The sequence below is a fragment of the Alteribacillus sp. HJP-4 genome, assembly GCF_042139015.1.
Taxonomy (GTDB): Bacteria; Bacillota; Bacilli; order Bacillales; family Marinococcaceae; genus JBHIKY01.
Genome location: NZ_JBHIKY010000006.1, coordinates 1 through 230686 on the forward strand (window position 1 = coordinate 1; position 230686 = coordinate 230686).

The 230686-nt window shown below is 41.3% G+C and carries 230 protein-coding genes, 1 tRNA gene, 3 pseudogenes, 4 riboswitches and 1 other annotated feature (1 of these 239 cut by a window edge); of the genes and pseudogenes, 202 read left to right on the forward strand and 32 right to left on the reverse strand.

All coding sequences use genetic code 11. The features are described from left to right. Positions 1 to 277: 277 nt before the first annotated feature. The 6 genes from ACE4RR_RS06825 to ACE4RR_RS06850 all read left to right on the forward strand — a co-directional run bounded on the left by ACE4RR_RS06825 (position 278) and on the right by ACE4RR_RS06850 (position 4580). Positions 278 to 1339 (forward strand): metal ABC transporter solute-binding protein, Zn/Mn family, encoded by a 1062-nt coding sequence (locus ACE4RR_RS06825; protein ID WP_375534663.1) that lies wholly within the window; start codon positions 278 to 280, stop codon positions 1337 to 1339. Between the two features lie 85 nt (positions 1340 to 1424). Next, on the forward strand, positions 1425 to 1847 hold the full coding sequence (locus ACE4RR_RS06830) for a BrxA/BrxB family bacilliredoxin (protein WP_375534664.1): 423 nt from the start codon (positions 1425 to 1427) through the stop codon (positions 1845 to 1847). A gap of 297 nt (positions 1848 to 2144) precedes the next feature. Then, the gene (locus ACE4RR_RS06835) at positions 2145 to 2507 is read left to right on the forward strand and encodes a hypothetical protein (protein ID WP_375534665.1); all 363 of its coding nucleotides are present in this window, start codon (positions 2145 to 2147) and stop codon (positions 2505 to 2507) included. A 139-nt stretch (positions 2508 to 2646) separates the two neighbouring features. After that, positions 2647 to 2721: transfer RNA gene (locus ACE4RR_RS06840), tRNA-Arg, on the forward strand. 267 nt (positions 2722 to 2988) lie between these two features. Further along, positions 2989 to 4008: an aromatic acid exporter family protein gene (locus ACE4RR_RS06845; RefSeq protein ID WP_375534666.1), complete on the forward strand. Its 1020-nt coding sequence runs from the start codon at positions 2989 to 2991 to the stop codon at positions 4006 to 4008. A 44-nt stretch (positions 4009 to 4052) separates the two neighbouring features. After that, positions 4053 to 4580 carry a L,D-transpeptidase gene (locus ACE4RR_RS06850; RefSeq protein ID WP_375534886.1) on the forward strand — a complete coding sequence of 176 codons (528 nt, stop codon included), beginning with the start codon at positions 4053 to 4055 and terminating at the stop codon, positions 4578 to 4580. A gap of 123 nt (positions 4581 to 4703) precedes the next feature. On the opposite strand, the gene prli42 is transcribed toward ACE4RR_RS06850, so the two are convergent. Next, positions 4704 to 4796, reverse strand: coding sequence for a stressosome-associated protein Prli42 (gene prli42 / locus ACE4RR_RS06855; RefSeq protein WP_375534667.1), 93 nt, complete (start codon positions 4794 to 4796; stop codon positions 4704 to 4706). Positions 4797 to 4916: 120 nt separating this feature from the next. Between prli42 and mce the strand changes: the two genes are divergently transcribed. The 3 genes from mce (at position 4917) to ACE4RR_RS06870 (ending at position 7049) form a co-directional block, all read left to right on the forward strand. Next, positions 4917 to 5351 (forward strand): methylmalonyl-CoA epimerase, encoded by a 435-nt coding sequence (gene mce / locus ACE4RR_RS06860; protein ID WP_375534668.1) that lies wholly within the window; start codon positions 4917 to 4919, stop codon positions 5349 to 5351. Next, positions 5341 to 6462 (forward strand): M20/M25/M40 family metallo-hydrolase, encoded by a 1122-nt coding sequence (locus ACE4RR_RS06865; protein ID WP_375534669.1) that lies wholly within the window; start codon positions 5341 to 5343, stop codon positions 6460 to 6462. The genes mce and ACE4RR_RS06865 overlap by 11 nt, the downstream gene beginning before the upstream one ends. An 86-nt stretch (positions 6463 to 6548) precedes the next feature. Beyond that, complete coding sequence (locus ACE4RR_RS06870; protein ID WP_375534670.1) at positions 6549 to 7049, forward strand: transcriptional regulator, SarA/Rot family; 501 nt, start codon at positions 6549 to 6551, stop codon at positions 7047 to 7049. On the opposite strand, the gene ACE4RR_RS06875 is transcribed toward ACE4RR_RS06870, so the two are convergent. Continuing rightward, the gene (locus ACE4RR_RS06875; protein ID WP_375534671.1) at positions 7046 to 7231 is read right to left on the reverse strand and encodes a hypothetical protein; all 186 of its coding nucleotides are present in this window, start codon (positions 7229 to 7231) and stop codon (positions 7046 to 7048) included. The two genes, ACE4RR_RS06870 and ACE4RR_RS06875, sit on opposite strands and share 4 nt — an antisense overlap. Before the next feature lie 70 nt (positions 7232 to 7301). On the opposite strand from ACE4RR_RS06875, the gene ACE4RR_RS06880 reads away from it, so the two are divergent. From ACE4RR_RS06880 to ACE4RR_RS06910, 7 genes are all read left to right on the forward strand, one after another. After that, complete coding sequence (locus tag ACE4RR_RS06880) at positions 7302 to 8531, forward strand: DNA polymerase IV (protein ID WP_375534672.1); 1230 nt, start codon at positions 7302 to 7304, stop codon at positions 8529 to 8531. Between the two features lie 179 nt (positions 8532 to 8710). Continuing rightward, on the forward strand, positions 8711 to 9151 hold the full coding sequence (locus ACE4RR_RS06885; protein WP_375534673.1) for a YaaR family protein: 441 nt from the start codon (positions 8711 to 8713) through the stop codon (positions 9149 to 9151). A gap of 185 nt (positions 9152 to 9336) precedes the next feature. Beyond that, complete coding sequence (locus tag ACE4RR_RS06890; RefSeq protein ID WP_375534674.1) at positions 9337 to 9810, forward strand: low molecular weight protein-tyrosine-phosphatase; 474 nt, start codon at positions 9337 to 9339, stop codon at positions 9808 to 9810. Continuing rightward, positions 9807 to 10658, forward strand: coding sequence for a fructosamine kinase family protein (locus ACE4RR_RS06895; protein WP_375534675.1), 852 nt, complete (start codon positions 9807 to 9809; stop codon positions 10656 to 10658). Before ACE4RR_RS06890 ends, ACE4RR_RS06895 begins: the two co-directional genes overlap by 4 nt. Before the next feature lie 181 nt (positions 10659 to 10839). Beyond that, positions 10840 to 11832 carry a class I SAM-dependent methyltransferase gene (locus ACE4RR_RS06900; RefSeq protein ID WP_375534676.1) on the forward strand — a complete coding sequence of 331 codons (993 nt, stop codon included), beginning with the start codon at positions 10840 to 10842 and terminating at the stop codon, positions 11830 to 11832. A gap of 147 nt (positions 11833 to 11979) precedes the next feature. After that, positions 11980 to 13812, forward strand: a complete 1833-nt coding sequence (gene asnB / locus ACE4RR_RS06905; RefSeq protein ID WP_375534677.1) for an asparagine synthase (glutamine-hydrolyzing) — start codon at positions 11980 to 11982, stop codon at positions 13810 to 13812. Positions 13813 to 13933: 121 nt separating this feature from the next. Next, positions 13934 to 14275 (forward strand): NAD(P)-binding protein, encoded by a 342-nt coding sequence (locus ACE4RR_RS06910; protein ID WP_375534678.1) that lies wholly within the window; start codon positions 13934 to 13936, stop codon positions 14273 to 14275. On the opposite strand, the gene ACE4RR_RS06915 is transcribed toward ACE4RR_RS06910, so the two are convergent. Both ACE4RR_RS06915 and ACE4RR_RS06920 read right to left on the reverse strand, forming a co-directional pair. Continuing rightward, entirely contained in the window at positions 14211 to 14882 is a 672-nt protein-coding gene (locus ACE4RR_RS06915; RefSeq protein ID WP_375534679.1) for a glycosyltransferase family 2 protein, read from the reverse strand. The genes ACE4RR_RS06910 and ACE4RR_RS06915 overlap by 65 nt on opposite strands. Positions 14883 to 14913: 31 nt before the next feature. Next, complete coding sequence (locus tag ACE4RR_RS06920; protein WP_375534680.1) at positions 14914 to 16116, reverse strand: carotenoid biosynthesis protein; 1203 nt, start codon at positions 16114 to 16116, stop codon at positions 14914 to 14916. 97 nt (positions 16117 to 16213) lie between these two features. On the opposite strand from ACE4RR_RS06920, the gene ACE4RR_RS06925 reads away from it, so the two are divergent. From ACE4RR_RS06925 to cimA, 4 genes are all read left to right on the forward strand, one after another. Then, complete coding sequence (locus tag ACE4RR_RS06925) at positions 16214 to 16873, forward strand: phosphatase PAP2 family protein (protein WP_375534681.1); 660 nt, start codon at positions 16214 to 16216, stop codon at positions 16871 to 16873. Positions 16874 to 16955: 82 nt separating this feature from the next. Then, on the forward strand, positions 16956 to 17456 hold the full coding sequence (locus ACE4RR_RS06930; protein ID WP_375534682.1) for a PTS sugar transporter subunit IIA: 501 nt from the start codon (positions 16956 to 16958) through the stop codon (positions 17454 to 17456). Positions 17457 to 17552: 96 nt separating this feature from the next. Next, complete coding sequence (locus tag ACE4RR_RS06935) at positions 17553 to 18131, forward strand: PRD domain-containing protein (RefSeq protein ID WP_375534683.1); 579 nt, start codon at positions 17553 to 17555, stop codon at positions 18129 to 18131. A 139-nt stretch (positions 18132 to 18270) separates the two neighbouring features. Further along, positions 18271 to 19896 (forward strand): citramalate synthase, encoded by a 1626-nt coding sequence (gene cimA, locus ACE4RR_RS06940; protein ID WP_375534684.1) that lies wholly within the window; start codon positions 18271 to 18273, stop codon positions 19894 to 19896. Positions 19897 to 20055: 159 nt separating this feature from the next. Here cimA and ACE4RR_RS06945 read toward each other — a convergent pair whose 3' ends face one another. Beyond that, entirely contained in the window at positions 20056 to 20883 is an 828-nt protein-coding gene (locus tag ACE4RR_RS06945) for an undecaprenyl-diphosphate phosphatase (RefSeq protein ID WP_375534685.1), read from the reverse strand. A gap of 182 nt (positions 20884 to 21065) precedes the next feature. Between ACE4RR_RS06945 and ACE4RR_RS06950 the strand changes: the two genes are divergently transcribed. The 32 genes and pseudogenes from ACE4RR_RS06950 to ACE4RR_RS07105 all read left to right on the forward strand — a co-directional run bounded on the left by ACE4RR_RS06950 (position 21066) and on the right by ACE4RR_RS07105 (position 49064). Next, positions 21066 to 21590: a TlpA family protein disulfide reductase gene (locus ACE4RR_RS06950; protein WP_375534686.1), complete on the forward strand. Its 525-nt coding sequence runs from the start codon at positions 21066 to 21068 to the stop codon at positions 21588 to 21590. Between the two features lie 14 nt (positions 21591 to 21604). Then, positions 21605 to 22150: an NUDIX hydrolase gene (locus ACE4RR_RS06955; RefSeq protein WP_375534687.1), complete on the forward strand. Its 546-nt coding sequence runs from the start codon at positions 21605 to 21607 to the stop codon at positions 22148 to 22150. A 74-nt stretch (positions 22151 to 22224) separates the two neighbouring features. Further along, positions 22225 to 22857, forward strand: coding sequence for a stage II sporulation protein M (gene spoIIM / locus ACE4RR_RS06960; protein WP_375534688.1), 633 nt, complete (start codon positions 22225 to 22227; stop codon positions 22855 to 22857). Between the two features lie 124 nt (positions 22858 to 22981). Then, entirely contained in the window at positions 22982 to 23470 is a 489-nt protein-coding gene (fur, locus tag ACE4RR_RS06965; protein WP_375534689.1) for a ferric iron uptake transcriptional regulator, read from the forward strand. Positions 23471 to 23574: 104 nt separating this feature from the next. Then, positions 23575 to 23766, forward strand: coding sequence for a DUF4227 family protein (locus tag ACE4RR_RS06970; protein WP_375534690.1), 192 nt, complete (start codon positions 23575 to 23577; stop codon positions 23764 to 23766). Between the two features lie 4 nt (positions 23767 to 23770). Then, positions 23771 to 24658 carry a site-specific tyrosine recombinase XerD gene (gene xerD / locus ACE4RR_RS06975; protein WP_375534691.1) on the forward strand — a complete coding sequence of 296 codons (888 nt, stop codon included), beginning with the start codon at positions 23771 to 23773 and terminating at the stop codon, positions 24656 to 24658. A 61-nt stretch (positions 24659 to 24719) separates the two neighbouring features. Further along, a complete protein-coding gene (gene deoB, locus ACE4RR_RS06980; protein WP_375534692.1) occupies positions 24720 to 25922 on the forward strand; it encodes a phosphopentomutase in 1203 nt (400 codons plus the stop codon). After that, positions 25919 to 26755: a purine-nucleoside phosphorylase gene (locus tag ACE4RR_RS06985; protein ID WP_375534693.1), complete on the forward strand. Its 837-nt coding sequence runs from the start codon at positions 25919 to 25921 to the stop codon at positions 26753 to 26755. The genes deoB and ACE4RR_RS06985 overlap by 4 nt, the downstream gene beginning before the upstream one ends. After that, entirely contained in the window at positions 26752 to 27579 is an 828-nt protein-coding gene (locus tag ACE4RR_RS06990; RefSeq protein WP_375534694.1) for a purine-nucleoside phosphorylase, read from the forward strand. Before ACE4RR_RS06985 ends, ACE4RR_RS06990 begins: the two co-directional genes overlap by 4 nt. Positions 27580 to 27599: 20 nt before the next feature. Continuing rightward, a pseudogene (gene deoA, locus ACE4RR_RS06995) lies at positions 27600 to 27881 on the forward strand (pyrimidine-nucleoside phosphorylase); the annotation flags it as partial. Between the two features lie 350 nt (positions 27882 to 28231). After that, positions 28232 to 29533 (forward strand): pyrimidine-nucleoside phosphorylase, encoded by a 1302-nt coding sequence (locus ACE4RR_RS07000; protein WP_375534695.1) that lies wholly within the window; start codon positions 28232 to 28234, stop codon positions 29531 to 29533. 204 nt (positions 29534 to 29737) lie between these two features. After that, entirely contained in the window at positions 29738 to 30928 is a 1191-nt protein-coding gene (locus ACE4RR_RS07005) for a hypothetical protein (RefSeq protein WP_375534696.1), read from the forward strand. Beyond that, a complete protein-coding gene (locus ACE4RR_RS07010) occupies positions 30891 to 31406 on the forward strand; it encodes a hypothetical protein (RefSeq protein ID WP_375534697.1) in 516 nt (171 codons plus the stop codon). The genes ACE4RR_RS07005 and ACE4RR_RS07010 overlap by 38 nt, the downstream gene beginning before the upstream one ends. Further along, positions 31403 to 31951 carry a hypothetical protein gene (locus ACE4RR_RS07015; protein WP_375534698.1) on the forward strand — a complete coding sequence of 183 codons (549 nt, stop codon included), beginning with the start codon at positions 31403 to 31405 and terminating at the stop codon, positions 31949 to 31951. Before ACE4RR_RS07010 ends, ACE4RR_RS07015 begins: the two co-directional genes overlap by 4 nt. A gap of 169 nt (positions 31952 to 32120) precedes the next feature. Further along, a complete protein-coding gene (locus tag ACE4RR_RS07020; RefSeq protein WP_375534699.1) occupies positions 32121 to 33755 on the forward strand; it encodes an ATP-dependent nuclease in 1635 nt (544 codons plus the stop codon). Then, positions 33742 to 34809 (forward strand): UvrD-helicase domain-containing protein, encoded by a 1068-nt coding sequence (locus ACE4RR_RS07025; RefSeq protein WP_375534700.1) that lies wholly within the window; start codon positions 33742 to 33744, stop codon positions 34807 to 34809. Before ACE4RR_RS07020 ends, ACE4RR_RS07025 begins: the two co-directional genes overlap by 14 nt. Before the next feature lie 130 nt (positions 34810 to 34939). Beyond that, positions 34940 to 35989, forward strand: a pseudogene (locus ACE4RR_RS07030) (thymidine phosphorylase); the annotation flags it as partial. A gap of 788 nt (positions 35990 to 36777) precedes the next feature. Next, the gene (locus ACE4RR_RS07035; RefSeq protein ID WP_375534701.1) at positions 36778 to 37953 is read left to right on the forward strand and encodes a D-alanyl-D-alanine carboxypeptidase family protein; all 1176 of its coding nucleotides are present in this window, start codon (positions 36778 to 36780) and stop codon (positions 37951 to 37953) included. Positions 37954 to 38072: 119 nt separating this feature from the next. Further along, positions 38073 to 38423, forward strand: coding sequence for an anti-sigma F factor antagonist (gene spoIIAA / locus ACE4RR_RS07040; protein ID WP_375534702.1), 351 nt, complete (start codon positions 38073 to 38075; stop codon positions 38421 to 38423). A gap of 2 nt (positions 38424 to 38425) precedes the next feature. Beyond that, positions 38426 to 38869, forward strand: coding sequence for an anti-sigma F factor (gene spoIIAB, locus ACE4RR_RS07045; protein ID WP_375534703.1), 444 nt, complete (start codon positions 38426 to 38428; stop codon positions 38867 to 38869). A 10-nt stretch (positions 38870 to 38879) separates the two neighbouring features. Continuing rightward, positions 38880 to 39629 (forward strand): RNA polymerase sporulation sigma factor SigF, encoded by a 750-nt coding sequence (sigF, locus tag ACE4RR_RS07050; RefSeq protein WP_375534704.1) that lies wholly within the window; start codon positions 38880 to 38882, stop codon positions 39627 to 39629. Between the two features lie 81 nt (positions 39630 to 39710). Then, entirely contained in the window at positions 39711 to 40355 is a 645-nt protein-coding gene (locus tag ACE4RR_RS07055) for a stage V sporulation protein AA (protein WP_375534705.1), read from the forward strand. Further along, a complete protein-coding gene (locus ACE4RR_RS07060) occupies positions 40316 to 40738 on the forward strand; it encodes a stage V sporulation protein AB (RefSeq protein ID WP_375534706.1) in 423 nt (140 codons plus the stop codon). The genes ACE4RR_RS07055 and ACE4RR_RS07060 overlap by 40 nt, the downstream gene beginning before the upstream one ends. Before the next feature lie 78 nt (positions 40739 to 40816). Then, on the forward strand, positions 40817 to 42304 hold the full coding sequence (locus ACE4RR_RS07065; protein WP_375534887.1) for a spore germination protein: 1488 nt from the start codon (positions 40817 to 40819) through the stop codon (positions 42302 to 42304). Positions 42305 to 42395: 91 nt separating this feature from the next. After that, positions 42396 to 43715: a diaminopimelate decarboxylase gene (gene lysA, locus ACE4RR_RS07070; RefSeq protein ID WP_375534707.1), complete on the forward strand. Its 1320-nt coding sequence runs from the start codon at positions 42396 to 42398 to the stop codon at positions 43713 to 43715. A 48-nt stretch (positions 43716 to 43763) separates the two neighbouring features. Continuing rightward, on the forward strand, positions 43764 to 44198 hold the full coding sequence (locus tag ACE4RR_RS07075; RefSeq protein ID WP_375534708.1) for a peptidylprolyl isomerase: 435 nt from the start codon (positions 43764 to 43766) through the stop codon (positions 44196 to 44198). Between the two features lie 131 nt (positions 44199 to 44329). Then, positions 44330 to 44470 carry a hypothetical protein gene (locus ACE4RR_RS07080; protein ID WP_375534709.1) on the forward strand — a complete coding sequence of 47 codons (141 nt, stop codon included), beginning with the start codon at positions 44330 to 44332 and terminating at the stop codon, positions 44468 to 44470. A gap of 57 nt (positions 44471 to 44527) precedes the next feature. Next, positions 44528 to 44681, forward strand: a riboswitch (FMN riboswitch). Positions 44682 to 45035: 354 nt separating this feature from the next. After that, a complete protein-coding gene (ribD, locus tag ACE4RR_RS07085; protein WP_375534710.1) occupies positions 45036 to 46127 on the forward strand; it encodes a bifunctional diaminohydroxyphosphoribosylaminopyrimidine deaminase/5-amino-6-(5-phosphoribosylamino)uracil reductase RibD in 1092 nt (363 codons plus the stop codon). 4 nt (positions 46128 to 46131) lie between these two features. Then, positions 46132 to 46785, forward strand: coding sequence for a riboflavin synthase (gene ribE / locus ACE4RR_RS07090; protein ID WP_375534711.1), 654 nt, complete (start codon positions 46132 to 46134; stop codon positions 46783 to 46785). A gap of 26 nt (positions 46786 to 46811) precedes the next feature. Then, positions 46812 to 48020, forward strand: coding sequence for a bifunctional 3,4-dihydroxy-2-butanone-4-phosphate synthase/GTP cyclohydrolase II (locus tag ACE4RR_RS07095; protein WP_375534712.1), 1209 nt, complete (start codon positions 46812 to 46814; stop codon positions 48018 to 48020). Between the two features lie 39 nt (positions 48021 to 48059). Then, positions 48060 to 48524, forward strand: coding sequence for a 6,7-dimethyl-8-ribityllumazine synthase (gene ribH / locus ACE4RR_RS07100; RefSeq protein ID WP_375534713.1), 465 nt, complete (start codon positions 48060 to 48062; stop codon positions 48522 to 48524). Between the two features lie 171 nt (positions 48525 to 48695). After that, complete coding sequence (locus tag ACE4RR_RS07105) at positions 48696 to 49064, forward strand: GNAT family N-acetyltransferase (RefSeq protein ID WP_375534714.1); 369 nt, start codon at positions 48696 to 48698, stop codon at positions 49062 to 49064. A 25-nt stretch (positions 49065 to 49089) separates the two neighbouring features. On the opposite strand, the gene ACE4RR_RS07110 is transcribed toward ACE4RR_RS07105, so the two are convergent. Beyond that, positions 49090 to 49623, reverse strand: coding sequence for a DUF309 domain-containing protein (locus ACE4RR_RS07110; RefSeq protein ID WP_375534715.1), 534 nt, complete (start codon positions 49621 to 49623; stop codon positions 49090 to 49092). A gap of 161 nt (positions 49624 to 49784) precedes the next feature. Between ACE4RR_RS07110 and ACE4RR_RS07115 the strand changes: the two genes are divergently transcribed. Together ACE4RR_RS07115 and scpB are read left to right on the forward strand one after the other, a co-directional pair. Beyond that, a complete protein-coding gene (locus ACE4RR_RS07115) occupies positions 49785 to 50540 on the forward strand; it encodes a segregation/condensation protein A (RefSeq protein ID WP_375534716.1) in 756 nt (251 codons plus the stop codon). Beyond that, positions 50533 to 51123: an SMC-Scp complex subunit ScpB gene (scpB, locus tag ACE4RR_RS07120; RefSeq protein ID WP_375534717.1), complete on the forward strand. Its 591-nt coding sequence runs from the start codon at positions 50533 to 50535 to the stop codon at positions 51121 to 51123. The genes ACE4RR_RS07115 and scpB overlap by 8 nt, the downstream gene beginning before the upstream one ends. Here the strand turns inward: scpB and ACE4RR_RS07125 are convergent. Together ACE4RR_RS07125 and ACE4RR_RS07130 are read right to left on the reverse strand one after the other, a co-directional pair. Next, positions 51120 to 51803, reverse strand: a complete 684-nt coding sequence (locus ACE4RR_RS07125; RefSeq protein ID WP_375534718.1) for a DUF421 domain-containing protein — start codon at positions 51801 to 51803, stop codon at positions 51120 to 51122. The two genes, scpB and ACE4RR_RS07125, sit on opposite strands and share 4 nt — an antisense overlap. Positions 51804 to 52200: 397 nt before the next feature. Continuing rightward, positions 52201 to 52380 (reverse strand): hypothetical protein, encoded by a 180-nt coding sequence (locus ACE4RR_RS07130; RefSeq protein WP_375534719.1) that lies wholly within the window; start codon positions 52378 to 52380, stop codon positions 52201 to 52203. 86 nt (positions 52381 to 52466) lie between these two features. Here ACE4RR_RS07130 and ACE4RR_RS07135 point away from each other — a divergent pair, with 86 nt between their 5' ends. The 28 genes from ACE4RR_RS07135 (at position 52467) to ACE4RR_RS07270 (ending at position 79183) form a co-directional block, all read left to right on the forward strand. Then, positions 52467 to 52880: a YhcN/YlaJ family sporulation lipoprotein gene (locus tag ACE4RR_RS07135; protein ID WP_375534720.1), complete on the forward strand. Its 414-nt coding sequence runs from the start codon at positions 52467 to 52469 to the stop codon at positions 52878 to 52880. Positions 52881 to 52893: 13 nt separating this feature from the next. Beyond that, positions 52894 to 53367 carry a stage V sporulation protein AC gene (gene spoVAC / locus ACE4RR_RS07140; protein ID WP_375534721.1) on the forward strand — a complete coding sequence of 158 codons (474 nt, stop codon included), beginning with the start codon at positions 52894 to 52896 and terminating at the stop codon, positions 53365 to 53367. A 2-nt stretch (positions 53368 to 53369) separates the two neighbouring features. Further along, positions 53370 to 54386 (forward strand): stage V sporulation protein AD, encoded by a 1017-nt coding sequence (spoVAD, locus tag ACE4RR_RS07145; protein WP_375534722.1) that lies wholly within the window; start codon positions 53370 to 53372, stop codon positions 54384 to 54386. After that, positions 54386 to 54736 (forward strand): stage V sporulation protein AE, encoded by a 351-nt coding sequence (gene spoVAE / locus ACE4RR_RS07150; protein ID WP_375534723.1) that lies wholly within the window; start codon positions 54386 to 54388, stop codon positions 54734 to 54736. Before spoVAD ends, spoVAE begins: the two co-directional genes overlap by 1 nt. 114 nt (positions 54737 to 54850) lie before the next feature. Then, entirely contained in the window at positions 54851 to 55978 is a 1128-nt protein-coding gene (locus ACE4RR_RS07155) for a D-alanyl-D-alanine carboxypeptidase family protein (protein WP_375534724.1), read from the forward strand. After that, complete coding sequence (locus ACE4RR_RS07160) at positions 55975 to 56571, forward strand: nucleoside recognition domain-containing protein (RefSeq protein ID WP_375534725.1); 597 nt, start codon at positions 55975 to 55977, stop codon at positions 56569 to 56571. The genes ACE4RR_RS07155 and ACE4RR_RS07160 overlap by 4 nt, the downstream gene beginning before the upstream one ends. Beyond that, the gene (locus ACE4RR_RS07165) at positions 56568 to 57098 is read left to right on the forward strand and encodes a spore maturation protein (protein WP_375534726.1); all 531 of its coding nucleotides are present in this window, start codon (positions 56568 to 56570) and stop codon (positions 57096 to 57098) included. The genes ACE4RR_RS07160 and ACE4RR_RS07165 overlap by 4 nt, the downstream gene beginning before the upstream one ends. 357 nt (positions 57099 to 57455) lie before the next feature. Beyond that, positions 57456 to 58178 carry a pseudouridine synthase gene (locus tag ACE4RR_RS07170; RefSeq protein WP_375534727.1) on the forward strand — a complete coding sequence of 241 codons (723 nt, stop codon included), beginning with the start codon at positions 57456 to 57458 and terminating at the stop codon, positions 58176 to 58178. A gap of 106 nt (positions 58179 to 58284) precedes the next feature. Next, positions 58285 to 59934, forward strand: a complete 1650-nt coding sequence (gene resB, locus ACE4RR_RS07175; RefSeq protein ID WP_375534728.1) for a cytochrome c biogenesis protein ResB — start codon at positions 58285 to 58287, stop codon at positions 59932 to 59934. 4 nt (positions 59935 to 59938) lie between these two features. Further along, entirely contained in the window at positions 59939 to 61126 is a 1188-nt protein-coding gene (gene ccsA / locus ACE4RR_RS07180) for a cytochrome c biogenesis protein CcsA (protein ID WP_375534729.1), read from the forward strand. A 91-nt stretch (positions 61127 to 61217) separates the two neighbouring features. Continuing rightward, complete coding sequence (locus tag ACE4RR_RS07185; RefSeq protein ID WP_375534730.1) at positions 61218 to 61934, forward strand: response regulator transcription factor; 717 nt, start codon at positions 61218 to 61220, stop codon at positions 61932 to 61934. Next, a complete protein-coding gene (locus ACE4RR_RS07190) occupies positions 61934 to 63721 on the forward strand; it encodes an ATP-binding protein (protein ID WP_375534731.1) in 1788 nt (595 codons plus the stop codon). The genes ACE4RR_RS07185 and ACE4RR_RS07190 overlap by 1 nt, the downstream gene beginning before the upstream one ends. Before the next feature lie 13 nt (positions 63722 to 63734). After that, on the forward strand, positions 63735 to 64481 hold the full coding sequence (locus ACE4RR_RS07195) for a class I SAM-dependent methyltransferase (RefSeq protein ID WP_375534732.1): 747 nt from the start codon (positions 63735 to 63737) through the stop codon (positions 64479 to 64481). 55 nt (positions 64482 to 64536) lie between these two features. Continuing rightward, a riboswitch (cobalamin riboswitch) is annotated at positions 64537 to 64734 on the forward strand. A gap of 164 nt (positions 64735 to 64898) precedes the next feature. Then, positions 64899 to 65864, forward strand: a complete 966-nt coding sequence (locus tag ACE4RR_RS07200) for a helical backbone metal receptor (RefSeq protein WP_375534733.1) — start codon at positions 64899 to 64901, stop codon at positions 65862 to 65864. Beyond that, the gene (locus ACE4RR_RS07205) at positions 65845 to 66882 is read left to right on the forward strand and encodes a FecCD family ABC transporter permease (RefSeq protein ID WP_375534734.1); all 1038 of its coding nucleotides are present in this window, start codon (positions 65845 to 65847) and stop codon (positions 66880 to 66882) included. Before ACE4RR_RS07200 ends, ACE4RR_RS07205 begins: the two co-directional genes overlap by 20 nt. 19 nt (positions 66883 to 66901) lie before the next feature. Next, positions 66902 to 68371: a heme ABC transporter ATP-binding protein gene (locus ACE4RR_RS07210; protein ID WP_375534735.1), complete on the forward strand. Its 1470-nt coding sequence runs from the start codon at positions 66902 to 66904 to the stop codon at positions 68369 to 68371. Between the two features lie 3 nt (positions 68372 to 68374). Beyond that, complete coding sequence (cbiB, locus tag ACE4RR_RS07215; protein WP_375534736.1) at positions 68375 to 69337, forward strand: adenosylcobinamide-phosphate synthase CbiB; 963 nt, start codon at positions 68375 to 68377, stop codon at positions 69335 to 69337. Next, positions 69324 to 70403: a pyridoxal phosphate-dependent aminotransferase gene (locus ACE4RR_RS07220; protein WP_375534737.1), complete on the forward strand. Its 1080-nt coding sequence runs from the start codon at positions 69324 to 69326 to the stop codon at positions 70401 to 70403. The genes cbiB and ACE4RR_RS07220 overlap by 14 nt, the downstream gene beginning before the upstream one ends. Further along, positions 70397 to 70972, forward strand: a complete 576-nt coding sequence (locus ACE4RR_RS07225; RefSeq protein WP_375534738.1) for a bifunctional adenosylcobinamide kinase/adenosylcobinamide-phosphate guanylyltransferase — start codon at positions 70397 to 70399, stop codon at positions 70970 to 70972. Before ACE4RR_RS07220 ends, ACE4RR_RS07225 begins: the two co-directional genes overlap by 7 nt. Next, positions 70938 to 72440 carry a cobyric acid synthase gene (locus tag ACE4RR_RS07230; RefSeq protein WP_375534739.1) on the forward strand — a complete coding sequence of 501 codons (1503 nt, stop codon included), beginning with the start codon at positions 70938 to 70940 and terminating at the stop codon, positions 72438 to 72440. The genes ACE4RR_RS07225 and ACE4RR_RS07230 overlap by 35 nt, the downstream gene beginning before the upstream one ends. Further along, complete coding sequence (cobS, locus tag ACE4RR_RS07235; RefSeq protein ID WP_375534740.1) at positions 72437 to 73231, forward strand: adenosylcobinamide-GDP ribazoletransferase; 795 nt, start codon at positions 72437 to 72439, stop codon at positions 73229 to 73231. The genes ACE4RR_RS07230 and cobS overlap by 4 nt, the downstream gene beginning before the upstream one ends. Beyond that, on the forward strand, positions 73189 to 73788 hold the full coding sequence (locus tag ACE4RR_RS07240) for a histidine phosphatase family protein (RefSeq protein ID WP_375534741.1): 600 nt from the start codon (positions 73189 to 73191) through the stop codon (positions 73786 to 73788). The genes cobS and ACE4RR_RS07240 overlap by 43 nt, the downstream gene beginning before the upstream one ends. Further along, positions 73740 to 74186, forward strand: coding sequence for a bifunctional adenosylcobinamide kinase/adenosylcobinamide-phosphate guanylyltransferase (locus ACE4RR_RS07245; RefSeq protein ID WP_375534742.1), 447 nt, complete (start codon positions 73740 to 73742; stop codon positions 74184 to 74186). The genes ACE4RR_RS07240 and ACE4RR_RS07245 overlap by 49 nt, the downstream gene beginning before the upstream one ends. Continuing rightward, a complete protein-coding gene (locus tag ACE4RR_RS07250) occupies positions 74183 to 74761 on the forward strand; it encodes a cob(I)yrinic acid a,c-diamide adenosyltransferase (protein ID WP_375534743.1) in 579 nt (192 codons plus the stop codon). The genes ACE4RR_RS07245 and ACE4RR_RS07250 overlap by 4 nt, the downstream gene beginning before the upstream one ends. Positions 74762 to 74867: 106 nt before the next feature. Beyond that, on the forward strand, positions 74868 to 76364 hold the full coding sequence (locus tag ACE4RR_RS07255; protein WP_375534744.1) for a spore germination protein: 1497 nt from the start codon (positions 74868 to 74870) through the stop codon (positions 76362 to 76364). An 18-nt stretch (positions 76365 to 76382) separates the two neighbouring features. Continuing rightward, entirely contained in the window at positions 76383 to 77483 is a 1101-nt protein-coding gene (locus ACE4RR_RS07260; protein WP_375534745.1) for a GerAB/ArcD/ProY family transporter, read from the forward strand. After that, a complete protein-coding gene (locus ACE4RR_RS07265; protein ID WP_375534746.1) occupies positions 77480 to 78574 on the forward strand; it encodes a Ger(x)C family spore germination protein in 1095 nt (364 codons plus the stop codon). The genes ACE4RR_RS07260 and ACE4RR_RS07265 overlap by 4 nt, the downstream gene beginning before the upstream one ends. 204 nt (positions 78575 to 78778) lie before the next feature. Next, the gene (locus tag ACE4RR_RS07270) at positions 78779 to 79183 is read left to right on the forward strand and encodes a hypothetical protein (protein ID WP_375534747.1); all 405 of its coding nucleotides are present in this window, start codon (positions 78779 to 78781) and stop codon (positions 79181 to 79183) included. A gap of 44 nt (positions 79184 to 79227) precedes the next feature. Here ACE4RR_RS07270 and serA read toward each other — a convergent pair whose 3' ends face one another. Beyond that, complete coding sequence (gene serA / locus ACE4RR_RS07275) at positions 79228 to 80850, reverse strand: phosphoglycerate dehydrogenase (RefSeq protein WP_375534748.1); 1623 nt, start codon at positions 80848 to 80850, stop codon at positions 79228 to 79230. Between the two features lie 135 nt (positions 80851 to 80985). Beyond that, positions 80986 to 81211 (reverse strand) — a binding site (T-box leader). 141 nt (positions 81212 to 81352) lie between these two features. On the opposite strand from serA, the gene ACE4RR_RS07280 reads away from it, so the two are divergent. After that, on the forward strand, positions 81353 to 82402 hold the full coding sequence (locus ACE4RR_RS07280; protein WP_375534749.1) for a M14 family metallopeptidase: 1050 nt from the start codon (positions 81353 to 81355) through the stop codon (positions 82400 to 82402). Between the two features lie 149 nt (positions 82403 to 82551). Here ACE4RR_RS07280 and ACE4RR_RS07285 read toward each other — a convergent pair whose 3' ends face one another. Both ACE4RR_RS07285 and ACE4RR_RS07290 read right to left on the reverse strand, forming a co-directional pair. Continuing rightward, complete coding sequence (locus ACE4RR_RS07285; protein WP_375534750.1) at positions 82552 to 83043, reverse strand: inorganic diphosphatase; 492 nt, start codon at positions 83041 to 83043, stop codon at positions 82552 to 82554. Positions 83044 to 83173: 130 nt separating this feature from the next. After that, positions 83174 to 83422, reverse strand: coding sequence for a ferredoxin (locus ACE4RR_RS07290; protein ID WP_375534751.1), 249 nt, complete (start codon positions 83420 to 83422; stop codon positions 83174 to 83176). 172 nt (positions 83423 to 83594) lie between these two features. Between ACE4RR_RS07290 and ACE4RR_RS07295 the strand changes: the two genes are divergently transcribed. The 3 genes from ACE4RR_RS07295 to ACE4RR_RS07305 are packed head-to-tail and all read left to right on the forward strand — an operon-like array spanning position 83595 to position 86413. Continuing rightward, the gene (locus ACE4RR_RS07295; protein ID WP_375534752.1) at positions 83595 to 84680 is read left to right on the forward strand and encodes a YpbB family protein; all 1086 of its coding nucleotides are present in this window, start codon (positions 83595 to 83597) and stop codon (positions 84678 to 84680) included. Further along, positions 84652 to 86160, forward strand: a complete 1509-nt coding sequence (locus ACE4RR_RS07300; RefSeq protein ID WP_375534753.1) for a RecQ family ATP-dependent DNA helicase — start codon at positions 84652 to 84654, stop codon at positions 86158 to 86160. Before ACE4RR_RS07295 ends, ACE4RR_RS07300 begins: the two co-directional genes overlap by 29 nt. A 16-nt stretch (positions 86161 to 86176) precedes the next feature. Then, entirely contained in the window at positions 86177 to 86413 is a 237-nt protein-coding gene (locus ACE4RR_RS07305) for a hypothetical protein (protein WP_375534754.1), read from the forward strand. 56 nt (positions 86414 to 86469) lie between these two features. Here ACE4RR_RS07305 and ACE4RR_RS07310 read toward each other — a convergent pair whose 3' ends face one another. Next, positions 86470 to 86709: a hypothetical protein gene (locus ACE4RR_RS07310; RefSeq protein ID WP_375534755.1), complete on the reverse strand. Its 240-nt coding sequence runs from the start codon at positions 86707 to 86709 to the stop codon at positions 86470 to 86472. A gap of 77 nt (positions 86710 to 86786) precedes the next feature. Further along, entirely contained in the window at positions 86787 to 86996 is a 210-nt protein-coding gene (locus ACE4RR_RS07315; RefSeq protein ID WP_375534756.1) for a hypothetical protein, read from the reverse strand. Positions 86997 to 87218: 222 nt separating this feature from the next. Here ACE4RR_RS07315 and yhfH point away from each other — a divergent pair, with 222 nt between their 5' ends. The 6 genes from yhfH (at position 87219) to ACE4RR_RS07345 (ending at position 92443) form a co-directional block, all read left to right on the forward strand. Then, positions 87219 to 87353 carry a protein YhfH gene (gene yhfH, locus ACE4RR_RS07320; RefSeq protein WP_375534757.1) on the forward strand — a complete coding sequence of 45 codons (135 nt, stop codon included), beginning with the start codon at positions 87219 to 87221 and terminating at the stop codon, positions 87351 to 87353. Positions 87354 to 87539: 186 nt separating this feature from the next. Next, complete coding sequence (locus tag ACE4RR_RS07325; protein ID WP_375534758.1) at positions 87540 to 88295, forward strand: metallophosphoesterase; 756 nt, start codon at positions 87540 to 87542, stop codon at positions 88293 to 88295. Positions 88296 to 88337: 42 nt separating this feature from the next. After that, a complete protein-coding gene (locus ACE4RR_RS07330; protein ID WP_375534759.1) occupies positions 88338 to 89252 on the forward strand; it encodes a MerR family transcriptional regulator in 915 nt (304 codons plus the stop codon). Positions 89253 to 89344: 92 nt separating this feature from the next. Beyond that, the gene (locus ACE4RR_RS07335) at positions 89345 to 89908 is read left to right on the forward strand and encodes an adaptor protein MecA (RefSeq protein ID WP_375534760.1); all 564 of its coding nucleotides are present in this window, start codon (positions 89345 to 89347) and stop codon (positions 89906 to 89908) included. 172 nt (positions 89909 to 90080) lie between these two features. Beyond that, positions 90081 to 91331, forward strand: a complete 1251-nt coding sequence (locus tag ACE4RR_RS07340) for a Glu/Leu/Phe/Val family dehydrogenase (protein ID WP_375534888.1) — start codon at positions 90081 to 90083, stop codon at positions 91329 to 91331. Between the two features lie 125 nt (positions 91332 to 91456). Continuing rightward, positions 91457 to 92443, forward strand: a complete 987-nt coding sequence (locus ACE4RR_RS07345; protein ID WP_375534761.1) for a YpdA family putative bacillithiol disulfide reductase — start codon at positions 91457 to 91459, stop codon at positions 92441 to 92443. A 158-nt stretch (positions 92444 to 92601) separates the two neighbouring features. Here ACE4RR_RS07345 and ACE4RR_RS07350 read toward each other — a convergent pair whose 3' ends face one another. After that, positions 92602 to 93579, reverse strand: a complete 978-nt coding sequence (locus ACE4RR_RS07350; protein ID WP_375534762.1) for an asparaginase — start codon at positions 93577 to 93579, stop codon at positions 92602 to 92604. Positions 93580 to 93684: 105 nt separating this feature from the next. On the opposite strand from ACE4RR_RS07350, the gene prsW reads away from it, so the two are divergent. The 50 genes from prsW to ACE4RR_RS07600 all read left to right on the forward strand — a co-directional run bounded on the left by prsW (position 93685) and on the right by ACE4RR_RS07600 (position 143386). Then, positions 93685 to 94353 (forward strand): glutamic-type intramembrane protease PrsW, encoded by a 669-nt coding sequence (gene prsW, locus ACE4RR_RS07355; protein ID WP_375534763.1) that lies wholly within the window; start codon positions 93685 to 93687, stop codon positions 94351 to 94353. Then, positions 94350 to 94514: a hypothetical protein gene (locus ACE4RR_RS07360; protein WP_375534764.1), complete on the forward strand. Its 165-nt coding sequence runs from the start codon at positions 94350 to 94352 to the stop codon at positions 94512 to 94514. The genes prsW and ACE4RR_RS07360 overlap by 4 nt, the downstream gene beginning before the upstream one ends. Before the next feature lie 104 nt (positions 94515 to 94618). Next, positions 94619 to 94724, forward strand: a riboswitch (SAM riboswitch). Positions 94725 to 94889: 165 nt separating this feature from the next. Beyond that, positions 94890 to 95993 (forward strand): methionine biosynthesis PLP-dependent protein, encoded by a 1104-nt coding sequence (locus ACE4RR_RS07365; protein WP_375534765.1) that lies wholly within the window; start codon positions 94890 to 94892, stop codon positions 95991 to 95993. A gap of 30 nt (positions 95994 to 96023) precedes the next feature. Continuing rightward, the gene (locus ACE4RR_RS07370; RefSeq protein ID WP_375534766.1) at positions 96024 to 97853 is read left to right on the forward strand and encodes a bifunctional homocysteine S-methyltransferase/methylenetetrahydrofolate reductase; all 1830 of its coding nucleotides are present in this window, start codon (positions 96024 to 96026) and stop codon (positions 97851 to 97853) included. A 36-nt stretch (positions 97854 to 97889) separates the two neighbouring features. Continuing rightward, entirely contained in the window at positions 97890 to 101345 is a 3456-nt protein-coding gene (gene metH, locus ACE4RR_RS07375) for a methionine synthase (RefSeq protein ID WP_375534767.1), read from the forward strand. 990 nt (positions 101346 to 102335) lie between these two features. Further along, positions 102336 to 103289 carry a spore cortex-lytic enzyme gene (sleB, locus tag ACE4RR_RS07380; protein ID WP_375534889.1) on the forward strand — a complete coding sequence of 318 codons (954 nt, stop codon included), beginning with the start codon at positions 102336 to 102338 and terminating at the stop codon, positions 103287 to 103289. A gap of 12 nt (positions 103290 to 103301) precedes the next feature. Next, positions 103302 to 104654 carry a germination protein YpeB gene (gene ypeB, locus ACE4RR_RS07385; protein ID WP_375534768.1) on the forward strand — a complete coding sequence of 451 codons (1353 nt, stop codon included), beginning with the start codon at positions 103302 to 103304 and terminating at the stop codon, positions 104652 to 104654. 88 nt (positions 104655 to 104742) lie between these two features. Then, entirely contained in the window at positions 104743 to 105426 is a 684-nt protein-coding gene (locus ACE4RR_RS07390) for a flagellar brake protein (protein WP_375534769.1), read from the forward strand. Positions 105427 to 105529: 103 nt separating this feature from the next. Continuing rightward, entirely contained in the window at positions 105530 to 106216 is a 687-nt protein-coding gene (cmk, locus tag ACE4RR_RS07395; RefSeq protein ID WP_375534890.1) for a (d)CMP kinase, read from the forward strand. Then, a complete protein-coding gene (locus ACE4RR_RS07400; protein ID WP_375534770.1) occupies positions 106203 to 106802 on the forward strand; it encodes a lysophospholipid acyltransferase family protein in 600 nt (199 codons plus the stop codon). The genes cmk and ACE4RR_RS07400 overlap by 14 nt, the downstream gene beginning before the upstream one ends. 80 nt (positions 106803 to 106882) lie before the next feature. Continuing rightward, positions 106883 to 108037, forward strand: coding sequence for a 30S ribosomal protein S1 (gene rpsA, locus ACE4RR_RS07405; RefSeq protein WP_375534771.1), 1155 nt, complete (start codon positions 106883 to 106885; stop codon positions 108035 to 108037). Positions 108038 to 108051: 14 nt separating this feature from the next. Continuing rightward, positions 108052 to 109122, forward strand: a complete 1071-nt coding sequence (fni, locus tag ACE4RR_RS07410; protein ID WP_375534772.1) for a type 2 isopentenyl-diphosphate Delta-isomerase — start codon at positions 108052 to 108054, stop codon at positions 109120 to 109122. Between the two features lie 111 nt (positions 109123 to 109233). Continuing rightward, the gene (locus ACE4RR_RS07415; protein WP_375534773.1) at positions 109234 to 109824 is read left to right on the forward strand and encodes a YphA family membrane protein; all 591 of its coding nucleotides are present in this window, start codon (positions 109234 to 109236) and stop codon (positions 109822 to 109824) included. Positions 109825 to 109981: 157 nt separating this feature from the next. Next, complete coding sequence (der, locus tag ACE4RR_RS07420; RefSeq protein WP_375534774.1) at positions 109982 to 111295, forward strand: ribosome biogenesis GTPase Der; 1314 nt, start codon at positions 109982 to 109984, stop codon at positions 111293 to 111295. Between the two features lie 39 nt (positions 111296 to 111334). Continuing rightward, positions 111335 to 111973: a glycerol-3-phosphate 1-O-acyltransferase PlsY gene (gene plsY, locus ACE4RR_RS07425; RefSeq protein WP_375534775.1), complete on the forward strand. Its 639-nt coding sequence runs from the start codon at positions 111335 to 111337 to the stop codon at positions 111971 to 111973. 30 nt (positions 111974 to 112003) lie between these two features. Then, positions 112004 to 113089, forward strand: a complete 1086-nt coding sequence (locus tag ACE4RR_RS07430; RefSeq protein WP_375534776.1) for an NAD(P)H-dependent glycerol-3-phosphate dehydrogenase — start codon at positions 112004 to 112006, stop codon at positions 113087 to 113089. 63 nt (positions 113090 to 113152) lie between these two features. After that, a complete protein-coding gene (locus tag ACE4RR_RS07435) occupies positions 113153 to 113419 on the forward strand; it encodes a stage VI sporulation protein F (RefSeq protein ID WP_375534777.1) in 267 nt (88 codons plus the stop codon). 372 nt (positions 113420 to 113791) lie between these two features. Further along, on the forward strand, positions 113792 to 113992 hold the full coding sequence (locus ACE4RR_RS07440) for a DUF2768 domain-containing protein (protein ID WP_375534778.1): 201 nt from the start codon (positions 113792 to 113794) through the stop codon (positions 113990 to 113992). Between the two features lie 21 nt (positions 113993 to 114013). Then, positions 114014 to 114739, forward strand: a complete 726-nt coding sequence (locus ACE4RR_RS07445) for a hypothetical protein (protein WP_375534779.1) — start codon at positions 114014 to 114016, stop codon at positions 114737 to 114739. Between the two features lie 138 nt (positions 114740 to 114877). Continuing rightward, positions 114878 to 116359 (forward strand): stage IV sporulation protein A, encoded by a 1482-nt coding sequence (gene spoIVA, locus ACE4RR_RS07450; protein WP_375534780.1) that lies wholly within the window; start codon positions 114878 to 114880, stop codon positions 116357 to 116359. Between the two features lie 171 nt (positions 116360 to 116530). Further along, positions 116531 to 117100: a GTP cyclohydrolase I FolE gene (gene folE, locus ACE4RR_RS07455; protein ID WP_375534781.1), complete on the forward strand. Its 570-nt coding sequence runs from the start codon at positions 116531 to 116533 to the stop codon at positions 117098 to 117100. A gap of 27 nt (positions 117101 to 117127) precedes the next feature. Beyond that, positions 117128 to 117346, forward strand: a complete 219-nt coding sequence (gene mtrB / locus ACE4RR_RS07460; RefSeq protein ID WP_375534782.1) for a trp RNA-binding attenuation protein MtrB — start codon at positions 117128 to 117130, stop codon at positions 117344 to 117346. Positions 117347 to 117574: 228 nt separating this feature from the next. After that, positions 117575 to 118375, forward strand: coding sequence for a heptaprenyl diphosphate synthase component 1 (locus tag ACE4RR_RS07465; RefSeq protein ID WP_375534783.1), 801 nt, complete (start codon positions 117575 to 117577; stop codon positions 118373 to 118375). Positions 118376 to 118405: 30 nt separating this feature from the next. Beyond that, on the forward strand, positions 118406 to 119125 hold the full coding sequence (locus tag ACE4RR_RS07470; protein WP_375534784.1) for a demethylmenaquinone methyltransferase: 720 nt from the start codon (positions 118406 to 118408) through the stop codon (positions 119123 to 119125). Positions 119126 to 119138: 13 nt separating this feature from the next. Then, the gene (locus ACE4RR_RS07475) at positions 119139 to 119999 is read left to right on the forward strand and encodes a UbiA-like polyprenyltransferase (RefSeq protein ID WP_375534785.1); all 861 of its coding nucleotides are present in this window, start codon (positions 119139 to 119141) and stop codon (positions 119997 to 119999) included. Beyond that, the gene (locus ACE4RR_RS07480) at positions 119996 to 120607 is read left to right on the forward strand and encodes a UbiX family flavin prenyltransferase (RefSeq protein ID WP_375534786.1); all 612 of its coding nucleotides are present in this window, start codon (positions 119996 to 119998) and stop codon (positions 120605 to 120607) included. Before ACE4RR_RS07475 ends, ACE4RR_RS07480 begins: the two co-directional genes overlap by 4 nt. Next, positions 120604 to 121467 (forward strand): menaquinone biosynthesis protein, encoded by an 864-nt coding sequence (locus tag ACE4RR_RS07485; RefSeq protein WP_375534787.1) that lies wholly within the window; start codon positions 120604 to 120606, stop codon positions 121465 to 121467. Before ACE4RR_RS07480 ends, ACE4RR_RS07485 begins: the two co-directional genes overlap by 4 nt. Before the next feature lie 11 nt (positions 121468 to 121478). Continuing rightward, complete coding sequence (gene hepT / locus ACE4RR_RS07490) at positions 121479 to 122450, forward strand: heptaprenyl diphosphate synthase component II (protein ID WP_375534788.1); 972 nt, start codon at positions 121479 to 121481, stop codon at positions 122448 to 122450. A 133-nt stretch (positions 122451 to 122583) separates the two neighbouring features. After that, positions 122584 to 123027 carry a nucleoside-diphosphate kinase gene (gene ndk, locus ACE4RR_RS07495; protein ID WP_375534789.1) on the forward strand — a complete coding sequence of 148 codons (444 nt, stop codon included), beginning with the start codon at positions 122584 to 122586 and terminating at the stop codon, positions 123025 to 123027. A gap of 294 nt (positions 123028 to 123321) precedes the next feature. Next, complete coding sequence (locus ACE4RR_RS07500) at positions 123322 to 124122, forward strand: CheR family methyltransferase (RefSeq protein ID WP_375534790.1); 801 nt, start codon at positions 123322 to 123324, stop codon at positions 124120 to 124122. Between the two features lie 176 nt (positions 124123 to 124298). Then, complete coding sequence (gene aroC, locus ACE4RR_RS07505) at positions 124299 to 125471, forward strand: chorismate synthase (RefSeq protein ID WP_375534791.1); 1173 nt, start codon at positions 124299 to 124301, stop codon at positions 125469 to 125471. Next, the gene (gene aroB / locus ACE4RR_RS07510) at positions 125453 to 126565 is read left to right on the forward strand and encodes a 3-dehydroquinate synthase (protein ID WP_375534792.1); all 1113 of its coding nucleotides are present in this window, start codon (positions 125453 to 125455) and stop codon (positions 126563 to 126565) included. Before aroC ends, aroB begins: the two co-directional genes overlap by 19 nt. Further along, a complete protein-coding gene (gene aroH, locus ACE4RR_RS07515; RefSeq protein WP_375534793.1) occupies positions 126562 to 126945 on the forward strand; it encodes a chorismate mutase in 384 nt (127 codons plus the stop codon). The genes aroB and aroH overlap by 4 nt, the downstream gene beginning before the upstream one ends. A 263-nt stretch (positions 126946 to 127208) precedes the next feature. Next, positions 127209 to 128747 carry an anthranilate synthase component I gene (gene trpE / locus ACE4RR_RS07520; RefSeq protein ID WP_375534794.1) on the forward strand — a complete coding sequence of 513 codons (1539 nt, stop codon included), beginning with the start codon at positions 127209 to 127211 and terminating at the stop codon, positions 128745 to 128747. Further along, positions 128716 to 129741: an anthranilate phosphoribosyltransferase gene (gene trpD / locus ACE4RR_RS07525; RefSeq protein WP_375534795.1), complete on the forward strand. Its 1026-nt coding sequence runs from the start codon at positions 128716 to 128718 to the stop codon at positions 129739 to 129741. Before trpE ends, trpD begins: the two co-directional genes overlap by 32 nt. Then, positions 129734 to 130510, forward strand: a complete 777-nt coding sequence (gene trpC / locus ACE4RR_RS07530; RefSeq protein WP_375534796.1) for an indole-3-glycerol phosphate synthase TrpC — start codon at positions 129734 to 129736, stop codon at positions 130508 to 130510. The genes trpD and trpC overlap by 8 nt, the downstream gene beginning before the upstream one ends. Further along, positions 130491 to 131144, forward strand: a complete 654-nt coding sequence (locus ACE4RR_RS07535) for a phosphoribosylanthranilate isomerase (RefSeq protein ID WP_375534797.1) — start codon at positions 130491 to 130493, stop codon at positions 131142 to 131144. Before trpC ends, ACE4RR_RS07535 begins: the two co-directional genes overlap by 20 nt. Next, positions 131128 to 132324, forward strand: a complete 1197-nt coding sequence (trpB, locus tag ACE4RR_RS07540; protein ID WP_375534798.1) for a tryptophan synthase subunit beta — start codon at positions 131128 to 131130, stop codon at positions 132322 to 132324. The genes ACE4RR_RS07535 and trpB overlap by 17 nt, the downstream gene beginning before the upstream one ends. After that, entirely contained in the window at positions 132325 to 133128 is an 804-nt protein-coding gene (gene trpA, locus ACE4RR_RS07545) for a tryptophan synthase subunit alpha (RefSeq protein ID WP_375534799.1), read from the forward strand. Between the two features lie 40 nt (positions 133129 to 133168). Then, positions 133169 to 134269, forward strand: a complete 1101-nt coding sequence (hisC, locus tag ACE4RR_RS07550) for a histidinol-phosphate transaminase (protein WP_375534800.1) — start codon at positions 133169 to 133171, stop codon at positions 134267 to 134269. Between the two features lie 21 nt (positions 134270 to 134290). Then, positions 134291 to 135424: a prephenate dehydrogenase gene (locus tag ACE4RR_RS07555; RefSeq protein WP_375534801.1), complete on the forward strand. Its 1134-nt coding sequence runs from the start codon at positions 134291 to 134293 to the stop codon at positions 135422 to 135424. Positions 135425 to 136298: 874 nt separating this feature from the next. Beyond that, positions 136299 to 137564 carry a tetratricopeptide repeat protein gene (locus ACE4RR_RS07560; protein ID WP_375534802.1) on the forward strand — a complete coding sequence of 422 codons (1266 nt, stop codon included), beginning with the start codon at positions 136299 to 136301 and terminating at the stop codon, positions 137562 to 137564. Between the two features lie 117 nt (positions 137565 to 137681). Beyond that, complete coding sequence (locus tag ACE4RR_RS07565; protein ID WP_375534803.1) at positions 137682 to 138227, forward strand: ReoY family proteolytic degradation factor; 546 nt, start codon at positions 137682 to 137684, stop codon at positions 138225 to 138227. Between the two features lie 120 nt (positions 138228 to 138347). Beyond that, positions 138348 to 138809: a YpiF family protein gene (locus ACE4RR_RS07570; RefSeq protein WP_375534804.1), complete on the forward strand. Its 462-nt coding sequence runs from the start codon at positions 138348 to 138350 to the stop codon at positions 138807 to 138809. A 142-nt stretch (positions 138810 to 138951) separates the two neighbouring features. Beyond that, positions 138952 to 139455, forward strand: coding sequence for a Rieske (2Fe-2S) protein (locus ACE4RR_RS07575; RefSeq protein WP_375534805.1), 504 nt, complete (start codon positions 138952 to 138954; stop codon positions 139453 to 139455). Positions 139456 to 139469: 14 nt separating this feature from the next. Beyond that, positions 139470 to 140144: a menaquinol-cytochrome c reductase cytochrome b subunit gene (gene qcrB / locus ACE4RR_RS07580; protein WP_375534806.1), complete on the forward strand. Its 675-nt coding sequence runs from the start codon at positions 139470 to 139472 to the stop codon at positions 140142 to 140144. A gap of 46 nt (positions 140145 to 140190) precedes the next feature. Further along, positions 140191 to 141051: a menaquinol-cytochrome c reductase cytochrome b/c subunit gene (locus tag ACE4RR_RS07585; protein ID WP_375534807.1), complete on the forward strand. Its 861-nt coding sequence runs from the start codon at positions 140191 to 140193 to the stop codon at positions 141049 to 141051. Positions 141052 to 141140: 89 nt separating this feature from the next. Further along, positions 141141 to 141737, forward strand: a complete 597-nt coding sequence (gene lhaT, locus ACE4RR_RS07590) for a lipoprotein heptaprenylglyceryl N-acetyltransferase LhaT (RefSeq protein ID WP_375534808.1) — start codon at positions 141141 to 141143, stop codon at positions 141735 to 141737. 91 nt (positions 141738 to 141828) lie between these two features. After that, the gene (locus ACE4RR_RS07595) at positions 141829 to 142617 is read left to right on the forward strand and encodes a sporulation protein YpjB (RefSeq protein WP_375534809.1); all 789 of its coding nucleotides are present in this window, start codon (positions 141829 to 141831) and stop codon (positions 142615 to 142617) included. 88 nt (positions 142618 to 142705) lie between these two features. Continuing rightward, positions 142706 to 143386 (forward strand): zinc metallopeptidase, encoded by a 681-nt coding sequence (locus tag ACE4RR_RS07600; RefSeq protein WP_375534810.1) that lies wholly within the window; start codon positions 142706 to 142708, stop codon positions 143384 to 143386. A gap of 37 nt (positions 143387 to 143423) precedes the next feature. Here ACE4RR_RS07600 and ACE4RR_RS07605 read toward each other — a convergent pair whose 3' ends face one another. Next, positions 143424 to 143678 (reverse strand): hypothetical protein, encoded by a 255-nt coding sequence (locus tag ACE4RR_RS07605; protein WP_375534894.1) that lies wholly within the window; start codon positions 143676 to 143678, stop codon positions 143424 to 143426. Then, positions 143647 to 144519 carry a YitT family protein gene (locus ACE4RR_RS07610; RefSeq protein WP_375534811.1) on the reverse strand — a complete coding sequence of 291 codons (873 nt, stop codon included), beginning with the start codon at positions 144517 to 144519 and terminating at the stop codon, positions 143647 to 143649. The genes ACE4RR_RS07605 and ACE4RR_RS07610 overlap by 32 nt, the downstream gene beginning before the upstream one ends. A 138-nt stretch (positions 144520 to 144657) precedes the next feature. Here ACE4RR_RS07610 and ACE4RR_RS07615 point away from each other — a divergent pair, with 138 nt between their 5' ends. From ACE4RR_RS07615 to ACE4RR_RS07710, 20 genes are all read left to right on the forward strand, one after another. Further along, positions 144658 to 145002 carry a nucleotide pyrophosphohydrolase gene (locus ACE4RR_RS07615; RefSeq protein ID WP_375534812.1) on the forward strand — a complete coding sequence of 115 codons (345 nt, stop codon included), beginning with the start codon at positions 144658 to 144660 and terminating at the stop codon, positions 145000 to 145002. Next, positions 144999 to 145805, forward strand: a complete 807-nt coding sequence (gene dapB, locus ACE4RR_RS07620; protein WP_375534813.1) for a 4-hydroxy-tetrahydrodipicolinate reductase — start codon at positions 144999 to 145001, stop codon at positions 145803 to 145805. The genes ACE4RR_RS07615 and dapB overlap by 4 nt, the downstream gene beginning before the upstream one ends. Positions 145806 to 145818: 13 nt before the next feature. Further along, positions 145819 to 146232 (forward strand): methylglyoxal synthase, encoded by a 414-nt coding sequence (gene mgsA, locus ACE4RR_RS07625; protein WP_375534814.1) that lies wholly within the window; start codon positions 145819 to 145821, stop codon positions 146230 to 146232. Next, the gene (bshB1, locus tag ACE4RR_RS07630) at positions 146229 to 146933 is read left to right on the forward strand and encodes a bacillithiol biosynthesis deacetylase BshB1 (protein ID WP_375534815.1); all 705 of its coding nucleotides are present in this window, start codon (positions 146229 to 146231) and stop codon (positions 146931 to 146933) included. Before mgsA ends, bshB1 begins: the two co-directional genes overlap by 4 nt. 3 nt (positions 146934 to 146936) lie before the next feature. Next, positions 146937 to 148064: an N-acetyl-alpha-D-glucosaminyl L-malate synthase BshA gene (gene bshA, locus ACE4RR_RS07635; RefSeq protein WP_375534816.1), complete on the forward strand. Its 1128-nt coding sequence runs from the start codon at positions 146937 to 146939 to the stop codon at positions 148062 to 148064. Next, complete coding sequence (locus tag ACE4RR_RS07640; protein ID WP_375534817.1) at positions 148051 to 149232, forward strand: tRNA nucleotidyltransferase/poly(A) polymerase-related protein; 1182 nt, start codon at positions 148051 to 148053, stop codon at positions 149230 to 149232. The genes bshA and ACE4RR_RS07640 overlap by 14 nt, the downstream gene beginning before the upstream one ends. Next, the gene (locus ACE4RR_RS07645) at positions 149229 to 150191 is read left to right on the forward strand and encodes a biotin--[acetyl-CoA-carboxylase] ligase (protein ID WP_375534818.1); all 963 of its coding nucleotides are present in this window, start codon (positions 149229 to 149231) and stop codon (positions 150189 to 150191) included. Before ACE4RR_RS07640 ends, ACE4RR_RS07645 begins: the two co-directional genes overlap by 4 nt. A 190-nt stretch (positions 150192 to 150381) precedes the next feature. Next, a complete protein-coding gene (gene panB / locus ACE4RR_RS07650; RefSeq protein WP_375534819.1) occupies positions 150382 to 151221 on the forward strand; it encodes a 3-methyl-2-oxobutanoate hydroxymethyltransferase in 840 nt (279 codons plus the stop codon). Continuing rightward, complete coding sequence (gene panC, locus ACE4RR_RS07655) at positions 151218 to 152093, forward strand: pantoate--beta-alanine ligase (protein WP_375534820.1); 876 nt, start codon at positions 151218 to 151220, stop codon at positions 152091 to 152093. The genes panB and panC overlap by 4 nt, the downstream gene beginning before the upstream one ends. A gap of 1 nt (position 152094) precedes the next feature. Beyond that, complete coding sequence (gene panD, locus ACE4RR_RS07660) at positions 152095 to 152478, forward strand: aspartate 1-decarboxylase (RefSeq protein WP_375534821.1); 384 nt, start codon at positions 152095 to 152097, stop codon at positions 152476 to 152478. Between the two features lie 20 nt (positions 152479 to 152498). Next, positions 152499 to 155303, forward strand: a complete 2805-nt coding sequence (dinG, locus tag ACE4RR_RS07665) for an ATP-dependent DNA helicase DinG (RefSeq protein WP_375534822.1) — start codon at positions 152499 to 152501, stop codon at positions 155301 to 155303. A 24-nt stretch (positions 155304 to 155327) separates the two neighbouring features. Next, on the forward strand, positions 155328 to 156653 hold the full coding sequence (locus tag ACE4RR_RS07670; RefSeq protein ID WP_375534823.1) for an amidohydrolase: 1326 nt from the start codon (positions 155328 to 155330) through the stop codon (positions 156651 to 156653). A 5-nt stretch (positions 156654 to 156658) separates the two neighbouring features. Further along, the gene (locus ACE4RR_RS07675; protein WP_375534824.1) at positions 156659 to 156829 is read left to right on the forward strand and encodes a YpmA family protein; all 171 of its coding nucleotides are present in this window, start codon (positions 156659 to 156661) and stop codon (positions 156827 to 156829) included. Positions 156830 to 156846: 17 nt separating this feature from the next. After that, on the forward strand, positions 156847 to 157320 hold the full coding sequence (locus ACE4RR_RS07680) for a PepSY domain-containing protein (protein ID WP_375534825.1): 474 nt from the start codon (positions 156847 to 156849) through the stop codon (positions 157318 to 157320). Positions 157321 to 157425: 105 nt separating this feature from the next. Further along, entirely contained in the window at positions 157426 to 158607 is a 1182-nt protein-coding gene (locus tag ACE4RR_RS07685; protein WP_375534826.1) for a pyridoxal phosphate-dependent aminotransferase, read from the forward strand. Positions 158608 to 158643: 36 nt separating this feature from the next. Then, complete coding sequence (asnS, locus tag ACE4RR_RS07690) at positions 158644 to 159933, forward strand: asparagine--tRNA ligase (protein ID WP_375534827.1); 1290 nt, start codon at positions 158644 to 158646, stop codon at positions 159931 to 159933. Positions 159934 to 159990: 57 nt separating this feature from the next. Next, positions 159991 to 160689, forward strand: a complete 699-nt coding sequence (locus ACE4RR_RS07695; protein ID WP_375534828.1) for a DnaD domain-containing protein — start codon at positions 159991 to 159993, stop codon at positions 160687 to 160689. Between the two features lie 18 nt (positions 160690 to 160707). Beyond that, on the forward strand, positions 160708 to 161370 hold the full coding sequence (gene nth / locus ACE4RR_RS07700) for an endonuclease III (protein ID WP_375534829.1): 663 nt from the start codon (positions 160708 to 160710) through the stop codon (positions 161368 to 161370). Continuing rightward, a complete protein-coding gene (locus ACE4RR_RS07705) occupies positions 161363 to 161875 on the forward strand; it encodes a YpoC family protein (RefSeq protein ID WP_375534830.1) in 513 nt (170 codons plus the stop codon). Before nth ends, ACE4RR_RS07705 begins: the two co-directional genes overlap by 8 nt. A gap of 37 nt (positions 161876 to 161912) precedes the next feature. Continuing rightward, positions 161913 to 165470: a dynamin family protein gene (locus tag ACE4RR_RS07710; protein WP_375534831.1), complete on the forward strand. Its 3558-nt coding sequence runs from the start codon at positions 161913 to 161915 to the stop codon at positions 165468 to 165470. A gap of 799 nt (positions 165471 to 166269) precedes the next feature. Here the strand turns inward: ACE4RR_RS07710 and ACE4RR_RS07715 are convergent. Both ACE4RR_RS07715 and recU read right to left on the reverse strand, forming a co-directional pair. Continuing rightward, positions 166270 to 169158 carry a transglycosylase domain-containing protein gene (locus ACE4RR_RS07715; RefSeq protein ID WP_375534832.1) on the reverse strand — a complete coding sequence of 963 codons (2889 nt, stop codon included), beginning with the start codon at positions 169156 to 169158 and terminating at the stop codon, positions 166270 to 166272. A 73-nt stretch (positions 169159 to 169231) separates the two neighbouring features. Further along, positions 169232 to 169837 (reverse strand): Holliday junction resolvase RecU, encoded by a 606-nt coding sequence (recU, locus tag ACE4RR_RS07720; RefSeq protein WP_375534891.1) that lies wholly within the window; start codon positions 169835 to 169837, stop codon positions 169232 to 169234. Positions 169838 to 170041: 204 nt separating this feature from the next. On the opposite strand from recU, the gene ACE4RR_RS07725 reads away from it, so the two are divergent. From ACE4RR_RS07725 to ACE4RR_RS07740, 4 genes are all read left to right on the forward strand, one after another. Beyond that, entirely contained in the window at positions 170042 to 170293 is a 252-nt protein-coding gene (locus tag ACE4RR_RS07725) for a DUF370 domain-containing protein (protein ID WP_375534833.1), read from the forward strand. 297 nt (positions 170294 to 170590) lie between these two features. Continuing rightward, positions 170591 to 171058: a hypothetical protein gene (locus ACE4RR_RS07730; protein WP_375534834.1), complete on the forward strand. Its 468-nt coding sequence runs from the start codon at positions 170591 to 170593 to the stop codon at positions 171056 to 171058. Positions 171059 to 171104: 46 nt separating this feature from the next. Beyond that, positions 171105 to 171470: a YppE family protein gene (locus tag ACE4RR_RS07735; RefSeq protein ID WP_375534835.1), complete on the forward strand. Its 366-nt coding sequence runs from the start codon at positions 171105 to 171107 to the stop codon at positions 171468 to 171470. 27 nt (positions 171471 to 171497) lie between these two features. Continuing rightward, positions 171498 to 172331 (forward strand): sulfurtransferase, encoded by an 834-nt coding sequence (locus ACE4RR_RS07740; RefSeq protein WP_375534836.1) that lies wholly within the window; start codon positions 171498 to 171500, stop codon positions 172329 to 172331. A gap of 248 nt (positions 172332 to 172579) precedes the next feature. Here ACE4RR_RS07740 and ACE4RR_RS07745 read toward each other — a convergent pair whose 3' ends face one another. The 3 genes from ACE4RR_RS07745 to ACE4RR_RS07755 form a co-directional block, all read right to left on the reverse strand. Next, positions 172580 to 174256 carry an ABC1 kinase family protein gene (locus ACE4RR_RS07745; protein WP_375534837.1) on the reverse strand — a complete coding sequence of 559 codons (1677 nt, stop codon included), beginning with the start codon at positions 174254 to 174256 and terminating at the stop codon, positions 172580 to 172582. A gap of 32 nt (positions 174257 to 174288) precedes the next feature. Continuing rightward, on the reverse strand, positions 174289 to 174612 hold the full coding sequence (locus ACE4RR_RS07750) for a phasin family protein (RefSeq protein ID WP_375534838.1): 324 nt from the start codon (positions 174610 to 174612) through the stop codon (positions 174289 to 174291). Positions 174613 to 174777: 165 nt separating this feature from the next. Then, positions 174778 to 174957: a hypothetical protein gene (locus tag ACE4RR_RS07755; protein ID WP_375534839.1), complete on the reverse strand. Its 180-nt coding sequence runs from the start codon at positions 174955 to 174957 to the stop codon at positions 174778 to 174780. Between the two features lie 232 nt (positions 174958 to 175189). Here ACE4RR_RS07755 and ilvA point away from each other — a divergent pair, with 232 nt between their 5' ends. The 6 genes from ilvA to ACE4RR_RS07785 all read left to right on the forward strand — a co-directional run bounded on the left by ilvA (position 175190) and on the right by ACE4RR_RS07785 (position 178856). Beyond that, a complete protein-coding gene (gene ilvA / locus ACE4RR_RS07760; RefSeq protein ID WP_375534840.1) occupies positions 175190 to 176437 on the forward strand; it encodes a threonine ammonia-lyase IlvA in 1248 nt (415 codons plus the stop codon). 60 nt (positions 176438 to 176497) lie between these two features. Continuing rightward, positions 176498 to 177250: a DUF3891 family protein gene (locus tag ACE4RR_RS07765; protein WP_375534841.1), complete on the forward strand. Its 753-nt coding sequence runs from the start codon at positions 176498 to 176500 to the stop codon at positions 177248 to 177250. 47 nt (positions 177251 to 177297) lie between these two features. Beyond that, positions 177298 to 177831 (forward strand): type 1 glutamine amidotransferase domain-containing protein, encoded by a 534-nt coding sequence (locus tag ACE4RR_RS07770; RefSeq protein ID WP_375534842.1) that lies wholly within the window; start codon positions 177298 to 177300, stop codon positions 177829 to 177831. Between the two features lie 12 nt (positions 177832 to 177843). Next, positions 177844 to 178026 carry a hypothetical protein gene (locus tag ACE4RR_RS07775; protein ID WP_375534843.1) on the forward strand — a complete coding sequence of 61 codons (183 nt, stop codon included), beginning with the start codon at positions 177844 to 177846 and terminating at the stop codon, positions 178024 to 178026. A 67-nt stretch (positions 178027 to 178093) separates the two neighbouring features. Further along, on the forward strand, positions 178094 to 178414 hold the full coding sequence (locus ACE4RR_RS07780; protein WP_375534844.1) for a thioredoxin family protein: 321 nt from the start codon (positions 178094 to 178096) through the stop codon (positions 178412 to 178414). Between the two features lie 22 nt (positions 178415 to 178436). Next, complete coding sequence (locus ACE4RR_RS07785) at positions 178437 to 178856, forward strand: TlpA disulfide reductase family protein (protein ID WP_375534845.1); 420 nt, start codon at positions 178437 to 178439, stop codon at positions 178854 to 178856. A gap of 30 nt (positions 178857 to 178886) precedes the next feature. Here ACE4RR_RS07785 and ACE4RR_RS07790 read toward each other — a convergent pair whose 3' ends face one another. Next, a complete protein-coding gene (locus ACE4RR_RS07790; protein ID WP_375534846.1) occupies positions 178887 to 179615 on the reverse strand; it encodes a metallophosphoesterase family protein in 729 nt (242 codons plus the stop codon). Positions 179616 to 179784: 169 nt separating this feature from the next. On the opposite strand from ACE4RR_RS07790, the gene ACE4RR_RS07795 reads away from it, so the two are divergent. The 3 genes and pseudogenes from ACE4RR_RS07795 to ACE4RR_RS07805 form a co-directional block, all read left to right on the forward strand. Next, positions 179785 to 180915: a conserved virulence factor C family protein gene (locus ACE4RR_RS07795; RefSeq protein WP_375534847.1), complete on the forward strand. Its 1131-nt coding sequence runs from the start codon at positions 179785 to 179787 to the stop codon at positions 180913 to 180915. Positions 180916 to 180976: 61 nt separating this feature from the next. Next, the gene (locus ACE4RR_RS07800; RefSeq protein WP_375534848.1) at positions 180977 to 181186 is read left to right on the forward strand and encodes a hypothetical protein; all 210 of its coding nucleotides are present in this window, start codon (positions 180977 to 180979) and stop codon (positions 181184 to 181186) included. 181 nt (positions 181187 to 181367) lie between these two features. Beyond that, a pseudogene (locus tag ACE4RR_RS07805) lies at positions 181368 to 181554 on the forward strand (transposase); the annotation flags it as partial. A gap of 126 nt (positions 181555 to 181680) precedes the next feature. Here ACE4RR_RS07805 and ACE4RR_RS07810 read toward each other — a convergent pair. From ACE4RR_RS07810 to ACE4RR_RS07825, 4 genes are all read right to left on the reverse strand, one after another. Next, a complete protein-coding gene (locus tag ACE4RR_RS07810) occupies positions 181681 to 182679 on the reverse strand; it encodes a DUF2777 family protein (protein ID WP_375534849.1) in 999 nt (332 codons plus the stop codon). Between the two features lie 85 nt (positions 182680 to 182764). Next, positions 182765 to 183718, reverse strand: coding sequence for an MBL fold metallo-hydrolase (locus ACE4RR_RS07815; RefSeq protein ID WP_375534850.1), 954 nt, complete (start codon positions 183716 to 183718; stop codon positions 182765 to 182767). A gap of 57 nt (positions 183719 to 183775) precedes the next feature. Then, positions 183776 to 184714, reverse strand: a complete 939-nt coding sequence (locus ACE4RR_RS07820; protein ID WP_375534851.1) for a hypothetical protein — start codon at positions 184712 to 184714, stop codon at positions 183776 to 183778. Between the two features lie 31 nt (positions 184715 to 184745). Then, a complete protein-coding gene (locus ACE4RR_RS07825) occupies positions 184746 to 185789 on the reverse strand; it encodes a toxic anion resistance protein (protein WP_375534852.1) in 1044 nt (347 codons plus the stop codon). Between the two features lie 201 nt (positions 185790 to 185990). Here ACE4RR_RS07825 and ACE4RR_RS07830 point away from each other — a divergent pair, with 201 nt between their 5' ends. From ACE4RR_RS07830 to kapB, 6 genes are all read left to right on the forward strand, one after another. Further along, positions 185991 to 186419: a DUF2203 domain-containing protein gene (locus tag ACE4RR_RS07830; RefSeq protein ID WP_375534853.1), complete on the forward strand. Its 429-nt coding sequence runs from the start codon at positions 185991 to 185993 to the stop codon at positions 186417 to 186419. Then, complete coding sequence (locus ACE4RR_RS07835) at positions 186419 to 187180, forward strand: NRDE family protein (RefSeq protein WP_375534854.1); 762 nt, start codon at positions 186419 to 186421, stop codon at positions 187178 to 187180. The genes ACE4RR_RS07830 and ACE4RR_RS07835 overlap by 1 nt, the downstream gene beginning before the upstream one ends. Before the next feature lie 213 nt (positions 187181 to 187393). After that, positions 187394 to 191992: a glutamate synthase large subunit gene (gltB, locus tag ACE4RR_RS07840; RefSeq protein ID WP_375534855.1), complete on the forward strand. Its 4599-nt coding sequence runs from the start codon at positions 187394 to 187396 to the stop codon at positions 191990 to 191992. A gap of 89 nt (positions 191993 to 192081) precedes the next feature. Then, positions 192082 to 193566, forward strand: a complete 1485-nt coding sequence (locus ACE4RR_RS07845; protein WP_375534856.1) for a glutamate synthase subunit beta — start codon at positions 192082 to 192084, stop codon at positions 193564 to 193566. Positions 193567 to 193803: 237 nt separating this feature from the next. Further along, the gene (locus ACE4RR_RS07850) at positions 193804 to 194028 is read left to right on the forward strand and encodes a hypothetical protein (protein WP_375534857.1); all 225 of its coding nucleotides are present in this window, start codon (positions 193804 to 193806) and stop codon (positions 194026 to 194028) included. A gap of 22 nt (positions 194029 to 194050) precedes the next feature. Next, positions 194051 to 194422 carry a kinase-associated lipoprotein KapB gene (gene kapB / locus ACE4RR_RS07855; protein WP_375534858.1) on the forward strand — a complete coding sequence of 124 codons (372 nt, stop codon included), beginning with the start codon at positions 194051 to 194053 and terminating at the stop codon, positions 194420 to 194422. A 40-nt stretch (positions 194423 to 194462) separates the two neighbouring features. Here kapB and ACE4RR_RS07860 read toward each other — a convergent pair whose 3' ends face one another. Next, complete coding sequence (locus ACE4RR_RS07860) at positions 194463 to 196169, reverse strand: PucR family transcriptional regulator (protein WP_375534892.1); 1707 nt, start codon at positions 196167 to 196169, stop codon at positions 194463 to 194465. A gap of 203 nt (positions 196170 to 196372) precedes the next feature. Between ACE4RR_RS07860 and ACE4RR_RS07865 the strand changes: the two genes are divergently transcribed. The 7 genes from ACE4RR_RS07865 to ACE4RR_RS07895 all read left to right on the forward strand — a co-directional run bounded on the left by ACE4RR_RS07865 (position 196373) and on the right by ACE4RR_RS07895 (position 204313). Further along, complete coding sequence (locus tag ACE4RR_RS07865) at positions 196373 to 197593, forward strand: cystathionine gamma-synthase family protein (RefSeq protein WP_375534859.1); 1221 nt, start codon at positions 196373 to 196375, stop codon at positions 197591 to 197593. Between the two features lie 15 nt (positions 197594 to 197608). Beyond that, positions 197609 to 198820 carry a M20 metallopeptidase family protein gene (locus ACE4RR_RS07870; protein ID WP_375534860.1) on the forward strand — a complete coding sequence of 404 codons (1212 nt, stop codon included), beginning with the start codon at positions 197609 to 197611 and terminating at the stop codon, positions 198818 to 198820. 22 nt (positions 198821 to 198842) lie between these two features. Beyond that, a complete protein-coding gene (locus ACE4RR_RS07875) occupies positions 198843 to 199883 on the forward strand; it encodes a homoserine dehydrogenase (RefSeq protein WP_375534861.1) in 1041 nt (346 codons plus the stop codon). Between the two features lie 32 nt (positions 199884 to 199915). Continuing rightward, on the forward strand, positions 199916 to 201355 hold the full coding sequence (locus ACE4RR_RS07880; RefSeq protein WP_375534862.1) for an aldehyde dehydrogenase family protein: 1440 nt from the start codon (positions 199916 to 199918) through the stop codon (positions 201353 to 201355). Positions 201356 to 201441: 86 nt separating this feature from the next. Then, positions 201442 to 202656, forward strand: coding sequence for a M24 family metallopeptidase (locus ACE4RR_RS07885; RefSeq protein ID WP_375534863.1), 1215 nt, complete (start codon positions 201442 to 201444; stop codon positions 202654 to 202656). A 291-nt stretch (positions 202657 to 202947) separates the two neighbouring features. Further along, positions 202948 to 203364 (forward strand): hypothetical protein, encoded by a 417-nt coding sequence (locus ACE4RR_RS07890; RefSeq protein ID WP_375534864.1) that lies wholly within the window; start codon positions 202948 to 202950, stop codon positions 203362 to 203364. After that, positions 203300 to 204313 carry a TRAP transporter large permease subunit gene (locus ACE4RR_RS07895; protein ID WP_375534865.1) on the forward strand — a complete coding sequence of 338 codons (1014 nt, stop codon included), beginning with the start codon at positions 203300 to 203302 and terminating at the stop codon, positions 204311 to 204313. The genes ACE4RR_RS07890 and ACE4RR_RS07895 overlap by 65 nt, the downstream gene beginning before the upstream one ends. A 12-nt stretch (positions 204314 to 204325) precedes the next feature. On the opposite strand, the gene yidD is transcribed toward ACE4RR_RS07895, so the two are convergent. From yidD to ACE4RR_RS07910, 3 genes are all read right to left on the reverse strand, one after another. Beyond that, positions 204326 to 204568 (reverse strand): membrane protein insertion efficiency factor YidD, encoded by a 243-nt coding sequence (yidD, locus tag ACE4RR_RS07900; protein ID WP_375534866.1) that lies wholly within the window; start codon positions 204566 to 204568, stop codon positions 204326 to 204328. A 155-nt stretch (positions 204569 to 204723) separates the two neighbouring features. Beyond that, positions 204724 to 205611: a 4-hydroxy-tetrahydrodipicolinate synthase gene (gene dapA / locus ACE4RR_RS07905; protein ID WP_375534867.1), complete on the reverse strand. Its 888-nt coding sequence runs from the start codon at positions 205609 to 205611 to the stop codon at positions 204724 to 204726. A 2-nt stretch (positions 205612 to 205613) separates the two neighbouring features. After that, positions 205614 to 205769: a hypothetical protein gene (locus ACE4RR_RS07910; protein WP_375534868.1), complete on the reverse strand. Its 156-nt coding sequence runs from the start codon at positions 205767 to 205769 to the stop codon at positions 205614 to 205616. Further along, positions 205770 to 205953, reverse strand: a riboswitch (Lysine riboswitch). Between the two features lie 296 nt (positions 205954 to 206249). Here ACE4RR_RS07910 and ACE4RR_RS07915 point away from each other — a divergent pair. From ACE4RR_RS07915 to ACE4RR_RS07945, 7 genes are all read left to right on the forward strand, one after another. Further along, the gene (locus tag ACE4RR_RS07915) at positions 206250 to 206522 is read left to right on the forward strand and encodes a hypothetical protein (protein WP_375534869.1); all 273 of its coding nucleotides are present in this window, start codon (positions 206250 to 206252) and stop codon (positions 206520 to 206522) included. Positions 206523 to 206616: 94 nt separating this feature from the next. Further along, positions 206617 to 206964: a type II toxin-antitoxin system PemK/MazF family toxin gene (locus tag ACE4RR_RS07920; protein WP_375534893.1), complete on the forward strand. Its 348-nt coding sequence runs from the start codon at positions 206617 to 206619 to the stop codon at positions 206962 to 206964. 97 nt (positions 206965 to 207061) lie between these two features. Next, positions 207062 to 207811 (forward strand): oxygen-insensitive NADPH nitroreductase, encoded by a 750-nt coding sequence (nfsA, locus tag ACE4RR_RS07925; protein ID WP_375534870.1) that lies wholly within the window; start codon positions 207062 to 207064, stop codon positions 207809 to 207811. A 485-nt stretch (positions 207812 to 208296) separates the two neighbouring features. Next, positions 208297 to 209460, forward strand: coding sequence for an alpha/beta hydrolase (locus tag ACE4RR_RS07930; RefSeq protein ID WP_375534871.1), 1164 nt, complete (start codon positions 208297 to 208299; stop codon positions 209458 to 209460). A 279-nt stretch (positions 209461 to 209739) separates the two neighbouring features. Then, positions 209740 to 210426, forward strand: a complete 687-nt coding sequence (locus ACE4RR_RS07935) for a hypothetical protein (RefSeq protein WP_375534872.1) — start codon at positions 209740 to 209742, stop codon at positions 210424 to 210426. A 109-nt stretch (positions 210427 to 210535) separates the two neighbouring features. Next, positions 210536 to 210847: a hypothetical protein gene (locus ACE4RR_RS07940; protein ID WP_375534873.1), complete on the forward strand. Its 312-nt coding sequence runs from the start codon at positions 210536 to 210538 to the stop codon at positions 210845 to 210847. Between the two features lie 640 nt (positions 210848 to 211487). Then, positions 211488 to 211760, forward strand: coding sequence for a hypothetical protein (locus ACE4RR_RS07945; RefSeq protein ID WP_375534874.1), 273 nt, complete (start codon positions 211488 to 211490; stop codon positions 211758 to 211760). A 20-nt stretch (positions 211761 to 211780) separates the two neighbouring features. On the opposite strand, the gene ACE4RR_RS07950 is transcribed toward ACE4RR_RS07945, so the two are convergent. After that, complete coding sequence (locus ACE4RR_RS07950; protein WP_375534875.1) at positions 211781 to 212569, reverse strand: HAD family hydrolase; 789 nt, start codon at positions 212567 to 212569, stop codon at positions 211781 to 211783. 410 nt (positions 212570 to 212979) lie between these two features. Between ACE4RR_RS07950 and ACE4RR_RS07955 the strand changes: the two genes are divergently transcribed. The 7 genes from ACE4RR_RS07955 to ACE4RR_RS07985 all read left to right on the forward strand — a co-directional run bounded on the left by ACE4RR_RS07955 (position 212980) and on the right by ACE4RR_RS07985 (position 230063). Further along, positions 212980 to 215817, forward strand: a complete 2838-nt coding sequence (locus ACE4RR_RS07955; protein WP_375534876.1) for a 2-oxoglutarate dehydrogenase E1 component — start codon at positions 212980 to 212982, stop codon at positions 215815 to 215817. 15 nt (positions 215818 to 215832) lie between these two features. Beyond that, complete coding sequence (odhB, locus tag ACE4RR_RS07960) at positions 215833 to 217140, forward strand: 2-oxoglutarate dehydrogenase complex dihydrolipoyllysine-residue succinyltransferase (protein WP_375534877.1); 1308 nt, start codon at positions 215833 to 215835, stop codon at positions 217138 to 217140. 293 nt (positions 217141 to 217433) lie between these two features. Continuing rightward, entirely contained in the window at positions 217434 to 217751 is a 318-nt protein-coding gene (locus ACE4RR_RS07965; RefSeq protein ID WP_375534878.1) for a hypothetical protein, read from the forward strand. 551 nt (positions 217752 to 218302) lie between these two features. Next, complete coding sequence (addB, locus tag ACE4RR_RS07970; protein ID WP_375534879.1) at positions 218303 to 221809, forward strand: helicase-exonuclease AddAB subunit AddB; 3507 nt, start codon at positions 218303 to 218305, stop codon at positions 221807 to 221809. Beyond that, the gene (addA, locus tag ACE4RR_RS07975; RefSeq protein ID WP_375534880.1) at positions 221787 to 225473 is read left to right on the forward strand and encodes a helicase-exonuclease AddAB subunit AddA; all 3687 of its coding nucleotides are present in this window, start codon (positions 221787 to 221789) and stop codon (positions 225471 to 225473) included. The genes addB and addA overlap by 23 nt, the downstream gene beginning before the upstream one ends. A 16-nt stretch (positions 225474 to 225489) precedes the next feature. Further along, positions 225490 to 226656, forward strand: coding sequence for an exonuclease SbcCD subunit D (locus ACE4RR_RS07980; RefSeq protein ID WP_375534881.1), 1167 nt, complete (start codon positions 225490 to 225492; stop codon positions 226654 to 226656). Continuing rightward, positions 226653 to 230063, forward strand: a complete 3411-nt coding sequence (locus ACE4RR_RS07985; RefSeq protein WP_375534882.1) for an AAA family ATPase — start codon at positions 226653 to 226655, stop codon at positions 230061 to 230063. The genes ACE4RR_RS07980 and ACE4RR_RS07985 overlap by 4 nt, the downstream gene beginning before the upstream one ends. Before the next feature lie 300 nt (positions 230064 to 230363). On the opposite strand, the gene ACE4RR_RS07990 is transcribed toward ACE4RR_RS07985, so the two are convergent. Further along, positions 230364 to 230686, reverse strand: partial view of a CapA family protein gene (locus ACE4RR_RS07990; protein WP_375534883.1) — the final stretch only. Its footprint extends 862 nt past the window's final position; the window shows 323 of its 1185 coding nt (coding positions 863–1185); its start codon lies beyond the right edge, outside the window — the gene reads right to left on this strand; its stop codon occupies positions 230364 to 230366.

The following is a 230686-nucleotide window of genomic DNA, read 5'->3' on the forward strand; positions in this document are numbered from 1 at the left end:
AATTTATGAAGTATTATAACAATGAGCGTATCCAAGAAAAATTAGGCTACCATACACCAATAGATTTTGGTGACATGGTAGCCTAAGAAGGTGTTTTATTACTGTCTCATATAACTAGGTCAGTCTAGAGGATTGGTTTTTTTATGAAATAAATGGGCTGATAGTCTATATTCTTGTTAAATAGAATTATTCTTGTTTACAAATCGTAATTCATACGATAAACTACAATAGTCATAAAACGTAATGATTACGAAAGGTATGTCGAAAGGAGTAACCGATGAAGAAAGTCTTGTTTTTGCTATGTATACTGACTTTTATGATGGTGATAACCGCTTGCTCATCGAATGAGCAGGATGAGGGCAGTGAAACAGAAGGGAAAGAAGATATTTTAAAGATATATACGACTCTATATGCCTGGGAAGCTTTTGCAGAAAAAATCGGCGGTGAATACGCAGAGGTTGAAAACCTCGTTCCAGCCGGAGCAGACGTCCACAGCTTTGAACCAACTGCTCAAACATTAGTGGACGTGGCAGAAGCTGATGCGTTCATCTATAATGGAGCAGGGATGGACGGATTTGCAGATGCTATTAACGAAACAGCAGAAGAAGAGGGCACGGCCTCAATTAAAGTTACTGAAGATATGGCTCTGCAAGAATTTACAGGTCATGACCATGAAGCTGGAGAAGAAAAACACGAGGAGAATAGTTCAGAAAATGAGGATGAACATAATCACGCAGAGGAAGAAGAGGCTCATGAACATGGAGAGGGAGAAAGTCACGAAGAAGAGGATCACGCTCACAGCGATCAAGATCCACACGTTTGGCTGGATCCACTATTAGCTGCTGAAGGAGCAGAAAAAATTAAGAATGAGTTTATTGAGTTAATGCCTGAACACAAAGAAGATTTTGAAGAAAATTATGCTGAATTACAAAATGATCTGAATGAACTTGATGAAGAATTTACAGCGATGGCAGAGAGTGCTGAGAAGGATACATTTTTAGTTTCTCATGCCGGTTACGGATATTGGGAGGACAGATATGGTATTAATCAAATAGGTATTTCCGGTTTATCGCCTAATAATGAACCATCACAGAAAGATCTACAAAGCATTATTGCTCTTGCGGAAGAAAATAATTTAAACTATGTGATGTTTGAACAAAATGTATCTTCTAAAGTCGCTGAGGTAGTTCAGGAAGAAGCGGGAGCGGAGGCATTGTCTCTGCATAATTTAGAATCGCTGACGGAAAAAGATATAGAATCAAAAGAAGATTATTTCAGCATCATGAGAAGTAACATCGAAAATCTAAAAACTGCACTGTCGGAAGGCGAGCAGTCTTAATTGATTTTGAAGTGAACTTACTTGTTCTTTTCTCATATTTTTCGGTACAATAAATATGAAAACGAGAAAAGGAAGGGATGGTTTTATGGATTTTAACTTTTATATAAATGACGTGGTACAAACAGCAAGAAATGAAATGGAAGAAGCGGGCTACACCTCGCTGAACACTCCTGAGGAAGTAGAATCAACTCTTACACAGGAAGGTACAACGCTAGTTATGGTGAATTCTGTCTGTGGCTGTGCAGGAGGAATTGCACGTCCAGCTGCTGCCTACATGAAAAATTATGAAAAGAAGCCGGATCGTTTTGTCACCGTATTTGCTGGTCAGGATAAAGAAGCAACAGATAAAGCACGCTCTTATTTCACTGGCTATGCACCTTCATCGCCTTCCTTTGCGCTTGTCAAGGATGGACAGATTCAACGGATGGTAGAACGCCATGAAATTGAAGGCCATGAGCCGATTGAAGTTGTTCAGAAGCTCGAAAAAGCATTTGATGAATACTGTTAAATAATAAAAGAACATTCTCAAATACACTGTAACGGTTTATGAAGAAAACGAAGTCCGGCTCGATTTAAACTGGACTTCGTTTTTTTCTTTAGTACCGCACCCGAATTAGACGTTTTTTGTATGCTTACTTAATAAGTCAACGTTTCTAAAAGCTAGACTTTCTAACCTCATTTCTTCTATAGAAGTGTTCCCTACGGGTTCGGATAAAATACTTCTGCTTTTACGTCCGATTGATTACTTGAGTATGATATAATGGCTTTTGATTATTCAATAGCAACATAAAAAGGCGGAATGAAAATGGATCAATATTATGAGCAGGTACAAATTTACTTGAATATGGATGAGGAAATTGAGTTTACTGAATTCCGAAAATATTATCAGGATGTAATTAAGGCATTGGATGGACAGGCGGAAGATTTTAGGGAAGAAGATCTTTGGAAATCACTATTTGTAGTAGAGAGCATCATGTCAAACGCAGAAAACAGAGCAAAAACTGTTAAAAAATCTTCTGAAGCAAAAAAATATAAAAAAATGGCAGAACGGACAAAATATTACGCTCAGCATTTTACTAAGCGCCTTCATGACCTTGGATATGATCAAGATCAAATCGCAGAAAAATTTGAGAAAATGCTGCGAGATGGAGAAGCGATGGAAAAATAACATCCTCAATATGGCGGCTGCCGGGATCTGCCGAACAGTCGTCTTAATTAATATATTTAAATAATATTGACTTTTTTAGAGAATTTATGTAACATAATTTATGTCGTCATTTACTCCTGACTAAAAACATGATAATAATGCGCCTATGGTGAAATGGATATCACGCGAGATTCCGGTTCTCGTATTCCAGGTTCGAATCCTGGTAGGCGCGCCAAAACCTATACATATATAAGAATATAGAAAAAAAACTGGCGGTCTGCCAGTTTTTTTATTTTCTTAAAAGAATTAAGAAAGAATTTGTTGATTTCATCCCTGCAGGCGGACGCTTTCCACGGGGCTTGGTCCTCGACAAGATGACACTGCCTACGGAGTCTTTCCCTCAAGCTATTGAAGCCAAGTTTTTCAAAATAAGATTTGTTTTTATGTGCTTGTATCGATGAAGAGATTTCTATATATTTGAGGAAGAAAGGAGAGGCAGCTATTGGGAACATTTAAAATTGGGTACAGGACGTTAAAGACTGCTGTAGGAACGGCTCTAGCCATATTTACAGCTCAGCTGCTTCAACTTGATTTTTATGTTTCTGCAGGTATAATTACGATTTTATGCATTACTGTGACAAGAAAAGATTCCCTGCGGGCGTCGGTAGAAAGAGTAATCGCCTCCTTGATTGGTCTTGCGATCGCCGGCCTGTTGTTTGAAATAATTGGATATCATCCAATTACGCTTGTCATCTTATTTCTTTTATTTATACCTACAGCTGTTGCTGCCGGAGTGAAAAGAGGGGTAGTAACAAGTGCGGTTATTATGCTGCATCTCTATACATTGGAAAATGTATCATTTGATATTCTTTTGAATGAGACAGGACTGGTAATTATCGGTACTGGTGTAGCACTGTTGATGAATGCATACATGCCCGATGCTGAAAAAAAGCTTATTTGGTACCAGGTAAAGCTTGAAGACTGCTTTCGTAAAATATGGCAGGAGTATGCTGCTTATCTTCGTGAAGGAGATGTCCTTTGGGATGGAAAGGAGATTTCTGAAGTATCTGCAATAATTGAGGAAGGAAAAGGGGAAGCCCTAAAAAATATCGAAAATCATTTCTTAAGAAATGATGATTATTTTTATCACTATTTCAAAATGAGAGAAAAACAATTTGCGGTCTTAGAAAGAATATTACCATTCATTTCTTCTCTTGACCGCTCAGTAATACAAGGAAGAAAGATGGCAGAGTTCATGGAGGAATTAAGCGAAGCGGTATCTCCCGGGAATACAGCAGGATATTTTCTAATGTCGCTCGAGGAGCTGAGGAGGGAAATTAAAGAGATGGATCTTCCGGTAACCAGGGAAGAGTTTGAAGTTCGGTCCTCCCTGTTCTATATTCTTCATGAGCTTGAAGAATATTTGCTCATTAAAAAAATGTTCAAGCCTGACCCTAAAAGAACTCATACGGTCTCGGGCAAAAGGCTGAATAGAGATAGAGGAAATTCAGATACTAATTAACACCATAAGGTAAATGAGGTGTTGGTATTTTGAAAATCCTATCCATGTTTCTTATTTTCTCACTTCTCTGGCCATTAAATTCAGAGCCGGAGCCGGGAGACCCCTACATTATTATTAATAAACAAACGAATCATCTAGTTTACATTGAAGATGGGGAAATTGGGAATCCATATCCAGTGGGAACAGGAAAAAAGCAGGACATGACGCCGGAAGGTGAATTCACAGTGGTAGTAAAAGCAGTCCGTCCGTACTATCGCAAATTAAATATCGCAGGCGGAGATCCGAAGAATCCTCTGGGAAGCCGGTGGATCGGTTTTGATGCAGATGAAACCAATGGACGGATTTATGGAATTCACGGCACCAACAGACCGGAGTCTATCGGACATTATGTGTCACAGGGGTGTGTGCGCATGAGGAACGAAGAAGTTGATGAATTATTTGAACGAGTAAAAGAAGGTACTAAGGTGTTAATCGTGAATGAAAATAAAAGCTTTGCCGCGCTGGCGGCTGAACGACATCTAATACCATCTGAAAAACCATACTACCTTGAAGAGGATCTTGGTCATTTATAATATATGGTGGAAGCTGCCGGGAAGAGAATGAATGAAAAACTTTTCTGAACTCAGGATCCAAAAGGGGAAAGCTTTCCTTAAAGTATAAATAAAAACGGGGCTCCTAAACGGCCCCGCTTTTTACTACATAAAAGTAGCAGCACCTGTCAACAGGCTGCCGACTACAAGTGTAATAATCATAATGTAAATAACCGTTTTTTGAAATTTCTTTGGCATGCTTGTCCCTCCAAACGAACAATATTAACTTCTATTTTAAATTGAAACTGGTAATTCCTCAAGTATATTTCTGATAAAATAGATGCAGGAACCAATATCCTGCGGAGGAGGACGAGATGAATGAATAACCCCCCGGAAAGAATTGATCATATTGGGATTGCAGTAAGATCAATAAAAGATCAGCTGCCATTTTATTTAGACCATTTACATTTAGAGCTTGCAGGTATGGAAGAAGTAAAGGAACAAGGTGTAAAGGTTGCATTTATTAAAATTGGCAATTCAAAAATTGAACTGCTCGAACCACTTGGCAACGAGGGTCCGCTTCATACTTTCTTAGAAAAAAAAGGAGAAGGAATTCACCACGTGGCGCTTGGAGTAACTAATATTAACGAAAGGCTTAAAGAATTAAGAGACTCAGGAATTCGTACTCTTCAGGATAAATCGTCAAGAGGCGCAGGTGGAGCAGAAGTTGCTTTTTTACATCCGGCATCTGCTGGAAAAGTATTATATGAATTATGCGAACCTAAAAAGCAGGAGGATTTGTATGATAAATGAAAAAAGATTAATTGAAGTATTTAAAGAATTAGTACAAATTGATTCAGAAACAAAAAATGAAAGAAAAATTGCCGATATCTTAAAAGAGAAGTTTACGGCTCTCGGGCTCGAAGTGACAGAAGATAATGCAGAAGAAACTACAGAACATGGTGCAGGTAATTTAATTTGTACATTAAAGGGGAACGAGGAGGGAGTGGAAACTATTTATTTTACATCCCATATGGATACTGTCGTTCCGGGAAATGGCATAAAGCCCATTGAAGAAAATGGCTACATAACATCTGATGGAAGCACGATTCTTGGAGCAGATGATAAAGCCGGCATTGCTGCGATGCTGGAGAGTATAAAAACGATACAGGAAAATGAAATTCCTCATGGAACTATTCAGTTTGTGATCACGGTCGGCGAAGAATCAGGTCTTGTCGGAGCTAAAGCACTTGACTCCTCTTTGCTTCAGGCGGATTATGGCTATGCGCTTGACAGCGACGGTGAGGTAGGAGAGATAGTTGTAGCTGCTCCATATCAGGCAAAGCTGAAAATTATAGTTAACGGAAAAACAGCTCACGCAGGGGTAGCGCCTGAAAAAGGTATTTCGGCTATTACTGTTGCTTCTAAAGCGATAGCGAATATGCCGCTTGGCCGAATTGATGAAGATACAACTGCCAATATTGGACGGTTTGAAGGCGGTTCACAGACTAACATCGTCTGTGACCAGGTCGGAATACTCGCCGAAGCGAGATCCCTTGTAAAAAATAAGCTTGATAAACAGGTTGCTGCCATGGAACAGGCATTTAAGAACGCAGCTGACAAGATGGGATCTAGTGCAGAAATAGAAACGGAGCTGATGTATCCCGGTTATAAACTTTCATCCTCCGACCAGGTAGTGGCTGTGGCAATGAAAGCCGCAGAAAGAATAGGAAGAAAACCTAAATTACTGCGAAGTGGCGGAGGTAGTGACGGTAATATTATAAGTGGATACGGCGTCCCTACGGTCAATCTTGCAGTAGGCTATGAAGATATTCATACAACAAACGAAAAAATTCCCGTAAGTGAATTAGTGAAAATAACTGAAATGATAGGTGCGATTATTGAGGAAACTCTGGCGGATTGAATAAGGCCATGGTCAATCAGGATGCTGTGCTTAGAAATTATTTAATTTAGTACTGCACCGTATTTAATCGCTAAAGGAGAGAAACTATGGAAGCAAATCATCCGAATTATCATACCCTGCTGAATTTATTCCGGGGGATGCATAAAGTAATCGAAGAGGATTGGCAGAACTCAGCGAAACAGTTAGGTATCACGCAGGCAGAACAGCATATCTTGTGGATCATTCATATGGAGAAGAAAGCGACGATGTCGCGAGTCGCTGAAATTGGACTTTGGGATCTCTCAACGGTAATGCAGATTGTAAAACGATTAAAAGAGAAACAACTAGTTACCACAGTAAAAAATGATAACGACCTGAGAGTTTCGTATGTACTACTCACTGGAAAAGGAAAAAAAGTACGTGAGGCTTCCAGTGAGCTGGGACATCGAGTTCTTGAATTTATTGAGAACTTTTTTGAGGAAAGTAATGAAAATAAAATGTTTCTGGACAATCTACATCATTTTTTAAGAGAGGCTAATAAGGAATTTCATGGAAATGATTTTGTGCAGTGGGTTGATAAAACAAGCCAAACGCTGGAGCAAAGCTAGTGTATAGTTGAAGGGGCGTACAGAGTGCGCCTTCCAAACTCCATTGATTCAAGCACTAATTCTTCTGAGCAGCCTAATAAAACTGCAAGCTCACTTACAGTGGGTTTTTTTTCTGTTGTAAGCTGAATGAGTTTATTTAAAGTTTCTACAAATAAAAGTGTCTTTTCATAATAGGTTTGCAATGGCGGGCCTCCTTTTGGTTACATCCTAACACAGCATTAAATTTTTTCCCAGCTTAAGAAGTGGTAAAATATGATTATAAAAGCAGTGAAGGGGGCAGGATTGATGCAGATGCAATCGTGGAAGGGCAAAGTCATTTTTCACATTGATATGAACAGCTTTTATGCTTCGGTTGAACGACTGTACGATCCTGCATTAAAAGGCAAACCACTCGCAATTGCCGGAAACCCAAAGGAACGACGGGGAATCGTAGTCACTGCAAGTTATGAAGCCAGGGCAAAAGGTGTGAAAACGACCATGCCTGTGTGGGAAGCATTAAAAAAATGTCCGGAGTTAATCATTCGACCACCTGATTTTATAAAATACCGGGCAGCTTCACAGAGGATGTTTGAGTATTTAGAAAATTTTACTGATCTGGTGGAGCCGGTGTCGATTGACGAAGGATATATGGATATGACGGCAGCATTTAAAGAAGGGGCAGCTGTCGATTTAGCAGCACATATTCAAAATAGGTTATATCGTGAGCAGGGTCTTCCTTGCAGTATCGGTGTTGCACCCAACAAATTTTTAGCGAAAATGGCCAGTGATATGAAAAAGCCGATGGGTATAACAGTCCTTCGCAAGCGGGAGCTGCCGCTTAAATTATGGCCGCTCCCGATCGAAGAAATGCACGGTGTGGGAGAGAAAACCGCAGCAAAACTAAAAGAATGGAATATTACTACCATCGGCGGTCTCGCACAATATTCGGAATCTTCCTTGTATACGCGGTTTGGCATTATGGGAAGCAAGCTGTATCAACGTGCTAATGGTGAAGATTTCCGTGATGTTAATCCGGAAGCGGCAAATGAAACGAAGAGTGTTGGAAGTTCAACAACGCTTCCTTATGATGAAGATCAATTTGTAGAACTTAAAAAAGTCATTTACAAACTGGCTGAAAAAGTAGAAGAGCGTATGAAAAGAAAACAGGTTTGTGCTCCATCACTGCAAATTCAAATACGCTATAGTGATCGAAAAAATGTTTCCCGTAGAAAAAAATTGCAAAATCCAGTCAAGAAAGCGGCGGATATTAATCGAGAAGCCCTGGTTCTTTTTAATAAATATTGGACCGGTACACCTGTCCGACTACTTGGAATAACAGGAGCGGAAGTTATTCCTCTTTCAGAAGAATATAAACAGTTAGATTTGTTTTCTTACGAAAAAGATATAAAAGAAGCAAAACTTGATAAGACACTTAAAGAATTATCAGACAAATATGGAACTCATACCTTGAGAAGAGGAAACAGAAATGATACAAACTCTTGAACAGTGAAAACTGCTCAAGAGTTTTTTGTTTTAAATATCAGAGTTTCGAACCGATAGTATAGATAGAGTAAATCGTCTGGATTTTGCAATAAATAATTTACTTTTGTCCCAGCCACTTTTCTAATCTGATTTGTGTTAAACTATATGAATATAAATTCTATATTAAAGGCGTGAAATAGATGGAAATCCAACGTCTAGGAAAAATACAGCCAGAAAAACCAGCTGCAAGAAGTCAGCAGGCAGTTGAGCCTAAAGTTTCTTTCACTGAAATTATGAGTGGGCGCCGCCAGGAAAAATCCAACGAACGCTACACGCAGATGATGGAAAGAATTGAAGATCAGGGGAAGACACTTGCAGAATCGAGAACAGTGGAAGAACTGCGCAAGTATAAACAAATGGTCAGGGAATTTATGAAAGATGCGGTAGACCATGGTCTTTCTTTAGAAGAAAAACGAGGGTTTAACCGAAGAGGCCGTACAAAGATTTATAAAGTAATAGAAGAAGTCGACAAAAAACTGCTTGAGTTAACAAATGCAGTCGTTGAAAAAGAAAAAAATAGTCTGGAAATTTTAGATATGGTTGGAGAAATTAAAGGCTTACTAGTGAATGTTTATACTTGAGATGAGTACGGTTGAAAATCCGTTTCTGCCTGAAAAGTGCAGGGCGGTTTTTTTACACTTTAAGTAAAACTCATCTTCAATGATGAAATTTTTCAATATTTGACCAGGTGTATGGCCAGGTTTTTAATAACTTTGAAAGAGACTGCGGGGATAGGTATAATGATGTAAAAAGGGAGAATGATGAAGTGAAAGTAAGAGTTTTATTTGTATGTTTAGGAAACATTTGCAGATCACCAATGGCTGAATCCATTTTTACATATAAAACAAAACAGGCTGGTCTCGAAAATTTTATCGAGTCAGCGTCCGCAGGTATTGGTAACTGGCATGAGGGAGATGCTCCGCATCGTGGTACACTGAAGGTGCTCGATAATCAGGGTATTGATGGTACATCGCTTCGGGCCAGCCAAATTAAAAGCAGTGATGCCGTTGAATTTGACTACATATTAGTGATGGATGATGATAATATGCATGCATTAATGGATTTGAAAATGACAGAACAATCTGCTTTTATAGGAAAGTTACTTGATTTTCATCCGTTTCAGCGCGGCGGCAATGTTCCTGATCCCTATTTCAACGGGAATTTTGACGATACATATTTATTAATAGAGAGTAGCTGTACTCACTTTTTAGAATGGCTGCGAAAGCGGGAGAATCTATGAATGCAAAACTGGAAAAAAGCTTAAATGCGATCGGTGTAAATGAGAAGGTTTTAGATGTAAAGGAAATAACGGGGGGCAGTATCAGCTCCGCGTATTTAGTCAATACGAAAAGCCAGAGATATTTTATTAAGTGGCATGATGAAGCCCCAACTGACTTTTTTAGGCAGGAAGCTTTTGGTTTAGAATTTTTAAAGGAACCGGATGCACTTCCAGTTCCGGAAGTTTATGGATGGGGAAAGAAGTTTATTGTTATGGAACCTGTTTCAGGAAATGCCACCTCACATTCCGATGAGCTTCTTGGCCGCGGTTTAGCAGCACTGCACTCTGTAACTGGAACATTTTTTGGCCTCGAAGAAGATAATTATATTGGGGAGCTTCCTCAAGGAAACAGCTGGGAAGTATCATGGATAGATTTTTTGCGGGAACAGCGGTTGAGACCACAGATAGATTTAGCGCGTATGCTTGGCAGGCTGCCACTGGAACGAGCAAGAAAAGCAAATTATATTTTAAATCACCTCTCGAAATGGGTTCCAAAGGATCGGCAGGCAGTAAAGCTTCACGGGGATCTGTGGGGTGGAAATTGGATTACTGGAAAAAAGGGTATTCCCTATTTGATTGATCCTGCAGTCTGGTATGGGGATTATGAGTTTGAGCTGGCCTTTACATTTTTATTCGGAGGGTTTTCAAAAAGAGTGTATGATGCGTATGGGGAAATCATCCCAATCTCGTCTGAATTTAAAGAACGGATGCCTTTATACCAACTGTATTATTTATTTGTCCACCTTAATATTTTCGGTGAAGCATATGGCGGAAAAGTGGATGCAATTTTATCAGCCTATACAAAATAAAATGTTTATTTATCCGTGCAAAAACCCGGCAGAAGCCGGGTTTTGTCGTATTTTAAGGTTTATTAGAATAATTTAAGGGGAACGGTAGTTCAACATGTGAGAGAGAATCTCTCTGCTCATAACACAATCTGCTTACAGTACTTTTCTGTACGCTGCAAGTATACTATAAATGAGGTGAGAGATGATGCTTCAAGAATGGAAGAAGCTGCTGCAGGCAAGAAAATGGATGAAGAAAAATGAATCATTTCTGCCTACATGGCATGCTCATTTAGGATACAGTCTGGATTTGTTTGATCATTTTAAAAAGCCAGAACATCCTGAAAAGATAGCGGATGTATACCAGCTTGATAAAACTCTGTTAAACCGCTGGGTAGAGGTCGGTCTTGCAGTCGGCCATTTAAACAATAAAGGTAATGGAAAAATAAAAAGTGATAAAACATGTATTCAATATATTTCAAAACACAGTCCTGATTCAGTAGGAGCACTTTTAAAAGAGATGTTGGAGCTCCATATCCCGACAATGCTTGCTTATAAAGACTTGATGGCAGGCAGGGAAAAAATTAACTATATGGAAGCTGATTTTGGCAAGACCGTAGCGGAAACATCTGAATTATTAGAGACACTGGCCTTTCCCAAAGTAATGAATTGCATAAAAAAACATAAAGTAAAATCTGTTATAGATATGGGATGTGGATACGGAGGATATCTCCACCGCATTCATGAGAAAAAACCAGGCTTATCATTGACTGGAATTGAAATACATGAAGAAATAGTCGAAGAGGCAAAAAAAAGAATGGCTGACACAACAATAAATATAAAGCATGAGGATTTAACAAATTTGGAGACCGGGAAGGCAAAAACAGATCTGATTATGTTGAATAATATTCTTTATTACTTTCCCACTGATGACAGACAGCAGCTGTTTGAGAAGGCAACCGATATCGTATCAAATAAAGGAAGAATGCTAGTGATGACCCCCATCCATGATGCAGCACACGGAAAAGCATTTTCGGCTGCTTTCAATAGCTTTATGTCTGCACACGATAACCTGTTTCCTCTCCCTTCAGAAAAAGAGATCAAACAATACGCCAAAAAAACCGGCTGGAAGGTTAAAGATGTTGACCCGATTGTGAAAGAAGGCGGCTGGTATTTGTTCCACTTGAAGAAAGTATAAAGATGAAGAGTAATTAAACCGCGAACTATTGGGTAATTTTTCAAAAAACATGATTTTTGTTGAATGCAGCAAAAATATATATTCGCACACCATTTCTCCCTCCGGAATAGCATAAAAATAGATATGCATCCGGAGGGGGATTTTGGTATGTGCGGCATTACAGGATGGCTTTCCTATGATAAAAACATGGAAAGGGAACGAAAAACAGTCGAAAGCATGACAAACACTCTCTCATACAGAGGTCCGGATCAACAAGGATTTTATGGAGAGAAGCATATTGCTTTCGGCCATACCCGACTCATTGTTATTGACCCGGATGGCGGAAAGCAGCCGATGATAAAACAGCACGGGTCCAATAAGTACGCACTTGTTTATAATGGAGAGCTTTATAACACAGAAGCATTACGGCGGCAGCTCTTGAAGAAAGGCCATACCTTCAGCTCACATTCAGACACTGAAGTGCTGCTGACTGCTTATATTGAATGGGGACCGATGTGTGTAGAAAATTTAAATGGAATTTTTGCTTTTGCTGTTTGGGATGAAGAAAGAGAGACTTTATTTTTAGCAAGAGACCGTCTCGGTGTAAAGCCGTTATTTTACACTTGCCCGGACAGGGAATTTCTTTTCGGCTCTGAAATTAAAGCTTTGCTGGCAAACGACAAAGTAAAGGCGGTAATCGATGAACAAGGAGTGGCGGAGCTCTTCAGCCTTGGTCCATCGAGAGTGCCGGGCAGTGCGGTGTTTGCCGGAATAAACGAATTAAAGCCTGCTCACTGTATGACAATTACGAGGACCGGCCGACGTGAGAACCGTTATTGGGATGTGAAAAACTACAGGCATGAAGAAACATTGGATGAATCCGTAAAACAAATTCATAAACTTTTGAGCGAGGCTGCCTCCAGGCAGTTAATATCAGATGTTCCAATCAGTACTTTTTTATCCGGCGGGGTTGATTCAAGTGCTTTAACAGCATTTGCAGCGAAGGAATCAAATTACTCCCTGCGAACGTTTTCAATTGATTATGAAGAAAATGATAAACATTTCAAAGCCAACAATTTTCAGCCCGATAGTGATAGAAAATATATTGATCAAATGATAAAAAAAGCAGGTACCAGACATGAATATTGTGTTATTTCCATAGAAGATTTAATCGATGGTCTTGAGGAAGCTGTGGTTGCAAGGGATCTCCCTGGGATGGCTGACATCGATTCCTCTCTATTGTGGTTCTGCAGAGAAATAAAAAAACATGCGGTTGTTGCTTTATCCGGGGAGTGCGCTGACGAAGTATTTGGGGGCTATCCATGGTTTTACCGGGAAGAATTGCTCAATCGCAGCGGTTTTCCGTGGATGGACTCCATTTTAGAACGACAGAAGCTTCTGCATAAAAACTGGGGTAAAAATATTCAACTTAAATCTTTTATGATAAATAAATATAACGATACCATCGCCCAGACTCCGCTCAGCAGCAGTGATTCTGAGGCACAGCGCAAACATAAGCAAATGGTGTATTTGAATATGCATTGGTTTATGAGCACACTCCTGGAAAGAAAAGACAGAATGAGTATGCGCGCAAGCCTTGAAGTCCGCGTCCCGTTTGCAGATCATCACCTTGTTGAATATATGTGGAATATCCCTGGGGAATGGAAGCAGCTAGATGGAAAAGAGAAGGGCATTCTTCGGAAAGCGCTCGAAGGAGTTCTCCCAAATGATGTTCTTTACCGAAAGAAAAACCCTTACCCGAAAACGCACCATCCAAAATATACGGAGTTGATTGCTCAAAAACTTGAAACCGAAGTAATGCAAAAAGATGCTCCAGTTTTTGAGCTGCTCGATCGTAAACGTGTTAAGGATCTTATTGATTCTAAAGGCGCTTCTATGCCGCTGCCCTGGTTCGGTCAGTTAATGACCGGCCCGCAGCTGTTAGCGTATATCTATCAAGTAAATGTATGGTTAAAGAAATATAATATTACGGTAAAATAACTACTGCACTAGGATCTGACCTGCTTCATTTCTGTAGTTTTGAAAATTGTACAAAGGGTATATAAACTTATACAAATGTTGAAAAATCCAACGCAGTGTTTAAACAGTTAGGGGCGGTTTAATGCCTGAAAAGAATATCATTATTATAGGGGCGGGTCCAGGGGGGTTAACTGCAGGTATGCTGCTGCAAAACAGTGGGTGCCGGGTCACAATTTTTGAAAAACAGTCCTATGTAGGAGGCAGGACTTCCAGCTTCCAAAAAGACGGATATACGTTTGATTTAGGGCCGACGTTTTTAAGCATGCCGCACCTTCTCGAGGAAATATTCGAGGAATGCGGCAGATCTCTTTATGACTACGTAAATCTGAAAAGAATTGAGCCGATGTATGAACTCATTTTTAATGATACATCCTTTTTTCCGGGCACAAACAGAGAAAATATGAAAAAAAGAATACAGCAATAAAAGATCCATGAGCAGCCGTAAAGGCAGGGTGGAGGGATGTATTCGCCCTGCGTATAGGTAAATGAAAATAAACAAGAAAATGCTGCATTGGTACAAGAATGCTGCTGAGGAGACCCTTTATCGGAAAATGTGGAAAACCTGTAACCATCCCGGCTTGAGACTTCTCTAAAAGTGCAGAGACTGCGGTAATAGTTTCGGGATGAAGAGAAACATCTGCATCTAAAAAAAAGTATATCTCCCCGCCAGCCTTTCCGGACAATTGGTGGCAGGCATGTACCTTACCACTCCAGCCTTTCGGCAGTGGCTTACCATGTATTATTTTTATATTACTCCAATCGCAAGTACCTTTCTCAAGCAAAGAAAGAGTATTGTCATCCGATTGATCATCCAGTAGGAGATATTCCGTATTCGAATATGTAAGATTTTCTAAGCTTTTCAGCAGATTGGGAATATTTTTTTCTTCGTTCCGCAATGGAACGAGTACACTTACTCTTTTATTACCTGAATTCGGAGATCCAGTATTTGAAAGGACCGGAAGACTGACCATGTTTACGGCTGGCCATATTCCAAAAGCGATCAGGAGGCTTGTAATCACAGCAATTAACATGGATGAACTTTCTCCTTTTTTAGACCAGCTGTTATTTCAAGAAAGAATTTCGATACCCTTCACTCAATGGTGTATTCCCTTTAACGAGGAGGCTGAAACGGGACAGCTCTTCATGTATAACAGCTGAACGAAGCTGGTCCAGCTGTTCTGTTAAGATTTTTTCAAATTGAGATGTAATTTTATGACGGTTAAGTGTTTGAAAATCTTTTTTTTGGCAGCTGCGACCAATTTCCAAGAACACCTGAGGTTTCTGTTCATGTATAAATGAATAATAAACGCTGACGGGTATAAAGAGAACCTCAGGATGTTTTTTCGCAAGATAGGCAAGACCACCCATAAATTCCAGCGGACGCCGCTCTGCATGCTTTTCTTCACCCTGCGGAAATAACCAGATACTTTTATCGTTATCAAGAAGCGAAGAAGCATACCGCAAAGAGAGGAGGACTTCCTTTGACTTTTTCTTATACACCGAAAAAGCACCTAACTTCTGGAAAAAAGGGTAGGAGGAAAGACCCGTTTCATCCATCATCGCAAAGCTGTCATGCAGAAGAAGTTCACGGTTTGCATAGTGAATGATGAGTGGATCCCACCAGCTGCTGTGATTTACAAAAAACACCGCTGGAGCCGGGACAGCTGGAGGATGAAACCTAAATGAGATTCTGTGGAAGTGCTTTTTTAAAATAGCACGGTTATATTGATGAAACATCCATTCAAAGGCCGGCTGTTTTGCCGCTTTTTTCATTAAGCATCTTCCTTTCTGAAGAGATTTTAATAAAAACAGCCGCGCAGATTGCCGCTGCAGCAGCTGCCCAGAGAGCCCGCCCGCGCCCAACATGTGCGATCTATTTATAAAAATGAGAATTCGCTTAGCCAGTACGTGAGTGGTTGCAGTGACCATCAGCCATGCGAATCCGATAGTAATGGGTACTCCCTGCACCATCATCCCAAAATCAGAGTTATAGAAATAATCACCAAAGAACACTCCGTATGCCACTCCGAATCCTTCTGCTGTCATCGTGAATAAGAAAATATACAGCGAAAGCAGCATACCTCTTCCAGTTCCATAGCTTCGAATAAAATATAACATCCCTAACAGGCCTGCCAGAATAAGAAATACGGAGTTTGACCATTCAAGCGCAGGGGGAATTAATTGAAAAGATAATAAAATGATACCGCATATGTACCATATCAGAAACAATCGGTAAACCCATGTATCAAAATGCACAGCAATCACATAAGCACCTCTTCATCAAATCTTGTATAATTGTTTTCCTTACCTGTTTACGATAAATTCAAACCTCATAACTGATGAAAATGGTGAAATAATATATATGGACAGAAACAATGTAAATATACAACGGGCCGTACTAAGTACTGCTGCTCTGCTGGTATCCCTGCTGCTTCTAGCGGTGTTTGCAGAGCTTTCTGAAGAAATTAAAGGAACGGAGCTGCGTGCCTTTGACAGAAAAGTGATGGAAACTCTTCCTGACTACATCTCACCACCAGGAGCCGCACTGTTTCAATTCATAACTTCGCTCGCATCGGCGGAATTCACTATTATAATGACAACCTTAATTAGCATGCTTTTAATTGTGAAGAAAAAATGGAAAGAAGGGTTGCTTTTTATCGCAGCAGTCGGCGGTGCTGCCGTGTTTAATGATTTTTTAAAGCTGTCCTTTCAAAGAAATCGGCCGGATTTAAATCAGATTATTGACGCGGCAGGCTTTAGTTTTCCAAGTGGACATGCAATGAATGCTATTTCACTTTACGGAATGATGATGGTGCTCACTGCAATTTATGGACAGAGCAAACTATTAAAAATCTCCCTGAATCTGATATTAATGCTGTTAATTCTTGCGATCGGATTCAGCCGAATATACCTTGGTGTTCATTATCCGAGTGATGTAGCCGCAGGATTTGCTGCTGGGGGGGCGTGGCTGACCGTGACAGCTGTGCTCTTTTACCTCATTAGAGATAAATCCGGAAATTAAGTTATATGCAAATCACCTAAATAGCAATGATCACGTTTCAAGTACCTGTAATAAGGCTATAGAAAACGAGAGGTGAATAAATATGCTGAAAAAATTATTCGGAAAAAAAGAAGAACCAAAAGATGTAATTATTAAATCGCCTGCTACTGGCACCTATGTGGATCTAACCGAAGTGCCGGACCCAACTTTTTCAGAAAAAATGATGGGGGACGGCTTTGCAGTTGATCCATCCGAGGGAAGAGTCGTATCGCCTGTAAACGGGAAAGTTGTTCAAGTTTTTCCCACCAAGCACGCGCTTGGTATTAAATCAGACGGAGGTCTCGATATTTTAATACACATCGGGCTGGAGACCGTCTCCATGAACGGAGAAGGCTTTGAAAGTCACGTAAAAGAAGGCGACAAAGTCAAAGCCGGTGATACATTAATCGAATTTTCTCTTGACGAAGTGAAGGAAAAAGCGAAAAGCACACTCACTCCGGTTGTGTTCACTGAAGCTGAGCAGGTAGAGAGCCTTGCCCGACAGGAAGTGTCAGATTTACGCGCGGGAGAGAGCGAAGTTGTGACTGTAACCATTAAATTATAAGAGGAGGCGGTGTCCATTGCGGGCACCGCCTTTTCAATGGCGGCAGCTTTCAGTACAATAGAGAGAAATCAGGGGATGGGACGGGGAGAGGAAAAAATGAAAATAATTAAAATATTGAATCATAATGCCGCTATTGTAGACGATGGTCAGCAGGAAAAGGTAGCAGTAGGGGCGGGAATAGCTTTTCAAAAGAAAAAAAATGACATTGTGGATGAAACGGCAGTGGAAAAGCTTTTTATATTAAATGAACTGCAAAAGAAACCTTTTAAAGCTTTGTTCGGCTCTGAAAATAAAATGGATGCAGCAGCTATGCAAAGAAACATAACCTGGCTTGAAGAACATCCTGATCAGCTCCAGGCTCATATGGAGTCGCTCCAATTCATGACGAGTGTAATGGAGGAGGAGCTAAAGGCTGACTTTTCTAAAAATAGTATTGCATACGAAGGTCTCCTCACTCATTTATATATCGCTCTAAAATCCGCGGATCAGGGAGAACATCTTTCAAAGCCGCCTGAATCAATGATTGAGATGATGAAGCTTGGCTACCCGCAGGCATTTAAAAGTGCTGAGAAAGCTGTATCCGCTCTGCATTCCCATTTTGGCCTGAAACTGCCGGAGGATGAAACCATTTATATAGCAATGCATGTTCAGCGGTTAATTCAACAGGGCACCTGAAATAGGCATATCAACCCGTTGTGAAACTGTCTTTCCCCAATAGTCAAATGTCTTTGTCTGTGCTATACTGTGTGATATTCAAAAGAGAGAATAATCTAAAATATTCGCAAAAAAGAGCGGCGAAACAGGAGGAATATGAGTGAATGCTGATGTCTGGCTTTACGATACAACGCTGAGAGATGGTACACAAGGAGAGGGAATAAGCTTATCTGTAGATGATAAATTAAAAATTGCGATTAAGCTGGACCAGCTCGGTGTACATTATATAGAAGGCGGGTGGCCCGGCAGCAATCCGAAAGACATGAATTTTTTTGAAGAAGCAAAGAAGCTTCCGCTGAATCAGGCGGTTATTACAGCTTTCGGAAGCACGAGAAGGCCTGGAATTAATGCAAAAGACGATGCGAACCTGGCAAGAATATTAGAAAGTGGTGCAGAAGCAGCGGCTATATTTGGAAAAACCTGGGATTTTCATGTAGAGGAAGCACTTCAAATTACGCTTGATGAAAACATTCAGATGATCTATGATTCGGTACGATTTTTAAAAGAAAATGGAATGGAAGTCATTTTTGATGCCGAACATTTCTTTGACGGGTTTAAAAATAATAAAACATTTGCTCTCAAGGCTGTTTTTGCCGCTGAAGAAGCCGGTGCGGACTGTGTTACGTTGTGTGACACAAACGGTGGAACGCTGCCCGATGAGATAGCTGAAATTATCATTGAGGTAAAAAAGGTATTACGGATACCGATTGGTATACATTGTCATAATGATGGTGAACTTGCTGTTGCCAATACACTTGAAGCTGTAAAAGCTGGAGCGGTTCATATCCAGGGTACCATGAACGGATACGGGGAAAGGTGCGGTAACGCAAATCTCGTATCAATTATTCCGAATCTGCAGCTGAAAATGGGCAGAGTCTGTGTCGCGGAGGATCAGCTTCGCCAGCTTACCGCAATTTCTAAATATGTTCATGAGATTGCCAATCAGACTCCGCCTAATAATCAGCCGTTTACAGGAAAGAGCGCCTTTGCCCATAAAGGTGGGATGCATGTAAGTGCAGTGCTGAAGCATCCGGAAACTTATGAGCACCTCGATCCGAAACTTATAGGCAACGAACGGCGGGTTCTCGTTTCAGAGCTTTCAGGACAGAGTAATTTGCTCTTTAAAGCAGAAGAACTGGGCTTTTCTCTTGATAAAAAAGATCCGGCTGTGAAAGAAACAATTGCTGAGATGAAAGAAATGGAACATAAAGGCTATCAGTATGAAGCGGCAGAAGCATCCTTTGAACTGCTGATCCGCAATGGCATAGGTGAAAACCACGAATATTTCCGACTTGACCATTTTAAGATATTTACTAATAAAGAAGAGGATTTATCATTATCAACCGAGGCACTTGTTAAAGTGAGCATAAATGGAGAGATGGTGATGACCGCCGCAGAAGGAAATGGACCTGTAAATGCTCTCGACCATGCCTTAAGAAAAGCTATTGGCGAATATTATCCCCTAGTCCGGGAAATGCATTTATCCGATTATAAGGTGAGGGTTCTTGATGATGCGGAAGCGACTGCTTCCGCTGTGAGAGTATTAATCGAATCATCTGACGGGAAAAATAAGTGGAGCACCATTGGTGTTTCGGAAAATATTGTAGAAGCAAGCTGGCATGCGCTTGCGGACAGTATCCGCTATTATTTTATGAAGCATCATGAGCGGCTTCAAACAGTTCGAAAAACAATGGCTATTCCGGAGCATGGGGTAAAAAATCATTAATCACAGTAATCATGCTTCTATTGAGAATAAAGCATAGTATGATAAAATTTGAAACTTTTGGTAACAGGTCTAAGCAGGAGACTCTGTTACCACTTTTATATGAAAGCCAAATTACCCCTCAACCTGAGAAGGCCATCATCTCAATTAAATGCATGATACTTAAAGTTCCACCTCTGCTGGATTAAGAAATAAAATAACAACGGCGGCAAGGAGAAAACAATACAATGCAAAGTAGATGAGACGTCCTTTATTCAAGAAATTGATGAGTAAAAGGATTCCGAAGTAGGAGGCAACAAACGAAGCGATCATTGCACCAATGAGCGGTCCTGTACCGACAGAAGCAAGGGAACCGGCTGATACATCTCCTATCGCCATCACTGTAGAGCCAAGAATAACCGGGATAGATAGTAAAAAGGAATATCGTACTGCTGTGTCTCTATTAAGACCTGCGTATAATCCTGCAATTAATGTAGTTCCGGATCTGGAAAGACCGGGGATGACCGCTAGTGCCTGGGCCACCCCGATAATAATGGAGTCAACGATAGTTAAATCCTTTTCTGTTCTGCTTCCAATCGTGTGAAATCGTTCAATAAGAATTAAAAAGAGTCCTGTTAATGCGAGAGAGCCTCCAATCACAGAAGGAGTTTTTAAATTTTCCGCCATCACATCTTCTAAAATTATTCCTAATACTCCGGTAATTATCGTAGCGATTACAATATAGATACTAAAATAAAATTCAGTCCGGTCCTGCGGATTTTTTTTGGATATGTATCGAAAAAAGCTGGTCAACAGCTGAATAATGTCTTCTCTATAAAACAATATCACCGCTGCCACAGAACCTAAATGAAGAAAAATCTCAAATGATAGTCCAGGAATACTATATCCGAGCATCATTTGTGCTATTATGACGTGCGCCGTACTTGAGATGGGCAGAAATTCTGCAATTCCCTGAACCACCCCGAATATTACTGCTTCTAAAAAGCTCATAAATTTCACTCCTCATTTCAAAGTCCTCTGTTAGTTTAGCAAATGAATGGATAACTGCAAAGAGTGAAAATCATTTGTCTTAGACTGTTCACAGCTTCCTTTTTTCAACCGTATGATTATTATTCAAAACCTAGTACAATATGTAGTAATTCACACTGCTACGAATTAGGAGGAAGCAGACGTTGAACAGTAAATGGAGAACAACTGTTATTTTAGGATTGGCAGTGGCAGCAGTCGCGTATGTATTTTTTACAAATGTAACGGTGCCAAAGGTTGGATCAGATGTTGGAGATGCCGCGCCTGATTTTCAAGCTTCATCATATCAGGGGGAGAAACTCTCATTATCATCCTTTGAAGAGGATGTTGTTATCTTAAACATGTGGGCTTCCTGGTGTGAACCATGCACGGAAGAAATTCCTGCTTTAATAGATATTCATGAAAATTATCAGAGTGAAGGGCTGACACTGGTGACTCTCAACATGAATTCTTATGAAAGAACACGTGAAGACGGTGAAAATTTTGTAAAAGAATTAGATATGACTCGAACGCCCGCTTTAATCGATGAAGATGGAAGTATTGCGGAGGTTTATAATATTCAGGCCCTTCCTACCACCTACATTATTGACAGAAACGGCATCATTGTTGAAAAAATATCAGGAGAAGTAAGCTTTGCGCAGCTTGACCAAATAATTCAAGAATATATGTAAAAGGAGTAACCGTCATGAATATGGAAGAGAAAACGATACATAAAAAAAAGATATTCGAAGGTAAGATAATTGAGCTCGATGTTCACGAAGTTGAATTACCTGATGGAAAGAAAAGCAAAAGGGAAATTATCACCCATCCTGGTGCTGTTGCTGTTATTGCAAGAAATGCAGCCGGAAAAATTATTATGGTGAAACAATACCGCAAGGCTCTAGAAAAACATTTGGTTGAGATTCCGGCAGGAAAGCTGGAAAAAGGAGAAGATGCCAGGAGCTCAGCCGCACGGGAGCTAGAAGAAGAAACAGGCTATAAGGCGAAAACATTCGACTATCTTCAATCCTTTTACACTTCGCCCGGTTTTGCAGACGAAATTGTTTATCTTTTTGAAGCCGGCTCTTTATATGAAGGAAGTGCCGGCACTGATGAGGATGAATTTGTAGATGTGATCGAAGTGGATTTAAAGGAAGCGCAGGCGATGATAGAAAATGAAGAGATTCATGACGCAAAAACAGTGTTTGCAATCCAGTATCTGCTTTTAAAAGAGCGTGACAGCTTTAAATAGAATCCTCAGGTAATAGAAAGGCCTTCCCGGTCATAGGATGAAAAAGGACATGCTCACAGGGGAGGCCTTTTACTATGCTGCATACACTTTCTTTACATGTTCGGCGACATGTAAAAGAGCAACAGTCACTCTATTGGTTCACCTTTGTTTTACTGATGATGGGCGTATTTTTTGGGGCAGTTCTTGTGAACAGCCTGCCGCTTGGAATAAAAAATGATCTTCATCGCTATGTACAGCAATTTTTAACGCAATTTGAAAAAGGCTCTTTCGTTACGTCTGCTCAAATATTTAAGCAGAGTCTATCACATCATGCAGGTTATATTGGATTAATGTGGGTGCTCGGACTTTCAGTTGCAGGAGTGCCTTTTATCCTTATTCTGCTGTTTTTAAAAGGAGTTGTATCCGGCTTTACAATCGGATTTCTCGTGCAGCAGATGGGAAGTAAAGGATTTTTCCTGGCGGTTGCGTCAATTTTACCACAGAATATTGTAGTCATCCCATGTTATATGATTATGTCAGCAGTTTCGATTGGTATCTCTCTAAGTATTATTAAACATCTATTTAAACAAAATCGCTCCAGCTATATACCTGCTGTACTGACACGATCTTTGATGGCTGCCTGCTTTGTGCTCGTAATGCTCGCATCTGCTTCATTATTCGAAGGATATATCTCTCCCATTTTCATCAGACTTGTTATAGGAGAGTGATAATCACTTCCTTTTCTCATTTAATAATTATTATAATGTGCTATTGATTATTATTATTATTTGACACCCTCTATGGCAAAATATATAATAATTATAGCCGTTTCAACAAGGGGAGTGTTCATAGATGGAGCAACGAATTGACCGCATAAAAAAACACCTTCATTCTCAAAGCTATAAGCTGACACCCCAGAGGGAAGCTACAGTAAGAGTCCTTCTCGAAAACGAAGAAGACCACTTAAGTGCGGAGGATGTTTATCTGCTCGTAAAAGAAAAAGCACCGGAGATCGGTCTGGCTACCGTATACCGGACACTTGAACTACTTAATGATTTAGAAATCGTAGATAAAATTAATTTCGGTGATGGAGTATCCCGCTATGATCTCCGCAAGGAAGGAGCAGATCATTTTCATCATCATCTTGTCTGCATTGAATGCGGCTCTGTTGATGAAATACAGGAAGATCTGCTCGGAGATGTTGAGAAAATAGTAGAACGGGACTGGGATTTTAAAATAAAAGACCATCGTCTTACCTTTCACGGTGTATGCCACCGCTGCAAGACAAATACAAGAGAAGAAAGCCCGAACAAAAATGAAGAAGTAAGCAATATACGTTAAAACCTTTTCAGCAGAAGAGGTTTTTCTTTTTGATTACGTTTAAAATTCTCTTTCTTTGTCATAGCTAGAGTATATGTTACTGAGCTTAGAAAAGAGGGAACAACATGAAAGTATGGATATCTTATATGGCGGATGTAATGAAGCTTTTCATCGTATTTATCATCTGCATTTTCGTTTTTTATTATGGTATTGTAAGGTTAAGTGAAGAATATGAAGCTGATGAGAGACTGAAGGCTCCAGAAAAAGAAGCTGAACAGGTGTATCAAATGGAGATGGAAGACAAGGGGGCTGAATGAAAAGGTGGAAGAGGACATTCACGATTTTATTCATTACTGTCAGGTGGAAAAAGGGCTCTCCGATAACACCCTGCGCTCTTACAATCGAGATCTGACACAATATATAAAATTTTTAACAGCACAAAATATAAAAGAAGTTTCTGAGATTGATAGAACTCATATTCTTCAATACTTATACGAACTCAAGGATTCGGGAAGATCTGCTTCAACCTTAGCAAGAAATATATCCTCACTGCGCGCTTTCCACCAATTTCTTCTTAGAGAGCAGCGCTCTACTAAGGATCCTTCCGAATTGATAGAAATTCCTCGGGGAGAAAAAAAGCTTCCAGATATACTGACTCCAAAAGAGGTAGAAAAACTTCTTGAAGCAGCAGATGGAGTAAATTCCTTTGACCGGAGAAATAAAGCGATGCTTGAGTTAATGTATGCAACCGGACTGCGGGTCAGTGAACTCTGCAGTCTGGAAAAAGGTGATATTCACCTGCAGATGGGGTTTGTACATTGCACGGGCAAAGGAAGTAAAGAACGGATTGTCCCGCTTGGAAAAATTGCCGGTGAAGCTATTGAACGATATATACATAAAGCGAGACCACAGCTAATGAAAAATAGAAAGCATGATATTTTGTTTGTTAACCATTTAGGGACAGGGCTTTCGAGACAGGGCTTTTGGAAGATTCTTAAAAAATCTGCAGTAAAAGCCGGATTGGGCAAAAAACTGACCCCTCATACGCTGCGCCACTCTTTTGCGACCCATCTGCTTGAAAATGGGGCGGATCTTCGAGCAGTCCAAGAAATGCTCGGCCACTCCGATATTTCTACAACACAAATTTATACGCACGTCTCCACCCATAAATTGAAAGATGTGTATCATCATTACCATCCGAGAGCTTAATTATGCTAAGATAGCTTCGGTTTTATTATTATTTAGATTATACGGGAAAGGCGGCTTAACATTGCAAAATAAAGTTTTTAATAGAGTGTTTGTAATCGTAATGGATTCGGTAGGAATTGGTGAAGCACCGGATGCGGGGAGTTTTGGGGATATTGGAGCAGATACACTCGGACACATTGCTGAAAAATGTAATGGCTTACGTATGCCTGCAATGGAAAAGCTTGGGCTTGGCCGCATAAAGCAGGTGAAAGGAATCGAAACAACAGATTCACCGCTTGCTCACTACGGAGTAATGGAAGAAGCTTCGAACAGTAAAGATACAATGACCGGACATTGGGAAATGATGGGACTTCATTTGAAAGAACCATTCAGAACATTTCCTGACGGCTTTCCAAAGGAATTAATCAGCAGGCTCGAGCAGGAAACCGGTAGAAAAGTGATTGGAAATAAAGTTGCTTCTGGTACCGAAATTATTAAAGAGCTTGGAGAGGAGCATGTAAAAACGGGCAGCATCATCGTTTATACATCTGCTGATTCTGTGCTGCAGATTGCGGCACATGAAGAAGTCGTTTCGATTGATGAGCTCTATGACATTTGTAAAAAAGCGAGAGAAATGACATACGATGCGCCTTATATGCTGGGCAGAATTATTGCAAGACCGTTTATTGGTCCTTCCGGGGCGTTTGTGAGAACTGCCAACCGTCACGACTATGCACTCAAGCCATTTGGGAAAACCGTCATGAATACTCTTGAAGAAGCAGGCTATGATAGTCTCGCTATCGGCAAGATAAGTGATATTTTCGATGGAGAAGGTGTAACGCAGTCTATCCGCACCACCTCTAATAATGATGGGATGGATCGAATGATCGAAACAGCCGGTAAATCGTTTAACGGTCTCAGCTTTTTGAACCTTGTAGATTTTGATGCTAAGTTCGGACACCGCCGGGATCCTGAAGGTTATGGAAAGGCGCTCGAAGAGTTTGACAGACAGCTTCCTGATCTTATTAAAATTCTGAAAGAGGATGATTTACTTATCATAACGGCAGATCACGGCAATGATCCTGTCCATCCGGGAACCGACCATACACGGGAAATTGTTCCGCTTCTTGCTTATACTCCATCGAAGTCCCCAGGGGAATTCCTGGGGGTGAGACAAACATTTGCAGATATCGGAGCAACCATCGCGGATAATTTCCAAGTGAAGATGCCTGATTATGGAAGCAGTTTTTTGCAAAGTTTAAAATGGGAAGGAAGAGATAAATGACCACTAATGATTTAAGCATGAAGGCAGCTGAATATTTAAAAGCTCATATACAAGAAGTACCTGCAACAGGTTTGATCCTTGGCTCAGGTCTCGGTGTTCTTGCAGATGAGATAAAAAATCCAATAAATATCTCCTACCAGGACATTCCCGGATTTCCCGTTTCGACAGTGGAAGGTCATGCCGGCAGACTTGTATTCGGAAGACTTGAAGGAAAGCCTGTCGCCGCGATGCAAGGCCGCTTCCACTATTATGAGGGCTATTCGATGAAAGATGTTACTTTTCCTGTACGCGTGATGAAAGCACTGGGCGTTAATACGTTGCTCGTTACCAATGCTGCTGGAGGAGTGAACGAGTCCTTTAAAGCAGGAAATCTTATGTTGATTACCGACCATATAAATATGATGGGTGCTAATCCTCTGATTGGAAAAAATGATGATTCTCTAGGAACACGTTTTCCAGACATGTCATCTGTTTATTCAAAAACGTTATTTGAATCGGCACGACAGGGTGCAGAAAAGCTTCAAATATCCCTTCAGGAGGGAGTGTACGCTGCCAATACAGGTCCAGCATATGAAACACCTGCAGAAATTCGTATGCTTAGACTGCTGGGGGCGGATGCAGTTGGTATGTCTACCGTTCCTGAAGTGATAGCAGCCGGTCACAGTGGCATGAAGGTCCTTGGCATATCCTGCATATCCAATATGGCTGCCGGCATTCTTGACCAGCCACTATCGCATGATGAAGTAATGGAAACAACTGAGCGGGTCAAAGAGCAATTTTTGGCCCTTATGAAAGAGATCGTAAGTAGTATGAAAGAGGATGAGGAACAATGAAAAATATCGCAGAAAAAGCAAAAGAGGCAGCTGAATTCATCCAAAACCTTACAGAAGAAGCACCACAGATTGGATTAATTCTAGGATCCGGCCTCGGTGATTTAGCTGAAGAAATAGATCAGTCTGTAAAAATTGAATACAAAGACATCCCTCATTTTCCTGTTTCTACCGTTGAAGGCCATGCTGGACGTCTTGTAATCGGGACTTTAAAAGGAAAAAAGGTTATCGCGATGCAGGGCCGTTTCCATTATTACGAAGGGTACTCTATGCAGGAAGTTACTTTTCCAGTCCGGGTGATGAAATCACTCGGAGCAGAATTCCTATTTGTAACAAACGCTTGTGGAGGGATGAATAAAAATTTTCAGCCAGGAGACTTAATGATTATAGAAGATCATTTGAATATGACAGGGCAAAATCCTCTGATCGGACCTAATGATGATCAACTCGGCCCCCGGTTCCCGGACATGAGTTCCGCTTACGATAAAACCTGTATCAGCGCTGCCCTCCATGCTGGGGAGTCCCTCGGCTTACGCCTGCAGAAAGGGGTTTACGCAGGAATTACAGGACCTGCATTTATGACAGCAGCTGAATTAATTATGCTCCGCAGATTCGGAGGAGATGTTGTCGGAATGTCTACTGTTCCAGAGGTTATCGTCGCAAATCATGCAGGCCTGCGGGTTCTTGGTATCTCTTGTGTCACAGACATGGCTATTGGAGAAGAATTAGAAGGAGTCAGTCATGAACAAGTGATGGCAGCCGCAGCGAAGACAAAACCGAAATTTATTTCATTGGTAAAAGAAGTAATTCAATCTTTACCTGCTTGATAGAAAGGGCGGAATTGAATATGAGAATGGTAGATATTATTTCTAAAAAAAGGGATGGAAAAATTCTCACCGACGAAGAGATCCGTTGGTTTGTGAATGGCTACAGCAGTGGAGAAATCCCTGATTACCAGGCATCTGCCCTGGCAATGGCTGTTTACTTCCAAGACATGACACAAAATGAATCAGCTTCACTTACGTATGCGATGGCTGAATCAGGAGATCAGCTTGACTTATCTGAAATTCAAGGAACAAAAGTAGACAAGCATTCCACCGGTGGTGTAGGAGACAACCACTCCATAGTTGAGCGAACACTCACCATAAACCTCACTAAAGACTGGCACCTTAATATTTATGAATATATAGGCAGACTTATCAAAAAAGCATTTTTATTTAGAAATTGGATTTTAAATTATAGAGAAGTCAGAACTAGCTCTATAAGTGATATATCAATAAAAACTAATATTAATGAATCAACATGTAAAGAAATAATTAGAGGAATTAGGCTCCCGAGCTATAAAAATGTTATGAAAATAGTAGATGCATATTCTATAGACATAAATTGTTTTATTAAATATATTAACGAAGATGTGAAACCTGAGTTCTTATTTACCCAGGTGAGAAACTGTCTAAGATTGAATGGGGTGGTATGTTCATGAGAATGGTAGATGTCGTACAGAAAAAAAGAGATAGCCAAAAATTAACAACAGAAGAAATATATTTTTTTGTAAATGGTTATACAGAAGGAAAAATTCCTGATTATCAAGTTTCTGCTTTAATGATGGCAATTTATTTTAATGGGATGGATAAAGAAGAAACTGCTGATTTAACAAGGGCAATGGCATCATCTGGGGACATGATTGATTTATCTCCTATCCAAGGTTTTAAAGTAGATAAGCATTCTACTGGAGGTGTGGGAGATAAAACCAGCTTTATTGTAGCCCCTTTGGTTGCTTCAGTAGGCGTACCTGTTGCTAAAATGTCAGGAAGAGGTCTTGGACATACCGGGGGTACTATAGATAAATTAGAATCCATTTCTGGATTCCAAACTGAATTATCTAGAGAACAATTTATTAATAATGTGAATACTCATAAATTGTCATTAGTTGGTCAAAGTGGAAACTTAGCACCAGCAGATAAAAAAATTTACGCTCTAAGGGATGTAACAGCAACGGTTGACTCTCTCCCTTTGATTGCTAGTTCAATCATGAGTAAAAAGATTGCGTCTGGTGCTGATGGGATAGTACTTGATGTAAAAACAGGATCTGGTGCTTTTATGAAAACATTGGAGGAATCTCAGGCTCTTGCTGAAGCTATGGTTACTATTGGAAACAATGTTGGCAAGAAAACAGTTGCTGTGATAAGCGATATGAATCAACCTCTTGGATTTGAAATTGGAAATGCTAATGAAATTAAAGAAGCAGTGGAAGTACTGCAAGGGAAAAATATTCAGGATTTGCGTGAACTCTCATTGGTACTTGGATCACACATGGCGGTATTAGCAGGGGTTTTTGATGATACTGAATCAGCTTTTAAAGAGCTTGAGAAAAATCTTGAAAACGGAAAGGCATTTGAAGCATTTAAAAATTTCGTTATTGCTCAAGGTGGGGATGTAGATCAAATTGTGAATGTAAGTAAACTTCCAGAAGCTAAATATCACATTGATGTAAAGGCAGATACTGAAGGTTTTGTGAGCGAAATAGATGCTGAATCCATAGGAATTGCTGCGATGTATTTAGGTGCCGGCAGAGCTTCAAAAGATGACTTAGTTAATCATGCTGTTGGTATTACTTTAAATAAGAAAATCGGTGACTCTGTTAGTGCAGGAGAAACAATTGCAATTATACATTCAAATGATAGAGAACCAAATAAATCAATTATGAAAATTAGAGCAGCGTATAATATAGAAAATTCTAAGACTAACCCCAATAATTTAATAAATGAGGTCATAAGTTAAACTACTTACAAGGTTATGTATATCATTTATTTTCGAAAAAGTTGAGAAGCTATTTCTCAACTTTTTTTGATGAGTTTTTCCCAAATCATTCCTATATAATGTTAAAATTGACAAGAATATGTTGGATTCAGTACTTTATACATAGTGTAAAGATCTCGAAATTTTTAATTAATATTCCCACCAGATTTATAAGGAGAGAAGAATATGGGCGCCGACACAGAGAAAAAATATACTTTAAGGAAAGATTTTAAAAAGAATATTACAAATACTCCTTTAAAGAATTTTTTAAGAAAATATAGTATTCAATTTACTGAAATTAGCGAAGATTTAATAAGCAAACTAGAAGAAAATGTCGATAATGGTAAAATTCCATATAACGATCTTTATGAGTTTTTAGAACATGAAACGAGATATGGTCACAACAGAACTATGTTTTGTTATGAAATAGCTACTGAAGATTTAAATAAAATAAGGTCATTAAATATCACAAAATTGGAAAATTTATTGAGAATAAAAGGCTGGGAATTACCAGAACTACAATTAATTGATTTTTATTTACCTGAAAAATTGTTATTAGCTGAGTATACGATATCTACCTGCAAAGAAATTAATTTGACTTTCGTTGAAACTATAAATATTTCAGGCAATGAAGATAAAGTAATTAAAAAAGATAATAATTTCTATTTTGTAACAATTAATCCTAATGAAAAAATATTTAGTGTGAGAATGCGACCAAGAGCTAATGCAGTTAAAGTAGTTGGAGGAAATATATCTAATAAGATAAACGATGTTCAGCTTTTTTATAAAATTAAGAAAATTATTGAAGACATTTTCAGTATAAATTTAATTACATCAATTTTTTTTAAGAATACTCTCTATGAAATTGCTAAAGACATGACAGAAAAAGGGGAGGAAGAATGGAAAAAAGAGGTAAGTAAATATAAAAAGGAAATTAATGATTTTGCAGAAGAAATGCAAAGTAAATTACCCGGCATTGATCCTGAAATTTTTGATTTAAAATTTCGGCTTACTAGATTATTTGAACGAGCATTAATCAAAAGTAATTTTACACAGTTAAAAGTTAATAAACCTGGGAAAAAAGGATACGTTCATATGTTTCATTTTTCTGATAAGGCAGGTGGAAAAATAAAAGCAAGCTCCAAAGAAAAAGAAAAAGCCATAGAGCTATCAGAAATATATTACGATACTAGAGACACTATAGATAAGTCAAGAGCATACGACATACTGTGGGTTTATTGGTTTCAGAAGAATGAGATTTTACGAACAAAATTAGAAGCAACTAGTGAATATTACCAAATACATTTTTATAAATATCTGAGTAAGGATGATATATTTCATGTACTTTCCGAAATTAGAAATTATCAAAACAAATAAGTATATGAATGATTATTTAGTGAATAAATTTGATAGTTGGTTAGCGACACAATCTGAAATGTATTCTGATTACCTTAATCCGTTTTCATTTATACAAGAAAGCAACATCGATAAAAAATTAGGGTTGTTAGTTTTTGCTCTAGCTGCCTCAGAAGAGTATTTCACAGCTACTGATCCTTTACTTAAAATTAAATATTTGGTTGACTGTCCAAATTGTTTAAATAATTATAAAACGTATTTTGATCGTAAGGAAATTCCTAATACCTATGTTGGTTGTGAAACAGAAGAATGTGATGATTTTAACCCATCACAACATCCAGAAAGAATTAATATATTTTTTGAACGTTTGGAAAAACCAATTATAAAAGACGACGATGCATTGCAAATTTATGAAAAGGTTGATGTGTCACCTTTAACTTATGCCGATGAAGATTTTGAAAAATGTATGTGGAAGCTTGAAGAGAAAAAAGGGTTATGACAAAATTAGCTGGTCTATTGTTTGTAATTCTAATAACTTTTCTAATTTTAATATTAGACAAGTCAAACTTGCGTATTGATGTCATAAATACTTATCTCGTTATATTTTCAACAATCGGAGGATCCATTATTGGTGGAATAGTAGCTTTTTATGTAGCAAAAATGCAAGTAGAGGCAAATAAAAATTTAGAAAAATTAAAAGAAAGAAAATTGGAAAGAACTATTTGTTTATTAGTCATAAGTGATTTGGAGGATACCTTAGAACGATTTAATTTATTTTTAGCAAATAATAAAGATAATGAGTTTTCAGTTGAAAGCCTTAAAAAGGCTACAGAATTAGATTCTTTAATTAAATTTAAAAATGAATTTATTTATCTTTTAGAAAAAGATACAGATATAAAAAAATTTTCTTCTGTAGTTAATAGGTTCTCATTTTTGAAAAATCAAGAAAGTAAAACTGTTGAAAGAGAGAGCATTGAAAAACTAATTAAGTCTGGTGATCAGATTAAAAAGTTAATTAAATGTTTACTAAAATCTAAAAATTAAATATCTATCGAAAAAACTTGTAATTATGATGTCACTTTGAAAAATTATTAATATTAATAAGTGACTGGCTTTATAATGTTTTTTGAAGAAACGAGTATTATTGTAGCTCCATGAGGTGTTAAGTATGCTACTCCATTTCTAAAATCTCTGTCAAAGTAGGTGGAACGATATGTCTTTAGAAAGGATTATTGTAGAGAACTACAAACATTTTCAAGATTTAGATTTATATATAAACAATGATATGAATGTGTTAATTGGAAATAATGGAACGGGAAAATCTTCAATTCTAGAGATGGTACATTTGGCATTAACAGGTTATCTTCGAAATCGACCTATTTATCATGAAATTAATCCATACCTTTTTAATATAGAGACTACAAAAAAATTTCTTGAGGAAGCTATACGTTACCGAAATGAAGAGATTGAGACAGTGACTCCACCAACAATAATGATTGAAATATTTTTTTCTGAGGATGAAGATCAAGACTTAAATAAGTTTCGTGGAAGTGAAAACTCAGAGACCAAGGATCATCTGGGATTTACTTTTAAAATAAAATTTGACGAGAGGTACGAGGAGGAGTATTTAGAATACCTAAAAAATAAAGAGATATCTTTTATTCCAACTGAATTCTATATGGTAGAGTGGAAAAGTTTCGGTGATCATAATATTACCCCACGATCAATACCTTTTAAATCATATTTTATAGATTCTAGTGATTCATCCTTTAGTCAATTACCACAAAAACATTTTATGGGAATAATTGATAATACATTAGAGAAAAAGCAACGAGCAAATCTTTCAGTATTGTATCGTGAATACAAAGAGCAGTTTGCAAAACATGAAGAAGTGAGAAAATTAAATAAAAGTTTGAATGAGAAGAAACAAGGTTCATTTAGTGAAGAAGACTCTTCAGAAATAGCCCTTTCATTAGATGTCAGTCGTAAAACAAGTTGGGAAACTGCTGTAAACGCATATATTGATAACATTCCATTTGAAAATATCGGAACTGGGAATCAAAATATGTTGAAATCAGTTTATGCAGTACAGAATCGAAGAGAAAAACAGACTATATTGTTAATGGAAGAGCCTGAGAATCACTTATCTTTTGCAAACATGCGAAAATTACTTAATCGGTTGATGGAATTATCCGACGATCAACAAATCTTCGTATCAACACATGAATCATATATCCTAAACAAACTACATTTAAATAAACTTATTTTACTTAGCAAATGGGGAAATAGTTCATTTAATGAATTATCTAAAGATACTGTTAGATATTTTCAAAAACTTCCTAGTTATAATACATTACGCTTTATTTTATCAAGTAAAGTCATATTAGTGGAAGGCCCAGCAGATGAATTGATTGTAACTAAATGTTATATGGATCAACATAATGGGAAGACACCTCTAGACGATGGTGTCGATGTTTTTAGTGTAAACGGATTATCATTTAAACGTTTTTTAGATATTGCAAAACTAATAGAGATAAATACCTGTGTGGTAACCGATAACGACGGAAATTTCCAGCAAAATATAGAGAACAAATATATGGAATATAGAATGCCTTATATTAAAATATGTGCTGACACGAATAACAATTTAAACACTCTCGAACCTCAGCTTTTATTTAAAGGTAATAATTTTGAGCGTCTTAAAAAGGTGTTAAAGAAACCTGATATTACTATAGAAGAGATGAATAAATTTATGGAAGGTAATAAAACAGATTGGGCATTAGAAGTATTTCTTGATCAGGAAGAAAATTTTGAGTATCCGAGGTATATTTTAGATGCTGTACATTAAAAGAATTATACAGGCTGGCGCTGGCACAGGAAAAACAACGCTACTCATTAATGAAGCCCAACAATTAATGTTAGAAGGGAAAGTTCTTTACCTTACATTTACAAGAAACAATTTACGTTCGATGAAAGAGGATATTGTTAAAAAAGAGGGAATTGTCCCACAAAAAATTGAATGTCGAACTTGGATAGAATTTTTGCTCAACGAGTTAGCAAAACCTTATCGTAAGATGTTAGGTATGCCACCCATTGAAGGTCTAGATAATACCAGGGAGAGTGAGATCCCGAAAATAAAGGGAGTGAATTCTAAAACTAAACGCTATTATATAAATAAGCAAAATAATCTTTATTCTGAAAGATTGGCACAATTTGTTGTTAATGCTAATTATATCACTAAAGGTTGTATATCTAACAGAATACAAAAGATGTATAGTACTGTTCTTATTGATGAGATACAAGATTTAAATGGACATGACTTGGAAGTTTTAAGGTTATTATATTATTTGGATTGTAATATCATCTTGGTTGGAGACCATAGACAATCAACTTATTCAACAAATACTAGTCGAATGCATACACAGTACAAAAATGAGAAAATCTTTAATTTCTTTATAACAGAAATGGGAATTTCTAATATTGAGTCATTAAACATATGTTATCGATGTAATCAGGAGATATGCGATTTCGTTAATCCTCTTTTTAATGATCTGAACTTAATAGCTGACATTCAACGTAAACGACATGATACTGAAGGTATTTATCTTATAGATAATCAAGAAAGCTTACTTGATTATGTAGAGGAAAACTCACCTACGCTCCTTTACTATGATCGTAGATCTTTACCGAGGGCTAAAAAATTGGGTTTGCCAAATCACATAGAACATATGACGTTCGGAAATTCTAAAGGATTAACAAGGAACCATGTTTTAATTTTTCCTACCAAGAATATAAAAAATCATGCGATAGGACGCGAATCAAATATAAAAGGACAAACATTGGCAAAATATTACGTAGCACTCACTCGAGCAAAACATTCAGTTGCTATCTATATTGGATAATAAATCCTTGGTAAACTTTTAAATTAATAGATAAAAATACAGGAGATAAAACCTTTGATTAAAAAAGAACAAATTTTAATGATAAGATTAATTTAGAACCAAGAGTTTTTAGTCGAATTTTATTAACTTTGGTGGTGTAGGAGATAAAACTACATTAATTATTGGACCACTGGTGGCAGCCTTGGAAATTCCGGTGGCTAAAATGTCAGGGAGAGGGCTGGGCCACACAGGTGGTACGATTGATAAACTGGAGGCCTTTTCAGGCTTTCGCACAGAAATAAGCCAAAGTGAATTTGTACGTCTGGTCAATGAAAATAAAATTGCAGTAGCAGGGCAAAGTGGTAATTTAACTCCTGCTGATAAGAAACTGTATGCTCTTCGAGATGTAACTGCTACTGTAGATTCGATCCCATTAATAGCGAGCTCGGTTATGAGTAAAAAAATAGCTGCTGGCGCTGATGCGATAGTTCTTGATGTAAAAACTGGCTCAGGTGCTTTCATGGAAAAGCTTGATGATGCGAAAAAGCTTGCTCAAGCAATGGTGGATATTGGAAACTCATTAAACAGAAAAACAATGGCAGTTATTTCAGATATGAACCAGCCGCTTGGCAGATTCGTAGGGAACGCGCTCGAAGTGAAGGAAGCCATAGAAACATTGCAGGGTAATGGACCGGAAGATCTTCACGAATTGAGCTTGCAGCTTGCAACTCATATGGCAATACTTGCTGGAAAAGTATCAACCGAAGCAGAAGGACGCTCACTTGTGGAAAAAGTTCTGCAGAGCGGAGCAGCACTGGAGAAAATGAAATCATTCATTCAGGCACAGGGAGGATCCGTTGAAGCAGTAATTAATCCAGAGCTTCTTGCTTCTGCTTCTTATAAAATCAATGTGCTCTCTGAGGAATCAGGAGCAGTCAAAGCAATGAATGCAGCACAAATCGGGAAAGCGGCCATGATGCTTGGAGCAGGAAGAGCTACAAAAGATGACAGCATAGATCATGCGGTTGGTATTGAGCTTCATAAAAAAATCGGTGACGAAGTGAAAAAGGGCGAAGTTCTGGCTGTTCTCCACTCCAATCAGGAGTCAGTGGAGCAGACAATGACCTTACTTCGGGATGCTTATACCTTTAGTAAGGAGACAGTTCAGGCACCAACTTTAATTTACGATACGATACAATAAAGCGGAGGGGTCTGTATCAAAAGCCCTTAACGTAAAATACCATGGACGCCCGCCTCACTGATACGCATCAAAAAAAGCTGATTCATAGTATAATCTTGGAAAGTGACCACTAGGTTACTCATAAAAATCGCCTTCTTTCGTTAATGGTTGTGGTGACTTCATTACACCGAAAGAGGCGATTTTTTTTGTATAGGAAACTGGAAAAAGGAGCTGTCAAAAGTAGGCCACTGAAAAAGTCCTTTAAAATCTGAAAGAGCTGTTAACGTTTGTTGTGGGTTCTCACGAATCGCTTATCTGTGGATGCTTGCCAAGGTGTTATAAACCTGGGGCCGAAACCAAATGCAAAGTGATTATACTTTGATTGAAGAACGGAAGGCGGCGCCTCCGGGTCGATTAAATCCGGCCACGTCCTGTGGCCAACATCGACACTAGCACGTCCTGTGCGTCGTGGGAATAGATTGCGGGAAAGACGCCGTAGAAGCGTCAACTGTCGCTGAGACCAAGCCCGCGGAAAGCGTACGTCTGCAGAGATGAAATCAACAAAATTTCTTTCTTATTATTTAAATAGGGACTGTATCAAAAGATTATAATCTATTAACTTCATCCCCAAAATAATCCCGTATCACTATAAAAGTGGTACGGGATAACTTGTTATGGTGTGATTTTAACCACAAGAGCGGGGACTAAAATTTTTTTAAATGTCTTTTGATACAGCCCTTCCTATTCTTTTGTATAAGTGAAGAAAAAAATGGAAATGCTAACGTTATCTTGTTTAAGAGGTGACGGAAATGATGTTAAAAATGAACATAAAAATGCTCGTACTTATGATAACAGTGCTTGTGCTCGTTCCTTCAAATGTATCTGCGGAAGAGGAGAAATCAGAATTTGCAAAAGATGCAAAAGCAGCCATCTTAATAGAATCAAATTCTGGCGAAGTACTGGCTGAAAAAAATAGTGAAGAGCAGCTGCCGCCGGCAAGTATGACTAAAATAATGACAATGCTGTTAATTATGGAAGCTCTTGAAGAGGAAAAAATTAATTTAAATGACAAAGTAATTGCCAGTGAAAGGGCAGCTTCGATGGGGGGGTCACAAATTTTTCTCGAAGAAGGCGAGGAAATGAGTGTGAAGGACCTGCTGAAGGGAATCGCAGTTGCTTCGGGCAATGACGCATCTGTAGCTATGGCTGAATATTTATCAGGTTCAGAAGAAAAGTTTGTAGAGAAAATGAATGAAAGAGCAGAACAGCTCGGTGCAAACAGAACTCAATTTCAAAATGCCACCGGACTACCGGCAGAAGATCATTATACTACTGCAAATGATCTAGCGCTTATTAGTAAAGAACTCCTTCGGCATAAGGATATTTTATCCTACACGAGTATTTATGAAGACTATTTACGAAAAGGCTCAAAGAAAGAATTCTGGCTGGTTAACACGAACCGGCTCGTGAAACATACAAAAGAAGTTGACGGTTTAAAAACCGGATATACGTCTGAAGCGAAATATAATTTAACGGCTACTGCAGATCGGGAAGGCATGCGGGTGATCACCGTTGTAATGGGAGCTGACACGCCGTCGGACCGGAACAAGTATACAATGGAGCTGATTAAGCACGCTTTCGATCAATATAAATATGTGGTTCTACAAAAAGCAGGTACACCGCTTGGTGATATTCGAATAGAAAAAGGTGCCGCTCCTGTAGCAAAAGCGACGTTAACAGAGGACGCAGCTGTGGTTGTTCCTAAAAACGAAAAAGCAGACTCTTATAAGGTCAAAGTCGACATTGAGAAAAAACTGACTGCGCCTGTAAAAAAAGGTACGAAAGCAGGGGAAATTACGTATTACGATGGGAAAGATAAGATTTTAACGAAGCAGCTTGTGCTTGAGAAAGAAATAAAAACAGCTAATTGGGCAACGTTATTCAAACGAACTGTGTCGACGATGACCGGTCATAGTAAAAAGTAAAAAAAAAGACTAATTTTACCGATTTCTAACTAGTTTTGTCGACAGTGAAGGAAGAACGGAAGACGGGGAAGAAACAATCAGTTGTATGAATGAACCACGATGGACAGGGGAGGCAGAATATGAATATGGAAATGGAATTAGAGCAGGTTAATAATGTGTTATGTATCCGGCTGCAGGGTGAGCTCGATCACCATTCATCTCAGAAATTAAGACTGCAGGTTGACGATTATTTAAAAAAGGGCACGGTGCGTCATATTATTTTTAATCTTGAGGCGCTGACGTTTATGGACAGCTCCGGTCTTGGGGTGATTCTTGGACGCTACAAGCAGATAAGTAAAAATGGCGGAGAAATGGTAGTTTGTTCCGTTACGACGCCGGTACAGAGGTTATTTGAATTGTCAGGTCTATACAAAATTGTAAGGCAGGAGAGCCGGGAACAGGATGCACTTGAAAAACTGGGGGTGGCGTAACCGTGAAAAATGAAATGAAATTAGAATTCTCTGCGGTTAGTGAAAACGAGGCTTTTGCAAGGGTGAGTGTAGGCGCATTTGCAGCTCAGCTTGACCCGAACATGGATGAACTTACGGAATTGAAGACGGTGGTTTCTGAGGCTGTTACGAATGCGATTATACACGGGTATCATGAAAACCCTGCCTCCACTATCATTATAATGGTGCAGATTGATTCTGATGCGATTGAAATATCCATAAAGGATAATGGGGCAGGTATCGATAACATAGATAAAGCGAGAGAGCCTTTGTTTACAACGAAGCCTGAACTCGAGCGATCCGGCATGGGATTTACGATTATGGAAAACTTTATGGATGAGGTGGAAATAACATCTGAACCCGGCCGCGGCACTACAGTTTATATGAAAAAGAAGCTAGCCCGCAGACGCCAGTCCTTATTTAATTAAGGTGCGGCCTATGAATGTTAAACAGAAGGACCATCAACCGCTGCAGGATGATAAGGTCAGGGAGCTTATTCGATTAAGCCAAAAGGGTGATAAGGAAGCCCGCAACACTATAATTCAGCGAAATACAAGACTTGTTTGGTCTGTCGTACAACGTTTTCTTAATAGAGGATATGAAGCGGACGATTTATTCCAAATCGGGGTTATAGGATTAATTAAGTCAGTGGACAAATTTGACCTTTCATACGAGGTGAAATTCTCCACGTATGCTGTACCAATGATTATTGGAGAAATACAGCGATTTATCAGAGACGATGGAACGGTAAAGGTCAGCCGGTCTTTAAAAGAGCTGAATAACAAAATACGAAGAACAAAAGAGGAATTGACTAAAACACTAGGGTACATTCCAACTCTGCAGAATATTGCAGATGAGCTGGAGCTTCCCGTAGAAGAAATTGTTTTTGCTACTGAAGCGAACAGGTCCTTATCTTCGTTAAATGAAACGGTATATGAAAACGAAGGCGATCCAATTACGCTTATGGACCAGATTGCAGAACAGGGAGAATCAGGCTGGTTTGAGCAGATTGCCTTGAAAGAGGGAATCGAGCAGCTGGAGGACAGAGAAAGACTAATAGTCTACCTTCGTTATTACAAAGATAAGACTCAGTCCGAGGTTGCCGGAAGGTTAGGAATTTCTCAGGTGCAGGTCTCCAGGCTTGAAAAAAGAATACTTGAAAAATTAAAAACCCAGCTGTCTGATTAATGGCAGCTGGGTTTTTCCGTGCCCAAAAAATAAGTATGCTCTGGTTATTTCAGACAATACTAAAAACTAGGAGGGATATTGATGGAAAATCAAGTATTTCTGCAAATGTATGCTGCTGCTAAAGCGACTGTTGGCCAGAATATTTATATTCATGAAATTGCCCGGGCAGGAGGAGAAGAAAACACTATAAAAAAGCTGCTTCAGCTCCCCGTGTATCAAGTAAAAGATTCAGATAAAAGCCATGTCGTAATTGATGTCATTACTGTAATACAGCGCATAAAAAAAGTAGATCCTTCCATCCGGCTGCACATCATCGGGCCGGAACAAACTGTCATTAAAATAAAAAGGCCTGCCGGCGCTGCCTCTATTACCATGCTGCTGTTAGTATGGATGCTTTTATTTATCGGGGCCGCACTTGCCATTATGAATTTTCATGAAGATGTAAGCATGCTTGAAGTGCATCAGAATATATACGAGCTTGTGACTGGCGTGAGGTTAGAAAGTCCGCTGCTGCTCCAAATACCGTATTCTTTTGGACTTGGTCTGGGAATGATTTTGTTTTTTAACCATGTTTTTCGAAAGAGAATTAATGAAGAGCCAAGTCCGCTTGAATTGGAAATGCATCATTATGAACAGGATATAGAAAAATATCTTGCTGATCATGAAACAGACAGAGGGTCAAAAGCATGGCAGTCGAAGCATTTCTCGCCGCCTTCATCGGATTAAGCGGCGGACTGGCAACAGGAAGCGGACTTGTTGCATTTTTATCAGTCATTGGAATTATCCCAAGACTTGCTCAGCTTACGAAAACATACCGCGCCATTCCATTTTATGAAGCAGCGCTAATCATCGGTGCAGTTGTTGGTTCCGTGACTACTCTTCATGATGTTGAAATGGGATATACACCTCTTTTAGTAATACCTATAGGATTGGCAGCAGGAATTTTTATAGGTATGCTGGCTGCGGCTTTGACAGAATTATTGAATGTTTTTCCAATATTAGCACGAAGAATACGTATGGAGCGGAGGATTTCAGTCCTGGTTATGGCTATTGTACTCGGAAAAATTGTGGGATCTTTGTTTCATTGGATTTTTTACGTTCATTTCTAGTTTGTAAGGAGGCGCAGTAAAGACATGCTCAATAAATTAAAGAAGAAATCAAAACTGCCTGAACACAGAAAGGCAATTATGGAGAAAAATGATCAGACGTATGGAAAATTGAGCAAGGATATAAAAGTAAATGAGAAAATACTTACAGATAAGCTTGGAATCGGTATCAGTTTTGATGCCGGGATCAGGCATTTAAATATTCTTGGAAAAGAAATTCAAATTTATTACGTAAATGGATTATGTGATATTGATTATTTAATTGAGCTGATAAAAGAATTACTGCGACTCGAAAGGCACACTTCAGACGAAGAAGAGGACATCCACGTCAAAGAAATTATCAAAAACCACCTTGTCCATGTGCAGGTGGAATATAAAAACACCTTTGAGGATTGCATAGTAGAAATGTTGTCCGGGCTTGTTTTTATCCTAGTGGAGGGGGAAGATGAAGCGTTTGTCGTTGATGTCCGAAGCTATCCGGGAAGAGGTCCTGAAGAACCTGATACTGAAAGGGTTGTCAGGGGCGCAAGAGATGGATATACAGAGAATATTATTGAAAATACAGCTCTGACGAGAAGACGAATCCGCGATGAAAGACTCCGCCATGAAATTATGCGCATCGGAGTTCGTTCCAAAACAGATATATGTATATCCTATATTGAAGGGATAGCAGACCCTGATCTAGTCAATATCATAAAAAAAGAACTAAAAGCTATCAAAATTGACGGCCTTCCTATGGGTGACAAAGTAGTGGAAGAGTATATTGTCAAGCAGGGAAGCAACCCATTTCCGCTCGTCCGCTACACCGAAAGACCGGATGTAGCAGCTGAACACCTTTTTGAAGGCCATGTTATTATAATTGTGGATGCTTCCCCGAGTGTTATAATTACACCGACTACAATGTTTCATCATGTTCAGCACGCGGAGGAATATCGGCAGGCGCCTTTTATCGGTTCGTATCTGCGCTGGGTGCGTTTTTTCGGAATGATTGCTTCTATGATTATTCTGCCGCTCTGGCTGCTGGCTGTACTTGATCCATCAATTCTTCCTGATAACCTGGATTTCATCGGTCCGAAGGAAAAATCCAATATTCCAATAGTAGTACAGATTATTCTCGCAGAGCTTGGTATCGAGCTGTTACGCATGGCTGCAATTCATACGCCATCGCCTCTTGCCACAGCATTAGGTCTCGTGGCTGCCCTCTTAATAGGTGAAATCGCTGTGGAAGTAGGACTATTCACTTCAGAAGTTATATTATATGTAGCAGCCGGGGCAATTGGCATCTTCGCTACCCCAAGTTATGAACTCGGTTTAGCTATTAAAATTCTCAGACTTGCATTGATTTTAATTGTAGCAGCCTTTGGGAAAATTGGCTTTATAATTGGAGCCACTCTCTTATTTATTTCGCTTGTCAGGATAAGGTCATTGAATAAACCATACCTGTGGCCGATCCTTCCATTTGATGCGTCAGGGGCATGGCAGATCATTATGAGGACCACCGTGCCAAGCATGCGCAGAAGACTCAGAATTGTTAACCCTCAGGATTCTGTAAGGCAATCCTCAGAATAAATAATGAAGTCAATATTCTTTTCTTTTTATCAGGCTGAAATGATGCTAAAATGTATACATTCATTTTAGGTAGTGGTAAGGGGAGAAGAAGATGTTTTTGCATGGAACAAGTCAGGTGAATGAACTTGGCCATCTGGAAATCGGCGGTGTAGATACCGTTGAAATTTCCAAAAATTTTGGAACACCTGTTTACGTATATGATGTAGAATTAATCCGCCAGCGTGCAGCAGGATTTAAGAATGCTTTTGAAGAAGCAGGCGCTTCCTATCAGGTTGCTTACGCGAGTAAAGCCTTCAGCTGCATTGCAATGGTTCAGCTTGCAGAAGAGCTGGGGCTCAGCCTGGACGTAGTATCCGGAGGAGAATTGATGACAGCTCACAAAGCTGGATTCCCTATGGACAGAGTTCATTTTCACGGAAATAATAAAAGTGAGGAAGAGCTTGCATTAGCCCTGAAGCTCGGCATTGGATGCATCGTGCTCGATAACTTTTACGAGCTGAATATGCTCGCACGACTGGCAGGCTCCGAACAAACAAAGGTGGATGTGTTGATACGGACCACACCAGGGGTAGAGGCTCATACACATGAATATATTTCCACTGGCCAGGAGGATTCAAAGTTCGGGTTTGATTTAAACAGCGGTCAGGCTGATCAGGCCATACGCCTCATTCAAAAGGAAAAAAGTCTCCATCTAAAAGGTGTTCATTGTCATATAGGATCGCAGATATTTGATACGAGCGGGTTTATAATGGCTGTGCAAAAGCTGTTTGTACATTTCAAAGAGTGGAAAGAAAAGCATGCTTTTGAACCGGAAGTTTTTAATGCAGGTGGCGGATTCGGTATCCGCTATGTAGAAGGCGATGAACCGTTGCTGCCTGAAGAATACGTAAAGGATTTAATTAAGGCAGTCCGTCAGGAAACAGAGCGGGCTGATTTATCGATGCCGGAAATTTGGATAGAGCCAGGCCGTGCCATCAGCGGGGATGCCGGTACCACTCTTTATACGATCGGCTCTAAAAAAGATATACCAGGCATACGCCGCTATGTTTCGATTGACGGCGGCATGACGGATAATATAAGGCCTGCTTTATATCATGCGGAATATGAAGGACTTCTGGCAAACAGGGCGAATGAAAAAATTGAAGACAATTTTGCTGTTGCAGGTAAATGTTGTGAAAGCGGCGATATGCTGATCTGGAAGCTGCCTCTTCCGGAGGTGCATCATCAGGATATTCTCGCAGTATTTTGTACAGGTGCCTATGGTTATTCGATGGCAAACAACTATAACCGTCTTACAAAGCCTCCTGTTGTTTTCGTCGAGAATGGAAAAGCACAGCTTGTGGTCAGAGGTGAGTCGATCGAAGATTTGCTGCGGAATGATCTTCCGCTGAAGCAAATAGAAAAAGTATGATAAAATAATGCAGGTAAGAATGAATTTGAGAAAGGTGTGCTGATTGCAATGACAAAAGGAAGTATTTCATTTGAAAATGGAGAGAAAATAGAGATTGAGTTTTTTCCGGAAGAAGCACCGGGAACTGTAGAAAACTTTCAATCTCTTGCTGATAAAGGGTTCTATGATGGATTAACATTCCACCGTGTAATTCCTGGCTTTGTGGCGCAGGGAGGCTGCCCGAACGGAAATGGCACAGGCGGTCCTGGATATACTATTAAGTGTGAAACGGAAGGGAACTCTCATAAGCATCAGCGCGGTTACCTTTCGATGGCCCATGCAGGAAAGGATACAGGTGGAAGTCAATTTTTTATTCTTTTTGACCAACAGCCGCATCTCGATGGAGTTCATACTGTCTTCGGAAAAGTGACTGAGGGCCTTGATACGGTTGACCGCATCCAGCAGGGTGATGTCATGAAGGAAGTTAAAGTCTGGGAAGAATAATTATTAAGCAGGGACGGATGCAGGTAACAGCATTCGTCCTTTTCATATTTCATAAAAGGTCTGCCATGCTGTGATGTACAATAAGAACAGGTTAGATATTGTGAAGAATCTTCTATCAGGAGGGAGTATTGATGAAGGAAAAGGTAGGAAACTGTGCTGATTGTCATGTGGCAGTGTATTGTATGGATGGTTTTTTAAATGGTGTGATAACGGATAGTAAAAGAGTTTTATGCTTTTCCTGTGCAGAATCAGCAAGAGCTGAGAAAAGCTAAGATAGTTGACGCCGTCGACTATGAAAGGATAAGATAGCGGTACAACTTAACATGAGCAGTTTCCTTCGGGGTCAGGTGAAATTCCGAACCGGCGGTGATAAGGTGCAGATCAGTGCCTTTTAGTCCGTGACCCGCATGAACATTTGTTTTTGCGGTGGATCTGGTGTAAATCCAGAGCCGACAGTTACAGTCTGGATGGGAGAAGGAAAGCAGTGTTCAGCAAGCTGGCAGGGAGACAGCTGTGTCTTTGTCATACTTTCATAAAGGTTTCCGCTGAAAGATGAAAGTATAAAAATACAGTATTCCTTTGAACGGAGACAGTCAGTTATAAATACCCTTACGTTCTCCAGTTTATTACCAGCCTTATAAGAGGCTTATTCGAGCACGCTTTTAATCCCCGGAGAGGAGTTTCTTTTCCGGGGATTTTTATTTGTACTTTTAAATCAACTTTAAAAGTACTTTCTGAATATAAAACAAGAAGACGACCCCAGCTGAAGCTTTCGTCTTTTGGACATCGCGGCAGGCTATTTTTTCTGAGTGTTAATAAAAGGAATGAGATGAAGCTATGACAGACGAATCGTATATGAGACTGGCAATGGAGCTGGCGGCAGGGACCGAGGGGCAGACTTCTCCTAATCCTTGTGTAGGAGCGGTGGTGGTAAAAGACGGCCGCATCCTTGGTGTTGGTGCCCATTTAAGGGCGGGCACGGAGCATGCGGAGGTCCACGCATTGACAATGGCAGGTGATAATGCAGGAGGCGGCACGATTTATGTGACACTTGAACCGTGCAGTCATTTTGGAAGAACACCGCCCTGCGCCGATCTTATAATAGAAAAAGGGATTAAACGTGCGGTTATTGCGGTGGTCGATCCGAATCCGGAAGTAGCTGGTAAAGGAGTTAATAAGTTAACGAAAGCAGGGATCACTGTAGAGACGAATATATTGAAAGAAGAGGCAGAATGGCTGAACCGCAGGTTTTTTCATTATATTCGCAGCGGTACACCATATGTTACGTTAAAGGCTGCTGCCTCTCTGGATGGAAAAACAGCTACAAAAACGGGTGAAAGTCAATGGATTACCAGTATAGAATCCCGAGAAGACGGACACCGCCTCCGCCACGTTCATGATGCCATTCTAGTTGGCTCCGGTACATTGGCGGCTGATAATCCTTCGCTGACCACAAGAATCCCGAACGGTGGCAGCAACCCCGTCCGAGTGATCCTTGATACGAGCCTCTCTATTTCTGAAGAATCATCAATAATTGTGGATAAAGCAGCACCGGTCTGGGTGTTTTGCGGCATGGAGGCTGAAGTGGAAAAGGAACAACAACTGCTGGAACTCGGGGTGAAGATATTCCGAATGTCTTCCTCTTCCATCCGAATACAGGATGTGCTCCATAACCTTGCCAGGGAGAATATTATGTCCCTGTATGTGGAGGGCGGAGCAACGGTTCACGGCAGTTTTCTTGAAGCAGGTGCTATACAGGAGGCCGTTTTTTATTTAGCTCCCAAGCTTATTGGGGGAAAAGGCGCCCCTTCGGTTATTGAAGGTAACGGAGCAGCAGAAATGGCAGAAGTGATGGACCTGGATATTAAAAAAATAGAACGGATCGGGCCGGATTTGAAAATTACCGCCCTACCCCGAAGTGAGGAATGAAAAAATGTTTACAGGTATTATAGAAGAAAAAGCATCCGTTGAAAATATAAAAGACACGGGGGAAACGCTGGTATTAACTATTTTGGCTACGAAAATTATGAGTGACATAAACATTGGCGACAGCATAGCCGTCAACGGCGTCTGCCTTACAGTCACCTCATTTTCAGAAACCTCCTTCACAGTCGATGTGATGCCTGAAACAGTTAAGGCGACCAGCTTAAGAATGCTCCAAAAAGGGTCGGCCGTCAATGTAGAGCGGGCAATGCCTGCAGATGGAAGGTTCGGAGGTCATTTTGTCTCCGGGCATGTAGACGCAGCCGGCTCCATTGCGGAAATAATCCCGCATGAGAACGCAGTATATGTGAAGATTAAAGTTCCTGCTCAATATATGAAGTATTTAACATATAAAGGATCTGTAGCTGTCGATGGCATTAGTCTTACGATATTTGGAGTGAATGATGCAGAGGAGCTGCTGACTCTTTCCATCATTCCCCACACATGGAAGGAAACCGTGTTGGGTGAAAAAAATCCTGGAGATTCAGTTAATATTGAATGCGACATGCTTTCAAAGTATACTGAGCGAATTTTAGCGGGAGTGGAAGGTAAAGAAAATAGCGGGCTTACAGCAGGTGTTCTTGAGCAGAATGGCTATAAATAAATTTACGTGGAAAGAAGGAACACAGTATGGCAGAAAAGAAAATTTTTGATCCGATTGAAGAGGCCATTTATGAATTGATGCAAGGGCACACTGTCATTGTATGTGATGATGAAGACAGAGAAAATGAAGGCGATTTTGTGGCTCTCGCTGATAAAACAACGGCGGAGTCAATCAATTTTATGATTAGATACGGGAGAGGGCTTGTTTGTACACCTATTTCCGAGGAACTTTCAAAAGAACTGGAGCTTGTTCCGATGGTTGATCATAATACAGACCCTCACGGAACCGCTTTTACGGTCAGTATTGATCATAAGTCTACTACAACAGGGATTTCAGCTAGTGAAAGAGCTACTACCATTCAAGAGCTTCTTCGCCCTGGCAGTAAAGCCCAGGATTTTAAACGGCCGGGTCATGTGTTTCCACTGATTGCTAAAAATGGTGGAGTGCTGAGAAGAGCTGGTCACACGGAAGCAGCGGTGGATCTGGCAAGACTTTCAGGTTCAGTACCTGCAGGTGTGATCTGCGAAATAATTAAGGATAATGGAGAGATGGCCAGGGTCCCTGATTTAAGAAAAATTGCTGACGAACATGAGTTGAAAATGATTACAATTAAAGATTTGATTCAGTACCGCCACAAAAAAGATAAGCTCGTCAAAAAAGAAGCTGAAATTAAGCTGCCGACTGATTTTGGCGAGTTTAAAGCTTACGGCTATACGTCAGTTGTTGATGACAAAGAAAGCATAGCTCTTGTTAAAGGCAATATTCTCCCTGAGGAACCGACGCTTGTCCGTGTACATTCAGAATGTTTAACAGGGGATGTTTTTGGATCCCACCGCTGTGATTGCGGTCCGCAGCTGCAGGCAGCTCTGCAGCAGATTGAAAAAGAAGGGAAAGGAGTTCTTCTTTACATGAGGCAGGAGGGCAGAGGAATTGGGCTTATAAACAAAATGAAAGCCTATCAGCTCCAGGAACAAGGCTATGACACGGTAGAAGCAAATGAAAAGCTCGGTTTTAAGCCGGATCTGCGTGATTATGGTATAGGTGCTCAAGTGCTGCGTGATTTAGGAATCAGTAAAATGCGGCTTTTAACGAACAATCCGAGAAAAATTACAGGGTTGAAAGGCTATGGGCTCGAAGTAGTAGAAAGAGTGGCCCTTGAGCTTCCTTATAACAAAGATAATGAGAGTTACTTGCGGACTAAATATGATAAGCTTGGTCATATGCTTCATTTTTAATATTGAACAAGAGAAATTGTGAGAAGGAGTTATGTCAGTATGGGCAATGTTTACGAAGGAAATCTAGTTGGAACGGATCTTAGAGTTGGAATTGTTGTCGGCAGATTTAATGAGTTTATAACAAGCAAGCTTCTTGGCGGGGCAGAGGACACCCTGATACGACATGGGGTTAAAAAGGAAGATATTGATACTGCCTGGGTTCCGGGGGCCTTTGAAATTCCATTTGCGGCAAAAAAATTAGCAGAATCAGGAAAATATGATGCGATTATTACGTTAGGGACGGTTATCCGCGGCTCAACACCTCATTTTGATTACGTTTGCGGAGAAGCTGCCAAAGGAGTTGGAGGACTTTCACTGCAGACCGGTGTTCCGGTTATTTTCGGGGTGCTGACCACAAACACTATAGAACAGGCGGTGGAACGTGCCGGTACAAAAGCAGGCAATAAAGGTGCCGAAGCTGCCTCCGCAGCGATTGAGATGGCAAACCTTGATAAATTCTTTTAAAAAGAGTACACTATGAGCATATGAAGAGCATGGCGGTAAAACGTCATGTTTTCCTTATGCTTTCTTTAAATAAAATTAGGCGAAACATTGCGGCTTCAACCGTATACAATGCTAAGGGTGAACGTCATAGGTTCTGCCAATAATTTCTCTTTTTGATGAGGGATGGTTCTAATGTTAATGAAATTTAAATCGGCATATAAGAAAATCGCAATGGGGTTATTATCATATATGCCGGAAGAAAAAGATGTAAAAAAACTGCAGGAAACGATAAAACAGTATGAAGAACATGAGAATTGTCAATTGTACCTATGGAAAGAAGGCGAAGATATCGTCGGAGTAATGGGACTTCATTTTTATGGGGATGGAACGGCTGAATTAAAGCATTTATGTGTGAATCCCTCGTACAGGGAAGAAGGTATCGGTAGAACGATGGTGCAGACGATTAAAGAAAGGCTTGATCTCAGTCTGGTCGGCTGCGATCAAACGAAGGAATTTCTGGAGACTTGTGAAAAGCGGGAAACAGATGAAGTGAATTCTTAATTTAAAAGCTGTCCAGGTTGATTTATTAGCCACCGGACAGCTTTTTTTTCTTTCGTATTAACCTCTGTGCTTCTCGTTCTTCAACCACGTCTGTCCGGTCTCGTAGTATATGGCGGTGAATCAGAAAGCTGTTTGATAAATCACTTTCAGATCTCCATGCCGCCCCAAGTTCCACGCTTTTTCTACAGCAGAGTGTGACGAGGTCTGAATCGGTCAGAGGAATGTTGATGTCCTGGTAGCGCACGCCCCGGTGTATGTCGAGTTTTCGCTGCTGAATCAGCAGAAGCAGTTTTTCTACATCAATAGCAAGCGCTTTTAGAGGCTCTTTCTCTTCGCTGATAATTTTTTCAGCTCTGTTCATCATTCGTTCTGCTCCGACAATATTTTGGCGGCGCTCATGATATAATGCTACTGCAAGCTGAATCAAACCGGCCCAGTGCTTTTTCCTTTCAGAAGGAGGGGCAGCCTTCCAATGATCTTCAAGAATTTCATGGCATTCAAAGTAGTCGCGAACACTGTGAAACTGGACAAGAAAATCGATATAAGCAGTTGGGTACATGAAGCCTTCTCCTTTCAGTTCCATTTATCGAATCAATTGTAACATATATTTTTTTAAATTATCTGCAGCCGGCTCTGGCAGAAGAGGATGAAGCTTGTTATAGTACATAGTGAACATACGAGAAAGTTCTGACAGGCCTGTCTGAAAGAGGGGAGTAAATAATGAACAGATATAATGTGAAAACGGAAGCGTTTGAAGGTCCTCTTGATCTTTTACTCCATCTCATTCATGAAGCAAAGGTTGATATTCAAAATATTCCAGTGGCACCGATCACCAGGCAGTATCTAGAGTATGTTCACGCGATGCAGGAACTCGAGCTTGATGTTGCTAGCGAGTATTTAGTGATGGCTGCCACTCTGCTCGAAATCAAAAGTAATATGCTGCTGCCGGGAGATACAGAGCTTCAGGAAGAATTGCTGCCTGAGGAAATGGAGGAAGACCCGCGCGAAGGCTTAATGGCGAAACTGATAGAGTATCAAAAATATAAACAGGCTGCCGCGGTATTAAAAGATAAAGAAAAAGAAAATAAACGCCATTACACAAAGCCTCCCACGATTATCGAGCAGAATGACCAGGCAGGAAAACTTCCTGAAGGGGTCACTTTAATCGATATGGTGGAAGCCTTCATGAAAATGAAGGAACGAATCAAATACCAGGCACCAAAAACAACTACAGTTCGTTCTGATGAAATAAGTATTGATGAGCGAATGACAGAGATATTATCCACACTTCCTGCAGCAAATGAAAGCAAGCGTTTTTCTGCATTGTTTCCTGTAAAAGAAAAGTCTCATATCGTCATTACATTTTTAGCAATTCTTGAGCTGGTAAAGAATGGAGAAATTATTTGCATTCAATCTGGTAACTTTGATGATTTTACAGTCTGCCGGACAGAGGAGGGAGTAGCGAGAGATGCATGATAAAGAAATAGAGGACATTCTTGAAGCACTTCTTTACGTATGCGGAGACGAAGGTTTGTCTATACAGGATGCAGCGAGAGTTCTCGAACTCACTGAGGATGATGCCTCGAATGTATTATTGAGCTGTAAAGAAACGGCGTTTAATGTAAACAGAGGTTTACAAATAAAGCAGGCAGGCGATCGCTTCTTTTTTATTTCCCATAAGAAAGCTGCACCTTATATTGAGAAGCTTGCAGAAATCCCGGAGCGTTCAGCTCTTTCTCAGGCTGCCTTAGAAACACTGTCCATAGTCGCCTATAATCAGCCTGTAACAAGGACGGAGGTCGACGATATCAGAGGAGTTAAGTCAGAACGAGCAATGCAGACACTTTTGCAGAAAGCCTTAATCGCAGAAGCGGGAAGAGCTCAGAAAACCGGGAGGCCGATCTTATATCAAACGACAAACCGATTCATGGAGTATTTTGGAATTAGCTCATTAGAAGAGCTTCCTGAACTCAGCACGACAGATAATGAAGAAAAAGCAAACGACGCCGATTTATTTTTTGACAGTTTGTCTTTTTCTAATAACGAATCTACTTCTTAATAGGTTTGAAGATACAGCGGGAAGCTGCCGGTCCACTCTGCATAAAGAATTCTGTCAATGGATGGAATGTCATGTTGATATATATCCTGAAGGAGCTCTTCTTTTGATGGTTTAATTTCTTTCAAATTATCTTCCACCCACTCCCCGTCTAATATTACTGCAATAGGAAGAAATTCAGGCGGCGGCAGCTCAGTGAAGACATCTTTTTTCGTCAGGGCTGATGCTTCTGGTGTTTTGATCACACTAATAGAGCCGTTCGCTTCGAGAATGGCGAAATGAACATCCTTCAAAGAAAATACGTCTTTATCCCGTAAAAGGTGCTGAAGCTGATTTAAATCTAACTTATTTTGTTTTAACGAGTCATAATTTAATTTTCCTTCTCGAATAACGATGGACGGACGCCCTTCAAGAAGACTGCGCGTTCGTTTTATTTTTTGGGTGAATTGTTCCACACATGCTATCAGCATAGCCCATAATGTAATAGCAAACAATATATAGACCAAACCTATTTTAGCATCGTAAATGGCATTCCCGACCAATTCTCCGAGCACGAGGGCAGAAATAAAATCAAAAGGTGTCAGCTGGCTGATTTGTGTCTTTCCCAAAATTTTTGTTATTAGCAGCAGTGCAAAGAAGCCAACCGTTAATTCTGCTGATAGCTGGAGCAATTCCGCTGCCATTCTTTTCGCCTCTTTTCCATATCTTATCCTTTCTTATAATGGTCAATTATTCTAAATTTACACAAAAAACCACCTTTCCTTAAGCAGACAGTAAGAAAGGTGGTAATCTAATTTATTTATTAATTTTGTCGAGGCCATTTGGATTTGATGGATTTCGCTGTCTTTGTCCCCTTCTCTTCCGGTAAAAACCTTTTTAAAATGCCCGCTATCAGTCAGCCAGAACGAAAATTTATAAACCGCGTAAGCATCGAAAAAGGCTTCGATATGATTAGTTTTTTCAGCTCCCAGCATCTTGAATAGGTGAATGGGAATAGCCGCTGTCAACTGCTGCATCTTCAATAGTCTGTGGGTGAATAGTTTTCCTCTGTTTATGTACACTGTCGCGAATCTGCCATGCTTACATGAAGATATGATGAATCGTTTCTTCAGCTATCACCTCCGAATTATCTCTTTCCTGTTTATTTTTCAGCAATTCCAACATGAGGTTTTTTTGAAATATTCGATATATCACCACAGTGATAAGTAATACAAATAAAATGGCAGTGATACCAAATATTTTCCAAATAAGTAAATACAATTCTTTTATCCTCCTACTTTAATGACATAAATATGGAATTTCTATTTCATACTAAGAAGGCACAGAGTGATGGAAGGAAGGTAATCATGCTGACAAAACCAACCTGCGTTTCAATAATTGTATTATTTTGTTTTATTTTAACATCCGCCTGCAGCCAGGACAGCACTGCAGCACCAAATGATCAAACTGCTGAACAAGCAATAAAAAAGCTGGAGGAACTGGAACCGGTTACGCATGCTTATGCAGTACATTATAAAAACAAGCTATATGCTGCCGCTGAAGTGAAACAATTGGACCGTTTCAGGTTAAAACCAATCAGCAAAGATGCAGAAGAATTACTGAAAAAAGAATGGAAGAATGAAAAGATAGCATTTTCCACAGACCAAAAAGTAATTTTGGAAATTAATGAACTCAATGAGGACTTGCAAAATAAAAGTCTCGGTGAAAAGAAGATCAATAAACGCCTGAAAAAAATAAAAAGATTCACCAAAAAAATGTAAGGAGGCGAGGTGAATGAATCAAAATCAAAACAAAGAGCAATTTATGAAAACATATCAGTCCCTCTCATCTGAAATGGAGCCCAAACGACCTCTTCTTCGAAATTGTACGATTGCTTTTTTCTTTGGAGGGCTATTGTGCGTATTCGGTCAAGCCATAAAAATGTTTTTCATTTATAATTTTAATTTTAACGAAGAAACAGCCGGCGATCCAACACTAGCTGTACTTATTTTTATTGCTGTCCTGCTAACGGGGTTTGGAGTTTATGACAAAATTGCCCAATTTGCCGGTGCAGGTACAGCCGTTCCAGTGACTGGCTTTGCTAACACCATGGCCAGCGCTGCGATGGAATACCGTACAGAAGGGCTCGTGCTTGGGACGGGAGCGAATATGTTTAAGCTTGCAGGTCCTGTAATCGTATTTGGCACCACTGCAGCGTTTGTCGTGGCGCTCATCAAATATATCTGGAATATTTTCATGGGGGGATAACAATGCTGCAAGGGAAACAATCCTGGGTATTTGAGAATACCCCTGTAATAACAGCCGCCGGCACCGCGGGAGGGCCATTTGAAGCAGAGGGAAGACTCACAAGTGATTTTGATTATTTTTTCGATGACTTATGGATGGAAGAGAAAAGCTTTGAAAAAGCGCAAAAGCGTTTGTTTGAAAAAGCCTGTGAGACAGCCATTACAAAGTCCGGCCTTAAGGAAAGTGATATACAATTTGTTCTATGCGGAGATTTGATCAATCAAATGACGTCTTCGAGCTTTGCCTGCCGTACATTATCTATCCCATATATTGGATTATTTGGGGCATGCTCTACGTCGATGGAAGGTCTTGCGCTAGCAGGCTTCATCATTAACAATAATGGAGCGGATTATGTGTTGACAGGCACTTCAAGTCATAATGCAGCGACTGAAAAGCAATTCCGCTACCCAACGGAATACGGTTCTCAAAAACCACCGACTTCTCAATGGACAGCAACAGCAGCCGGCGCGGTGATTGTCTCCAAAAATGGAACTGGACCTTCAGTGACTGCAGCAACCGTCGGCAAAGTAATTGATATGGGATTAAAGGATCCATTCAATATGGGAGGTGCGATGGCACCTGCAGCAGCGGACACAATCGAAGCCCACTTTAATGACTTAAATCGCGGACCGGATGATTATGATCTAATAATTACCGGTGACTTAGGAAAAGTGGGGAATTCTATCTGCCAGGAATTGTTAAAGGAAAAGGGTTATCAGGTATCCGAGAAAAAATTTAACGACTGCGGTATGCTGCTTTACAATGAAGATCAGCCAGTACAGGCTGGAGCAAGCGGCACTGGATGCTCTGCTTCGGTCGTTTACGGACATATATTGAATCGTCTTAAAAACCGTGAATTGAATAAAATACTGGTTGTTGCAACTGGCGCATTGCTAAGTCCCCTCTCCTATCAACAGAAAGAATCGATTCCATGTATTGCTCATGCAGTCGTAATAGAAAATAAAGGGGAGGTACGATAATGACGTTTTTATGGGCTTTTCTTATCGGTGGTGCGATTTGTGTTATCGGGCAGCTGATGATGGATGTTATCAAACTGACACCTGCACATACTATGACAGCGCTGGTGGTAGCTGGGGCAATTTTAGATGGGCTGGGGTTATATGAACCACTTATTGACTTTGCCGGCGCCGGTGCCACTGTTCCGATTACAAGCTTTGGTAATGCGCTTGTGCACGGAGCCATGTCAGAGGCGGAAAAACATGGAATTATCGGAATTATAGGCGGCATTTTTGAAGTAACGAGTGCAGGTATCTCTGCTGCCATTATATTTTCATTTTTTGCAGCTTTATGCTTTAAACCAAAAGGATAGCTTGCAGCGCCGAAAATGGTACAATGTACTGTTTTCGGTTTTTTTATCATAAGAATAAGGCCTGTACATAGATTTAGATAACAGCACATAAATTTTTGAAAGCCGGGGTGGCTCATGAAAATTTCTATCTTTTTATTCAGCTTTTTATTATGCTTTTTATCAATTGTTACGGACGTAAGAGCTGCCGCCCCGCCGGCAATTGAAACTTCTGCTCAGCAGGCGGTTTTAATGGAGCAGGACAGCGGCAGAGTTCTGTATGCAAAAAATGAACACGAACCTCAAAAAATTGCAAGCATCACGAAAATTATGACAGCCCTGCTTGCGATCGAATCGGGGAAAATGAAAGAAACTGTAGAAGTTAGTAACAATGCCTCAGGAGTAGAAGGCTCATCCTTATATTTAAAACCAGGGGAGAAAATACAATTAAAAGATTTAACCTACGGGCTTATGCTTCGTTCAGGGAATGATGCTGCTGCAGCTATAGCTGAACACGTCGGTGGAAGTATGGATGGTTTTATATACATGATGAATGAAAAAGCCAGTGAACTTGGTATGAATAATACTCAATTTACTAATCCTCATGGGCTTGATGATGGTGATCAGCATTACTCATCTGCATATGACATGGCTCTGCTCATGCAATATGCGATGAATAATAAAACGTTTCGTGAAATTTCAGGGACGGAATCGTACAGAGCACCACAAGAGGGAGAAGAGTGGGACAGAATATGGAATAATAAAAATAAACTTTTGACTTCTTTATATGAATATTGTACGGGAGGAAAAACAGGGTATACGAAAAGTGCGGGAAGGACTCTGGTGACAACAGCAGAAAAAGATGGTCTATCTCTTATTGCAGTCACCTTGGATGCTCCCTCTGACTGGAACGATCATACCTCCATGTTTGAATGGGCGTTTGAGCACGTAAAAAAGCAAGAATTAGCTAGTGAAAATGAAAAAATTACAATCGGGAGCACTGAATACACCGGGACGTTATACCTGCCTTATACCTTGACATATCCAGTTATTTCAGATGGAAATGAAACTTTTAAGCGCAAAATGTCTGTAAGCCGTGAATTTATGGAAAAAACAGACGCTGGTGCCGTTGGAGAAATGAAATGGTATCTGAATGAAGAACAGATCCACTCAATGCCAATTATGTATGAACCAGAAATAAAAGAAAATAATGGGTTTTGGAAAAAGCTGCTTCCTTTCTTCGTCAAAGGGGGAGACGCTGCATGATTCACGCGATCTGGCTTGGGATGTTTATCATCGGAATTGTGACAGCCATGTTCACAGGACGTATGGAAGAAGTGTCGCAGGCTATTTTGACTGGAGCTGAAAAATCTGTCACGATCTGCTTTGGATTAATCAGCGTTATGGTATTTTGGCTCGGTACGATGAATGTAGCCCAAAAAAGCGGGTTAATGAATGGGATAACGAAGCTGATGAAGCCACTGGCCACAAGGCTTTTCCCGGAAATCCCCGCCGATCACCCCGCCATGGGCTATATCTTATCGAATATGACGGCGAATATGATGGGGCTCGGGAATGCAGCTACTCCGCTCGGAATTAAGGCCATGAAAGAAATGAAGGAAATCGACAACGTAACTGACAGGCCGAGTCGGTCTATGGTTACTTTTCTTGCAATAAACACAGCAAGTCTCACATTGATACCAACCACAGTAATTGCTGTGCGGATGAATTACGGATCGGCGGCCCCCGCTGAAATTGTCGGCACAACAATTCTTGCCACTGCGTGTTCTACCGTTGCAGCAATTAGCATTGACCGCTTTTTTTATTATAGAAGAATAAAAAGAGAGATGCGGATATGACTGGCATCGCAACCTTTTCGCAGTGGCTCATTCCAATGTTACTACTGATTGTTTTTGTACATGCGGCAATTCGCAGGGTCTCTGCCTATGAAAGCTTTGTAGAGGGAGGAAAAGATGGATTTCAAATAGCAGTCTCTCTCATTCCTTATCTGGTCGGCATGTTTACCGCAATATCTGTATTCCGGGCCTCTGGTGCAATGGAATTGTTAATAAGCGCGGTGAACCCGCTGCTTTCTTTTGTGGGAATTCCATCAGAAATAGTACCTCTGGCATTGCTGAGACCCATATCGGGAACCGGCGCACTTGGAATGATGAGTGATATGTTTGCCTCTTACGGTCCGGATTCATTTATCGGCCGACTGGCTTCCACGATGCAGGGGAGCACTGATACCACCCTATATGTGTTAACCGTGTATTTCGGCGCTGTCGGAATACGTCATGCAGGTGATGCTTTAAAGGTAGGTCTGCTGGCAGATGCAGCAGGTATTATTGCATCCATCATTATCGTCAGCCTTGTATTTGCATAATCGATGGAGAAAGCCATCATTTATTGTTGTTTTCGAAAAATAACCGCTCGCTTTCCATGGGCGCCGCCTCAGCTCCCCAATCGTCAAGTTCAGGAAGGGAGATAACCGGAGAGGCCAATGGGAAGTTGGTCTAGTTTAGCAATGACGCTTCCCCGTCCCATTTGGATGTCCAGGTTGTAGCGAAATGTTTTGACGGAGCTGATTACAAAAGTTCATAGGTCACAAGCAGTCCAGACTGATTCAGTAGAATCGTCTGGATTTTGCAATAAATAATTTACTTTTGTTACGGTCTCGATTTTCTCCTCAAACTTGTGAATTAAAACTCTAATGAGTATGATGGACAATGAGGTGAAGGAAATGGAAAGATTGCAAAAGGTTATAGCCCATGCCGGAGTCACATCACGCCGTAAAGCGGAAGAGTTTATAAAAGAAGGAAGAGTTCAGGTAAATGGAAAGGTTGTCAAAGAGCTGGGGACCAAAGTTTCTCCTCAGAACGATACAATCGAAGTAGACGGCGTTCCAGTAGATAAGGAACAGCCTGTTTATTTTTTGCTTTATAAACCGAGGCAGGTCATATCAGCTGTAAGCGATGACAAACAAAGAAAGGTAGTGACCGACTTTTTTGAAGATGTCGCAGAGCGGATTTTTCCAATCGGCCGTCTTGATTATGATACGTCGGGATTGATTTTACTTACCAATGATGGGGAGTTTGCCAATAAAATGATGCATCCGGCAAGTAAAATACAGAAAACTTATATTGCGAAAGTAGAAGGCAAACCGGATAAGCAATTATTAAAAAAGCTGGAAAAAGGTATTGAAATCGACGGAAGAAAAACCGCTCCTGCAAAAGTGAAGATAAATTCCGCAAACAGAAAAACGAATTCTTCCATCGTGGAAATAATGATTCACGAAGGGAGAAATCAACAGGTACGGAAGATGTTTGAACACATTGGACATCCAGTGATTAAACTAAAACGTGAGAAATATGCTTTCCTTACACTGGAAAATCTTCATCCGGGGGAGTCCAGACCGTTAAAGCCAATTGAAATTAAAAAATTAAAAGACGCTGCTGTCACATAAGTGTCATAAAAACGAGTCTGCAAACGAATACAGTCTAGCGTTATAATTAAGATATACTGGGGAAAAATGCTAGCATAGGAAGTAAAGGCAGCAATGAGGTGTTCGAATGAAAATAGTGAAGTGCGAATGCGGCCATGAAAATCCTTATGGAACACATTTATGTGAATCCTGCGGAAACCCGCTTATTGAAAAAGATAAAAAAGCTGCCATCGTAGACATGCGTTATGAAGGTGTGGCGCGACGTTCCCAAACGTACAACAAATCAATAGTTGATAAGATATGGAATTTCTTTTCTTCCGTAAAGGTTGGTATATGGATCATTGTCCTGACGCTGATCGCTTCCTCCATTGGAACGATTTTTCCTCAGGAAATGTATATTCCAAATAATGTGAACGCAGCAGAGCACTATCAGGATGAGTACGGACTCGCGGGGCAGCTGTATTATACGCTTGGCTTTCATAATTTATATGGGTCATGGTGGTATATGGCTTTAATTGCGTCTCTGGGCATCTCTCTTATTATTGCAAGCATTGACCGTGTCGTCCCGCTATACCGGGCTTTGAAAATGCAGCGGGTCACAAGAAATGAAGGTTTTTTAAAAAGACAGCGGTTGTTCGGTAAACACACGGTTAGTAATCAGGAGGAGCTTGTAAATAAAGCAGGCGCTGTACTTAAAAAGAAAAAATATAACATACGTGAAGAAAATGGAAATCTTGTTGCGGAAAAAGGACGTTTTGCCCGCTGGGGGCCTTATATTAACCACGTCGGCCTTATAATATTTCTTAGTGGCGCCATGCTGCGTTTTTTTCCGGGTATGTATATAGATGATCTTGTCTGGGTACGAGAAGGAGAACGAGAAGTAGTGCCTGGCACTGATGGCCAGTATTACGTAGAAAACAATGAATTCACTGTGGAAATGTACGATGAAAATGATGAAACATTTGGGCCGGCAATGCAGCGTGCAGGCGGTCCGCAGGTGAAATCCTACCGGACGGACGCCATTTTATACGAACGTACCGGCGAAGGTCCAGCCGGAGTGGACCCGGAAGTAGAAGAAATAAACGAAAAAGATATTACTGTTAATAATCCATTGCGGTTTGATGGTTTTTCCTTATACCAGATGGATTACAAACTGAACGAGCTCAATCAAATGTCGTTTACGATGGATAATAGGGAGACTGGAGAAAGCGTAGGAGAACTGACCATTGATTTATTTGATCCACAGAGTGAATATGAACTCGAGAACGGCTACAAAGTAATAGTTGATTCGTATTTTCCTAATTTTGAATTTGATGACGACGGGGAACCTTCGACTATTTCGAGCATCCCGGACAATCCTGCCTTCATATTTCAAATGATATCACCGGAGCATCCTGATGAGGGTGAATACAGCTTTGTCGGTATACAGCGTAATCAGGATGTGTTTCGAGAAAACGATTATCAAATGACTTTTAACGGTGTTGAAACAAAAGATGTCACCGCCTTAACAGTTAGAAAAGATATGACGCTGCCGTTTATTATAGTCGGCGGTGTGATATTTATGATCGGCTTAATTCAAGGATCCTATTGGTCGCACCGCCGAATATGGATTCAACGCATCGGTGATGAAATCTGGCTTTCCGGCCATGCAAATAAACATTGGGAAACGTTAAAAAAAGATTTTCGATATTTATCGGAACAGACAGGATTACCAGAGCCTGCAGATCAATCTGGATTGAAAGCGGATAGTGATAACAAGAAAGAACAGGAGGGATGAAAACATGGAAGCATGGAGTGGTAATTTACTGCTGACAGCATTTTTCTGTTATTTAGCAGCTACCATTTTCTTTTCGGTGTCTGTCACCGGAAAAAAATGGCGCGATAAACAGGGAGAAATGACCGGTAACCGCTGGGGAAGAATAGGATTCGGCTTTGCGATTTTCGGGTTTGTTCTTGCGGCAGGTTACTTTATAACAAGATGGATGGTAGCCGGACATGCCCCGGTCAGCAATATGTTTGAATATACGACCTTTTTAGGTATTGCGCTGGGGTTTGCTTTTTTAATTCTGTATTTTATCTATAGAACTGATGTACTTGGAATGTTTGCCATGCCGGTAGTTATGCTGATCATTGCTTATGCATCAATTTTTCCTACGGAAGTGGAACCATTGATTCCAGCGCTGCAGAGTAATTGGCTGAAGATTCACGTGACCACCACAGCCCTGGGGCAGGGGATCTTGTCTGTCGGATTTGTTGCGGGCCTGATCTATCTAATCAGAACGGTTGACTTTTCAAAGAAAGGAAAGCAGATTTTCTGGCTGGAATTCATTATGTACAGCATCATCAGTTTATTTGGTTTTATTCTGATTCGTTATATTTTTGGAATGTTTAATTACGAAGCAAGATTTGAATACGTGGATGAAACAGGAGAAGGAGCCGAGATGCTTTACCAGCTCCCTGCTCTGATTGGTCCACATGAAGGTGAACTTACGAGCTCTGGGACAATGGAACCTTTATTCAGTCTTCCTGCATGGATAAGAAGTGATGATACCAATACAGTTATTTGGGCATTAATAACAGGAGTAGTCCTCTATCTGCTGCTGCGATTGATTTTTAGAAAGCCGGTCAGCGGTTCTCTGCAGCCTCTGCTTCGAGGAATTAATCCGGACACAGTAGATGAAGTAAGCTACCGTGCAATTGCAATCGGGTTTCCAGTATTTACATTAGGCGGATTAATCTTTGCGATGATTTGGGCGCAGATTGCCTGGACAAGATTCTGGGGCTGGGATCCTAAGGAAGTCTGGGCATTAATTACGTTTTTATTTTATGCCGCGTATTTACATTTGAGGCTCTCCAGAGGCTGGCATGGTGAAAAATCAGCCTGGCTTTGTGTAATCGGCTTCGCTATTATAATGTTTAACCTGGTGTTTGTTAACCTCGTTATCGCTGGACTGCATTCATATGCATAAAACACGGCTGTTCCTGAAGGGGACAGCCGCTTTTCAAAAATGGTAAACTATTCATAAGATCAGAAAAAGACTCTCGGGAGGATGTTCTCTTATGTCAACTGATGCAAAAATTCTCGTGGTAGATGATGAAGAACGAATTCGAAGGCTGTTAAAAATGTATCTAGAAAGAGAAGAATACGATGTGATGGAAGCAGAGAACGGAGAAGAGGCACTCGATCTCGCTCTTCATCATGAATTCGATGTAATTCTACTTGATTTAATGCTTCCAGGGATGGACGGAATAGAAGTCTGTCAAGAACTCCGTAAAGCAAAAGCCACCCCAGTTATTATGCTTACAGCAAAAGGAGAAGAAGCAAACAGGGTCCAGGGTTTTGAAGTGGGAACTGATGATTATATTGTGAAGCCATTTAGTCCGAGAGAAGTAATTCTGCGTGTAAAGGCTCTTTTAAGAAGAGCTTCTTCTACGAAATTTTTACAGACGGAGACACAGGCAAAGGATATTCTCGTCTTTCCACATTTGACAATTGATAATGACGCCCACAGAGTGACCGTCGATAACGATATCATTGGGCTGACCCCGAAGGAATATGAATTGCTGCTGTATTTAGCGCAATCTCCTGATAAAGTTTTTTCAAGAGAACAGCTCTTAAAAGATGTCTGGAATTATGATTTCTTTGGAGATCTGCGCACTGTGGATACGCATATTAAACGGCTGCGCGAAAAACTGAGTCGTGTTTCCGAAGACGCAGCAGACATGATTTCGACAGTCTGGGGTGTAGGTTATAAATTTGAGGCAGCTGCAAAGTAATGCTGTGGCGGAGTGTTGTAGGGAAGCTTTGGTTTACGATTCTATTATTAGTTTCTGTGGTTCTGCTCATTCTTACGGTATTACTTCTGCAGTTCTTTGAAAGGTTTCATATAACGCAGGCAGAAGAACAGCTCACTAACCATGCAAATGTAATTGTGTCGGTGCTGGAGGAAAATGAAAACACCGACGAAGCATTAAACACCGTAGAACGTATTGCGGGATCTTATAATACAAATGTAGCACTCTATCAAGGGGATAATGCCTGGAAGTCCTCTACAAATACGCGTGGAGCGATTGAACTTCCACTCTCGCTTTTTCCAGAAGACGAACAGCTTCAGAAAGTTCTCGAAAACCGGGAACAAGTGATTACACATGGTGACTTTCCTATTACGGAAAATGGCGAGGAAGTGCATAATGAAATATTTGTCGTAGGTATGCCATTTGAGATGACAAACGGAGAGGAAGGCGCGCTCTATTTGTATCAGTCCCTGGCTGTGATTGAGGATACTACGGGGCAGACAAAACAGATAATTCTGCTTTCAGCAGGCATTGCCATCATACTCACGACAGTCTTTGCCTTTTTTTTATCGACACGAATTACAGCGCCGCTCCGAAAGATGCGGCAGCTGGCTCTTGATGTGGCAAAAGGGGACTTTGAAACGAAGGTACCCATTTTAACGAACGATGAAATCGGACAGCTGGGCAACGCCTTTAATCGCATGGGAAGAGAATTAAATCATAACATTCAAGCATTAAATCAAGAAAAAGAGCAGCTCTCGCTGATTTTGAGCAGTATGGCCGATGGAGTCATTACGATGGATAGAAGAGGCAGCATTATTGTAACAAATCCACCTGCTGACAGATTTTTGCAATCTTCTTATTTTGAAAATAATGACATGGAAGCTTCAAATGAACTGCCCGAAGGATTAAAGAATTTATTTAAGCAGGTTGTCTCTACTGAGCAGGAGCAGTTAAATGAAGTTGATATTCAAGGGAGAAGCTATGCTGTGCTTATGACTCCGCTTTATGATAATCATTTTGTAAGGGGAGTCGTTGCCGTAATCCGCGATATGACGGAAGAACGCCAGCACGATAAACTGCGGAAAGATTTTATAGCAAATGTATCACATGAGCTTCGGACGCCAATATCTATGCTTCAGGGGTACAGCGAAGCAATTATTGATGATATTGCCGCCACGGAGGAAGACAAAAAAGAGATAGGGAAAATTATTTATGATGAATCAATGCGGATGGGCAGGCTGGTAAATGAACTGCTCGATCTAGCCCGTATGGAAGCAGGATTCATTCAACTTAACAAAGAGCTGGTGGATATCTTTCTGCTTAGTGAAAAAATCCATAAAAAATTCCAGGGGCTTGCCAGAGAAGCAGAGGTTGGTTTAAAGATCGTCAAAGATGGCACTCAACCAATGATCGTACTCGACCCAGACCGTTATGAACAAGTGGTCACCAATCTAATTCATAATGCAATTCGGCACACAGAGCCTGGTGGAACTGTTACTTTATACGTGATCACATTCCCTGAAGGTATTCGGATTAAAGTTGAAGACACCGGATCCGGAATTCCGGAAGAAGATCTTCCCTATGTATTTGAGCGGTTTTATAAAGCAGATAAAGCGCGGACGAGAGGAAGAGCAGGGGGGACCGGTCTTGGACTGGCGATCGCAAAAAATATTGTTGAAGCGCATGATGGAGAAATATCTGTACACAGCAGGCTGAAGGAAGGCACTACCTTTCATTTCTTCTTGCCTGCGGAACGCAACGGATGATAGGGGGAATCCTATGAAAGCCTGGTACGAAGAACATTTTCAAGAAGATTATTTACGAGTCTATGACCATCGCGACGAAGAAAAAGCTGCAGCAGAACTGGCTCCGATCATGGAATATGTAGAAATACGCCGAAATATGAAAGCAGTTGATCTTTGCTGTGGTAACGGCAGACACGCAAGGTGGCTGGCAAGAAAAGGGATTCATGTGACAGGGGTTGATTTATCGGCTGCATTACTGAAAAAAGCGATAGATCTGACGAGTGGTCTGCCTGTCAATTATATGCGCGGAGATATTCGAGATATCCCCTTGCTGCAGGAATACGATCTTGCTTTTAATTTATTTACAAGCTTTGGGTACTTCCAGGATGATGCAGAGAATGAGCTTGTGCTGACACGGGCAAATGAAGCCTTGAAGCCGGGAGGGATCTTTATCTTCGACTATCTGAACCCTCTATATGTAGAAAAACATTTGGTGCCTGAGGACAGCCGTAAAACGGATGGACTTATCGTAAGACAGAAAAGAAGTATTCATGCTGGATATGTCCATAAGAAAATTCTTATTCAAGATGGTAACTCCGAGCGTGAATATACTGAAAGAGTAAAATTATACCACCAGGATCAATTGGAGAAGATGCTGCTTCGCAATCAGTTAACCACTCTCCATCGATTTGGTGATTATAATGCAGCCCCATATTCCAGAGAGACTTCTCCTCGTCAGCTGTTTATTTGTGAGAAACAGTCCGGCAAAGGTCATGCATAGAAATTCCTTTTCTTATGAAAAGATTTGTGTATAATATAGGCATACGACCGATAATTTTATAAGGAAAGCTAAAGGTCGCGCCCGGTTAACAGCCGAGCGCGTTAAAAGGGAAATTCGGTGTTAAATTCCGATGCGGTCCCGCCACTGTAATCGCATTTGCTGCAGCCAACTGCCACTGTCCGTTAAGGATGGGAAGGCCGGCCGCGGCTGAAAAAGCGTAAGCCAGGAGACCTGCCTTCAGCTCGGTAATAGACCTTCGAGGATAAGGTGCAGCCGGAATCATGTTGACGAAGTATTGCAATGCCGTCTGTCGACACTCCGCTCTCCTTGAATAAAAGGGGAGCTTTTTTATATTAACCAGCAGCTTTCCTTACATAAACAGCATTCACGGTCGATATACGGGGGAGGAGATAAATAATGAACAAATGGTTGAAAGGAATAAGTACTGCAAGTCTTGCGGTTGTCTTATCAGCATGCGGTGCCTCAGGCGATAACGAAACGGCAGAAGATGATAAGAATGAGGGCGGCACAGAAGAGGTATTTGCTACTATTACTGATGCTTCGGGAGAAGAAGTTGAAATAGAAGAAGAACCTGAACGGATTGTCAGTCTGATTCCGAGTAATACGGAAATTGCCTATTCACTCGGACTTGAAGATAGGATTGTGGGGGTTACTGACTATTGTAATTTTCCAGAAGAAGCCTCTGAAAAACAAAGCATTGGCGGGCTTGATTTTGATTTGGAAATACTACTGTCCCTTGAGCCTGATCTTGTATTAGCTCAAGCTTCATCTGCGCACAGCAATGAAGAAGCCTTTGATCAAATAGAAGAAAGCGGAGCAGAAATATTAATTGTAAATGATGCAAACTCTTTTGAGGAAGCTTATGATTCCATGAATATGATCGGCGAAGCCACCGGCACAGAAGAGGAAGCGGGGGCCATTATAGAGGAAATGGAAGAAGATATTTCTGTTGTTGAAGAGAAAGCCGAAGAAATTGATGAAGAGGAAAGAAAGTCTGTCTGGGTGGAAATCCAGCCTCCACCGGAAATATATACTACTGGTCAGAATACTTTTATGCATGAAATGCTGGAAACCATAAACGCTGACAATGCAGCAGGCGATGAAGAGGGCTGGATTGCTTATAGTGAAGAAGAAGCGGTCGCTTTTAATCCAGATGTCATTTTAACTACTCACGGTGACTACTCGGATGAATCAATAGAAGAGATTTTAGAAAGAGACGGCTGGGAGGATGTGCCTGCGATTCAGGACGAAGAGATCTATAATCTTAATAATGACGCAGTGAGCCGTCCAGGACCGCGGCTTGTGGAAGGTATTGAAGAAATCGCTGAATCGGTGTACCCGAATGTTTTTGCAGAAGAATAAGATAGTACTTACGTATGCTGCCGGAGTATTATTTCTGGCAGCTGCTGTCGTTCTGGGTGTCTCTCTAGGAAGTGTCTCCATTCCATTTTTAACGAGTGCGGAGATTTTAATCAGAAAGCTTTTTCAGCTTCAGATTCCTGCTTCCATTGATACAACCTATGTAAATATAATTATCGATATTCGTTTCCCGAGGGTCCTCCTGGCAGTTTTGGTGGGGGCATCACTTGCGATAGCTGGAGCAGCATTTCAGGGCCTTCTGCAAAATCCACTGGCTGATCCTTATACACTCGGGGTTTCATCAGGCTCCGCGCTTGGGGCAGTTGCTGTATTGTTTTTAGGGTGGAATATTCCTGTGATTGGATCATTTACACTGCCGATTATAAGCATCTGTACAGGATTTTTAACCCTGTTTGGTCTCCTCACCTTTGTCAGGCTGATAGAAAAAAAACTTACGACTGAAACGATTATTCTCGCCGGGATTATTGTCAGTTCGTTTCTCGGCTCTGTCATTTCTCTTATGATTGCATTAACCGGGGATGAGCTGCGTCAGATTATCTCGTGGCTTATGGGAAGCGTTGCCATGAGAGGCTGGGATTATTTTTGGCTGCAGCTTCCGTTCTTTTTCTTTGGTGTTCTATTGCTGATGGCAAATAGAAAAGAATTGAATGCCCTCGTATTTGGAGAAGAAACAGCGATGACACTTGGAGTTAACACAAACATAAGAAGAATTATCATTCTGGCAGGTGCGTCGCTGCTTACTGGATCGGCCGTAGCTGTATCAGGTACTATTGGTTTTGTCGGGCTGGTCATCCCTCATCTCGTGAGGCTTGTCCAGGGACCTGATCATCGGCATCTACTTCCAGTATCAATATTGGCAGGCGGAGGATTTTTAGTTTTGACTGATCTGGCCGCTCGTACCATCATCGCACCGACTGAGCTGCCGATTGGAGTTATTACCGCTATTATCGGTGCCCCAGTTTTTGGGTTATTGTTATTTCATCAGAGGAAAAAGAAGTAGCGGGGAAGGAGGAACAAACGTGCTTTCATTAATAAACGTCACCGGAGGGTACGGGGGCGATCCGATAATTAAAGACATTACCGCCTCCGTTAATACCGGCGAAATATTCGGCATCATAGGGCCTAACGGAAGCGGAAAATCAACACTTCTAAAGATGGTATATGGCGTGCTCAGCCCATTGAGCGGCGAAATCTATGTTGATAACAAGCAGCTTAGTACATTTACTCCTAAACAGCTAGCACGAAAAATGGCTGTACTTCCTCAGCATACTAATACTACTTTTTCATTTTCGGTGAGAGAAATTGTGGAACTTGGAAGATATCCCCACCAAAAGAGCTGGTTTGCTTCCGCTTCCAAAAAGGATCATGAAATGGTGCAATCTGCAATGGAAGAAACGGAGGTCCTTAACTTTGCGCAGAGATCAATGGATGAATTGAGCGGAGGAGAAAAACAGCGGGTTCTTTTAGCCAGAGCTCTAGCGCAGCAGCCTGACATCCTTCTTCTTGATGAACCAACAAACCACCTTGATATTTCCTTTCAAATTAATTTGCTCGATACATTAAAAAAATGGGCAAAAGAGAGAAAAATGACTGTTATAGCGGTCCTTCATGATTTAAATATGGCTTCCATGTATTGTGACAGAATTTTATTGCTCGATAATGGAAAAAAAGCGGCACTAGACAGCCCTGCTTATGTAATGGAAGAAAAGAAGCTGGAGTTCATTTATCAGGCGAGTCTTCATCGAAAAGAGCATCCTTCGATTCCCGCACCTTTAATTTCACTTTCTCCAGGCAGTATTGAGCACAAAATTGATCACTGCATAGATGCCCTGACTTTCAGTTCTACAAATGAACTGGTGCATATACATTCTCCTTATTATTTGAAAACCTTTTCTTCTGCTCTAGTGGGTGCTGGCTTCGGCTGGCATAAAGATTTTGTTAATCGGCATGTGGACAAGATGTATCACGTGGATGACGCAAAGAGGGAATACGAAGACTTTCTTGTCAAGTACGGTTTCGATATAGCAGATACGGCTGCTATGATGACTGCTGCAAACTTAGCAGACGGAGGAAAATATCGGGTGCGCGACGATGAAGGCGACGTTCTGGTCACAGCTACAGCTGGTACCTCGAATGCAGTTGATGCGTCCAGAGCATACGAGAAAAATTTTCAGCTACAGTCGCCGGGCACAATTAATATATGGATTTTCATTCATGGAAATCTTACAGATGCGGCATTTGCACAAGTTATGATGACGGCGACGGAGGCAAAGTCAAAAGTGTTATATGAATATAATATAATTGATGCTGAAACAGGTACAATCGCCACCGGAACTTCAACGGACAGTGTTCTTGTAGCTGCAGCACAGACCGGAAGCTTCTATGAATATGGCGGCACTGCCACTCCCCTGGGAAGAAAGGTTGCAAAAGCCGTTTACCAAAGTGTTGCGCAGGCTGTAGAGCAATACCAGTCGCGTCGAAAGGTATAATAAATGATATTTCTTTATCATGTGGCAGCTATCACTGCCGCTTATCTTCTTGACAAAGGCTTCGGTGATCCTGCTAAAGCGTGGCACCCGGTTATGATGATGGGGAAAGTTATCAGTTTCTTTGATATTAAATTAAACCAGGGCCGTTTCCGTAAATTAAAAGGAGCTTGCGCACTCTGGGCATTACTTTTGATCATCGGGTTTATTTCCTGTTTAATACTATACATGTTGTTCATTCTCCATCCTCTATTATTTATAGCATGTGAAGCGCTGATTATATGGTTAATGATAGGAGGCAGAAGTATGGAGAAGGCGGCAATGTCCATCCAGGAGCCTCTTCAGAATAAAAACATCACAGAAGCACGCAGCAGGACAGCAATGATTGTTTCAAGGGATACAAGTAAAATGGATGAAGAGGGTCTGACCCGCGCTGTACTCGAAAGCATCGGCGAAAATATATCTGACAGTGTTACTGCGCCGTTGTTCTACGCTTTGTTAGGCGGAGCCCCGCTTGCGGTCTGCTGCCGCTTTATAAATACTGCAGATGCCATGACTGGGTATATGACGCCGGAGTACCGACAATATGGCTGGGCGGCTGCAAGAACCGACGACGCTGTTAATTTTATTCCGGCGAGAATTACTGCTTTACTTCTTGCAATAGCTGGAACAACATTAAATTATTCTTCATTTGGGCATTCTTTAAGAGTGATCCATAAACATGCACGAAAACATGAAAGTCCGAACAGCGGTTTCGGCGAAGCTGGGATGGCCGCAGTTCTCAATGTTACTCTGGGAGGAAAAACACCATATAAGCATGGATTGGTGAACCGGCCGTTATTCGGAGATGGGAAAAGGAAGCTGGAACCTTTATTGATAGTAGAAGGTATTCTGATGTGGAGGCGGACGATTTTTTTATTCATAGTTATATGCTGGGTGATAGGAGGGGTTGTTTATGTCTTGGCCTGATCATGGCGCAATGCCGCATCAGTTAAGAACGAAGCTCAATGTCAGCAGTCAAGAGGAAGTGCTTGATTTTAGTGTAAATACGAATCCACTTGGTCCTCCTGCAGAATTGCTGGAAAACCTGAAAGATTGTTTTCAGTATCTAACCTATTATCCTGATCCGGAACAGCTTGAGCTATTGCAAATGATTTCGTATTTTACCGGAACAGAACCAGAGCAGGTGCTGGCAGGTAATGGTGGCGCTGAACTAATTTTCACTACTGCCCGTTTGTTCGCGGGGAAGCGGGTTCTGCTCATAGAACCAGCATTTAAAGAATATGACAAAGCATTGCAGTCTGTTTCTGCAGATATTATGCGTCATATCGTTTATGAAGAAAATAACTGGTCATGGAAATTAGATGATATAGGGGATAAGTTGATCCAATGTGATGCCATTTGGCTTTGTAATCCAAATAATCCTTCCGGAATTTCATTATCACAGGAAGTTTTGGAAGAGCTTATTGATTACTGCGCCTTACACCAGATCATTGTTGTTATAGATGAGGCATTTTATGATTTTCAGCTGCACCCGGCTGATCTGTTGCCTTACATTAGAAATAACGTTCCCCTTCTGTTAATTCGCTCCGTTACTAAAATGTACGCTGTTCCCGCTTTAAGGGCTGGTTATATGCTTGGACCGGACTTTCTTATCAGCGAGCTGAAAGAACTGCTCCCTGCCTGGAATGTAAATATTTTTGCTGAGTATGCTTTGAAGTATGCTGTTTCAGAACATAATCATGTATATAAAACTGCGGAATTCGTTGCAAAGGAAAGAAACAGGTTTCTACAAAAACTAAAAGAATTATATATGGTGCCATTCCCTTCCTCTGTAAACTATTTTTTACTGCGTCATCAGGATTTTTCAGATATGAGTGCGCTGCTCGCTTATCTCGCACGTTCAGAGGTACATGCTCGACATACATATCATTTTCCGGGGCTCTCCGGTCGCTACATTCGAATAGCTGTGAAAACAAAGCAGGAAAATGACCAGCTGGCAGAAATTCTTCAGGGCTGGTGTGAGAGATGCTGATTTTCGTATGTGGTGGAGTTCGAAGCGGAAAAACACTCGTCGGAGAAAATATAGCTGAACATATAACGAACCCTGAGCATGATATTTTGTACCTTGCCGCTGGAATGCCGGTCGATTCTGAAATGATAGAACGTATTGAACGCCATAAGCATAGTAGAAGTCATAAATTAAAAACATGGAAAACAATTGAAAAACCTTACAACCTTCATGAAATTATACCATCCCTTAAGCAGGAAGACACGATATTCTTAGACTGCTTAACCACCTGGCTCGGTAATGAAATGTATGTAAATGGCAGAGATAAAGAACTTGATCTTCCTTTTAACTTACTGAATGATATATCTGAATTACAGCAGAATTCTACACATCTAGTTATAATAAGTAATGATATTTTCATGGAAGCGCTGCCGCAGGATCCTTTCACTTACCGTTATACAAATCATTTAGGAAAACTTCATCAGGAACTTGTAAAAGAAGCAGGTGCTGCTATCTCTGTGGAATTTGGAAAAATGGTCTTCAGAAAGGGGGAGCATGATGAAAGGCTTAATCGTGTGGGGAACGACATCTGATGCAGGGAAAAGCTATTTAGTTACTGGAATTTGCAGAGCACTTTCAAACCGAGGGTACGATATTGCCCCTTTTAAAGGCCAGAATATGTCTAATAATTCATATGTTACGGTCTCTGGTCATGAGATTGGCCGCTCGCAGGGCCTGCAGGCAGAAGCCTGCAGATTAGTGCCGACTGTCCATATGAATCCAGTACTGCTCAAGCCGCGCAGTGATCAGAAGGCAGAGGTGATTATTCATGGAAAATCAATCGGTAGTCCTGCAGCCGGAGAATATCGCAGCACCTTTTTTGAACAAGCGTCTGAAGCAGTCTTTGAATCATTAGATAAACTATCCGATAATTACGAATTTATTATTATGGAAGGCGCAGGAAGTCCTGCGGAAATAAACTTAATGGATAAGGATCTCGCTAATCTTGTGACGGCTTCCTACGCTGATGTACCGGCATTATTAGCTGCAGATATCGAACGAGGCGGTGTTTTTGCAAGCATTACCGGTACCATGAATTTACTTCCAAATGAGCACAGGGAGCGGGTGAAAGGGCTCGTGGTCAATAGATTTCGCGGGGATCCATCTCTATTCAGTGATGGAGCTGTCTGGATTGAAAATAAAACCGGGGTGCCGGTGAACGGTGTTATGCCAAAATTGAATCTAAGAATTGAACAGGAAGATTCCCTTTCTTTTCCGACACTTCAAAATTTTAGAGCAGATGCAGAAATAGATATTGCTGTTATTGCAATGCCATATGTTTCTAATTATACCGATGTTGAGCCCTTTCAATCAGAAACTGACTGTACGATTCGAATTGTAAAAGATAAACGTCAATTTGGCAGACCGGATGCCCTCCTCCTTCCAGGTACCCGCAGCACTATAAATGACCTTCGTTTTCTGAGGGAAAGTGGATTAGATAAAGAAATAATCGCACATGTACAGAGAGGTGGATTTGTAGCCGGTATCTGTGGAGGCTTTCAAATGCTCGGTGACCAGCTAAACGATGAAGAGGGAAATGACTCCGGCAGGCCAGGAAGCATCGTCAATGGGCTTCAGCTTCTTCCTGTGAATACGAAATTTGAAAAGCATAAAATTACTAGACGCTGGAGCGGTACCTTTCAAATGGAAAGTAGTCAGCAATTATTTGTTTCCGGATTTGAAATTCATGAAGGAACTGCCGAATCCTGCTATTCTGCCGAGTGGAAGCCATTATTTATTTCTCAAGGTAAACCAGAAGGGCTCTGCTCTTTAAATTTCCGAATTATTGGTACTTATATTCACCATATTTTCCATAATGATGGATGGAGAACGTGGTGGCTGAATCAAGTAAGGCGTTCTAAAAAAATTGCAGATCAGCCTGTAATACCTTTTGGAATTTTGAAGGACGAGATTTTGGATGAGCTGGCAGAACAAATTGAAAAGCATCTGAACGTAGAGGAGATTATTAATATAATGAAAAAAGAGGGCAGAGCGGGATGAAAGCATTCCTCGATAGATTTAAAGGTTTTCGCTTAGCATTGACCTTTTTAACAATTCTTCCATCTGGAAGATCGGAGTGGACAGAGGAAAATGCAAGGAATGCTTTTTTTTATTTTCCGGCAGTAGGTGCAATTATCGGCGTGCTGACAGCAGGCAGTGTTTTACCGACTGCTTTTGTGCTGGACCTTCCTTCGTATATCACTGCTTTTCTAAGTCTGGCGATCTTTATTATTATGAGTGGTGGCATTCATTTAGACGGCTGGATGGATGTAAGCGATGCCGTCGGCTCGTGGAAAAACAGACAGAAAAGAATTGAAATATTAAAAGACAGCCAGGTAGGAGCAGCAGCTGTCTGGTCTGTACTTCTTCTGCTGCTCGGAAAATTTGTGTTTATATTATACGTGATTGAAGAAAGCAGCACTGCATGGCTTTTATTTATTATTATTCCTCTGCTCTCTCGTTTTGTGATGGCTCTGCTGCTTATGGGCGCCCCACTTTTAAAAAAAGAAGGATTGGCAGCATGGTTTCAAAAAAGAGTAAAGCGTCATGATCGCTTAATTATCATGGGGAGCACGGGGCTTTTGCTGTTCATTCTTCATTTTTCTACAGCCACTTATTGGATCGGACTACTTTTGCTAGGTACTGCTATCTTTTTGCTATCAGTGTTAAAGCGTATTTTTATCAAGCTATTTGGTGGGGTGAATGGAGATATGGCAGGTGCATTAAGTGAAGGGACAGAGGTGCTATTATGGCTGATGAGCGTATTATATATTTCCTTCGTCACGGGATGACTACTGCTAACCAAAAGAGGCTCTACTGCGGTTGGAGTGATCCGCCGCTTCTCTCTTCTGAAGAACTCCGCCTCTCCCAACTTGGCGTTTCTGAAGATATAGATGCCGTATTTGCCAGTGACAGTATTCGGTCACTACGCACGGCACAGTTATTGTTTCCTAATGTGAGAATCAGGGAAACTATGCTGCTGAGGGAGATGAACTTTGGAGATTTTGAGGGAAAGTCCTACGAGCAATTAAAAAGCAGCCCCGATTACCGCTGGTGGATCAATGATTTACAAAAGAATTTCGCTAAAAATGGTGAAACTCCTCAGACATTTCACAGCAGGATTATTACCTTCTGGAACGAATTAAGTGAAATAGAATTCAAAGCCGCCGCTGTTGTTACTCACAGTGGCTGGATGAGAGGATGGTTAAGAAATATTGGGAAAAATAGTGAAGTAGAGTGGAATATTCCTTTTGGAGGAGGATACAAAGCTGCTCTGACCAATAGAGGAGGGGAACTGATTTGCACTTCATTACAGGAGGTCATTTTAACGGAAAAGCACAATGGGTGAAGGAGCAGCAGAAATATGAAAATGCATACTGGATTACCTTTTATAATCGGAACAGCAAAATGGCAGAGCCGGAGAAATTACAAGAGTCATGTATTGTTATTAATGGTGTGGAAGCAGGGTTGTATCAGCATTTAAACGAACATCCCTCACATACAGGACAAACGTTTATGGATACAATTATTTCGTATTATTTAATTTGGGAGAAAGCAGAAAAAAACCGAAGCCTGATTATTATCGGTACAGATATCACGAAAGGGATCGTTCCTGCGGAACCGATGCAACGAAGATGGAGGGATGAAACAGGCTGGCTGTATCAATCGTTACTAAAAAAAGCGGAAGATGCCGATCTGATCTGGTTCGGGATAAATCAACCACTTAAAAGGAGGAAATTGATATGAAACTATACACACGCGGAGGAGATAAAGGAAGAACAGGTATTATAGGAGGACGACGAGATAAAGACGATGTCAGGGTGGAGGCCTACGGAACAATAGATGAATTAAATGCTTTTACGGGACGCGCTGTGTCCTTGCTCGATAATGAAATGTTTCCAGAAATTGTTAATGAATTAATTAATATTCAGCATGAGCTTTTTGACTGCGGAAGTGACCTTGCCAACGTAAAAAAGGACGCAGTTTTTAAAGTGAAACCGGAGATGACAAGCTTTTTGGAAGAACGTATCGATGAATATATTGTAGAGGCTCCGGAGCTTGAACGATTTATCCTTCCTGGCGGTTCCACAGCTGCTTCTGATATTCATATCTGCCGTACGATAGCTAGAAGAAGCGAAAGAGTAACAGCTTCTTTAATGAAAGTGGAGCCGATTAATGATGAAGTATTTAAGTATCTTAACAGACTCTCTGACTATTTTTTTGCAATTGCAAGGGTAATCAATCATAGGCTGCAGGTGGCTGATGTAGAATATGAACGAAGTGCAATCGTCTTTCGTTCTAAAAACCGCAAAAATAAATAACAGCATTAAAAGACAGGCTTTCCAAATGCGGAGGGCCTGTTTTTTGAATAAAGAATGACGAACTATTCATACTAACAATGAGAAATAAGCGGACGGGGGCACAGCCATGTTATTCCGAAGACGAAAGAAAAATCGTATATTCGCTCCTGATCAAGAAGACGCTTCGAAGTGGCTGAAGCAATTGTCTTTGAACAGTGCTGATTTTAAGCGATCTCAAGTGAGTACCTCATATCAGCCGTTTATTATTTATTATTATTCTGAGTTGATTGATAAGGAAAGGCTGCATCATGATCTAATCCGTCCATTAAAATCTTTTCCGTGGGCATCCATTTCTGAAATTGAACAACTGCTTGAAAGTGAAAATGCAGTGAAAACTCACGATGTTAATGAAATAAATGAAGGCATTCATGCAGGTTCAGTAGTGGTGGAATTGAATAATACTGCAGAAATGCTGCTTATCCAGATGCCAGCGAGTGAAAAGAGAGAAATCTCTGTACCAGAAACCGAATTTAGTGTTATCGGACCTCAGGAGTCCTTTGTGGAAAGTATGAGCACTAATCTTCTGTTAGTAAGAAGAAGGCTTCCAATCTCAACCTTGCAATTAAAAGAATTGAAGCTGGGAACTATAACGAAAACAAAAACTTCCATTTTATATATAGAAGGTATTGCAGATGAAGCGAACGTCAATACGTTGATGCAGCGACTGCAGGCCATTGATTATGATGAAATCTTAGATGCGAACACGGCTGCACAAATGATCAGCGATCATACGTTCTCTATTTTTCCTCAGTTTGTGAACACGGAGAGGCCGGACAGAGTGGCTGCAGCATTAATCGAAGGAAAAACAGTATTTATGACAGAAGGATCTCCGGAAGCAATTGTCGCTCCATCGACCTTGCTCGAATTTTTTACTTCGCTTGAAGATTATTATCTTCCGTGGCATATTGCTTCCTTTATCAGGTTTCTAAGGATTGGCGCTGTTTTATTTTCTGTGCTTGCAACTCCTATTTATGTAGCTGTTATGACATACCATTATGAATTGATTCCAAAAGATCTGTTATCAACCCTGTACGCTTCACGTAGTAATATTCCGTTTCCCCCTATCATAGAAGCATTATTTCTTGAGTTTACAATTGAACTCCTGCGGGAAGCCGGAGCAAGGCTGCCTACGAAAGTGGGGCAGACGATCGGTATCGTAGGCGGTATTGTAATCGGTCAGGCATCCGTGGAAGCTGGCCTTACGAGCAATATCCTCTTAATTGTGGTTGCACTTGCAGCACTTGCTTCTTTTACTTCTCCTGTATATCAAATGGGTAATACCGTTAGAATTGTTCGTTTTCCATTTATATTCGGCGCAGCCTGGCTCGGCGGACTTGGAATTGCAATAGCCTTTATAGTACTTAGCTCACACTTACTCAAACTGACTTCGCTCGGCAGGCCGTACCTTTCTCCTTTTTATCCTCTGCGAATAAAAGATTGGAAAGACTCGATTTTCAGGCTGCCATACAGCTCACTGCAGTCAAGGCCTGCACAGTCACGGCCTCAGCAGAAATCACGTGTGCCGGGGGGGAGACAAAGCTTAAAAAGAGATATTGATGAATAAGAGGGAGGGAAAAGAGTTTTGGGTAAAGCTGAATCTGTAACAACTCAAGTATCTCCCTTTATGGTATTTTTTCTTGTTCACGCCATGCAGGTTGGAGTAGGTGTTCTCGGAGTACAGCGGATGATTTCAAAATACAGCGGATATGATGGCTGGATCTCTATTATAATTGCCGGCATCATCATCGCGGTAATCATCTGCATGATCTATTATTTGCTCGATGAAGAAAACAGAGACATTATGGAACTGCACAAAAATTTATTCGGAAAGTGGATTGGAAATAGTCTCAGCTATATAATGATTATTTACTTTTATTTATTAGGATTGGTAGTACTCCGAACGTTTATCGAAGTTGTACAGGTATGGGTTTTTTCTGAATTACGCGGTTGGGTGTTTGGTTTATTAACAGTATCCGTGCTTTATTATTTGATTCTAGGAGGATTTCGCGCGGTAACAGGGCTTTGCTTTGTAGGGGTGTTTGTGCCTGCAATGCTGTATTTTGTATTGCTGCTGCCGTTAGAATACGCAAATTTTTACAATCTGCTTCCTGTCTGGAAGCACAGTTTATCAGAGATGTTGTTGGGAGCAAGAGAATCCACCTTATCATTTCTAGGGTTTGAGCTGATATTAATGTTTTATCCGTTTATAAAAAATGCAGAAAAATCTTTAAAATGGGCACTTGCCGGTCACGGCGCCACTACCATTGTATATACATCGGTGATGATTATTTCCCTTGTTTTTTATAGTGAGAAGCAGCTCGAACAAACAATCTGGCCGACGCTTACACTTTTAAAAGTAATTGAGCTTCCGTTTATTGAACGCTTTGAATATCTCGGAATCTCCCTGTGGTTTATCATTATAATTCCAAACTTGGCAATGGCTTTTTGGGCAGCAAGCCGGGGGTTAAAGAAGCTGCTTCCATTTAAACAGCGCAGCAATCTGCTCGTGTTGATGATACTGGTTGTGTGCATATTGCCATTTATGAACAGCCGCATGGTCATTGATATGTTTAACACAGCCATTTCCAATGCTGGCTTTATTATAATTACATGCTACATACCGCTTCTATTTCTAATTAAATTAATCGTTCATTATGTAAAGAAGAAGGGTAGTAAAAAATGAAAAGACTATTATTAATTATATGCTGCACCATTACTTTGGTAAGCGGATGTGCTGTGAACACACAGGTGATTGATGATCTTTCTTTAATTCAAACAGTCGGATACGACATAGGTGAAAATGAAAAGTTCGAATACATGGTGATGTATCCAACCTTTAAGGAGCAGGGGGAGGAGCATACCGCAAAAATTGAACTGATGTCTGTATATGCTAAAACATCTGAACAAGCGAGAAATTTGTTAAACAGCAGAGCTCAGAAGCCTCTGAGGTATGGACAGCTTCGTACGATTGTTTTCAGCAGTGATATTGCAGAAGAGGGCATTGAGGATCTAACTTCCACATTTTATAGAAACCCGCATATTGGTAACCAGATTTATTTAGCAGTTACGGAAAATAAAACTAAAGACATGCTGAGGGTGAAAAAAACAACTGAAGATGGCATGGGTGTCTACCTTTCGGATCTAATCACCCAGAATGAAGAATTTGAAAGTATACCTTCAACCAATTTACATCAATTTTTATTTAATATGTACAGTGACGGCAGGGATGCTTATCTTCCGATTGCAAATAAACATGAAGATGGTCTTGAAATAACCGGGGTTGCGCTTTTTGCAAATGGTAAGATGAAAGGAAAACTTAATCAAAAAATGTCTTTTGTCATGAAGCTTCTGTTAGAGGGAAGCGACAGCGGTACGAGTCAATTTTATTCCCCGTCAGTAGACTCTCATGTCGTATTGCAAAACATACGATCCAGTGTGAAATATATTCAGAGGAAAGGGGGACTCAAGCCTGAATACGATGTAGAGCTTTCCGTTCAAGGTCAAATTACAGATTATACGAATGATATAAATTTAGAAGATACGAAAGTTATGGATACTGTAATGAAAGATGTAGAAGCAGACCTGAAAAAGAAAAGTGAAGAAGTTATCAGCTATATGAAGGAAATCAACTCGGATGTGCTAGGATTTGGAGAGAAATACCGGTCCAGAACCAGGGATTGGAAGCCAAAACAATGGAAAAAAGAAATATATCCAGATTTGAAAGTAAACGTAAATGTAAAAGTTGATGTTCTTCATACAGGGGCGATTGAATAATTTTGGCATGCATGCTTACTTTTTCACATACGATGATGGAGGAAGGGAGCTGCTTAAGTGAACGAATTAAAACGGTTGTCAGCAGTTGCATTATTTATTGTAATATTTATCATAATATTTATGTTTTTAGGGGTTTCGTCCTCCTATGCACATCTAGTCTGAACTATGGTAAACTTAAAGTACTATATATAAAGGAATTTTCTAATGACGAATCGGAACTGCGACAAGAGGATACATCTTGATGCCTCTCTTTTGCTATGGATGAATGAGCAGACGGGAAAGCGTAAAGGCGAAGAGTGGATATTGAACAGTTTTTTGTTCTTTCTACGGAAATTATATATCCATAAGAGTATTCGTATCGATCAAAATGGGAATCTTCACCGCCGCTTTTGGAAAGGAATGGAAGGAACTCTTCATTTCAAACTTCTTCAAAAGCATGAAAAACCGGGAAACATTTTATTTTATCAATTTATGGAAGAGGTTGCCCACAGTGAAAATTGGATAGTTATAGAAAGGGACAGAGCTGTACTTACTGAAAATGGAATTGACTTCTTGAAAATGCCGCGTTCAAGACAATGGAACCTAATATTAGGCTATGTCTGGCCATGATACATAAAGAAGCTTTCGCCCTGCCGGCAAAAGCTTCTTTATTATTAGAGTTCAATTTTGTCTGCAAGCTTTATTTCTTCGATTGAAGTAAGGGCGTTTAACACTCTGGAATCCGGCTCTTTATCAACAGCGAGCATCATGATCGCATCTCCGCCTTCTTCTTTTCTTCCAACCTGCATGGTTGCAATATTTACTTGATATTCTCCAAGCTTTTGTCCCATTTTACCAATTACACCTGGTTTATCTGTGTGCTGAATGTAGATAAGATGGCCGGTAGGATAAAAATCCACGTTAAAATCATTAATTCTAACTATGCGTGGTCCATACTCTTTTACATAAGTACCATGAACTGTAAAGGTCCGGTCTTCTCCATGAACCGTTGCTTTAATAAGATTCGAATATCCAAGCGCATTGGAATGATGCTTTTCTCCGTAAGAAATGCCTCGTTCTTTGGCAATGATAGAAGCATTCACATCGTTAACCGGAGCATCAATTCTTGTAGACAGAAAACCTGCAATAAGCGCCCTGGTCAGAACCGAAGTTTCGAGATCCGTGACTTCTCCGCTGTAATGTACATCCATTTCCTGCACCGGCGTTTTCATACTTTGGGATAAAATATGCCCCATTTTTTTCGTTAATTCATAATAAGGCTGAAGCGATTCAAATTTCTCTTTTGACATAGTCGGAAGGTTTATAGAGTTTAGTGCAGGCAGTCCATTTAGAAATTGAAGCACCTCTTCGGAAACCTGAGCAGCCACATTAAGCTGAGCTTCTTTTGTGGAGGCTGCAATATGTGGTGTTGAAATAACCTGGCTGAATTGGAGAAGCTCATTATCTGTCGCCGGCTCTTCCTCATATACATCAAGAGCTGCACCGGCTACATGACCAGTTTCGAGATAATATTTTAGTGCTCCTTCATCTATAATTCCACCGCGGGCACAGTTAATTAAAAAGACACCATTCTTGGTTTTCTTAATGTTTTCCATGCCAAGCAGTCCCTTAGTATCCTTTGTCAGTGGAGTGTGAACTGTAATAATATCTGACTCAGCAAGTACATCGTCCAGCTCACCAGTCTGAACCCCCATTTTCTCAGCTCTTTCTTTTGTCAAAAAAGGATCATAGACAGTTACTGTCATATCAAAGCCATGTGCACGTTTAGCCAGCTCAGATCCAATTCTTCCAAATCCGATAATTCCTAATTGTTTTCCACGAAGTTCAGTGCCCTGGAAAGCTTTTCTGTCCCACTTGCCACTTTTAACGGAGGCAGTGGCCTGAGGTATTTTGCGGGCAAGGGAAATCATCATCGCAAATGTATGCTCAGCTGTGGAAATCGTATTTCCATCTGGTGCATTTACTACAACAATTCCACGTTTGGTCGCCTCTTCAATTTCAATATTATCTACTCCCACACCGGCGCGGGCTATGATTTTCAACTTCGGCATACTATCCATAACTTCTGCGGTGACTGTGGTCGCGCTTCTCACCAGCAGGGCATCGTAATCAGAAAGATCTTTCGTTTCATGAACACTCTGCTGTACACATTCTACCTGCTGATTTTTCAATAGTGGCTCAAGTCCTTCGCTGCTCATTGAGTCAGATACTAACACGCGATAGGTCCCTTCAGCTGTAGTGCGTTCTTCTCTTTCAATCGCTGGCTGTTGAATCATTTTCCTTTCTCCACTCCCTTAAAGTTACTTTCTTTATTATAATAAACCACGTTTTCCGGAGTAAACCCGGAAAACTGGTGATTTTGCGGTGAAAGCGCTGCAATTAAAAAAACTTCCACCCACACGAAAGGATTCGTGAGGGGCGGAAGTTTCCGCGGTACCACCCTCTTTGCACAGACATTTGTCTGTCTCAAGGAGCAAAATTGCTCAAAGGTAACGGATTTATCCGATCTTTCTTACTATAACATGTTCGGAAAGACTGCCAGGAAGGGCTATCGGAAAGCTGATATTACCGTCTTTCAGCATACGCCGGCTCTCTGTGAATAATCCTGCTTTCTTCATTCTTCCTCGTTGCATATCATATTTGTATTTGTGCAATAGACAATAGTCTATTGAGAGTTGTAAGAAATTTAACACAAGTTTGGTTCGATGTCAATTCTAATTATAACACAGAGACATACGTTAATCGTATAGAGATTTTTTGGAAATGGAGGGCAAACATTTGATATATCATAAAGCGGTCAAAGGAGACACTCCAGCGAAAATCGCTCACCAGTATCATGCTGATCTCGAAACTTTCTATAGATTGAATCAATGCAGACCATCAGATTATATTGTGCCGGGTGAAAATTATATTATTGCCAGAACAAAGAATGCATCTTCAGAACATATAAATAATTGCTCGTTTGAGTATGGATGGAGAGAGCTTGAAAAAGACAGCAGGACATTGTCAGGACAGGTTAATAAATTCGAGATAGGCAGATCGGCCTGCCATCTGCCTATCTATGGCTTTTCAATTGGGGATGGCCCCCGTAAATTATTCATTTCTGCTGTCTGGCATGGGAATGAATGGCTGAATGGCTGGCTTTTGATGAAATTTTTAATTGCGCTTGATATTAAAAGTCGAAGGAGAGAAAGCTGGCTTGGATATGATGTGAATTCAATTCTGAAAAGTAATACGATTGCTACTGTGCCATTAGTGAATCCTGATGGTGCTGAGCTTGTTCAAGAAGGGGTACACGAGGAGAATCCTTATTATAACAGCATTCTTGAGATTAATGGGGGCATGAATTTGTTTCATCATTGGTCTGCCAATGCACGCGGTGTAGATTTAAATCATCAGTGGCCGGCCGGCTGGAAAGAGGAGTCGAGAACAAGTCCGCAGCGTCCGTTCCCGCGGCACTATGGAGGAGAAGCTCCTTTAACTGAGCCGGAAGCTAAAACTGTGTACACCTTCTCAATGGAACAGGAGTTTGATATGGTGCTTGCTCTGCATTCTCAGGGGGAAGAAATCTATTGGGGGTACAACGGATTCGAGCCGGTGGAAAGCCTGAGGATTGCCGAAAAGCTTGCTGCAGCCAGCTCATACCATCTTGTGAAAAATGCAGGCAGCGGCGCAGGCTATAAAGATTGGTTTATAAAAACATTTCGGCGCCCGGGGTTTACTGTAGAAACTGGAATCGGCCAAAATCCGCTGCCATTCTCACAGTCAGATAGGATATGGCTGTTTGCAGTACCGCTGCTGCTGCAATTCTGCAGTGAACCTCAGTAAATAATGTGGAGGTCCCACTCAAAATGAAGCTGAATCGACAAATCCAGGGAGACCCGGGGTGTGTCAGTGAAAAGACGGAGACTGAAGTTACAGATGATCAAAAAATAAAAGGGCTGTCACCAAAATAACTTTGGGTCAGCCCTTTCTCATTAAGATTGGTCTTTATAACGGTTTACACATTCTTCCACGAGTGCTGCTGCTGCTTCAGCACCTTCCCAGGCACCAATTTCTGTTTTCTTTTTCTGTAAATCTTTATAAGTTTCGAAGAAATGGGCGATTTCCTCTAGTTTGTGAGAAGGAACATCGTCAATGGAATGGACGTCTTTAAAACGTGGATCCTCTACAGGGACTGCGAGAAGTTTCTGGTCTTCCTCGCCATCGTCAATCATATTTAAAAAGCCAATAACTCGTGCGTCAATTACACATCCAGGAAAGGTAGGATTTGTAACAAGTACCAGAATGTCAAGAGGATCATTGTCAAGCGCAAGTGTTTCATCTATGTATCCATATTCAGCCGGGTAAAACATAGAAGAAAAGAGAACGCGGTCTAATTTGAAAACATTTTTCTCTTTGTCAAACTCGTATTTGTTCTGACTTCCTGTTGGTATTTCAATGAGTGCTTCAACAACCTTATTTGCCATATATAACGCCTCCTTAAAATTTATGATTCCATAAAGCATTATAGCAGGAATGAAGCGAAGATGAAAAGGATTCCCGGCGTTTACATAGAATAATAAAAAAACCAGGCACGGCGGCCTGGAAATTTAGACGTTACTCATATTTAAACGGATCTCCATCAAATGGATCATCAGCGATTTTAATAGAATCGGTCGGGCATCCTTCATATCCATCCATTAAATCTTCTTCAAGTTCCTCAGGAACTGCTGCGGTTCCCTTATTTTCATCAAGAATTACCTCTGCGAGACCTTCATCATCATAATCATAAATGTCTGGAGCAGCAGCTCCGCACGCCCCGCAGGCAATACATGTATCTTTATCCACAATGGTGTATTTTGCCATGTCAGCAAACCTCCTGCACGTAAAAAATTATCAGTATATGCGATTCTAAGCATGTGTTCTATGCTTGATCTATAAACGTCTATTTCATATTGTATTCTTTCATGATAAACTTTTCAACAGAAAAACTATTCATTTGCATCCCCTAATAATACTGATCTGAGGTGCAAAATATATGAATCCGCTTTCTTTTCATCAGGCTTTAATTTTACTCGTATTAACCGAAGTGCAGGAGGACAGGAGCTGCATGGCTGTCTTTCATATTATAAAAGGAAAAAAATCCTCCCAGACCATCCAGGATATAAAATGGTACGAGCTAGCTCATTTTTATTCATCTTCCCCATTTTTATCCGAGACAGAATTCCATAAGAACCTGCAATCTCTCCAGGCTGCCGGTTTTATTAAGCTGAAGGGAAAAAGCGCCTTTCTAACCGGCAAAGGGGAGGCGGCTGCGAGAGCGTGGATGAATTTCCACCCTGCCATCGACCATTTTAACGGCTGGAAATTTGGAACTTCAGCAGCCCCGTTTTGGAATCGTCTCACTCTACTAATCCAATCTCTTTCTCAAATGTTGGCACAAGAGCGAGCCTTTCTTCCCGCTACAGGTGATTTTGAGGCAAAGCAATGGGTAAAGCGCTATTGGCCTTCTGAGAAAACCAGCCAATTACAATTAGGCAGGCAGCTATACAAGGAAATGTTTGAAGTCCTTCAACAGCTCCCAGAAACAACCGCCAAAATAATGACACGAAGACTCTCAGGACGTAATCATTTTGGAAGAACGTTTCTGCAGCTTGCTGATGAGATGCAGAGGGAAAAAGATGAACTTTATTACGAGTTTTTCGCAGCCGTTCATTTTTGTATCAGCCAGTGCCAGCTTCATCCTTCCACATTTCCCATACTTTCAGATGTAGCCTCTCCACTTGTGCAATATAAGCCATTTACGATCTCTGCTTTAAAAACACTAAATTATTTAAATCAACACATGTCACTTAAAGATATCTCGGTAATACGCCGATTAAAACAGAGCACGATTGAGGATCATTTTGTCGAAATAGCCTCTGAGGATACCTCGTTTCCAATTGATTCCTATGTCTCAAAAACTAGACAAAAAGAAATTATGGATGCAGCTTCAACCTTGCAGACGCACCGGCTCAAGAATATTAAGGAATACGTTTCAGCAGATACAGATTATTTTTCCATTAGACTGACACTTGCTTATTTTGGGAGGAAATATGGATTATCTTCAGACAGAGCTTTATAAATGGTTCGGACTCACGGAGTTTCGAAGCCGTCAGGAGCAGATTATCTCTGCGGTTTTAAATAAACGAGATACGTTCGCAATGCTTGCCACTGGATCTGGCAAATCACTGTGCTACCAGCTTCCGGCATTAATACAAGATGGGCTTACAGTGGTGGTATCACCTTTGCTTTCTTTAATGCAGAATCAAGTTCAGGAATTAAAGGCAAAAAAAATTAAACAGGCAGCCGCCTTTAACAGCTTTCTTTCTTCTTCAGAGAAAAAAGATGTATTACTAAACATTAAATCATTAAAGATATTATACATTTCGCCTGAAAGTCTTCAGCAGAAGGAGGTTCTGCAAAGATTATCGTCGATCAATATATTTATGCTGGCTGTAGATGAAGCACACTGTATCTCACAATGGGGCCATGAATTCCGGACAGATTATCTCGAAATTGGAAAAGTCCGTTCCATGCTCGGTTATCCTGTATGTCTTGCATTAACTGCAACCGCGACTTCCGAAGTAAAAGAAGATATTAAAAAGCACTTACACATGCGGGAGCCACTGGAGGTTTCAACTTCTGTAGACAGGCCAAATATCTCTTTGGAGGTACTCAGTATTGATACTGAGCATGAAAAACAAAAACAGCTCTTATCCTTTGTAAAATCAATGGCCGGTCCTGGGCTGGTATACGTTTCGTCACGTAAAAAAGCAGAACAATTAGCCGCCATGCTCCACAGGCTGCCTGATATATCAGCAGCTGCCTATCACGGAGGCATGTCTTCAGAAGACCGTATATTAATACAGCAGCAATTTTTGAATGATCACTTACATATCATTTGTTGCACGAATGCTTTTGGTATGGGGGTAAATAAAAACAATATTCGATTTATTGTTCACTATCATTATCCCAAGGATTTAGAATCGTTTGTACAGGAAGTAGGCAGAGCAGGAAGAGATGGTTTAAATAGTGCTGCACTGTTGTTAAATGCCAGCGAAGATCATGTCCTTCCTCGTCTTCTTATCGAAAAAGAATTTCCGGATGATCTGCAAATGAGGCAGGCTTTATTAGATTGGCCGGAAATTTCAAGTCTTAAAAAAATACCACTTAGAAATTATTTTCTAGAAAAATTAGGCTGGGAAGAACAATCTATGCATTTTTTCCTGTATTATATAAAAAAGCGAATTGAAACTCACGGTAAGTTAGAAGTAGAAGAAACATTAAAATACCTGCTTTCTATTATAAGTAATCGAAAAAATAAAAAGAAAGCAAAGCTTGAATACATGGAAAGGTGGATAAACAGCAGTACATGCAGACGGTCATCATTACTGCGATATTTCAATGAAACGCCGGGGCTCAAAGTGGAAAACTGCTGTGATATTTGCGGGATAGCTGTCAGAGAATCTGTAAATAAAGAGCATAAGTATAATAGCATTGACCTTTCCTGGAAGGAAGAATTGAAAGAAATTTTCCATTTTGTAGAAAGAGCTGACTTTTAAAAAAGGGGGCAGACCTGTGACAAACCATGAATATAAAGATCAGGCAGAAGACTTACGACGGTTAAACAAAATAAAAACAGAAAAGAAGGAGCACACGAGCAGTCATATAACAACTTCTGCCCTTCCTTCAAGAAAGCTCGCGCATAAAAAAAAGGCAGGGCTCCGTATCCGCCTACCTTTAGCCAGCCTGCTGCTTATTTTATTTTTATGTATCGTTGCTGCCGCTGCTGCTTTCCCATTTTTAATAAATTGAAATACAAATTCCGGCCGCACAGCTGCACCGATTCAAAAGCTGGCGGCCTGAATGCGTTAAACGAGGGAAGACTTAGACTCATTCATAATTCTCTGACCGATAAAAACAAAGTGATTTCTGTTAAAATACGTTTTCGAAATACATATATGCCGGGAAGTAAACGAAGCAATTTTTCCAAAAGCAACCGTAGATTCTGTGTACAGACAGTAGACTTCAACAGGTATTCCAAGACGATAGTTGTATTCAATATCCTCCTCAGTAACTAAAGAGCGGCGTGTTAATTTGTTCAGCTTCATAATCATCCGCCTCCGGAAAGTAAATATGAATTTCCTCCCTCTTATTATATTTTAAATTGAAAGAATATTCAATATAATTACAAGCCCTCTTCTAAAGAAAAATTAACGGCTCGTTCTTCCTCTGAGAGAGGAGAAGATAATATTAAGCCGGCAAAACAGAAAATAACACCAACGATCATCAAAATAAACGGCACGAATAATGAACGCTTACTGATTAGAAAAAATAACAAAAGAATAAATCCTGAACCAAAGCCGGCAGCTCCGATAAGAAATATAAATAGATCCATCGATAAAGCGCCTCCAATCTTTTTAAGCCTATATTTAAATTATAAACTAACTATCTAAAGAAAAAAGGAAATGAATTGCATAATATGTGACGGCTTAGTTATACAACAGATAAAAATAGGCTTAAATGTTGCAAAACAGCATTGACTTCGGACATACTGTTATAATACAATATCAGTAACATATATAGAGACTAATACAGAATTAAAGGAGATGAGAAAATAATGAAAAGAGTCATGGAGTTTTTTAGAAATCTTCCGCAAAAGCAATGTTCTGATTGTGGAGAAATTATGGAAGAACAGCATGAGTCTTACATGAATCAGTGTGATAAATGCCTGCGTCATTCCCAGCATATGTAACAGCGAGAACGGGAGCCCGTTCTTTTTTTTGTGCATTTTTCAATCAGTTCCTAATTGAAAAACAAAGTTTAATTCAGGCGTTAGAAGGAAATATATATACTATATGCTCTGTTCAGATTCATTTTTGCTGATTTTTTGCTAAAATACATTATAGTGATTGTCTATTACTTAGAAAGGCAGATTCCATTGAGATATTTCAACAGCTTCTTAATAGCAGCATTCTTTTTATTTGTTTATATGCTCTCACTGGCAAAAGGGAATAATGTTACATCAGAAAAGATTTATTTAAAAAATTTGCCTGAACAATTCAGAGGTCAGAGCATTTTTTTTATTTCGGATATTCATAACAGGTTAATTTCAGACAAAATAATAAACAGAGTAAAGGATAAAGCTGAACTCGTTATCATCGGCGGGGACTTAATGGAAAAAAATGTTCCATTGGAGAAAGTTCGAATAAATGTAAAAAAGTTGACGGAGATAGGGAAAGTACTCTTCGTATGGGGGAATAATGATGGGGAGAACCTGGATGAGGAATTTTCTTCAGTACTGCAGAATGAAGGAGTTTTTTTGCTTGAAAACGATTTTTACAAATGGAATATCTCGGGAGAATCTTTATATATAGCCGGTTTAGATGACTGGAGCAGAGGTAGAGCTAAAACCTCTTTTCTTACAAATCTGCCGGGCCCGTTGATATTGGTAATGCACGATCCTGCTATGACTGCAAGGCTTCCATCAGGGCATTGTATTCAGTGTGCCTTTACGGGACATACCCATGGAGGACAAATCCGTCTGGGACCGTTAGGGTTACGTGAAAAAGGCGGATGGAAAAACCGAAACGGTATACCAGTGCTTGTCAGCAGCGGGTATGGGACTACCTGTCTCCCCCTTAGACTGGGCGCCCCCTCTGAAACTCATCTAATTAGTTTGTATGAAAAAGTGTAATTGCAAATGCTGTAAATGACGATAGCCGGCGGAGGGACGGAGATGATTAAAAAAGAGGGAAAGTACAATATTAAGGCAATCTCAACGATGCTTGGGATTCAGCCGGGCACACTGAGGGCATGGGAAAGAAGATATAAAATTGTGGAGCCGGTCAGAAATCAGGCTGGGCACAGATTGTATACCGATGAGCATGTTTCTGTCTTAAAGTGGCTGCTTGACAAAGTAAACAAAGGATTCACAATAGGTCAGGCAGTGGATTTATTGGAACAGACAAATATAGCAGAAGACGAAGCAGAAACGTTTTTCCAGGAGGATCAGTCGAATAAGATCGCACAGGAAATTTTACAGGCGCTGCTTGCGTTTAAAGAACAAAAGGCCCATGAGCATATGAATAAAGCATTTGCCATGTTCAGTATCGAAAAAGTGGCTATAGACATTTTAGGTGCACTTCTTTATAAAGTCGGTGACATGTGGGAAAAAAAAGAGGTTACTGTAGCCCATGAACACTATGTAACGGCATTTTTACGAACTAAAATAGGTAATATATTTCACAGCTATCCGATTGACGGATTTTTGCCGAAGGTAGTTGCTGTAGCAGGACCGGATGAAAAGCATGAACTCGGCTTGATGATATTCACTCTTTTTCTTAGAAGAAAAGGGTTTGAAGTGATTTATTTAGGGGCAGGAATCCCTGAAGAGGATGTAGTCCACGTTATTCGCGAAGTTGATGCAAAGCTGTTTTTCACATCATGCACCCTCATTGAAAATCTTGATGGGACTTTAACATTAATTGATATGCTTTTAGAGGAATTTCCATCTTTGAAAATTGGGGCAGGCGGTTTTGCCTTTGATTCAATGCCGGAGCTGCAGAAACAATCCTATAAATCTCAGCTCGTCGGTCCAGCCAAAGAAGTATGGGAACAGTGGGTTCAACAGTCGATGTTTGAAAAAGGCTGAATAACTAATTCTCACCGATACGAGAGTTTTAGAATACAGTATAAAAAGAAAAAAACTTCCATTTAGTGAGATGAGCCCGGGAGGATACAAACATGGAACTCTACAGTTGGGCGGATGAGTCAGTTAAAGTGCTTGTCACAAAGAAAGAACTCAATCGTGCTGGTATAGATATGGAATGTAATTTTGGAGAAGAAGAAGCTGCAGAGAATTTTTTTCATAAACTATTTAATATTGTACGAAGTCATTTTTTGATTCCTGCTGATTGCAATATGGATGCAGAAATGGAGGAAACGGAAGACGGGGCGGTTATTTTTTATATGCATTTTTATGATGAACTGGGTAATATTATATCCTTGAATCATCGAGCCGGTTCTTGGAATCGCTCCATCATCATCCGGTTTGTCAACATGGAAAACATTCACGCATTTGCAGAGCTGGCGAGAAATGAAGGCTTGAAGGGCGGAGCTCTTTATGAGTGGTATCCGTGTTTTTATTTGTCCATTCCACTGCCAGCTAATGCAGCGAAAAAAGAAAAAGTGATTGCCCTGGCAGAAGAATATGGAGAGAGAACACGCATTTCAGTGGAGACTTTAAATAAAAAAGCACAGCGTGTCATATCAAAATCCGCTTTACATGAACTGCAGATCCGTAAATAAGAAAATCTCTTCACTCTTTATCTGTGGGACCAATTTCTGCTTTTTATGGAAATGAAAAATATTATTCTTTATAGTAGTAGGTAAGGTGCACAAGAATGCTGATAAAGCAAATTGCCGCAGGGGTGAATAAAGAATGACAGATCATAAAAATAAGAATGCAGGTAATGAACAGATGAAAGAGCCTGAGAATTTGGATGTGCTGACATCGACGCAGACTGTTATATATGATGCTTTGAACAAATTAGGATATCCGCAGGAAGTATATGAGCTGATGAAGGAGCCCCTGCGTCTGCTTACGGTCAGAATTCCAATACGGATGGATGATGGAACTACGAAGGTGTTTACAGGTTACAGAGCACAGCACAATGATTCAGTTGGACCGACGAAAGGCGGGGTTCGCTTCCACCCTGACGTTACAGAAAAAGAAGTAAAGGCACTCTCCATTTGGATGTCCTTAAAAGCCGGAATTGTTGACCTACCATATGGTGGTGGAAAAGGAGGCATTGTCTGTGATCCAAGGCAGATGTCGTTTCGAGAGCTGGAGCGGCTGAGCCGCGGTTATGTCCGGGCAATTAGTCAGATAGTCGGGCCTACGAAAGATATTCCTGCTCCCGATGTGTTTACAAATTCTCAAATTATGGCATGGATGCTGGATGAATACAGCCGAATACGCGAGTTCGATTCTCCCGGGTTTATTACGGGTAAACCAATCGTGCTTGGTGGTTCGCATGGAAGAGAATCCGCTACCGCAAAAGGTGTAACTATCTGTATTCGTGAAGCAGCAAAGAAAAAAGGTATGGATATGAACGGGGCAAGGGTAGCTATTCAGGGGTTTGGGAATGCGGGTAGTTTTCTTGCAAAATTTATGCATGATTCTGGAGCGAAAGTTGTCGGAATAGCAGATGCGTATGGTGCCCTTTATGATGAAGATGGTCTTGATATTGATTATCTTCTTGACAGAAGGGACTCTTTCGGGACCGTTACAAACTTATTTAAAGAAAGGCTTACAAATACAGAGGTTCTGGAAGTAGAATGTGACATCCTGGTTCCAGCAGCGATAGAAAATCAGATTACGGAACAAAATGCAGATAAAATAAAAGCTAAAATCATAGTTGAAGCAGCAAATGGTCCGACAACCTGGAAGGCAACCCAAATCCTGAATGAACGGGACATTCTGCTTGTCCCCGACGTGCTTGCAAGTGCGGGGGGAGTCACGGTGTCCTATTTTGAATGGGTACAAAACAATCAGGGTTATTACTGGACAGAAGAAGAGGTTGAAAAACGGCTGGAAAAAGTCATGGTCAATTCATTTGAAAATATTTACCGCCTTTCTCAAGGGAGGAAGGTAAATATGAGACTTGCGGCATACATGATCGGTGTCAGGAAAATGGCCGAAGCATCGCGATTTAGAGGGTGGATCTAATTTTATTTGTATAAGCCGGCTTCCGGGTTTCTCCGGCGCGGCTTTTTTTGATTTAATTATTCTTTAGTAAAGAATGGAAGTATACAAGAGGAAAGTTTTTCATTAGAAAGGAAGAGTTTATCAAGGTGGTACAACAGGAAAGCGTTATAATCATAGGAGCTGGCCCTTGTGGACTTTCTGCTGCAATAGAGCTTCAAAAAGCTGGGGTCGAACCGCTCGTTATTGAAAAAGATAATATTGTTCATTCTATTTATAATTATCCTTTGCATCAAACCTTTTTCAGTTCGAGTGATAAACTGGAAATAGGAGGATTTCCGTTTCCATCCAACGGACGCAAGCCTGTCAGACAGGAGGCGCTGGTGTATTACCGCAAAGTCGCTTTAAAGAGAAATATCCGTATAGCCTCTTTTGAAGAGGTTACGGCTCTCTGCAGGAATTCAGGCTGCTTTTTTGTTGATACGAGAAAAAAAACAGGAGAATCACACCATTATTCTGCCAACCAAGTGGTGATTGCCACAGGTTATTTCAACAACCCCAATTATATGAATATTGAAGGCGAGGACCTTTCTCATGTAAATCATTATTTCCGTGATGGACATCCTTATTTCAAGAAAAATGTAGTCATCATCGGCGGGAAAAATTCTGCTGTAGATGCTGCGCTCGCATTAGAGCAGGCAGAAGCAAACGTGACACTGCTTTATCGGGGTGAAAGCTTCACCGATACGGTAAAGCCTTGGATACTGCCTGATTTAAATGCATTAATTAGAGATAATAAAGTAATGGTTCATTTCAGAGCGGAGGTCAGCAAAATAACAAATACTGAGGTCCATTACATACAGGATCAAATGGTCAAAGCAGTCCCTGCGGATGCGGTTTTTTCCATGACAGGCTATCACCCTGACCAGACTCTATTGAAAAGCTCAGGTGCCTCTGTCAATGTTCAGACAGGTAAGCCAGTTTTTAATGAAGATACAATGGAAACGGACGTTAAGGGCCTGTTTATTGCTGGAGTGATTGCTGCAGGAATAGATGCTAATGAAATCTTTATAGAAAATGGAAGATTCCACGGAGAGAAAATTGCAGAAGAAATTCGAAAGCAGACCCAGAATTAATCTGCGTCTGCTTTATTGTTTAATAAATATTAAGGCAGTTGATGGTTGAAAATCAAAACTATTGCATATCTGCGAAACGCTTCCGCTTTCTCCAGAGAGGCGGGGATGTAACCAATACGATTTTTTTAGAAATTCCGGCAGCCCGGCTGGCCCAATCATCATTGAAGCTGTTCAAAGGTGTGTTGAAGTTTATATTTATCTAAATTTACTGAAAGAGCAGCCAGTAATTTTAAGCGGGCTTTAGGGCCGGTGAGGCCGTTCGAAAATATGATGCCCATTTCCTTTAACCGGCGGCCGCCGCCTTCATAGGAATAGGTGTCCTGTACGATACCGCTGAAGGAACGTGACACCAGTACAATGGGTATACCGCGGTCGAGTACCTCTTTTAATGGCATTAACAGAGCAGGGGGCACATTCCCCTGGCCGAGAGCCTCCAGCACGAGTCCATCGAAGCGCTGCGATATAAAATGACGAAAACTATCTTCTTCCATTCCTGCGTAACATTTAATCAATAGAACTTTTTTTGAAAGTTTTGACACTGGAAAATGATCTCTTTTTACAGGTTTTCTTGGAAAGAGAATTCCTCGTTTAGTTATCAATCCCACTGGGCCATAAGGCGGGCTTTGAAAGGTCGCTATGTTAGAAGAATGTGTTTTAGTCACGTGCTCTGCCGTGTGTATTTCATCGTTCATAACGACGAGTACTCCCATACCCCTTGCATTATCTGAAGCAGCTGTCCGTATGGAGGAAACAAAATTGTGAGGTCCGTCGGGGCTTATTTCGTTGCTCGAACGCATTGCGCCTGTAATGACGATTGGATACTCGTCATGATGCAGCAGATCAAGCATATAGGCAGTCTCCTCAAGAGTGTCGGTGCCGTGAGAGATCACTACACCATCTGCCGGCTTGTCCGCCATACATTGTTCTATGAAGCGAAATAAATCCATCATATGTGCCGGAGTAATATGGGGTGAGGGCAGATGTAAAAAGGAATGTACACTAATATTTGCGAATTCTGCAGCAATTTCCTCCCATTCGTGGAGTGGATTCTTTGTGTCAGGAGAGACATCTCCGGTAGTTTTGTTCTCTTTCATAGAAATGGTGCCGCCTGTGTGAATCACTAAGATATTATTCAACGTTCATGCCCTCCCTTTCAATATTCTCCTACTATCTTAATCTTTCTTTTACTGTCTGAAAATACCGTGTTACGATAAAAGCGGTCTAGAAGGGGCGGATGCGAGGTGATTGCACTAATAACGGCTGCACTGGCGCCTGCTGTTGCACTGTTAAGTTACTTTTTTTTAAAAAACAAATATGAAAGAAATACCGCCTGGCAGGTAATGCGCTCTTTTATCATGGGTGTTTTGTTAGTGTTTCCGATAATGGTTTTACAGTATGCACTCCGGACAGAGGGAGTACTAACAGAAGAGTGGCAGGAAGCATTAGCGGGGGCAGCTCTTCTGGAAGAATTTTTTAAATGGTTTTTACTTTATTTTCTTGTTTACCGGTTCGCGGAATTCAGGACCAGGTATGATGGAATTGTATATGGAGTTGCCCTTTCGCTTGGTTTCGCCACTGCAGAAAATGTTTTATACTTAATGGCAGTTGGCATAGATTATGCCTTTGGAAGAGCAGTCCTTCCCGTTTCCAGTCATGCACTGTTCGGGGTAGTAATGGGTTATTATTTCGGATGTGCCCGTTTTCCGGAGAAAAGAAGCTCCGTTTTTTGGATCATTTCTGCGCTGGTACTGCCTATTGTTTTACACGCTGTATACGATTTGATATTATTAACTACTCATGAAAATATTTTAATAATGATGGTGCCATTTATGTTTTTCCTTTGGTGGTTCGCCTTATCTAAAACTAAGCATGCCAATAAAACGCCGCAGAAAAAGGGGATGGAAGCTTGACTGTCAACATCCGTTATAAAGTTGTGATCCGCTGCCCAAAATGTAGTGAAAAATATATTCTCCGTGGAAAACACAATGCAGAAGGCGAACTGGAGACTGGTTTTAAACGATGTGTGTGCGGAAACGAAACAGATTTATTAATCGACATTTCTCCAGAATAATTCTAAATTAATTATTGGAAAGCTGCGCAGATCGTGAAGATTGCGCTTTTCTTATTGCAATTACGACAAATTTCATGTACGGTTTAATTACAATTGAAAAATTATTCTTATCAAGAGAGATGGAGGGACAGGCCCTAAGAAATCTCAGCAACCAGCTGCTGCGGCGGTCAGGTGCTAAATCCATCAGACGATTCGTCTGAGAGATGAGAAGAAGTGTATGTTTTATCACTTAACAGGCCTTCTTCTAACCGGAAGAAGGTTTTATTATATTACAGAACATTTAACGTGCTATTTACTTCAGTGAACCTGTTAGAATTCTGCACAGCAGAATTATACATATATACTATCTTAGACTTAAAAAAGGTGGCTATTGCTATGAACAACAATCATCATTTAGATACGAAGCTTGTGCAGGTAGGCAACAAAAAGGATAATCATACGGGAGCTGTCAGTGCTCCGCTTTATTTTTCTACTGCCTATAGACATGAGGGCATCGGTCAGTCGACAGGCTTCGATTACTCAAGAACCGGCAATCCGACAAGATTGATATTAGAAGAAGCTATCGCTGAGCTTGAGGGTGGTTCTAAAGGTTTTGCCTTAAGCTCCGGCATGGCAGCGATACAGACATTATTTGCATTGTTTAATCAGGGCGACGAGATTCTAGCATCACAGGATCTTTATGGAGGAACGTATCGTCTATTTGAGGAAGGCTGGAAAAACTGGGGCGTCCCTATTCAATACGGGGACCCGCGTAATCTGCAGGCTTTCGCTGAGAAAATAAACGGCCGCACAAAGGCTCTTTTTATAGAAACACCTACTAATCCTCTGATGCAGGAAGCAGATATTCCTGCCCTTGCCGCAATAGCAGAAGAACACAATTTGCTGCTGATCGTTGACAATACTTTTTATACTCCTCTGCTGCAGCAGCCGCTGAAAATGGGTGCTGATATAGTTTTACACAGTGCCTCTAAGTATCTCGGGGGTCATAATGATGTGATTGCCGGATTAATTGCTGCTAAGGACGAAGCTATTTGTGAACAAATTAATGCCTTTCATAATGGTATGGGCACAATTCTTTCTCCAATGGATTCCTGGCTGTTAATGCGCGGCATGAAAACGCTGGCACTGAGAATGGAAAAACATACGGAAAATGCCCGGGAAATTGCTGAATTTCTTGAAAAGCACGACAAGATTACCGATGTTTTATACCCAGGCAAAGGAGGAATGCTCTCCTTTCGCGTTCAAAATGAGGAATGGGTGGATCCTTTACTGCGGAAGCTGAAGCTGGTGACTTTTGCTGAAAGCCTTGGCGGAGTTGAAAGTTTTATGACTTATCCTGCAACGCAGACGCATGCAGATGTTCCTGAAGAAGTGAGAATTGCAAACGGCGTCTGTAACCGGCTGCTTCGTTTTTCTGTAGGAATAGAAAATGTTGAAGACCTCACCGCAGACCTTGATCAGGCACTCGCTTCACTTTAGAACCCGTAGACAGAAAGGATGAATGAGTAAGTGGACTTGATGAATGAATTAAAAAACAGAGTGCTTGTCGGCGACGGAGCGATGGGGACGTACTTATACGAAAAAGGCTATAGTGGGTCTTTTGAACAATTAAACTTAAGAGCTCCTGAGACCGTAAGAAATGTGCATCAGGAATATATTGAGGCGGGGGCCGAAGTTATACAGACAAATTCATACGCTGCCAATCGAATTAAACTTCAAAACTACAATTTAGATAACGATGTAGAACGTATTAATAAAGAGGCTGTAAAGATTGCTAAATCAGCGGCAGCGGGAAATGTTTTTGTTTGTGCGACGATCGGTGGAATTAAAGGAGTTCAAAAGCTTGAGGCTGAAGACAAAGAAATAGAAAATGCGTTAATAGAGCAATGTGATGCCCTTTTGTCGGAAAAGCCGGATGGGATTATCCTTGAAACTTTTTATCATTTTGATGAGCTGCTTTCCATGACTAAAGCAATAAGAAACAGAACGAATTTGCCTATTATTGCACAGGCTGCCCTTGGTGAGGTCGGTGTAATGCACGGCGGAAAGCCTCTTCATGAGGTTTTCAGCGAATTGACCGCGGCTGGAGCGGATGTAGTAGGATTAAACTGCAGAATGGGACCTTATCATATATTAAGATCGCTAGAAACTGTACCCCTGAATGAAAATTCATATATTTCAGCTTATCCAAATGCAAGTCTGCCTGACCTGGATGATGGCCGATTCGTATATCAATCAAATCCGGATTATTTTTATGAGAGAGCTCTTGACCTTCGCAAGCAGGGTGCACGATTGATAGGCGGCTGCTGCGGAACAACACCAAGTCATACGAAAGCCGTTGCAAAAGCTGTAAAAGGATTGGCACCGGCTCTTCAAAAACAAACAGTAATCGTAAAAGAACCTCAGCTTGATCAGCCGGGCACCACAGTCGAATTTGAACGTCTTGATAAGAAAGTCAAGAAAGAGCCAACGATTATAGTAGAACTTGATCCTCCTAAAAAGCTGGCAACGAATAAATTTATGAGAGGCGCAGAAGCTTTATATGAGGCTGGGGCAGACGCAGTGACAATGGCTGATAACTCCTTAGCATCTCCGCGAATTGATAACCTTGCTATGGGAGCGCTCGTCAAGGAGCGTACTAATGCCCGTCCACTTTTGCATATCGCATGCAGGGACAGAAATTTAATCGGTCTGCAGTCTCAGCTTCTAGGCATGCATGCACTTGGTATTCAAGACGTTCTTGCTGTGACAGGAGACCCGACAAAGGTTGGAGATTTTCCAGGAGCTACGTCGGTATATGATGCGACTTCCTTTGATCTAATTTCACTGATGAAAGAGATGAACGAGGGCCGTTCTTTTTCTGGAAAATCACTCGGCCAAAAAACTTCGTTTACTGTGGCAGCTGCATTTAACCCTAATGTGAGATCACTTGAACGTGCCGTCAAAAGATTAGAGAAAAAGATAGATGCGGGTGCGGATTATTTTATGACTCAGCCAGTTTACGGTGAACAGCAATTTAAAGACATCTATGACGCAACAAAGCACCTTGCGACACCTGTCTTTATTGGGATTATGCCACTTGTAAGCAGTAGAAATGCGGAATTTCTCCATAACGAAGTACCAGGTATTAAATTAACAGATGAGATAAGAGATCGAATGGCTGCCTGTGGTGAGGATCGAGAAAAAGCAGCCATGGAAGGTATTCACATATCAAAGACACTGATTGATAATGCTCTTGAATACTTCAATGGCATATACCTTATTACTCCTTTTCTGCGGTATGACATCACAGCAGAGCTGACGAGTTATATAAAAGAAGGCGTATTAAATAAATCATAACATGGACCTCAGGTATGGGTGAGAAGGAGTGGAACGATGACAGCTGCAAAGGAAAGCTTAAAAGACAGACTTGGAAAATCAATCTTGCTGCTCGATGGGGCAATGGGTACGATGCTTCAAAATGCAGATTTAACTCCAGAGGATTTTGGCGGCGAGCACTATGACGGCTGCAATGAGTTTTTAAACGTCACAGCTCCGCATGTAATTGACCGCATTCATAGAGATTATCTTTCAGCCGGAGCAGATATCATTGAAACGAATACGTTTGGAGCGACAAGCATCGTACTGGCTGATTACGACCTCCAGGATAAAGCAGAAGAGCTTAATATCGCAGCCGCCAAACTTGCGAAGAAAGCAGCAGAGGATTTCTCCACAGATAATTTTCCGCGTTACGTAGCAGGGGCGATGGGACCAACTACAAAGTCGCTGTCCGTGACGGGTGGAGCGACGTTCGAAGAACTGACAGAGGCATATCGTGAGCAGGCTATAGGGTTGATAAAAGGCGGCTCGGATTTACTGCTGCTCGAAACGAGCCAGGATATGAGAAATGTAAAGGCAGCATATTTAGGAATTAAGCAGGCGGAGAGTATAACTAACACTGAGATGCCATTAATGATATCTGGTACGATCGAGCCGATGGGCACCACACTGGCGGGGCAGACAATTGAATCTTTTTATATTTCACTAGAGCACATGAACCCGACCGTTGTTGGACTTAACTGCGCTACCGGACCTGAATTTATGCGTGATCATCTAAGGTCTCTTTCTGAACTTGCAAAAACCTATGTCCATTGCTATCCTAATGCTGGGCTTCCGGATGAGGAAGGACATTATCATGAATCACCGGATTCACTTGCGGCGAAGCTGAAATCGTTTGCGGAGAAAGGATGGCTGAATGTTGTAGGAGGGTGTTGTGGTACAACACCTGAACACATTGAAGTGATGCGGGAAACATTGAAGGATTTTACCCCGCGGACCCCTGTAAAAGATCATCCCCACTCCGTATCCGGGATCGAACCACTTGTGTATGAGGAAGATATGCGCCCACTTTTTGTAGGGGAGAGAACGAATGTTATCGGCTCTCGTAAATTTAAGCGGCTGATTAATGAAGAAAAATTTGAAGAAGCTTCTGAAATTGCAAGAGCTCAGGTTAAGCGGGGAGCTCACGTAATAGATGTCTGTTTAGCAGACCCGGATCGTGAAGAGCTTGAAGATATGGAAACTTTTTTGAGTTACGTTGTAAACAAAGTCAAGGTTCCATTGATGATTGATTCCACGGATGGTGCAGTAATAGAAAAAGCGCTGACCTACTCTCAGGGAAAGGCGATCATAAATTCAATCAACTTAGAAGATGGTGAAGAACGTTTTGAACAGATCGTTCCAATTATAAAAAAATTCGGTGCAGCCGTGGTGGTAGGTACGATTGATGAAACGGGAATGGCTGTCTCAGCTGAAAGAAAGCTTGAAATAGCGAAAAGGTCCCATGATTTACTCGTGAACAAATACGGCATGAACGCAAAAGATATTATTTTCGATCCGCTCGTTTTTCCTGTGGGAACAGGAGATGAACAATATATAGGGTCAGCTGAAGCTACTGTAGATGGAATTAAATTAATTAAAGAAGCTCTGCCGGACTGCTTAACGATCCTGGGGGTGAGTAATGTCTCCTTTGGGCTTCCTCCAGTTGGCCGTGAAGTTTTGAATGCTGCATACATGTATTATTGCACCAATGCCGGGCTTGATTACGCGATTGTCAACACAGAAAAGCTGGAGCGTTTTGCAAGTATTCCAGATTATGAAAAGGAACTGGCCAGAAAGCTTCTTTTTGAAACCTCTGATGAGACCCTTGCTGAATTTACCGCTCATTACCGTGGGAAAAAATCAGAGAAAAAGAAAATAGAAAAAAACCTATCTCTTGAGGACAGATTATCTGAGTACATCGTTGAGGGGACGAAAGAAGGGCTGTATGAAGATCTTGACGAAGCCCTGAAAAAATTTGCCCAGCCACTGGATATAATCAACGGACCTCTGATGGCAGGAATGGATAAGGTAGGTAAATTATTTAATAACAATGAATTAATTGTTGCAGAGGTACTTCAAAGTGCTGAAGCTATGAAGGCAGCGGTTGCACATCTTGAGCCGCATATGGATAAAAAAGAAGATGATTCGGGCAAAGGCAAAATACTTTTGGCAACAGTTAAAGGAGATGTGCATGATATCGGGAAAAATCTTGTCGATATCATTTTAACTAATAATGGATTTAAAATTGTAAATCTTGGTATCAAAGTAACATCGAATGAATTAATCGAAGCCATAAACAAAGAGAGACCTGATGCGATTGGATTAAGTGGTCTGCTCGTGAAATCAGCTCAGCAGATGGTTCTGACAGCTCAGGATTTGAAAAATCAAAAAATATCCATTCCAGTTCTTGTGGGAGGGGCTGCACTAACAAGAAAGTTTACCGAGCAGAAAATCAGCGCTGAATATGAAGGAATGGTACTTTACGCAAAAGATGCCATGAACGGACTGGATCTTGCCAACAAGCTCGCGGTACCGGATGAAAAAACGAAGCTTCAGCAGTTACTCGATGACAAAAGGAAAAAGCGGATAGAACTTGGCTCCGGAGCAAAGGAATCTAAACAAACAAATATTGCCCCGGTGCCGGAGAGGTCTCAGGTTGCACTAGATGTTCCAGTCCGTATTCCTCCTGATTTAAAAGAGCATGTCCTAAAAAATCACAGCATTGCTCACCTGCAACCGTACGTTAACCTGCAGATGCTGCTTGGAAAACATTTAGGCCTGCAGGGGAAGGTCAGCCGGCTTTTGGCGGAAAATGATAAAAAGGCTGTTGAACTTAAAAATAAAGCGTTTGATCTTCTTGACCGGGCCAAAACAGAGGGACTCTTGAAGGCACACGGTTTGTACAGATTTTATCCTGCACAGTCTAAGGGTAATCAAATATTCATTTATGATGATCCTAAGGCACAAAATGTATTAGAAACGTTTACTTTTCCGCGGCAGCCACGGTCTCCACACTTGTGTCTCGCTGATTTTGTCAGACCTGTCAGCAGCGGCGAGATAGACTATATCGGATTTCTAACAGTGACTGCCGGCGAAGGTGTTCGCGGACTGTCTGCACAGGCAAAAGATAAAGGTGACTATTTGTTTAGTCATTTGATCCAGGCAACAGCTCTCGAACTTGCAGAAGGCTTTGCTGAACGTATCCATCAAATGATGAGAGATCAATGGGGAATCCCGGATTCACCGGATATGTCAATGGAAGAGCGTTTCTCTGCAAAATATGAAGGAATACGTGTTTCGTTTGGATATCCCGCCTGCCCTGATTTAGAGGATCAAGCGAAGCTGTTCAGACTGCTCCAACCGAATAAAATCGGTGTGGAACTAACCGATGAGTATATGATGGAGCCGGAAGCCTCTGTATCTGCAATGGTATTTGCTCATCCGGAAGCTAGATATTTCAGTGTTTTATAATTAATAGTGAAGCGGGGCTGTCAAAAGGTCATAAAAAATGGCCTTTTGACAGTCCATTTTTTCGATTCTATAAGAGATTTGTTGGTTAGGAGGAACTTATACCCCCTCGTATGAATGGCTCTTCAGCTCTTGCTTTTCCGCGACGCACCGGACGTGCTAGCGTCGATGATGGCCACATGACGTGGCCGGTTTTAGTCGACCCGGCGTCTCACCTGATCGCCAATCAAAAATAATGGACGCTCTAACATCGAATCCCTCCCCTTTTATGTATTACTTTCATTGTACAAAAAAAGAGTGCCTTTCTTTTATAGATCAAAGAAAATCACTCTTTTTAGTTTTCCCTTTGTTGATTCCACGATGAGCGTTCGGGGGTGACGCCTGCGGGAACAGCGCGAGCCGAAGATCCACTTGGTCAAGTGATCTTCTGGACCAAGTTAGCTGAGGCCGTGCCCGCGGCAAGCATCCACCGATAAGCGATTCGTGAGAATCCACAACAAACTGTAACAGATCTTTCAGATTAGAAATAGGAAAGTATAAGAAAAGCTAAAGCTTCTGCCGGAAAGCCTGACAGAACGCCAAGATTTTCTTTATACATTTCAAGGGTGAAGAGAAGAAGGAAGAAAGTATAAGAAAAGCTAAGGCTTCTGTCGAAAAAGCCTGACAGAACGCCAAGATTTTCTTTATACATTTCAAGGGTGAAGAGAAGAAGGAAGAAAGTATAAGAAAAGCTAAGGCTTCTGTCGAAAAAGCCTGACAGAACGCCAAGATTTTCTTTATACATTTCAAGGGTGAAGAGAAGAAGGAAGAAAGTATAAGAAAAGCTAAGGCTTCTGTCGAAAAAGCCTGACAGAACGCCAAGATTTTCTTTATTGGAAAAAATGAATAAAAACGGTAGTCCAGAAGAAAATAAAGGTAAGCCTAGCAAGTAAATTGAACAGGGAGGTTTAGACTACCGTGCAAATAAAGAAAGTAAAACGTGGGAAAAGTGTAATGTTTTTAGTGATGGCAGGGTTGATTATGATGGTTTTTCAACCCGCGCAGGCGGCTGCTTTTTCCGATCAGATCATCCAGAAAGGTGCCACTGGAGATGACGTAATTGAGCTTCAGGCCAGAATGCAGCATAACGGATTTTTTAATGGAAAAATTGATGGAGTTTTTGGCTGGGGCACATACTGGGCGGTTAAAAATTTCCAGGAAGATTTTGGGATAGAAGTTGACGGCCTGGTTGGAGATGAGATGAAACAAAAGCTGGAACAGACGACGGAATACGATGAGGCTTTCGTAAAAGAAGCACTGGAAAACGGCCGCAAATTCACGCATTACGGCGGTACTCCAAAAGACATTCAAAAGGGTGCGAAAGGAAGCTCGGATAAGGGAAAAAGTCAGGGTGAAAAGCAGCAGGCACCATCCGGGCAGGATAGAGACACTGCTCCAGAAGGCAAACAAGATGAGCAGGCACCTGCTCCAGAGCAGCCGGAACAGGGCGGAGGAGAAGGACAGCCTTCACAGGAAGCGCCACAGCCAGCTGAACCAGAAGAGCAGGACAATCGTGCAAATATCCAAAAAGCAATGAACGTGCCGGAAGGGTATTCAGAAAATGATATTCAATTAATGGCAAACGCAGTTTACGGAGAAGCTCGCGGGGAGCCATATGAGGGACAGGTTGCTGTGGCAGCAGTTATTATCAATCGAATTAACAGCGCAACATTTCCTAATACGGCTGCAGGAGTAATTTTTGAACCCCGGGCATTCACGGCGGTGGCAGATGGTCAAATCTATATGACGCCTAACGAAGAAGCTAGAAAAGCAGTTCTTGATGCTATCAATGGTCAGGATCCGTCAGACGGAGCAATATATTACTTTAATCCTGATACTGCAACCTCAGGTTGGATCTGGGGCAGACCACAAATCAAAAATATTGGTAAGCACGTTTTCTGTAAATAATGGAGGTGATTCATGATGATTAGAACTATAATTATTGCTGTGTTAGTGTTAGCACTTGTCGGTACAGGTTTCTGGGGAGTAAGTCAGGCGAATGAAAATGAAGCTCTAAAAAATTCAACCGAGAATAACTATCAGCGTGCGTTTCACGATCTCGCGTTTCACCTTGATCAGCTCGAGGATGAAGTCGGCTCCACCCTTGCTATGAATTCTAGAAAACAATTGTCCAGCTCTATGGCAGAGGTATGGAGAATAACCTCATTGGCTCAAAGTGAACTTGGCCAGCTTCCACTCGGTATTATGAATTTAAACGAGACAGAGGAACTTCTATATAATATAGGAGATTTCAGCTATAACACATCCGTAAGAGACCTTGAGGATGAGCCGCTTACAGATAAAGAGTATAAAAGACTGGAGAAGTTTTATAATGAATCAGGTGAAATCAAGAATGATCTCCGGAAATTGCAGGCATCTACCCTGAAAGAAAACTGGAAGTGGAACGATGCAGAAACTGCGATGAATATGAATGATAATCCGGAAGACAATTCAATCGTTAATGGATTTCAACTGATTGATGAAAAGGTAAAAGGGTACGCTGAAACTGATTGGGGCGCAGAAAACGGATTTACGCCTGATGTAGACGAGAAACTAGCTGAGACTTTATCCGGGAAAGAATATACTGAAGAGGAAGCCGTCGAAAAAGCAAAAGAATTTATCGGTCTGCCGGATGATATGGAAGCGACAGTAGAACCGTTAGGAGAAGGAGTAGCTTATGAAGGCTATTCAATGAAGATAAAGGAGCCTGAAGGTGAAGCTGATATATCACTGGACATGACCAAAAAAGGCGGGCATCCTCTCTGGTTTTTACAATCCAGACCTATTGATGAACCTGAAATCAGTCTCAACGAAGCTTCAGAAAAAGCAGCAGAATTCCTTGATAGAAATGGATTTGAAAACATGCAGGTACTGGATAGTAAACAATACGACACAGTCGGAACGTTTTTGTTTGCTCCAGTAGTTGACAATACTCGAATTTATCCAGACTCAGTTATGATGGAAATCGCTCTTGATGACGGTGAAGTGGTTGGATTTAAAGGGGCAGATTATGTCGCCAATCATAGGGACCGGGGCGAGTTTACACCAGCGATTACTGAAGAAGAAGCAAAAGAGAAAGTAAATCCAAAAGTTGATATCATGGAATCTTCTCAGGCGCTCATATTCAATAAAGCGGATAAAGAGGTGTTATGCTACGAATTCATCGGGCGTCTAAACGACGACACTTTCAAAATTTATATTAATGCGGACAACGGGGATGAAGAATTAGTACAAAAAATGAGCAATGCCGAACCAGTTTACGATACGATGTAGTTCGAAAAAGAAGAAGCATAAACTGCTTCTTCTTTTTTACATTTCATGACATAATAGAAGAAATTATAATTAATTTAGGGGGAACGGTATGATTGATGTCGGCAATACGATTCATTTAGAATTAAGCGAGCCTTCTGAAACAGGTGCTGTAAAAAATAGTAAATACCGGTGCCGCCTGATTGATACAGCAAAAGGATGCTTCATTATTGAACCACCAGTAAACGAAAAAACCCGAAAAACGGTGTTTTTTATGGAAGGCACACAATTTCAAGCCTGGTTTATAGGGTTCGACCAGGCAGTTTATTCTTTTCAAACGGAAGTGAAAAGCCGTCGAAATTCGAAGATTAATGCGCTCGTGATATATGATCCCGGCAGAGAAAAATATTATCGGTTACAGCGCAGAAATTATGTAAGAATCGACACTTCAATAGATTTTTCCATCCAGCCGGCCGGCACGTCCTCTCCTCCTGTTATAACCACTTCTCTTGATATCAGTGGAGGTGGTCTGGCTGTTCTGCTGCCGGCTCATCACTTCTTAAAGGAAGACATGAAGGTCAAGGTGTGTGGGGTTCTTCACTTTCAGGATGGAGAAATATGCTATGTTCATGCAAGGTGTAAAGTTATTAGAATTTTGAAAGAAGAAATTGGAAAAACTCCACGTGCTTCCCTTCAATTCATAGAAATTCCGGAGAACGACCGGCAAAAAATTATTCGCTATTGTTTTGAACAGCAAATGTCGGTGAGAAATAGCCAAAAAAGTCGCAATCGTTAGATTTGTTCGATCTGCTGTGGTATGATAATCTTTAAATACTACAATATAATAGGGATTTTTCCCCCTTACATCATTGTCATACATATCGCAGTAAACGGGGTGTATTATGAACAAAATCAATGTAGCAATTGACGGACCAGCAGGAGCAGGAAAAAGCACCGTTGCAAAAGCAGTAGCAGCCAGGCTTCAGTATATGTATATAGATACTGGGGCCATGTACAGAGCACTTACGTGGAAAGCGCTGAATACTAGGACGAATGTGAAGGAAGAATCGAAGCTTGTCGAGCTGCTTGCAAATACCTCCATAATAATGGATAAATATGGGCAGGGTAACGTATATGCCGACAATGACAATGTAACTGAGGCGATTCGTTCGGAAGCTGTAACGGCGAATGTTTCGGATGTCGCAATGCATCCTCAGGTCCGAAAGCAGATGGTTCTTCAGCAACGGCAGCTCGCTGCTGAAAACGGAGCTGTTCTGGACGGCCGGGATATTGGAACAGTCGTCCTGCCGAATGCAGAATTAAAGATTTTTCTGCAGGCCTCTGTCGAAATTAGAGCCAGCAGGCGCCATCAGGAACATCTCGATAATGGCCTTCCGTCTGATCTGGAATTCATCAAAAAAGATATTGAGCGGCGTGACAAGATTGACAGTTCCAGGGAAGCCTCCCCTCTTTTAAAAGCCGAGGACGCAGTCGAAATTGATTCTTCAAATAAGTCCATAGCTGAAGTGACGGATATTATTTGCAGAATTGCTGAAGAGAGGATTCAGTCCCATGACCATATATAAAATCGGCCGGTTTTTATGCCGTCTACTGTTCTCCTCTGTCATGAAAGCCCAAGTGATCGGAAAAGAGAATATTCCGGAAGACCGCGCGGTCCTGCTCTGCTCCAACCATATTAGTAATTTTGATCCTCCGCTTGTCGGTTCATTTCTAAAAAGACAGGTGCACTATCTTGCTAAAGAAGAATTATTTCAAAAAAAAGTAATTGGGCCGCTACTAAATGCACTTGGTGCGTTCCCTGTCAAAAGAGGGATGGGAGACAGGCAGGCATTGCGAAAAGGGCTTGGTTTATTAGAGGAAGGAAAGGTTTTATGCCTGTTTCCTGAGGGTACAAGAAGCAGGACAGGAGAAATTGGAAAAGGATTGTCAGGAGCAGGATTTTTTGCCTTACGTTCAAACGCTGTGATTATCCCTGTGGCAGTTCTTGGAGATTATAAACCATTCAAGAGAGTTACGGTGGTTTATGGAAAGCCGATTTCTTTTCAGGAATTAAGAGATAAGAAAATTAATGCTGCAATCGCTACCGAAGTGATAATGAACAGTATCCAGGAAACAAGAGATCAGGTTTCCAGGACATATGTAAAAGGATGATATAAACTCTCTAAAAAGAGTTTATCATAATGGATTAGATATATTTTTTCTTTTAAGGATAGTGAAGGAGGCAATTGTCAATGGTTGATGAAATGAACAACGAAATCGCTGGTATGAAAGAATTTAATGTAGGGGACATCGTCTCTGCAAAAGTAACGAAGGTGGAAGAAAAGCAGGCATATGCAGATGCGGGATATAAGGTTGATGCAATTATTCCGATCAGTGAATTATCCAGCCTGCACGTGGAAAAAGTAAGTGATGTTCTTAATGAAGAGGATGAACTTGAATTTAAAGTAATTAAAGCAGAGGATGACGAGCTTGTTCTTTCCAGAAGAGGTGCACTTGCTGAAAAAGCGTGGGGGGACCTCCAGACAAAGCACGATTCCGGTGAAATAATTGAAGCGGAAGTAGCAGAAGTAGTAAAGGGCGGTCTTGTCGTTGATCTTGGCGTCCGCGGCTTTATTCCTGCATCCTTAGTAGAGCGTCATTATGTGGAAGATTTTGCTGACTATAAAGGGCGTACTGTCCGGTTGAAAGTTGTGGAGCTTGATCCGGCAGATAATAAATTGATTCTGTCACAAAGAGCCGTCCTTGATGAAGAAGCTGAGAGCCACAAAAAAGAAGTTCTCGACAATCTCCAGGTTGGTGATACTGTAGAGGGAACTGTTCAGCGCCTGACAGATTTCGGGGCATTTGTGGACATCGGCGGAGTAGACGGACTCGTACACATTTCGCAAATGGCTCATCATCGTGTGGAATCGCCTGGTGAAATTGTGAAGGAAGGCGAGACCATAAAGGTGAAAATCCTCGCTGTAGATTCTGAAAGCGAACGGGTTTCTTTATCGATAAAAGAAACTCTTCCTGGACCTTGGACTACCATCGAAGGCCAGATAGAACCCGGGGATATAATTGAAGGACAGGTGAAACGGCTAGTTTCTTTCGGTGCGTTTGTTGAGGTTGCTCCCGGAGTAGAAGGCCTGGTTCACATATCTCAGATTGCTAACCGGCACATTGGGACACCGGGCGAAGTGCTCGAGGAAGGTCAGGCAGTTCAAGCAAAGGTTCTTGATGTGAACCCTTCTGAACAGCGGATTTCATTGAGTATCCGGGAGCTTGAAAAAGCAGATACAAGTGACCAGAAGGTGCAGCAGGAATATTCTGAACCTGAAGAAGACCACTCGGGATTTTCTTTAGGGGATATGATTGGTGATCAGTTAAAAAAATATAAAAAATAAGGAGTACTGTACCATTGTCACGGTCAAAGCGTAAACTAGATCATATTGATTATGCTCTTTCAACCGGGTTTTCAACAAGCAATAGCTTTGATGACATCCGCTTCGTGCACAACAGTCTTCCGTCCATATCATTTTCTGAGGTGGATTTTTCCACAACTATCGGCGAACTTACAATGAGTTCGCCGATTATTATTAATGCAATGACTGGTGGAGGAGGATTGGAAACGGAAAATATCAACAGACGGTTGGCAGCAGCTGCCAGAGAGACAAATACTGTCATGGCGGTTGGGTCGCAGATGTCGGCGATAAAAAGACCCGAAGAAAGTAATACTTACCGTGCCGTTCGTCAAGAAATCGGCACTGGATTAGTTTTTGCCAATTTAGGAAGTGAAGCAACCCCGGATCAGGCACAACAAGCAGTGGAAATGATAGAAGCAGATGCTCTGCAAATACATTTAAATGTGGTGCAGGAGCTCGTCATGCCTGAAGGTGACAGAGATTTTAAAGGTGCACTGCAGAGGATGGAAGCTATAGCTTCTACTATTAATGTACCAGTGATCGTAAAAGAAGTTGGATTTGGTCTGTCCAGAGAAACAGTACAGCGCCTGTGGAACGCAGGGATATCCATAGTGGATACAGGAGGAAAGGGAGGAACGAACTTTTCCAGTATCGAAAATAAGCGCCGGGACGAGCCATATTCTTTCTTTGATGAATGGGGATTAACGGCTGCGGCGTCTATAGCGGAAGCTCGCACGGTCTCCCCGCAAATTTCAATAATCGGTTCAGGAGGCGTCAGACATGGAGCCGATATTGCAAAAGCAATCGCGATGGGTGCTGATGCCTGTGGAATGGCAGGGAAAATGCTTAGCGCTGTAAGCGAATCCGGTACAGAAGGAGCAGTGCAGTTTATCAGAAGATGCCAGCAGGAGCTTGCTGTTGTCATGACAGCTTTGGGAGCAGCGTCTGTCTCAGATTTGAAAAGATGTCCCCTGATTATCGATAATCAGACACATCACTGGCTTTCAGAGCGAGGAATTGATACGAAGGCATTTGGGCTGCGAGACAGTTCACTTGACCCCGATTGAGGTTCTGCATAATATTTTGCAGAGCCTTTTTAATGGTACTATTATTAATGCTGCTGAGGAATAAAATGAAAAGCTTTTGGTGAAGATGGTCAGTAAAAAGGGGTGTATGCAGTGTTCTGGCTGATTTCACTTTGGTATCTATGGATTATTTCAGTATTTATGCTTCCGCGGCCATCACTATCAAGATCAATCATTCTCTTATTTGCTATTATTATATATCCTCTCACCTGGGACCTTTATTTCATGACTGTTTCTATTTTTTATATATTACTGGTCTTTCTTGGATTTTATACACTGCCGGCGATTACTCTTTTCTCCCGCTGGTACGTGGTGGGCATGTCCATCGCATTATCATTTTTATTTGCGGCCGTTTTCATGGCAGAATGGATGGAACCAGTTATTTTTCTTTATGGTAAAACGTTGACGTTAACGCTGGGCTTTGGGTTCATTATCTTATTATTATTTGATGATTTCAAATCAAGAATGGCTGGTTCTGTTCTCAGTATATTTGGCGGCACCTTGATTTATCAGGTCCATTTATTTCCGTTAACGAAAAGCATTGTTTTAGGAGATCCTGTTCTATTGAATGTAATGCTTTTAGTCCATGCAGGGATTACAGTTCTTCATGGGATTGAAATCTCTCTTGAAAAATGGTCTAAAAGAGCAGATAAAACACATTCAGGTTTGCCGGCTTCACAATAAATCTGCTACAATAAAATGCGCTCTAATAATTTCAGATAGTATAGAAATAGAGGCTGAACCAATAGAAATTTAAATATTGGACTGCCTCTTTTCTTTATGACTTCAGGCAAGTATAGTAATAAGCAGAGATGTATGATGGAAAGGACAGAATAATATAATGGCTAAACCAGTTATTGCAATCGTCGGTCGTCCAAATGTAGGGAAGTCTACGATTTTTAATCGAATTATTGGGGAAAGAATGGCGATCGTAGAGGACGTACCCGGCGTTACAAGGGATCGAATATATGGAGCAGGGGAATGGTTGAACCGCGAATTTAATGTAATTGATACAGGCGGAATAGAAATCAGTGAAGAGCCTCTGCTCGTACAAATGAAACAGCAGGCCCAGATAGCCATCGATGAAGCTGATGTAATCGTATTTATCACAAATGGCAGAGACGGTGTCACCGGTGCAGATGAGGAAGTAGCAGCATTGCTGCGCCGTTCAAAAAAACCAGTAATTTTAGCAGTCAATAAGATTGATAATTATGAAATGCGTGAAAAGCTTTATGAATTTTATGCGCTCGGCACAGGTGAGGTGTTCGGTATTTCAGGTGCCCACGGTCTGGGTCTTGGCGACTTACTTGATGAAGTACTCAATCATTTTCCTGAAGAACAGGAAGCAGATTATTCCGAGGACACTATCAAAATGGCCGTGATCGGACGGCCGAATGTTGGAAAGTCCTCGCTAGTAAATGCGGTGACAGGAGAAGAGCGAGTAATAGTCAGCAATATTCCGGGAACAACTAGAGATGCTGTTGATACCATTTTTGAAAAAGATGATCAGGAGTATGTTGTTATCGATACTGCCGGAATGCGAAAACGAGGAAAGGTATATGAAGCGACTGAAAAATATAGTGTGCTGCGCGCTCTCAGGGCTATTGACCGCTCAGATGTAGTGTTAGTAGTACTTGACGCGGAGACGGGGATCAGGGAACAGGATAAAAAGATTGCTGGCTTTGCTCATGAAGCCGGCAGAGCGATTGTCATTGTGGTAAACAAATGGGACGCTGTCAATAAGGACAACAAAACGATGGGAGAATTTACCGAGAGAATTAGAGATGAATTTCAATATTTATCCTATGCCCCGATCATTTTCCTGTCAGCCAAAACGAAGCAGCGGCTCCAGCATCTGCTGCCCGTAGTCAAAGAAGCAGCAGACAACCATAATTTGCGTGTTCCTACAAATGTATTAAATGACGTTATTATGGATGCAGTAGCGATGAACCCAACCCCGACAGAGCATAACAGAAGACTGAGAATTAATTATGTTACTCAAGTCGCTGTGGCACCTCCAACAATCGTATTATTTGTAAATGATCCGGAGCTGCTCCACTTTTCCTACCGTCGTTTTCTTGAAAATCGACTCCGCGAAGCGTTTCATTTTGAAGGAACACCGATAAAGATAATTGCCAGAAAGAAAAATGACTAAAGGCAATAACATGGTAACTCTTTGGGAAGAGGAGAAAAAATGGAAATTATTATTTCAGTACTGTCAGCTTATTTGATTGGTTCAATCAGCTTTAGTTATTTGATAGCAAAAAAAGTTAAAAAAATTGATATTCGGCAGCATGGCAGCGGCAACGCCGGAGCAACAAATACCTTAAGAGTTCTTGGAAAAGGACCGGCTGTACTTGTTCTTTCCCTGGACATACTAAAAGGGGTTGCTGCTGTATGGATTGCAGTAATTCTTGAAAATACAGGAGTGCTGCCGGCGTTAACTCCATTAGGGCAGATTGAAGGGCTGGCACCGGCACTTGCAGGATTAGCTGCTATATTTGGGCACAATTGGCCGCTATATTATGGATTCAAAGGTGGAAAAGGGGTGGCCACAGCAGTAGGAGTAGTCGGAACCCTTGTATTTTTTCCTGCCGTATATGTTGGAATTGCTGCAATTTTGGCAATAATATTAACCAGGTATGTCTCGCTTGGATCTTTAATATTTGCAGTTTTCACCCCGCTGCTCATCATACTTACGGTCTCTCATTATGATCATCCGATCACTTACTTTTATTTGACAGCCCTGCTTGGGATTATTTCCATATGGAGACACCGCACCAATATACAGCGTTTAATCAATGGAACGGAAAATAAAATCTGCTCAAAATAGCTTACACGAAACGTACAAGGAGAGAAGTCAATGACAGATAAAATAGCAGTAATTGGAGCAGGGAGCTGGGGGACAGCACTGGCAGTAGTTCTTTCTGATAATAAGTATGAAGTCGAGATCCTGACAAGACGTGCGGAACAGGCAGATGAAATTAACAACCTTCATACAAATGAAAAGTATTTAGCCGATGCTTCCCTGTCTGCTGATATTCGAGCCACTGTCAAAACAGAGTCCTGTCTTTCAGACGCTGCAGCTGTTCTGTTAGTTGTGCCGACTAAAGCTGTACGAGAGACAGTAAAGCAGGTAAAACCATTCTTGCAGGCAAATCAGATCATTATTCACGCGTCAAAAGGTATCGAGCCGGGCAGTTCGAAAAGAATATCGGAAATGATTGAGGAGGAACTGCAAGGTAGACCATTTGCAGCACTCGCAGTATTATCCGGCCCAAGCCATGCAGAAGAAGTCTGTCAGAGGCAGCCGACCACAGTAACAGTTTCATCAAGAGATCTCGAAGCGGCGAAACGAGTGCAGGATATGTTTATGAACCATCATTTTCGAGTCTATACGAATGAAGATCTGCTGGGGGTCGAAATTGGTGGGGCTTTAAAAAATATTATTGCTCTCGGTATCGGACTAACGGATGGACTGGGCTATGGTGATAATGCGAAAGCTGCTCTTATGACAAGAGGTCTCGCAGAAATCGCAAGGCTTGGCATAAAATTAGGAGCGAACCCACTGACGTTTACAGGCCTCTCAGGACTCGGTGATTTGATTGTAACCTGTACAAGCAGCCACAGCCGTAATTGGAGGGCAGGGTATAAGCTCGGGCAGGGAAAAAGTCTTGAAACTGTACTTAATGAAATGGGCATGGTGGTGGAAGGAGTCCGTACCACGCAGGCAGTCCATGAACTTGCAGAACGGATAGAGGTTGAAATGCCGATTACTCATGCACTCTACAATGTATTATTTAATGGACAAACTCCCCAGGAGGCTACAGAACAACTGATGGGAAGAGTTCGAAAGCACGAAGTCGAGAACGTATCATCACTGATGGGCACAGAATTTCAAGAGCAGTGGAGCCATGTTGATCAGTCTGATGAAAACAGCAATAAATAAGGAACCCCTTCCTTTTCCGTGCATAGTATAATTTGAACACGTTGCGGAAGGGAGGCGGGCAGTATGAGAGAACGTCGGGGAGATTCTGTCTTCGATCATATTTCCAAAAAAACCAACGTCAAGCAAGATGACCTGTTTCAACTCGTTCAATCTCTTCAGGGTGCTGATTTTAAAGATGAAAAAACTGTGAGAAACGTAATAAGGGAAGTTGCGCGTATGGCTGGCAAAAGGGTGCCGAAGGAAAAAGAAGACGAATTGGTTCAAGCAATTACCAACCAAAATATACCGATGGACTTTGCTTCGTTAAACAAATGGTTTCAGTCTAAATAAATTTTTCTCTCGCATTAAGGCATATGCATACTCTCACCGCTCTACGTTTGAATATAGTAAATGGAAAAGAATTCAGGCTGTAAAATCAGGAAAGAATATAGGATGAAAAACCAGCCGGCAAAGCCCCTGCCTGCTGGTTTATTGTTTCTCTTACATATATGAATCAATTTCATAAATGCTATTCTGAATATATAACACGAACATTCGATTGTAGTGTAAGGCGACGACTCCAGATCGATTATAACCGGCCGTAAGAACATCGTACTTAGCAGCAAATAACGATTTTTTGAACAATTCTAGACGATCTTTTTGCGGACAGCTTTTATCCAGTACGCTTATGTTATAATATGGGCTGTTAAAGGAGGAAGTAACATGACCGCGTTGCAGAATATGTGGTTTTCATTTTTTGGTTTATTTTTAATGTTTATATCTACAGGTGCCGCTGTGCTGGGACGGGAGAAGCTTTCAGGTTTTTGGAGGTATCTCGTTTTAACGATATCTTTTATTTGTTTAGTGATAGCAGGATTGATTGTGATTGCAGTGGTGTTTAGAGGACCGCTTGCGGATGCGTAAGTGTAATGGAGGTGAAGTCAGTTGCCTTCTGCAGCTATAAAAATTTTTTCAATGGCTATTCTTTCTTTACTGATTCTTAGCGGCTGCATGTTTCCGGAATCAGAACGTGCAGAAAACCAGGTTCCTTATGAAAATCAGCTTGCATCGGTACAGCAGGCAGTGGAACAGTATAGAGAAGATAATGGTGTACTTCCTATTCAGAATAGGGATGAAAATATACCGGAATACCAAAAGTATGTCGTAGATTTTCGGAAAATGATGCCAAGATATCTGCAGGAACCGCCCGGGAATTCTTTCGAAAGCGGCGGACCGTTTCAATATGTAATTATTGACCCGGAGGAGGAAGCTGAAGTAAAAGTTATAGATTTGCGGGTAATGAATGAAATACAGGCATTTGAAAGGGAAATACAGGCTTATATTAAAAAGAACGAATATGCTCCTATTAAGGAAGCGGTCGGTCCGAATGTCTATAAAATAGATATGGAGCGGCTGGATTATCACCGCGAGGCAAAAGTGGAAAGTCCTTATTTTAATACCACTCTTCCCCTGCTTATTAATCAAAATGGAAAGGTATTGATTGATTATTCCATTGACCTTAACATAGCTTTAAGAGAGCATGAACATAATTTTGAGCCTGGGGATAATATTATGCCTGTATTAACGGACAATTATCCAATTGTCCCTGCTTTTTCCGTTCCATACACGATTGATAATAATAATGAACCCGAATTTTTGGAAACAGACTAATCCTTGCCCGCCGTGCTGCGGACAAGGATTTTCTATTTTATAAATCAAAGTAAGTCATATCCCTCGGACAATGTCATAGAATGTATTGTCATACATGAAAAACCGGTATCGGAGATGAACCGAACAGGAGGGGATCTAGTGGAAAAGATTGATATCTTTAAGGATATCGCGGAACGGACCGGCGGAGACATATATCTTGGAGTAGTTGGAGCAGTCCGAACCGGTAAGTCCACATTCATTAAGAAATTTATGGAGCTCGTAGTTCTGCCAAATATGGAAAGCGAAGCAGAAAGGGCAAGAGCAAAAGACGAGCTGCCGCAAAGTGCAGCCGGAAAAACGATTATGACAACGGAACCGAAATTTGTACCTAATAACGCAGTTTCACTTGAAGTCGATGAAGGCATTGATGTCAATGTTCGTTTAGTCGACTGTGTAGGCTATGCAGTTCCAGGTGCAAAAGGGTATGAGGATGAAAACGGTCCTCGGATGATCAACACTCCATGGTATGAGGATCCAATTCCATTTCAGGAAGCAGCTGAAATTGGAACACGAAAGGTAATCCAGGAGCATTCAACGTTAGGTGTAGTAATTACTTCTGACGGAACGATCGGGGATATTCCCCGGATGGATTATTTAGAAGCAGAAGAAAGAGTTATATCAGAACTTAAAGAAGTTGGAAAACCTTTTATCATTGTAGTAAATACGGTGCGTCCTCATCATCCGGAAACTCAGGCACTTCGAAATAAGCTTGAAGAAGAGCATGATATTCCAGTTCTTGCTATGAGTATAGAAAGTATGACAGAGCACGATATTCACAATGTATTAAGAGAAGTACTATTTGAGTTCCCTGTGCATGAAGTAAATGTAAACCTGCCAAGCTGGGTAATGGTGCTGCGGGAATCTCACTGGCTCAGGGAAGATTATGAAAAGTCTGTACGTAACACCGTAAAAGATATTAAGAGGCTCCGCGATGTTGATCGCGTAGTACAGCAATTTGCCACGGAGTTTGAATTTATCGAAGATGCTGGGTTAACAGGAATAGAGATGGGCAAAGGGATCGCAGAAATTGATTTATTTGCTCCAGACCCGCTGTATGACCAGATTCTAAAAGAAGTAGTCGGTGTGGAAATTAGAGGCAAGGATCATCTGCTGCAGTTAATGCAGGATTTTGCTTATGCCAAAAGTGAATATGATCAAGTGAGCGAAGGATTAAAGATGGTTAAACAGACTGGTTATGGAATAGCCGCTCCGGCATTGTCCGATATGAGTCTGGATGAACCAGAAATTATCCGCCAGGGTTCAAGATTTGGAGTTCGTTTGCGGGCGGTAGCTCCGTCTATTCATATGATTAAAGTAGATGTAGAGTCTGAGTTTGCTCCGATAATCGGAACGGAAAAACAAAGTGAAGAACTCGTCCGATATTTAATGCAGGATTTTGAGGAAAATCCACTCTCCATATGGAATTCTGATATTTTCGGACGCTCTCTCAATTCCATTGTTCGTGAAGGTATTCAGGCTAAGCTGTCATTAATGCCGGAAAATGCCCGCTATAAATTAAAAGAAACTCTCGAGAGGATTATAAACGAGGGATCCGGCGGTTTGATAGCGATTATCCTATAATATAAACATGTATGGCTGTCATCATTTGCGGGCAGCCAGTTATTTTTTCATGATAATTGTTTACATAATTATATTATCGTTAATTAAAATCCAGTTAGTATTTTTGCTTTATAGCAGTCCTTATGCTAAAATTTTTCAAAGGTTAACCTACAGTTGATAGGAGGAAACAGGGTGGAAACCTTTGACCATGAAAAAATAGAGAAAGCTGTAAAGATGATCCTTGAAGCTGTCGGGGATGATCCTGATAGAGAGGGAGTTGCTGATACTCCAAAGCGGGTAGCGAAAATGTATGAAGAAGTTTTTCAAGGATTAAAAGAAAACCCCGCTGATCATTTACAAACGGTTTTTGGTGAGGATCATGAAGAACTGGTGCTGGTCCGGGACATTCCGTTTTATTCTATGTGTGAACATCACCTGGTTCCATTTTTTGGGAAAGCGCATATCGGTTATATCCCTAAAGGTGGAAAAGTGACAGGGCTGAGCAAACTAGCACGAACCTTAGAAGTGGTGGCCAGACGTCCACAGCTCCAGGAGCGTATCACTTCAACCATCGCCGATACAATCGTCGATACCCTTCAGCCACACGGGGTAATAGTCGTAATTGAAGCAGAGCATATGTGCATGACGATGAGAGGTGTAAAAAAGCCTGGTGCCGAAACTGTTACATCGGCAGTAAGAGGTTCATTCGAAACGGATGAAGCATCCAGAGCCGAAGTCCTCTCCTTAATTAACCGTGGATAATATTATAAGAAACAGGTGGATGATGGTATGAGTAGTAAAGATGATTTTTTTGTAATTAAAGCAGAAGAGGACGGAGTCAATGTTATTGGGTTAACAAGAGGAACAGATACCCGTTTTCATCATTCAGAGAAATTGGATAAAGGCGAAGTCATGATTGCCCAGTTTACAGAACATACCTCAGCCGTGAAAGTAAGAGGCAGGGCGGTTATTCAGACGAGTCATGGAGAAATGAAATCTGACTCTTGATGAAAAAGCAGCCAGAGAACTTCTACTCTTCGAGACAGAGCAGAAGTTCTTTTCCATTTCTTACCTTAAAGACTTCTGATTGGCGGAATGGTGGAGGAAACCTTTAATGGTTTTTTCAAAATATGCTATAATAACAGCGATATGCAAGTCCGCTGGCTTGTTTCTACATAAAGAACTAATTTTCGGCTTACATGCCTCTTTTATTCTTAATTTTGGGGGACTTCCATCATGATCAACGCTCAAATACAGGCAGAAGAAATCCGCGGTATTGAAAATGACTTTTTACAGATGACAGCACATCCATACTTAAAGCAATATATTATTGAGCCGGAAATTGACAATGATTTAATTTCTTTTCTGCTCGAAATTTTAAAAAATACCAATTTTTTGTCAGCCGATGAAAAAAAAGAACAAATTTTATCTGCTGTATTCGTCCAGTCAGCTTTTATGACACACGAAAATGTTATTGTAAAGGACGATAAAAATGACTGCGACCACCAGAAAAAACCGACACAGCTTACGGTTTTAGCTGGCGATTTTTTTAGCAGTCTATACTATTATATGCTTGTGAAAAAAGCACACCAGCGGATCATACCTGTCTTTAGTCATGCAATTCAGCGGATTAATGAAGAAAAAATGTCTCTTCATTTCTTTTCCCGAGATTCAGAAACAGAACTGATGGATCGGATAGTTGTAGTAGAAGGGTGTTTTATAAAGGATATTGCATTTCATTACAATGAGGTAGAGCTTGCTGAATTAGCAGAAACCTTTTTTATTCTAAAAAGATTAGTACGTGAAAAAAACACACATTATGTTGCGGATCTCTCAGCTATTTCAGCTTCTGTTTATAATTTTCTGGAATCTAAGCACCATCAGCCGGGTGATGAATGGCTCACTGATAAAGTAAAGAGGTGGCTTCAGAGACAAATCGATTTTTATTCACAAAAATTAATTCGGCAATGGGAGGCATGCATACAAGAAGATTACCCCTATTTGCAGGATACAATGTCAAAATGGATGAATGTTTAAGAAGGTAATGGTTCAGGGAAGGGTGTTCAGATGCACAAGCCAAAGGAAGAACGTGTCCATGAAGTGTTCGAGTCAATACACGAAAAGTATGACAAAATGAACACAGTGATAAGTCTCAATCAGCATACGAACTGGCGCCGTGATGTGATGAAAAAAATGAACGTGAGCCTGGGAGCATCTGCGCTTGATTTATGCTGCGGCACAGCTGACTGGACGATACAGCTTGCAGAAGCTGCAGGCGAAAACGGGTATATTAAAGGTCTGGATTTTAGTGAAAATATGCTGCGCGCAGGTCAAGAAAAAGTAGCCAGGCTTGGGTTTGAAAACATAGAATTACTGCACGGAAATGCAATGGACATTCCATTTGCAGATGAAACCTTCGACTTTGTCACTATCGGTTTCGGCCTTAGAAATGTGCCTGATTATGATACTGTACTGCGAGAAATGTATAGAATACTAAAACCCGGGGGATTGGCCGTCAGTCTCGAAACTTCCCAGCCGGAGAAGCGTGTGGTGAATAAAGCGTATTCTATTTATTTTACAAAAGTTATGCCTTTACTTGGTAAATACATAGCAGGAAAATATAAAGAATATTCCTGGCTGCAGGAATCGACAATGTCGTTTCCAAATAAAAATTTACTGTCAATTATGTTTGCAGAAGCCGGATTTGATAAGGTACAGGTCAGCTCTTATTCATTCGGAGCCGCTGCAGCTCACTTTGCTTACAAGGGTGTGACAGAGGATAAGTGAGGAAAGCCTTGTTATGAAGAAATTAAAGATTATATTAGAAATGATAAAATTTGAGCATACGTTATTTGCACTCCCTTTTGCTTTTTTAGGTGCTGTACTCGGGAGTTTAATAGTAGAAGGAAGCTGGCCGACTTTATTTGAGTGGCTGTGGATTACTCTTGCCATGGTGGGTGCTAGAAGTGCAGCCATGGCTTTAAACCGGCTGATAGATGCAAAAATAGATAAAGATAATCCTAGAACAGCGGAAAGAGCAATTCCGGCAGGACTCATCTCTAAATCCCAAAGCCTTGTTTTTATTTCAGGCTCCTTTTTGCTGTTATTCTTCTCTGCATTCCAGCTGAACATTCTCTCCGTATATTTGCTTCCGGTTGCCGTATTTTTTTTAACAGCCTATTCATATACAAAACGCTTTACCTGGCTGTGCCATGTTTTCTTGGGTGTTACTATAGCAATAGCTCCACTCGGAGGCTGGGTCGGGACTACGGGTACTCTCTATCCGGAAGCGCTGCTGCTTTTTTTGGCAGTTGCATTTTGGACTGCTGGTTTTGATGTCATATATGCCACACAGGATGCAGAATATGATAGACGTAACGGGCTTTATTCAATACCATCCCGATTTGGAATTGCTCGTTCATTAAAGATTGCCCGATCTTTTCATATCGTGAGCTTCGTTTCGTTACTATGTCTGTTCTTCTTATCTCCATTAGGCTGGCTTTATGTGGCAGGGGTGTTCATAGCAGGGGCGATAATGGTTTATGAACATTCATTAGTAAAGCCTCACGATTTATCAAAAGTCAATGTTGCTTTTTTTCCAATGAACGGCATCATTAGTGTTGTTATGCTGCTATTTACGATTGGAGATATGATATTATGAACAGTCAACAAAAAATCTATACAGTAGCTATCACTGGTGCAAGCGGAGCAATATATGGTGTGAGGCTGACGAAGGAATTGGTGAAAGCAGAGCACAAAGTGCATTTTCTCATCAGTGAAGCCGGCTGGCAGGTATTTCGGGAAGAACTGCTATTAGATACTTCAGACAGGCAGAAATGCCTGAACGACTTATTTGGAGAGACGGCACTTGAGGACTATATAGACATTCATCATCTGCAGGATTTTAAAGCTCCTGTCGCAAGCGGCTCCTACCGGACGGAAGCAATGATAGTAGTTCCTTGTTCCATGGGGACTCTGTCTAAAATAGCAAATGGGAACTCTGGGAGTCTCCTGGAGCGGTCTGCTGATGTTACGTTAAAAGAACGGCGCAGACTTATTCTTGTGCCGAGAGAGACTCCTTTGAACGGGATACACCTTGAAAATTTATTAAAAGCAGAGAGAGCAGGAGCCCATATCATCCCGGCCATGCCGGGGTTTTACCATGTTCCGCAGTCGATGGATGATCTGATTAATTTTGTCGTTGGAAAAATTCTGGACGCACTTGACGTGCCCCATCAGTTATTTCAAAGGTGGGGGAGCACATCATGACTTTGAGAGTTGGAGAAATATCTTATTCTAATATCCTTCCATTGTTTTTTTATATGGATCGTGAATATTTAAAAACACTTGGATGCAATTTTATACCAAAGGTGCCTTCTGGTTTGAATGAAGACATGAAAAATGAAACCATCGACGTCGGCGGTATCTCATCCTTTGCATACGGGGCCTCAGCTGATATGTATAAAGTGCTCCCTGGAATGTCTGTTTCTTCCTATGGGAAGGTCGGATCGATATTTTTATTTTCAAAGAAGAATATTGAAGAGCTTGCGGATACGAAAATATTACTGACTTCTGCAAGTGCCACCTCAGTGCATCTATTAAAAGCAATATTAAGAGAGTTTTATGATTTAGAAAACATAGAATTTGAGGTTGCTGAACCTGATTTTGATACAATGAAATCAGCTTCCGATGCTTTCCTGTTAATAGGAGATGATGCGATTCGTTCGTTGTGGCGTAGCGACAGACATTTGTATCGTTACGATCTCGGTCAGCTATGGTACGAGTTTACCGGTCTGCCGATGACATTTGCACTCATGACGGTGCGAAAACAGACAACAGAAGAGCAGCCGGAAATTCTTTTAGCACTCCAAAAGGAAATGCTTCGAAGTAAACAAATCGCAATTGGCACGAACTATAGAGATATGATAGCCTCTGTCCGTCAGTCAGTTGGTGGATCTGTTTCATTTTGGGAGGACTATTTTCAAACACTGTTTTATGATTTTAATAAAAAAGAAAAAGATGGTCTCCTTTATTATTACCGGCTTATGTACAAGCATGGTTACTTTAAACAACAGGTTCTTGACATTGACATGTGGAATGCCGGAAACGAGGTGCAATACTTATTTTGAAGGTGAATGTAATGAAGTTGGCGGACTTGTATATGTATCTGAAACCAGATATAAAAAAAATTGAAGAAGAATTAGAAAGGTCCGTTCAGGCTGAGCATCCGGTATTGCGTGAGGCGTCACTGCATTTACTGCAGGCGGGGGGGAAGCGGATTCGGCCCGTATTTGTTCTGCTCGGAGCAAAATTCGGACATTATGATATTGAACGGCTGAAATATATTGCAGTATCTCTTGAACTCATTCATATGGCCTCACTCGTTCATGATGATGTCATAGATGATGCAGAAATACGTCGCGGCCAAAAAACGATCAAGGCTCAGTGGGATAACCGCGTGGCTATGTACACAGGAGATTATATTTTTGCAAAAGCGATTGAAAAAGCTGCCTTTTTTGAAAATGAAGATATTCATCATGTGATTTCACAGACGATGCTTGAAATGTGTCTCGGAGAAATTGAACAAATTCGAGATCAATTTAATTGGAATCAGAACTTAAAAATCTATTTAAGAAGAATTAAAAGAAAAACGGCCCTGTTAATTGCGGTGAGCTGCATGCTCGGCGCCATCAGTGCTGGTGCTTCAGAAAGAGACCAAAGAAAACTTTTTCAATACGGGTATAATGTAGGCATGTCTTATCAAATCATTGATGATATTTTGGATTTTACCGGCACTGAAAAAGAACTTGGAAAGCCTGCCGGCGGTGATTTGATGCAAGGTAATGTCACACTTCCAGCATTATATGCGATGTGCCACGATCAAAAAGTATTCTCTGATATTCAGGCTCTCCTTGTAAACAAATCACCTGATCCGGAAGAGCTGAAATCGATTCTCGAAGCAGTAGAAACTTCCGGCGGTATTGAGTATTCAAAAGATATCAGCAGGAAATATTTACGAAAAGCATTTGAAGCTCTTGACGGACTACCTGATATATCAGCCGGACGATCACTGCGTGATATTGCTCAATACATCGGAGGCAGAAAGCATTAATAAATAATAGTATTCACTTGAAGAGCACCTTCGTGTTGCTCGCTTATAAAATAGATCCATATTGCTAACGCTTTCACAGTTTGTTATAATCAGAGCGGTAAAATCTGGATACATAGGAAGGAAGCGTGAAACAATGGAAAAAACTTTTATTATGGTAAAGCCGGATGGGGTACAAAGAAATTTAATTGGAGAAATTGTAGCCCGTTTTGAAAAAAAAGGTTTTCAGCTCGGAGGAGCAAAACTTATGAACATATCAGAGGATCTTGCGAAGGAGCATTACGGAGAGCATAAGGAACGCCCATTCTTTGGAGAATTAGTCCAATTTATTACCTCGGGACCAGTATTTGCAATGGTGTGGGAAGGCGAAAATGTCATCAAGGAAGCTAGAAAAATGATGGGCTCCACCAAACCATCGGATGCTTCCCCAGGAACAATACGAGGAGACTTCGGTATACAGGTAGGCATGAATATTATTCACGGTTCAGATTCACCGGAAAGCGCTGAACGTGAAATCGGCATCTTTTTTAAGAGTGAAGAACTGGTTACTTACAAAAAAACGATTGCAGAATGGATATGAATAATAATTTGATTTAGAGACTTGGACAAACCCCACTAAAGAAAAGCTATGGCTTCTCGTCATTTCAAAAGACGAAAGCCAAAGCTTTTCTTATACTATATTACTTTCATAATATTAAACAATTTAAACGATCAAACGAATCGCTTCCGACTATCTAGGTTGATAATCGGAAGCGTTTTTACCTTTCCAGAGACCTTAATATCCCAGACTTTTTAACTATGCAGGACGGACTTTTATCTTCGTGTTACAATGTCTCTAATCGCATTCCTAAGTGAAAGAGGAGCAGCAGAGCTAATGAAAAATGTATCGGAACAATTTATTTTAGACGATTATGAGGTTTTTAAGTCAGGTGTGAAAAAGAAAACGGGAATTGATCTCTCCCGTTATAAGGAAGCTCAAATGAAACGCAGGCTGAAAGCGTTTTATGAAAAAAGAACATTTAAAAGCTTCGAAGATTTTTTACATAATGGTCTTTTAAAAAATGAAATAGTACTTAGTGATTTTCTGGAAAGAATGACTATAAATGTTTCCGAATTCTATCGTAATCCAAAACGCTGGGAGGTACTTAATAAGAAAATATTTCCGAAGCTGATTAGTCGGAGCCCACGATTGAATATATGGTCAGCAGCCTGTTCAACCGGTGAGGAGCCATACACGGCTTCCATTATCGCTGCAGAGCATTTCCTCAGCCACCACCGGATATTAGCAACAGATATAGATAATGTTATTCTTAAGCGTGCAAAGGCAGGTCTTTATACTGAACGATCATTGAAGGAAATGCCAAAAGAATATATTGAAAAATACTTTGTTAAAGAGTCACCAGGATATAGAATTAAGGATAATATAAAGTCTGCAGTTACCTTTAAAAAACATAATCTGCTGGCAGATCAATATGAGAAACAATTTGACTTAATTATCTGCAGAAATGTGCTGATCTACTTTACAGAAACAGCAAAGGAGGAAGTATTTCACAATTTCAGCAGTTCCTTAAAGCCTGGAGGTATTTTATTTGTTGGCAGTACAGAACAAATTTTTAACCCGGCCCAGTTCGGACTGACTTCTGCAGATACTTTTTTTTACCAAAAGACAGAATGAATCAATTTCACAAATGCTATTCTGAATGTAAAATACGAACATTCGAATTCATTCAGAATAGAAGTTTATTTTAAACAATTTTTATGAACCAGTCGCAACAGAAAGAATAAATATGTTATCATTTAATGCATAAAAGCACTAAAGAGATACGATCGGATAGAAAGAGGAGTGGACGTATGAGGTATTTAACAGCAGGTGAGTCCCATGGACCACAGCAGACAACGATAGTTGAAGGTCTTCCTGCACAATTGGAATTACTGCAGGAGGATATTAACGTGGAACTTGCACGCCGCCAGGGAGGATATGGGCGAGGGCGCCGAATGCAGATTGAAAAGGATAAGGTGACTTTTCTCAGCGGTGTGCGGCACGGGAGAACAACTGGTGCACCGGTGACGCTCGTCGTAGAAAATGATGATTTTAAACATTGGACAAAAATTATGGGTGCAGAGCCTTTAACTGAAGAAGAGGAAAAAGAAGTCAAAAGAAAAATTACTCGTCCGCGTCCGGGCCATGCCGATTTAAATGGATCTATTAAATACGGACACCGGGATATGCGTAATGTATTGGAACGATCCTCAGCCAGGGAAACCACCGCTAGAGTATGCGCAGGGGCTGTGGCAAAAAAGCTGTTAAAGTCTTTTGGGATTGAAGTGGGCGGCCAGGTTCTCGAAATTGGCGGTGTGAAAGCCGAAGAAACCAGCTACAGTAATATTGCGGATTTACGAGAGCGCACAGAAGCTTCTCCGGTCAGGTGCCTTGATAAAGCTGCAGAAGAAAAAATGATGCAGGCAATTGATGATGCCAAAAAAGAAGGCGATTCAATTGGCGGTATTGTACAGACTGTTATAACCGGTGTTCCAACTGGTATGGGGAGCCACGTACAATTTGATCGTAAGCTCGACTCGAAAATTGCAGGAGCAGTGATGAGCATTAATGCTTTTAAAGGAGTGGAGGTTGGACTTGGGTTTGAGGCCGCACACCTGCCTGGAAGCCGTGTACATGATGAAATTTTATGGGATGAGGAGCATGGTTATTACAGAAAGACTAATAATCTCGGAGGCTTTGAAGGCGGGATGACAACCGGCATGCCTATAGTAATCCAGGGTGTTATGAAACCAATTCCTACCTTATATAAGCCACTGAAAAGCGTTGATATAGACACTAAAGAACCTTTTAATGCGAGCATAGAACGCTCTGACAGCTGTGCAGTTCCGGCAGCCTCCGTAGTGATGGAAAATGTTATTGCCTGGGAAGTGGCCGGGGCTTTTCTTGAAATGTTTGGTACAGACCGGATGGATGCCATTAAGGAAAATGTAGAAAGACATAAACGATGGGCGAGAGAATTTTAATGGAGCAATTAATCGTTCAGACCAATGCAGAGGCATATCCAGTGTACGTTGGAGAGGGAATTAGAAAAGATGCCTCACAGCTTTTGAAAGATCAGTTGTATATGAAAAGTAAAGCGATGATCATAACGGATGATCAAGTGGGTCCATTATATGCTGGTGAATTAAAAGAAATACTTTCTTCAGTCATTTCTGTCGAGATTTATACTATACCGGCAGGGGAAGAAAGTAAATCTTTCCTGGAGCTTGAAAAATTATTAACATCCTTTATTAAAAATGGACTGGACCGCCAATCAGTAATTATCGCTCTTGGAGGAGGAGTTATAGGGGACCTGGCAGGCTTTGCTGCAGCTACCTATATGAGGGGTATTTCATTTATACAAATCCCCACAACGCTGCTGGCACATGACAGCAGTGTCGGAGGTAAAACGGGAATTAACCACCCGCTTGGCAAAAATTTAATTGGATCGTTTCATCAGCCGGAAGCGGTGCTTTATGATACAGATACCCTGCAATCACTTCCTGATAAAGAATGGCGTTCCGGTTTTGCCGAAATGATCAAACATGCTTATATCAGAGATGCAGAATTTTTAGAATGGCTTCAAGAAAATGTCCAATCCATAGATGATATTAAGTCCGGTATAATAAATAAATTTTTAGCTCGTTCCATTAAAGTGAAGGCGGATATAGTTAAGGAAGACGTAAGGGAAAAAGGAATCCGTGCATTTTTAAATTTTGGCCACACGCTAGGTCATGCACTGGAAGCTGTCTCAGGCTATGGGAAAATTACTCATGGAGAAGCCGTAGGGGCAGGAATGATTTTCGCATTAAAAGTAAGTAATCAGCTTGGGCTTTCAAACTGGAATATTGTTAAGGAAAAAGCATGGCTGGACTCTATTGGTTTTCCGACAGAAGCTCCGAAGAATTTCCATGCCAAAGATCTTATTCAAGCAATGAAAAAAGATAAGAAAACGACTGCAGGAAGCATTAGGTTTGTGTTAGTGACTCAGCCCGGAGTCCCAAGAATAGAAACGGTAGAAGAAGATACTCTGCTTTCTATTTTGCAGGAGGATTACAAAGGGGGCGAGAAAGCATGATAAGAGGAATTCGAGGGGCAACCACTGTCAGTGAAAACAATGAAAATGCCATTTTACAGGCTACGTGGGAGCTTCTTGATAAAATAATTGCTGAAAACCATCTTCAAGCGGAAAGCGTAGCCCATATTTGGTTTACTGTAACAAGTGATTTGAACGCAGCTTTTCCGGCAAAGGTGACCAGATCCTTTGAAGGCTGGGATTATGTACCTGTAATGTGCGCAACTGAGATCCCTGTGCCGGGCAGTCTTGAAATGTGTATCCGCATTATGGTCAGTGCGGAAACTGAAAAATCACAGGCAGATATTCAGCACATCTACCTTAGAGATGCCGAAATACTCAGACCTGATTTGCGGTTGACAGATTCTAAAAAAAGCGTGTAATATGAAGACAGTATAGATTAGTGTAGTAAGTGTATAAATCAACCGAGCAGAGCGAGTTTAGAAGAGTAAAGAGAGCAGAGTGGAGAAGAGCGGAGTGTGTTGAGACAAATTCGGCTCTTTTGCCTGAAACGCTCGTTTCAGGCTTTTATTATAATATATTAACATTCTTCGGCACTCATTAAATGTGCCGGCCTCCCTGCATTACTGCCTTCCTGTCTTCTTTTCCTATGCGCTCTCTGTTCAACATAGAGAGGGGATTCCCAATGACCGAAACAACAGAAAAACTATTTACGGAAACGGCTTCTGCTTATCGAATGGTTCCTTATGTGAGGACGTTTTTTACTGATACGTTAACTCCAATTGAAATTTTTCGAAAGCTTGAGCGCGACGCGGTGTTTATTTTAGAAAGTAAAGATGAGGCTTCCCCCTGGTCAAGGTATTCTTTTATCGGCCTTACTCCAAATTACAGGATCACGGAATTAAATGGAGAATATTCGTTCGTAGATAAAGACAATAATCCAATCAAACAAAGCAGCAGCCTCGCATCTATTTTTGATGAAGCCATATCCTGGCTGCATCCTGCAACACCGGAAGTTCAGGTTCCTTTTAAAGGCGGTGCGGTCGGTGTTGTCTCCTATGATGCAGTGGAGCGCTTCGAACCAAAGCTTTCAAGTATTCAGAATGAAAATACGGAAGAGCTCGTTCATTTAATTTTTTGTGAAACGTTAATAGCCCTTGATCATGAATCAAAAGAGCTTACCTTTATCCATTACAGCGATCAGGAAGAAAGCACTGTGGCTGATAGGTATGCAAAAGCAAAAGACCTCGTCTCCTCCTGCATGACAGCATTAACGAACGGAGTAAAGAAAGACGCATTTTTATCTCCAATGCAGCCGGGAACGTCAATTGATTTTACCGCGGTGAAATCCAACTATGAAAAGCAGCAGTTCATGGACGATGTCAATAAAATAAAAGATTATATCCGTGATGGTGATATATTTCAGGCAGTTCTTTCTCAGCGGTTTGAACGGAAGATAACGGTATCTGCTTTTGATATTTACAGGGTGCTGCGTATGGTCAATCCTTCTCCCTATATGTTTTACTTGAAGGTCGGCACGAAAGAAGTCGTAGGGAGCTCCCCGGAGCGGCTTGTTCAAGTGCAGGACGGCCATATGGAAATCCATCCAATTGCCGGCACTAGAAAAAGAGGTGCTACTATCGAGGAGGATCAGGCCTTAATGGAAGATCTTCTCCAGGATGATAAAGAGCGAGCAGAGCATTATATGCTCGTTGATTTAGCCAGAAATGATGTCGGAAGAGTAGCGGAATATGGAAGTGTTGAGACCCCGGTTCTTCTGGAAATAGGGAAATTTTCACATGTAATGCATATTATTTCTAAGGTAACCGGGAAAATTTCAGACCAGACAAAAGCAGTGGATGCACTTCAGGCATCTTTTCCGGCCGGAACTGTTTCAGGAGCACCAAAAATCCGAGCTATGGAAATCTTAAAAGAACTCGAGCCAGATAAGAGAGGAATGTATGCAGGCGCTGTCTGCTATATGGGGTTTGATGGGAATTTGGATTCTTGTATTGCAATCAGAACCATGATTATTGAAGAAGGAAAAGCAAAAATTCAGGCAGGCGCAGGCATTGTGGCAGATTCAGTACCGGAAAATGAATATGAAGAGACACGTAATAAAGCGGCAGCGCTGATAAAAGCAGTAGAAACAGCAGAGCAAATGTTCAGCAGAGATGAGGAGGAGAAGAGAATTGATAAAGAACATTCTAGGCAAATGTATTGAAGGGGCAAGTTTAACTGAGCAGGAAGCAAAAACGGTCATGGATGAAGTAATGAGTGGAAAAGCAACGGAAAGCCAGATAGCAAGTCTCTTGACGATATTACGTTTTCGAGGAGAAACAGTAGATGAAATGACTGGTTTTGCACGTTCCATGCGTGATCACGTTCTGTCTATTCCACACGAGGAAACAAACGTAATTGATACATGCGGGACAGGCGGCGACCAAAGCTCCACTTATAATATTTCTACCGCCTCGGCCATTGCACTATCATCTTTTGGTCTAAAGGTTGCAAAGCATGGTAATCGTTCCGTGTCTTCAAAAAGCGGGAGTGCAGACGTTTTGGAACAGCTGCAGATTTCAGTTCAAACAACTCCAGATGCAGCTTCAGAAAGCCTGAGAAGAAATGGTATGGCTTTCTTGTTCGCTCCTCTCTATCATGTGGCGATGAAGCATGCTGTCAATCCGAGAAAAGAAATAGGATTCAGGACGATATTTAATCTGCTCGGTCCACTGACAAACCCGGCAAATGCTGAAGCCCAAGTTATCGGAGTATTTAATAAGGAATACGGTTTAAAAATGGCTGAAACATTGCAGAGACTGGGCACGAGAAGAGCATTATTTGTTACAGGAGAAGACGGTCTTGACGAAATAACGATTACAGGCAGGTCTTTCATTACAGAAGTTAATAACGGAAAAATAACTCAATACGAAATCAAACCGGAGGACCTGGGAGCAAAAACAGCTGAATTAAAAGAAGTGCAGGTATCCACTCCGAAGGCAAGTGCGGACCTTATTAAGGCTGTTTTTTCGGGAAAGGCTGCAGGGCCGGCAGCAGACATTTTACTTTTAAACGTCGCGGCAGGACTCTATATCGCAGGGCATACAGATTCTTTAGCAGCAGGATTTCAGGAAGGAAAACAGGCACTTATAGAGGGAAGTTATTTGAAGCAGCTTACTATCCTGCAGGATGAGAAGGTGGAAGAACAACATGCTTAATAAAATTTTAGAGACAAAAAAAGAAGAAATAAAGCACTTAAAGCTGCCGAATAAAATGAAGGTGAAGCATGTTTCTTTAAAGGAAGCTCTTTTACATGATCCAGAGCAGGTGCAGGTACTCGCAGAGGTGAAAAAAGCCTCGCCTTCAAAAGGCCTGATCCGGGAGAATTTTCATCCTGCTGAAATTGCTGCTGCCTACGAAAGAGGCGGCGCGGCTGCTTTATCGATTTTAACAGATGAAAAATATTTTCAAGGAAGCAGAAACTATTTAATGTACGTGAAGCAGCTAGTTTCTCTGCCAGTGCTCCGTAAAGACTTCATAATTGATAAAATCCAGGTTGAAGAAAGTGCGCGGATGGGCGCAGATGCTATCTTGTTAATTGCCGCTGCTCTTTCTCCAACGGAATTATATACATTGTATAAGGAAGCAGTGGATCAAGGCATGGAAGTTCTTGTTGAATTTCACTCTCAGCTGGAAATTGAACAGGTGTTCGAAGTATTTGAACCTGAAATTGCAGGAATTAATAACCGGGATCTGCACACCTTTGAAACGAGCTTAGAGGTTACTGCTTCCCTTTCATCCTTCATTCCACAAAACTGTGTCCTCGTGAGTGAGAGTGGTATATATACGAAGGAGGATGTTGAAAAAGTCCGCCAATCTGGGGCAAAAGCAGTTCTGGTGGGGGAATCTCTTATGCGTGAAGAAAATGTTGAGAACGCATTGAGGCGATTAAAAGGAGAGAACAACAATGGCACGTCCGCTTTATAAATGCTGCGGTCTCCATTCAGAGGAAGATGTCCGTATCATTGCACAATCTGGCGCAGATATAGCAGGGTTTGTCATGGCAGAGAGCAGGCGTAAAATTCGGCCGGAAGAGGTGACTTCCTGGTTGGAAAAGTACCCCCTCTCTGGAAAAAAGACCGCTCTTTTATTTGTGAATGCAGATATGAATGAGATAGTAGAATCATTTAAGCATATTCGTCCCGAAATCATACAGCTGCATGGAGAAGAATCAATAGAGCAGATAAAGTCTATCCAGGAACGGCTGCCTGCTGAAGTATGGAAAGCGTTGCCTCATGACAATACAACCATCGGCAAAATGAATGCTTATCTTCCTTATGTGGATGGTTTCGTAATAGACGCTAAAGTGAAGGGATTAAGAGGCGGCACTGGTAAGCAGTTTGATTGGAATCACGTGCCGGATTATGTGCTGTTTGGAAAGAAAAATAATATTCCCGTCTTGATTGCCGGCGGGATTAATCATTCTAATATTGATGAACTGCTGGGATTTGAACCATACGGTGTTGATGTCTCCAGTGGAATTGAAAAAGAAGGAAGAAAAAATTCTCATTTAGTGAATCAAATAGAAAAGAGGCTGAATAAGAATGAGGAATTATCCTGACGACAGAGGAAGGTTTGGCTCGTTCGGAGGCAAATATGTGCCGGAAACGTTAATGTATGCGCTGGATGAGCTTGAGAAGGCATTCGAAGAAGCGTGGAATGATGCTTTTTTTATGGACGAATATAATCAAACTCTTGCTGAATACGCAGGAAGACCAACTCCGCTGACTTTTGCTGAACGGTTAACAAAGAAAATAGGCGGTGCAAGGATATATTTAAAAAGAGAGGATCTTCTTCATACCGGTGCCCATAAATTGAATAATGCAATTGGACAGGCTCTGCTCGCCAAAAGAATGGGAAAAAAGAAAGTTGTTGCAGAAACGGGGGCAGGGCAGCACGGTGTGGCCACTGCAACAGTTTGTGCAAGACTGGGCCTGGAGTGCAGAGTTTTCATGGGAGAAGAGGACATGAAACGCCAGGAGCTTAATGTGTTTCGAATGGAACTGCTCGGAGCAGAAGTTATTCCTGCTGTCTCCGGAAGTAAGACGTTAAAAGATGCTACCAATGAAGCTATCCGCTACTGGGTGGCAAACGTAGAAGATACTTTTTATTTAATAGGATCTGTTGTGGGTCCTCATCCTTATCCAAAAATGGTTAGAAATTTTCAAAGGATTATTGGGGATGAAACGAAAGCACAGCTCCATCAAATTGAACAGCAGCTTCCCGATGCTGCTGCGGCGTGTGTTGGTGGCGGCAGCAACGCCATTGGTTTGTTTTATCCTTTTTTAGAAGATGATGTAAAACTATATGGAGCGGAGGCGGCAGGGCTGGGGATTCATACTGAAAAACATGCTGCTACGATCAGTAAGGGAACGAAAGGTGTTATCCATGGGTCTCTGACGTATTTAATTCAAGATGAAAACGGCCAGATTATTGAACCTTATTCGATTTCAGCTGGTCTGGACTATCCGGGAATTGGACCGGAGCATGCTCACCTTGCTGAAAGTGGCAGGGTTGAATACAGTGGTGTAACAGATGAAGAATCTCTGGCTGCTCTTTCACTGCTGACTAGAACAGAAGGGATTCTCCCTGCAATTGAAAGCGCTCATGCCCTTCACCTGGCCTTTGAAAAAGCAGAACAAATGCCCGAGAATTCAGTTATGGTGATTTGTTTGTCAGGCCGCGGCGATAAAGATGTAAATTCAATTAAGAAATCGATGGAACATGGGGAGGGGAATTAAATGGCTAGATTAGCTGTCTTAGAAGCGGCTGAGAGAGCAGAGTACCCATTGTTCGTACCGTTTATTATGGCCGGGGATCCAAATGTGGAGACAACTATTGCCCTCGCATTGAAATTGCAGGAAACGGGTGCTCATATACTTGAGCTCGGAATTCCTTATTCTGACCCTCTGGCAGACGGTCCAGTTTTACAGCGATCAGCAAAAAGAGCAATTGACGGAGGCATGAGTCTCAGCAGAGCACTGTCTATCGTGCCGGAAATGCGACGGAGCGGCCTTACAATTCCAGTTATTATTTTTACTTATTATAATCCGGTGATGCGGATGGGGGAAGAAATTTTTCTTAATAAGGTAAAAGAAAACGAGGCAGACGGCATATTAATTCCGGATCTCCCCTTTGAAGAAAGTACTGAATTGAGTCGAGCTGCAAAATGTAAAGAGCTTGCAAATATTTCACTGGTTGCTCCTACATCTGCAGGCAGAATAGAGAAAATAGCAAAAGCTGCAGAAGGTTTTTTATATTGTGTCTCAAGTTTAGGAGTTACAGGCACACGGGACAGCTTTCCTCCAGAAGCCTACAAATTTATCGAAACGGTGAAAAAGCACAGTGACGTTCCGGTAGCAGTAGGATTTGGTATTTCCAATAATGAACAGGTAAAGAAATTAGAAGGTGCGTGTGCAGGCGTAATTGTCGGCAGCGCCATCATGAAAAAAGTCGAGGAAAAGCTTGAGGATTTGTCTAAGCCGGATAACAAAGAGGCGCTTAATGATATAAAATTATTTGTTTCTTCTATAGTTTCGTCGTAATATGGGGGAAGATGAAAAATGAGGAGACGGGGTGTATCCAATGAGAATAAAACCGCAATTATTAGGAATGGAGCCATACAAACCGGGAAAACCCATTGAAGAGGTAAAAAAAGAGCTTGGGCTCTCTGAGGTACAAAAGCTGGCATCAAATGAAAATCCTTTTGGTGCCTCTGAAAATGCAATAAAAGCAATCAGAGAGGCAGCTTCTAATCCGCAGATATATCCGGACGGCTATGCATCTGAGCTGCGCAGAGCAGTGGCAGAGCATGTAAATGTAAAAGAACAGCAATTAATATTCGGAGCGGGTTCTGATGAGGTAATCCTGATGCTCTGCCGGTCATTATTAGGGCCGGATACGAACACTGTTATGGCCGCTCCAACTTTTTCACAATATAAACATAACGCCGTTATAGAAGGTGCAGAAATTAGAGAAGTACCATTGCGGGACGGGACCCACGATCTAAATGCTATGCTGAAGCTGATAGATGAAAATACGAGAATTGTATGGGTGTGTAACCCCAACAATCCTTCAGGGACTTATACGACAAAACGCGAATGGAGCCAATTTCTTGCAAGTGTCCCGGAGCATGTCCTTGTGGTTTCCGATGAAGCGTATAAAGAATATGTGACAGCAGAGGATTATCCTGATTCACTAAACGATTTAAATAGATATAAAAATCTTATGATTCTCCGAACATTTTCAAAAGCGTACGGGCTGGCTTCACTTCGAATAGGGTATGGAATCGGGCACAGTGATTTTATACAGTCTCTTGATCCAGTCAGGCCACCATTCAATACAACAACTATTGCCCAGAAGGCGGCATTAGCAGCGGTCAAGGATCAAGCATATATTCAGGAATGCTTTCACCGCAATTATAAAGGACTTGAAAAGCTCGAAACTTACTGTAAGCATAAAAACCTTGAATATCTGCCTTCGCAGGCTAATTTTATGCTGATATATACTGGAATTTCCGGTGATAAAATGTTCAGCTCCCTTCTACAAAAAGGGTATATTATCCGATCCGGGGAAGCATTGGGCTTTCCAAATGCGATCCGTGTCACTATTGGTTCGGATGAGCAGATGATTGGTTTTCTTGAGGCTTTTGAAGAAAGCCTGGAGGAGCATAAACAAATGTTGTAACGATAGGAGTGGAGAAGACTAATGTCTCCCGAAAATAACCATGGGGATTTACGCACAAAAAGAAAGATATGTGTAGTTGGGATGGGTTTGATAGGCGGTTCCATTGCATTAGCAATAAAGGATGAACATGACGTATACATCCATGGAGTCGATATTGATGATAAACAGTTGAAACTCGCTCAATCCCTGCAGATAATAGATGAAGGCACGTATAGTATACAAGAAGGCGTCCGTAATGCTGACCTCGTAATTCTGGCCACTCCTGTAACGAAAACGGAGCTCATCTTAAAAAAACTCGAACAGGCTGACTTAAAAGAAGGTGCCATTGTTACGGACGTTGGGAGCACGAAGTCACGAATTTTTCATGCTTCTGCAGAACTTCACAAAAATGGAGTCACATTTATTGGCGGCCACCCAATGGCAGGATCTCACAAAAGCGGGGTCCAGGCAGCTATGGGCCGTCTATTTGAGAACGCCTTTTATGTGCTTACGCCAAGCGGCAATACACACGCGAATAAAGTAATACAGCTGCAAAATTGGCTTAAGGGGACAAAAGCCAGGTTTATTCAAATGACGCCTGAGCAGCATGACCGACTGGCTGGGCTGATCAGTCATTTTCCTCATATAATTTCCGCCGCGCTAGTTCATCAAGTTAAAAACACTGAATCCGACAGCGCTCTTGCAACAAGGCTGGCGGCAGGAGGATTTCGTGATATTACGAGAATTGCCTCCGCAAGCCCAGTCATGTGGAGAGATGTTTTACTCCATAATAAAGAAATAATTCTTACATTGCTGGCGGAATGGAAAAATGAAATGAGTGAGATAGAGAGTATGATTGCAGCGGATGACGAGGAACGCATCCTCAATTACTTTCTAACCGCAAAATCATTTCGGGACGGCCTCCCGGCAAAAGAAAAAGGAGCATTGCCATCCTTTTACGATCTATTTGTGGATGTGCCTGACCACCCGGGTGTGATCTCAGATGTAACGGGCATTTTAGGAAAAGCAGGCATCAGTATCACTAACATCCGAATAATTGAAACCAGAGAAGATATTATGGGGGTCCTGCAGCTTTCTTTCCGTACAGACATTGACCGTGAGGATGGACGGCTTCAATTAGAGAATGCTCTTTATGACACATACACCATGTCTTAATTGGTGGTGAGAGGCACGTGTTTACATTATACAAGACGACCTGTGGAGAAATAAAAGGGCCGCACATCACCTGCACAGCGCAGGCGAAGGTTAAAATTCACACCACACGAAAATTAAGTAAGTTTAAAGGAGATAATTCAACCAATTGTATGATAATTGGTTGATAAATTTCTCTTCAATCCATGCCACATAAGCACTTTAAAAATTCTATTTTAGTCATAATAGAATCAATTTTATAAATGCTATTTTGAATATAAAACACGAACATGAACATTCGATTGTAGCGTAAGTCGACGGCTCCAGGTCGATTAAAACCGGCCACGTTCTGTGGCCAACATCGACACTAGCACCTCGTGTGCGTCGCGGGAAAAGCTTGAGGTGAAGACCCCACAGGCAGTTTGCTGCTGAGGAGGCTGAGGCCAAGCCCGTGGAAAGCGTTCGCCGAAAGCGAAATCGAATGATATATAGAAAATATATGTTATTGTTCGTATCCTCTGTTGCGATATGGACTTATGAAATTCATTCAATAATATAAATAAATTTTAATAAAACATTGACACCTATATGTATTTCGTTATAATAAAAGTAGCGTATGGTTTCTCTCCACTCCTATCCATACTCTTTATTTTGAATAGCATTTTGCTAGCCCGATTTGTAAGCGTTTACTTATCGGGTCTTTTTTTATTTCAAAAATGATATGCATGATTAAGGAAAATTTAATGAAGTAGCCAGAGCCGGATGTCAATGGTGCCGGACCACAATGGCCATTATAAGATATTTACGCACCACTAAGGGCCTTTGATATAATTTTATGCCCTGCCTGTGATAAGATTTAATTAAAATGCCGAACAATGAAAAGTCGAGGTGACCCACCATGAATAATAGAATACAGGAAGGCTTAACCCTGCTGCAAAAAGGAGACACAGAAAACGGACTTGAGCAATTAGCACTGGCAGAAAAAGATGCTTCCCACCAGGAAAAATATGATCTTATATTACTTTATCAAGAAATGGGCAGAGCGGATAAAGCGAAGCCGCTTCTTGAAGAGCTGATACGACTATATCCTGATGAAGGTGAATTGTATGTAATGATAGCGGAGACGTCTATAGATCTTGATCAAGAGGATGACGCGATTGAATGGCTGCTGGAGGTCTCTGGAGAGGACAATGTGTATTTGCAGGCGCAAATGCTGCTGGCTGATTTATATCAGCTGCAGGGACTGGATGAAGCAGCTGAAGATAAACTAAGAAAGGCATTGGAGATTGCTCCTGAGGAACCGGTTCTTTTAGCAGGACTGGCTGATTTTTATTTAGAGCGGGGAGATTTTTCAAAAAGCATTCCTTATTTAAAGCAGGCAGAAAGACTTGGATTTACATTTCCGGAGGGCAGTCTTGATCTGCGACTTGCTGAAGCTTACAGTGCCACCGGAGAGTTTGAAGATGCCCTCCGCCACTATGAAATAGGGTTAAAAGAGAAAAAAGAGACGCAGGCCATGTTCGGATATGGATTCACGGCTCTGCAGTTAAATGAATATAAGCTTGCTGCAGAACAATTAGAAGCGTTAAAAAGTATGGATCCGGAATTTGTCACTCTTTATCCATATCTTGTCCGGGCCTATGAAGGTGCTCAAATGCATGAAGAAGCTCTTAAAGCAGCAGAGGAAGGCCTCTCTGTTGACGAGTTTAATGATGGGCTGTTTACAGAGGCAGGGAAACTTTCTTTATCACTTGGCGATGAAATATCGGCAGAAAGACGTTTAAAAGAAGCGCTTGCTTTGAATCCTGCTAATTCGGAAGCTGGTCTATCACTTCTTGCTATGTGGGACAGACAGGAGGATTTTGATTCAATAATTGAGCTTGCTTCCCATTTAAGCGAGCTTGGGGAAGAAGATCCCCGGTTGACCTGGTATCAGGGAAGAGCGTATTTTGAAACAGAAAAAGATAAAAAAGCAATGGAGTGCTATGAGAAAGCATATACATCATATCAGGAGGACCCTGAATTTTTAGAAGAATTCGGCCGGCTGTTATTGGAAGCAGGGCAGCGTGGAAAGGCAGAAGCTGTATTGAAAGAAGCATTAATGCTTGATCCTTCTAATCAAGAAATTACTTATCTGCTGGAGGAGCTTGAGAGTCGCGGCTGAAAATCATTATAATCAGTACTTTGCAAGCAGGATTCTACTATTATCCCGTCGAAAAAGTGTTTATGGGTCTGATTTACAGTTGGAAAGGTGCTGTTCATAAATACAGGAGGGGTATGGATGAATGATTCAATTTCTGTATGGGAGAAAAGAGACTTTTTAAAAGCCTTCTTAAAAGGGCATAAATTGAAGAGAAGAGAATGTGCATGGCTGTTAAATTATCTACTTAGTGACGACGATCTGCTTAAGCATGTCCATATTGTGGAAAAAGCTGAGTTCTGCCCTAAGGCTTTGATCATTTCTTCAGCAGCGGCAGACCAGATGCCGTTCACCTTTCATAAGCATCAATACGTAACAATGGATGCGGAAAAAACGTTTCATGATATACGTCTGCATCCTGATGAAGAAGTGTATATTCAATTAAATTTTCCTGAGTCCGATACCGATTATTTATATAAATCAGTTCTGGAAGAAAACCCTTATCTTCCCGGGCAGAAAGAAGAAAAACTGAGTGCCAGGCTGTTTGCAGAATTCATAACAGACGAGGCGCTAAAGGCATATGAAAGAAACGAATTACAAAAAGAAATAGATGCAGCATTAGACAGGCGGGATAAACAGGCATTCTCCCGCTTAAGCTCAGAATTAAATGCGCTTGAAACCGATTGATTCTTTCCTTGTGGCTGACAAAAAGAAAAGCTGGTTCCGGGGATTCACCGGTCAGCTTTTCTTTTAGGAAAGGAATAATTTCACAAAATGTTCATGATTTATATAAAGGTGGTCACACTAATGAAATGGATACCAAATGACATTGCCCAATATGAACAAGAAAAAGCTTATATTGATACCGCTCTTGTGCCGCTATTAGCTTTGGATTTTCACAACGATATAAAACATACGGCCGCGATGGCTGAATTTACATCGCTGATGACGGGGGAAGTCGAAAAACAGTTTCGCGGGCGAATGCTTCTTACGCCGCCGTTTACTTACTTAAAAAATAATGATTTTAATGACAACCTGACTTCTTTGAAAGAATGGCTGTCCTCTATGAAAGATAGCGGTATAAAACATGTTGTTTTTATTACTTCTGATCCTTTGTGGAAAAAAGCAGAGGCTGAAATTGATGAACTATTGTTATGGATGCCGCTTGTACCTTTTGAAAATATGGATACGTCGTATAAACGTCAGATCATCTCCGAACAGATTAAACAAATATTGCCATTACTTCTTGATAAATGGAAAAATGAGTAGTTTGATGAACATGCTTTGAAATCGCTCTACAAAAGATTGACAGCGTATTGATGACTAGGCTATCATGAGTATGTCCTAGTTTTGAATTGTGTGTGTAATTTTCGTCCGGAAGGACTGAATCTATACAGCAGGGGGGGGAAATATGTTGAGTGAAAAAAATCATAATGTATCACGGCGCCAATTTCTGACGTATACGCTTACAGGTGTAGGAGGCTTTATGGCGGCGGGGATGATCATGCCGATGGCCCGGTTTGCAATTGATCCGGTATTGAAGGCTGCTGGTGAGGGTGACATGAATGCGGTTGCAGAAGTGGATGAACTGACGGAAGAACCGCAGCGGTTTGATTTCTCCTTCGAACAGCAGGATGCCTGGTATAGCTCAGAAGTTACAGAGACAGCCTGGATTTATCGGGAAGGTGATGAAATCACGGCGCTGTCACCAACATGTACTCATTTGGGCTGCACCGTGAACTGGAATGCGAATCCGGAGCACGAAAATAATTATTTTTGTCCATGCCACGGAGGCCGTTTTGAAAAAGATGGTACGAACATTGCCGGGACACCGCCGACGGAACCACTTCACAAATATCAGGTGGAAGTGCGGGACGGTACTGTATACTTAGGTAATTCAGAACCACAAATTTAGGAGGGGCGTCATTTATGTTACAACGTGTGTATGATTGGGTGGATGAACGCCTTGATATAACTCCGATGTGGCGTGATATCGCTGACCACGAAGTGCCTGAGCACGTCAATCCGGCTCATCACTTTTCGGCGTTCGTTTACTGTTTTGGGGGATTGACGTTTTTTATTACCGTCATCCAAATTTTATCTGGAATGTTTTTAACAATGTATTATGTCCCGGACATAGTAAACGCTTATGAATCAGTTCGTTATCTTCAAGGAGAGGTAGCATTCGGACTTATCGTACGGGGAATGCACCACTGGGGAGCAAGTCTGGTTATCGTAATGATGTTTTTACATACATTGCGCGTTTTCTTTACAGGTTCCTATAAACGGCCGCGTGAATTAAACTGGGTCGTAGGTGTACTTATCTTTTTTGTTATGCTCGGTTTAGGTTTTACAGGTTATTTACTTCCGTGGGATATGAAAGCTTACTTTGCTACAGTCGTTGGTCTTGAAATTGCAGAAAGTGTGCCGGTCATCGGAACACTCGCTAAGACTCTGCTGGCAGGGGACCCGGAAATTATCGGAGCACAGACGTTAACTAGATTCTTTGCGATTCACGTGTTTTTCCTGCCGGGAGCACTGCTCGGCTTGCTGGCTGCTCACTTTATAATGATCCGAAGACAGGGTATCTCAGGGCCATTGTAAAAAGCAGGTACGTATGGACACGAATACATTTTAGGAGGGAAACCTTATGCATCGCGGAAAGGGTATGAAATTCGTTGGGGATTCCCGTGTGCCTGCCGAGCGAAAGCCAAATATTCCGAAGGATTATTCGGAATTTCCCGGAAAGACAGAGGCATTTTGGCCGAATTTTCTATTGAAAGAATGGCTTGTAGGTGCGGTTTTTCTAATCGGCTATCTTTGCTTAACTGTGGCGCACCCGTCACCGCTTGAACGGATGGCGGACCCGACTGACTCCGGTTATATTCCTTTACCGGACTGGTACTTCTTATTTTTGTACCAATTATTAAAGTATGAGTATGCTGCTGGTGACTTTACGGTTATCGGGGCTGTAATAATCCCCGGCCTTGCTTTTGGCGCACTGCTTCTCGCACCATTTCTTGACAAAGGGCCGGAACGTAGAGCATCTCGCCGTCCTATAGCAAGCGGTCTTATGATATTAGGAGTTCTTGCTACGATTTACCTGACGTGGGAATCTGTAGATCATCATGATTGGGAAGCTGCTGCAGAGCAGGGAGAAATGCTTGACGAAGAAGAGGAAGAAGCCGTGGAAGAAGTCGATATGGAATCGGAAGGGTATGAAATCTTTTCTGATCAAGGCTGTATTGGCTGTCACGGGGATCAGCTGCAAGGGGCTGGTTCTGCCGGGCCGGCATTGTTCGATGTTTCCTATGATGCTGATTCTATAAAAGATATTGCAGTAGAGGGAATTGGTGAAATGCCTGCGGGCCAATTTGATGGTTCAGAAGAAGAGCTGGACATCCTTGCTGAATATATCGCAAGCGGGGGCAACCCTGAAGGCGGCGGAGATGAAGAAGGCTCCGGTGATGGAGAAGAAGAAGGCGGAGAGGAAGACAGCGAAGAAGAATGAAGCTGATCCGTCTCAGAGGGGTTGTCTCATGAGGAGACAGCCTCTCTTTTATATGGCTTTTAATAATTTTCCGGAAAGGAAGACGTTTAGTGGGATTGATTATTCGACTGCTGGCGGTGCCTTCAATGCTGTGGCTGCTGCTTTTAATTAATGTTCCAGGCACAATTTACGGCTACTGGTGGTATAAAATCCAGCTGGAACAAACCCCTCCGCATTTTTTGCTTTTTGTGCCTGACAGCCCGACTGCCAGCTTGTTTTTTTGTGGAGTACTTGTATTATTTCTGCTGAAAAAACACAATGGATTATTGGAAGCATTAGCTGCAGTTACATTAATCAAATATGGTTTATGGGCAGTGGCTATGAATCTTGCTGCCGGGGCAGCTGGTGCTGAACTGCACTGGACGCATTATATGCTGATCTGCTCTCACTTCGGAATGGCAGTTCAAGGACTATTATTCACTCCTTATTATCGTATTAAAGCATGGCAATTGACGGCAGCGGCTGTTTGGACGGTACATAATGATATCATAGATTACGTATACGGAATGTACCCATGGGTATCCTCTGTCCTGCTGCCACATATTGACCAAATTGGATACTTTACTTTTTGGTTGAGTATTAGTGCAGTTACTATGATTTATGTACTTTGTGTTCGCAAAAATAGAGTTTATTATGAACTTCCATAACATAGGGAATTTACATTTTTACTGGGGCGCTTTCCGGTCTACTTTCTGACTCATCATCATAAGATGGGACAAGGGTAAGGAGGGCGTTTTGATGATAAAAATATTTGGCACGGCCGTAAGCAGTATTCTGCTATTTTTCCTCATAATGGGTAACACTAATGCAGATAGCCACTCACAGATAACACTTGAAGAAGTAGATAAAAAAGCTGAAACGATGCTTACCTATATTGAAAATAATCAAGCAGAAGAAGCAAAACATATTTACAATTGGATTTCGGAGCATCTGCCGGCCGTACCATTCCAGCAATATCATTTAAACACCGATCAAGTATCTGCACTGCTGTCTGCGGGCTCCCAGGCTGAAGCAGCTGTTACGAGTGCTTCTATGGAAGCGCCTGAGCGAATCAATAATGTTCTTGCTTTTCGTTTGTCAATTGATGCAGCAATTAGTAAAGAGCATCCGATTTGGAAGGAAGCTGAAAAACCTTTGGTTGAACTGTTGGAGAAAGCAGAGCAGGAACTGGATTCAGGTAATGTAAATTCAGCGAGACAAAGCTTTCAGCAATGGCAGCGGCAGTTTGAGATTATTCGTTCTTCCATTTATATCGGTGTGCCTGAAGAGACATATCTGCCGTTTCTTTCACACATCCGTTATATGGATCAGGAGGATGCCTGGCTCGAAACTGGCGGAAGCAATGAGTTAACTAAATTAAAAACAGAAATGGTGAAATTATTCCAGGAGAAAAAACAAAGCAGCGCAGATCCTGCTTTATGGACAGTTATTCTATTGATAGGATGCTCTCTTCTTCTAGCTCTGGGCTACGCAGGATGGAAAAAATATAAAGCTGAAAAAGCACGCCAAAGAATGAGAAACGATTAGAAAAATATTCAGTACAAAAAGTTTGACTTTCTTTGATGTTTAAAATAAAATATTTTTAAATTGATACAATTGGAGGGCTGGTAAGGATATGGGAGGCTTTATTTTTATATATATAGCTGCTATTCTTGCGATACCATTATGGGCACAAATGAGAGTAAAGAAGACGTATAAAAAATATTCAAATGTAGCTAATTCCTCCGGTATGACCGGAGCAGAGGTTGCTCAGAAAATCCTGCACGATAATGGAATTTATGACGTTGGGGTGGAGCCTGTAAAAGGGAGACTATCCGATCATTATGACCCCCGCGCCAAGATGGTCCGTCTTTCCGAGGATAATTATTATAAAACCAGCGTTGCCGGACAGGCAGTGGCAGCTCATGAGGTCGGCCATGCGATTCAGGATGCTGAGGATTACGCGTTTCTTCGTTTCCGTCATTCGCTGGTACCGGCAGCGAATCTTGGCTCAAACTTTTCGTTTATTCTCATTCTTGCTGGTATAATACTGCAGGCATCCGGGCTTCTTCTGCTCGGGATTGTTTTTATGTCGCTTGCAGTACTTTTCCAGTTCGTAACACTTCCGGTTGAATTTAATGCCAGCAGCCGTGCAATGCACCAGATTGTTTCAACAGGAGTTATTCGCAATGATGAGGAGCGAGAGACGAAAAAAGTATTAAACGCCGCTGCACTCACATATGTGGCTGCTGCTCTCGTCGCACTGCTTGAGCTCGTCCGGTTTGTTCTTATGTACGTAGGCATGGGTGAAGAATAATGAAAAGAGGCAGTGCTCAAGACGTCTGAGCAGTGCCTCACAGGCTTTTGAGAACCCATGCTTTTCTGAAGCGTGGGTTCCTGTTTTGGGGTTGGTGGATTTCCAGCCGTTTTTTTAGCTTTAAAATAGAAAAACCACCTCTTAGCTGGCTGGGAGGTGGTTGCTGATCATTTTTATGTTCTGCGCTGATGCTGTGATTTCTTAAATGAGCATAAAGAAGGTGTGTTTGTTTTTGACGTTTACCCTTGAGGGGAGAAAAATTAGGGAGAAATCGGATTTTTATTTTCGTCAAGCGTAAAGCCTTCTCCGATAACATCCTGCACGTCATTTACGGTGACAAAGGCGTGAGGATCAATAGATTCCACTAAGTTTTTCAGCCGGATCAATTCGTTTCTGCCCACCACACAATACAGTACTTTTTTGTCTGCCCCCGTAAAAGAGCCGCTTCCCCGCAGTATTGTCGCTCCTCTTCCCATCTCTTTTAGAATCACATCAGCTATATCAGTTGATTTTTCTGAAATGATAAATGCAGCTTTTGCTGAGTATGCCCCCTGTTGAATAAAATCTATTACTTTTGCGGCAACAAATACGGCTACGAGTGTGTACATGGCTTCTATATGATTTAAATAAATCAATGAACTGGTGATGACTGCTGCATCAAAAACAAACAAGGTTTTACCCATGCTCCATCCCAGGTAACGGAAGCCAAGCTTCGCTATGATATCAGCTCCTCCTGTAGTACCACCATAGCGGAAGACAATTCCTAGTCCACTCCCGATAAAGACTCCAGCAAACAACGCAACGAGAGTCATGTCGTCCTGCAATGGCAGCTCCACAAGAGGGAATTGCTGGAACGTCCATAAAAATAGAGACAAGCTCATTGTCCCGACAATCGTATAATAAAAAACAATGCGGCTCAGCAGTTTCCAGCCGATTATGAACATTGGAATGTTTAATAAGATGTTTGACCAGGCGGGGTCTATTTGAAACATAAAATATAGTAAAAGAGTAATTCCAGTAAAACCGCCGTCAGCAAGGTTGTTTGCCATATTAAAATATACGAGGCCAAAGGACATTATGGCTGAGCCGAGCAGAATGAAGAACATATTTTTACCGTGCTTAAAAGCTGACATTCAGACCCTCCATTCATTTTAGTTTTTCTGCACAAAAACCTTACTCATTATATCTGATAAAAAGCGAATTTATCAACAGCTCCTGTGATTGTCAAACGATTGCGAATCGGATACGATGAAAAAGGAAGGTGGGATTGGATGAATCATAAAACGATGCAGGAAATTCAGCAGGAAGTTGATAATTATATCAGCCAATATAAAGAAGGATATTTCAGCCCTCTGGCTATGCTTGCCCGTCTAACTGAGGAAACGGGAGAATTAGCTAGAGAGATAAACCACTATCATGGAGAAAAGCCAAAAAAAGAATCAGAATCAGAAAATTCACTTGAACAGGAAATGGGAGATATTCTTTTTGTTCTGCTATGCTTTGCAAATTCTTTACATATTGATATGGAAGAAGCATTCGATCTCGTCATGGACAAGTTTCGCTTTAGAGACAAAGACCGCTGGACGAAAATAGACAAAGGAGAGAATGAACGATGAAAACAGAGAACATTCGAATTATAGTAGCTGGACCTCGTGGAAAAATGGGAAAAGAAGCGGTATGGCTTGTTCACCGAACAGAACAGTTCGAGCTTGTGGCAGCAGTCGATTCAAAAAATAACGGATTGCTGCTTCAGGATTTAAATGGGATGCCGGAGGAAGACACGCCGGTCTTCGATAATATGGAAACCTGCCTGCAGCAAATAGAAGCTGATGTACTAATTGATCTTACTGCACCTGAAGCAGGTAAGCATCATCTTGAATTGGCTCTCGATTATGGTGTGCGTCCCGTGGTGGGGACGACTGGATTTACACAGCAGGATGTTGAGCGTCTGCGTGAAAAATCAGAAGAGAAGGAGCTTGGAGCAATAATTGCTCCGAATTTTGCCATTGGTGCAATATTGATGATGAAATTTTCTCAAATGGCTGCGAAATATTTTTCCGATGTAGAGATTATGGAATTGCATCATGACCGTAAGCTGGACGCTCCGTCAGGCACAGCAGTAAAAACAGCTCAATTAATAAGTGACATCCGGGAAACCAAGGAGCAGGGCCATCCGGATGAGAAGGAAGAACTTACAGGTGCCCGCGGAGCATCTGTAGATGGCATGAGAATTCATAGTATAAGACTTCCTGGGCTTGTAGCACATCAGGAGGTATTGTTCGGTGGGAGCGGACAGACATTGAAAATACGACATGATTCCATGAACAGGGAATCTTTCATGCCAGGAGTAAAAATTGCTGCTGAGACAGTACTTACTTTGAAAACGCTCGTGTATGGACTGGAAAATATACTTGAATAAGAAAGGAATTAAAATGAAAATTGCGTTAATCGCCCATGATGAAAAAAAAGAGGATATGATTCAATTTGCTCAGGCTTATAAAAAGCTTTTAGAACAGCATGTTCTCCATGCCACAGGTACTACAGGAAAAAGACTTAATAAAGAAGCTGGACTCGAAGTTATCCGGCATTTATCCGGCCCGTATGGAGGGGATCAGCAAATTGGATCTCTTGTCGCAGACGGAAAGATAGATATGATTTTGTTTTTTCGTGATCCCTTGACTGCCCAGCCGCATGAACCGGATATTTCTGCTTTGATCAGACTTTGTGATGTACATGGTGTGCCGGTGGCTACGAATATGGCTACCGCAGAAGTCCTCGTAAAAGGAATCGAAAATGGTCTTCTTGAATTTAGAAGGGTTGAAAAAAGAGAGGGGAAGCTCCAATGACACAGGAGACCCTGCTTATTTTTGGCGCCCATCCGGATGATGCTGAAATTGGAATGGGCGGCACGATAGCTCTGCATGCTGCACGCGGCGATGAAGTGTTTGTCTGTTCCCTGACAAAAGCTGAATTATCATCTAATGGGACAGTAGCAGATCGTCAGGAGGAAGCGGAAAAAGCGGGTAAAGTTCTGGGAATTACGTCACGTTTTCAGTTGAGTTTTACCGACCGGGGGATTAACGTAGAGAGTGAAGCTTATCACGACGTAGTTTCATTAATTCGCAGCTTAAAACCCGATGCCGTTTTTTCCCCCCAGAAAGAAGACAGGCACCCTGATCACGGCGACTGCGGTGAACTTATTAAACAGGCTGTTTTTGACGCGGGCTTAAGAAATTTTTCTTCTTCGACTGCAGCTGCGCATAAAGTGAACGCACATTACCAATATATCATTAATGGAATGGTGCTTCCTGATTTTTTTGTAAGAATCAGCAAGTGGCAGCAGACTAAAGAAAAGTCCCTTCTCTGTTACGAAAGCCAATTTTTAAATAAATCAGGTGGTGTCAGTACACCTCTGACAGAAGGATATGTGGAAGCGGTTCGGGCAAGGGATCGTTTCTTCGGCAAACAGGCTGGTGCTGATTATGCTGAAGGTTTCATTAAGCAATCGGTGCTAGCATTTGACTCCATTCCAATAAGGAGACCATAAATCGTGAAAATAGGTATTACATGTTATCCGACAGTTGGTGGATCGGGAGTAGTGGCGACAGAACTTGGAAAGCTTTTAGCAGAAAAAGGACATGAAGTCCACTTTATTTCCACCAGCCTCCCTTTTCGATTGAACAAAACCTACCCTAATATTTATTACCATGAAGTAGAGGTAAATCAATATGAAGTTTTTCAATACCCTCCGTACTCATTAACATTAGCAAGTAAAATGGCACAGGTGATCGATACGGAAAATTTGGATATCCTGCATGTCCATTATGCCGTCCCGCATGCTGTATGTGCTTTGCTGGCGAAGGATATGACGAAAAAAAATATAAAAATCGTCACTACCCTGCATGGAACAGATATTACTGTACTCGGCCACGATCCTTCTCTGCGGGATATTATCCGGTATGCCATTGAACGATCCGATAAAGTAACAGCTGTTTCAAACGCCCTCGTTGCAGACACAAAACGGGTACTGACTACAGATAAGAAGATGACGACCGTATATAACTTCGTTGATGAACGAGTATATGATGAAAAACCTGCGGATACATTATTAAAAAAAGCGTACGGTATACGGGACGAAGAAAAAGTAGTCATTCATATTTCCAATTTCCGTCCCGTGAAACGTATTGAAGATGTGATCAAAGCTTTTGCAGAAGTTAAAAGCATTCCAGCAGTTCTTCTCATGATCGGCGACGGGCCTGAACGGCAGCGGGCTTATGAGCTTACCGAACGGCTTGGAATTCAAAGCAGAGTTTATTTTCTAGGCAATCAAAAAAATGTGATTGATTTTATTCATTTAGCTGATTGTATGCTGCTGTTATCTGAAAAAGAAAGCTTTGGACTTGCTGCGCTGGAAGCAATGGCGTGCGGTGTGCCTGTTATTGGAACGAATGTCGGTGGAATCCCCGAGGTCATTTCGGATGGGGAAACCGGCTTTCTCTGCCGCTGCGGTGATTATAAAGCAGCAGGAAGGCTGACAAAAGAACTGCTTGAAGATGAAACGCTCCACCTTCGTTTTTCCGAAGCTTCGAAGAAAAGGGCAGCACATCTATTTGCTTCAGAGCTTATCGTTAAGCAGTATGAATCTATATATGAAGAGGCGGCAAATGACTTCGAATGATAATCTCAATGATAACCGAAATTTATCAGATGCGATTCAGCTACTAAAAGTACTTCGACAAAAAGGTATTTATGCTGTTGTTGCCGGTGGAGCGGTGAGAGATAAGATTCTCATGAAGCCGCCTGCTGATGTAGACATTGCTGTAGATGCCGGAAACGAAGAACTGCTTGATAAATGTCCAGAAGCTTTTTTTCCTTCAAATCATTTTGACTCTGCACTGCTGCCGTTTAAAAATTCAGTCTATGAAATTACCCCTTTTCGCGGAAACAGCAAAAATCTTATAGATGATTTAGCAAAACGGGATTTTACAATGAATGCGATGGCTCTCAATGAAGAACAAAGCTTGATAGATCCTTATTATGGAAGGGCTGATATAAAAGCTGGAATCATCCGGGCGGTCGGAAATGCAAACGCTCGTTTTCAGGAGGACCCGCTCCGCATCCTCCGTGCCTACCGCTTCATGTCCAAGTTTGGCTGGGAGATAGAACCTGTTACTCTTACAGCAATTCAAGAAGAAAAACACCGTTTGGGTGATGTGGCAGTGGAACGTCTTAGGAAAGAAATAGATGAATTGCTCATAGGACAGTATCATCCAAAAAGCGTGAGTGCACTACAGAGAGATAGGATTGCTGCATGCTTTCCAGAACGGCTTCGGGGACGTAAGACGCTGTCTTTTCAAAATAGAAGTGTCTCCTTCGCCACTTTTTCCACTCTAAATGAAAAAAGAGCTGCTTTTTTCATTTGTCTTTATAATTGTGAGGCCGGTCAATTCATTCATGAATGGAAGTATTCAAACAAAGATAAAAAAAAGATTAAACTTATAATTGAGTCTGGAACTAAAAGCAAACACTTTCATACAAAAGGGTGGGGGTTGTATCAAATTGGCCTGGAATCGGCGCTGCAGGTGGAAAGATTTCAGCAATGGATTACGTCATCTAAAGATCCGCAGATGCTTAAAACAATTTCAGCGGAGTATAAAAAACTCCCTATAAAATCAAAACAAGAGCTTGCAGTTGATGGTTCAGAAATTCTTCGGCTATATCCTGAAATAGAAAAATCCTGTATTGGTACCTTACTTACAAAAATTGAAAGACTGGTTGTAGAAAAACGGCTGGCAAATGACAAAGAAGAAATAATAAAATTTTTGAAGGAAAGGCTGAAAACATGAGAGACAAATTATTGAAGCTGCTCGACGACCCTTCCACCGAATATGTTTCTGGCCAAGAAATCAGCACAAAACTTGGTATATCCAGGACAGCTGTGTGGAAACACATTGAAGAGCTGAGAAAGAACGGCTACCAGCTTGAAGCAGTTCCCCGCAAAGGCTATAAGCTTACACACACACCAAATGTCGCGAGCGCAGATGAAGTGAAATCGAGGCTGAACACAACTACGATAGGTAAAGACATTATTTTTAAAAAAGAGCTTCCATCAACTCAAAAACTTGCGCACGATATGGCAAGAAATGAAGCAGAGGAAGGGACAGTGATTGTCGCGGATCAACAGCTCGAAGGAAAAGGGCGTCTTGGCAGAAGCTGGCATTCTCCAGCCGGCACCGGGCTGTGGTTTAGTATTATTTTAAGGCCGGACGTCCCGCCTCATCATGCACCTCAGCTTACACTGCTGACGGCAGTAGCAGCAGCCGAAGGCATAGAGTCAGCCACAGGCGTGAAGGCAGAAATAAAGTGGCCGAATGATATATTATTTAAAGGAAAAAAAATTGCAGGAATTTTGACTGAAATGCAGTCAGACCCGGATAAGGTGCAGGCGGTTATCGTCGGAATCGGAATGAATGTTAATCAAGAGAAGCATCAATTTCCGAGTGAGCTTTCAGATAAAGCTACCTCTCTTGCCATTGAAGCGGGAAGAACGTTTCATCGTGCAGATGTAATAGCAGCGATATTAGAGAGATATGAATACTTGTATTTTTACTATTTAAAAGAAGGATTTGAAGGGGTGCGTAAACGCTGGGAGGCGCTGGCTGTAACTATCGGAAAAAACATTACCGCCAGAACAGTTGCCAAAACATTTACCGGCAGGGCAAAAGGAATTACAGATGATGGCGTGCTCATGCTTGAAACCGCTTCCGGAAGAATAGAATATATCTATAGCGCTGATATCGAATAACCATAACATATAAAAAATTTGCTATACTGAACTCAGTGCAGTCTGCAGGCTGTATCCCAGTGAATGGTACTGCTTATTGCTGCATCAATAAATATACACATTGCACTGCCTTGATCCAAAAATGGACAGGGACGGGGAAGGGGATTCCGGAAGGGCATTTCCTTCTTCTCCGAAAAAAAGGAGGAGAAAAATGAATAATACAGCTACGTTTAAACGAATGAAAGCGAATCGTGAAAAAATTGCGATGATGACCGCCTATGATGCACCGGGAGCCTCTGCTTTGAATAATGCGGGGATGGATCTTGTACTCGTAGGAGATTCGGCCGGTATGGTCGTGCACGGCTACAGCTCTACGATACCGGTTACATTAGATGATATGGTGCTTCATACCAGGGCAGTAAAAAGAGGAGCCCCGCACCTCTTTACAGTTTCAGACATGCCGTTTCTTACGTACAACGGGGACATTACAGATACTATTCAGGCGGCAGCTAAGTTAATGCAGACAGGCGGTGCTGATGCGGTTAAGGTAGAAGGAGCGGGGGCTACTATTGAAGTTATATCCAGACTCGTTCATGCAGGAGTTCCAGTCATGGCTCACTTAGGGTTAACACCGCAGTCAGTCGGAGTCATCGGAGGATATAAAGTTCAAGGAAAAAATGAAGCTGAGGCCCAACAGCTGATCGAAGATGCTGTTGCAATTGAAAAAGCAGGGGCTTTTGCACTTGTACTGGAGTGTGTTCCTTATCTGCTGGCAGGATATATAACATCGAAACTCTCTATTCCTGTAATCGGAATCGGAGCAGGTTCTGAGACAGACGGGCAAGTACTTGTCTATCATGATGCTTTAGGAATCGGGGAAGGATTTGTACCTAAATTTGTCAAAAAATATGCGGAGGTACAACAGGAAATTGACAAGGCTCTGCTGCAATATATAAAAGAAGTCAAAAGCAGTGTGTTTCCTGATTCGAACCATTCCTTTAAAATGGATGAGGACTTAGCAGATCGGCTGTATGGAGGAATGACGAAGTGAAAACGTTCATTTCCCCTATAGAACTCACTAAAACACTTCTATCCATAAAGAGTGAAAAGAAAACAATTGGTTTTGTGCCAACGATGGGAAGCCTTCATGAGGGACATCTTGAACTTGTTAAAAAAGCAAAACAGCAAAATGATGTTGTTATAATCAGCGTTTTTGTAAACCCTTTACAGTTTGGAGCTGGAGAGGACTATAACGAGTATCCACGTTCTATTGAAAGAGACCGTTCGCTTGCAGAGCAGGCTGGAGTTGACTTATTCTTTGAGCCTACGGAAGACCTCATGTATCCTGAAAAGCTGAATACGTCAATAGTGGTAGAATCAGGCACAAACGTCCTATGTGGAAAAAGCAGACCTGGTCATTTTGACGGTGTTGCTACTGTCGTAATGAAGTTATTTCAGATAGTACAGCCGGACCGATCTTATTTTGGATTAAAAGATGCCCAGCAGGTAGCTGTTATTAAAAATATGGTAAAGGATTTTCACATGCCAGTTTCTATAGTGGCATGTGATATCGTGAGGGAAGCAGACGGACTTGCCCTCAGCTCGCGAAATATCAGGCTGTCTGAAAATGAACGATACCAGGCTCCTGCTCTTTATAAAGCATTACAGTATGGTGCAGAACTATTGTCTAAAAGCTGCCGCAGCCCGGAAGATATAAGCAGAATGGTTTATTCACATGTATCTGAACGAATCGAAGCGAAGATTGATTATATTGATATCCTATCCTTCCCAGCTCTTAGCAGAAGCATTAACGAGGAAGATGATATCATTCTGGCCGGTGCTGTTCATTTTAAGAAAGCCAGATTGATTGATAACATTCTAGTGCCTGCAGAGATTAGGCAGAAGCGAAAGTTGGGGATTTAATATGTTTCGTACGATGATGAAATCGAAGCTGCACAATGCAACGGTTACAGAAGCAAATTTAAACTATGTCGGAAGCATTACGATTGACGAAGAATTAATGGAAAAAGCAGATCTGCTGGAAAATGAAAAGGTACAAGTAGTAAATAACAATAATGGCGAAAGACTCGAAACTTACGTCATAAAGGGCAGGAGAGGCAGTGGAGTAATTTGCCTCAATGGCGCTGCAGCCCGTCTTGTCCAGCCTGGAGACCGGGTGATAATTATTTCATACTTGATGATTCATGAAAAAGACTGTCCGTCGTTTCAGCCGAAAGTTGCGATAATGACAAAAAATAACACAGTAGATCGAATGCTTGCCACTGAACCGGCTTCTACGATATTGTAAGGTGATTTCAGGAGGTTCTCATGAAATTTGTAGTGATAGATGTCGAAACAACAGGAAATGCTCCTCATAAAGGAGATAAAATTATACAGATCGGGGCTGCTGTGGTAGAGAATGGGAAGCTTATTCAAACTTATTCAACCTATGTTTATCCGCAGAAATCTATTCCGGCATTTATCTCTCAATTGACAGGGATCACAGATAAAGATGTTGCTGGCGCTCCTGTCTTTTCCGAAGTTGCGCCGCAGATTCTCGAGTTAATGAAGGATTCATATTTTGTAGCACACAATGTTCCATTTGATTTTTCCTTTATCAATGAAGAACTAAAAAATGCTGGCTTCAGCGCTCTGAAAAACCCTGTGCTGGATACAGTAGAATGTGCGCGGATTTTATTTCCCACTGCATCTGGATATAGTCTTTCGGCACTTGCAGAATGGCTCGGATTAACACACGACAGGCCACATCAAGCTGACAGTGATGCGATAGTGACAGCTTCTGTATTAATAAAAGTATTACATAAAATCAGCCAGCTTCCGGCTGCTTCTCTGAAATCTTTAAAGCAGCTCTCCCCCGGCCTGGCAAGCCAGCTTGAACCTATATTAATAAATGCCCTTTCAGTGAAGCGAAGTACCGGCAGGCTGGATGATAAATCGTTTGAAACATACCGCGGCATCACAATAAAAAAGAAGAGAAGTCTTTCTTTGGAAGCGTCCCGTAAAACAGTTGAAGGACAGTTTAACAAATCATTTTTTGTGAAGGGTGGAACACTTGAAAATAGGTGGGATGGCTTTCAATGGATTGAAGGTCAGCAGGAAATGGCAGATGCTGTATGGTCAGCTTTTAACGATCATTCTCATTTATTGGCGGAAGCTGGTACAGGCACAGGAAAGACGCTTGCCTATCTTTATCCAGCTCTTCAATTCACAAAAGAGTCCGGGAGCAGAGTCGTTATTTCCACCCACACTCTTCATCTTCAGGAACAACTGCTTGAAAAAGAAATTCCGGTACTAAAGAAGGTTTTAGACTTTCCTTTTCAGGCAGCGATGCTGAAAGGAAAAAGTAATTACTTATGTCTCCGTAAGCTGGAGCGAGTCTTAAAGGAAAAGCAGGCAAGCTATGAGGAAACACTTGGCCTCGCTCAGTTAATTATTTGGGTTCTGGAGACAGATAGAGGAGATTTAGAAGAGATAAGTCTTGCGGGCGGGCAGCAGAGTCTGCTTTGGGATCAAATATTAACGGACTCGGATTCTTTAAAAGACGATCCATGGGCGGACAAAAATTATTATTATCGAGCCGGTGAAGAGGCAGAAAAAGCTGATATTATCATCACAAATCACGCTTTGTTGTTCTCAGATATTGTAAAGGAGAATCAATTACTTCCTGTTTATAAGCATGCAGTCCTTGATGAAGCCCACCATCTAGATGAGCTTGCAGGAAAACACCTCGGATTTTCACTCAGCTATTTATTTCTTAATCAGCTGTTATCTAAAGTAAATCAAAATGATACAAGAAGTATTATTCAGCGGCTAGCTGTTTATGAAAAAAGCTATATTCATTATTTTCACGAAAATTGGTATCAGCGCCGCCAGGATAACTATGCCTTATTGAAATACGAATGCGATGAACTTTTTCGAACTCTTCATACATTTACTAAAGCAGGTCACCAAAAAAAGCAGTCAGAAACGGGCGGGTTCCTCTGCAATTATGAGCCCTCTCATTTACAAAGACAGGGCTGGAGTTCTATTCATGAGGCAGCTGAACGGTTTATCGTTTTAATAGAAGAAGAAACAGAAGCGTGGAACGAATTTCATGAGCGGCTGAGCAGCGAAATTAAAGGTACACAGTTTGAAATTGGCTGGCTTGAAGCGTTTCGAATTACACTAATGGATATTACTGTCTCGATTGAATCTCTAATTGCCTTATTATTCAATAAAAAAGATAATTACGTATATTGGATTGAGGCTGGCAGAAAAGGGGAACTAAATTCAATTGTGATGTATGGGAGGCCGATAAATGTTAATGATCTCCTTGCGGATAAATTATTCGCAGAGAAATTCAGCGTCGTAATGACGTCAGCTTCTTTAACCGTGAAAAAATCATTCTCCTATATTATTGAAAATTGGGGACTTGAGGACTTTGCTCCACAGACTATTATGCTCCCTTCTCCTTACCATTTTAAAAGAAATACGAAGCTGCTGATTCCGTCCGACATGCCCCTTATTAAAGATGGAGAGAGGGATTATATCAATGACGCAGCAGAATTCATCTATCATGCTGCTTCGATTTCAGATGGAAAAATGCTAGTATTATTTACTTCTTTTGATATGCTTCGCAAAACGTATTTTAAATTAAGAGAATGGGACGATGAAGGTGATTTCTACTTAATCGGGCAGGGAATGAAAAGTGGCAGCCGCTCCAAACTTATTAAAACCTTCCGTCAAAACGAAAAAGCCATATTGTTCGGTACGAACGCATTTTGGGAAGGTGTAGATATTCCAGGTGAGGATCTGAGCTGTCTTATCATTGTAAGACTCCCATTTGCACCTCCAGACGAGCCAGTAATGGAAGCAAAAAGCCAGCATAAAACACAGTCAGGCTCTAATCCTTTTACATCTCTCTCTCTGCCGCAGGCTGTGCTGAGATTTAAACAGGGCTTTGGCCGTCTCATTCGACATAAACAAGACAGGGGAGTCGTCATTGTCCTGGATAATAGATTAATAAAATCCAGCTACGGAAAAGAATTTTTGGAGTCTCTTCCCCCGGTCCCTGTAAAATATTTACCTACACCGACCTTGTTAAATGAACTCGCAGATTTTATGGACAAATAATATCGCAATCAGGGAAGTGAAGGAATGTCTCATTTTATAATTACGGACGTTCATATACTAAAGAATTTCCAAGTATTACCCAATAAAAATGTAGAAGTAAAAAATGGAAAAATCATTAGCATCTCAAGCTCAATGCCAGACAAGGACAGCACTTCAGGATTTATAGAGAAAATTTCCGGAAAAGGTAAGCTGCTGATGTCCGGAATGTATAATACACACGGTCACACTCCAATGGCATTAATACGGGGGTGTGCAGATGATCTGCCGCTTCAAGACTGGCTTGAGCATGAAATTTGGCCAAGAGAAGCCGTTTTTACTAAGCAATCAGTTAGAGCAGGAACTTCACTCGCGTTAATAGAAATGATAAAAAACGGAACAATAGCTTTTCTTGATATGTATCATTTATATATGAATGACGTATATGAGTTGGTCATGGATTCAGGTTTAAAAGCAGTCCTTGCCCGCGGTATGATAGGTTTTGGTACTGAGGAGGAGCAAAGGGGAAAACTTAAGGAAGCAGTTACTTTCGCAAAAGATTGGGAAGCTGAAAGTAATGGTCATATTAAAGGGATGCTGTTTCCTCACGCGCCCTATACATGTAAGCCCCCTTTTTTAGAAAAAATTATCGAATCATCCCGAAGCTATCGACTTCCACTTGGTATTCATCTGGCTGAAACACTTAAAGAGGTTAATGATCATAAAAGAGATTACGGGAGAAGTCCGGTCGATCATTTACACGAGTTGGGCTTTTTTGAACAAACTGCATTGCTTACTCATGTCGTTCATATATCAGAGTCAGAAATGGATATGCTTTCCGGGAAACCGGTATCTGTTTCTCATAATCCAATGAGCAACGCTAAGCTTGGCTCAGGCATCGCTCCAGTTTCCCGGATGCTAAAGAAAAATATTCCGGTGTCACTAGGAACGGACAGCACTGTTTCCAATAACACCCTTGATATATTTGAAGAAATGCGTTTTGCTGTGCTGCTTCAGAAGGCAGCTGACCAAAACCCTGCAGCCTTATCTGCACATTCTGCTTTACAAATGGCAACAAAAAATGGAGCAGAAGCCCTCGGTTTCAAGGATTCCGGCATAGTGAGGGAAGGAGCAGCCGCTGATTTTATTATGCTTGATATAAGCTCTGCCCACCTCCAGCCACTACAAAATCTTTTTTCCCATCTCATATATACTGCTTCGGGTCACGACGTGACAGATGTTTTTGTCAATGGGAGACAGCTTTTAAAAAATCGGGCACTGCAGACTCTCGACGAAGAAAAGATTGTTTTTGAGGCAAACCGGCATTCGCGTGCGATCGACACACTTTTTAGGGAAAATAAAAAGGGGGATTGAAAAGTATGGGTGATAAGATAGAGAAAATATCTACTGTAACAGTAGAGTCAACTCCTGATCTATATAAAATTGTCGATGCATTAAACAGGTCTTTAAAATATGATGATTTAATGTTTGGACTTGCTCTTGATGAAAATCACGAAAATAAGATGATATTCTCAATATATCGTACGTAGAGGAAGGATGCCGTTTTATGAGGCGGTTAGTAATCGCTGCAGCAGGGTTAATAATATTAGCAGTTATTGGTTTGACAGCACTTTATGTCATGAGCAGAGCACCACTTGTTGATGCGTTCGATAATATAGAGGCTGCTGCGTTACAGGAAGACAACGTAGAATCTGTCACTGGAATGAGCCGCTTTCATGGGAAGGCCACAGTAAATATAGTAGATGTTACGGTTTCAGAAGGAGGGATGGAGAGGTTATTCTTTTCAGGCGGTAAGCTTGTGGAAAGATTGACACAACAAGACATCTTCCCCGCAGAAGAGGCGATGAATGCCGCATTGGAGAGAGCCGGGCATCATAAAGCAGAGAGGATTCGTTCCGGCTATGAAAATGGCAGAGCTTTGTATGAGATTACACTAAAGAAAGATGGCAGACTGCATTATTATTACATGTCCATGGAAACAGGGGATTTCATTAAGCGATACAGTTTAAGTACGGGGTAAATAAAGTCTCTTGATGAACTCCAACTGAAGCCTGCTCTTGAATATAAACAAAGGAATCATTACACTTAAATGTATAAACTAAAGAACGTACAGGGAGGATAAATAATGCAACTATCAAAGAGAGTTTCTACTTTAACACCATCTTCTACACTCGCAATTACTGCCAAAGCTAAAGCATTGAAAGCAGACGGACATGATGTGATCGGCCTTGGAGCCGGAGAACCAGATTTCAATACTCCTTCCTACATAATTGAAGCCGCTGTTCAATCGATGAAAGAAGGCCATACTAAATATACTCCATCCGGCGGACTGCCTCAGCTCAAGGATGCGGTAATAACAAAATTCAAAGATGATCAAGACCTGGAATATTCTGCAGATGAAATTGTTGTCTGTACCGGTGCTAAGCACGCACTTTATACTTTGTTTCAGTCCGTTCTTGATGAAGAAGATGAAGTAATCATACCAGCTCCTTACTGGGTAAGCTACCCGGAGCAGGTAAAGCTTGCCGGTGGACGTCCAGTTATTGTTGAGGGTGCAGAAGAAAATGCTTTCAAAATAACACCAGCGCAGCTCGAACAAACCGTAACGAATAAAACAAAAGCAGTAATCATTAATTCTCCGAGCAACCCAACCGGAAGCATGTACACTTCAGCTGAATTAAAAGCCCTTGGAGAAACTGCAATGCGGCTTGATCTGCTTATCGTCTCCGATGAAATTTATGAAAAGCTCGTGTATGGAGGAGCAGAACACTACTCCATCGCACAATTTTCACCTGAGCTGAAAGAGCAGACAATTATTATTAATGGAGTTTCTAAATCACACTCTATGACAGGCTGGCGCATTGGTTATGCAGCCGGAAGAAAAGATATTATTAAAGCAATGACAAACCTCGCCAGCCATTCCACATCTAATCCAACAGCCAATGCTCAGTACGGAGCTATTGCGGCATACACAGAAGATGATGGATCAGTGGAAAAAATGAGAGAGGCTTTTGAAGACAGGCTCGAAAAAATCTATGCCCAGCTTGTTCAAATTCCTGGAGTGACATGTGTGAAACCGGAAGGTGCCTTCTACCTTTTTCCAAACGTAAAAAAAGCTGTTGAAGTAAATGGTTTTCAAACTGTGGAGGATTGGGTTAATGCTCTGCTGGAGGAAGAAAAAGTTGCCGTTGTTCCGGGAAGCGGATTCGGTTCACCTGATAATATCCGTTTATCTTATGCAACATCATTTGATGTTCTTGAAGAAGCGCTGATAAGAATTGAGCGTTTTATTCGAAATCATCAATAAGAATTTCCTTCGTAAATGAATAGAGGGGGACTTTTAGTGAAAACAACAATAGAGAAAGTAGGCAGTCACGCTGGTGCTGAAGTAATAATAGGCTGCTGGCTTGCAAATAAACGAACAAGTGGAAAGATTGCTTTTTTACAGCTGCGTGATGGAACCGGCTTTATCCAAGGTGTGGTCGTAAAAAACGAAATCGGAGAAGAAGCTTTCCGGGAAATAAAAAACCTGACACAGGAAAGTTCACTGTACGTGACCGGAAGCGTTAAAGAAGATGAACGCTCTCCATCGGGATTCGAGCTTCAGGTTTCAAATGTAGAAATTATCCATAAAGCAGTGGATTATCCGATTACTCCAAAAGAACACGGCCCAGAATTTTTAATGGATCATCGTCATTTATGGCTGAGGTCAAAAAAGCAGCACGCTATTATGCGGATTAGAAATGAAATTATTAGAGCAACGTATGAATTTTTTGATAAAGAAGGTTTTATTAAAGTTGATCCGCCAATTTTAACAGGCAGTTCTGCGGAAGGAACTACAAATTTATTCCACACCAAATATTTTGATGAGGATGCTTTTTTATCTCAATCCGGCCAGCTTTATATGGAAGCTGCAGCCATAGCATTTAATAAGGTTTTTTCATTTGGACCAACCTTCCGGGCAGAAAAATCAAAAACACGCCGCCATCTTATTGAATTTTGGATGATCGAACCGGAGATGGCTTTCGTAGATCATGAAGAAAGCCTGGTCATTCAGGAAAATTATGTCACCGATGTAGTCCAGTCGGTTCTTGACCGCTGCAGACTTGAGTTGAAAGCACTTGATAGAGATACGGAAAAGCTCAAGTCAATAAAAGCTCCATTTCCAAGAATGTCCTATGATGATGCGATTGCATTTCTTCAAAAAAAAGGGTATGACATTTCATGGGGAGAAGATTTTGGGGCTCCGCATGAAACTGCGATTGCAGACAGCCACGAAACACCAGTGTTTATTACTAACTACCCTGCGGACATAAAGGCTTTTTACATGAAGCCGGATCCCGAAAGAGCGGAAGTTGTATTATGTGCTGATTTAATTGCCCCGGAAGGCTACGGAGAAATTATCGGGGGCAGCCAGAGGATCGATGACCCTGAGCTGATGGAGGAACGCTTCAAAGAACATCAGTTATCAGAGGATGCCTATCAGTGGTATCTGGATCTGCGAAAGTACGGTACCGTGCCTCATTCAGGATTCGGGCTCGGGTTAGAACGGACTGTTGCATGGATCGCTGGAGTGGAACACGTACGGGAGACCATTCCGTTTCCACGCCTGCTCAATCGATTATACCCGTAGGACAGCCCCCGGTCTGGGGGCTTTTCTTATCAATTTTTCTTGGGAAGGAGGACAAGAATGAATCGATTAAACATTGCCACTGCTCTTCAAACCGGTCATGTATCACTGCCAAAATTGCTGCTTGATAATTATGTGAAAATCGGCTTAGATGAAATAGAACTTATGATGCTTATGCACATCCAGCGTTTTATCGATGAACAGCATCCCTTTCCGACACCTTCGGAATTATCGCAGCAAATGTCTTTAACTGAAAAACAATGTGCAGGTAAGCTGCGCTCTTTAATAAAGAATGGGTTTTTACAAATGCAGGAGGCACAGGATGAAGATCATCTTTTCTATGAAACTTATTCTTTACTGCCTTTATATGAACGACTTACTGAAGAATTATTTTCAGAAAAACTCACTCAGCAGCCTTCAGGGAATGATGAGGGACAACTTTTTGAAATTTTTGAAGAAGAATTTTCAAGACCTCTTTCACCGATGGAATGTGAGACGATTAAAGTATGGATTGATCAGGATAAATACAAAACGGAACTTATCCGCCAGGCCCTGCGTGAATGTGTGCTTTCTGGTAAACTAAATTTAAGATACATGGATCGGGTGCTTCATGAATGGACAAAAAATGGTATCCGGACTGCTGCTGATGCCAAAGTTTATGGTGAGAAGTTTAGAAAACAGCAGTCAAAACGCTATAATCAAAAGGAAAAAGAAAAGGGACCGGCCTATCCTAATATTAATTGGCTTGATGAATCGTAGAAAGGAAGCTGCAGAACTATGCTGACTAATAAGCAGATAACGTATGCGCTTGATACAATTGCAGGAATGTATCCAGAGGCGGAGTGCGAACTGAGATACTCCAACCCGTTTGAGCTTTTGATTGCAGTTGTATTGTCTGCCCAATGCACGGATGCTCTCGTCAACAAAGTAACCCCTGGTTTATTTGAAAAGTATAAAACACCGGAGGATTTTGCAGAAGTATCACAAGAACAGTTAGAAAAGGACATACGTTCCATTGGATTATATCGAAATAAGGCAAAAAATATAAAAAAATTATCTCGTTCGTTACTAGAGCAGTTCAATGGAGAAGTTCCAAAATCAAGAGAAGAATTAATGGGGCTGGCAGGTGTAGGGAGAAAAACAGCAAACGTCGTCGCCTCTGTGGCGTTTAACATGCCGGCAATCGCAGTTGATACTCATGTGGAAAGAGTGACGAAGCGGCTTGGCATCTGCCGCTGGAAAGACAGCGTAATTGAAGTAGAAAAAACTCTTATGAAAAAAATTCCAGAAGAGGAATGGTCCGACACTCATCACAGGCTTATTTTCTTTGGAAGGTATCATTGTAAGTCACAGTCTCCTCGTTGTGATAATTGCCAGCTGCTGGATATATGCAGAGAAGGAAAGAAGCGGATGAAAAAAAGGGAATTATATCATGCCTGAGCTTCTGATCCCTCCCTCGTTGGTACATCCCCCTTTTTATAATACGAACTCCTTGAACAGCGGGGACATTAAATCCACCGAACCGATGTTTGAAATCCCTTTTTACGCTGAAATACTGGCTGAGAATAATAAACTGGAAAACTTACCCTGGCTGCATAAAAAAATGTGGGTGCCGGCTTATATAAATCGCTGGGAAGAAGAAAGAGACATCCTTCAGCGGTTATTTAAAAATGAGAACCGCCAGGAAGCAAGGCCGTATATGATCATTGGCATCGCTCGTTTCATCAATATATTATTTTGGATGAACAACTTAAAAACACAAACGTCATCAGCAGAGTCTCTTGAGGCACTCTTACCAGAGTTAAATAAAACACCTGTAAACAGTGGTGAAAGACTGGCCTATGCACTCAATAATCCAGATCATTATCATTCTTACATCCAGCTCCGTGAATTATATGAAGAAACTCGAAAACAGTTTGCTGTGATAAAAATGAAGGAATCATAATTAGAAATAATGAAGAAGAGTAGGAGTAGATCAAGGTATGTCAAAATTGCAAGCAGGTCCTGAAGCGGAGTTAGAATCACTGCCTTTTCGAGAAGATGATTACAATCGCCTGCGTAAATTAAAAGTAAAAGCGGAAGAAGAATCATTTGAAGTTGCTTTCTGCGGTCATTTTTCTGCTGGGAAATCGACATTATTAAACCGACTTCTCGGAAATGAACTCCTGCCGACCAGCCCGATCCCCACTAGTGCAAATATTATCTCGATTCAAAACGGACCAGTCGGTTTAAAGGTGACCAAGTCGACTGGAGAAATAGTCAAATGGGAGGATGAGATTCCGTGGAATGAAGCAAGGCGCTGGGGAATGGATGGGAAATCCGTCCGTATGATTGATATTTATGCACCGCTTCCTTTTTTGGGGGCTGCCGGAAGAATCCTGGATACACCAGGGGTGGATTCGACCGACCCTGACCACCAGAAGGTGACAATGGACCGCCTTTATACGAGCGATATGGTAGTGTACGTAACTGATTATAACCATGTTCAGTCTGATACAAATATTCGTTTTTTGCAGCAGCTTTCCAATGAAAAAAAGCCAATTGTTCTAGTAATAAATCAAATTGATAAACACGAAGATAAAGAATTGTCGGTGCAGGCTTTTGAGCGTTCTATAAGGGGGATGCTGGCACGCTCATCTGTTTCTCCGCTTGAAATATTTTTTACCTCCATGAAAAAAGACGAACACGCCTTAAATCAGTACGATTATTTTGCACAATTTATTAAAGCAGTAATGTTTAATAGTGAAGATTTAATAAAAACGAGTCTGAAAACCCTGGAGAATGGAAGTGTTCATCATTTAATTGAAAAGCTCGAGGAGGAAAAGCAGGAAGCCTTTGAGTATTGGAAAGAGGCAATGCATAATAAAGGTTCAGAACCCGAGGCTGCAATGAACAGGGCAGAAGTAGAAAAAGAATGGAGATATGTGGAAGAAGAAAAGCAGCAAGCGATACAATCGCTTTACCAGGAGCGAAGCCAGCTGTTTGATAATGTAACCTTGTTTCCATATTCGACTACTGAAAAGGCGAGGGAATGGCTTGAAAGCCAGCAAAAGCATTTCAAAGTCGGTTTTCTTTTCAGCTCGAAAAAAACCGAAGAAGAAAAACAGAAAAGAAGTCTCGCATTAATAAACGAAGTAAATGAAAATATTCAGACCCAGCTTCTTATTCACGTAAAGAAAATGCTTTTAAAAGCAGACACGTCCTATCTGGAAAATGATGAAGAATTTGAAAAACAAGTACGGGGGCTTGAGCTGCAGGTAGATGAATCATTCTTGGCTTCTTTTTCATCAACAGGTGAAATCAACCGCCAGTTTGTTTATACATTCACAGGTAATGTAACTGCCAGCCTGGTAAAACAGTTAAAGAAAGCTTCTGAACCATTGAACAGGCTACATGAGCAGTCGATTTCCCGATCTTTTGATGAAAAAAAGATTAAGCTTTCAAAAGTGCTGGAGCAAAGCAGAGGGGCAGAAAACGACTGGTCCGAATGGGAGAAAAAGAGGGCTGAATATAATGCGGAAATAGAAACATGCATAAATTGGCTCAAGAATAGAAAAGAAGCATCTCAATTAATTGAGATGTTGAAAAAAGCTTCCCATCTCTCTTTTCCAGACCAGGAACCTGAACATATTTCTGTGGAGCAGGATGAACTGGTTTCAAAAGAAGCAGCTTATGAATGGGAGGAGAAAGAATTCTATTCAATAGATGAGAGCTTTCTCCAGCCATTAAAAACGTATCTTTCCATGTTCCGCTCAAATCATTTATTTCAGGATGAGAAAAATGATTTAGCAGACACGCTTAAAGAATATCAACAAAATACAATCAAAATTTCCTTGTTTGGCGCCTTTAGTGCAGGAAAATCAAGTTTTATTAACGCTATGCTCGGTGATACAGTAGTGCCAGTCTCACCTCATCCGACAACAGCGGCAGTTAATATTGTGAAACAGTCAGAAGTTGGTTTTCCTCATGGAACTGTTGTCCTTCAAATGAAAGAGAAGAAGCTAGTAAATCAAGAGATTGTGGACACATCCAGGCAATTAAACGAAGAAGTGTCAATTGATTCCATTGCAGACTGGAAAAAACCGGCGCCGGCCAAATTAAATGAGCATCAGAAAACCTATGCTCAATATTTGTTTACGTTACAGCAAAGCTTATCCAAAGAAGCGATTCCTTTTGGAGAAGAGAAAACCACTTCACTTGAACAATTAAACGAATGGGTCGCAAATGAGCAGAAAGCCTGCATGATCAAGCAGGTAACAGTATATTATGATTGTGGATGGACAAATAAAGGGCTCGAAATTATCGATACACCAGGTGTGAATTCTATTCACAGCAGGCATACAAACGTAGCTTTTGAACAGCTTAAGTATTCGGATGCCATCTTTTATTTAACCTATTTCAATCATGCCTTCTCCAAGTCTGATGAATTATTTCTCCAGCAGCTAGGCAGAATAAATGAAAATTTTGATGAAGATAAGCTCTTTTTTATTATTAATGCCGCTGATCTTGCCGATACACAGGAAGAGTTAAATGGAGTAACTAATCATGTGCTCGGCCAGCTCAAGAAAAATGGAATCGAAAGACCAAGGCTAACAGCACTCTCAAGTAAAGAAGGCCTTTATGAGAAGCAGAATAATACCGATGGCAAGACAGCATTCCGGATGTTTGAAGATAAATTTTCAAATACTGTCTGGACAGCACTAAAACTGGCACATGCACAAAGGTTAAAAAAGAAGTGGACAGCCCTTCAAAAAAGTATGAAGAATGTTCTTCGCGATATGGAAGAGCATCCATCAGATCTTACCGACATCTTAAACAGAAAAAAAAATAAATTACAGTTGTTCTCTAAGCAGGCATGCGAGATAAGCTTTGAGAAGTTAACAGAGGAATCTCTTGAAGAATTAAAACAGCAATGTACGTTTTTAAAACAAAGAATCAGATTTATCACTCAAGATTATTTTTCACATATTATACATCCGGGCACCATTTATGCTTCAACGAAAAAACAGCAAAAACAGCAGCTTCAAGGGGCGTTACAGGAGCTCGAATCCTTCGTGAATCGATATTTGCAGCAGGAGCAGGAAGCACTGATGATTCGAATTGAAGAGCTTCAAAAAAATGATGTGGAAATAATGCTTCAGCATAAGATTTCCTCATGGCAGATGGAATTTCCTACTGTTCATAAACCAGAAGTGGTTCCGGAAATTCCAAGGAAATATGAACCTTATGAAAACCAGGAAGATAAGGGAAAATATCTTGCCTATTACAAATCAGCAAAAGATTTCTTCGAAAACCGAAAAGTACTTGAACTTAAAGAGACTTTCTCTAATGACTTACAGCTTCAGCTTACAGCCTTAACAGAATTGTTTGAAAAGAGGAGTGCCGAGGCAATCCTTCTTCACTCAGAGGCATTTGAAAATCAGTGCCGTGATAAACTGCTGAATTCATTAAAAATGGAAGAGGAGAAGGCAGAGTCCCTTTACGATCATTCGAGAAAACACATTCTCGAAGAAGAATACGCTTCATTATCAACTATTTAAAAGAAATTTGGTTGATTTCATCCCTGCAGGCGGACGCTTTCCGCGGGCTTGATCTCAGCCACCTCGGACAGCTGACGCTTCTACGGCGTCTTTTCCGCAAACTATTCCCACGACGCACAGGACGTGCTAGTGTCGATGTTGGCCACAGGACGTGGCCGGTTTTAATCGACCCGGAGTCGCCGCCTTCCGTTCTTCAATCGAAGAATAAACACCATAAGGGTGACTTGGCATTTCTTGTATTGAACTTACTTCAAGTCAAAGACCGTACGAAAGCTGGCATGTTTAGGTGTCAGCTTTTTTAAAAATAAGAAAGAGTAAAGATTTTGTTGATTTTTTGTTGATTTCATCACTTTAGGCGGACGCTTTCCGCGGGGCTTGTCTTCAACTAATTCTGTCTCAGGGAAGCTTCGCCAGAATGGATTTTCAGACGGCGCTGAGCCCACCGGAGCAGCACGTGTCTCAAGACTCCACAGGCAGTGTTCTTTCTGCCGGGGAGGCTTGAGCCGTGCCCGCGGAAAGCGAAGCGTTTTGACGGAGCATTTTATGAAAGATGTATCAAAAGGTCATGAAAAGAGGACCTTTTGACAACTCCTTTTTCCTGTTTCCTTTACAAAAAAATCGCCTCTTTCGGTATAATGTAGTCACCACAACCCATTAACGAAATAAGGCGATTTTTATGAGTAACCTAACGGTCACTTTCCAAGATTATACCATGAATCAGCTGTTTTTTTGATGCGTATCAAGGAGTCGGGTGTCCATGGTATTTTACGTTAAGGGCTTTTTATACAGCCCCTTAGCATTACTCGTCGCTGCTGTCGTCATCACCACTGTCTTCGCTGTTCCCTTCGGATTCAGAGGAGCTGGCTTCCCCTTCATCCCCTCCAGAGTCATCACCGCTGCCAGAGTCATCACCGCTGCCAGAGTCATCACCGCTGCCAGAGTCATCACCGCTGCCAGAGTCATCACCGCTGTCATTGCTGTCACTATTATCTCCGTTGTCTCCGGAATCACCATTTCCATTGTCGCTGCCATTATCACTTCCATTGTCACCTGCGCCATTATCACTTCCATTGTCACCTGCGCCATTATCACTTCCATTGTCACCTGCGCCATCATCTCCGCCGTTATCGCCGGAATCATCGCCATTATTGGACCCGTCCTCGGTATTCTCATCCTCAGAAGATTCTCCTGAATCTCCAGGCTCCTCTGATTCTTCATTTTCATCCGATTCTTGATTCTCTTCTTCTGCTGGTTGTTCTTCAATCTCTTCTTCGGATTCCTCTTCTGCATTAGCTGCCGGAACATTTACTTCCACTTCCGCAGAATCACTGGACTCATCCGGTCCTTCATCATTTATCACAGTTACTCGGAAGCTGTGTGACGCATCTCTTTTAGGGCTGCTAAGTGTGTACTGCATCTCCTGCTGGTTAGATACTTCTTCGTAACTGCTGCCATCCACGCTGTGCTCTATCTGGAAAGACCGTCCTTCAAGATCAGAATCATCGTAGTTCCAGCTTACTTGAATTCGATTATTGGCTTCGTCATACTGTGCATTTAACCCGCTGATTTCAGAAGGAGTAGCAAATTCAGTTGAAACGTCTTCAGGTGCCGTCCCTTTTACATACAGCTCCGTAATAATTTCACTTTCTGGTGTATACGGGCTGGCTCGGTCACCAGTGCTTTTCTCAAGATCTATTTCCTGTACCGAATCTGGTTTTTCAAAGTCTGGTGTGTCGATATCTTCTGAAGCTCTCGTCATAATAAGTTTGAAGATATCTTTTGCTATATCACTTTCTGCTCCAGAAAGGTAGCCATCGCCACGATTCCCGCTGAATCCTGTCCAGACAGAGGCAGTATACTTTGTAGTGTAGCCGTTAAACCATACATCCGGATCCCCGCCGGAGGGAATATTAAATTGCTGCTGCTCTTCGGAAGTGAAATTCGTTGTGCCAGTTTTTCCAGCTACCGGAAGCCCCGAAATATTGGCCGCACGGCCGGTGCCTCGATCATCTGTTAGTACATCTTTTAACATATCTGTAATCATATAGGCTGTGTAATCGCTCATCGCTTCATGAGACTCGGGTTCGAGGTTAATTTCCCGGCCGTCTGGAAATTCTACTTTTCGCACAGTATATGGCTCATTATAGGTGCCGCCATTGCCGAAAGCAGAATATGCTCCGGCCATATCGATGCTTGAAATGTTGGAGACGCCTCCGAGAGCTGCTGCTTCAAAGATATCATCTCTTTCAAAAGGCATTCCCAGGCCTTGTGCAAATTCAGTCGCTTCATCAAGACCAGTTTCCTGTAAAGCTTTTACTGCCGGGATGTTTAGCGAACGGACAAGCGCTTCTCTCATACTGACATTTCCTGCATAGTTGCCGGAATAATTTCGTATGTCGTTCCCATTTGAATACTTGTGCGGTTCATCTTTTAATTGATGATAGGTTGACCATTGGTTGTATTCAATCGCAGGCCCGTAGTCAAGAATTGGTTTTATAGTTGAGCCCGGCTGTGCGGTAGAGCGGGTGGCATAATTATAACCCTTTGCAATATCACCACTCTGCCGATTGCCGACCATCGCCTTGACGGCTCCCGATTCGGTATCAACCATTGTAAATCCGACCTGAAATAATTCATTATCAGGGTAATTCGAGATATGCTCCTCAGTTGTTATTACTTCCTCGGCGTAGTCCTGCAGGTCAGTATCAAGTGTAGTATGGATTTTTAAACCGGCTGAATACAGATCCGAGGTAGAAATACCATCTACTTCTTCGATTTCACTTTGAACGTGAGAAATAAAGGAATCGTAAACGATGTTTTCTTCAGAGGGGGTGTGATTGATCTGTTCATCTAAACTTACATTGATTGCCTCTTTGCCTTCTTCCTCGGTTATAAACTCGTGTTTCACCATTTGGTTAATAATTAGGTTTCTTCGCTGTTCTGCCGCTTCCGGATTCTGTGTAGGGTCATATAAACTAGGACGGTTTGGAATGCCTGCTAACAGTGCGGCATCCTCAATAGTTAAATCTGACATGTCATCTTTATTAAAATAAACACTAGCTGCTTCTCCAATTCCGTATGCGCCCTGGTTGAAATATATTAGATTTAAGTACATTTCAAGTATCTGATCCTTGCTGTATTCCTGTTCCATCTTAACAGCCAGATATTGCTCCTGAAGCTTTCTTGTGATTGTTTTATCAGAGCTCAGGAAGGCATTTTTTACGACCTGTTGGGTAATTGTGCTTGCGCCTTCTGCTCCAAATCCGCCAAATATGTTTGCCTGAAGGGCACCAAAAAGTCTGCGGATATCAATCCCAAAATGATCGTAAAAGCGTACGTCCTCTACAGCAATAAACGCTGCCTTTGTATTTTCGGGTACTTCATCGATATCAATTAAATCCCGATTTTCTCCCGACTGCAGCTGTGTTATTTCTTCATCGTTTTCATCGTATATTGTAGAAGCCTGTGAGAAGACCAATTGGTCCGGATCGAGTTCCGGCGAAGTACTCATGATTGCCACGGCTGTTATTGTCCCGGCGGTCACCATGACCACACCAGCAATTAGTGCTGCAATTAATAGTTTACGAGTAAGAGAACGCTTCGGTTTTTGTTCCTTTGATTTTTTGCTGTGCTTCTTATTTTCCAAAGCTTTGCGTCTTTCCTGTCTTGATGTATATTTTTCACTCATTATTTTTCTTCCTTTCTGAGCATGACAATAAAACAATGCTGCCGATAATTTAGTCGACACTGGCAGTAAATGGTTACATCGTATTGATTATTTTGTCTATTATTTTTAAATAATCAACTCTGGGAATATATCCCTCCGTCAGCAGCATTCCATGCTGTTCTATACTTTGCTTTGGAATTGATTTACGCTTTGTTTGATTTTTGTACCACCAGATAAAATGAGAAGCCTCATAAAAATAGGTTTCTCCTAAAGAAGAAAATCGAATGATGAGAAATGCTATGCCGCCGTGGAAGATAACATTTTCCATGTGGGTTACCTGGTGAGGATGGATATTACCAAAGGGAAAGGAGGTTTTATTTCGTGTCTCCTTTGCTTCAAAATCAATATATTTACTTTTGTATAAACCATTGTAATCTGTAGTGGATGGTTGCTTGAAGTAGGCCTCCGTTATCTTTGCAGCACTTCTTTTTGGATAATCAACCCCGACAACCTGCACGGGAGTAGGCTTTTTATGGATGACTGCGATGCCGGATGCCAAATAATAATCGTTAGTATCATTAATGTCTTTTTCAAGCGTCATCCCGCGGTTGGCGAAGCCCTGATTTTCCCTTGCGGACTTCTTATGTAAATTGCTTCCTGGTCCTTGAAACTTTTTACCGCCGGGATACCGGATTCCCATCATCTGCACCGTCCTTTTATTTAAGGTTATGAAAAGTCTGTATAAAACAGTGTTACAATCGTTTCACCTTACTATTTCATTCCTACATGATAGCACACTTATTCCTCACAGAACATTGCTGAAATGTGAATTATCGCCCCCCAGGTAGACAGTGCAGGGAGGATTTGTGTTACGATATGGAAAGGAAAGAAAGGTAGGGATAACATGGGCGAAAAACCTGTTAATTTAGGTTTTGGAAATATGATGCCTCCGGAACGGATTGTTTCTATAGTCAGTTCTGATTCCGCTCCGACGAAAAGGCTGATCCAAGAAGCACGAGAAAGAAAAATGTTAATTGATGTCACGAACGGACGAAAAACTAGAAGTATAATTTTAGCAGACAGTGATCATGTGTTATTGTCCGCTATTCAGCCTGAAACTGTTGCACAGCGGCTTCAGGGAAGTCCTGAAGAATAAATGAATTATTGACAGTCATATTAACTATATCGAAACGGAAAAGACCGTCACCGGTCTTTTTTTTACTGTCCATTCAGAAATGCCAAGCAGCTTTAGAAAAATACATATGAAGTATTGACGATCTCATGCAATTGAATTAGGTAGTAATGCAATTTTTTCTAATAAAAACTGTTTCCTTGTAATATTCACATTTATTTTCACTTTCTTCATCGAATCTCCACTAGTTCTGTCATTGGTAAAGGGTTTCAATAGTAAAAAGCGAATGATAAAGGACTAGAGTACGGGGAGGTATATGGGATGGTAAATGGAACGTTGAAAACGAAGGACATTGCCAATGAGCTGCAAATTGCACCTGCCACCGTTTTAAACTGGGCAAAAAAGTACAAAGTACCCCACACAAAAAATCAACAGGGACATTTCTGCTTCAGCATGGAAAGCTTCGAGTATTTTAAACAGCTGTCCGGTTCTCAAAAAGAGGATATACTTGAAGAAAGGGAGAATGCTGCAAGTAATGAGGTAATATACAGGCTTGAGCAGCTGGAGGAAAATTTAAAAATGCTCGAAAGAATGATTTCAAATAAAGCAGATGAAATTGTTTCTTTTCAAGTGTTTGAGCACCGCAGTGATCTCGAACAACTGCAGCTTCGCCTTGATTCGATAGAAAAATCTTTAGAAGAACAAAAAAACACATCGCTGCTGGCGGAACAAGCTGAAAAAATAGAAAAAAAACCGAGACGGCTGCTTGCTAATATCTTTTCTATTTGAATGAATCTCTCACTGTTGCTAAGATAAAGAAAGCAGGAGGGATTTTATGAAATGGCAGAAATTCAATGATTTATCCGATCAATTAAGGGTATATAATAATCAGGCGCTGAATTATTACCGTGAGAATATACAGGAAAAAGGGGAGGCTGTTGATTTTGAAACGGTGGTAAAGCCATTTGCCGATGAAGTGAAAAATACGGCAGATCAATGGCTTCCGCTTGCAAAAGAGTGGGTGCTCGAAGAAAAGCCTCCCTATTTTTATTTAAAGCAGCTTGAAGACACACATGAGAACCTGCTCATTTCCTCTGTATTAGCGTTTCAGCTGGATACAAAGGAAAAAAGATTCAGAGAAATGATTCAATCAATAGATTATATATTATCTGGAATAAAGAATTCTTTGGCAGAACAATAATTGTCATAGCAGAGGAGGCTGCCACCAGTGCATTCAATAGTTACCGCGGATTGGACAGAAAAGCAGTTACAAAATGAAACGACGAGAATAGTTGACTGCCGGTTTGAATTACAGGATCCTAAAGCTGGAATAGCGGCATATGAAAAGAAGCACATCACCGGGGCGGTTCACTTTGATCTTGAAGAGGATCTGGCTGCTCCTGCAGAAGAATATGGAGGCCGCCATCCTCTTCCGGATCTGGACATTCTCGTCAAGAAATTGTCTGCAGCCGGTATTGATCAAGAGACGACAGTAATTGCTTATGATGATCAGGGTGGGGCGATGGCAGCACGATTTTGGTGGCTGCTTCGTTATTTAGGGCACCAGCAGGTTCATGTTCTCGGGCAGCCTTTTTCCTTATGGGAGAAAGAGGGAAGGCCTGTCGATACAGAGACCCCTGACTTTGCAGAAAAGTTTTTTATCGCAGATATGGAACCGAATATGCTTGCACACATTGAGGAAGTGAAGCTGTCTCTGCATGATGATGAGACGATTCTTATCGATGCGAGGGATGAAAAAAGGTTCAAAGGCATTGAAGACAACGTGGATCCGGTAGCTGGCCATATACCTGGTGCAAAGCATTATTTCTGGAGAAACGTGATTAATGATAAGGGAGAATGGAAAAGTAAAAGTGAACTGCAGAAGCTGTTTGCACCATTACAAAATGAGTCAGTCATCTCTTATTGCGGCTCTGGAGTTACGGCTGCGGTCAACATCCTTGCGATGAGTGAGGCTGGATATGATATGCCGAGACTTTACGCAGGAAGCTGGAGCGACTGGGTTTCTTATCGGGACCTGCCGGTAGAAAAGAGTGAAGAGTAAAAGCCAGCAAAGCGGATGCACCGTGTTGCTGGCTTTTACTCTTCAGGCTTTGTACAGAGTGAATTTAACTACTGAATAAAAGTGTAATAATTTACAAAACTGCTGCCGGGACTGGCAATTAGAAGAAGCGCCAGCCTCCAGCGAAAGGCTTATCAAAATTAAATCACCGGGAGAATGATTCCATCATAACTCCAGGAGCACTGCCAGCCGCGATGAAGACCAGAGGTAAGTAGAAAAGCCAATAGCCTTTAGAATCGTCCTGATTTAAAGATGGCATAGAGCAGCCATACAAACATTACAAATGAAATAAGAAAACTGATTTCAATGACGGGCAGCTGAACAAGCGGAGAAGAATTGTCCCCAAAAGTAGAGCCGACTATTAAACCAACCATAATAATACTAAATGCCAGCAAAATAATACTAAAGGATAAACGGTTGCTGATCCGGTCAAGCTTGTTTAAAAAAATATCAATTTTTGGAATTTTAATTTCCACGCCGACATGACTGTTATTTAATTTTTCCAGAGCATCCCGGAGTTCTCTTGGGATATCCAGAAAATATTCTTTCTGTTTTTTTCCTTCCTCAATCCATTCATCCAACTGATTCTTCGGGTTCAATTTTTCCCGGATCAATTTTTTTCCGTATGGTTCTGCTACATCGATAATGCTGAGCTCAGGATCCAGCTCTTCGACTACACTTTCGAGAGTTATTATTGCCTTGGCAAGCATTGTGTACTCTTTATATATGGAAATATCATAGCGGTGGGCTGTAGAAAAAATATCATTGATTGCTTCACCGATGCGGACTTCATTGAATGGTTTGTCATAATATTTTAGAAGTAAATACTCAACATCCTCAGAAAATTGATCTTCATCTATATCCTCTGGAAAATCTGCCATCTCATATATTGCTTCCGCGACTTCCTTTGGTTTTTTTCGAGTCATAGCAATAATATAATTAATGAATTGTTTTCTCATTGATTTATTCAGCCTGCCAATTTGTCCAAAGTCAACGAGAGCGGCAGTTTCGCTGTCAATAAAAATAATATTTCCAGGATGAGGATCACTGTGAAAAAAACCGTCAACCAGCACCTGGTGCAAAAACGTATCTGCAAGGGTTCTGCCTAGCAGCTTTTTATTATAACCAGATTTTTTTCCCTCTACCACCGCCAGCTTAGAGCCGGTTATAAACTCCATCGTCAGAACACGCCTGCTCGAGTAATCTTCATAAACTTCAGGTATGATTAAGTGAGGAAAAGCTTCCATATGTTTTTTCATTTTTTCCATATTCCTTGCTTCCACGTAATAATCTATTTCGTCCCGCAATGCTTCTCCATATTCCTCAATAATATCCTGCAGCCGGTAGTATCTTGCCCATTGGAAACGCTGAGACATCAATCTGGCAAGATCTCTTAGAATTTCTATATCTTTTTCAAGTATTTCTTTTATATGCGGGCGCAGCACTTTGACAGCCACCTCACGGCCATCCAGTAACCTGCCCTGATGAACCTGCCCGATGGAAGCAGCAGCGATCGGTTCCTCTGATATGTATGAAAATATCTTGCCCAGCTCATCATGCATATCATTTTCTATTAATTTCTTGGCCTGTTGAAAAGGAAATGGAGGAACTTCATCTTGAAGTTTCTCCAATTCTTCAATCACAGAGGGTGGAAAAATATCCCTTCTTGTACTGATAAGCTGACCAAGCTTAATAAATGTTGGACCAAGATCCTCAATAACGAGTCTGATTCTTGTTGCTATTGATTGAGAATGGAATTCATTAGGGCTGGAAGTGAGTCGTTTTGGCAAAGAGAGGATGTGGAATAGTCCTACCTCCTGCAAAATATAACCAAATCCGTGCCGGGCAAGTGTCGCTGCAATTTTCCTATAGCGGTTAGCGTGTTTAATGCTTCTAGAAAGTGCCATACTTGATTTCCTTTCACAATCAATGTCTGCAATTATGAGTGATTATTGTCTTCACGGCTGAGATGATCTAGCTTTTGTTCAATAGCCTGCAGCCTTTCTTCGATACGTTCGATATCTTTATCTGTTGCAAGCCCCATATCTTTAAAAGTGTCCTGCATTTTATTTTTCGCCTGACCGGACCAATTCTCTTCTTTTTGCTTTCCCTTTTGGATAAGCTCTTCTTTCCACTGCTCAGCTTCTGCCGGTGTAATTTTCCCTTTGGAGACAAGCTCATCTAAGTAATGCTGAACCCGTTCTTTTCCATAAGATGCAGCTCCAAGACCTAACAAAAATCCTCTTTTTAACATGTCATTCATTTACATATCCCCCTTTTTAAACTGATTACATTGAATACCTATAACTCATTTCCTGTAAACAGAAGGAATAAAACATGAAAAGCCTATGAAAAAGAGGCTTCCTGTGTGTTGTAGTGACGAACCAGGCCAGCCTCATTTCCTGCTTGTAAAACGAGCAGAAACAAATTATCCATTATCTCGTATCATTAAATAAACAAAACCAATTAATGTAAGAACTGATATTATTGTCACCACAGTAATAAACATTGGTTCTGCATCCTGCCATGCATTAACAGAGGCAAATGTATTCGCCGGAAAAACAAGCAGTGCAGCGGCAGTTAATATGACAGCCATCCATTTGTTCATCGAAAAGCCTCCTTTTTTTATGTTTAGTATGTACCTTACTTGAGTTGAAAATAAAAAACTAGAATCAGAAGGGAACAATTATTATTATAGAGCTTCCCTACCTTAGAATCAATTACCTGTTTGTGATAAGGCTAAAACTATATAAGGTTCCTACTTTGCGGCTCAATAAAAAGTGTTATAATAGGAACGACTTTGCACAATTGGATTTGTACACAGAAAGGATAGTGCGCAGATGGGCAGGATTCACATTGAAGATATCATTATTGCAAATCAAACCTTGAAAGACGTAGTTACACATACACCTCTTCAAAGAAACCAGGTCCTCTCAGAGCGGTATCAGGCAAATATTTATCTTAAAAGAGAAGATCTGCAGGTAGTCCGCTCTTTTAAAATACGCGGGGCATATCATCTTATGAAAAGTCTTCCGGCAGAACGAATGGAAAATGGGGTTGTCTGTGCAAGTGCAGGAAATCACGCCCAGGGAGTAGCTTACTCATGTAAGGCACTGAGAGTAAACGGAAGAATTTTTATGCCTACTACTACTCCAAGGCAGAAAGTCGATCAGGTGAAGCTGTTTGGTAAAGAATTCGTAGAGGTTGTTTTGACAGGGGATACGTTTGACGATTCGTTTGCAGAAGCGATTGCATTCTGTGAGGCACATGAAATGGCATTTATCCATCCTTTTAACAATGAAAAAATTATTGCAGGCCAGGGCACCGCTGGTATGGAAATAATGAATGATATCGAAGAACCGATTGATTACTTATTTTGTTCTATCGGTGGCGGAGGTTTAATTTCCGGAATAGGAACCTATATTAAATCTATCTCTCCAATGACAAAGATTATCGGAATTGAACCAGCCGGAGCTCCGGGAATGAAAGAATCACTGGAAAAAAATAAAGTAGTGGAGCTTGAAAATATTGATAAGTTTGTTGATGGTGCAGCTGTAAAACGGATTGGGGATATCCCGTTTGAAGTGTGCAGGGAAGTTCTTGATGATGTTATGCTGGTTCCGGAAGGGAAAATCTGCACAACCATTTTAGAGCTCTATAATGAAAACGCCATTGTAGCGGAGCCGGCCGGTGCAATGCCTATATCAGCGCTTGATTTTTATAAAGAGGATATAAAAGGAAAAACGATTGTATGTGTAGTAAGCGGCGGTAATAATGATATTGGGCGGATGGAAGAAATGCGTGAAAAATCACTTCGATACGAAGGGCTCCAGCATTACTTTATTATTGATTTTCCACAGAGAGCCGGAGCGCTGCGTGAATTTCTGGATGAAGTACTCGGCAAAGACGATGATATATCTCGTTTTGAATATACGAAAAAGAACAATAAACCAATAGGACCCGCGCTTGTTGGGCTTGAATTAAAGCACGCTGAGGATTATGATCCATTGATTGAGCGATTAAATATAAAAGGGTTTCGCTATCATGAAATTAATAAAGAAGAAAGCCTTTATAATTTTCTAATCTGAAGCTTTCTGAAACAACCTTCCGTTTACAGGGGAGGTTGTTTCTCAATGGAGGGGTAGTTAATGATTGTAGTTGACCGGGGCAAATATTTTGAATGCATTCCCCAGCATGAACACGCCCGTATTTCTTATGAAGCCGCCAAACGATGGGCAGATGTGGATATGACGAGAGAAAAAAGCTGGAATTATGTAAAACTGGCCGTAAGGGAGCATGACTGCGCATGGGTTATCCTTGACGCGTACCCGGACTATCATAATGAAAAAAACGCACCTTATTCTTTTATAGATTATCCACTTGAAAAAAAGCTGAATGCATATCGAGAGGGCATTGCGTACGTCTGCTGCCTTCATCCATACAGCGGGCTTCTTTGCAGCCTGCATTACAGCAGTTTTTTCCGAGGTTCCTCAGATGATAGGGGAAAGAGTTTCCGGCAAGAAGAAATTAAACGTCAGAAGGACATTAGAAACAGGGTAGATACGCAGCATGAAGACGAGCATTTGTTAATTCTTCAATTTTGTGACGATCTTTCACTATATGCCTGTTTAAATAAACCAGGCGCAATGAAGGAAGAAGAAATAACTTGGTTTCGAAGCGGCTTTCGTCAGACCTTTTCATTTTTAAAAAATCAAACGATTAAAGCAGCCTTTTCATCAGAAAATTGTATCCAATGGAATCCGTTTCCTTTCACGGAACCTTTTCAGATTGTGATTCGAGGAAGTGCTGTCGACAAAAAGAAGATCGAGACTATAGGCTGGAATCGGGCGTATAAAAGCTCAAAACCGATGGAGAGAAACTTTCGTTTTGTCTCAAACTAAAAAGGGAAAGAACTATAAACGAACAGATGATTGAGGAGGATTGGCACATGACATTATTAAAGGAAAAGAAGATTATCGCGTTAGTGGAAGATGATTTTGAAGATCTTGAATTATGGGTGCCGGTTATGCGTCTGCGCGAAGAAGGGGCTGAAGTTGTACTAGCCGGAAAAGAAAAAGGGGGAGTGTACAAAGGAAAATATGGTGTTCCAGCTGAGGCTCAAACTGATTTTGCTTCCATTGACCCTGAACAATATGATGGAATACTGGTCCCGGGTGGATGGGCACCCGATAAACTGAGAAGGTATGAAGAAGTTATTCATTTGACACGTCATATGAATGAGCGGAAAAAAATAATTGGCCAGATCTGCCATGCGGGCTGGGTGCTGATTTCTGCAGATATTTTAGAAGGAATTAATGTAACAAGCACACCCGGGATAAAGGATGATATGACCAATGCTGGAGCAGTCTGGAGTAATGAAGAGGTGGTAACTGATGGACATATTATTTCCAGCCGCCGTCCGCCGGATCTCCCGGCTTATGGCAGAGCTTTAGTACAGGCCTTTTCAAACATGCAAGATTAGGAGGACAACAATGTGAGCGAGATAAAAAGAGAGCTGCAGGAATTTGCACAATCTGCAACAGAATTGAAGGCAGCCTGGAACAGGCTTCCGGAGATGCAGAAGAAACAGTATATGAAGAAGTATCCATTTAATGAAGATCTGTCAAAGGTCGTAGAAGATATAGCTGCCTGGAATGATGAGATGAGACATTTATAAGAGTATTACATTTCCCGGTGAGCCTTGTATGCCGGGATTTAATTATTACAAAAGTCAGGTGGTTCTATTGGAAGAAATTACATCAGAGAGCTGGTCAAACAAAGTATTACAGGAGCCTGCGGCAGCTTGCTTTATATATTCTCCATTGTGCGGGACTTGCGGCCTTGCTGAAAGAATGCTGCTTCCAATGGAGATTCTTTACAGTGATATTAGTTATTATAAATTAAATATCAATTATATACCTGAATTGATAAAATCAGAAAAAATTACTTCAGTACCGTGTTTAAAGCTGTTCTCCTATGGAGAAGTAAAACGGACAATCTATGCATTTACTTCAGTGCCCCTGCTCTCAGAAGAAATAGAACGATTTTACAAATTAATTAATTAATAAACAAAAAGGAGTAATTCGTGTGAACGCCCCGGATTTTACACTCAAAGAGATAGAAAGCGGCAAGGAATGGCCTTTAGCGGCTTTTAAGGGAAAACCGCTTATGATAACCTTTTGGACATCCTGGTGCCCTGATTCCGCAGTGGATCTGCAACAAAAAAATACTTTTTATAACAGCCTGGACGAAGCCCGGCTGCAGTTTTTAACGATCAATGTAACGGGCAGGGAAGGAGCCGAACCAGCAGCAGCTAAGTTTTTAGAGGAAAATGATTATAAGTTTCCAGTGCTGCAGGATGATGGAACAAAGGTTTATGATGCCTACCAGTGCATGGGAGTGCCGACCACCTTTCTCATCGATGAAAATCTTCAGATAGCAGAACGGTACAATGACCGTGCTAGGTTTATTGATATTATGAATGGAGTCCAGAAGCTGATTTCTTAATAAATCAGGGAGAAATAATTATTCTCCCCGTTATTCAGGTCTCTTTCCATTTTGGATGATATGTTTCATTAACTCTCTATTCGGATAATCATTTGCTTCATATTGTTTTATTACCCTGTCTTTATCATAATCGACCCGCTCGATACTTGCTTCAAATTTAGGTCCGTCGATATCAAGCAAAACATAGGAAGGTCGTGGATTTCCATCAAATGGAAGGCCGACGCTTCCCGTATTTATAATAGTCTTCGAGCCGATTTTTTTAATAAAAGGGGTATGAATATGGGCATAGACATAAATATTCGCATCCGCAGCTGTTGTTAATTTCATTTCCATTTCCTGCTCCAATGTATTTGCTGCTACAACCTCGAATAGATTATCAGGCACTGCGTGAAAGGCATGCATGGATAAATAATCATTCAATTTATCATGAAAAAAAACGGGCAGCTGGTCTAGATAAATTAGGTCATCTTCGGTCAGCCGTTCTAGTGCCCAATCTCTTTCCTGGTTCATGATAGCAAGTGCGGGATCGGGAACCTCGTCTTTTCTTACACCTCGAACAATCCACTCATCAGCGTTTCCTTTTAATACCTTGGCTGGGAGAGAACGGACCGTTTCAAGCGAGTTCTTTGGATCTGGGCCTCTGTAGCAAATATCACCTAATATGTACATCGTGTGGATCTGTTTGGCTTTCAAATCATTAAGGACAGCTTTTAACGCCCTGGCGTTACCATGTATATCAGATAAAAGTGCAATTTTCATATTTTACCTCCATTCATAAAAGGAAATTATCTCCTTTATCAAAGCTGCAGTTATATTCTATCATATTATGCGGAATGCTTGGGTTGGAAGGAGCAGAATCAATTGTGTTACAATCATCACTATAGTAACGCGGCCGTTATAACAGGCGAGGAAAGGAGTCTTATTATCCATGAAAATAATATCAATTGAGCCAACACCAAGCCCAAATACAATGAAACTAATATTAAATGAATCCCTTCCTTCCGGAAAAAGTAACAATTATACAGAAAAAAATAAAGCTGATGCTCCTGAATTATTACAAGGAGTACTCGCGGTTGAAGGAATAAAAGGAATTTATCACGTAGCAGACTTTATGGCAGTAGAACGCAGCTCAAAAGCTGATTGGGAGGTGCTGCTCCCTCAGGTCCGGGCGGTCTTCGGTGAAAAAACCGAGCAGACGCAGAACTCGGCTGAGCCTGCTGAAGCATTTGGGGAAGTAACAGTACAGCTTCAGACTTTTAAAGGAATTCCTATGCAAGTCAAGATGCTTCAAGGTGATGAAGAAAAGAGGCAGGGTCTGCCGGAGCGTTTTCAGACAGCAGCCTTTGCAGCTCAAAATGAAAACGAAAATGTGGTTATGGAGAGAAAGTGGGAGGATTTTGGCAGCCGTTATGGGAATGATCTGGACTCGATTGGGCCTGAAGTTGCAGAAGAAGTTGCAGCTGCTTATCCTCAGGAAAGATTAAATGCGCTTGTTCAGCTTTCACGTTCAGGGGAATCTTCAGTACGCCAGCAGGAAAGGTTTATAAAAGTAACTCCCGAAATGCTCGATGAACCTGACTGGAAAAAACGATATGCCGCCCTTGATAAGATGGATCCTGCTGAAGAGGATCTTGCTGTACTTGAAAAAGCGCTTCATGATGAAAAACCAGCTATCCGCAGACTTGCCGTCGTATATATAGGAATGATTGAAAAACCTTCTATCCTTCCACTATTAAGGCAGGCGATGCAGGATAAATCAGTGACCGTCCGCCGTACAGCTGGAGACTGTTTTTCGGATTTGGGGGATAAAGCGGGTATTCCGGCTATGATAGAAGCACTTGAAGATTCAAATAAATTAGTACGCTGGAGAGCAGCAATGTTTCTTTATGAAGTAGGAGATGAAACTGCTATTCCGGCATTACGGGCGGCTGAGAATGATCCAGAATTTGAAGTTGCTCTCCAGGTGAAAATGGCACTTGAAAGAATTGAAGGCGGAGAAGAAGCGAAGGGTTCGGTCTGGAAGCAAATGACAGAAAAAATGGCCGAGGATCGAAAATAGAAGCTTACGTTTAGCCGTCCTTTCAAGGGACGGCTATTCTAAAAAAGGAGGCAGTTATGTGATGACAAATTCACAAATCAAAAATTATTTAGAAGAAAATCAAATGGATGAAGTTCTGGAAATTATAAAAGAAGCAGAAGCTGGTGAGCTGGAAGAGCTGGAATTGGTGGAATCATTGGGACTGCTTCAAGATAAGAAATTAAATGAAGAAGTTTTACAGCTTTTACAATCAGAAGGAGTAAATATAATATATATATCTGCAGAAGAGTGATGAAGAGACCGGTACAAACCACACAAAAGAAAAGTTAGGCATGTCGACAGGAAATAGTGAAAGCCATAGCTTTTCTTATAATTCCCTCCTTTAAGGTTAATCATTCTAAAGTGCAGACAAGTTTGCGAAGGGATCGACCGCTCATCGTGGAATCAACAAAGGTAAAACGGTGTTTATAGTCTTTTCCTTCGTTTATTGACGAACGGAAGGAAAAATACTGTCATGACAATGGACGGAACGCTGTTCACCCCATCCGTATGTTCAAATACCTTCTCCTTAAAACCATCTATACGTTGTCTGACGTGGATCTCGTGGAACGTGCTCAGGTCGACATGTCCTTCAAATATTTCCTCGAAATGGTTCCAGAAGTGCGAAGGCGATTTTTACAGCTAATGTGAAACGAATCGTATATAAAAAATAAAAAAGGCAACAGAGTCTAGCGAATAGACCTGTTTACCTTTTGGGGAGGAAAGAAAGCAAAGCTGCTGGCTTTTTTAAGACTCATGTCCTTTACTGTATATATTTGTGTAGGAGGAAATACTTCTTTCTCCTTCATCCGTAGTAAATTCAAACCGGTCAAACACGAAGTCCTGATTATCCTGCTTCAATTCCCGTTCATAGTGATGCTGGACCATCAATGTCTTGTAATTATTCTGAAACGAGATAAAATTCACCCCTTGAAAGGAGGCGATCCCGTCAGAATGCAGGAGCTGCTGAAGTAGATGATTATGACATTGATCGAGCTGGTCGAGTGTGAACCCCAGCGAATGTATGCCATGTAAAAGGCTTTTTTGAGAAGGATCTTCGAGTTCATTTAATAAAATATGAAATGGCTGAAACTGCTGCTTATGAATTCGAACCCATTCAAATTCTTTTAGCTGGACTTCTTTCCCGTTCAGATCCTCAAACGTAAAACCAGTCAGATGAGTCACCTCTATCCAGGATTTACCCGGCTTAGAGATTTCAAATTCAAATGGACATTCCTCTAAATCTAAAACGTCTCCATTCACCGGCTCATGCAAAAAAGGTCTGCCTTTCTCTTTTTTCAGCTGGTAATACACGTAATCCTCTTTTACAGAAACGACATTTTTCTGAAGGTCAAAAGGATTGTCCATTTCTCCAAAGCGACTGCCTAATGTCGCCCAGGATTTTGCGGTGGCCTGGATGGCCGCGCCTTTATCATATAATTTCTGCAATTTTTTATTTATAGCTTGGACGACCGTTTCAGCGTATGTTAATGAAGACGCGCCGGCTGTATAAGCTTGAATTTTTGATCCAGGCACCGTCATATAGGCAGGTGTTTTTTTTCCTGGCAGACTATCCACTTCCTGCAGGATCGGGAGTTCAATCACTCCTTTTATCTTCACCTTTCCGGCCCACATTTTTTTTGGAGGAGCTGCAATGTCTAGAAGCTCTCCATAATATACACCCTTTTCACCCTTATCAATAAGGACTGTTTTGCCTTTTAATTTCATAGCCTCTGTTCTATTCATGAAAACCCTCTCTTTTGTTTACGTAATACGAAGTAAATACTATTATACGAAAAAATGCAGCGGTAGAGCAAGAAGACAAAATCGTTTACTTGGAAGAGGAGTGCTTCTTTAAATAATCTATTATCCCCATGGAGGACACTTCCATATCAAGTTTAATAATCCTGCGTAAAGGGTCTTCTTCCGGTACAGCTTCCAACTGCTTTTCCCTCAGAACACGGTTCTCTAATATCTCTGCTAACTGAAGGTAGTCGCCGTTTTGTTGAAAAATCCGGCGGCCCTCTTCCAAAAACACTGCAAGCCAATGCTGTAGTTGTTTTTTTAATTCTATGACATTTGTTGTTTCTCCATAGTGACCGAAATAAACATATGAAGGCTCGAGCTTCTCTATACGGCGAAGAGAATCCAGCATTTGATCCGGGTTAAATTGATTAGGAGATGTGGATGGAAGGTACAGCTCCTTATTCCAGGCAGCTGCATCTGCGTATTGTATGCCGATTGTATCACCACTGAAGATGCCTCTGCTTTCAGAATCAAAAATACTGTGATGGTGATTGGCGTGTCCCGGCGTATCTATAAAAGTAAGAGTTCTTCCGGAAGAAAGAGTCAGTACGGATTCATCTTCCTGTATAGTTATTTTGTTTTCAGGTATAGGAATAATTGGTTCAAATAGTTTGTCAAACTTATCTCCATACACAGCTTTTGCGCCCTGAATTAAACGCTGTGGATCGTTAAGGTGTCTGGCTGCTTTTGGATGAGCATGGACACTGGCATTAGGGCAGTCCTTTAGAAACAATCCAGCACCGCCTGCATGGTCAAGGTGAATATGGGTAACGATAATATGCTTGACTTCTTCTGTTCTTCTATTTAAATGGTCCAGACTTTTTTTTATTCTGGCTGCAGAAGGACTGGGGCCAGTTTCTACAATGGTGAGGTCCTGCTCGTTAATAATATATGTACCGGTACGATTCGCAAGTTCAAGATCAAAGCCGTCTGAAATCCAAATATTATGATGTAAATATGTCGGTTTTTTCCACTGCATGAAAAATTCCTCCTTTGAAATCGCTGTCTTTTCAAATTAAAAAAAGGGGCGGTGCCCCTATAGTAATTTATTTTTTCGTTTTCCTGAATAACGTTTTTCATTCAGCTGCAGCAGCTGTTCCATTTTTTCAAGCTTTGTGTGTTCGGCAGCTTCTCTTGTCGCTCTCACACTTATTTCCATTTTAGTTAATGCTTCATATACATGCTCTGTTTGTGTCTTCTGCTGTTCCTCCGCGAGAGATAAATACGTATTTATAAGCGAGGGAATGTCGTTATTGAGCATTCTTTTTACAGTGTATCTTTCTTCAACATCAAGAAGGTCATAAAGGAGACCGAGACGATGGGTTTCTTCAAGCAGCCGATTCAGCCGGTTCTCCAGAAGACTTCCTATCTGTTTCCACTCATTATTTAGCTGGTAATTTATATTTTTCATATAGTTAAAAGGTTCTTCCGATGACTGCACCAGGTCTTTATCTTCCTGCCGTGCCGGAGCAGTGGGCGAGGTTTCGGCAATTTCTGGCCTGCGATTGATTAAACTGCCTATCAGCACTTCGTCGAGCATTTCCAGCTTATAAAAGACATTCTGAAAATAGGTGGACTTCTGGATGCTCCTCACAAACGTCTGGCCATTTTTTATATATTGAACGGTAGCTTCCTTTATCCTGTGGGAACGGTTCTTAGGCTGATATGCTTTGCGGACATAATCTATTGTAATTCTCTTTTTTATTGCTGCTTCTGATTGAGGGGTTTCAAAACAGAGAAGCTTCATTCGTTTTTGATTTATTTTTAATCGAAAATGGAATGTTTTGCCATTTTTCTTAAAGGTTTGTGCAGATTTTACCTGTTTGCCGTATTCAATTAAACGGTCAAGTGCAGTTTCCATTTCTTTAATGATGACCAGTCCATGGGCATCGGAAAAAATATGATCATCTACAGGTCGTAAATGATCCGGCAAAAATTTTTCAATCCAGGGATGTGACATCCAGTCTTTAGCCAATCGTACCACCTTCTACCTGTAGGTTTACTAGTTATTCCAACAGCTTTGTTTTCATTTGTTTATTTAGTTCATCAAGCTCCGAAATAAATTTTTTGCCGGAGTGGACAATGCGTTCATTTGACTGCTCCGTCATTTGAATAGCAGCATAAACATCTTCATAAGCTTTTCTGAATGTTTCAATTGCTACTGCAGGTTCTTCTAATGTTTTTAAAGTATCTTCCGTGTTGCTTTTTAGCATTTGAGCATTGGTAAGAATCATATTCTCGGTTGCTTCGTTGACATTTTGTACGGCATTAATTACTTTGCGCTGGTTACCTAGAGCGAGCTGTATAGAAGCAGTCACTGTGATAATGTTTTTTGTCATCGTAATAGCATTAAAGATTGCTTCTTCAAGTTTTTCATTGTTATCAAGAATTAGATCGACAGAGGCAGAGGACTGCTGAAGAACCATGACAGCCTGAGTCATATTCTTTATCCTTGAGATTACTTTTTGCTGGCCTTTTTGAAGGTCGGCTGGATTATCCCGCCATTCCTCCTTCGTCATTTCCGCTTCAAGCATCTCATTTAAGGTTTTTCCTGTCTCGATCTGCTGCTCGAGGTCGGTTATGCGGTTTCTCGCTGTTACTTTAAGCTGTTCGAGCATAACGTTATCTTCCTGTAGTTTATCCCTGCCGGCAAGCAGTCCTTCTATAACATTTTCAACCTGTGCTTCAACCGTTTCGTATTTTCTTGCGTACTGCTCTACGGGACTTCGGCGAAGAATCCGGTTTAAAGCTTTTTGCATTTTATTTTCCTTTAAATAATCAGGCTCGAGCTCCCCGACCATCTGCTTTAGTTCGTGAAGTTTATCGGGAAGCTCATTATCTTTTTGATTCATCATTTCGCGGACTGGTCTTTTCAGTGCTTCAAGAGAGTCGCCGGCCTGCTTTTGCTCTGTTTCGCCCAGTCCCCCGAGAGCTGAGATGAGATCTTCATTGTTATTAGCGCTCTTAAAACGTTCTAAAAACTTTTCCGCTTCTGATTTTGCTTTTTCATGATTTTGATCTGCGCGGCTGATTTCATTTTCTTCCGGCATCATATAACCCTCCATTATTCAAGCTCATTAGAAAGACTGACGCTCTGCCATTTGCTATACTTATATTATAGCATTTATTGACATGTGTCGTCTTAAAACTCTTTCTTTCGTAATATTAATTAGATACGATAATACAAGTATTCTCGTTTCAATAATTGCGTGGTTTTTGTAAGCCAACTTTCACCAGGAGGAGACAGTGGGATGTTTAATAAATATTATACAATTGATGAAGCAAATGTCATTCTTCCGGATATTAGAGAAGAGCTCGTCTACTTACAGAACTTGCAGCATGAGCTCCACATGACGTGCCGTTGTTTGAACCCACTTAAACGTAAGAAACTTGAAGAAGAGTATAAAAATAAAGAAGATATTTTTCTGCTTGAAGCTGCTGTTGATTTTCTTGAAATCCAGGAATTTCAATTAATACGCCAATGGGAGAAAAGCGGAATATACATTAGAAACATTGATGATGGATATGTAGATTTCCCTGCTGTTATCGATGGCTCCTCGGTTCTGTTGTGCTGGAGGCAGGGGGAAGAGTTTATTTCTTATTACCATAATGTGTTTGACTCATATTCAAAGAGAAAGAGGATTGCATCTGCAAACGAGAAAACGGAGGAAGACGAGTAATGTGCCTGATTGTTTTAGGAGTCCAGGCGCATCCATCTTTTCCTATTATAGTTGTTTCAAACCGGGATGAATTTTACGAACGACCAACAGAGCGTCTGCATAGATGGAGTAATTCACCGGTTATGGCCGGAAGAGACTTGAAAAAAGGCGGAACGTGGATGGGTGCTTCCATTTATGGAGATTTTGCAGCTGTAACAAATATCAGAAATCCAGATGAAAAAACGGCACTTTGGTCGCGTGGGGCTCTCGTCAAAGATTTTCTGGAGGACAGCTGCAAGAACTACTTTTTTAAAGAAGCAGAGGCTGACAGAGAGAAATATGGTGGTTTTAATTTAATTGCCGGTGAGGGAGAGAAGCTCTATTATTTAACAAATCAGGATAATGAAACCAGAAAGCTTCTGGGGCCGGGGGTTTACGGTTTGAGTAATGCACGGCTCGATACCCCCTGGCCAAAGGTAAAAAAAGCAAAACAGAGATTTAAGAGGGTGCTGAGCGGCATGGGTGCCGATCTTCTTATCGATGACCTTTTTGATGTTTTATCTGACAAAACAGAGGCAGCAGAAGAGCTGCTTCCGGTTACAGGGGTGAGCCTTGAGTTGGAAAAGGCTCTTTCTCCTATGTTCATAAATTTTGAAGGGTATGGCACGAGAGTCCAGACCATCTACGCATTGAATAAACACGGAGAAGCTGTGCTGATTGAAAGGTCATTTACCGTGGATGCTGTGCCTGAAGGGGACATACAATTGAAATGGGATATATAATATTTATTCATTTTCCCACATTTTTATAAATATTCTATTTTTGTCTGTTTTTTAAAAATTGTTATAGATATCGTACAGAAAGCGCTTTCAGACTAGAATTCGTTTGTGAAATAATTTGCCGAAACTTCAGATAAATGATATGCTCTTGTATATTAAATTAAAAAAGTGTACTTATTATAATAGTCTACACAGAACGAGAGAGGTGGAGAGGGCATGACGAATTTTTATCATGCACGGAAAGAAGGCCTGTACGATTCCGAATTCGAACACGACAATTGCGGGATCGGTTTTCTGGCAAACATTAAGGGTAAGAAATCACACGACATTGTGAAGAAAGCCCTTCAAATTCTGGTGAATCTCGAGCACCGTGGGGGGCAGGGTGATGAACCCAACACCGGTGATGGAGCCGGTATGCTTCTGCAGATACCTCACCGCTTCTTTAAAGAAATAGAAAAAGAACTCGGTTTTACGCTGCCTGCTGAAGGAGCGTATGGGGTAGGCATGGTCTTTTTGCCTGTTGATGATTCCAGAAGAAATAAAGCAATAAATGAAATAAATTCAATAGTTAAAGAGGAGAATCAAGAAGTACTTGGCTGGAGAGAAGTGCCTGTTGATGACAGTATGATAGGAAACGCAGCGTACAAAGCAAAACCTTCCGTACATCAGGTTTTTATTGGAAGAGCTGCTGGTATTAAATCAAGGGAAAGCTTTGAGAGAAAGCTCTATGTTATTCGTAAACGGCTTGAACATGAAGCAGGAAGCGAACTTGAGCCGGAGGATGCTTTTTATTTTGCCAGCTTTTCATCCAGGACGATTGTGTATAAAGGAATGCTGACGACAGAACAGGTTTCTCAATTTTACAGGGATGTTAATCACCCGTTGTTTGAAACGGCTGTAGCATTAGTACACTCAAGATTCTCAACGAATACTTTTCCAAGCTGGGAACGTGCACATCCAAACCGTTATTTAATCCATAATGGGGAAATTAATACCATTAAAGGGAATGTGAACTGGATGCACGCCCGTGAAGCTGTTTTCCGTTCAGAATTGTTCGATAAAGACCTGGATAAAGTCCATCCCGTAATTGATCACCTTGGAAGCGACTCGGCCATGTTTGATAATGCATTTGAATTTCTGACGCTTGCAGGACGTCCGATGCCTCATGCGGCAATGATGATGATTCCTGAACCTTGGCAGAATGATAAATTAATAAGCGAAGAAAAAAAGGCGTTTTACCAGTTTCATAGTACGTTGATGGAACCATGGGACGGCCCCACAGCGATCGCTTATACGGACGGTAAAACAGTAGGCGCCTGTCTGGACAGAAATGGACTTCGTCCTGCGCGTTACTATGTTACGAAAGATGACCACATTTTGATGTCGTCTGAGGTAGGCGTTCTCGATATAGATCCAGAGGATGTACTCTTCAAAGAGCGTCTGCACCCGGGACATATGCTGCTTGTAGATATGGAAGAGGGACGAATTGTTCCTGATGAGGAAATTAAACATGCTATCGCCACTGAAAAACCTTATAAAGAATGGGTTGATCAGTATCTAACTGATTTAGAGGATGTAAGGGAAAGCCCGGATGTTTACGATACAGATTTTGAAGAACTGGAAACAAAACAGCTTGCTTTCGGTTATACGTTCGAAGAGCTGGAGAAAATGATCAAGCCGATGGCCGAAAGCGGTAATGATCCTGTCGGGTCAATGGGGTATGATTCCCCGGTAGCCGTATTGTCGAAAAAACCTCAGCTGCTTTATAACTATTTTAAACAGCTGTTTGCCCAGGTAACAAACCCTCCAATTGATGCGATTAGAGAAGAACTCGTCACAGCAGTCGGCACGACAATCGGAAAAGAAGGAAACCTGCTTCATCCGGAACCGGAAAGTGCCCGTCAATTGTTTATAAAGACACCGCTGGTTAATAATGAGGAAATGGCTAAACTGCGTGCCAATGAAAAAGAAGGTTTCCAGACAGTTACACTTCCCATCGTATTTAATACAGAAAATGGAGATGCCGGCTTGAAAACTGCAATGGATGAACTCTTCCGGACAGCAGATGAAGCGGTGCAGGATGGAGCCACAATTATTATATTGAGTGACAGAAATGTCAGTAGAGAATATGCTCCTATCCCTGCTCTGCTTGCGGTAGGCGGGCTGCACCATCATTTTATCCGTAATGGCATGAGAACAAAGGTAAGCATCGCAGTCGAGACAGCAGAACCCCGTGAAGTTCATCATTTTGCAGTTCTGCTCGGCTATGGCGCAGAGGTAATCAATCCATATCTCGTATTTGATTCTATTGATGGAATGATTAAGGAAGAACGCCTTGAAAATATCTCTTACGTAGAAGCTGTTCAGACTTTCATAAAAGCCTCGACAAAAGGCCTGATGAAAGTATTATCTAAAATGGGTATCTCAACGATCCAAAGCTACCGGGGAGCTCAGATCTTTGAAGCTGTAGGAATCTCAGCCAAGGTAGTTGACGAATACTTTACCTGGACTCCTTCTAGAATCGGCGGCGTAAGCCTTGAGATTATCGCAAAAGAAGTTCTGCTGCGTCACGAAAGAGCCTATAACGACCGCGAAGGCCGTGACAATACTCTCGAGCCTGGAGATGATCTGCAGTGGAGAAGAAACGGGGAGCCCCATCAATATAATCCTCATACGATTCATATGCTGCAGCATGCTGCCAGGAAAAATGATTATGAACTGTATAAGAAATATGCGAAAGCTATTAATGAACAGGAAGAAGAACAGACTACTCTCCGGGGCATGCTTGCATTTAAGTATGGACAGTCCCCGTCCATTTCAATTGATGAAGTGGAGCCTGCTTCCGAAATTGTAAAACGATTTAAGACAGGTGCGATGTCTTTTGGGTCGATTTCGGAAGAAGCACACGAGGCACTTGCAATCGCGATGAATAGGATTGGCGGACGTTCAAACACCGGCGAGGGAGGAGAAAATCCGGAGCGGTTTACTCCTGATGAAAATGGTGATTCGCGAAGAAGTGCTATTAAACAAGTAGCTTCTGGAAGGTTCGGCGTGACCAGCCATTATCTTGTGAATGCTGACGAAATTCAAATAAAGATAGCCCAGGGAGCGAAGCCTGGTGAAGGCGGGCAGCTTCCAGGGAATAAGGTTTATCCGTGGATTGCAGAGGTAAGGGGGACTACGGCAGGTGTCGGTCTCATTTCGCCTCCTCCACATCATGATATTTACTCTATTGAAGATTTAGCAGAATTGATTCATGACTTGAAGAATGCGAATCCATCAGCCAGGGTAAGCGTGAAGCTCGTATCAGGAACTGGAGTTGGAACGATCGCAGCAGGTGTAGCTAAGGGACGTGCAGACCATCTTGTAATCAGCGGATATGATGGAGGTACTGGTGCTGCAGCACGTACGAGTATCAAGCATGCAGGCCTGCCATGGGAACTCGGTCTTGCAGAAACCCATCAGACACTCGTTTTAAATAACTTGAGAGACCGTATTAAGGTAGAAACAGATGGAAAGCTGATGACCGGACGCGATGTAGCAATCGCTGCACTTCTTGGCGCAGAAGAGTTTGCATTTTCGACAGCTCCACTCGTTGTGCTCGGCTGTGTTATAATGCGTGTCTGTCATTTAGACACCTGCCCGGTAGGTGTGGCGACACAAAATCCGGAATTACGCAAGAAATTTATGGGATCGCCGGATCACGTCGTAAACTATATGCAGTTTGTGGCTGACGAATTACGTGAAGTAATGGCAGAGCTCGGGATCAAATCCTTAAACGAAATGATTGGCAGGACAGATCTGCTCGAACAAAACCCGGAAGTGAAAAATTGGAAAGCAGAAACAGTCGACTTGACAAATCTCTTGTACCGACCGAAGAAGCTTGACCAATCACGACATTTCGGCCATATTGAGCAGAATCACCAGCTCGATGAATCTCTTGACATGACCACTTTGTTAAAAGCGGCGGATAAAGCGATTGAACATGGCGAATCTGTCTTCGGTGAATTCACTATCAAAAACACCGATCGAGTGACTGGTACTATTACAGGCAGTGAGCTGACAAATAAATATGGACTTAACGGTCTTCCAGACGATACAATTCGATTTACTTTCCGCGGATCAGCCGGCCAGAGTTTTGGGGCATTCATTCCAAAAGGTATGTCTTTAAAGCTGATCGGAGATGCCAATGACTATATTGGTAAGGGTCTCTCCGGCGGAAAACTCGTTGTTCATCCTCCTGAAAATTCTACCTTTGCACCAGAAGAAAGTATTCTTATCGGAAATACGACCTTCTATGGAGCAACCGGTGGTGAAGCATATATTCGAGGTATGGCGGGAGAGCGATTCTGTGTTAGAAACAGCGGGGCAAGTGTTGTTGTAGAAGGAGTCGGCGATCATGCCTGTGAGTATATGACGGGTGGAGTGGTTGTCAATTTAGGCATTACCGGAAGAAACTTTGCAGCCGGGATGTCTGGTGGCACCGCTTATGTCCTGGATCGTGACAATATTTTTGAAAACTACTGCAACAAAGATATGGTTGATCTTGATCGAGTAGAAGATCCAGAAGAGATAAAGGAATTGAAAAAATTAATAGAAAATCATGCTGAGTATACAGAAAGCTCTCTGGCTCAAGGCGTATTACAGCAGTGGAAAAAAATTATTCCATCTTTCGTGAAAGTTATTCCTAAAGACTACAAAAAGATGCTTTCTTCTATTAGAAAAGCAGAAAAAGAAGGACTGACGGGATCAGAAGCAATTTTAACTGCATTCAATGAAAGCCAGCAGAACAAAGCAAAAGTAGGCGGGAACTAAGAAAGCCGGTTCAGGACAAAGACCGCAGTTTTCGGGCTGTGTTGTCCTGAGGGCACTGCCTCAAGATTACGATGTCTGGAGTGAGAGATATGGGGAAGCCAACAGGCTTTATGGAATATAAACGAGAAAATCCCGCTAAACAGGACCCCTTTGCCAGGGTAAAGAACTGGCAGGAATTTCAAATTATCATGCCGGAGAAAAAGGTAGAGGAACAAGGAGCACGCTGTATGGACTGCGCGATTCCATTTTGTCAGGCAGGCACTACAATGGAGGGTTCAGGAGAAATCGGCTGTCCAGTGTATAATTTGATTCCTGAATGGAACGACCTCGTTTACCGGGGAAATTGGAAGGAAGCACTGGAGAGACTTCACAAAACCAATAATTTTCCTGAATTTACGGGCAGAGTCTGCCCAGCACCTTGTGAGGGCTCCTGTACGGTTGCACTTAATGATGATCCAGTATCAATTAAAACCATTGAATTTCATATTGTGGAGAAAGGATTTAAGGAAGGCTGGATCAATCCAGAACCGCCTAAGTCCCGAACAGGCAAAAAAGTAGCGGTTATCGGTTCCGGGCCTGCGGGACTTGCTGCGGCAGCTCAATTAAACAAAGCAGGCCATTCGGTGACCGTATTTGAAAAAGATGACCGAATTGGAGGTCTTCTTACTTATGGTATTCCGGATGTGAAGCTTCCGTATGATGTAGTAATGAGACGAGTTTCTATTATGGAAGAAGAAGGTATAGAGTTTGTTACGAGTACTGAAATAGGCAAGGATTATCCAGCCGAAGTCTTAAATAATGATTTCGATTCGGTAGTGCTCTGTACAGGGGCACAGGTTCACCGAGATGTCCCTGCACAAGGAAGAGGGCTGGATGGAATCTATTATGCGATGGATTTTTTAAGAAGCAACACCAAATCATTGCTGGATTCTGAACATGCTGATGGCAACTATATCTCTGCTGAAGACAGAGACGTTATTGTCATCGGAGGGGGAGATACCGGAGTGGATTGTATTACAACTTCACTTCGTCACGGCTGTAATTCGCTGACACAATTTGATATTCACCCTGAAAAATCCACAGATCGAACTGATAACAACCCATGGCCGCTCTTCCCTGTAGTTTATACAAAAGAAGAGGGTCATAAAGAAGCAGAAGCTGTATTTGGAGATGACCCAAGGGCCTATAAAGTTATGACGAAAAAATTTGTCGGGGATGAAAATGGAAGAGTCAAAGAACTCCATACCATTGAAGTTGATACGATTTACGAAAATGGGGAAAAGATTAGAAAAGAAATTCCCGGCACAGAGAAAGTTTGGAAGGCTGATCTCGTCCTGCTTGCGATTGGTTTCACCGGTCCTGAACAGGAACTGCTTGATCAAATGGAAATAAAAAGAGATAACAGAAGCAGTGTAGAAGCTGAATATGGTAAATACGCGACTAATAAAGAAGGCGTATATGCTGCAGGAGACAGCAGGCGTGGTCAAAGCCTAGTGGTCTGGGCTATACACGAAGGACGGGAAGCTGCAAGAGAAGTTGATCGTTTTTTAATGGGAAGCTCGAATTTACCATAATGAACATTGAAGAAAGAAGAACCACAGTTATACAAGCTGTGGTTCTTCTTTTTTAGTGTATGAAAAGCTAAAACTTTCGAGTGTTAAACTTGGCAAAAGAAACTATGATTCAATTATATAATTTCACGTACCGTATTTATTATAAAAATAAATTTTAATAATTAAAAAATTTTAATAAAGCATTTAGAAATGCAAGAAAAAATTTGATAAACTATAGAATAGAAAGAAGGGAAAATGATGAGAGCAGCATTAAAATGGGGAATGCGCCTGATTTTTTTATACGCAGCTTTTGTAGCTCTAATTTTGACAGCAGCACTAATTTCCGTCATGCTGTCTTTCACTTTTGTAATATTGAATGAACTAGCAGGCGTCGAAAAACTCGGAAGTATTTCTGAAAAGTATTTATCTCCGCTTTCAGAACGACTATGGAATTTTTTCCTGCTTGTTACACCGGGTGGATAAACGTAAGGAGGACTGCACTAGTATGGAACAAAAATTTGTAAGAGCGCCTTATAAAACTGGAAGTTATATAGCTGAAGTACTGGAACAAAAAAATGATAAATCACTGTTAAAAATTACTGCAGTATTAAAGCATCCGAAACAAGGTGATCTCCATAACCCTAATCAGACGGATGTTCCTCTTTTTCACGAACGAAAAGCACTTGCAGAAATGGAAAAAGTATGGGTTCCAAAAGCAATGGTAAAACCATATGAAGAAAAAGTACCAACATATCATGAATCTTTGCATTTAGCGTATAAAGAATATGAAGCAGAGCTTCTTGAGAAAAACGATGATTATTCAAGAGAAGCTTTAGCAGCGTTAACAAATTTGAAAGCAGATTATAAATTTAATTAATAAAAACCCGGCAGTTCTGCTTGGAAGCAGCTGCCGGGTTTTACATATTCTTTGGTGTATCTTTTGTTTCTTTCACTCCGCTTAACGTATGAAGTCGGACTGATAAATCGAGTAAGAAAGTATCATCAGGGTTATCTAAATCACACCCTGTCAGGGCTTCGATTTTTTTTAACCGGTAGAGCAGAGACTGCCTGTGAAGATTGAGAGCCCGTGCTGTCTGGCTGACGTTACCTTTATGTTTGTTATAAATGATAAATGTGTGAATTAAATCTATGCCGCGTTCTTTTGAATATTTAAACAAAGGAGCAATCGTCAGGTCAGTAGTCTGCCGTAATTCTTCATTTTCAGTGAGTGCAAGCAGGGCGCGGTCAAATCTAGTATCTGCGTAAGTGCTTATAAAGCCGGGTCCTTTTTGTTTCTGTCCAACGTCGAGCGCTGAGTATGCTTCTTGGAATCCAACGTGAAAAGTATCCTCTCCAAATGATTTAGCTACTCCCCAGGAGAGTGTCAGGTGCTGAAGCTTCTGTTCTAGTCGATATTGCAGCAGCTCAATAAATGGAAAGGCCGTTTCAATACTATTACTGGATATTAATTCGATATACATGATGAGAGCATCTTTTTGGAAAGTAGACATCGTTTTTATCTGCAAGGTGCGCCCGCAATGGTATACTTCTTCTTCAAGCAGATCCCCCACAGACCGAAGCCAATTTTCATAAGAAAGCTGCATGCCGGGATCTTGATTGTACAAGTATTCAAGATTTTCTGGTTTTGCTATTAAGCAGAGATAAGGTACATTTAAATGATACCCTAAAGATTTAGCACGGGATAATGCTGTATCTTTTGATTCGAGTTTACCTTTTGCAAGGCTCCAGACAAAATCATCACGGAGTCTCATTTCTGTTTCTAACGCCGCTTGATCATGTAAAAAACATAATGCTGAGGTAGTCACAGTATGTTCAAGCAGTATAAGATTTTCTTCTTGAAACAAATCGTCTTTTAATGATTGTTCCGGCCATTCAATTAGAATAAAACCTAAAATTTCCCTGGCACTTTGAACGCTCAGCTGTAATATTTCATCAGCATCTAATCCGATCCAATCCATATTGTTCGGCATATTTACTGAGTCCAGCAGTTCCTCCTGTCTCTGCGGAAGCGGATCGCCGAAACGATATAAATAAGCATTCCATTTTTCTTCTAATTTTTCTGATCTTTTACTTTTGGCTTTCAAGACTCCTCTACGGTCTGAGACAATAACGGGCATTTCAAGAGAAGAAGACAAGTAAGACACAATTTCTTGTAACCCCTGCCCCTCCATTATTATCTTCAGTAATTCCTTTCGAATTTTATCAGATCGTTCAACGATATGCATTTCTTTCTTATTCAATGCAGAAGAGATCGCGTGACTCACATCAGAAAAACGGATATCCCACGGTAGTTCAATTAAAGGAAAACCTTGCTTTTCACACATCTCAATAACTTTATCCGGCAGGCTGATAACATGGCGTCCGAGTGCAATAACTAATGCAGCGGCATCTGCATCCATTACTTCTTTAATGAATGTTAACAGCTTTTGTTCATCGTTTCCGCACCCAATTCCGGTAGTCAAAACAATTTCATTCTTTCTGACAAAGTTCTCAACAGGTGTTTCAATGATAGATACCCATTCTACGGCTCTTTCCATTGAAGAAACGGCTGTTGTTAAAAGCTTTGAATCCTTCATTACTTCAAGCTCAATAACATCTTTCACAGATAACAACAGAAATCTCCTCCTTAAACCGCTCAGTAATAGTATTTCCAGATATAATTATTGTAGCATATAAGATTGTCAGATTATCTTTTATCCAAACTGTCAGAATACTAGAAAAAACTTTCATACAAATTGATGAATGGAAAGATGCTTTATTTTTATTACGATAAGAGTATGAAATAGAACTCTGATTAAAGGGGCGGATGAACATGACAAAAGAAATGAACCAGGATATCCAACGATCTACAAAAGCAGTGTGGGCCGGCGAAAAAGAATTTAGAGCTTTTGGAGCTTCTCAAGTACCGGTTGTACACAGTGTTGCATATACGTACGATGATCTTGATCATTGGTATGAAGTAGCTATTGGTAATGAAAAAGGCCATATATATGGAAGAAATACAAATCCAACCGTAGAGTCATTTGAGCAAAAAATAAAAGAACTCGAAGGAGCAGAAGCTGCTACCAGTTTTTCTACAGGAATGGCAGCCATCAGCAATTCACTGGCTACCTTTTTAAGACCGGGAGATAAGGTAGTGTCTATTAAAGATACGTATGGCGGCACAAATAAAATATTCAGTGAGTTTCTTCCACAGATGAATGTAGAAGTCAGACTATGCGATACAGGAAATCACGAACAAATTGAAGAAGAGGTACGTCAAGGGTGCAACATTTTATATTTGGAGACTCCAACAAATCCAACAGTAAAAATTACTGATTTAGAGCGCATGGTAAAAGTAGCAAAAGAGGTTGGAGCACTTGTATTTGTAGACAATACGTTTGCAACACCAATCAACCAAAATCCACTTGAATATGGAGTAGACCTTGTCATTCACAGTGCTACTAAATTTCTCGGCGGCCATGCTGATGCATTAGGTGGTGCTGCTGTGGGACGAAAAGATCTAATTGAAAAAATTTATCATTATCGCGAAATCAATGGAGCAACGATGGATCCGATGGCAGCTTACTTTATGATCCGGGGAATGAAAACCCTACATTTGCGGGTCAAACAGCAATGTGAATCTGCGATAAAAATTGCTTCTTTTTTAAAGAACCACGCACAAGTTGACCAGGTTTTTTATCCAGGGCTTGAAGATCATCCAGGCCATGACATTGCGAAAAAGCAAATGCGAAACTTTGGTGGTATGTTCAGCTTTTCAATGAAAGGTGGAATGGAGGCAGTTCGTCAATTTCTCCCGAGGCTCGAGTATGCAAACCGAGCAGCTAACCTTGGTTCTGTCGAGACAACGGTAGGTCCTGCAAGGACTACAAGTCATGTGGAAAATACTCCGGAGGAAAGAGCAGCACTTGGCATTCCAGAGAGCCTTGTTCGTTATTCTGTGGGAATCGAAGATACTGATGATTTATTACGTGACTTAGAGCAGGCACTGGCACAGCTTCCTGAGCCTGCTGCAACTCGTATTTAAGTTAGGAGAATTCCAATGTTTCAATCCAATGCAGTCTTATTTCAAGAAGCTAAATCATTTATGCCTGAGCTGATCGGCTGGCGGAGATATCTTCACCGGCAGCCGGAACTCAGCTTCTGCGAGCATAATACGACTAAGTATATTACTACTCAGCTGCAAAAGTTTGAACGAATTACCATTCTGACAGGAAAAAACCAGATTGGAACAGATACAGGTGTAGTTGGCATTTTAAAAAATGGTGAAGGGCCGGTAATCGCTCTTCGAGCGGATATTGACGCACTCCCCATTGCAGAAGAGATTGCTTCAGAATATCAATCTGTTTATAAAGGTATAATGCATGCATGCGGGCATGATGCTCATACAGCTATGCTTCTTGGAGCCGCTGCATTATTAAGTAAATCAGAAAATTCCTTCTCGGGTACGGTAAAGTTCATTTTCCAGCCGGCTGAAGAAGATACTGATGAACATGGAAAATCCGGAGCGCCATATTTGATTGAGAAGGGTATCTTTGATGATGTAGATAAAGCATTTGCACTCCACGTTGATCCGGAGAATGAACCAGGAACGGTACGTCTCCATTCCGGAGCCAGCATGGCCAGTGTAGATACTTTTCAAGCGAATATTTATGGCAGCGGGGGTCATGGTGCGTATCCTCATCTTGGAACAGATCCGGTATGGATGCTCTCTTTTGTTCTGCATGCAATTCAGGGGATAAGTTCCCGAAAAACTTCTCCTTTGGTTCCTTCTGTCATAAGTGTAGGAGAAGTCAAAGCTGGTGCATCTACAAATGTAATACCTGAAAAAGTATTTTTACAAGGCACATGCCGGAGCTACGATGCAGAGACAAGAAAGAAACATGAGGAAGAATTAAACCGGGCTTTTGCTATCGTGGAATCAATGGGCGGCAGCTATGATTTAACAATTGAAAAAGGGGAGCCGGCTCTTGTTAATCATACAGAAGCAGTGGAGGTTTTTAGAAGGTCCATCACCTCGTTGTACCCTGAGATGAAAATTCTGAATGAACCGTATGGACTTGGCGGAGAAGATTTCGGCTATATTGCCGAAAAAGTACCGGCAGCCATGTTGTTTCTTGGTGCAGGCTTTGAGCAAAAAGATGGACGCGGACTTCATATGCCGCTTTTTGATATTGAAGAAGAAGTGCTGCCGGCAGGTGCTGCGCTGCTAGCTGGAGCAGCTCTCAGCTGTTTTAGCAACACTACACTGTAAACTGTTGCAAGGAGGTTGTCAAATGTCGCATAAATTAGCATTCATAGGTTTTGGCGGTGTGGGCCAGGGACTGGCGGATATTTTAATAAATAAGGGATCGTGGCTGAAGGAAAAGTTCGGTACTGATTTTAAAGTCGTGTCAATTTCAGATTTATATAAAGGATCACTTCACAATTCTGATGGATTAGATTTAGAAAAAGTAATGAGTACACTGCGAGAGCATGGCACACTCGAAAATTACCCGGAGGAAGAGGGACTGATACGGGGATGGGACAGTAATACGACCATTCTGGAATCGAATGCAGATACGATGATTGAAATAACGTTTACTGATGTAAGAACCGGTCAGCCTGCGATAGACCATTGTAAGAAGGCTTTTGCTTCTGGAAAAAACGCTGTTTTAACAAACAAAGGTCCCGTGGCACTGGCTTATGAAGAGTTAAAGGCGCTTGCAGATAAAAATAATGTACGATTTCTTTTTGAAGGTACGGTTATGAGCGGAACACCAGCTTTAAGAATGCCGCTGGCTGCACTCGCCGGCAACGAAATAAAAGAAGTACGCGGTATCTTTAATGGAACCACCAATTACATGCTAGCTAAAATGGAAAATGGGATGCCTTTTGACAATGCATTAAAAGAGGCACAGTCCAAAGGATTTGCCGAAGCGGATCCTACCAATGATGTAGAAGGCTATGATGTGCTTTACAAAGTGGTTATTTTAGCAAATGTCGTGATGGGCTCGTCCCTGAAAAAAGAAGATGTAAAGTGTGAAGGGATCACAGCACTGTCTCCAGCCCATATGCAAGAAGCAGCACAAGAAGGTAAAAAATGGAAGTTGATTGGAAAAGTGAAAAATGTAGATGGTAAAGTAACAGCTTCGGTTGGGCCGGAAAAGCTGGAAGAGAGCGATCCGCTGGCAGGAATTACCGGTGCATTAAACGCAGTGACTTATGAATGTGATTTATCTGGGCCAGTTACATTAATCGGGGCTGGAGCGGGAATTCCTGAAACAGGTTTTGCGCTGCTGATAGACTTGATTAATTTGGAGAAGGACAATATTTGAAAAAATTTTGACAGAGAAAGGTGGCGGGAGATATGACGACAAGAGTAGCTGGAAGTAAAATGCTGCTGGCAGGTGATTGGGTAGACCGTGATAATAAGATAGAGGTACGTAACCCTGAAAATAATGAATGGATTGATTCCGTCCCTGCTGCAAGTGGAAGTGATGTACAGCGTGCGATTTCATTAGCTAAGGAAGGTGCAGAGATTGCTGCCGAGATGAGTGTGTCTGAACGCATGAAAGTGCTTAAAAATGCGGCGGACTATATCGAGAAGCACCTGGAGGAATATGCAAGAACGATTGCACTTGAGAGCAGTAAAACGATTAAAGAAGCTAGAAAAGAAGCAGGCCGTGCGGCAGATGTACTGCGTCTGAGCGCTGAAGAAGCACGGAGGCTGACCGGGGAATCAATTAACTTTGACCAGGTAGCTGGAAATGAAGATCGTATGGGTTACTATTTCCGCTTTCCTGTCGGCATTATTGCTGCCATCACACCTTTTAATGATCCATTGAATCTGGTCGCCCATAAATTAGGCCCTGCTGTAGCAGCAGGAAATGCCATTATCATAAAGCCTGCAACAGAGACACCTTTAAGTGCTTTAAAACTTGCTGAAGCGTTTGTAGAAGCTGGTCTTCCAAAAAAGATTTTAACCGTTATCACAGGAAGAGGACGTGACATTGGTGATTTACTGATTAAAAGTAAGGATATACAAATGATCAGTTTTACCGGCGGTCTTGAAACTGGAGAAAAAATTTCTAACAATGCTGGATTAAAGAAATTATCCATGGAGCTTGGATCTAATTCACCTTCCATTGTACTAGAAGATGCCGATCTTTCACTTGCGGTGGATGCAACTGTTTCAGGTGCTTTCGGAGTGGCTGGCCAGAACTGCCTTGGTGTGCAGCGGTTATTTATCGAAGAATCAGTTTATGAAGAATTTAAATCAAAGTTTTTAGCAAAAGTTCAGTCTCTGAAAATGGGAAATAAGTTTTCAGAAGAGACTGATATGGGGCCACTCATTAATGAAAAAGAAGCAAAAAGAGTGGAAAGCTGGGTGGTTGAAGCGGTTGATCTCGGGGCAAAAATCCTGAGTGGAGGCTACCGCGATGGTGCTTTTTATGCGCCGACGGTGTTAGAAAATACACCTGAAAACGCTACGATTGTGAATGAAGAAGTGTTTGGACCTGTGGTAATGCTTTTTCCGGTCTCTGGACTGAATGAAGCAATTTCACGCTCGAATAACGTGAATTTTGGACTGCAGGCAGGGATTTTCACAGAAAATATCCACGCCGCGTTAAAAGCAGCTAAAAGACTTCACGTTGGTGGTGTAATGATTAACGACAGCAGTGATTTCCGTATTGACGCCATGCCTTTTGGAGGGGTAAAGGGGTCTGGCCTGGGTCGTGAAGGGGTAAAATATGCTATTAAAGAGATGTCCGAAGAAAGGATTGTGTGTTTTAAAATTTCTGAATAATAAAATATAACGGGAATGGGACTTTTCTGAGGAAGAGTTCCTTCCTATTCAACAAGAAGTGCAAATGAGAAAAGGGGTGGATAAAGTTGCTGTTTTCTAAAGAAGAATATTTAGCAAGGATGAACCATACTAAGCAAAAAATGATGGAATATGGTGTCGAAGTACTGCTGGTGTCCAATCCCTCTAATATTTATTATTTAACAGGCTATAATGCCTGGTCTTTTTACGTTCATCAAATCCTTGTCGTAATGATTGATGAAGATCAGCCAATCTGGATCGGAAGAGAAATGGATGCCCACAGTGCTAAAGTAACAACATGGCTTGATGATAACTACATCATTCCTTATCCTGATGAATTTGTCCAGTCGACTATTCGGCACCCAATGGACTTTGTAGCAAATATTTTAAATGAAATAGGGCAGGGAAACCGTAAAATCGGTTTGGAAATGGATGCTTTTTATTTTACTGCAATGTGCTATGAAAGAATTATGCAGGGTCTGCCTAATGCGGAATTTAGAAACTTCAGTACCCTTGTAAACTGGGTGCGGCTGATAAAGTCTGATGATGAAATTGAATGTATGAAAAAGGCGGCAAAAATATTAGAGCATGCTATGCACGCTGCTTATTATACTGCCGATGTAGGAATTAGAGAAAACGACGTAGCAGCAGCAATATATCAGGCACAAATTAGTGGAACAGCGGAATTTGGCGGGGACTACACATCCATTGTCCCAATGATCCCGACAAGTGAAAATACTGCAAGTCCTCATCTCACCTGGACAGACCGTCAATACAAGTACGGAGACTATTTAACTATCGAAATCGCCGGCTGCTATCGTAGATATCACACACCAATGGCTAGAACGATGGCAATTGGAGAGGCGCCGGATAAGGTTATAGATCTAGCGGAAGTCGTCCAGGAAGGCATTGAGACAACACTTGATGTGATAAAACCAGGAATGACGGCGGAAGAAGTGGAAAGTATCTGGAGTAAAACAATTGCTAAACGTGGATACTTTAAAGAGTCGCGGCTCGGTTATTCAATAGGGTTAAGCTTCCCGCCGGACTGGGGGGAGCATACTGTCAGTTTTCGAAAAGGAGACCGTACAATTCTTCAACCGAATATGACTTTTCACTTAATGCCCGGCATTTGGCTGGATGATTATGGAGTAGAAATTACAGAATCGATTCGAATAACCGAAAATGGCTGTGAAACATTTGCTAAGGTTCCAAAAGAGCTATATATTAAAGAACCATCGGATATAACTGCGATGAACTTTAAAACGGAAACTGGAACTTGAGTTGTAAAGTGACTGGGACAAAATAAATTAATTAATACAAAATCCAGACGATTCTACTGAATCTGTCTGGATTGTTAGTTAATTATGAGTTTTCAACATATGCTCCGTCAAAACGCTTCGCTTTCCGCGGGCACGGCTCAAGCCTCCCCGGCAGAAAGAACAGAACGGGTCTCAAGACTCTATAATTTGTCCCAGCCTCTTTAAAATTGAATATCAGTGGGCTGTTCAAATCACTTTACCAGTGATAGCATAAATATGTATCTGAACCAGTGGATGAGGCAGGCGAATACAATGAATAGTCTTCATAAAGTACTAGGATATGCAGCTTTTACAGCTGTTATTTTTTATTTAGCGGATATTTTCTACCACATCCCATTTCTAACTTACAGTTATAGTATTCTCGCCATTATCTTATTAATATGTTCAATATATTATATGAGACTGGCAAACCGAATTGTGATTTTCTCTCTTTTAATAGCGGGGACTGGAATGTATTCACAATATCCGGCAGGAGCAGAAACAGTACTGCTGAGTTTTGGGTCAAATATGAACCTGCTGGCTTTATTTTTATTAGTACCTTTATTTGGTACTTTTATGTCAGTAGCAGGATTCTTAAAGGCACTGCAGCATGCCATCCGAAAACGTGAAGAAAAACACAAGTCTCATCCTTATCGGACCGGCTACATCCTTTATGGGTTCATTACTTAATCTTGGATCAATGCCGCTTGTGTACAAGATAGGATCAGAAAGCTTTACAGAAATTGATAAAAAACGATTTGGTCTCATGCTGCTTAGAGGCTTTGGTTTTTGTATGCTATGGTCTCCGTATTTCGTCAATGTCGGTCTTGTGATGGTCCTGTATGACCTTTCATGGCAGCAGATAGGCGGTGCCGGCATTATGGCTGCTGTACTATATTCAATGGTAGTAGCAGTTTTTTTTCGGTTCACTTATTTTAAAAAGGATACAACTATCAGCAATGAGGAGAAAACATCTAAAAATTACTACAGCTTTCGTTCAGATTTGAGGAAGCTTGGCCTGTATGTGATTTTATTAATTCTTCTCTCATTTTCACTCGATGTTGTGTTAAATGTATCGATGCTGACGATCGTTTCCGTTTTAGCATTAATTTACCCTTTTATTTGGGCTGCAGGACTGCGTCTGTTTCAAGATTACATCATATATATGAAGCAGCAGGTACATTCCTCGTTTACAAGGCTGTACAATGAACTGGCAATTTTTATCACAGCTGGATTTTTTGGCAAGGCTCTGTCGATAAGTGAAGCAGGGGACTGGTTATCACAAATTATATATATATTAGCAGGGGAAACCGTATTTTGGTTGATTTTGTTGTTAATAGGATTTGCGATGCTGTTTGCCTTTTTAGGCGTTCACCCGGTTATTATCATTATCGGGCTTGGAAGTTCGCTTACTCCTGAACAGTTCAATGTATCACCAGCATTTATGGGCATGTTAATGCTGGCTGCCTGGTCATTAGCTACACAAATTTCACCATTCTCTGGATCAGTTTTACTAGCTTCAAATTTGATTAATATATCTCCCTGGAAACTTGTGCAAAAAAATGCCGTATTTATTTTCACAGTTATGATGATGTTTACAATGTATTTAAGTCTTCTTCACTATCTGGATCTATTGTAAACAAATGAGTAATCATGTACGATTATTTTCCTTTTTTTCTGGCACCGGATCGAATCCTCCTTTATGAAAAGGATGACATTTACAAATTCTTACGACTGTCAAAAAAATCCCTTTCCATGCTCCGAATCGTTCAACCGCTTCCTGGCCATATTGTGAACAGGTTGGATAAAATCGGCAGGAGGGGGGAGTCAGTGGGGATATATATTTTCTATAAAATCGAATGATCAATAAAAAAGTTTTTTTAATCAAAGTCATCATTTCCTTACCATAAATAGTTGAGAAGTATAAGCAGGAAAAACAGGATGTGATTTTCACATCTTCTTACATTTTTTGTCCTTTTATCCTATAATAGAAAAGGTCTTTTCATAAAATAAATGACTGCCCCATTTTGGAGCAGTCATTTATTACTGTCAGCTTACATAGAAAGCTGTTTTTGGATGAAGGGCTGTATGAAGAATAGCAGTTTCCTCTTCATTCAGGCGGATCATCGGCAACCGGACGTCTCCAGAGATAATACCCTGGATTTCCAATGCTGCTTTGACCGGTGCCGGACTTGGTGCCGCAAACATGGATTTCATAATTGGAAGGAGTTCACGATGCCGCTTTGCAGCATATTGCGGATGACCACTTGTAAAGGCTTGAATCATATCCTGCATTTCATTACCGATAATATGGGCAGATACCGAAACGATCCCCATTCCTCCAATGGAGAGCACTGGTAGTGTGAGACTGTCATCTCCACTGTATAGAAAGAAATTCTCTGAGGTATTTTCAATAATAAATGCCATAGCATCAAGATCGCCGCTCGCTTCTTTAACAGAAGTGATGTTTTCAACCGCTGATAAACGGATGATTGTTTCCGGAGTCAGGCCTGCTGCACTGCGGCCGGGAATATTATAAAGCATGACCGGCAGCCGTGTAGATGCAGCGATTGATTTGAAATGACGATACATACCTTCCTGGGAAGGCTTACTATAATAAGGAGTAACAAGCATAATGGCGTCCACACCGGTCTGTTCAGCTTTTTTTGTAAGCTCCACAGAGTCCCGTGTGTTGTTACAGCCCGTACCGGCAATCACTGGCACTCTACCATTAACAGTCTTAACTACATGATCAAAAAGCATTAGCTTTTCTTCTTTTGACAATGTCGGGGACTCGCCGGTAGTGCCGGCAATGACAAGACTGTCGGATCCATTTGAAATTAGGTGGTTAACGAGCTTAGTTACCTGTGTATAATCTACTTCACCCTGCTGATCGAATGGGGTTACCATTGCTGTGCTTATTCTTCCATAATTCATCTTTAATCACCCTCTGCTAGAGATTTCTGTCTCAAAATCGCTTGACCTAAAATTGAGGGCAGGAGCTCTTCGTCATGAAAGCCTTTTCTAACCAAAAAAACATCCATGAGAGAGACCTCATCGATGCAAAACGTTTCCGGTAAATAAGAACCGTTCATGCGTGAGATAGCCCTCCATACACCGAACTAGGATGCATGACAGTCCCGTATTTGTTTAATACGAAACCAGCTTTCAACTCATTGAGAAGTTGTCCGCTTCGGCAAATCCCCCTTTCCGTGATATTCACAGGATCTCAAGCTCCTCCTACCACGTACTTATGGTGTTTGCGCCTCTAACCTCACTTCTAAAAAGAAGCAGGATATTAAATTAGTAATTACTTAAGACTGTATCAGAATTTAGTTTGAAATGCAATCTTTTCCTGATTAATTTATTGGAACTGCCGAAGCGGTTTTATTAAGGTCAATCATATAATAGGGATTTCCCTCTATCGGAAAAGTATAAACACTGTCGAAATAAGTATATTTCCACCGAATTATTACATGTTTTTGCATACTATTTTAAAAAATCATTTCAAATTTCGTGCTAATTCATTTATAATGGGGAAAGAATGAATAGATGCGTGGGGGGCCGTTTGAAATATGTCTCAGTTACAGCAGATTAATGTAGAGCTTCCGGAAGATATTTATTCGGAAATTGAACATCTTACAGAAGAAGAAAAGGATTCTTTTTTTGAAAAGGTGCTTCAAGAGCAGATTAAGAAACGCAAGGCTGCAGATTTTTTAAACGAAATGAAAAATGGTTATCTGGAAATGGCAAATATTAATAAGGAGCTTTGCAAGGAATTTGAAAATGTAGAAGCTGAAGCCTGGAAACGGAACGAATCGATGTATTATGATAATAAATACGAATAAGAGAGCTCCCACTTGCATATCCTGTTAATGGAACCGGTGAAGGAGGTGAATGGATGCGTTGAGTGATACGAATCACAATCACCATTCCAAAAAAGTGGTGAAACGGGGCGACGTTTTTTTTGCTGATCTTTCACCGGTAGTTGGATCGGAACAAGGCGGGGTCAGGCCTGTGCTGATTATTCAAAATGATATCGGCAATAGGTTTAGTCCAACTGTTATTGTTGCTGCAATTACGGCACAGATCAAAAAGGCAAAATTACCCACACATGTAGAGATAGATGCAGCAAAGCATCGTTTTGACAGAGACAGTGTTATATTGTTAGAACAAATTCGAACTATTGACAAGCAGCGCTTAACAGATAAAATCACCCATCTGGATGAGGATACAATGAACAGAGTGAAGGAAGCGCTGGAAATAAGTCTCGGTTTGAAAGAAGTGTAATTGCAGGGATTTGACACAGAGAATATTTGTACATATTTAGAACACGTCCTCCTTGGGGGCGTGTTTTTATCCTATAACGAAAAAGGAGAACCGATAAATGAACAATACCATCCGGACGATATTAAACCATCGCTCTGTCCGCCATTTTAAAAGTACTCCCGTACCTGAGTCTGAAATGACCACTATCATCGAAGCAGCACAGGCTGCCTCTACATCCAGTTTTTTACAGGCATATTCGATCATTGCAGTAACAGAGAAAGAGTTAAAACAAAAACTTGCAGAAGCAGCCGGAAATCAGGAGTATGTAGAGCACAATGGAGCCTTTCTAGTATTCTGTGCTGATATGAACCGGGCAGGTAAAGCAGCAGATATGACGGAAAAAAATATTGAGAAAAGTGTTTCCTCCACGGAAGGGTTTATGGTATCTATCATAGATGCAGCACTGGCAGCTCAAAATGCTGCCATTGCCGCAGAATCTTCAGGGCTTGGCATATGTTATATTGGCGGAATAAGAAATGATCTTCCTGCAGTAAGTGAATGGCTGGATATTCCCGATTACGTACTTCCTCTATTCGGCATGGCCATTGGTTATCCTGAGAGCGTAGAGGACCAAAAACCGCGCCTGCCTCATAAGGCAGTTGTGCACTATAATCGATATAATAATGACTCTGAAGCTATTTATAAGATTCTTGAGAAATACGATACTACTATTTTTCAATATTACCAAAGCAGGAGCAGAGGAAGAAAAAAATTAAACTGGACCGGTCAGATTACGTCCATGCTTGAAAAAGGCAGAAGACTTTATATGAATGAATTTGTAAAACAAAAAGGGTTTATACAGGAATAGCAGTTTTTCATCACAGGCCCGGGCCTGGATAGATACATTTCAAAAAAGTAAATAGGGGCTGTATCAAAAAACTTTTCAAAAAATTTTAGTCCTTACTTTGGTGGTTAAATTCACACCAAAACAAGGTATCCCGTACCACTTTTATAGTGGTACGGGATTATTTTTGGGGAGAACGTCAACTGTTTATAACCTTTAGATACAGACCCTTCGTTTGTATTACTTTTTTGATGCGCCCGCCCTGGGAACGACGTAAAGAGGTTGATTATCCCGACGCAAACTCGAGAGATCAACATAATTGATTAAAGTATAGTAAGAGCTAAGGCTTCCGCCATATGAAGGGGAAAGAAACATTCTGAAGGGCATTGGCCCATCTTTTTTAATTGGTAATTATGGGAAATTGTCAATTAATATGTGTGAATTTAAAAAATTGCTATCGAAAATTGTTATAATAGATTAGAAGAAAGAGAAGAGAGGAGGGGGGAACCGTGTGGAGAAAAGGAATTAAGATTTTCTTACTTTCTTTAACTGCAATTGGATTATTTATCGCATGGTCCATAGAAGATTGGTCTCAGACCGCACAAGGTGAACTGCCATCTAAAACAGCGGTCATTCTCCATGCTGTTAATAACAATCTCGTCCCGATGGACATTGATATAGAAGCTCCTAATTTTTTGTCTTCTGCACCTGTAAGCAATAGTGATGCAAAAATGCTTCGAGATGACTTATCCATACCAGTCACCGGAGAGGAGAGCATACCGGTAAGAGTGTACAGGTATTCTGATGCGGAAGATGCACCAGTGCTTATTTATTATCACGGTGGTGCCTTTTTAGATAATTATGGAAATCTTGACACACATGACAATATTATGCGTTCGCTCGCTTCCAGGACAGGTGCCGTGGTTATAAGTCCGGGATACCGTACCGCTCCGGAGCATGTTTTCCCAACGGCAGTGAATGACAGTTATGATGCGCTGCTCTGGGCGGAAGAAAATGCAGAGCGATTCGGTGGAAGCCCAGATAAAATTGCAGTCGCCGGAGACAGCGCCGGTGGAAACCTGGCTGCAGTTACAGCCATGAAAGCAAGAGATGAGAATGGTCCCGACTTGTTTGCTCAATTATTATATTACCCGCTGACGACCTTTCAAGATAAAAATCTTGACTCAAGAACCACCTATGACAGTGGAGAGTTTCTTTTATCCAGACAGGTAATGATGCAGGCAAGAGATGCTTATACGCCTGACGCTTCGATGTGGTCGAATCCATATTCTTCTCCTCTTGGTGTCGCTGATTTAGAAGGACTTCCTCCTGCTTATATCGTTACAGCAGAATTTGATCCTCTGAGGGATGAAGGGGAACTATACGGGAAATATCTTCATGAACATGGCGTTCCAGTAAAGACAGTACGTTATGAAGGAGTAATGCATGGGTTTGTTTCCTTTTATGAAATAATGAAAAGCGGAGACCGGGCATTGACAGAATCGGCCCGATTTCTACAAACTGCTTCTCAAGGGGAAACAACGACTGATGAAAAATATGCTGTTAAGAATCAGCATGGCCCTGGTGGATTTGTGCGTATGCGGGAAGAAGCTGAAGCATTTGCTATTGGAGCATTTTTGGTAGGTAAAAGTACAATGGAATGGCTAGACTAATCAAAACCGCCCGGCTTCCGTAAAGAATTAATGGAGGCAGGGTGGTTTTTTGATATGAAAATTTAATATTATTTACTGAAATAAGCTGTATTTGATGTTTAGAGAAGGTTTGAAGCTGTCAGATCGATATAAATATCATTTATTCGCATATAAAGAGAAAAACTTTCATTTACTCTATTTTATTTTTAGTTTCTTTGTGGTAAACTCTTCTATGGAAATCAAGAGATATAATATTTTAAAGAATAAGAGAGAGATAAAGAGATGGAGGGAGGCTTTCACATGTTGAAGGCAATTAGACAAAAATTTGAAGAAAAACGGGCTTCCTGGGCATTAGAAACGGAAAATCGTATTAATGAATATTCGGTTCAGAAACGGGCTGATGCGCTAAGTAAATTAAAAAAAGAAGAGGAAATCAACCATCTGCTTCATCAAGAAATGGAAAACTATTTATATACAATTCACCCTTCATTCTTGTTAAAGCCTGAGGTGGCCAAAGCGCTTCACAACCGCTTGCTTGCCCGTTCCCAAGGGAAATTTTGTGTAGCTGTTCATGTCACTAGTGACATGAGAATGGCTCTTGATTTTTACAATTCCGATTTATCTATTTTTATCCGCCTGCTTGAGAAAAAAGGCTTTAAATTAAATGGAAATGAAGAACGCTTTTTGACTGCCTTTTTAAATAAATTAAGTGAAAACAATTACCGGCTGTTTATGGATCGTTTTGGTGATTTTGTTAACGAACATGATAATATAGATGCGGCATTTATAAAGTATCTTGAACTGGTGGAGGATCATCGGAAATATGATCACGGCCAACTGGACTTTCTTAATAAATATTTTATTAACAAAGGTGTAGTTGCCCCTGATTGTACAAAGCGAAAGCTGAAAAAACTCGTAAAATCATTTGAAAAAGCCCATGCGACAGAATATAAACTCACTCGTTTAGAAAAAAGAATGCACGGGTAAATATGTAAAAACACTGTCTGATAAGGGGGCAGTGTTTTTTTCTTTTCGAATATGTGATGTTGTGGCAAAATAGAAGAAAAGAAATATTTCCGAAAGGGAGGGAGATAAAATGGTAAACGACATTTCTGAATTTTTCAAAGAAAAACTGCAGGTATCCAAGGTTCAGTTTGAACGGACCATTGACTGCAAGCATACGGAGTTTGATGATTTATATCCGTATATGAGTGAACAGCCGCAATTCTTTTGGTATAAGCGTTATGTCGCGTGGCAGGAACTGCTGACCATGGTCCAACTGGCTTCCGAACTTGAGGTGGACTGGAAAGAGGAGTTTGACAGTGCCCAGACTGCGTTTATTGAAAAGAAGGTGCTGGATGCTAAAGTACTTGATGAATGGTATGGAAAAGAAAGAACGGAAGCATAAAAAAGCGGATTCCCACAAACTGGGAATCCGCTTTTTCGACAAGAAACGTGCCGTTGGACAAAAGGGATAAAAGTTAGAATATGAGATGGGCAAATCCTATTATTACCGGAAGCGAAATAATGGTTCTTTCCAGAAAAATAATAACCAAATCATAAAACGGACGGGAAGTTTGGAAGCAAGAATGTTCCGGCTTCTGACAGTCACCGCTTTTGGCCCGGCAGGAATAATATAAAACCTGTTAATCGAATAATGAACCAAATCCATCTTACATCAAATAACGAAGAGTAAAATGGATTGTTTATAGTAACCTTTTTTGCTTAGAGCGTCCCAATTACTGAAATTAACATGAGAACAACAGCTGCGGCCGGCAGGCAGAGACGGCTGTATCCTGCAAAAGTGTTGCCAATATAGCAACCGGGATGGTGATTTCATCTGCATATGAAATGGGAATCATAAATAAAATAATGCCGATAAGAGACGGAATAAGAAATCGCGCTATAGATCCTTGCTTCGTTGTTTATCACCCCAATTATTTCATAGTTTTTGTCGATACTTAATATTTATATATTTTAGCACGAAACTAATACCAGTGCGTATTTTATCTAGATTGCGGGTACTTCCTTAAAAAGGAGGTGCGCTGATGCCTCAGTATATTTTTGATATTGAAGATGTTTATCCAGCAAATATCCAAAATGATCAACTGAACACGAAAATCGCTGAAGTGAGAACTGAAGTGATCGATAGATATAACGGGACTCTTTTGTATAACGTGCTCATACCTGTTACTTTTCACGCGTATGGAGTATACCCTGAAATTTCGAGTATTTCGAAGGTGATAGAAAAAAATTATGTAAAGCGGGAGGTTTTTTTTCGCGTCCGTCGTTATATAAAAAAGCTCCGTCCTTTTTTATAAGAAGAACGGAACGTCTTAAGCTATAAAGAAACTATAATCTGTCCTGCCGCCTTCAGACTTTTCACTTCGTGAGTAAACGGGACATTTTCTAAATTGTCAGAAGAATCTCTGTTGATCCAGATATTTGAAATCCCTGCAGCATTTGAACCTGAGATATCCGTATTTAAGTTGTCTCCAACCATGATTGCTTCATCTTTATTAGAGTCTGTCAATTTCAGCACGTGCTCGAATATAGACGGGTCCGGCTTACCAACGCCAAATGCCCCGGAAACAACTATATAATCAAAATAAGGGACGAGCTGGGGAGTCATCTCTAATTTTTTGTTTTGAAGTGTCGGGGATCCGTTTGTTAGCATGATTAATGTATATTCAGTATTTAAATCTGCCAATACTTCGAATGTATCCTCATATATGTATGGAAGTCGTTCACGGTGAAAAATAAAACGTTCAGCAAGATAGGAGCCAAATGCTTTATCCTCCACATTATACTGCTGAAGGGCAGTGGTCCAGGTTAATTTCTGATATTCCGGCATCGTAACATACATTTTCCGGAATTGCAGATCAGTCTTGTCCGAAAAGGTTCCCCACAGTCCTTCAAATGGATTTATACCGATTTTTTTTGTAAATTCAAATGTATCAAATGTTTCGTACAGGGAAGGCGCCACTTTTCTAACAGTTTGTTCAAGGCTTTGATGGCTTATCCCGGTTTTTAATTCTGCTTCAAGACACGTAGCACGCAGCGCTTCTTTGACACTTTTTTTATCCCAGAGCAGAGTATCATCCAAATCGAATATGATAGTTTTTAGCATTCTATAGACTCCTTTTCCAATAATAGTGTTTCATTAAAAATATATCAGAATTCAACAAATTTTGCTCATGCTCTTTTTTATAGAGGTTTTTATTGTACAATGTAATATAGATTCACTGAGATGACACATTTTGTTGAAATATTTTTAAAGTAATCCGGCCTGTTTCTTCCTATTAACATAAGTATGCGTGGAAAGTGAGCCGACTTTTGAGAACACGCTTTCAACGTGTTAAGATATAAATAGGCAATAATTCACGTCAGAATCCTATACAAAAAGAAAAGAATGCAGGTTATGTATTTTAAAAGAGGAGTGGTCGGAAAAGTGGCCGATTAACGATCTAACCGTTATAATTTACATAGGAACAATATTCAAATACAATACCATATCACTTTGTGGTTGGAGGTAGCAAAATGAGCAGAAACATGGCTAAGAAAGAAGAGCCTTGGCAGGAATTTTATGGTCCAAACCTGGGATATATGATGGACCTGTACGAGCAATATAAAAAAGATCCAGAATCAGTAGATTCAGATACAAAAGAATGGTTTGATGTGTACGGATCCCCCTCCGTGCAGGAAGCCCACCTCAATGGCAGTGCTATGCCGCAGACAGGAGAGTTTCTTCAGACAGCAGATATTCAAAAAGTAGCCTCAGCTGTAAAATTATCCGAGAATATTAGAATTCATGGTCACCTGTCAGCTGATGTTAACCCATTGCAAAAGCCTGCCGGGGAGACCTCATTTTTAAAAATAAATGAGTACGGATTGACAGAGGAAGATTTGAGAAAGCTTCCTTCTGAAATCATATGTCCGGACGCCCCAGCTTCTGTCGAAAATGGACTAGAGGCTATTAATCATTTGAAAGAAATGTATACGAAATCGATCGCATTTGAATTCGACCATGTGCATGATGTAGAAGAGCATCAATGGCTTAACAGGCAGGTGGAATCTGGAGATATTTATAATTCGCTTTCCACAGAACGTCGAAAAAAAATTCTTAAAAGCTTAACTGAAGTAGAAAGTTTTGAACAGTTTCTTCATAAAACATTTGTTGGACAGAAGCGGTTTTCCATCGAAGGTGTGGATTCACTTGTGCCCATGCTTGATGGATTTGTACATGGGTCGATTCAGGATGGTGCAAGAAATGTAATGATCGGGATGGCCCACCGGGGACGGTTGAGTGTACTTGCTCACGTGCTCGGAAAGCCTTATGACATCATTTTTAGAGAATTTCAGACGTCGCCGAACAAGGATTTGGTCCCTTCAGAGGGCTCAATTGGATTAAGCTATGGCTGGACAGGAGACGTTAAATATCACCTTGGTGCCAATAAAAAAATAAATCAGGAATCCTACGAATCCAGAATTACACTGGCGAACAACCCAAGCCATCTGGAATTTGTAAACCCTGTGGTGGAAGGGTATGCAAGAGCTGCACAGGATGATCGTTCAGCACCAGGATTTCCCCATCAGGACACTTCTAAATCGCTGGCTGTGCTTATCCATGGTGATGCAGCTTTTCCAGGGGAAGGCATCGTGACTGAAACGTTAAATATGAGCCGCTTGAAAGGATATCAAACAGGCGGAACCCTGCATGTAATTGCCAATAACCAGTTAGGTTTTACAACGGATACCCACGATTCCCGTTCGACCACATATGCAAGTGATCCGGCAAAAGGTTACGAAATTCCAATTGTCCATGTGAATGCTGACGACCCGGATTCCTGTATGGCAGCAGTTCATTTAGCTTACGAATACAGAAAGAGATTTAATAAAGACTTCGTTATTGATTTAATCGGATACCGTCGTTTTGGACATAATGAAATGGATGAGCCGGCAGCTACACAGCCGCATCTATATGAAATCATCCGCCAGCACGCTACCACAAGGGAAATTTATGCGGAAAGACTGGTGGAAGCCGGAGTTTATTCCAAGGAAGAAACTGAGAAGTTAAAAGAGGATACACTTGACCATTTAGGCAGAGAGTACGATAAGGTATCAGACAAAAAATCCTTAGAACCGAAAATTAGTGAAATTCCAGAAGAAGTGGAACAAAAGCTTCCATTAGTAGACACAGGGTATGATTTAACGGAGCTTCGTAAAATTAATAAAGATTTGATCACGTGGCCGGAAGGTTTCAGTGTGTTCCCTAAATTGAAGAAAATTCTTGAACGCCGCGGAGAAGGATTGGAAGAAGGCGGGAAAGTCGATTGGGCACATGCAGAAACACTCGCATTTGCAACGATTATTGCAGAGGGAACTCCTGTACGGCTGACAGGACAGGACTCTCAAAGAGGTACATTTGCTCAGCGGCATATTGTTCTTCATGACCATAAAAACGGGGACATTTATTCCCCTCTGCACACTCTATCGAACGCCAAGGCATCCTTTACAGTTCACAACAGCCCGTTATCGGAAGGTTCGGTCGTTGGCTTTGAATATGGCTATAATGTACATGCGCCGGAAACATTAGTTCTCTGGGAAGCGCAATTCGGGGATTTCGCTAATGCGGCACAAGTGATATTTGATCAATTTATTTCCGCCGGACGAGCAAAATGGGGTCAAAAATCCGGGATGGTGCTTCTGCTGCCACACGGCTATGAAGGGCAGGGACCGGAGCATTCCAGTGCCAGGCTCGAACGATTTTTAACACTTGCAGCGGAGAACAACTGGAATGTAGCATACTTGTCCAGTTCCGCTCAGTATTTTCATCTGCTTAGAAGACAAGCTGCGACTCTCGGAAAAGAAGAAATGAGACCACTTGTTTTAATGACACCTAAAAGTTTGCTGCGGAACCAAAACGTTGCATCAGCCCCAGAACAATTTTCTGAGGAGCGTTTTAAGCCGATCGTGGAAGAACCATTAACTGGGATGCATAAGAAAAGTGTCAAACGATTAGTATTTGCTACTGGAAAAATGGCAGTGGACCTTCACGAAAATTTAAAGGAGTCAGAGGAAAATAAAGAGATTCATGTCGTGCGCATTGAAGAATTGTATCCTTTCCCTGATGAAAATATTAAAGAGGTGCTTGAGAGCTACCCGAATGTAAAAGAATTAAAATGGACCCAGGAAGAGCCTGAGAATATGGGTGCCTGGAATTATATCCAGCCACAGCTGCGGGAGGTTGCTCCTAAGGGAGCAAGTGTAGGCTATATTGGCCGGCGCAGACGGTCGAGCCCATCTGAAGGAGATCCTAAGGTACACAAGAAAGAACAAAATCGGATAATCAACGAAGCACTGCAGGGTAATAACTAAGGAGGAAATGACGGAATGGCTGAAATTAAAGTACCTGAACTTGCGGAATCTATCACAGAAGGGACAATAGCAGAGTGGTTAAAACAGCCCGGCGATTTTGTTGAAAAGGGCGAAAATATCGCAGAGCTTGAAACAGATAAAGTAAATGTTGAAATCACTTCTGAAGAATCCGGGGTCATCAAAGAACTGTTAAGAGAACCAGGTGATACAGTCGAGGTGGGCGATCCGATTGCCGTCGTGGAAGCAGGTGAAAAAAGCAGCGGCGGAGAAGCTTCTTCCAAGGAAGACAAAAAAGAAGCGGATGACAATAAAGCAGAAGAAGAGAGTAAAGCTGAGAATAACGAGAAAAAACAGGCGGAACCAAAAGCAGAAAAGAATGAGGAAGAAGAATCTGCTCAAGATACTGCTTCTGATCGGCCGATTGCTTCCCCTTCAGCGAGAAAGCTCGCCAGAGAAAAAGGGCTGGACCTGAATGAGGTGCCGACCCGTGACCCAATGGGCCGTGTAAGAAAAGAAGATGTGGAAAACTTTGAAAAAAATACGAAAGCTGCTGAAAAGTCGAGCAGTGCCTCAGGCTCTGATCAAAAATCGTCACCGCAGAAGCAGGACGAATTTGCAGGGAAGTCAGTAGAACGCATCAAAATGTCCCGCCGGCGTAAAACGATTGCAAATCGTCTCGTAGACGTACAACAGTCCACAGCGATGCTGACTACGTTTAATGAAGTAGACATGACTGCAGTGATGGAGCTTCGTAAACGACGCAAAGACGCATTTCAGGAAGCTAATGATGTAAAGCTTGGGTTTATGTCCTTTTTTACTAAAGCAGTAGTTGCTGCCTTAAAGCATTTCCCATTGTTAAATGCTGAAATTCAAGGTGATGAAATCATAAAGAAAGATTTTTATGATATAGGCATGGCAGTCTCAACTGATGATGGTCTTGTCGTACCTGTTGTCCGTGATGCAGACCGCAGAACGTTTGCGGGTATTGAACAGGAAATTTTGACATTATCGAAGAAAGCCCGCGATAACAAACTCGCATTGAAAGATTTACAGGGCGGCACTTTTACAATTACAAACGGTGGAGTGTTCGGTTCCCTTCTGTCGACGCCTATTTTGAATGCACCGCAGGTAGGGATTCTCGGAATGCATACCATACAATGGAGACCGGTCGCTATTGACCAGGAAAAAATGGAGAACAGACCGATGATGTATCTTGCGCTTTCGTATGACCACCGTATCGTCGATGGAAAAGAAGCGGTCAGTTTTCTTGTAAAAATTAAAGAGCTTCTCGAAGATCCAGAAGTACTTCTTTTGGAAGGATAATAAATACATTGCCCGGTTCGCCTATATGGTGGACCGGGGTTTTTTAAGTTTGCTGCTTGGACACACTCTCTACGGCGCAAGTCGCCGTTATATACATTAACTTTAACCAACAATTAAAAGGCAAACTTTCACCATTATTCGTCGAATTTCATTGTAATTTATCGTATAACCTCATTATTTTAAATAATAACGAATTATATAAATTTATCACAACTTATCTGAATTTATCTCTTGATATATACCTATATCTATGTGTTATAATTCCCCTGAAAGATATTTTAGGAGGTTTTACCATGACTGCTATAAACATTGATAAAAAAACAGCTGCCTGGGTTATTAAAAATGGAGCCAGCGTGACACTTGATCCGATATATCCTTTTAATCAGACAAAAGAGCGTGGTCCTGTCGATGTTATGCTTACTTTTGAAACACCGGAAAATTCAGAAAAGTATGATGTTACTGAAGATAAGGGAATTTATTATTATATTCACCGCAAACTATATATAAAAAAAGAACTGAGGCTGCGAATCAGCGGCTTTGGGCCATTTCAGCATTTAAGCTGCAGCGGTGTCAGCCGCTTTAAAAAGAAAAGCCAGATTGTATCTTTATAAAAAATGAAACCGGTCGGTAGTGATACCCCTGAAAAACTGAAAGGCTTTGAAAAGTAGTTTTCTTAAAAAGCGGTCTGCGTGGAATTTAGTTTCCATACAGACCGTTTTTCATCTAAAAGCGTTCGGTGGTGATGCCAGGTCGATTAAAACCGGCCACGTCCTGTAGCCAACATCGACACTAGCACGTCCGTGAGTTCCGGGAACAGCGCGAGCGAAGATCCACTTGGTCAAGTGAATCTTCTTGCCCAAGTCAGCTGAGGCCGTGCCCGCGGCAAGCATCCACCGATAAGCGATGCGTGAGAATCAACAACAAACTTTAACAGTTCTATCAGATTAGAAACGACTTTTTCAGTCGCCTCGGCGGGAGCGCCTGGTTTTATTATGCATAATTTTATTATCTGAGTATGACATCAAAAAAGAATTTAAAATTACAAGGTAGTGAGGGTTTATCTTTTCTAGAACGTGCTTTAGAATATATATATGCGAACATATGATTCATCTATCTTCATTCATTAAATTCTTTTTATTGGATAAAACAAGGAGGTACTGCAGTGGGACTTACATTTTATATCGGCCGCTCCGGCACAGGAAAAACCTCTGCTATGATTAGTGAAATGGCTGAGTTAATTAACAGGAGCCCAGCGGGTACTCCTTCCATTATATATTTAGTTCCCGACCAGATGAGTTTTCAATCTGAACAAAAACTTATTAAACAGACAAATGCTGGGATGACACGCGCCCATGTACTTAGTTTTTCACGACTGGCCTGGAGAGTACTGCAGGAAACCGGTGGAATTACAAAGACTGTAATTCAGCAAAATGGAATGCATATGCTTATTCGCAAAGTCATCGAAGAAGAAAAACAATCATTTCACCTTTACAATAAAGCAGCCGGTCGAGAAGGATTTATTTTACAGATGGAGAGGCTGTTCACTGAATTTAAACGTCATCTTGTGACCTTGGATTCCCTAGAAGAAGAGTGGAAACAGCTGCAGCAAAAAGAAAAATTATCAGCACGCGAAAAAGCTCTGAAAGATAAGCTTCATGACATTTTACTATTATGGAGAAAAATCGATCAATTTTTGCAGGGGAGCTACGTGGGTACAGAGGACTCTCTAGCATTACTTGCAGACAGTATTCCGGATTCCACTCTGCTTGAGAGCTGTTATGTTTATATTGATGGTTTTCATTCTTTTACTCCTCAGGAGCTAAATGTTATAAAAGCTCTCTTGAGTAAAGCAGATCAAGTGACCGCCGCATTAACCCTCGACAAACCGTATGATGATGAACCTCCTCATTTTCTTAATTTATTTCATCAAACAGCCATGACTTATCGCAAACTTAAGGCGCTTTCAAAAGAAACCAGCACCATACATAAGGATACCAAGCAGTTTTTCCGGTCTGCGCATTCAAAAGAAGGGGATTTGCTTCATCTAGAAAAGTACTTTGAAAAAAACCCCCCTGTTCAGGAGAAAAGAAACGAGCACATCTCCATAAACAGTGCGGTGAATCGTAGAGCTGAAACTGAAGCTGCTGCCAGAAACATACGAAAGCTTGTACGAGAGCATGGATATCGCTTTAAAGACATTGCTGTCATGATTAGAAAAAGCGAGGCTTATGCAGAATTAATTGAAACCACCTTTACAGATTACGGCCTCCCTTTATTTATTGATGAAAAAAGACCGATGCTAAATCATCCTGTCATCGAATTATTGCGATCTTCTCTTGAAATCATTGTGGAAAGATGGCGCTATGAGCCTGTGTTCCGGGCCATTAAAACGGACCTGCTGTTTGATTTGGAAGAAAGCATAGAAGATGCCAGAAGGGAAGCCGATCTGCTTGAAAATTATGTGCTCGCCTATGGTATAAAGGAAAAGCATTGGAAACTAAACAGACCATGGGCGTATAGGAAGTCACGTAATGCTATCGAAGAGAAAGGAAATCTCTCACCGGAAGAAGAAGAGCTTGAAAAAATAATAAACAAGAGAAGAAGTCAACTGGCAAAACCATTACTGCGCTTAGAAAAAAAGCTTAAACGTTCTACAACTTTTATTGAATATGGTCAATCTGTATTTGAGTTTCTAGAAGACCTGAAGATCCCGCAAAAAATCGAAATGCTTCGTGATCATGCTGCAGCGCGGAATGAATTAACAAGAGCAGGCGAACACGAACAAGTATGGGGAGCGATCGTAGAGCTTCTCGATCAAATGGTTGAAATAGCGGAAGATGATAAAGTTTCGACAGTTCGCTTTCATAAAATTATGGAGGCTGGACTAGAATCAATGAAATTTAGTCTTGTACCTCCTGCTATTGATCAGATTACAGTTGCTGATATGGAAAGATCAAGGCTGAGTGATATTAAAGCTGTATTTATTCTTGGCGTCAACGAAGGGCTCATTCCAGCTGTACCAGAGGAAGACGGCATATTGCACGATGAAGAAAGAGAATGGTTTAACGAAAGAGGAGTTGAGCTTGCGGATGATTCAGCACGGATGCTGCTTGATGAACGATTCCTCATGTACCGTGCTCTCAGCATTGCCTCTGAACGGCTGAGTCTGAGCTATGCTCTTGCAGATGAAGAAGGAAAATCCCTTCAGCCTTCTACGCTGATACAACAAATAAAAGAAATGTTCCCACATTTGAAGGAAAAGCAGGTATTTCAGCATCCTGATGAATATAAATCGACCCAGCAGCTTGATTTTATCGGTTCAGATAGAAAAACATTGTCATACGTAACTTATCAGCTGCAGCGCTGGAAAAGAGGATATCCTATTTCTAATATTTGGTGGGACGTATACAATTGGGCGATCTTAAAGGATGACGGGTTTTATGCGGCGCCCACCCTTCAGAGTTTATTTTATACGAATCGGCCGCAAAGCTTATCTGAACCGGTAAGCCTGAAGATTTATGGAGAGAAATTAAAAGCAAGTGTCTCACGGGTGGAGCGTTTTGAATCGTGTGCGTTTTCCCATTTTGTATCATACGGACTTCGTTTGAAAGAACGAGACATATTTCGATTGGAAGCTCCAGATATTGGCCAGCTTTTTCATTCTGCCCTTCAACAGATGACAGAAGCATTCCAGAAGGAAGGAAAAGATTGGAAAGATATCTCGAAGGAAGATGCAGTTCGAACGGCTAAGGCAACTGTACAAAAATTAGCCCCGGCTATTCAACGCGAAATATTACTAAGCTCGGACAGGTATAAATATTTATTAAGAAAACTTGAAGATACCATTATTAGGGCTTCAGATATTTTAAACAGACAGGCTAAAGCATCTGGTTACTCCCCTTATGGAATGGAGGTAGGCTTTGGTGAAAATGAACAGCTGCCTCCACTTCGTTTTACTCTTCCTAATGGAGTAGAAATGGAGGTGGCAGGGAGAATAGACAGAGTGGATAAGGCCTCCGGAGAAGGGGGATTATACGTTCGTATCATCGATTATAAATCTAGCCAAAAAGATTTACAGATTCCAGAAATATATTATGGTCTTGCCCTGCAGATGCTAGTTTATATGGATGTAGTGCTGTCTTTTTCAGAGGATTGGTTTGGCCGGGAAGCGCTGCCGGGAGGCGTACTTTATTTCCACGTGCATAACCCTTTCATTCAGGCAGCGCAGCATTTGTCCGAAGAAGAAATTGAAGAGGAGTTTTTCAAGAAATATAAAATGAAAGGCTTATTACTTGCCCAGGAGGAGGCAGTGCGGTTAATGGATCTGCCACTTGAATCTGGTAGATCTGAGATTGTTCCCGCTGCGTTTAAAAAGGACGGCAGTTTTTATGCCAATTCCTCAGTTCTTTCAAAAGAGAACTTTGCAGACCTCCGCCAATTTATCCGCAGTAAGCTGGAGGAGGTTGGTTCGTCAATTATAGAGGGAGATACACAAATTAATCCATATAAAGTAAAACAGCTGACAGCCTGTAGCTATTGCCCTTTTAAAGCCGTATGCCAGTTTGATACTTCCTTTGAAGGAAACGGCTACAAAACGTTATCGACTGATAAGAAACAAATAATGAAATCATTATTTAAAGAGGGGGATGGGACCATTGATTCAAATTAAGCCTAAGCCTGCAGATGTGTTTTGGACAGACAGTCAATGGGAAGCTATCTCAGCTGAAGGCACCAACCTTCTCGTCTCAGCTGCAGCCGGAAGTGGGAAAACGGCTGTTCTTGTAGAGAGGATTATCCGCAAATTGTCAGACGAAAGCAATCCGAAAGATGTAGATAAGCTTTTAATCGTGACATTTACAAACGCTGCTGCAGCAGAAATGAAATCGAGAATTGGAGAAGCTTTACAAAATGAAATAAAAAAAACTCCATCAAGTTTGCATCTGCGCAGGCAGCTTTCCTTGTTAAACAGAGCCCAGATTTCTACGCTGCATTCCTTTTGCATGTCTGTTATCCGAAAATATTATTACCTGGTTGAAGTAGATCCGCAGTTTCGAATAATGGATCAGACAGAAGGGGAGCTTCTAAGAGAGGAAATTCTTGACGAAGTGCTTGAGACCTACTATCAAGAGGGAAGCAGCCGTTTTCTATCAGCAGCTGACCGCTTTAACAACGACCGTTCAGATGAAGGCCTGCGAGGTATCATTCGAAAATTATTTCACTTTTCTCGTTCGCACCCGGATCCTGAAAGCTGGCTGGAGAACATGAGCCAGCTTTACAGTTTGAAATCAGATGTGGAGCTTGAAAATACGAGATGGGGTCAAGAGCTGTGGCGGGATGCTAAATTACGTATTACCATGGCCCTTCAGCATATTGAGGAAGGTAAACTCCTTTCTCAAGAAGAAGGCGGGCCGACTGCCTATTTGGACAACCTTACTGATGACGAGTTTCAGATCACCCCCTTAAAAGAAGCAGATTCCTGGAATGAGCTGCAGGAACATCTTGCCTCATTAACCTTTAAAAGGCTGAAATCTATTAAAAAAGACAGCGGTGTGAATGAGCAATTGAAAGATCAGGTGCAAAGGTTGAGAAAGCAAATGAAAGAGGAAATGACAAATTTGGCGAAAGAAGCGTTTGCTCATCCACCTTCAGCTTATATTAAAGACATTCAGACTATGAAAGAACCCGTACAGGTTATCAAAGAAATCACCGTCCAATTTTCAGAAACTTATCAGCAGAAAAAGAAAGAAGCCGGACTGGTGGACTTTTCTGATCTGGAGCATATTTGTTTAAACATATTAATAGACGAGAATGGAAGCCCTTCCACAGTGGCAAAGGAATATCAAAGGCAGCTTCATGAGCTGTTGATTGATGAGTATCAGGACACCAATCATGCACAAGAAGCAATAATTCAGGCTGTTTCAAAGGGAAATAATTTATTTCTTGTTGGCGATGTAAAGCAGAGTGTATACCGATTCCGCCTTGCAGAACCGGACTTGTTTCTCAAAAAATATAAAGAATATAACCGCGGGGATGGCTTTCCAGGATACCGGATAGATCTCGGTCAAAATTTCAGAAGTCGCAGAGAAGTACTGGACAGCACTAATTTTATTTTTCGGCAGATTATGAGTGAACGTGCCGGAGATATTGATTATGATGAACTGGCAGAATTAAAACTTGGCAATTTGCAATATCCCCAGCATGAGCAGAGTGAGACAGAATTAATTCTAATAAATAAAGGGAGTCCAATTTCTTCCAATTTAGAGAGCGCCGAATCAGATACGGAAGAAGAGCTTGAAACGGCTCAATTGGAAGCTAGATGGATGGCACGACGCATTAAGCAGATGATCAAAGATAAGTATCCCATCGTGGATAAAGAAACCGGTCAGATGAGGACGGTGACCTTTCGAGATATCGTCATCCTGATGAGATCGATGCCATGGGCGCCGGTGATTATGGATGAATGTAAAAAAGAGGGACTTCCTGTTCATGCGGATCTAAGCGGAGGTTACTTTGAAGCAGTAGAGATCAGCATCGTTCTTTCTTTGTTAAAAATTATTGACAATCCAAGACAGGACATCCCACTTGCTTCAGTGCTCCGTTCCCCAATCGTCCAAATGAATGAAGAAGAATTGGCAAATGTACGAGCGCAAGAAAAAAACGGAACATTTTTTGATGCATTCTATCAAACTGTCACGGCAGGACCGGAGTCAGTATGGAGAGAAAAAGCGGCCAACTTTTATGAAAAGCTGCATAACTGGAGATCCCGCTCGAAAAATCAGGCTTTATCTGAACTGATCTGGGACTTGCTTCAAGAAACCGGCTATTATGATTTTGTCGGCGGACTTCCGGCAGGCAAACAGCGGCAGGCTAACCTGCTTGCACTTTATGACAGGGCCAGATCCTATGAAAAAACGTCTTTTCGAGGATTATTTCGTTTTCTCCGCTTTATTGAACGAATGCAGGATAGAGGAGATGATCTTGGAACCGCTAGAGCCCTGGGCGAACAGGAAGACGTTATAAGAATGATGACGATTCATAAGAGCAAAGGACTCGAATTTCCAATTGTTTTTTTAGCAGGAATGAACAAACCATTCAACTTTAGAGATCTATACAGTCATGTATTACTGCACAAAGAACTCGGTATCGGCACAAAATTTGTAGATCCGGAAAAGCGTTTGGTGAGAGAGTCCCTGCCGCAGCTGGCAGTCAAAAAAAGACTCCACCGCGAAAGTGTTGCAGAGGAAATGAGAGTTTTATACGTTGGTATGACTCGAGCTAAAGAAAAGCTTTACCTCGTTGGAACCGTGCCGGAAGCAGAAAAAAGCATCCAACAGTGGGAACAACACAGACATAGTAAAGAGTGGCTCCTTCCTGAAGCCGGCCGGCTTCGTGCTAGATCATTTTTGGATTGGGTAGGACCTGCAGTGTTCCGTCATCAGACTTCGGAGTCATTGATTCCCTTTGCTTCTGCCAATGCCACTGTGTTTAATGATCCTTCTACTTGGAATATACAGATCACGGAAAAAGAAGAGCTGCTAGAGACGGAGGCAGTTTTTGCGGAGATTGATCAAGAGAAAGAAGAAGCAATAAAAAACTTTGTTCCTGTGTCCGTTGAAAGCGAATGGAAGGACGAGGTAGCAGAGCGGCTGCAGTGGAAATATGCTTTTGATAATGCAACGAGAACCCGTTCAAAACAGACAGTGAGCGAGTGGAAACGAGCAGTTGAGGATGAATACAGCGAAAAGGCATTTCAGGCAAGCTTTCGTTCAAAATACGCAGACAGGCCCAAGTTTTTAGTTAACAAAACCCAAAATCCGGCAGAAATGGGGACAGCTGTTCACACGGTTCTTGAGCATATTTCCTTACAGACACGAGTCACTGCTACTTTCGCTGCTTCGGAAATTGGGAGGATGATTGCTCTTGAACTCTTGACAGAAAGCGAAGCATCAGCCGTGGATCCCGAAGCAATCGTTAGATTTTTCGAATCAGAGCTTGGCATGGCCATGCTTGAATCCTCTACTGTTTACAGGGAAATTCCATTCAGTTATAAACGAATGGATACTTCACTGTCTGACGAGGATATCGTGCTCATCCAGGGTGCTGTAGATTGTCTGTTTGAAGATCAGGAAAAGGGACTCGTACTTGTCGATTTTAAAACTGATTCAGTATTAAGCCGTTTTGACGGAGACACTTCAAAAGCAAAGCAGCTCTTGAAATCAAGATACCAAAATCAGATTGACATTTATCGTGAAGCGATCGCATCCATTTGGAACCGCCCTGTGGAACAGGCTTATATCTATGCTTTCGAAGGGAATTTTACCATCACTATGTAATTTAGGAGAGATAACCATGAGGCTGCTGCATACTGCTGATTGGCATATTGGGCGTACCCTTGAGGGGAGAAGCAGGTTTTCTGAACACGCTGCATTTTTTCAGGAGCTGCATGCCATCGTCAAAGATGAAAACATTGATGCATTGATAATGGCAGGAGATGTATTTGATTCTGTTAATCCCCCTGCAGCTGCAGAGGAGCTGTTTTATGAAAGCATGGCAGAACTTACGGCAGACTGCCAAATACCGGCAGTAATTATTGCCGGCAACCATGATCACCCGGAACGGCTGCAGGCAGCCCGTCAGCTTGCCAAAACAAACGGAATTTTTATTCGCGGCTACCCTGATTTATCGCCGTTGGTCATTCCGGCTGGAACTGACGTGTTGCAAATTGCCGCCCTTCCTTATCCTTCAGAATCCCGTTTAAAAACAATGCTTCAGAGCGATCTTGATGAACGAAAGCTCAGAGACGTATATAATGATCAGATTGCCAAAATTTTTCAAGAGCTTACGAAAAATTTTTCTCCGAAAAATATTGGTATCGGCGTCAGCCATATATTTATAGCCGGGGCGTCTTCCACCGATTCGGAACGACCGATAGAGGTCGGCGGGGCTTATACCGTAACCGCAGACAGTCTCCCTGAAAATGTTCAATACACGGCTCTTGGCCATCTTCATCGCGCACAGACGGTTACAAAAGCTGCCGCTCCGGCACGTTATTCCGGTTCTCCCCTAGCTTTCAGCTTTTCAGAAAGAGGATATGCAAAATCCGTAACAATTGTTGATGCCCGCCCCGGCCAGCCTGGGCACTACAAAGAAATTCCTCTTTCCAGCGGGCGTCCGCTTGTTAGGTGGGAAGCAAAGCAGGGTCCTCAGCAGGTAAGACAGTGGCTCGAGGAAAAAAGAGATGATACCGCTTGGATTGAACTTGATTTATATACGAAAGAAGCTCCGTCTATGGAAGAAATCCATCAATGGAGAAAAACAAATCCAGGTATTATTACCATTCGTCCTGTGTTTCCGGAAAAGAAGGGAGACAAGCCTTATGAAAATAAGAAAACTCTCCCGCTGGACGAATTATTTAAACGGTACTATGAAAAACAGACAGGAGGAGCTGAACCAGAAAAAGAACTGGTGGAATTATTTATGAAGCTCCTGGAAGAAGAAAGGGAGAACCAAACATGAGGCCGATTGAACTTTCCATTCGTGGGTTACATAGTTTTCGGGAAGAACAAACCGTGGATTTTAAGTCATTATGTGGAAGCGGGGTGTTCGGGATCTTCGGACCGACAGGCAGTGGAAAATCGTCTTTGCTGGATGCTATGACACTATCTCTCTACGGGAAAGTGGAAAGAGCAACTAACACCCATGGTATTTTAAATCAAGCTGAAGACACCCTGTATGTGGGCTTTACTTTTGAGCTCGGCCAGGCAGGGAAAGCTGCGGCCTACAAAGTGGAAAGAAGCTATAAACGAAGCGGCAGGCATAACATGAAAACCTCAGCCTGCCGGCTCATAGACATCAGCAGTGACAAAAAAGTAATTGCTGATAAAGCAGGGGAAGTTACAAAGGAAATTGAAACACTGCTTGGTTTATCCATTGACGATTTTACAAGAGCGGTCGTGCTTCCTCAAGGGAAATTTGCTGATTTCTTAATGCTTAGGGGAAGTGAACGACGCCTGATGCTCCAACGCTTGTTTAATCTGGAAAAGTATGGGGATGAACTCAATAAAAAGATTAGAAACCATTTATTGGAGGTTCGGCACCAAAAGGATCGGACAGAAGCAGAACAAGCGGGACTTGGGGATGCCTCCACTGAAGCTGTTAAAATAGCAGAAGAGCAATTCGTGGATCTCGATAACGATGTGGAGAAACTGGTTGAAGAAAAAACTAATACACAGCAACAGGTAGATGAAAGTAAAAAAATACGGGACTGGCAGAAGCAAATGAATCAAGCTCAAACCAGGCTGGAATCATTGAAAAACCAGGAGCATGAAATCACAGAAATAGAAAACAAATTAAAAGAATCTGCTGAAGCAGCATCACTTCTGCCCTTTGCGGAAGCTTATTTACAAGATGAGAAGGAGATGCACGAGTGGAAGGACAAATTAAAAAAAGCTTCAGCACAGCGTGAAGAGTGCGCTGAAAAAGAGAGGAAAGCCAGAGAAGCATTGGATTCTTTTAATGCTGCAAAAGAAGATCAGGTTCAGAAGCTGCAAGATATGAGACAAAGAATAGACAATGTGGAAAAATGGCAGAAAGAGCTTGAAATAGTGACCAGACGATATGAAAAAAAGCGCTCAGAATTTACTGCCTTCGAACAAAAAAGAGAAGATATGCAGCAGAAAATAAAAGAACTCGATAATAAAGAAAAAAAATACAGCAGCATATTAGATGATTGGAAAAAAAGACTCAAAGATCACGATGTATCTCACAAATATAAAAGAAGAGCGGAAGCAGCAAAAGATGAGAAACTGACTCTTCTTTCCCTTGAAGAACGATGGAGAGAATACAGCGAAGAGGCAGAGAGTAAAAAGAAAAGGGCACAGGAGGCAGAGCAGTATAGACAATCTGCTTCGAAAAAACTGGCAGAGCAGACAGCCGTTCTAAAAAAACGTTTTCAGCAGATAATGTCCTGGTACGAGAAAACTGAAGAAGACAAGCGTGTCTGTGAAAAACTATTGGCTTCACTAATAGACAAACACGATTTCTTACAATCGAATCAGGAGGAACAGCACCATCAGGAGATGGCAGCCAGGCTTGCATCAGATCTAATCCCTGAAAACCCATGTCCTGTCTGCGGTTCCGAACACCACCCCTATCCTGCAGCACAAATGAATTCAACAGAACCTGTTGATGAAGATGAGGATCTGGATGCTATAAATCAGCTGATAGACACGCTGGAACGAACACTGAGAAATTTGGACCAGCGAACATGGTTTTTGCAAAATCTTTCAGACAGTATTCACAGGACCTTCCCCAAAGAAGAGGGCGATATTGAAAAATCTACCACAGAAATTTCTACTTTTAAATTCTCAGATGGAACAATTAAGAAGCTTTCTAGTGAATTTAAGCAATACACCTCCCAAATGGAAAAAGAGCAGGATACCCTGCAAATGCTCCATCAAAAGATTTCGATGGAAACGACTCTTTATGAAGATCATAAGGTGAACGAAGCTCACAAACAAAGAGAATGGGAGAGACTCTGCGATGACGCCAAAACTTCTGATCAGCACGCAAAAAAAGCAGAGCAGCAGCTTTGTGATGGAAAAGAAAAATGGAAAGAGCGTTTTTCTGAATTTCACTTTGAAACAATAATAAAGGAATATGAGCAAATGCAACATCAGGAGGAAGAACTGGAAAAAATCAGAAACAGAATGGAAGAAGGGAATTTTCATCTGGAGCAGGTACAAATAGAAAAAAATGACTTTAAAGATAAACATCATGCTTTGCAGCTGAAAATTACAGAAATCAATGCAGAAGTAAATAAGGAGCGGGAAAATAAAAACGAATATGAAACTTCGATTAAAAAAGCGCTGGGCAGCTTTTCGATTGAGGAATGGAAGTCTTCTCATGTAAAACAGTCAGAGGATTTAAAGCTGCAGGAAAATCAGATAAAAGAAGACTGGAAAGAAATGGACCATGAATTTGAAGCTGCGGAAACAAATAAAACAGTCGCTGAAAATGCCTGGAAAAATGCTGAAGAACGATATTTAAACGCCTCTCAAAAATGGAGAAATGAAACTCATCGCATGAATAAAGAAGGTCTTGCCCCCGCGCAGGCAGCGGCAAATGTATTAGAAACGGAAAAAGCAAATAAAATTGAACAACAGGTTTCCAGCTTTTATAAAGAAAAAGAAAATTGGCTTTTTACACTGGAAGAAGCACGTCAAAAAGTAAAAGATAATTACATCTCAGAGGAGCACTGGAACCATATTAATCACTTGTTAACCAGCCAGTTAGAGTTAATAGATAAACAAAGGGAAAAACGCGGAGCTGCCTGGAAAGCTCTTACGGATTTAAAAGAGAAAAAAGGCCGGTATGAACAGCTGGAAAATACAAGAACGGAATTGATAAAGGACCTTGAAAGATATCAAAAGCTCGACCAGGTTTTTAGAGGTAAAGGATTTGTCGAATTTCTAGCAGAAGAGCAGCTTATACAAGTCAGCAGGCAGGCATCTGAACGCTTAAAGGAACTTACAAGGGGGCGTTATGCCATTGAAGTAGATTCCGAAGGAGGATTTATTATCCGGGATGACGCCAATGGCGGTGTGCGTCGTCCGGTCACATCCCTGTCAGGAGGCGAAACGTTTTTAACAAGTCTCGCCCTTGCTCTCTCATTGTCGACCTCTATCCAATTAAAAGGAGAGCATCCGCTGGAATTTTTCTTTTTAGATGAAGGCTTCGGTACACTTGATCATGAATTGCTTGAAACAGTAATGACATCACTTGAGAAGCTGCAGACCGATAAATTGGCAGTGGGCATTATAAGTCATGTGCCGGAACTACAGGATAGACTACCTAAAAAACTACATGTATATCCGGCAGAACCAGGTGGTGCCGGAACAACACTAGAAATGAGTACGTTATAAATATATCCGCACAACCACTATTTCATCGGGGGCCGTAGCAACGGAACTTACGGTAACAATAACGGATGATGAGGTACAGGATATGTTATCTAAAATTACTAAGCCCGGATATGACTCCATTGACCAGCAGCGACATCGCTGATGCCGTATATTATGCAATGACGCAGCCGGCAAATGTTGATGTTAACGAAATTGTAGTTCGTCCATTAAACCAGTGCTGATATCGAAAGGGACCTAATACAGAAAAAAACACCCCCTTAATCGAACGTAATTATCGTTCGGTCAATAGGGGGTGTTTATTTATTCATTATTAATTTTTTCAATAATATGAGAGTGGTCAGCTTCTATTCTTAGATTATCCCCATTTTCAACGATTGCCTCTTTATTGCTTGTATCTTTTGTGAGCTGCCGGAAAATTCGCTGCTTGTGGACTTTTTCATCTGCGCCACGAAGCGGCCTCGGCTGTGCTTCAAACACTCGGTATGGCTTCAAGTCAAGTGTGGCTGTACCATTTTCCTGCAGACTGTAGGCAGCAACGAGGCTGTCTCTCGTTCTCGTCCATCCCTGATCAAAGATAAAGTTTCCAAGTGAATACATAATAAACGTATCATCATAAACATCCA

Excerpts from the sequence above, each read along its gene's own strand:
- ACE4RR_RS07270 (WP_375534747.1), top strand. The coding sequence starts at position 78,779 with ATGACGAATCGGAACTGCGACAAGAGGATACATCTTGATGCCTCTCTT.
- ACE4RR_RS07185 (WP_375534730.1), top strand. The coding sequence starts at position 61,218 with ATGTCAACTGATGCAAAAATTCTCGTGGTAGATGATGAAGAACGAATT.
- ACE4RR_RS06935 (WP_375534683.1), top strand. The coding sequence starts at position 17,553 with ATGAAAATAATTAAAATATTGAATCATAATGCCGCTATTGTAGACGAT.
- ACE4RR_RS07290 (WP_375534751.1), bottom strand. The coding sequence starts at position 83,422 with ATGGCAAAATACACCATTGTGGATAAAGATACATGTATTGCCTGCGGG.
- ACE4RR_RS07795 (WP_375534847.1), top strand. The coding sequence starts at position 179,785 with ATGAAAATAATATCAATTGAGCCAACACCAAGCCCAAATACAATGAAA.
- ACE4RR_RS07730 (WP_375534834.1), top strand. The coding sequence starts at position 170,591 with ATGGTAAATGGAACGTTGAAAACGAAGGACATTGCCAATGAGCTGCAA.
- panB (WP_375534819.1), top strand. The coding sequence starts at position 150,382 with ATGAATAATACAGCTACGTTTAAACGAATGAAAGCGAATCGTGAAAAA.
- ACE4RR_RS06830 (WP_375534664.1), top strand. The coding sequence starts at position 1,425 with ATGGATTTTAACTTTTATATAAATGACGTGGTACAAACAGCAAGAAAT.
- ACE4RR_RS07195 (WP_375534732.1), top strand. The coding sequence starts at position 63,735 with ATGAAAGCCTGGTACGAAGAACATTTTCAAGAAGATTATTTACGAGTC.
- ACE4RR_RS07075 (WP_375534708.1), top strand. The coding sequence starts at position 43,764 with ATGACAAAAGGAAGTATTTCATTTGAAAATGGAGAGAAAATAGAGATT.
- ACE4RR_RS07000 (WP_375534695.1), top strand. The coding sequence starts at position 28,232 with ATGAGAATGGTAGATGTCGTACAGAAAAAAAGAGATAGCCAAAAATTA.
- ACE4RR_RS07230 (WP_375534739.1), top strand. The coding sequence starts at position 70,938 with ATGAAAGGCTTAATCGTGTGGGGAACGACATCTGATGCAGGGAAAAGC.
- ACE4RR_RS07725 (WP_375534833.1), top strand. The coding sequence starts at position 170,042 with ATGGGCGAAAAACCTGTTAATTTAGGTTTTGGAAATATGATGCCTCCG.
- ACE4RR_RS07875 (WP_375534861.1), top strand. The coding sequence starts at position 198,843 with ATGTCGCATAAATTAGCATTCATAGGTTTTGGCGGTGTGGGCCAGGGA.
- ACE4RR_RS07835 (WP_375534854.1), top strand. The coding sequence starts at position 186,419 with ATGTGCCTGATTGTTTTAGGAGTCCAGGCGCATCCATCTTTTCCTATT.
- ACE4RR_RS07950 (WP_375534875.1), bottom strand. The coding sequence starts at position 212,569 with ATGCTAAAAACTATCATATTCGATTTGGATGATACTCTGCTCTGGGAT.
- ACE4RR_RS07675 (WP_375534824.1), top strand. The coding sequence starts at position 156,659 with ATGGGTGATAAGATAGAGAAAATATCTACTGTAACAGTAGAGTCAACT.
- ACE4RR_RS06955 (WP_375534687.1), top strand. The coding sequence starts at position 21,605 with ATGAATATGGAAGAGAAAACGATACATAAAAAAAAGATATTCGAAGGT.
- ACE4RR_RS07770 (WP_375534842.1), top strand. The coding sequence starts at position 177,298 with ATGACATTATTAAAGGAAAAGAAGATTATCGCGTTAGTGGAAGATGAT.
- aroH (WP_375534793.1), top strand. The coding sequence starts at position 126,562 with ATGATAAGAGGAATTCGAGGGGCAACCACTGTCAGTGAAAACAATGAA.
- ACE4RR_RS07440 (WP_375534778.1), top strand. The coding sequence starts at position 113,792 with ATGACCGCGTTGCAGAATATGTGGTTTTCATTTTTTGGTTTATTTTTA.
- ACE4RR_RS07135 (WP_375534720.1), top strand. The coding sequence starts at position 52,467 with ATGCTGACAAAACCAACCTGCGTTTCAATAATTGTATTATTTTGTTTT.
- mgsA (WP_375534814.1), top strand. The coding sequence starts at position 145,819 with ATGAAAATTGCGTTAATCGCCCATGATGAAAAAAAAGAGGATATGATT.
- ACE4RR_RS06910 (WP_375534678.1), top strand. The coding sequence starts at position 13,934 with ATGCCTGAAAAGAATATCATTATTATAGGGGCGGGTCCAGGGGGGTTA.
- ACE4RR_RS07595 (WP_375534809.1), top strand. The coding sequence starts at position 141,829 with ATGATAAAAATATTTGGCACGGCCGTAAGCAGTATTCTGCTATTTTTC.
- ACE4RR_RS07615 (WP_375534812.1), top strand. The coding sequence starts at position 144,658 with ATGAATCATAAAACGATGCAGGAAATTCAGCAGGAAGTTGATAATTAT.
- scpB (WP_375534717.1), top strand. The coding sequence starts at position 50,533 with ATGCATGATAAAGAAATAGAGGACATTCTTGAAGCACTTCTTTACGTA.
- ACE4RR_RS07115 (WP_375534716.1), top strand. The coding sequence starts at position 49,785 with ATGAACAGATATAATGTGAAAACGGAAGCGTTTGAAGGTCCTCTTGAT.
- mce (WP_375534668.1), top strand. The coding sequence starts at position 4,917 with ATGAATAACCCCCCGGAAAGAATTGATCATATTGGGATTGCAGTAAGA.
- ACE4RR_RS07600 (WP_375534810.1), top strand. The coding sequence starts at position 142,706 with ATGGGAGGCTTTATTTTTATATATATAGCTGCTATTCTTGCGATACCA.
- ACE4RR_RS07095 (WP_375534712.1), top strand. The coding sequence starts at position 46,812 with ATGGCAGAAAAGAAAATTTTTGATCCGATTGAAGAGGCCATTTATGAA.
- ribH (WP_375534713.1), top strand. The coding sequence starts at position 48,060 with ATGGGCAATGTTTACGAAGGAAATCTAGTTGGAACGGATCTTAGAGTT.
- ACE4RR_RS06990 (WP_375534694.1), top strand. The coding sequence starts at position 26,752 with ATGAAAAATATCGCAGAAAAAGCAAAAGAGGCAGCTGAATTCATCCAA.
- kapB (WP_375534858.1), top strand. The coding sequence starts at position 194,051 with ATGGAACAAAAATTTGTAAGAGCGCCTTATAAAACTGGAAGTTATATA.
- asnB (WP_375534677.1), top strand. The coding sequence starts at position 11,980 with ATGTGCGGCATTACAGGATGGCTTTCCTATGATAAAAACATGGAAAGG.
- ACE4RR_RS06825 (WP_375534663.1), top strand. The coding sequence starts at position 278 with ATGAAGAAAGTCTTGTTTTTGCTATGTATACTGACTTTTATGATGGTG.
- ACE4RR_RS07005 (WP_375534696.1), top strand. The coding sequence starts at position 29,738 with ATGGGCGCCGACACAGAGAAAAAATATACTTTAAGGAAAGATTTTAAA.
- ACE4RR_RS07850 (WP_375534857.1), top strand. The coding sequence starts at position 193,804 with ATGAGAGCAGCATTAAAATGGGGAATGCGCCTGATTTTTTTATACGCA.
- ACE4RR_RS07155 (WP_375534724.1), top strand. The coding sequence starts at position 54,851 with ATGAAAATTTCTATCTTTTTATTCAGCTTTTTATTATGCTTTTTATCA.
- recU (WP_375534891.1), bottom strand. The coding sequence starts at position 169,837 with ATGGGAATCCGGTATCCCGGCGGTAAAAAGTTTCAAGGACCAGGAAGC.
- ACE4RR_RS07060 (WP_375534706.1), top strand. The coding sequence starts at position 40,316 with ATGGCAGTCGAAGCATTTCTCGCCGCCTTCATCGGATTAAGCGGCGGA.
- ACE4RR_RS07310 (WP_375534755.1), bottom strand. The coding sequence starts at position 86,709 with ATGAAGCTGAACAAATTAACACGCCGCTCTTTAGTTACTGAGGAGGAT.
- ACE4RR_RS07165 (WP_375534726.1), top strand. The coding sequence starts at position 56,568 with ATGACTGGCATCGCAACCTTTTCGCAGTGGCTCATTCCAATGTTACTA.
- ACE4RR_RS07955 (WP_375534876.1), top strand. The coding sequence starts at position 212,980 with ATGAGCAGAAACATGGCTAAGAAAGAAGAGCCTTGGCAGGAATTTTAT.
- ACE4RR_RS07645 (WP_375534818.1), top strand. The coding sequence starts at position 149,229 with ATGAGAGACAAATTATTGAAGCTGCTCGACGACCCTTCCACCGAATAT.
- ACE4RR_RS07065 (WP_375534887.1), top strand. The coding sequence starts at position 40,817 with ATGGAGAAAAATGATCAGACGTATGGAAAATTGAGCAAGGATATAAAA.
- panD (WP_375534821.1), top strand. The coding sequence starts at position 152,095 with ATGTTTCGTACGATGATGAAATCGAAGCTGCACAATGCAACGGTTACA.
- ACE4RR_RS06985 (WP_375534693.1), top strand. The coding sequence starts at position 25,919 with ATGACCACTAATGATTTAAGCATGAAGGCAGCTGAATATTTAAAAGCT.
- ACE4RR_RS06885 (WP_375534673.1), top strand. The coding sequence starts at position 8,711 with ATGGAAATCCAACGTCTAGGAAAAATACAGCCAGAAAAACCAGCTGCA.
- odhB (WP_375534877.1), top strand. The coding sequence starts at position 215,833 with ATGGCTGAAATTAAAGTACCTGAACTTGCGGAATCTATCACAGAAGGG.
- ACE4RR_RS07685 (WP_375534826.1), top strand. The coding sequence starts at position 157,426 with ATGCAACTATCAAAGAGAGTTTCTACTTTAACACCATCTTCTACACTC.
- ACE4RR_RS07575 (WP_375534805.1), top strand. The coding sequence starts at position 138,952 with ATGTTGAGTGAAAAAAATCATAATGTATCACGGCGCCAATTTCTGACG.
- trpC (WP_375534796.1), top strand. The coding sequence starts at position 129,734 with ATGCTTAATAAAATTTTAGAGACAAAAAAAGAAGAAATAAAGCACTTA.
- gltB (WP_375534855.1), top strand. The coding sequence starts at position 187,394 with ATGACGAATTTTTATCATGCACGGAAAGAAGGCCTGTACGATTCCGAA.
- spoIIAA (WP_375534702.1), top strand. The coding sequence starts at position 38,073 with ATGAATATGGAAATGGAATTAGAGCAGGTTAATAATGTGTTATGTATC.
- spoVAC (WP_375534721.1), top strand. The coding sequence starts at position 52,894 with ATGAATCAAAATCAAAACAAAGAGCAATTTATGAAAACATATCAGTCC.
- ACE4RR_RS07430 (WP_375534776.1), top strand. The coding sequence starts at position 112,004 with ATGACAGATAAAATAGCAGTAATTGGAGCAGGGAGCTGGGGGACAGCA.
- ACE4RR_RS07190 (WP_375534731.1), top strand. The coding sequence starts at position 61,934 with ATGCTGTGGCGGAGTGTTGTAGGGAAGCTTTGGTTTACGATTCTATTA.
- ACE4RR_RS07570 (WP_375534804.1), top strand. The coding sequence starts at position 138,348 with ATGAAATGGATACCAAATGACATTGCCCAATATGAACAAGAAAAAGCT.
- ilvA (WP_375534840.1), top strand. The coding sequence starts at position 175,190 with ATGGGCAGGATTCACATTGAAGATATCATTATTGCAAATCAAACCTTG.
- ACE4RR_RS06925 (WP_375534681.1), top strand. The coding sequence starts at position 16,214 with ATGGACAGAAACAATGTAAATATACAACGGGCCGTACTAAGTACTGCT.
- hepT (WP_375534788.1), top strand. The coding sequence starts at position 121,479 with ATGAAGTTGGCGGACTTGTATATGTATCTGAAACCAGATATAAAAAAA.
- ACE4RR_RS06880 (WP_375534672.1), top strand. The coding sequence starts at position 7,302 with ATGATTATAAAAGCAGTGAAGGGGGCAGGATTGATGCAGATGCAATCG.
- ACE4RR_RS07285 (WP_375534750.1), bottom strand. The coding sequence starts at position 83,043 with ATGGCAAATAAGGTTGTTGAAGCACTCATTGAAATACCAACAGGAAGT.
- ACE4RR_RS06970 (WP_375534690.1), top strand. The coding sequence starts at position 23,575 with ATGAAAGTATGGATATCTTATATGGCGGATGTAATGAAGCTTTTCATC.
- ACE4RR_RS06835 (WP_375534665.1), top strand. The coding sequence starts at position 2,145 with ATGGATCAATATTATGAGCAGGTACAAATTTACTTGAATATGGATGAG.
- ACE4RR_RS07170 (WP_375534727.1), top strand. The coding sequence starts at position 57,456 with ATGGAAAGATTGCAAAAGGTTATAGCCCATGCCGGAGTCACATCACGC.
- ACE4RR_RS07295 (WP_375534752.1), top strand. The coding sequence starts at position 83,595 with ATGAATCCGCTTTCTTTTCATCAGGCTTTAATTTTACTCGTATTAACC.
- ACE4RR_RS07965 (WP_375534878.1), top strand. The coding sequence starts at position 217,434 with ATGACTGCTATAAACATTGATAAAAAAACAGCTGCCTGGGTTATTAAA.
- sleB (WP_375534889.1), top strand. The coding sequence starts at position 102,336 with ATGTTTTTAGTGATGGCAGGGTTGATTATGATGGTTTTTCAACCCGCG.
- ACE4RR_RS07335 (WP_375534760.1), top strand. The coding sequence starts at position 89,345 with ATGGAACTCTACAGTTGGGCGGATGAGTCAGTTAAAGTGCTTGTCACA.
- lysA (WP_375534707.1), top strand. The coding sequence starts at position 42,396 with ATGTTTTTGCATGGAACAAGTCAGGTGAATGAACTTGGCCATCTGGAA.
- ACE4RR_RS07255 (WP_375534744.1), top strand. The coding sequence starts at position 74,868 with ATGTTATTCCGAAGACGAAAGAAAAATCGTATATTCGCTCCTGATCAA.
- ACE4RR_RS07915 (WP_375534869.1), top strand. The coding sequence starts at position 206,250 with ATGTCTCAGTTACAGCAGATTAATGTAGAGCTTCCGGAAGATATTTAT.
- ACE4RR_RS07980 (WP_375534881.1), top strand. The coding sequence starts at position 225,490 with ATGAGGCTGCTGCATACTGCTGATTGGCATATTGGGCGTACCCTTGAG.
- spoVAE (WP_375534723.1), top strand. The coding sequence starts at position 54,386 with ATGACGTTTTTATGGGCTTTTCTTATCGGTGGTGCGATTTGTGTTATC.
- ACE4RR_RS07500 (WP_375534790.1), top strand. The coding sequence starts at position 123,322 with ATGAAAAATGTATCGGAACAATTTATTTTAGACGATTATGAGGTTTTT.
- ccsA (WP_375534729.1), top strand. The coding sequence starts at position 59,939 with ATGGAAGCATGGAGTGGTAATTTACTGCTGACAGCATTTTTCTGTTAT.
- fur (WP_375534689.1), top strand. The coding sequence starts at position 22,982 with ATGGAGCAACGAATTGACCGCATAAAAAAACACCTTCATTCTCAAAGC.
- ypeB (WP_375534768.1), top strand. The coding sequence starts at position 103,302 with ATGATGATTAGAACTATAATTATTGCTGTGTTAGTGTTAGCACTTGTC.
- metH (WP_375534767.1), top strand. The coding sequence starts at position 97,890 with ATGACAGCTGCAAAGGAAAGCTTAAAAGACAGACTTGGAAAATCAATC.
- yidD (WP_375534866.1), bottom strand. The coding sequence starts at position 204,568 with ATGACTTTGATTAAAAAAACTTTTTTATTGATCATTCGATTTTATAGA.
- ribE (WP_375534711.1), top strand. The coding sequence starts at position 46,132 with ATGTTTACAGGTATTATAGAAGAAAAAGCATCCGTTGAAAATATAAAA.
- ACE4RR_RS07330 (WP_375534759.1), top strand. The coding sequence starts at position 88,338 with ATGATTAAAAAAGAGGGAAAGTACAATATTAAGGCAATCTCAACGATG.
- spoVAD (WP_375534722.1), top strand. The coding sequence starts at position 53,370 with ATGCTGCAAGGGAAACAATCCTGGGTATTTGAGAATACCCCTGTAATA.
- ACE4RR_RS07480 (WP_375534786.1), top strand. The coding sequence starts at position 119,996 with ATGAACAGTCAACAAAAAATCTATACAGTAGCTATCACTGGTGCAAGC.
- ACE4RR_RS07205 (WP_375534734.1), top strand. The coding sequence starts at position 65,845 with ATGTTTTTGCAGAAGAATAAGATAGTACTTACGTATGCTGCCGGAGTA.
- ACE4RR_RS07465 (WP_375534783.1), top strand. The coding sequence starts at position 117,575 with ATGATCAACGCTCAAATACAGGCAGAAGAAATCCGCGGTATTGAAAAT.
- ACE4RR_RS07010 (WP_375534697.1), top strand. The coding sequence starts at position 30,891 with ATGTACTTTCCGAAATTAGAAATTATCAAAACAAATAAGTATATGAAT.
- ACE4RR_RS07020 (WP_375534699.1), top strand. The coding sequence starts at position 32,121 with ATGTCTTTAGAAAGGATTATTGTAGAGAACTACAAACATTTTCAAGAT.
- ACE4RR_RS07830 (WP_375534853.1), top strand. The coding sequence starts at position 185,991 with ATGTTTAATAAATATTATACAATTGATGAAGCAAATGTCATTCTTCCG.
- ACE4RR_RS07110 (WP_375534715.1), bottom strand. The coding sequence starts at position 49,623 with ATGTACCCAACTGCTTATATCGATTTTCTTGTCCAGTTTCACAGTGTT.
- ACE4RR_RS07160 (WP_375534725.1), top strand. The coding sequence starts at position 55,975 with ATGATTCACGCGATCTGGCTTGGGATGTTTATCATCGGAATTGTGACA.
- mtrB (WP_375534782.1), top strand. The coding sequence starts at position 117,128 with ATGAGTAGTAAAGATGATTTTTTTGTAATTAAAGCAGAAGAGGACGGA.
- ACE4RR_RS07315 (WP_375534756.1), bottom strand. The coding sequence starts at position 86,996 with ATGGATCTATTTATATTTCTTATCGGAGCTGCCGGCTTTGGTTCAGGA.
- ACE4RR_RS07985 (WP_375534882.1), top strand. The coding sequence starts at position 226,653 with ATGAGGCCGATTGAACTTTCCATTCGTGGGTTACATAGTTTTCGGGAA.
- sigF (WP_375534704.1), top strand. The coding sequence starts at position 38,880 with ATGAATGTTAAACAGAAGGACCATCAACCGCTGCAGGATGATAAGGTC.
- ACE4RR_RS07890 (WP_375534864.1), top strand. The coding sequence starts at position 202,948 with ATGAATAGTCTTCATAAAGTACTAGGATATGCAGCTTTTACAGCTGTT.
- cbiB (WP_375534736.1), top strand. The coding sequence starts at position 68,375 with ATGATATTTCTTTATCATGTGGCAGCTATCACTGCCGCTTATCTTCTT.
- addA (WP_375534880.1), top strand. The coding sequence starts at position 221,787 with ATGGGACCATTGATTCAAATTAAGCCTAAGCCTGCAGATGTGTTTTGG.
- ACE4RR_RS07560 (WP_375534802.1), top strand. The coding sequence starts at position 136,299 with ATGAATAATAGAATACAGGAAGGCTTAACCCTGCTGCAAAAAGGAGAC.
- ACE4RR_RS07765 (WP_375534841.1), top strand. The coding sequence starts at position 176,498 with ATGATTGTAGTTGACCGGGGCAAATATTTTGAATGCATTCCCCAGCAT.
- ACE4RR_RS07225 (WP_375534738.1), top strand. The coding sequence starts at position 70,397 with ATGCTGATTTTCGTATGTGGTGGAGTTCGAAGCGGAAAAACACTCGTC.
- nth (WP_375534829.1), top strand. The coding sequence starts at position 160,708 with ATGCTGACTAATAAGCAGATAACGTATGCGCTTGATACAATTGCAGGA.
- ACE4RR_RS06850 (WP_375534886.1), top strand. The coding sequence starts at position 4,053 with ATGTTTCTTATTTTCTCACTTCTCTGGCCATTAAATTCAGAGCCGGAG.
- rpsA (WP_375534771.1), top strand. The coding sequence starts at position 106,883 with ATGGTTGATGAAATGAACAACGAAATCGCTGGTATGAAAGAATTTAAT.
- ACE4RR_RS07585 (WP_375534807.1), top strand. The coding sequence starts at position 140,191 with ATGCATCGCGGAAAGGGTATGAAATTCGTTGGGGATTCCCGTGTGCCT.
- ACE4RR_RS07300 (WP_375534753.1), top strand. The coding sequence starts at position 84,652 with ATGGATTATCTTCAGACAGAGCTTTATAAATGGTTCGGACTCACGGAG.
- hisC (WP_375534800.1), top strand. The coding sequence starts at position 133,169 with ATGAGAATAAAACCGCAATTATTAGGAATGGAGCCATACAAACCGGGA.
- bshB1 (WP_375534815.1), top strand. The coding sequence starts at position 146,229 with ATGACACAGGAGACCCTGCTTATTTTTGGCGCCCATCCGGATGATGCT.
- ACE4RR_RS07535 (WP_375534797.1), top strand. The coding sequence starts at position 130,491 with ATGGCACGTCCGCTTTATAAATGCTGCGGTCTCCATTCAGAGGAAGAT.
- ACE4RR_RS07400 (WP_375534770.1), top strand. The coding sequence starts at position 106,203 with ATGACCATATATAAAATCGGCCGGTTTTTATGCCGTCTACTGTTCTCC.
- resB (WP_375534728.1), top strand. The coding sequence starts at position 58,285 with ATGAAAATAGTGAAGTGCGAATGCGGCCATGAAAATCCTTATGGAACA.
- ndk (WP_375534789.1), top strand. The coding sequence starts at position 122,584 with ATGGAAAAAACTTTTATTATGGTAAAGCCGGATGGGGTACAAAGAAAT.
- ACE4RR_RS07865 (WP_375534859.1), top strand. The coding sequence starts at position 196,373 with ATGAACATGACAAAAGAAATGAACCAGGATATCCAACGATCTACAAAA.
- plsY (WP_375534775.1), top strand. The coding sequence starts at position 111,335 with ATGGAAATTATTATTTCAGTACTGTCAGCTTATTTGATTGGTTCAATC.
- ACE4RR_RS07080 (WP_375534709.1), top strand. The coding sequence starts at position 44,330 with ATGAAGGAAAAGGTAGGAAACTGTGCTGATTGTCATGTGGCAGTGTAT.
- ACE4RR_RS07680 (WP_375534825.1), top strand. The coding sequence starts at position 156,847 with ATGAGGCGGTTAGTAATCGCTGCAGCAGGGTTAATAATATTAGCAGTT.
- ACE4RR_RS07435 (WP_375534777.1), top strand. The coding sequence starts at position 113,153 with ATGAGAGAACGTCGGGGAGATTCTGTCTTCGATCATATTTCCAAAAAA.
- ACE4RR_RS07025 (WP_375534700.1), top strand. The coding sequence starts at position 33,742 with ATGCTGTACATTAAAAGAATTATACAGGCTGGCGCTGGCACAGGAAAA.
- ACE4RR_RS07825 (WP_375534852.1), bottom strand. The coding sequence starts at position 185,789 with ATGCCGGAAGAAAATGAAATCAGCCGCGCAGATCAAAATCATGAAAAA.
- dapA (WP_375534867.1), bottom strand. The coding sequence starts at position 205,611 with ATGAATTATGGAAGAATAAGCACAGCAATGGTAACCCCATTCGATCAG.
- ACE4RR_RS07105 (WP_375534714.1), top strand. The coding sequence starts at position 48,696 with ATGTTAATGAAATTTAAATCGGCATATAAGAAAATCGCAATGGGGTTA.
- ACE4RR_RS07470 (WP_375534784.1), top strand. The coding sequence starts at position 118,406 with ATGCACAAGCCAAAGGAAGAACGTGTCCATGAAGTGTTCGAGTCAATA.
- ACE4RR_RS07800 (WP_375534848.1), top strand. The coding sequence starts at position 180,977 with ATGACAAATTCACAAATCAAAAATTATTTAGAAGAAAATCAAATGGAT.
- ACE4RR_RS07555 (WP_375534801.1), top strand. The coding sequence starts at position 134,291 with ATGTCTCCCGAAAATAACCATGGGGATTTACGCACAAAAAGAAAGATA.
- ACE4RR_RS06945 (WP_375534685.1), bottom strand. The coding sequence starts at position 20,883 with ATGAGCTTTTTAGAAGCAGTAATATTCGGGGTGGTTCAGGGAATTGCA.
- spoIIM (WP_375534688.1), top strand. The coding sequence starts at position 22,225 with ATGCTGCATACACTTTCTTTACATGTTCGGCGACATGTAAAAGAGCAA.
- yhfH (WP_375534757.1), top strand. The coding sequence starts at position 87,219 with ATGAAAAGAGTCATGGAGTTTTTTAGAAATCTTCCGCAAAAGCAATGT.
- ACE4RR_RS07745 (WP_375534837.1), bottom strand. The coding sequence starts at position 174,256 with ATGGCACTTTCTAGAAGCATTAAACACGCTAACCGCTATAGGAAAATT.
- ACE4RR_RS07735 (WP_375534835.1), top strand. The coding sequence starts at position 171,105 with ATGAAATGGCAGAAATTCAATGATTTATCCGATCAATTAAGGGTATAT.
- ACE4RR_RS07880 (WP_375534862.1), top strand. The coding sequence starts at position 199,916 with ATGACGACAAGAGTAGCTGGAAGTAAAATGCTGCTGGCAGGTGATTGG.
- ACE4RR_RS06900 (WP_375534676.1), top strand. The coding sequence starts at position 10,840 with ATGATGCTTCAAGAATGGAAGAAGCTGCTGCAGGCAAGAAAATGGATG.
- ACE4RR_RS07670 (WP_375534823.1), top strand. The coding sequence starts at position 155,328 with ATGTCTCATTTTATAATTACGGACGTTCATATACTAAAGAATTTCCAA.
- ACE4RR_RS07565 (WP_375534803.1), top strand. The coding sequence starts at position 137,682 with ATGAATGATTCAATTTCTGTATGGGAGAAAAGAGACTTTTTAAAAGCC.
- ACE4RR_RS07715 (WP_375534832.1), bottom strand. The coding sequence starts at position 169,158 with ATGAGTGAAAAATATACATCAAGACAGGAAAGACGCAAAGCTTTGGAA.
- dapB (WP_375534813.1), top strand. The coding sequence starts at position 144,999 with ATGAAAACAGAGAACATTCGAATTATAGTAGCTGGACCTCGTGGAAAA.
- ACE4RR_RS07790 (WP_375534846.1), bottom strand. The coding sequence starts at position 179,615 with ATGAAAATTGCACTTTTATCTGATATACATGGTAACGCCAGGGCGTTA.
- ACE4RR_RS07750 (WP_375534838.1), bottom strand. The coding sequence starts at position 174,612 with ATGAATGACATGTTAAAAAGAGGATTTTTGTTAGGTCTTGGAGCTGCA.
- ACE4RR_RS07815 (WP_375534850.1), bottom strand. The coding sequence starts at position 183,718 with ATGCAGTGGAAAAAACCGACATATTTACATCATAATATTTGGATTTCA.
- ACE4RR_RS07940 (WP_375534873.1), top strand. The coding sequence starts at position 210,536 with ATGGTAAACGACATTTCTGAATTTTTCAAAGAAAAACTGCAGGTATCC.
- nfsA (WP_375534870.1), top strand. The coding sequence starts at position 207,062 with ATGAACAATACCATCCGGACGATATTAAACCATCGCTCTGTCCGCCAT.
- ACE4RR_RS07265 (WP_375534746.1), top strand. The coding sequence starts at position 77,480 with ATGAAAAGACTATTATTAATTATATGCTGCACCATTACTTTGGTAAGC.
- ACE4RR_RS07485 (WP_375534787.1), top strand. The coding sequence starts at position 120,604 with ATGACTTTGAGAGTTGGAGAAATATCTTATTCTAATATCCTTCCATTG.
- ACE4RR_RS07810 (WP_375534849.1), bottom strand. The coding sequence starts at position 182,679 with ATGAATAGAACAGAGGCTATGAAATTAAAAGGCAAAACAGTCCTTATT.
- ACE4RR_RS06870 (WP_375534670.1), top strand. The coding sequence starts at position 6,549 with ATGGAAGCAAATCATCCGAATTATCATACCCTGCTGAATTTATTCCGG.
- aroB (WP_375534792.1), top strand. The coding sequence starts at position 125,453 with ATGGGCGAGAGAATTTTAATGGAGCAATTAATCGTTCAGACCAATGCA.
- trpB (WP_375534798.1), top strand. The coding sequence starts at position 131,128 with ATGAGGAATTATCCTGACGACAGAGGAAGGTTTGGCTCGTTCGGAGGC.
- ACE4RR_RS07695 (WP_375534828.1), top strand. The coding sequence starts at position 159,991 with ATGAATCGATTAAACATTGCCACTGCTCTTCAAACCGGTCATGTATCA.
- ACE4RR_RS07710 (WP_375534831.1), top strand. The coding sequence starts at position 161,913 with ATGTCAAAATTGCAAGCAGGTCCTGAAGCGGAGTTAGAATCACTGCCT.
- dinG (WP_375534822.1), top strand. The coding sequence starts at position 152,499 with ATGAAATTTGTAGTGATAGATGTCGAAACAACAGGAAATGCTCCTCAT.
- ACE4RR_RS07640 (WP_375534817.1), top strand. The coding sequence starts at position 148,051 with ATGACTTCGAATGATAATCTCAATGATAACCGAAATTTATCAGATGCG.
- ACE4RR_RS07910 (WP_375534868.1), bottom strand. The coding sequence starts at position 205,769 with ATGAACGGTTCTTATTTACCGGAAACGTTTTGCATCGATGAGGTCTCT.
- ACE4RR_RS07055 (WP_375534705.1), top strand. The coding sequence starts at position 39,711 with ATGGAAAATCAAGTATTTCTGCAAATGTATGCTGCTGCTAAAGCGACT.
- ACE4RR_RS07755 (WP_375534839.1), bottom strand. The coding sequence starts at position 174,957 with ATGAACAAATGGATGGCTGTCATATTAACTGCCGCTGCACTGCTTGTT.
- ACE4RR_RS07250 (WP_375534743.1), top strand. The coding sequence starts at position 74,183 with ATGAAACTATACACACGCGGAGGAGATAAAGGAAGAACAGGTATTATA.
- ACE4RR_RS06915 (WP_375534679.1), bottom strand. The coding sequence starts at position 14,882 with ATGTTAATTGCTGTGATTACAAGCCTCCTGATCGCTTTTGGAATATGG.
- prli42 (WP_375534667.1), bottom strand. The coding sequence starts at position 4,796 with ATGCCAAAGAAATTTCAAAAAACGGTTATTTACATTATGATTATTACA.
- ACE4RR_RS07390 (WP_375534769.1), top strand. The coding sequence starts at position 104,743 with ATGATTGATGTCGGCAATACGATTCATTTAGAATTAAGCGAGCCTTCT.
- trpE (WP_375534794.1), top strand. The coding sequence starts at position 127,209 with ATGACCGAAACAACAGAAAAACTATTTACGGAAACGGCTTCTGCTTAT.
- serA (WP_375534748.1), bottom strand. The coding sequence starts at position 80,850 with ATGATTCAACAGCCAGCGATTGAAAGAGAAGAACGCACTACAGCTGAA.
- ACE4RR_RS07475 (WP_375534785.1), top strand. The coding sequence starts at position 119,139 with ATGAAGAAATTAAAGATTATATTAGAAATGATAAAATTTGAGCATACG.
- qcrB (WP_375534806.1), top strand. The coding sequence starts at position 139,470 with ATGTTACAACGTGTGTATGATTGGGTGGATGAACGCCTTGATATAACT.
- ACE4RR_RS07125 (WP_375534718.1), bottom strand. The coding sequence starts at position 51,803 with ATGGCAGCGGAATTGCTCCAGCTATCAGCAGAATTAACGGTTGGCTTC.
- trpA (WP_375534799.1), top strand. The coding sequence starts at position 132,325 with ATGGCTAGATTAGCTGTCTTAGAAGCGGCTGAGAGAGCAGAGTACCCA.
- der (WP_375534774.1), top strand. The coding sequence starts at position 109,982 with ATGGCTAAACCAGTTATTGCAATCGTCGGTCGTCCAAATGTAGGGAAG.
- ACE4RR_RS07340 (WP_375534888.1), top strand. The coding sequence starts at position 90,081 with ATGAAAGAGCCTGAGAATTTGGATGTGCTGACATCGACGCAGACTGTT.
- ACE4RR_RS06895 (WP_375534675.1), top strand. The coding sequence starts at position 9,807 with ATGAATGCAAAACTGGAAAAAAGCTTAAATGCGATCGGTGTAAATGAG.
- ACE4RR_RS07870 (WP_375534860.1), top strand. The coding sequence starts at position 197,609 with ATGTTTCAATCCAATGCAGTCTTATTTCAAGAAGCTAAATCATTTATG.
- ACE4RR_RS07220 (WP_375534737.1), top strand. The coding sequence starts at position 69,324 with ATGTCTTGGCCTGATCATGGCGCAATGCCGCATCAGTTAAGAACGAAG.
- ACE4RR_RS07240 (WP_375534741.1), top strand. The coding sequence starts at position 73,189 with ATGGCTGATGAGCGTATTATATATTTCCTTCGTCACGGGATGACTACT.
- ACE4RR_RS07935 (WP_375534872.1), top strand. The coding sequence starts at position 209,740 with ATGTTGAAGGCAATTAGACAAAAATTTGAAGAAAAACGGGCTTCCTGG.
- cobS (WP_375534740.1), top strand. The coding sequence starts at position 72,437 with ATGAAAGCATTCCTCGATAGATTTAAAGGTTTTCGCTTAGCATTGACC.
- ACE4RR_RS07705 (WP_375534830.1), top strand. The coding sequence starts at position 161,363 with ATGCCTGAGCTTCTGATCCCTCCCTCGTTGGTACATCCCCCTTTTTAT.
- ACE4RR_RS07035 (WP_375534701.1), top strand. The coding sequence starts at position 36,778 with ATGATGTTAAAAATGAACATAAAAATGCTCGTACTTATGATAACAGTG.
- ACE4RR_RS07610 (WP_375534811.1), bottom strand. The coding sequence starts at position 144,519 with ATGTCAGCTTTTAAGCACGGTAAAAATATGTTCTTCATTCTGCTCGGC.
- ACE4RR_RS07200 (WP_375534733.1), top strand. The coding sequence starts at position 64,899 with ATGAACAAATGGTTGAAAGGAATAAGTACTGCAAGTCTTGCGGTTGTC.
- ACE4RR_RS07365 (WP_375534765.1), top strand. The coding sequence starts at position 94,890 with ATGAACAACAATCATCATTTAGATACGAAGCTTGTGCAGGTAGGCAAC.
- ribD (WP_375534710.1), top strand. The coding sequence starts at position 45,036 with ATGACAGACGAATCGTATATGAGACTGGCAATGGAGCTGGCGGCAGGG.
- ACE4RR_RS07845 (WP_375534856.1), top strand. The coding sequence starts at position 192,082 with ATGGGGAAGCCAACAGGCTTTATGGAATATAAACGAGAAAATCCCGCT.
- ACE4RR_RS06865 (WP_375534669.1), top strand. The coding sequence starts at position 5,341 with ATGATAAATGAAAAAAGATTAATTGAAGTATTTAAAGAATTAGTACAA.
- ACE4RR_RS06930 (WP_375534682.1), top strand. The coding sequence starts at position 16,956 with ATGCTGAAAAAATTATTCGGAAAAAAAGAAGAACCAAAAGATGTAATT.
- ACE4RR_RS07945 (WP_375534874.1), top strand. The coding sequence starts at position 211,488 with ATGCCTCAGTATATTTTTGATATTGAAGATGTTTATCCAGCAAATATC.
- ACE4RR_RS07015 (WP_375534698.1), top strand. The coding sequence starts at position 31,403 with ATGACAAAATTAGCTGGTCTATTGTTTGTAATTCTAATAACTTTTCTA.
- aroC (WP_375534791.1), top strand. The coding sequence starts at position 124,299 with ATGAGGTATTTAACAGCAGGTGAGTCCCATGGACCACAGCAGACAACG.